This is a genomic window from Pseudomonas purpurea (assembly GCF_039908635.1).
In the GTDB taxonomy this organism is placed as follows: domain Bacteria; phylum Pseudomonadota; class Gammaproteobacteria; order Pseudomonadales; family Pseudomonadaceae; genus Aquipseudomonas; species Aquipseudomonas purpurea.
Genome location: NZ_CP150918.1, coordinates 631,956 through 862,641, shown reverse-complemented (window position 1 = coordinate 862,641; position 230,686 = coordinate 631,956). Strand labels below are relative to the sequence as shown.

Genomic DNA, 230,686 nt, shown 5'->3' with positions numbered 1-230,686 from the left:
ACTGACGTAAAAAAACGAGTACAACGAGAGCGAGACTCAGGTATCACTCCGCGCTCCTCAGACCAACTCGACTACACAAACTTCGGAGAACTCGGAGAGATAATAAAGTCAAACTGGCAAATATTCGCAAGTGTCTTTAACAACATAAAAGCAGTTGAGAAAATCATGTCCAATCTCAATTCACTCAGGAATCCAATCGCACACTGCAGCATGCTTGCAGAAGATGAAAAGCTCAGACTCGACCTCAGCCTTCGTGATTGGTTCCGACTGGCGGAATGAACCACAACCTTTACTTTAAAACTCGTGAGAGCAAGCTATTAGGCACGTGGCCGACCGTTTACTCTCACGAACAACACTTGATGTACGATATCAATCCTGAGTTAATTGCACTTCTAACTCTTTCCCTCTGACGCACTATAAAGCCCCATGAGAAATCTGATCGAACACCTGCCCGAGGGTAACAGCGACAATCGATCTGCCAATTCTACTAAGGTGATCCAACCCAAATTTATTCGGACTTTCATTAAGACGCCAATTCAATCGCCATAAGCTTTATTGATAAACAAAGCAAAATCGTCTCAGAACACGTAATCACCATTTTTACGGGCATTATTGGTAACGTAGGTGGCGTGACGTTGATATTTTTGAATCTCTTTCTGCTGAGTAGTGAGCATCTTGGGTGCCCTTCGGCCGGATGCCCTCCAGTCACAGCGATCATTGAAGACATGTCGCTCAACTAATGACGCACTGTGGTCATTACCAAGGCCGCGCATCTTCTCGGTGACCAACAAGGCGACCTCAGGCATCTCAAGGATTGCCTCGAAGGCGTCATAGACCATCGTCTCGAATTCGGGGGAGACCCATGCGGCGTATTTCAACGCAGCCCTCTTCGTTGCCTTGGTAACCGGAGTAGCTCCCTCGCCTACCGTGTCCAAGTTGTGGATACGCTCCATAGCCTTAGCATCCCTGTCACGCCACCGGCTTGGTCGTTTCGTCTTAGGTAACTTCAGGGTCTGCCAAATGTCGGTCAAGTTCCACATACCGGCGTCGCTTGCCTTAAACGATTGGCCCGCGATGATGATTAGGTGGTCCGCGTGTTTGTGTTTGATGTCGATGATGTTCATATTTTCATGTTCTCCATATTGGTTTGCCTTCTGGCCGACCTCCACGACCCAGCTACTCGACCCATGAAAGGTCTGAGCGTGGTTCCAGAAAGCAAGCCAATAGGGCGAGTAGGTTGTTGTGCGTGGGACCCAGAGCAGGCGGTCGGGCCTGTAAGTGTCCTTTGTGATGAAGGGAATCGTGGTCGCAAGACCGTTCCCAAACTCGATGGGCAGCACAGAGAGGAATCTTTAAGTTCTCCTCTCAGGAGGGATGTTGTTATCACAACTACCACCCCCCCTCACAGATGGCCCTGTAAGTGGCCCTGTAAGCAATTCAAGCCCACCAAGGGTCTTCGAGGTCTTCTTATAAATGCGGGTTTAATTCGATTGCCCAAGAGTACGAAGGTCGTAGTGCAGTTTGACCAACACATCTGGAGTCGGGATCACCAGTTCGTCAGCCCACGGATTCGCGCCGGGCAGGTAGTCACCGTTTATATCGGCGATCAAACTTGGCGGTCTGGCCTGCATCATGAATGGGATTGCCAACTCGATGGCCTTCATGTAGCGCTGAGCCTGTGACTGGCTGTAGCTGAAGAGTTCCTGCACGCCTGCGGTGGTCACCTCATCAAGCGCCTCAAGGATCACAAAACATTTCCTAACCGACAGCGGCATGGATTTTCCGCCAGTGTCGATGGGGCGAGCGTGCCAGTCCAGCCGTGCGATTCCCTCTACTATGTCCTGTGCGAAGCCTGGGTATCGACCATAAGCAGTCGGGCCAATGAAGGTGAAGAACGGATTCTTGATTGTTTTGGGTTTACGCCCTCGGTTGCTGACCGTGGGAGAATCCTTCGGAACAGTCCTTGGGGTGGCTCGCCGTCTCCCCTTCATGTGGTCAGCTATCCAGCGGTCTGTTCGCGCGCCTATACGTTTGTCCAACTCGAACAGTTCGGCAGGTGTCAGCATGGTGTGGCTCCTCATCAGCAATCGGTCGGACGAGATGTCGTTCCGGTTGTAGTGAGGGTTTTTGGAGATCGCCTGTGGGAGACCTGTGAGGATCGAAAAATGAACAGCAGTACACAGAAGCCAAGGCTAAGCTGGTGTCATTGCTCGTAGGCGTCTCAGCGCGACCATGGCTGTTTGGTCAGTTTCCTATCGACAACTCACGGCTTTTCGCGTTGGGTCTTCGGATCACCTGCGCCGCTCTGTGTGATTTGGCTCCATGCTTTGTCTCCCGCCTTCATCAACGTGGACTCAATCGGTCCCGTGATTTCAGCAAGTTTGAAAATGAATTTTGTGCGTTCTCTGAGCTTGAGTCGCTCGACATATGAGGTAAGGAGATCGTCAATGCGTGCCATACGAGTGGCGTTCCATTTGTCCCGCTGCTTACCGAGTGGAGGTGCCTGGGATATCCTGTCCTGAAATTTGGTACAGCCCTGCACCTCAAGTATGTTCGTCAACATTTCGTCCCATTGTTCTTCGGGGGCATCTTTGGGATAACTATCTTGCGTGACGGTAAGTAAATCACCGTCTATCGAGTACCAAAGTGCAATCACCTCCGTACCACTTGAATCGCGCCCCACCGTAAACTCAAAGCCCTGTGGACGAAACATCGTGATGCCTGACTTATTCGTGCCACTTGCCATTGTGATAGAGAAACGAAGCCTGCTCACTGGAATGCCAGAAATAGGCGCTTGAAAACTTGGCACCTTCTCAAAAGTCTTACCATCAGGGAGATTCCCATAGACTGACGTACCATTCCGGTCTTTGTATTCACCACCGGGATTGTCAAAGCCTTTTGATGCAATTGACCTTCCGTGACCACTACCGTAAGCGGCCATTGAGGCATCTCCATGAGCCTTAGCCAAACACGCTGGCGTGATGTCATCAATATGGGCTTTAAGTTGCTTCCATGTCGCTGAGGGCGCTCCAAGATGGAACTTGGCAAGACGTTTCAAGATGTCGTTGGTGATTTCCATAGCCACCGTTTTATCAGAGGTGCGCAGAGAAATATTAACGGTGTCGGACGTAGCCCCCCGAGTTCGCAAGCGTAGGTAATAAACACCATTGCGTCTGAAGTGATATGGATTAGCCAACACGGTCTCTAACAATTCAGTCACCAGTTTCCGAGCCTTCAACAAAAAGCTCTTTCAGAACATTTGCAAGGGTCTCAACAGGAACCCCTGAGCCGTAGACATCAAAAGTAATCGTACCCGATGCATGCCCCATCACAGCCTGCGCGTAAGCCGTAGGAACTCCTCGGGCTTGCATCAAGGACGCCAGCGAGTGCCGCATGGAATGGAACGTTAAGCCTGGGCCAAAGGACTCCCCCAGAGCCGCTGGAATTGCCTGCTGATTTGCCCACTCACCACCGGGTCTGTAGCCAATCTGAGCCAATGACTCCGACCCGCTGAGTTTGCACGCCTCGACGTACCGCGAGAACGCTGCAAGGTCGAACCCGTAGGCACCGTCAGTCAGTGGCACTCGGCGCTCACTACGCTTGTTCTTGATTGACTTCCCTTCGCCATCCTCGTTGATGTGGATAACTGTGATGCCAGACTCTCCGAGGATCTGCACGTCGCTTACCGTCAACTGTGAGATTTCATTGAGACGACCTCCCGTGATGGCTCCGAGGCTCAACAACCAGCGCTTCCAAGAGGTCTCAGGCAGCGTGTTGGAGTAAGCAACCAGCTTGCCTACCTGATCCTGTGTGAACGCCTTACGGCTCGACTCAAGGCCCTTTGTGAGCTTCAGCTTCTTGTCGTATGACTTGGGTATGTGACCATTTTCAACTGACCATGCAAGCACAGCCGATAGCTTTACGATGAGCTTATTGACCGTTGAGGGCATGCGGCCACCTGAAAGGCGATCACGCAGAGCCACGAGGTCAGCCCGCGAGTGAGTCCGCATGTCCAGCTCACCGAGAGCCGTGGAGATTACTCTGTGGCAAATCTGGGTTTCTTTCAGGGTAGAAGCCTTCTGGTCTTGCCCACGGTCAGCCAAGTAGAGAGCTGAAAGGGCCTCGAAGGTCATCGCTGGCGCTAATACAGATAAGGACACAGGAGCGCGCTCTACGGACTTCAGGGGTCTGGTCGAGCCATCCGCAGGACCAGAGTTGCTATCGTGCAAGCCTCCCCACACCCGCGTCACGTCGCCATCACGTTCAATCTCGAACAGCTCCACTGAGACCACACGGAAATGTTCCTTCAGTTTGCTCCATGGGGCCTCTGGGTTCTCCAAGTGGAAGGCCCTGACGAATCCCGTGAGCTGTTCTGAGGCGTCCAGTGCGTCCCGCCTGTTGCAGGTCTTGAGAGAAACCGCAGCAGCCTCAGTGGTGCTACCTGTCGCCCTGAGACGCACATAGTAAATACCGTTGCGTCTGTAGTGGTATGGCTTGGCGAGCCTCGTGGTCGGCCTTACGGGAACAACGAGGTTTGTAACGGTGCTTGTAACAGCAGGTTGAACGGCAAAGGTACTCATAGCGGTTAGCCCCTGTAATCATTGGGTTAACCTGAATTCCTTGAAGTTCTGGATGTACTGTCGCGAAGACTTGCGCAAGCTCAAGCGCATCACCTTGCTGTGGGACTACATTCGCAGCGTGACCGAGCAGAATCAGGCGCTGTTGATGGGGGAAACCCGCACGATGGTGTTTGCGCCGCAGTGACGACTGTCGAGATGCCTGAACCGCGCAAAAGTGTAACAATCGGTCCCTGACCGCTCCGCAAAAGCCGTGACTCGAGCACGGCACTCCAATCTTAAGGATCAAGATGCAACACTCCCCTGCCTACATCATCGGCCTGAAAGTTCATTGCACGGCGTGCGAAAAAGAATTCCCTACAGACAAAAAGCATCAAGTGCTGATGCGCGATGACAAGCCTATTCAGTGCAAGGGTTGCAAGGCTGACCTGCTACTGAGCGCCGAAGAAAAGCAACGCCTTTTGGGTTTCGACAATCCTGCCAAACCGCTCATGTACGGCATGATGCTCTGCGGGCTCGTGGGGTTGCTGGTGTTCGGGTCGGCCGCGATGGGCTTGCTCAAATCCGACGGTGTCGTACTGATCACAGTGGTGGGGGTGGTATGCACCAACCTGCTGCTGAGCGGCGCCTTCAAGAGCAAGACCAAGCACTTGCTGCTCAACCTTGCTCCCAATGACCGCGTGGCGCCGCAAGCCAGTCCCGCCCAAGGTCAATAAGCCGGGCGAGGCGCTTGTCAGTCCGCGATCACCACGATCGACACTCGGCGGTTTTCGGTACGTCCGGCTACCGTGGTGTTCGACGCGACCGGTTCGCGGCTGCCGAGGCCGCGTAGCTGGATATTTTCTTCACGCATCCCCGCGGCGGTCAGAACCTTGCTGACGCTTTTTGCACGACGCAGCGACAATTGCTCGTTGTAGGATTCTTTACCGGACGCGTCGGTATGTCCATCGACCCGCACCCGTTCGATTCCTGCTCCCAGCAAGGCCTTGCCGATTCGCTCCACGATCTCGGTGCTGGGTTGGTTCAGGCTTTCAACATCGCTGCCAAACAGCACTTTACCGGACAGGCCAAACGCCCAGCCTTCATCCGTCAACTCGAACCCCTGTTGCTTGAGCACAGCAATCTGCGCCGGGGTCAGCCCTTTGTGAGGCGCGGTTTGGCAACCGGCCAATGCCAGAAAGGCCATGAACAAGGTGAAGGTGAACAGCCGCAAGGACCGTTGGGTAAGTGCGTACATGAATGCTAGCTCCTGGTTTGAACGTGGATCGCAGGGTGCTCCGCCCCTGCGGTGTGCTGCCCGCCTCGGGAAAGGCGTTTGGCTTGATACATCGCTGCGTCGGCAGCATTGAGCAGAGCACCGGGTGTGACGCCATGATCAGGGTAGACGGCGATCCCGATACTGAGTGAGGTCAAGACGCTCGCATTGCCCGGCAACTGGACCGGCACTTCCATGCTCGCAATGATTTTGTCGGCAATCCGTTCGGCATCTTCGGTCTTGTGCAGCGGCGACAGCAGAACCGCAAACTCGTCACCCCCCAGGCGTGCCACGAGGTCATCCTCACGCAACTGCGCCCGAACCCGTGTGGCCACCGCAACCAGTACCGCATCGCCAGCGGCGTGACCAAAGTTGTCGTTGATGCCCTTGAACTGGTCACTGTCGAGAAACAGCACGGCCACCCGCTCATTGAGCTTATGAGCACTGCGCAAGGCACGAATCAGCCGGCCTTCGAAAAACGCCCGGTTTGGCAGCCCCGTGAGGCTGTCGTGGCTGGCCTGATGCGCCAGGGTTTCGTTTTCGCTTTGCAGGTGCGTCTGCCAGGACTCGAGTTCATCGAGCAGGGCATTGAAGTCGTTACCCAGGCTGTCGAGTTCGGCAATTTTCGCCGGCGGCACACGCCGATCGAAGGCCCGCTCGCTGCGGGCCGCGTGGGCGACGTCGGCCAGGCTGCGCAGTGGAGCCGTGATCGCCCGCAACTGACGTAGCGCCAGGTACAACGCGGCCAGGGCGCTCAGCGCGGTACACAGAATGATGCCGGCCAGACCGCTGAGCAGGAACCGCATGAGACTGCCACCATGCCCGGTCAGCTGAATGCTGCCGATTCCCCGGCCCTGATGCAGGATCGGCATGTCGATGGGTTTTTCCAGAAAGGTTCGGGCCAAGTGCACTTCCAGCTCTGACAGCAGGCCGGTTTCCGGGCGCTGCCAACTCGCCAACACTTGCCCTTGAGCATCCAGCACCAACGCGTCCGCTACTTCTTCGGTGGAAGCGATCAGTGCCAGCGCTTCGGTGGCCGCGACCTTGTCGTTGAACACCACGGCAGCCTCGACCGTGTAACTGATCGAACGGGCGATCAGGTGCAAGTTGTGATCGGCGTACACCCGCAAGGCGAGCACCCCAAGCAACGTCAGCGAGACACTGGCCATGCTCACCGCGATCAACGCGACGATAAGATGCCCGCGGCCAATGACTGAGCGCAAGGTTGGCCGACCACGAGACTTGAACAACCTCATGGGGTCGTCGTCCGACGGCGCGAAAGTTGTAAAACGCTGGGGTGAATACGAACGCCACTGCGAGCGACCGAGTCGAGATTGACCTCGAATGACACCTGGTCATCACTCACCCGCAAGCAAAACAGGCTGCCCACCGTGCATTGATCGCCGCCTTCGCTGATGCTCAACACCGCGTGCCCTACCAGTGAAGTGAACAACCGGTTGCGCTCTTCGCTGGTCAGCTTCCCGATGTATACCGCGTCACACTCACTGGCAATCGACGGGTTGTCGGCCAGCAGACGACGTACCGAAACAGGTCGACCAGTCGCCTGCGTGGTGCCCTTGACCAGATCGTCGGTATATTCCGTGGGGCCTACGACGCACAAGCGCAGCTGTGAGGGCTCTACAGGCCAGCGCGCATAACTGAGAATCCCCAATACCACTTGCGTGACCGCTTTGGCACGCTGCTCGGCCATGCCCACCGAAGCCTCTGTCTGGGCCATGATACCGGTGGGCAGCAGACAGAGAACGCCAGACAGCAGTAACTGCCTCCAGCTGACCGAGCGCTCTGTCTTCAAGACAGCCACCTTCATGCAGGAATTCTCTTGATCGTGACGGGATGATGCCGCAACGATAGCACAGCACTGAAACACCAGCGAGGCCACGCGCCACGGCACCTCGGCCAATTATCAGGAGAACTCAGGCTGCTGGCATGGCCCTATGGTTCAGCAAAAAAACTGACCAGTCAGTCATATCGCCGATGGGGCTTACCCAAGTTCCAGCATCAGCCCACTCAGGCGCTTGACCTTGCGTCTCACTGCCTCTTCAAATACCCCGGACCGGGGCTCAATCAAACTGAACCAGTCCTTGGCCCGGGTTATGCCGGTGTAGATCAACTCTTTGGTCAGTACCGGGTTCAATGCGTCCGGGAGAATCAGTGCCGTGTGAGCAAATTCGGACCCTTGGGATTTATGTACGGTCATGGCATAGACGGTTTCAACATCATTGAGCCGGCTCGGCAAGACAAACCGCACGCCACCCTGGCCATCGTTGCGCGCAAAGGCGACCCGCAGCACCTGACGCCCGGCATCGGGGCCTTCTCGCTCAGGCAGTTTCAGCGCAATCCCGATGTCACCATTCATCAGCCCCAGGCCGTAATCGTTACGGGTCATCAGCACCGGGCGCCCCTCATACCACTGCTGATCGCTGTCGATCAGCCTCGCCTTGAGCAGCGCCTGGGTGATCCGCACATTCAAGCCTTCGACACCCCATGGCCCCTTGCGAACGGCGCAGAGCAACTGAAACGTATCAAAGGCACGCAGCACCTCGCGCGCCCAGTCGGTCCAGCATGGATCGTCCAGCGCCGCATCGACGGGCGGTCGCTGTTTGCGCAACACATTCAGGTAATACCGATACCCCAACGGCCCATCACCGTGACCTTCCAGCAGTAGCCGTTCAAGCGCGTGGTCTTGCTCGTTTTTGAGCGCCAGCGAAAACAGATCGGCATGACTGCGAGCCGCCAATAGCTTGCGTGCCTCATCGGCCTGCTGTTGGTTGACCCAACGGGCCAGTTGGCCGATTCCACTGCCCTCGCCGAACCGCCGTGAATGACGCAGCATGACCACTTGCTGGGCCAAGGGATGGGTGCCATCGACGTCCTCTTGCAAACCGCTGACGCCGAGGTCTTCGCCACTGACCGTTTGCAGCCACTGACGAGTCTGGGGGCTGTACCATCCGCCCTCGGCGTCACGGCACAAATCACCCAGCACCGCTCCGGCCTCCACCGATGCCAACTGATCCTTATCGCCAAGCAAAACCAGTCGGGCATGATCGGGCAAGGCGTCCAGCAGGTTTGCCATCATTTCAAGGTCAATCATCGACGCTTCGTCGACCACCAGCACATCCAGAGGCAAACGGTTACCCGCGTGATGGCGGAAATGCCGCGTGCCCGGACGGCCGCCCAGCAGGCGGTGGACCGTGGTGACATCCGAGGGGATCTTGTCACGCACCGAGTCGGCGACCTCGAGCGTACGCACCTGCTGGCTGATGGACTCGGTCAATCGCGCTGCGGCCTTGCCGGTAGGCGCTGCGAGGCGGATACGCAGTGGCTTGCCGCTCTCCACTGCCGGAGCCTGGAGTAGTGCCAGCAAACGCACCACCGTCGTGGTTTTACCAGTCCCCGGGCCACCGGTCACGATGCTGAATGCGCCCCGAGTGGCCAGCGCACACGCGAGCTTCTGCCAGTCGATCAACCCGCTCGCCCTGGCCGCACCGAACAACCCTGTCAAGCGCTCACGCAAATCGTCAGGAGTCGCTTCCCGAGTTGCCAGCCGCTGGCGCAAAGCGCTGTCGATGCGTCGTTCGTAAGTCCAGTAGCGGCGCAAATACAACCGTTTGCCAGACAACACCAGCGGGCGCTGAAGGATTTCGTCGCGACTATCGGCGGCTAGCGCCACCAGCCCGCTTGCCGCCAGGATCTTGCACCAATGCACACCGTCCAGCGCTTCAAGCAACTGGGATGGCAACACCATGGCTCCGGTTTGCACATCCCCCTCGGGAGGGAGCGACAACGCAAAATCCGGCTCCTTGAGGGTTTCGAACAGATCCAGGCAAACATGCCCATGCCCCAGTTGATGGCTGGTCAGCGCAGCGGCCAGCAGCACCAGAGGGTCTCCATCGGGCGCGAGCTCATGAAGAAAAGCCACAAAGGCCTTGTCCAGTGCTCGCAGCCAACCGCGCTCGACCCAACGGTCCAGCAACAGCAACAAATCCGTGGCTCGGGTAAGGGGCGTCAGTTGCGCAAGGCTGTCGGCGGCCAACGGTGTTGGCAGCACATCCGCGAAAGAACGGCTCATAACAAGACTCCCTGTTCCCATGCGGGTTCGGTTCGGGGTTCAGGCTTGCCCTGAAACATCCGGTCCAGGCGTTCGATCAACTCACGCGGTGGACGAACGAAGTACACCCCCTGACTCGGCGCACGGGTTCCGCGCAGGAAAAGATACAGCGCCCCTCCCATGTGTCGTTCGTAATCGTAGTCGGCAAGACGGGCCTTGAGCTGCCGATGCAGGGCCAGCAAGTACAGCACGTATTGCAAGTCGTAACGATTGTCGAGAATCGACTGCTCCATCGCCTGCTCGGTGTAGGCGGCATCATCGCCCCCCAACCAGTTGGATTTGTAGTCGGCAACGTAATAGCGCCCTTTGTGCTCAAACGTCAGGTCGATGAAGCCCTTGAACATACCGTTGAGCAGGACCGGCTCGGCCGCCACCCGTGCGACGCCGTTATGGGTGTGTTGGCGCACCACTTCATCGAGTTTCAACACATCGACTTTATGGCTGGCAAACCAGAACTCCATCTCGACCCGGTACTCAGTCAAATGCTCAAACACCACCGGGGGTTGCCCATGACCGATGTGCAATGGCGTTTGCAGCAAATGCAGCAGCCAGTCATTCAGGGTCGTGATCCAGCCTTCCCAGCCTCGCAGGTTACAGCGACGGCCAATCGCATCCGCCACGGGCCCCGGATCTGCGCTGAAGCCTTCAGCGCCCGACCACTCCAGCAGTCCATGAAGAAAGGTCCCCGGGTTCGGCCCGCGTGGGAAACGATGGATATCCCCCCCGCTGGCGACGATCTCTCGTGGCGCATCGGGATCCAGACGCTCGTCATCGAACAGTTTCTGCGCTTGCGGGCTCTCCGGCGCAGCATCGCTCCCGGCGCTCAGGCTATCGCCAATGCGCAACGCGCTGTAAGAGGCAATCCACCAGTTCTCGGCCGCCCTGCGCTTGGGAACAAGCGGTGCGAGCAACCTGGCTTCGTTACGAGGAGGATGGAAGCGTTCATTGGTGACCTGCGGCATTTCACTACAACTGATCGCGGAACACGCTTGTTGCATGTCCTCCAGCCAGCGCTTCAGATCTGCGGGCTCGCTCAGTTGCACACCAGCGCCCAAGAGGTAACCCAACGCCGAGCGGTGCAAGACCGAGCTGTTGTTGCTGCCGCGCTTAAGATCGGTGACACCCAACCAGCACGCATGTTGTGCGCGTGTCAGTGCCACGTAGAGCAACCGCAAATCCTCGGCGAGCCGCTCGTTATCCGCGAGGGTAATCAACTCGGCGGTGGGCTTCAAGGTCACTTGAGCCTTGCCAGAGGCATCGTGGTAATGCAGCGGCAAACGACTGCCGTCTACCGGTTTCGCCGAACAGATGAAAGGCAGGAACACCAACGGATACTCAAGCCCTTTGGACTTGTGAACAGTGACCACTTTGACCAGTTGCTCATCGCTTTCCAGGCGCAGAATCTGTTCTTCACCGGTCTGGCCGGACAGCGCCAGGTGTTCGGACAAATGACGGATCAAGGCCTGCTCGCCATCGAGCTCGGCGGCAGCCTGTTGCAACAACTCTGACAAATGCAGCAGGTTGGTCAGCACCCGTTCGCCATCGCTACGAGCAATCAAGGCCTGAGGTAACTGGAAATCATGCAGAAGGCGCCGCAGCATCGGCAGGATGCCTTGGCTGCGCCAGATCACCCTGTAGCCACGAAACTGCATCACCCGTTGTTCCCACGCCAGCTCATCCTGGTTCAAACGCTCAAGGTCTGCCAACGACAGGTTCAGCGTAATACTGGCCAGTGCCGCCCGCAGTGGACGCTCGACATCCGGCTCGGCACAGGCCTTGAGCCAGCTCAGCAGATCATGAGCTTCCTGGGCCGCAAACACCGAGTCCTTGTCCGACAGGTAAACACTGCGTACGCCTCGTGCAGACAACTCGGTCCGTACAGCCAGGGCTTCTTTACCGTCGCGCACGAGAATGGCGATATCTGCCGGAAGCAAACCTCTGAACGCTTCACCCTCACGATAAAACCCCGCCCGACCTTGTTGCCCGGCATTGAGCAACGCAGTGATCTCACTGGCACAGGCACTTGCTAGTTGCTGGCGGTATACAACGCCGGAAAGCGGTTGTTCTGCAGACAGATGCCAGATGTTGAGTGCCGCCACGGGTTCGCTGTCGATCTGCAACCGCTCTTTGCGCCCCTGAGACCCAACAGGCTGGAACGGCACCGGGTTTTCACCGTTCTTTTCACGGAACAGAAACGCCCCGCGCCCGAGTTCTCGAGACTCGGCGCGCTCGAACACATGGTTCACCGCCTCGACCATCCCGTGGCTGGAGCGGAAGTTGGTGTCCAAAGTATGCAGTCGGCCAACGGTCGCCTGACGCGCACGCAGGTAGGTGTAAATGTCGGCACCACGGAACGCATAGATCGCCTGCTTCGGGTCACCGATCAGGAACAGGCCAGACTCGGGATTGTTGTCTTCGATACGGTAAATCGTTTCGAAAATCCGATACTGCACCGGGTCGGTGTCCTGAAACTCATCAATCAGCGCAACCGGAAACTGCTCCCGGATCAAGGTTGCCAGACGTTCACCGCCGTCACCCTGCAACGCTACGTCGAGGCGCAGCAGCATGTCGTCGAAGCCCATCTCGGCACGACGCCGTTTTTCCTCTTCGAAACGCGCGCCGACCCACTGCGCGGCATGTTGCAGCACCGCAGCATCAGGGGTTGGCAAGCTATCAAGACTGGCTTTGAGCCCGGGCATAGCGTCCAGGCCCGGATGACTCGGTGCCTGACCCTTCCAGGCCTCTGCCATGCCATCCGGTGTCAGGCGGCTGAAGCCGGTGCCGATATCCAGTTGTTCGAGTGTTTCATCTTCAGCCCAAGCACTGATTTTCTCGAACCAGGGTTCGAAATACCGAGCCTGCATCTTGCGCCCGTCAACGGTTTTACTGGCCACGCCTTGCTGACAGATGGCGAGCAACTCGGGAGCCCATTGTCGCCAGGACACCTTGAGTTCAATCAACGCGGCACGCCGCTCCTGCAAGCAAGCCGTAATTAACTCGGCCGGATGCTGCCCTTCAAGGCTGTCACGCTCACTGGCGAACAACCCGCGCAGACGCGGCAAAAGCGCCGCCGGCCCGCCCCAGTTGGCCCGCACCCAGTTCAATGCATCGCCCTGCATCGGGTAACAAAACAATCGCCAGTAGTCGCGCAGCACTTCACCGAGCAGATCACTGTGGTCGGTTTCCAGGGTTTGGGTGAACAGGCTGCCACTGTCGAATGCGTGCTCACGCAACATCCGCTGGCACCAACTGTGGATGGTCGAAACCGCGGCCTCGTCCATCCACTGCGCGGCTATGTCCAGCCGATTGGCACAACCCGGCCACTGCTCAGGGCTGTATTGCGCACGCAACTCGGTGATCAGGCTGTCCGATGCCGAAACTTCATCACGGAAGAATCGGGCGGCCTCGGCCAGACGGGTACGAATACGCTCACGCAATTCTTTGGTCGCGGCGTCGGTAAAGGTCACGACCAGAATTTGTGGCGGCAGCAGTTCCCGGCCAAAACCGGCAAACTCCCCCCCATGCCCCAGCACCAGACGCAGATAGAGTGCAGAGATAGTGAAGGTCTTGCCAGTGCCGGCACTCGCCTCAATCAGTTGGCTTCCGTATAGCGGAAACGCCAGCGCCAGAGGAGGTTGGGTGGTCATGAGCGCGCCTCCTCGCCAGTCAACGAACGCCATTCAGCCTCAATTAGTGGGCGATAGAGTTCATTACACCAATCGGTAAAGGTTTCATCGGCAATCAGGGCATTGTAATCAGTGAATTGTCGAGTCAGCGCCGGGCTCTCGCGACGCTCCCCCTCAGTGGTCTGCCCATCACCTTCATAAGCCTTGCGGGCAGCAGCCTCGGCTTTGCCCGGATCACTTTGCCCCAACCATGCAAAAGCGGTTTTCACTGCAACGGGCAATGGCTGACGCATACCCGCTTGCCAGGCCTGCAACAGATTGCCGAGGACTCGCAGCGAGAAATTCTCGTCCAAGGGTGACAACATCAACGTGTCGTCACTGGCAACCAGCGCCGTTGTCATCGGCAGGCCACTGGCACACGCCACCAGATGATTGACCCAAGGTCGTGTCAGTCGATGCCACTTGCGGCTTCTTATCGAGCCGATGCTATTGGGAATAGTCGTGACCGACAGCAAACCACCCTCGCTACGCTGATACAGGCCACTGAGCCAGCCTTCAAGTTTTACACCATGCAATTCAAGAGTTATCGGCGAAGCACTGGTAACCGGTATCGGCCAAAGCACCAACAGCTGTTGATAACGCTGCACCAGGTCGGGCAGTGGCTCAATCAACTCACGTTGCAGGCACTCTCCAAAACCCGCCATTGGCAAAAGCCCTGCGCCTTGCAGCCGTTCCGCCTGTGCTTGCAATGCCTGATCGGGATGCTCCAGATCAATCAGCGCCGCCTCCAGCAAACTGTCACTGAGGTTGTAACGTTGCAAGGCATCCAGCACGAACGGCTCCTCATCTGCCAACGGAGCCTCGGCAGCCTCAAAGAACACCTTGAGTCGCTGGCTGAAGAAATGCCTGACGGGGTTGCGTAGAAAGTCCTGCAACTGACCCAGGCTGAGCGGTTCATCCTGAATGTAGGCATCAAGAGGTCGTGACCTCAGTTCCTCATCACGCGACTCATGAAGCAGTTGCCATTCTCGGGCATAACTGAACAGCGGATCACCTTCATGGAAATAACGAGCGCTGAAGGGTTGCAACGGGTGCTCCTGAGTCAGCGCCTCAAGCAGCCCTTCGTTTTTAGCTGCCAATCGCCAGCCTGCTTCCAGATGATCTCGCAACTGACCGATGAGAACCGAGGCAGGACGCTCGCTGTTATCACGAATGCTGCGTCCCACCCAACTGATATAAAGCTGATCCCGCGCCGAAAGCAGAGCTTCAAGCAGTAAGTAACGGTCATCTTCACGCCGAGAACGGTCCCCTGGACGGTAGTCACTGCCCATCAGGTCAAAGTCCAGTGGCGGTTGAGCCCGAGGATAATCGCCATCGTTCATGCCCAACAAACAAACAAGCCTGAAGGGAATTGCGCGCATCGGCATCAGTGTGCAGAAATTGACTGCACCTGCCAGGAAACGCTGAGACAGTCGTCCTTGATCGAGCCCTGCCAACCACGCTTCACGGACTACCGTCAGCGGTAACTCATCCTGCAATCCAACTGACTCGCAGGTCTCCAGCCAGGTTTCGCGCAGCCCTTCAAGCTGCGTCAGCAGGTAATCGTCATGTTCATTGCTCGCCAGGAAGAACAACTGCATCAGTGCTTGCAGGCGCGCTCCCCATGTCTTGGGTGGTGCGGGTTGCATCAGCTCCTGATGAGCGATCTGCAATGCATCCAACAGTGCTACCAACGGGCCGATCAATGCCGCATCCAGCCCCCCAATTTCATCGTAAGGCTCAATTCCATCACAAGCACTGGATTTGCCAACTGCATAACCAAGCAGCATCCGCCGCAGGCCAAATCGCCAACTGTTTTGTTCCAGTTCATCAGGTAACCCAAGGCCGGCACGCTGCTCGGCATCCATCCCCCATCGGATACCAGCCCCCTCGATCCAGCGATGAAGGGTCGCCAGATCACGCTCTTCGACTCCAAATCGCGCACGCAATGCCGGCACGTCCAACAGGTCAAGAATTTCGCTGACCGGGAAGCGGCTATCTGGCAGTTTGAGCAGATGTTCCACGGCGATCAGCAGCGGATCACGACCACGTTGACCCTGGTCGGCCAAGGTAAAGGGAATAAAACGCTGATCGGTACGCTCAAGCTGACCAAACACGGCACGAATATGCGGTGCATAACTGTCAATATCCGGGACCATCACAATCACGTCCCGCGGCCGTAACTGAGGGTCGGCACTGAAACGTGCGAGCAATTGGTCATGGAGGACTTCAACTTCACGCTGCGAACTGTGGGCAATGTGAAAACGGATCGATTCGTCGCACGCAAGATTAACTGCTGGCCACAACTCCCGAGTCTCATTCAGTGGGCGCAACTCCAGAATGTCGTCCTGTAATTGATTGAGTATGTTTTGTGGCTGATGCTCACTGAACAGATCAATCCGCCCATCACGAAACGCCGAGCGGTAACTGCCGGGGTCATCATAGCTATCAAGCAGATTGATGTAATCGCGCCCTTGTTTGCCCCACGCAGCCAATAGCGGATGCGCATGCTGGTGCAGGGTCTCTGAATCAAGTGCGACCGGCATGCCTGACTTACGCGCCTGACGTTTGTATTGATGCCGCAACAGATCTTTATCGGCGACGATGTCTGCCCAATGGTGCCGACATGGATTGTGTACGCAAAGCATGACCTGACTGAAACGAGCCAAACCCGCCAGCGCCTCGAGGATTTGGGCAGGAAGCGAGGAAATACCAAAAACGATCACCCGCGAAGGTAGCCCTTGCGGTGCAATCCCCAGACTGTTAATTCGTTCTATGAAACGTTGATGGACTCCTGCACGGCTTTGCGCCATGCCTTGCTCACCAACATCCAGCAACAAGGCCCTCCACAACTCGGCCTGCCAGCAGTTGGCCGGGGTCAGCGGCTTGGCTTCACCTCTGCCATTACGCAACTGATGGCGACCTGCCGCCCAGTCCTCCAGCCAATCGGCACGGTACACCTGATATTGGTCGAACAGATCCGCAAGGCGTTCAGCCAACTGATAGCGCTTACGTAAATCCGTGTCATGGGAAAGGAAACGCTTAAGGGGCTCAAAGTGCGACTGATCAATCAGCTCTGGTAGCAGGCGCATCAAGCGCCAAGTCAGCGGAGCCTTATCCAACAGGGACTTGGCTGGAATCTCACTGCGACCCAGTACCTGGCGATACAACTGCCACATGAAGCTGCCGGGGAGCTGCACATCAATGGCCGCTGCTATGCCGCAACCGCCCATGTCATGGTCTTCAGAATCTTCAGCCAAAGCGAGCTTTAGCCATTGGGCAATGCCGTTGCTTTGCACCAGGACGATTTCATTTTCCAAGGGGGCCAGTGGATAGCGTCGCATCCAACTGACCACAAGACTGCGCAATTCATCCAAGCGATTCCCGTGAACCACCATGAAACCAGCGCTGGGGGACGTGGCGTCCGACATAAAAGCTTCCTTGGAAAAATTCAAAGCCAGGAACGAACCTTAGCACCGTCAGCCGCCCCTGAATGCTACGAGAGGTCCGAAGCCGTCGTACGAAAGAACTGACTTTTCTAGCAAGCAAAACAAAACCCCTACCTGCATACGCAGATAGGGGTTTCGGAATTTAATCTTGACGATGACCTACTCTCACATGGGGAAACCCCACACTACCATCGGCGATGCATCGTTTCACTGCTGAGTTCGGGATGGGATCAGGTGGTTCCAATGCTCTATGGTCGTCAAGAAATTCGGTAGCCAGCTCGTGTGCCTTTCGGTTCACGCTCCAGCGAATGGGGATGTGATAGATCTCGGTGCTTTGTGAATCGCAAACTTTCGGTTCGTTTCGTCTTCACACACCGCAATCTGGCGCTCTCTCGAGTCACTAAATTGCTTGGGTGTTATATGGTCAAGCCTCACGGGCAATTAGTATTGGTTAGCTCAACGCCTCACAGCGCTTACACACCCAACCTATCAACGTCGTAGTCTTCGACGGCCCTTCAGGGAACTCAAGGTTCCAGTGAGATCTCATCTTGAGGCTAGTTTCCCGCTTAGATGCTTTCAGCGGTTATCTATTCCGAACATAGCTACCCGGCAATGCCACTGGCGTGACAACCGGAACACCAGAGGTTCGTCCACTCCGGTCCTCTCGTACTAGGAGCAGCCCCTCTCAAATCTCAAACGTCCACGGCAGATAGGGACCGAACTGTCTCACGACGTTCTAAACCCAGCTCGCGTACCACTTTAAATGGCGAACAGCCATACCCTTGGGACCGGCTTCAGCCCCAGGATGTGATGAGCCGACATCGAGGTGCCAAACACCGCCGTCGATATGAACTCTTGGGCGGTATCAGCCTGTTATCCCCGGAGTACCTTTTATCCGTTGAGCGATGGCCCTTCCATACAGAACCACCGGATCACTAAGACCTACTTTCGTACCTGCTCGACGTGTCTGTCTCGCAGTCAAGCGCGCTTTTGCCTTTATACTCTACGACCGATTTCCGACCGGTCTGAGCGCACCTTCGTACTCCTCCGTTACTCTTTAGGAGGAGACCGCCCCAGTCAAACTACCCACCATACACTGTCCTCGATCCGGATAACGGACCTGAGTTAGAACCTCAAAGTTGCCAGGGTGGTATTTCAAGGTTGGCTCCACGCAGACTGGCGTCCACGCTTCAAAGCCTCCCACCTATCCTACACAAGCAAATTCAAAGTCCAGTGCAAAGCTATAGTAAAGGTTCACGGGGTCTTTCCGTCTAGCCGCGGATACACTGCATCTTCACAGCGATTTCAATTTCACTGAGTCTCGGGTGGAGACAGCGCCGCCATCGTTACGCCATTCGTGCAGGTCGGAACTTACCCGACAAGGAATTTCGCTACCTTAGGACCGTTATAGTTACGGCCGCCGTTTACCGGGGCTTCGATCAAGAGCTTCGCGTTAGCTAACCCCATCAATTAACCTTCCGGCACCGGGCAGGCGTCACACCCTATACGTCCACTTTCGTGTTTGCAGAGTGCTGTGTTTTTAATAAACAGTCGCAGCGGCCTGGTATCTTCGACCGGCATGAGCTTACGGAGCAAGTCCTTCACCCTCACCGGCGCACCTTCTCCCGAAGTTACGGTGCCATTTTGCCTAGTTCCTTCACCCGAGTTCTCTCAAGCGCCTTGGTATTCTCTACCCAACCACCTGTGTCGGTTTGGGGTACGGTTCCTGGTTACCTGAAGCTTAGAAGCTTTTCTTGGAAGCATGGCATCAACCACTTCGTCACCCAAAGGGTAACTCGTCATCAGCTCTCGGCCTTAGAATCCCGGATTTACCTAAGATTCCAGCCTACCACCTTAAACTTGGACAACCAACGCCAAGCTGGCCTAGCCTTCTCCGTCCCTCCATCGCAATAACCAGAAGTACAGGAATATTAACCTGTTTTCCATCGACTACGCTTTTCAGCCTCGCCTTAGGGACCGACTAACCCTGCGTCGATTAACGTTGCGCAGGAAACCTTGGTCTTTCGGCGTGGGTGTTTTTCACACCCATTGTCGTTACTCATGTCAGCATTCGCACTTCTGATACCTCCAGCAAGCTTCTCAACTCACCTTCACAGGCTTACAGAACGCTCCTCTACCGCATCACCTAAGTGATACCCGTAGCTTCGGTGTATGGTTTGAGCCCCGTTACATCTTCCGCGCAGGCCGACTCGACTAGTGAGCTATTACGCTTTCTTTAAAGGGTGGCTGCTTCTAAGCCAACCTCCTAGCTGTCTAAGCCTTCCCACATCGTTTCCCACTTAACCATAACTTTGGGACCTTAGCTGACGGTCTGGGTTGTTTCCCTTTTCACGACGGACGTTAGCACCCGCCGTGTGTCTCCCATGCTCGGCACTTGTAGGTATTCGGAGTTTGCATCGGTTTGGTAAGTCGGGATGACCCCCTAGCCGAAACAGTGCTCTACCCCCTACAGTGATACATGAGGCGCTACCTAAATAGCTTTCGAGGAGAACCAGCTATCTCCGAGCTTGATTAGCCTTTCACTCCGATCCACAGGTCATCCGCTAACTTTTCAACGGTAGTCGGTTCGGTCCTCCAGTTAGTGTTACCCAACCTTCAACCTGCCCATGGATAGATCGCCCGGTTTCGGGTCTATTCCCAGCGACTAGACGCCCTATTAAGACTCGCTTTCGCTACGCCTCCCCTATTCGGTTAAGCTCGCCACTGAAAATAAGTCGCTGACCCATTATACAAAAGGTACGCAGTCACCCAACAAAGTGGGCTCCCACTGCTTGTACGCATACGGTTTCAGGATCTATTTCACTCCCCTCTCCGGGGTTCTTTTCGCCTTTCCCTCACGGTACTAGTTCACTATCGGTCAGTCAGTAGTATTTAGCCTTGGAGGATGGTCCCCCCATATTCAGACAAAGTTTCTCGTGCTCCGTCCTACTCGATTTCATGACTAAGAGATTTTCGCGTACAGGGCTATCACCCACTATGGCCGCACTTTCCAGAGCGTTCCGCTAATCTCAAAGCCACTTAAGGGCTAGTCCCCGTTCGCTCGCCACTACTAAGGGAATCTCGGTTGATTTCTTTTCCTCAGGGTACTTAGATGTTTCAGTTCCCCTGGTTCGCCTCTTAAGCCTATGTATTCAGCTTAAGATAACCATCTTATGATGGCTGGGTTCCCCCATTCAGACATCTCCGGATCAAAGTCTGTTTGCCGACTCCCCGAAGCTTTTCGCAGGCTACCACGTCTTTCATCGCCTCTGACTGCCAAGGCATCCACCGTATGCGCTTCTTCACTTGACCATATAACCCCAAGCAATCTGGTTATACTATGAAGACGACATTCGCCGAAAATTCGCATGCTCTCTTAATCAAGAGCAACTCACAAATTTTACCTTAGCCTGATCCGTTACCAGTGAAAGTAACGTCCAGTCTATCTTTCTATCACATACCCAAATTTTTAAAGAACGATCTAATCAAAGACTAGAAATCAACATTTAACCTTCATCCGAAGGAAATGCTCATTTCTAAGCTCTAACGCAGAAACAGCAGTAAGTGGTGGAGCCAAACGGGATCGAACCGTTGACCTCCTGCGTGCAAGGCAGGCGCTCTCCCAGCTGAGCTATGGCCCCGTATTTCTACAGGCGTTTCCCACACAAAATTGGTGGGTCTGGGCAGATTCGAACTGCCGACCTCACCCTTATCAGGGGTGCGCTCTAACCAACTGAGCTACAGACCCAATTTCGAGCTACTAAGGCCGACCTCACCCTGCTCCTTACCACAAAGCATGGGGTACGCTCTAACCAACTCAGCTACAAACCGATACAGGCTGCTTCTATCGTCTTCTTCAATGAATCAAGCAATTCGTGTGGGAGCTTATGCAGCAGCTGATGTCGTCGATTAAGGAGGTGATCCAGCCGCAGGTTCCCCTACGGCTACCTTGTTACGACTTCACCCCAGTCATGAATCACACCGTGGTAACCGTCCTCCCGAAGGTTAGACTAGCTACTTCTGGTGCAACCCACTCCCATGGTGTGACGGGCGGTGTGTACAAGGCCCGGGAACGTATTCACCGCGACATTCTGATTCGCGATTACTAGCGATTCCGACTTCACGCAGTCGAGTTGCAGACTGCGATCCGGACTACGATCGGTTTTATGGGATTAGCTCCACCTCGCGGCTTGGCAACCCTCTGTACCGACCATTGTAGCACGTGTGTAGCCCAGGCCGTAAGGGCCATGATGACTTGACGTCATCCCCACCTTCCTCCGGTTTGTCACCGGCAGTCTCCTTAGAGTGCCCACCATAACGTGCTGGTAACTAAGGACAAGGGTTGCGCTCGTTACGGGACTTAACCCAACATCTCACGACACGAGCTGACGACAGCCATGCAGCACCTGTCTCAATGTTCCCGAAGGCACCAATCCATCTCTGGAAAGTTCATTGGATGTCAAGGCCTGGTAAGGTTCTTCGCGTTGCTTCGAATTAAACCACATGCTCCACCGCTTGTGCGGGCCCCCGTCAATTCATTTGAGTTTTAACCTTGCGGCCGTACTCCCCAGGCGGTCAACTTAATGCGTTAGCTGCGCCACTAAGAGCTCAAGGCTCCCAACGGCTAGTTGACATCGTTTACGGCGTGGACTACCAGGGTATCTAATCCTGTTTGCTCCCCACGCTTTCGCACCTCAGTGTCAGTATCAGTCCAGGTGGTCGCCTTCGCCACTGGTGTTCCTTCCTATATCTACGCATTTCACCGCTACACAGGAAATTCCACCACCCTCTACCATACTCTAGCTCGACAGTTTTGAATGCAGTTCCCAGGTTGAGCCCGGGGATTTCACATCCAACTTAACGAACCACCTACGCGCGCTTTACGCCCAGTAATTCCGATTAACGCTTGCACCCTCTGTATTACCGCGGCTGCTGGCACAGAGTTAGCCGGTGCTTATTCTGTCGGTAACGTCAAAACAATTACGTATTAGGTAACTGCCCTTCCTCCCAACTTAAAGTGCTTTACAATCCGAAGACCTTCTTCACACACGCGGCATGGCTGGATCAGGCTTTCGCCCATTGTCCAATATTCCCCACTGCTGCCTCCCGTAGGAGTCTGGACCGTGTCTCAGTTCCAGTGTGACTGATCATCCTCTCAGACCAGTTACGGATCGTCGCCTTGGTGAGCCATTACCTCACCAACTAGCTAATCCGACCTAGGCTCATCTGATAGCGCAAGGCCCGAAGGTCCCCTGCTTTCTCCCGTAGGACGTATGCGGTATTAGCGTCCGTTTCCGAGCGTTATCCCCCACTACCAGGCAGATTCCTAGGCATTACTCACCCGTCCGCCGCTCGCCACCAGGTACAAGTACCCGTGCTGCCGCTCGACTTGCATGTGTTAGGCCTGCCGCCAGCGTTCAATCTGAGCCATGATCAAACTCTTCAGTTCAAACATCTTTGGGTTTTTAAGAAACCCTAAACTTGGCTCAGCAATCGTTGGTTACATCTTTGATTTCTCGCGGAGTAACTTGTGATGCTGATAATCTTGTTGACTATCAGTCTGACTGCACAAGCACCCACACGAATTGCTTGATTCAGTTGTTAAAGAGCGGTTGGTTAAGACCTTTCGTCTCAACCGAGGCGCGCATTCTACAGCAGCCTCTGTTGCTGTCAAGTGATTATTTTCAGAAGCTTTCGAAGAATTCTTCAACAACTTCAACCACTTGCGCTTCCGATCTCTCGTCAGCGGGAGGAGAATTCTACAGCGTTACTCGCTGTTGTCAACCCCTCTTTTTCTCCGCTTTCGATCGAGAAGACCGAACCGTTAAAAGAGCCAAACTACACCGCTCTTTCAACTCCTTCCAGGCTTCGACGAACTGAAGCAACCCGCCGCCGAAAACTGCGTAACTCTTTGTTTACCAAGGAGTTTTCCGTTTCGACTGCGCCGGAAGTGGGGCGAATTATAGACTTCCAGAATCTGCCGTCAACCGCTATTTTCACATTTCTGTCATATAGGTCAGAAATACCCGAAAACACGAGAGGCGGCCCTTAGAGACCGCCCTCTTTCCCTTCTACTTATAAGCTAGGGAATGCGAACTGCGAGGCTTCGTGGCTCGCACGTTGCGGCCAGCGCTGGGTAATCGCCTTGCGGCGGGTGTAAAACCGCACACCATCCGGGCCATAGGCATGCAAATCGCCGAACAGCGAGCGCTTCCAGCCACCGAAGCTGTGATAGGCCACCGGAACCGGCAGCGGAACGTTGACCCCCACCATCCCCACTTCGATCTCATCGCAGAACAACCGTGCTGCCTCCCCATCACGGGTGAAGATGCAGGTGCCGTTGCCGTATTCGTGATCGTTGATCAGTTGCATCGCCTCTTCCAGGCTATTGACCCGAACGATGCACAGGACCGGCCCGAAGATCTCTTCTTTATAGATGCGCATCTGCGGCGTCACGCGGTCGAACAGGCAGCCGCCCAGGAAGAACCCCTCCTCGTGACCGGCCACACTCAAGCCACGACCATCGACCACCAGGGTTGCGCCGGCCGAAACACCGTCTTCTATATAGCCACTGACTTTGTCGCGAGCCTGACCGGAAACCAACGGCCCCATGTCCAGGCCACACGAGGTGCCTGCACCGATTTTCAGGGCCTTGATTTGCGGCACCAGTTTGGCCACCAAGGCATCCGCCACCTGATCGCCGACACACACGGCCACCGAGATCGCCATGCAACGCTCACCGCAAGAACCGTACGCCGCGCCCATCAGTGCGCTAACTGCGTTATCCAGATCCGCGTCCGGCATCAGCACTGCGTGGTTCTTCGCGCCGCCCAGTGCCTGAACGCGTTTACCGCGCTTGGTGCCTTCGGCGTAGATGTATTCGGCAATTGGAGTGGAGCCGACAAAGCTCAACGCTTTGACTTCCGGCGCTTCGATCAAGGCATCCACCGCTGCCTTATCGCCGTGCACAACACTCAGCACGCCTTTCGGCAGACCCGCTTCCAGTAACAATTGAGCAATCAGCAGCGTCGAACTCGGATCACGCTCGGATGGCTTGAGGATGAAGCAGTTACCGCAAACGATCGCCAATGGATACATCCACAGCGGCACCATCGCCGGGAAGTTGAACGGCGTGATGCCGGCGACCACGCCCAACGGTTGGAAATCCGACCAGGCATCAATGTTAGGGCCAACGTTACGACTGTATTCACCCTTGAGAATTTCCGGCGCTGCGCAAGCGAACTCGACGTTCTCGATCCCGCGCTTGAGTTCACCGGCAGCATCTTCCAGGGTCTTACCGTGTTCTTCGCTGATCAACTGAGCGATACGCGCTTCATTCTGTTCCAGCAATTGCTTGAAGCGGAACATCACCTGCGCACGTTTGGCCGGTGGAGTATTACGCCAGGCCGGGAACGCAGCCTTGGCCGAGTCGATGGCTTTCTGGATGGTTTCGCGGCTGGCCAATGGCAGCTTGTGGATTGCCTGGCCGGTGGACGGGTTGAACACATCGGCGGTGCGACCGTCTTCGGTCACCAGTTCGCCATTGATCAAATGCGGGATAACGCTCATGCGGGGCTCCTGAAAAGTTGTCCACAGGCGCCTGTCAACGGGCGCCCTTCTCTTATATAGAGGGAGTAGAGGGGGAAATCAGTCGATCTTGTTCAGCACTTCGCCGACCGCGTCGAACAAACGGTCAAGGTCTTGCGGCTTGCTGTTGAAGGTTGGTCCGAATTGCAAGGTGTCGCCGCCGAAGCGCACATAGAAGCCGGCTTTCCAGAGCGCCATGCCCGCTTCGAACGGACGCACGATGGCGTCGCCGTCGCGCCCGGCAATCTGGATTGCCCCGGCCAGGCCGTAGTTGCGGATGTCGATGACGTTCTTCGAACCTTTCAGGCCGTGCAACGCATTCTCGAAATGCGGCGAGATCTCGGCCACGCTCTGCACCAGATTTTCCTTTTGCAGCAGGTCGAGTGCCGCCAGGCCCGCCGCGCACGCCACCGGGTGCGCCGAGTAGGTGTAGCCGTGGGGGAATTCCACCGCGTATTCCGGCGTCGCCTGGTTCATGAATGTCTGGTAGATCTCGGAGCTGGCAATCACCGCGCCCATCGGGATCGCGCCGTTGGTGACTTGCTTGGCGATGCACATCAGGTCCGGCGTTACGCCAAAGCTGTCAGCGCCGAACATCGCGCCGGTACGACCAAAACCGGTGATGACTTCATCGAACACCAGCAGGATATTGTGCTGATCGCAGATTTCACGCAGACGCTTGAGGTAGCCCTCTGGTGGAACCAGCACACCGGCAGAACCGGCCATGGGTTCAACGAACACCGCCGCGATGTTCGACGCGTCATGCAGTTCGATCAGCTTGAGCAACTCGTCAGCCAGGGCGATACCGCCCTCTTTCGGCATGCCACGGGAATAAGCGTTGCTGGCCAGCAAGGTGTGCGGCAGGTGGTCGACGTCCATCATCGCCTGACCGAACAGTTTCCGGTTGCCATTGACGCCACCCAGGCTGGTGCCGGCGATGTTCACACCGTGGTAACCACGGGCGCGACCGATCATTTTGGTCTTGGCCGACTGGCCTTTCAGGCGCCAGTAAGCGCGGACCATCTTCACTGCCGTATCGGCGCACTCGGAACCGGAGTCCGTGAAGAACACGTGATTCAGGTTACCCGGCGTCAGCTCGGTGATTTTTTCGGCCAACTGAAACGACAGAGGGTGGCCGTACTGGAAGCCCGGCGAGTAATCGAGGGTGCCCAGCTGCTTGGCCACCGCATCCTGGATTTCCTTACGGGTATGCCCGGCGCCGCAGGTCCACAGGCCGGACAGCGAGTCGTAGATCTTGCGGCCCTTGTCATCGGTCAGCCAACTGCCTTCGGCCGCAACAATCAGCCGCGGGTCGCGCTGGAAGTTTCGGTTGGCGGTGTACGGCATCCAGTGAGCATCGAGCTTGAGCTGGCTGGCCAAAGGCGACGGGGCGTTTTCAGGCAAGTTCATGAGCAAAACCTCGCAAGGCAATAAGCGGCGTAGGGATTAAAAGCGTTCTTGCAGCTAAGTTGCCACGGCGATAAAGTCGGTGAAATCCAACTTTTCTAACCTTCAGTCAGCCGACTACTAAACTTCTGAGTGAGCCGCATGAGCAGCCGTCGACCCGATCCACTGGCGCAAGTCAGCGACTTTGATATCCGCCTGCTGCGGATTTTTCGCAGCGTGGTCGAGTGCGGCGGTTTTTCCGCAGCGCAAAGTGTGCTCGGAATTGGTCGCTCGGCCATCAGCCAGCAAATGAGCGACCTTGAACAACGCCTCGGCCTGCGCCTGTGTCAGCGGGGGCGGGCCGGGTTCTCGCTGACGGAAGAAGGTCGCGAGGTCTACCAATCGGCGTTGCAGCTATTAAGTGCGCTGGAAAGTTTCCGCACCGAGGTCAACGGGCTGCACCAGCACTTGCGCGGCGATCTGACCATCGGCCCTGACCGACAACCTGGTCACCCTGCCCCACATGCGCATTACCCACGCATTGGCGCAGTTGAAAGAGCGCGGGCCGGATGTGCAGATCCAGATCCGCATGATTGCGCCCAATGAAGTCGAACAAGGTGTGCTCGACGGGCGCTTGCATGTCGGCGTGGTGCCGCAGGCCAGTGCCTTGTCGGGCCTGGAATATCAGCCGCTGTACAGCGAACGTTCGCTGCTCTACTGCGCGGTCGGGCACCCGTTGTTTTATGTCGACGATAAACAACTGAACGATGACCGGCTCAACAGTCAGGACGCCATCGCCCCGACCTTCCGCTTGCCGGCCGAAATCCAGGCCCATTACCAGGCACTCAATTGCACCGCCAGCGCCTCGGACCGTGAAGGCATGGCGTTTCTGATCCTGACCGGGCGCTACATCGGTTACCTGCCGGATCACTACGCGAGCCTTTGGGTGCAGCAAGGCCGTTTGCGCGCACTGAAACACGACAGCCGTTTTTATGACTTGAGCCTGGCATCAGTCACCCGCAAGGGGCGGCGCCCGCATCTGGTGCTGGAAAGCTTTCTGGAAAATCTGGCGGCGACGCGTTGAACATCCAAAGAAACCTGTAGGAGCCGAGCTTGCTCTGCGCCTACAGGTTTTATCGCAACAAAACTTGTCGGATGCCTGTGGGTGCGCTATCAACCCACAGGTGCCTCCCATCGAACTGCCCGGAAACGCCCATGACCTTTGAAGTTCCTGCCCACGCGGGCAAGCCTGCCAGCCGAATTCGTCAGAAGAACGAAGAAACCATCATCAAGGCCGCCGAAGACGAATTCGCCCGTCACGGTTTCAAAGGCACGAGCATGAACACCATCGCGCAGAATGCCGGACTGCCCAAGGCCAACCTGCATTACTACTTCACTAACAAGCTTGGGCTGTACGTGGCAGTGCTGAGCAACATCATTGAGTTGTGGGACAGCACCTTCAACACGCTGACAGCCGAAGACGACCCGGCCGAGGCGTTGACGCGCTATATCCGCGCCAAGATGGAATTTTCGCGCCGCCAGCCGCAAGCCTCGCGGATCTTCGCCATGGAAGTGATCAGCGGTGGCGAATGCCTGAGCGAATATTTCAATCAGGATTACCGCGCCTGGTTCCAGGGCCGCGCCGCCGTGTTCCAGTCCTGGATCGACGCCGGAAAGATGGACCCGGTAGACCCGGTGCACCTTATTTTCCTGCTGTGGGGCAGCACCCAGCATTACGCCGATTTCGCCACGCAAATCTGCCGCGTGAGCGGTCGCAGCAAGTTGACCAAGCAAGACATGGAAGACGCCGGCAACAACCTGATCCGCATCATCCTGAAAGGCTGCGGCCTGACTCCAGCCTTTTAAGATCGCCCACCATGCCTTTTACTCTCACCGGCCTTTGCGAGTATCGCGAAGAAATTCGCAAAAGCCGCTTCATCGCCCTCGCGGCCCCGATCGCCAGTGCCGTCGAAGCGCAGGCCTTCATCGAGCAGCACAGCGACCTGAACGCCTCGCACAATTGCTGGGCGTGGAAACTTGCCGATCAGTACCGCAGCAGTGACGACGGCGAACCCGGCGGCACTGCCGGCCGGCCAATACTCGCAGCCATCGAGGCACAGGACTGCGACCAGGTCGCGGTCGTGGTGATTCGCTGGTACGGCGGCATTCAACTGGGCACCGGCGGCCTCGCCCGCGCCTATGGCGGCAGCGCCAACAAATGCCTGCAAGGCGCCGAAAAGATTGCGTTGATCAGCCGGGTACCGTTGCGGTGTGCGTGCAGTTTCAGTGAGCTGGCACTGGTCAAGCTGCGGGTGGCGCAGATCGCAACCTTGCAGACTCAACTCGCGGACCTGAGCCGGGGTCGCATCCTGTTGCAGCGTTGACTGCACCAACAGGGTTCAGCCACACGTTGTCCACATTACGCACTTGCCCACATCCGCTGTGCACCTGACTGTGGATAACCTGAGTACATAGCGCTGTAACCCTTCTGCAACGTGGCTTTGCGGCCACTGATCACTTTTCGTCCAATTCGCCTTCATCCCGCTCAATCTCACCGGAAAACAATTGCTTAGCGCGGTTTATCGCCATTAGAAGAAAGCCGCACAGTGCTTATGCCCGGGGTTTCGGCTTGCGCACAATTACTGTGGAGCAACCTGTGGATAACCCGTTCATGGCTCGCGCAGCCCCATAGCCGGCATAGCCCGCAGCAAGATGAACATTTTTTAACCAAACGCTCGGGTACGCAAATACGGTCCATTCACGTTGCTTGCCCTGAAGGGGGGCTCTTGCCGGTGGGGGCTGGTGTCGTGGGGCAGGCCGAGCATTAGCGATGGACCGTCAGGGTCAGTTGTCCACCTCTCGATCCTTCCAACTATTCAAGGAGCGCCGAGGCTAAAACCTCAAGTATGCTCCAGGGTCATGCCCCGACGAGTAGCGACTAGGCTTCACCCTCGGCGAGTTGCACAGCGAATTGCAACAACGGCTTGGGCAACGTTGCCCACTGAATCCATGACCCTCTTTTTTCAAGGAAGCCACGCATGACTACGGCAAAAAACGCACTGATCATCGGCGCCTCCCGAGGCTTGGGCCTCGGCCTGGTGAAAACCCTGCTGGCTGACGGTTGGCACGTCACCGCCACCGTGCGTAACCCGCAGAAAGCCGAAGCCCTCCAGGCGCTGGGCAAGGTTGTGATCGAAACACTCGACATGGACGACCAGCCAGCCGTGGCCGCCCTTGGCCAACGGCTCAGCGGTCAGGTATTCGACCTGCTGTTCGTCAACGCGGGCGTCAAAGGGCCGGAGGTTCAAACGCCCGGCGGGGCAACACTGACCGAGGTCGGCCAACTGTTTTTCACCAACGCCGTGGCGCCGATCAATCTGGCCCAGCGCTTTGTCGGGCTGATTCGCCCGGGCACCGGCGTCCTGGCATTCATGAGTTCGGTGCTGGGCAGCGTGACCATGCCTGACGCGTCGGAAATGGCGCTGTACAAGGCCAGCAAGGCTGCACTGAACTCCATGACCAACAGTTTTGTCACGCTATTGGGTGAGCCGACACTGACCGTGCTGTCGATGCATCCGGGCTGGGTGAAAACCGACATGGGCGGCGAAGGGGCAGAGATTGATGTCGAGACCAGCACCCGCGGGGTGGTGGATCAGGTGAACGCCTACACCGGCAAGGGTGGGCATTACTTCATCAATTACAAAGGTGAAACCATTCCCTGGTAATCACCACAATCCATCCCCGGTGGGAGCGAGCTTGCTCACGATGACGACGTTACATTCAACGCGGATGTCGACTGTCAGTCAGCTATCGCGAGCAAGCTCGCTCCCACAAGGTCATGCGTCGCTCCTGTGGTAGCGACGCTTGCCCGAAAACCGCATTTGTTCGAAACTGTGCACTTCGCCCCCCGCGGCGACCCTGGATCAGCAGACAGGGCAACACTGAGCTGGCGAACCTGAACCCAACTTTCAGAGGAGCCGGCAAATGCCTGCGACCCGTATCTGGTTAAAAAACCCTCTCGCGATCTTCACAGCCAATGCGCTCGACGCCCGTGGCGGACTGGTGCTGCAAGACGGTTTGATCGTCGAAGTGCTCAAGCAAGGCCAGCAACCCGCGATGCCCTGTGGACAAGTCTTCGATGCCCGCGAGCATGTGATCCTGCCGGGGCTGATCAACACCCATCACCATTTCTATCAAACCCTGACCCGCGCCTGGGCGCCGGTGGTCAATCAACCGCTGTTCCCGTGGCTGAAAACCCTCTACCCGGTCTGGGCCCGACTGACACCCGAGAAACTCGCGCTGGCTACCAAAGTTGCGCTGGCCGAGTTGCTGCTGTCGGGGTGCACCACGGCGGCCGATCATCATTATCTGTTTCCCGAGGGCCTGGAAAACGCCATCGACGTGCAGGTCGAAAGCGTGCGCGAACTCGGCATGCGGGCCATGCTGACCCGTGGTTCGATGAGCCTCGGCGAGGCCGACGGTGGGCTGCCGCCACAGCAGACCGTGCAGCAAGGCACAGTGATCCTCGATGACAGCCAACGCCTGATCGCCGAGTACCACGAACGGGGTGACGGCGCGCAAATCCAGATCGCCCTGGCACCCTGCTCGCCGTTTTCGGTGACCCCGGAAATCATGTCGGCCAGCGCCGAGCTGGCGAACACACTCGACGTGCGCCTGCACACGCACCTGGCCGAAACCCTCGACGAAGAAGACTTCTGCCTGCAACGCTTCGGCCTGCGCACCGTGGATTACCTGGACAGCGTCGGCTGGCTCGGGCCGCGCACCTGGCTGGCCCACGGCATTCATTTCAACCCGGATGAGATCGCCCGCCTCGGCGCGGCGGGCACCGGTATCTGCCATTGCCCAAGTTCGAACATGCGCCTGGCGTCGGGTATTTGCCCCACGTTGGAACTGACGGCTGCGGGCGCTCCGCTGGGGTTGGGTGTGGACGGCTCGGCGTCCAACGATGCGTCGAACATGATCCTCGAAACCCGCCAGGCGCTGTACCTGCAACGCCTGCGTTATGGCGCCGAAAAAATCACCCCGGAGTTGGTATTGGGCTGGGCCACCCAGGGTTCGGCGAAGCTGTTGGGGCGCACGGATATCGGCGAACTGGCGGTGGGCAAACAAGCGGACCTGGCGCTATTCAAACTCGATGAGCTGCGTTTTTCCGGCAGCCATGACCCGATTTCGGCATTGCTGCTGTGTGGCGCGGACCGGGCAGATCGGGTAATGATTGGCGGCAAATGGCGAGTGATCGATGGGCAGGTCGAGGGGCTGGACCTCAAAGGCTTGATCGCCGATCACAGCCAGGCGGCCCGGCAGTTGATCGCCGGATAACCACCGATGATCGTTCCCACGCGAACGCGTTCGACGCGGGAACGATCAACAACCCGGTACCCCGCACAGAACCTTGTGTGATGAACCGCTTGATCAGGTTTTGCTCATTGTTTCGATGGGCATCTGTAGAATGCCGCCATCTGCACCTGATGAGAAAAAGAACATGTACGACTGGCTGAACGCCCTGCCCAAGGCAGAACTGCACCTGCACCTGGAGGGCTCGCTGGAGCCTGAGTTGCTGTTCGCCCTGGCCGAACGCAACAAGATCGCCCTGCCGTGGAACGACGTCGAAACCCTGCGCAAGGCTTACGCCTTCAACAATTTGCAGGAGTTCCTGGACCTGTATTACCAGGGCGCCGATGTGTTGCGCACCTCCCAGGATTTCTACGACCTGACGTGGGCCTACCTGTTGCGCTGCAAGGCGCAGAACGTGATTCACACCGAACCGTTCTTCGACCCGCAAACCCACACCGACCGTGGTATTCCGTTCGAAGTGGTGCTCAACGGCATCGCCAGCGCATTGAAAGATGGCGAGCAGCAACTGGGCATCACCAGCGGCTTGATCCTCAGCTTCCTGCGCCACCTGAGCGAAGCAGAAGCCGAGAAAACCCTCGACCAGGCGCTGCCGTTCCGCGATGCGTTTGTTGCCGTGGGCCTGGACAGTTCCGAGATGGGTCACCCGCCGAGCAAGTTCCAGCGCGTGTTCGATCGCGCCCGCCACGAAGGTTTCCTGACCGTTGCCCACGCCGGTGAAGAAGGCCCGCCGGAGTACATCTGGGAAGCCATCGACCTGCTGAAGATCCAGCGTATCGACCATGGCGTGCGCGCCATTGAAGACGAACGCCTGATGCAGCGGATCATCGACGAGCAGATCCCGCTGACCGTGTGCCCGTTGTCCAACACCAAACTGTGCGTGTTCGATCACATGTCCCAGCACAACATCCTCGACATGCTCGAGCGGGGCGTGAAGGTCACGGTGAACTCGGATGACCCGGCGTACTTCGGCGGCTACGTCACCGAGAACTTCCACGCGCTGTATACCCATTTGGGCATGACTCAGGATCAGGCCAAACGCCTGGCCCAGAACAGCCTGGATGCCAGACTGGTCAAGCCATAAGCTTCACCGCAAAACCAATGTGGGAGCGAGCTTGCTCGCGATGAGGTCATAACATTCAATATCAATGCTGAATGTCAGTCCGCCATCGCGAGCAAGCTCGCTCCCACATTGAATCGGTGTTTAACCGACTTGCGTGACCTCGCTCAACTCCTCCAGTGTCTTGCCCCGCGTCTCCATCCCGAACAGCCAGACCACGCCCGCCGCAATCGCGAAACACATCGCGCCCAGGGCAAACACCCCGCCCTGCCCCGTAATCGGGAACACCAGCCCGGTCACCAATGGCCCGAGCAACGAACCGACCCGGCCAATCGCCGAGGCGAACCCGGAACCGGTGGCCCGCGCCGACGTGGGATACAACTCCGGCGTGTAGGTGTAGAGCACGGCCCACATGCCGAACAGGAAAAACTGCATCAGTAACCCGGAGCCGATCAACAGGCTGACGTTGCCGCCAAACACCGCGCTCTGCCCATAGAAAAACGCCATCACCCCACCGCCCAGCAACGTGACGATGCACACCGGTTTGCGCCCCCAGCGCTCCACCAACCAGGCAGCCATGAGAAACCCTGGGATCCCGCCGAGGGATATCAGCACCGTGTAATACACCGACTGAGTCACGGCAAACCCCGACTGCTGCAGCAACGCGCTGAGCCAGGACGTCAGCCCATAGAAACCGAGCAAGGCAAAAAACCAGACACTCCAGATCATCATCGTGCGCTGGCGGTACAGCGGTGACCAGATTTCACCCAAGGCCGAAAAGAACCGGCCCGGGCGGCTCTCGATCCGCGGCAAGCGAATCGGCTCGGGCAAGTCGGCGCGCCCCAGCGAAATACGGACTTTGTCTTCGATACGCTGCAAGACCTGATCGGCCGCCGCGTGATGTCCGGCCTGCTCCAGCCAGCGCGGTGATTCCGGAATGAAGAAGCGGATCGCCAGGACAAACACCGCCGGCACGGCCAACACCAGGAAGATGTCGCGCCAGCCAACCAGCGGTAACAGGAAGTAAGACAGCACGCCCGCCGCCACAAAACCCAGCGGCCAGAAACCGTCCATCAAGGCAATGTAACGCCCACGGCGCTTGGCCGGGATCAATTCGGACAACATCGACTGGGCAATCGGAAACTCCATGCCCATGCCGATCCCCAGCAGGACCCGAAACAGCGTGAGGGTTTCGACTGTCTGCGCCGTCGAACACAGGTAACTGGCGATGCCCCACAGCACGATGCTCCACTGGAACACCGGTTTTCGCCCGAAACGGTCGGCCAGCATGCCGGACAACGAGGCCCCCAGCACCATGCCGAAGAAACTCGAACTGGCCAGCAAACCCGCCTGGGCGGTGCTCAAGCCGAACTCGGCTTTGATCGATCCCAACAGGAACGTCATCATTGCCAGGTCCATGGAGTCAAAGAAAAACGCCAAGGCAATGATGATGAAGATGATGCGGTGATAACCGCTGATGGGCAGTCGTTCCAGACGTTCTGCCGCGCTATAGCCTTGCCTGTCCATGCCACATCCCCATCCGAAATTCCCCGGATCGAGTGTGCGCGTTCGCCAACGGTGACCGTTGCTGGAAACGACCTGTCGACAACCCTGAGCGACGCCTGAAGCCGTTGGGCCCAGACGCCGACAATGAGCGGCGTTAGAGGGCCATTTCCAGTTCGGTCTGCTTGGCGAAGCGGCCGATTTCACGCTGGCCGGTGGCGGTGACCTGCAATGCCCGGGATTCGTTGGGCAAGCTCAGCCAGCCCGACTGCATGAACAACTGCAACAACCCGGCACCGAGCGAGCCGCCCAGGTGTGGCCGACGCTCGCTCCAATCGGGGCAGGCACACGCCATATCGGAACGGGTATGAGCCAGCGCCTGGATGAACAGGCCGCGTGCGGCGAACTCGTTTGCGCCCTTGTGGGTGATGACGACACGCTGATCCAGTTGTTCGATCCAGCCTGCATCCACCAGCCGCTGATACAGGTCGGCTGCCAGCGTTCCGCCTAAATGATCGTCACAGAGCCGAGCTCGAAACAGAGAGGATGGAGCGTTTTGCGGTTTACCCAGCGTCGTGCCGCGCTTGAACAGCTCCGGCAGTTGCTGTGGAGCACTGGCCAGCGATGCACTGGCCAGTGCTTCGACAGCTGCACCGACTTCGGGCGCGGCCAGGCGGAAAAACCGCTTGCGTCCACGCTCCTCGACTTTCAACAGCCCGCCGGCGGTCAACCGCCCCAGGTGAGCACTGGCCGATGACGGTGACAGCCCCGCCAGTAACGCCAACTCCTCGGATTGGCGTGCCGTGCCATCCATCAAGGCCCACATCATTGCGCTTCGCTTGGGGTCCGCCAGCAACGTGGCGATCTGGCTGATGCAAGGTGCATGTTCCATGTATTCACTCCCTGTTGAATCATTCGTCTTCTGCTCGCAGACATCTTGACCAGTAATGCGGCATCGGCCAAGACGTAAAAGCCGCCAAAAACAAGGCGATATTACAAACTTACGCAGGCAACTCCCTGGAAACCGTTAAACAGACCCCGCCATCGACCACGCGGGGTGACGATGCTCAGGAAACGCTGATTCGCAGCTCCGATACAGACATGAGGCGGGCGATAGTATAAGCCTGTACCCGCGCCATTCCTGTCCTACGGCTCCCATTGTTGGTGATTGTTCCTGAGTGAATTGTCTCTATTTGCCCGCGACTATTGAGCAGTTACCAAAGACGACGGGAAATGACCCGCCAATTCGGCACAACGGGCGGCAAGCATTTCACGCAACAGGTTCACAGGCTTACTCAATTGAGCGCGATGAGCGCACAGCAAATTCAGCGGTGCACGCTCACAAAGCAGCTCTGGCAGCAGCACTTTCAAGCGCCCGGCCAACACATCTGCCGCCACATCGAGCCAGGACTTGTAGGCGATCCCGGCGCCCGCCACCGCCCACAGGCGAACCACGTCGGCGTCATCGCTGAAACGATCGCCACTGACGGTCAGGCTGACGTCCCGTTTACCGTCGTGAAAACTCCAGTGGTCATGAATCCGGCTGCCCAGCATGTACAGCAGGCAATTGTGTTGCGCCAATTGCTCCAGTTGGCGCGGCTCGCCGTGACGCGCCAGGTAGCTGGGCGCTGCGCACAACACGCGGCGGTTCTGCGCGGCTATCGGCAGGGCCACCAGGCTTGAGTCCTCGGGCTCGCCATAGCGCAGGGCAATGTCCACCGGTTGCCGAAAGAGGTCGGCGATCCGATCGCCCAACAACAGGCGCACCGTCAGTTTGGGATGCTCGCGCTGGAACTCGTCCAGCCAGGGCAGCAGCAGGTTGCGGCCGAAATCCGAGGGCGCCGAGAGTTGCAGGACTCCGCTGACCTGGTCCTGACCGCTGGCCAGCAGACGGCGCCCTTCATCGAGATTACTCAACGCTGCCCGGGCGTACTCCAGAAACCCCTCGCCCTCGGCGGTCAGGCGAAGGCTGCGGGTTGAACGGGCCAGCAAACGGGCGCCCAGTTGATGCTCGATCCGCTTCAACGCCGCGCTGGCAACCGCCGCAGACAAATCCATGACCCGCGCCGCCGCAGACAAACTGCCCAGGTCTGCCGCCCGGACGAACAACTGCAAATCATCAAAGCGCAGCATTCACCCCCCTGCATTATCAAAAAAACATTGAAAGAGACTGCTCTTTTAGCCGGTTTTATCTCCCGAAGAAATAGCCAATCATCCCTTCCATCGAAACGTCCTCACCCGGAGCCGAACATGTCTGAAGCCTTTACCGCCATTGCCACCGTCATCGCCAAACCCGGTCAGGGCACCGCCCTGGAACGGCAATTGCGCAACCTGGTGGCACCCAGCCGCGCCGAAGCCGGTTGCCAGTTCTACGATTTGCATCAAGACCTGGAACACGCCGACGCGTTCTACGTGCTCGAACGCTGGGACAACGAAGCCGCCCTGCAAACTCACAATGCCACGGCGCATTTCCAGGCCTTCCAGGTAGCGGCTGCCGAACTGATCGAACACTTCAAGCTCAAGCGCCTGCGAGTGCTGGGCTGATTCACCCCTTCTATTTATTCCACTTGAGAATCTCACCATGAAAGCCGTTGCCTACTACCACGCATTGCCGATCACCGATCCCGAGTCCCTGCAAGACATCGAACTGCCCGAGCCCGTCGCCGGACCTCGCGACCTGCTGGTTGAGGTCAAAGCCATCTCGGTCAACCCGGTGGACACCAAGATCCGCCAGAACGTCTCGCCCGAAGGCGGCGACGCCAAGGTGCTGGGCTGGGATGTGGCCGGGGTGGTCAAGGCAGTCGGCAGTGACGTCACCCTGTTCAAGGCCGGTGACAAGGTTTACTACGCCGGCTCCATTGCTCGCGCCGGTGGCAACAGCGAGTTACATGTCGTCGACGAACGCATCGTCGGCCATATGCCAAAGTCCCTCGGGTTCGCCGACGCAGCTGCACTGCCACTGACCGCGATCACCGCCTGGGAGCTGCTGTTCGAACGCCTGCAAGTGCCGGAAAGCAAAACCGACCAAGGCCAAAGCCTGTTGATCGTCGGCGCTGCCGGTGGCGTGGGTTCGATCCTGACCCAATTGGCTCGCCAACTCACGGCGCTGACCGTCATCGGCACCGCATCACGGGCTCAGACCCAACGCTGGGTAAGTGATTTGGGGGCTGATCTGGTGATCGATCACAGCCAGCCGCTAAGCGAAGAACTCAAGCGTGCCGGTCATCCGCAGGTGACTCATGTCGCCAGCCTGACTGAAACCGGCCAGCACTTCGATGAACTGGTCGAGGCCCTCGCCCCTCAGGGCAAGCTCGCGCTGATCGATGATCCGAAGGCGCTGGACATCCTCAAACTCAAGCGCAAGAGCCTGTCGCTGCATTGGGAATTCATGTACACGCGCTCGCTGTTCGAAACCGCCGACATGCTCGAACAGCACAACCTGCTGAACCGGGTAGCCGAGCTGATCGATGCCGGCACATTGAGAACCACGGTGGGCGAACACTTCGGCAGCATCAACGCGGCCAACCTGCGCCGGGCCCATGAACGGCTGGAAAGTGGCACGGCCAAGGGCAAGATTGTGCTTGAAGGCTTCTGAGGAATGATCGGACGGTGCCTTGCGTTTTCTGTATCAGAAACGGACGGCACCGTCAGTCCGAGGAGTTGATCCTTGTCACAAATCCGATCGTATTCGGGTCTACAATCGGGCCTCTGCAACGCAATCTTTTACGTGAGGAGGTCAGCAATGAAGATCCTGATAAAAGAATTGGCAAAATCCCAGTGGCAGGTCCGCCTGGACAACCACGCGGTGAACTTTCGCACCGAAGCCGAAGCCCGCGCTTTTACCTCGACCCTCGAGGCTCGACTGCACGCCCCTCATCACATCCCCGAACGCCAGCAACAAGCGGCCGGCTGACTCAAGCCACGGCTTGCGTTGCCCGAGCCCTTTGCAAGCGGCGAGTGAGCATTGCGACACTCACCACCAGCACACCGCACAGGCTGATGACCATGGCCATCGGCATCGCGCTGCCATCGTGCAACACCCCCACCAACGCGGCAGCGCCAGCGGCAACACTGAATTGCAAACAGCCCAGCAATGCCGAGGCACTGCCCGCACGCGCGCCCTGACCATTCATGGCGCAGGCCGAGGCGTTGGGACTGATGCAACCCAGGCTGGCGATGCAGATGAACAACGGAATCAACAGCGGCCAGAGTTGCTCGGTGTGCAAGGCGCTTACGCCCAGCAACGTCAGGCCTGCGGCCAGATAGACCCACACGGCGCGCGCCAGCAGGAACGCCGGACCACGCTTGGACAACAACCGCGCATTGAGCTGCGCCACCAGAATGAACCCCGCCGCGTTGGTGCCAAACAGCCAGCCGAAATGCTCGGCCGGGACGCCGTACAGCTTGATGAACACAAAGGGAGAACCGGCGATGTAGGCAAACATCCCGGCGATGGCAATGCCACCGGTCAAGGCGTGGCCGAGGAAGATCCGGTCCGACAGCAACCGGCCGTATTGGCGCAATGAACCCGATAACGGCGGACGTGGCAAATTGGCCGGCAGACTTTCCGGTAACCCCAGCGCAACGGCCAAGGCCGACAGCGCACTAAAGACCGTCAATGCGATGAAAATCGACTGCCAGCCATACAGGTTGACCAACAGACCGCCGAGCATCGGCGCAAGAATCGGCGCCAGCCCCATCACCAGCATCAGTTGGGAAAAGACTTTCGCCGAACCCACCGCATCGCATTTGTCGCTGACCACGGCGCGGGAAATCACCATCCCGGCGCATCCGCCCAAGGCCTGGAGGAAACGCGCGGCGATCAGCCATTCAAGATTGGGGGCGAACGCACACACCAGCGAAGCCACGGTGAACAGCCCGACGCCAGTCAGCAGCGGCAAGCGTCGACCGAAGCGGTCCGCCACCGGGCCGTAGGCCAGTTGACCAATGGACAAGCCCAGGAAATACGCCGCCAGCGTCAGTTGAACGTGTTTTTCATCCGTGCCAAACGCTGCCGCCATGGCCGGAAATGCCGGCAGATAGAAGTCGATGGCCAACGGCCCAAAAGCGCTCAAGGCGCCGAGAATCAAAATGGTACGGAGGTTCATCAGGCGTCCAGGTTGGCATCAGTCGACAGTCCGACAGTCTAGCCTCGCGTGAACGCCTTGAACATTCCGATAGGTCGCTAACTAATAAAAAGATTCAGGCCAGCTTCACCGCGTAGCCTTCTTCGCTGATCAGGCTGATGACCTGTTCTGCCGACAGCGCGCTCTCGACACCGACTTCCTTTGCCGCGAGGTCGACACGCACACTCGCCGCTGGGTCCTGGGCTTGCAGCGCCCGAGTAATAGCCTGAACACAATGACCGCACGACATACCTTGAACGTTGAACACTTGCATGAGGCATCTCCTTTGATGAGGTTTAGGGGGCGCTCTCAATCAGTTTCCCGGTGTGGGAGCTGATTGAGAACACCTCCTGAGCCAGTCTTGAGCTTGCCACCATGGCAAGGTCAAGTTCTGAAGTACGCTGCCGGGCTGGCAATCGGCGGCGCGGTCGGCCAAGCTGCGCCATCAATGACTCAAACATAGGAGATTCAGCCATGCGCTGGTCAGCTTTCAGCCTATTCAGCCTGCTCAGTCTTTTCGCCGCAGTCCCTTCGGCCAACGCCGCTGGCGAAGACTATGGTGTGCTGATCATTTCCCGCGAGCGCCTGGAAGTCGCGACCTCGTGCGAAATCGGCGTGTACATCCAGGATCAATTGTCGGCGCGGCTGTTCCAGGAACAGAGCACCTCGTTCAACCTGCCACCGGGCAACGTCTCGCTGCGCCTCAAACTGCTGCCGGGCCAGGCGCCGGGTTGCAACCCTGGCATGCTGGCACCGGGTTCGCAGAACATCACGCTCAAGGCAGGCGACGTATTGAAGTACCGCATTGCCATGACCCAGGAAGGGATGTACCTCAAGCGCGCCGCTCTCGAATACTGATCGCTCGCTCCCAGGTTGTTGTGGCGTATCCGAGATGGCGCTTGACCTTGCCCGCATGGCAAGGTTGATCCTGTAGGTCATTTCTACAGGGAGTAAGACCGGTGTCCGATTCCATCACCTTCGATCTGCCGATTGCCGGCATGACCTGCGCCAGTTGCGCCGGGCGTGTCGAGCGCGCCTTGAGCAAAGTTGTCGGCGCCAACGCCGTCAGTGTCAACCTGGCCACCGAGCAAGCTCGCGTCCAGGCCCCCAGCAACAGTTTGCCCGCGCTCATGGAAGCCGTGGCGCAAGCCGGTTACAGCGTCCCGGCGCACAGCCTGGAACTGAGCATTGGCGGCATGACCTGCGCGTCGTGCGCCGGTCGCGTGGAACGGGCGCTGAACAAAGTCATCGGCGTTAAAAGCGTCAGCGTCAACCTGGCCAATGAACGGGCCCACCTTGAACTCCTCGGCCAGATCGACCCGCAGGTGTTGATCCGTGCCGTCGACAAGGCCGGTTACACCGCCAGCGTCTGGCAAGCCGAACAGGCCGGTAACGACGACCAGGCCCAACGCCTGAGCCGTGAACGCTGGAGCTTGCTGCTGGCCATCGCCCTCGCCTTGCCGCTGGTGCTGCCGATGCTGGTGCAACCGTTCGGGCTGCACTGGATGCTCCCGGCCTGGGCGCAGTTTGCCCTCGCGACCCCGGTGCAATTCATCTTCGGTGCGCGATTCTATGTCGCCGCCTGGAAAGCCGTGCGCGCCGGTGCCGGCAACATGGACTTGCTGGTGGCCCTGGGCACCAGCGCCGGTTATGGTTTGAGTATTTACCTGTGGGCGACGGCCAGCGCCGGAACCCTGCCTCATCTGTATTTCGAAGCCTCGGCGGTGGTGATCGCCCTGGTGCTGCTGGGCAAATACCTGGAAAGCCGCGCCAAGCGCCAGACCGCCAGCGCCATCCGCGCCCTCGAAGCCTTGCGCCCGGAACGGGCGATTCAAGTGATCGACGGGCGCGAACAGGATGTCGCCATCAGTGCCTTGCGCCTCGGCGACCTGGTGCTGGTCAAGCCCGGCGAACGCTTCCCGGTGGACGGTGACGTGGTCGAAGGCCAGAGCCACGCCGACGAAGCGCTGATCAGCGGTGAAAGCCTGCCCGTGCCGAAACAACCCGGCGACAAGGTCACCGGCGGCGCCATCAACGGTGAAGGCCGGTTGCTGGTTCGCACCCAGGCCCTCGGCGCCGAAACCGTGCTGGCGCGCATTATTCGTCTGGTCGAAGACGCGCAGGCCGGCAAGGCACCGATTCAAAAACTGGTGGATAAAGTCAGCCAGGTGTTCGTCCCGGCCGTGTTGTTGCTGGCGTTGGCCACTCTGATTGGCTGGTGGCTGTACGGCGCGCCGCTGGAAACGGCGGTGATCAACGCGGTCGCGGTGTTGGTGATCGCCTGCCCGTGCGCACTCGGCCTGGCCACGCCGACCGCCATCATGGCCGGCACCGGGGTGGCCGCCCGCCACGGCATTCTGATCAAGGACGCCGAAGCCCTGGAACGCGCCCATGAAGTCAGCGCGGTGGTCTTCGACAAGACCGGCACCCTGACGTCCGGTGCTCCACGTATTGCTCACCTGAGTGCTGTCGACGGCGATGAAGCCAGCCTGCTGCAACGCGCCGGTGCCCTGCAACGCGGCAGCGAACACCCGTTGGCCAAAGCCGTTCTGGACGCCTGTGCCGAACGTGATCTGCCGGTGGCGGACGTCAGCGCCAGCCAGTCGCTGACCGGTCGCGGCATTGCCGGTACGCTTGAGGGTCGCCAATTGGCCCTGGGCAATCGTCGTTTGCTGGAAGAAAGCGGCTTGAGCGCAGGCGCGCTGGCCGAGTCCGCCACCGCCTGGGAAACCGAGGGCCGGACCTTGTCCTGGCTGATCGAGCAAAGCCCCGAGCCACGGGTGCTGGGCCTGTTCGCGTTCGGCGACACCCTCAAGCCCGGCGCGCTGCAAGCGGTGCAGCAACTCAATGCCCGCCACATCAGCAGCCACCTGCTGACCGGCGACAACCGTGGCAGTGCCCGGGTGGTCGCCGAGGCACTGGGGATCCGTGATGTACACGCCGAAGTGTTGCCCGCCGACAAAGCCGCAACCGTGGCCGAGCTGAAAAAAACCGGTGTGGTGGCGATGGTGGGCGATGGGATCAACGACGCCCCGGCACTGGCGGCGGCCGACATCGGCATCGCCATGGGCGGTGGCACCGACGTGGCCATGCACGCGGCCGGGATCACCCTGATGCGCGGCGACCCGCGACTGGTGCCGGCGGCGCTGGAGATCAGCCGCAAGACCTACGCGAAGATCCGGCAGAACCTGTTCTGGGCCTTCGTCTATAACCTGATCGGGATTCCGCTGGCGGCGTTCGGCCTGCTCAACCCGGTGCTGGCGGGCGCGGCCATGGCCCTGTCCAGCGTCAGCGTGGTCAGCAATGCGTTACTGCTCAAGACCTGGAAACCCAAAGACCTGGAGGACGTTGAATGAACATCGGCCAAGCGGCCCGCCAGAGTGGCTTGAGCGCGAAGATGATTCGTTACTACGAGTCGATCGGCCTGCTCAAGGCAGCCCATCGCACCGACAGCGGCTATCGCGTGTACAACGCCGACGACCTGCACAGCCTGGCGTTCATCAAGCGTTCACGGGACCTGGGGTTTTCGCTGGAAGAGGTCGGCAAACTGCTGACCCTCTGGCAGGACCGCCAGCGCGCCAGTGCCGACGTCAAGGCACTGGCCAGTCAGCACATCGATGAGCTGAACCAGAAAATTCGTGAACTCGCCCAACTGCGCGACACCTTGCAGGACCTGATGGAACACTGTCAGGGCGATCACCGTCCTGACTGTCCGATCCTCAAGGAGCTGGCCTCCGGCTGTTGCGCCGAGCCGGCTCAGCGCTGATCGGCACTCAACGCCTGGCGACGCTGCGCCCTTGACGCCAAGACCTTCAGCACCACCAGGGTGCTGAGGGGAATGCCGTGAAACAGCAGCACCACGATGCCAGGCGCCCACACGTTGTAGAACGGCGCGGCGATCAACATGCCGACGCCGAACCCGGTCATTTGCAGCAAGGTCAGAAAGCTGAAAATCGGCAGGCGCAAGCTGTCGGGTTCACGCTGCAACCGAGACATCAGCCCCACCTCGGAAAACCCGTCGCCCAAGCCTGCCGGCAGGGCAAACAGCAGCAATCCGTAGAGGTTGTGTTGGTTGAACATCAGAATGAAGCCGCTGGACATCAGCAGCACGCCGAAGAAAAACCGCCGCTCCAGGTTCACGTTCTCCGTCCCCGGCAAACGACTGGCGATCCGTGCGCCGATGAACTTTCCACACGCCCAGACGGCCAGCATCAAGCCCAGCGTGGTGCTGGCCGACTCCGGCGTCAGCAGTTTGGAGATGATCGGAAAACCGACGTTGTGCGCCGCGCTGCCCAGGGTGTCGGCCATCGACAACGCAAGCATCGCGGCGATCACCGGCGTGCTGCGCAGGCCCTGGCGCAGGGCCGCCCACTCGCCACTGGACGCTTTGGCGTCCAGGCTCGGCGCAGGTCGATAAAACCGCAGCGGCACAATGAACAGCGCCGCCAGCAGATAAGTGACGACGTTCAGCGCGAACACCACCTCAAAACCAAACCCCGCCACCAGCAACCCTGACACCAGACTGCCCGCCACCATCGCCCCCGATGAGGCCGAGGTGAGCCAGGCATTGGTCTTGAGCAACTGCTCGCCCTGGATCATGTGCGGCAACTGGCTGTTCAGGCCGATGGCGAACATCGAGTTACCCAACCCCAGGCCGAACGCAATCACCGGCAACATCAGCGCCTGCTCTGTCACCGGCAGCAGCAACAGCAGCCCCAACAGTCCGGCACGCAGCAGATCAAACCCTATCAACGGAATGCGCCCGCCGAAGCGACGGTAAAACGCCGTGCCGATAAGGCTCGCGAAAACACCGCCAGCCACGCGGCTGGCCAGGAAAACCCCGACGGCAATGGCGCTGTTGCTCAGCAGGTAAACGTAAGTGGCCAGCGCGACCATGTTGAGGAACGCACCGAAGTCCGACACCAGACGCGCAGCGATGATCAGTTGGGCATTGCGGGCGGATTGTTGGGGCGTGAGTGGAGTGTTCACAATCGTCCTTGATGTGTGGGGGGAGTCTGTGGGCGCCAGAAAAAACCCGGCCGAAGCCGGGTTTCTCGTCAACCGATCACTGCATCCAGGGTGGAGGCGGCTCTTCGGCTTTGCTCGGTGGCGCATCGTCTGCGGCACGAATAGCCTGGCGGCGTTCTTCATCAAACCGCGCGGCTTCGATCTCGCGCATGATGCCGCCCACGTCCGCCAGCTCTTCCGGTTCATCGAAGTCACCGGTCAGGGCGCTGGCCGGGTGCAAGGTGCCGGCTTCGTACAGGGCCCACATTTCCTTGGCGTACCGGGTGCGCTTCAACTCCGGGGCAAAGCGCCCGAAGTACGAGGCCATGTTGCCGACATCGCGTTCCAGCATGCTGAACGCGTGGTTGTTGCCGGCGGCATCCACCGCTTGTGGCAGGTCGATGATCACCGGGCCGGTCGGCGTCAACAGTACGTTGAACTCGGACAGGTCACCGTGCACCAGACCGGTACACAACATCAGCACGATCTGCGAAATCAGGAAGGCGTGATACTCGCGCGCCTGATCCGCTTCCAGCACCACGTCATTGAGGCGCGGCGCGGCATCACCGTACTCGTCGGCCACCAGTTCCATCAGCAGCACGCCTTCCAGGAAGTCGTAGGGCTGAGGCACACGAACGCCGGCACCGGCCAGGCGGAACAACGCTGCTACTTCGGCGTTCTGCCAGGCGTCTTCGGTTTCTTTCTTGCCGAACTTGGAGCCTTTGGCCATGGCACGCGCCTGACGGCTGTTACGCACCTTGCGGCCTTCCTGGTATTCGGCCGCCTGACGAAAGCTTCGTTTATTCGCCTCCTTGTAGACCTTCGCGCAACGTAACTCGTTGCCGCAGCGCACCACATAAACAGCTGCTTCTTTACCACTCATGAGTGGGCGCAGCACCTCGTCGACCAGACCGTCCTCGATCAGGGGTTCAATGCGTTTTGGAGTCTTCATCAGCTTTTATTGTGGGTCCTTTATTACCAAACACGCGAAAGTCATTCGTTATACGGCAATCCACTCACCGGGGGGAGGGGTTGCCGACCTATGAACGTTGCCGATGCACACAATGTGCCGGATTAATCCGCCAAACACCGGCAGACCACCCACGACCGAAAGGGATCATAGCTGAGAGTCCGCCGCCCGTCGGTGAATGGATCGCAAGGCAATTGCGACAGAGTTTGAGCTACGCCTGCCAACCCTTTGCAGGATATTTCTCGACAGCCCTCAATTTCCCTCTCTTTCAGCCGAAGTCATCAAAGAGAACAGCGTTCGTCCGACAATCGAACGACCGACACCGTCACACCGCAACGCTTAACGGCAGCCACTAATCCGCGAGTCATCAGCACTGCGTGGGCTTATAAGAAAAATCTGGAGCGCGGATGAACATCAAACAGAAACTGACGTGGGCGTTTGCAATCATCGCCTGCTTGCCGGTCGTGCTGGTCGCCACCCTGGTGGTCATGAACCTGCGCAGCGACGCCAAAGACAATTTTGTCGACAGCAGCGCCCGAGAGATTCGCCAGGTCAGCAACGCCATGCAGCTGTTCTTCGACAGCATCAGCCAGAACGTCGATTACCTGGCGTCCCAGCCGCTGATCAAGAACACCGATGGCAGCCTCAAGACCTACATGAGCGCCAACGCCGGGCAGATTCCCCAGGGCGACATGGACAAACAGGTCTTCGCCCTCCTCCAGAACCTGGGCAGCAGCCACCCGGCCTACGCCTACGCGATCGTCGGCACCAGTGCTGGTGGTTACGTGTCCTGGCCGGATGATCCCAAACTCAACAACTACGATCCCCGCCAGCGCCCTTGGTACAAGGCCGCCCTGGCCAAACCGGGCAAGCCGTTTCGCACCGAGGCCTATTACTGGGCCCAGGATGACGCGACTTACGTCAGTACCGTGCGCACCATCGACAACACGCTGGGCACCAACGGCGGCGTGGTCAGCATCGACGTGACGCTCAAGCAGCTCACCGAGATCGTCAAGCAGATCAAGCTCGGCGAAACCGGTTACCTGATGCTGATGGAAAACAACGGCACGATCCTGGTGGACCCCAAGCAGCCCGAGCACAATTTCAAGGCCCTGAGCAGCCTCGGCGACGGTTATGCCGAACTGGCCAAGGCTGGCAAAGGGCTGGTGGAAATCGAGCTGAATGGCGAGCGCTACATGGCCAACGTCTGGCCGTCGGAACAACTGGGCTGGACCTTCATCGGCCTGATCAAGCAAACCGACGTCATGAGCACCGCCACGCAACTGACCTGGTTGATCGCAATCATCGCGGCCGTGCTGGCGATGGTCTTCGCCGTGGTCGGTGCGAGTTTCGCCAGCCTCATCGTGCGGCCGATCCGCAGCGTCGCCAGCGGCCTGGAAGGCATTGCCCAGGGTGAAGGCGACCTGACCCAGAACCTGCACATCCGTGGCAACGATGAAACCGCGCAACTGGCCAACTGGTTCAATCAGTTCCTCGCCGCGATTCGCAGCCTGATCCAGCACATCGGTGGCGCCGCGACCAAGATTCTCGCCAACTCGCACAACGCGACCCAGGTCTCCAGCGAGATGGCCGAAGCCGCCGGGCGCCAGCGTGAGGCCGTGGACATGGTCTCCACCGCGTTCCACGAGATGGTCGCCACCGCCAACGAAGTCGCCCGCTCCTGCAGCCAGGCTGCCGAGTCGGCCGACAGCGGCCAGCGCCAGGCTCGCGAAGGTCAGCAACAGATTGATGCGGCGGTGACCAGCGTCGACCGCTTGAGCCAGGAGATTGAGCAGTCCGCGCAGTCGATGCAGCAACTGGAACGCGACAGCAATGACATTCAGTCGATTCTCGGCACCATTCGCTCCATCGCCGAGCAAACCAACCTGCTGGCGCTGAACGCGGCCATCGAAGCGGCTCGCGCCGGTGAGCAGGGTCGCGGGTTTGCGGTGGTGGCCGATGAGGTTCGCGCCCTGGCCAAACGCACGGCCGACTCCACGGCGGAAATCGACGGGCTGCTCGGCAATCTGGCCAAGCGAACCAGCCAGGTCACCCAGCAAATGCACGCCAGCCTTGAGGTGTCGCAACAGTCGGTGAACCGCATCGGCGAGGCGCGCAACAGCTTTGGACAGATCCGCGAATCGGTGGACGTGATCCGCGATATGAACACCCAGATCGCCACCGCCGCCGAAGAACAGCATCAGGTCGCCGAAGACATCAACCGCCACATCAGCCAGATCCATGGCGATGCGCAACTGGTGGCCGAACTGGCCAACTCGGCACGGCTCGACTCCCAGAGCCTGGCGGGGTTGTCGAATGAGCTGGACGGGTTGGTGCGCCGGTTCAGGACTTGAGATGTGGGGTGGTTTTAGATCCACCCTGACCCTCGCCCCTTTGGGGAGAGGGTTAGTGAGGGGCTGGATTTCACTGTCTGAACAATTCGCCGGGGGTAAACCCGAACAGGCTTTTGAACGCAGCAATAAATGCCGAGGTCGAGTCATAACCGCTGGACAACGCCGCCGTGGTCACGCTGTTGCCGTCCTCCAGCACACTCAATGACGACAGCAACCGCATGCGCTGGCGCCAGCCGCGAAAACTCAAGCCGGTTTCACGCTGGAACAATCGCATCAAGGTTTTCTGCGAAGTACCCAGGCGCTCGGCCCACTCGTTTAGCGTGACGTTCTGTTCAGGGTGTTCGATCAGCTCATTACACAACCCCAGCAAACGCGGATGCCGTGGCAACGGCAACGAAAACCCGACCTCAGGCAAGCTCGCCAACTGATCCAGCAGCACCTCGACCAAACGCGCTTCGCGGCTCTCGCCCTGTGGATATTCCACCGGCAGCAGGCAAAAACTCTTGATCAGTTCACGGGCCAACGGCGTGACTTCCAGCACCCGGCAACGCCCTTGCGCCCAGGCGCATTCCTCACGCCGTACGTACAGGCTGCGCATTTCCGCGCGCATCGATGTCACCACTTGGTGCTCCAGATCGGCCGGAATCCAGATGCCCCACTGGGGCGGCGCAAAAAAGCTGCCCTCGGCGGTGTGCACGCCGAGGACGCCACTGATGGCGTAGGAAAACTGCACCCAATCGTGACGATGCGGCGGCGTCCACGAGCCCGCGCTGAGACTTTCCGCACGGGCATACAACGGACGCGGCAACGCCGTCAGGGCCGGAATGGTTCGTTCCAGCGAAAGTTGTCCGTTAGCCGGCATAGCTTGGCCTTATGTCGCAAGACGGGCGAAAGCGACGACCTTAGGCTAGGTCATCAATTCTTACAATTCTATTCGGTGCCGCCCATGCCTGCCTTCAAACACCTCAAGCGCGTCGTCACTGACTGGTTCCTGTGCGGCATGCTGATCGCCACGCTGCTGTCATATGTGTTCCCGACCTTCGGCGCCACGGGCGGGGCGATGCACGCCGAGTGGGTGATCAACATCGGCGTGTTCCTGGTGTTCTTCCTGCACGGGGTCAACCTGTCCAGCGAACAGATCCGCCACGGTGTGAAAAACTGGCGCCTGCACCTGATGGTCCAGGGCTTCACCTTTGTGGTGTTCCCACTGCTCTGGTGGGTGAGCAACGCCCTGCTGGGCTCGCACATTCCGTCACTGCTGATGCTGGGTTTCTTCTATCTGTGCGCCCTGCCCTCGACCATTTCTTCGTCGGTCGCCCTGACCGGCAGCGCGGGCGGCAACGTCCCGGCGGCGATTCTCAATGCGAGCCTGTCCAGCGTGCTGGGGATTTTTCTCACGCCGCTGCTGGTGAGTGTCGTGATGGGCAGCGGTGCTGGCGGCATTGACCTGGGCTCAACCCTGCTCGACCTCTGCGCACTGTTGCTGCTACCGCTGGTATTGGGTCAATTGCTGCGGCCGGTGTTCGGCACATTTTCCGGACGCCACAAGCGCTACACCAACATCGTCGACAAACTGGTGATCCTGCTGCTGGTTTACGCCGCGTTCTGCAATTCGATGGTCTCGGGGATGTGGCAGCAACAGGGTAAAACGGTGATTCTCAGCGCCCTGGTTGGCAGCGCGATCCTGCTGGCGATCATTCTGTGGATGACCACCCGCACTGCCCGCGCCTTGAAATTCAGCCCGGCCGACGAAATCGCTGCGGTGTTCTGCGCCAGCAAAAAATCCCTGGCGGCCGGCGCGCCGATGGCGGCGCTGATCTTCGGCGCCAACCCCGGCCTGGGGCTGATTCTGCTGCCAATCATGATCTATCACCCGTTGCAGTTGATCGTCTGCTCGGTGATGGCCGAGGCTTACGCCAACCGTAACCGGGTCCTGGCCGCTCAACAGAACGGCGCGGCCCTCAGCGCTCAATGATCGCCGTCACGCCCTGGCCACCGGCGGCGCAGATCGAGATCAGCCCGCGCCCCTGCCCCGCCGCATCCAGCAGTTTGGCGAGGTTGGCGACGATCCGCCCACCGGTTGCGGCAAACGGATGCCCGGCTGCCAGCGAGCTGCCCTTGACGTTGAGCCGGCTGCGGTCGATAGACCCCAGCGGTGCGTCGAGGCCGAGCCGGGTTTTGCAGTAGTCCGCATCTTCCCAGGCCTTCAAAGTGCACAGCACTTGAGCGGCAAAGGCTTCGTGAATTTCGTAGTAATCGAAGTCCTGCAAGGTCAGGCCGTTACGCGCCAGCAAGCGCGGCACGGCGTACACCGGCGCCATCAACAAGCCTTCGGCGCCGTTGACGAAGCCCACCGCCGCCGCCTCGCCATCGCGCAGGTAAGCGAGGATCGGCAAGCCGCGTTCTTTGGCCCATGCCTCACTGCCCAGCAACACCAGCGCCGCGCCGTCGGTCAGCGGCGTCGAGTTGCCAGCCGTCAGCGTGCCTTTGTCGCTTTTTTCGAATGCCGGTTTCAACGCGGCGAGTTTTTCCAGGGTCAGGTCCGGGCGCAGGTTGTTGTCGCGGGTCAGGCCCAGGAAGGGCGTCATCAGGTCGTTCTGCCAGCCTTCGGCGTAGGCCGCGGCCAGGTTCTGATGGCTTTTCAGGGCCAACTGATCCTGCTCGGCGCGGGGAATATTCCAGGTCTGCGCCATCAACTCGCAATGCTGGCCCATGGACAAACCGGTGCGCGGCTCGCCGTTGCGTGGCAGTTCGGGGATCAGGTGTTTGGGGCGCAGTTGCAGGAAGGCCTTGAATTTGTCGCCGGTGGTCTTGGCGCGGTTGGCTTGCAGCAGAATCTGCCGCAGCCCTTCGCTGACGCTGATCGGCGCGTCCGACGTGGTGTCGACGCCCCCCGCGATACCGCACTCGATCTGCCCCAGCGCAATCTTGTTCGCCACCAGCAACGCCGCTTCCAGCCCCGTGCCGCAAGCCTGCTGAATGTCGTAGGCCGGGGTGGTCGGCGACAGCCGCGAGCCAAGCACGCATTCACGGGTCAGGTTGAGGTCCCGCGGCAGCTTGAGCACCGCCCCCGCCACCACTTCGCCGATACGCAAACCGTGCAGGTTATAGCGTTCGATCAACCCTTCGAGCGCCGCCGTCAGCATCGCCTGATTGCTCGCGGTGGCGTACGGCCCGCTGGAACGGGCAAAGGGAATGCGGTTACCGCCAATGATCGCGACGCGGCGCAGCTGAGTCATGAAAAGCTCCTTCTAAAAATCAAATGTGCAAACACGGTCCTGTGAGAGCGAGCCTGCTCGCGATTGCGGTGTGCCAGCCGGCAAAAACTTTGAATGTGCCGGCCTCATCGCGAGCAGGCTCGCTCCCACAAGTACTGCATTCCCCTTCAAGTTCTCCACTCCATAACAGTCCTGCCAACCCACAAGAAACCCGGATTCAAACTAATCTGCTGTGATCAAGCGTAGGCCGTATCTCGTGAGTCGAACGACTGATGACGATTCGTGGTCCACACTTTGAACCCCAGCCAAGGTTGCGTGAGAACGTAGCAAGCGAAGGGAAGACAAGGCCAAAACAGGCGAGGAAGCGGAGTTTATGGGCTGTAAATGAGCATTCCGAGCCTGTTTTTAACGCAGGATTACCGAGTGCAGTCGTTCTCACACAACCTTGCTGGAGCGCGTTCCATGTCAGACCGTTACATCGACTTCGCCAATTCGTCCCTCGGCCACCGTTTGGTCGGCGCCCTTGGCTTGCCGTCGCCGGTTCGCCTGGAGCGCTGGCAGGCCGGTCGGCTGCGGCCCGTCGACGGCGCGCTGTTGATCGGCGGTGGGCCGCTGAAGCAGCACGTCAGTGCGTTCGCCAACAAACTCACCGAGCAGATTTACAGCTACGGCGCCGAACCGCTGGTGGCCCAGGCGTGGATTCCCGGTCACGGCCCGACACTCAAGGCCGTGGTGTTCGATGCCAGCGACCTGATGCAGACCGAGCAGCTCAAACAATTGCGCGAGTTCTTCCAGCCGCTGCTGAGAAACCTCGATCACAGCGCCCATGTGGTGATTCTCGCACGAGCGCCCGAAACGCTGAGCGACCCGTTCGCCGCCAGTGCCCAACGCGCGCTGGAAGGCTTCAGCCGTTCGCTGGCCAAGGAACTGCGCAGCGGTGGCACCTTGCAGTTGCTGTATGTGGGCGCCGGTGCGCAAGAACAACTCGAAGGTGCGCTACGGTTTTTCCTCTCGCCAAAAAGTGCCTACGTCTCGGGACAAGTGGTGCGACTGAACGCCTGCGCCACGCAGGTCCAGGACTGGACCCGCCCACTGGCCGGACGCAAGGCACTGGTCACCGGCGCGGCGCGTGGTATCGGCGCCTCGATTGCCGAAACCTTGGCGCGTGATGGCGCCGAGGTGATTCTGCTGGATGTGCCACCGGCCAAGACCGACCTCGACGCCCTCGCCGCGCGCCTCGGCGGGCACAGCATCACCCTGGACATCTGCGCCGAAGACGCCGCCACGCAGTTGATCGAACAACTGCCCGACGGCCTCGACATCCTGGTTCACAACGCGGGCATCACCCGCGACAAAACCCTGGCCAACATGACACCGGAATTCTGGGACGCCGTGCTCGCGGTGAACCTCAATGCGCCACAAGTGCTGACCAAAGCCCTGCTCGACGCGGGCACCTTGCACGACAACGGTCGAGTGATACTGCTGGCGTCCATCAGCGGCATTGCCGGCAATCGCGGGCAAACCAATTACGCCGCCAGCAAGGCCGGGCTGATTGGCCTGGCGCAAGCCTGGGCGCCACTGCTCGGCGAGCGCGGGATCAGCATCAACGCCGTGGCACCGGGTTTTATCGAAACCCAAATGACTGCGCACATTCCGTTTGCCCTGCGCGAGGCCGGGCGGCGCATGAGTTCACTGGGGCAAGGCGGACTGCCGCAGGACGTCGCCGAAGCCGTGGCCTGGCTCGCCCAACCCGGCAGCGGCGCGGTCAGCGGGCAAGCGCTGCGGGTGTGTGGGCAAAGCGTATTGGGAGCCTGAACATGGCGACGCATTGGCATTCACTGAACAACGCACCCTCCCTGCCCGCGTTGTATTGGCGGGCGGCGACACGCCGCACCCTCACCGGCACGTCCCTGCCCGAGGACGGTTTGCGCTGCTGGGTGGATGTCGATGCAAAGCGCTTGGCGGCGTATCGCAAGGTCTGCGGTTTCACCGAAAACGGCTTGTTGCCACCGACCTATCCCCATGTGCTGGCGTTCGCCTTGCAGATGCAATTGCTCACCGCCAAAGCATTTCCCTTTCCGCTGCTGGGGCTGGTCCACCTGACTAATCGCATTCGCATTCTGCGGCCCTTGGGCGGCGTCGGCCGGGTACAAGCGAGTGTGCGGGTGCAGAACCTGCAACCCCACGCCAAGGGTGCGGTGTTTGAGTTGGTCACCTGTATTGACGATGCGCTGGGGCCACTCTGGGAGGCCGAAAGCCAGATGCTCTGCAAAGGCGTGCCGCTTGCCGGGGAGCCGGCTGAGCCGTCGTCCGGTTTGGTGCAAAGCATGAACGACGTCACCCGCTGGTGGGCGCCCAGCGAGATTGGCCGGCGCTACGCCGGGGTTTCCGGTGACTGCAACCCGATTCACCTGAGCGCCGTCAGCGCCAGACTCTTTGGTTTTCCTCAGGCCATCGCCCATGGCTTGTGGATCAAGGCCCGAACCCTTGCCGCGCTGAGCGGGCATCTGCCAACAGCCAATATCGAGATTACAGTGCAGTTCAAGAAACCGGTGCGCTTGCCCAGCGAGGTGAGGTTGCTGGCCAGTGCCGCCGGTTCAAGCGGCGACCTGCAACTGGTCGGCGCCGGCGACCTGGAACACATGGTCGGCCATTGGCGACCGCTGGCCTGAACCCTGTCAGCCGCGACGGATCAGGAACACACCGCCCAGAATCAGCACCAGCCCGGCAATCTTGCCCGCGCTGATCGGCGCTTCGCGAAAACCCGCCCAACCGAAGTGGTCCAGCGCCAAAGCCATGCCCAGTTGCCCGGCCAGAACCAGTGCCATGAACAGCATCGCACCGATGCGTGGACCGGCAAACGCAGCAGTAGTGATAAAGAACGCGCCGAGCAGACCACCGCTCCAATGCCACCAGGTCAGGCTTTTCAGCGCCGCCAATGAAGGGCTTTCGCGCTGGATCATCACCAGCAGCAACAGCGCCATCGTCCCGACAAAAAACGAAATCAGCGCGGCGGCCAGAACGCTGGACACCTGCTTGGCCAATTGGCCATTGATACCGGCTTGCAGCGGTAAAAACGCGCCCGCGACAAAAGGCAGGCAAAGCAACCACCAGACGGGGGCAGGCATGCTGTTCTCCAACGAATAAAAGTGGCGCGCAGTATACGCCAGCGCCGCTGAAAACCGACGACATTAAAGTAAGCGACGCGTGTATCAACCGGCCACCGGCCGATTTAACACTGGTTAATTGTGTATATATAACTTAAGTTTTTTCGTTGCGCTCCATACTCCAGCCAATTCAATAACCATTGATTAATAAGGATTTAATAAAGTCACCCCACCCCATTTCATATCCTTGGTATTAGTCGCCAGGTAGAGAAGCCCGCAACTTACACAAGGGATTAATACCAAGTTGAGAATGGCGTGAAACCGCCCCTGAGATTGAGATGCAAACAACGGACGAGGCATTGCCAACAACAGAACTGGCAAGCCATCGAAGACAACGATCGTTGTAGTTCAGGTGCAAGGAATCTCACTCATGAAAACTCAACATGTATTGTTCAAGGCAAGTACCGCAGTGGCTCTGATCCTGAGCCTCAGCCTGGCCGGTTGCAGCAGCGGCGGTGGCGGCCATCACAGCAGTTCCGGCAGTTCATCGCCCGACAGCTCCACCGGCACCGGCTCCAGCGGCTCGGGCAGTGGCAGTTCGGGAAGTGGCAGTGGCACCGATGGCGGGACAACGGGCACCGGCGGGACAGGCAATACCGGCGGCACCACCGGAGGTACGGCAGGCACCGGTGGAACCGGCGGCGGCACTACAACGCCGACCACACCGACAACCCCAACGACGCCGACCACGCCAACCATCACCCCACTGGTCACCAGCAATGTGGTGTCGGACCTGGGCAACACCGTGAGCGGCGTCGGTGACGGCGTCAGCAATGTTGGCGACTCGCTGTCCACCGTTCCGGTGGTGGGTGGCGTCGTGCAGAGCGCCGCGAACACTACCGGCAATGTGGTGGACACCGTCGGCGATGGCCTGACCAATGGCCTGGGCAAACTGGGTTCGGACCCGCAAGCCATGAGCAAAACCACAGCGATTGTCGGCAACGTGGTGTCGGACGTTGGCGATGGCGTTTCCGATGTCAGCGGCAAACTGGCGAGTGCCACGCAAAGCATTCCCCTGGTCGGAGGTATCGTCACCAGAGTGGCGCCTGTGCTTGGCGGTGTCGGTGACAAGGTCACCATGCTCGGTGACACCTTGAACATCGCTGCCAGCAGCGGTCCTTTAGGTGCGCTGAGCAATGGCGTGGGTAACAACGTATTGGTCCCGGTGGTCACACTGACGCAAGGCCTGACCGGAAAAGTCGGCAGCGCCACTGGCCTGGGCAATCCGCTTGCCAGCGCCGTCAACGGCGTCGGCAATGTCGTAGGCGGACTGGGCAGCAAAGTCGCGGCGACCGGCAACGGCAACCCCGTCACCAACACCCTCGGTGGTGCCCTGGCCAACGTGGGCACCACCGCTGGCACCAGTGGCGGCCTCGCGACCTCGGGCTCGGGAACTGGCGGTGGATTGGGCGGCCTGGGCGGTGCCGGTCTGCTGCAAACCGTGGGTGGGGCGGTGGTCAATGTCGCCAGCGGCCTGAACACCGGCACCACTAATGGCGTGATCGGCTCCGGGGCTGTAACAGGCGGTTCGGGGGGCAACCTGATTGCAACGGTCGGCGGTGCTCTCGGCGGATCGAGCGCTCCCAACCTCGGGCCAACCGCCGCGCTGGCCGGTGTTTCGAACACCGTCGGCGCCGCACTCAACCCTGTCACCAGCGGTGTCGCGAGCCTGACCCAACAAGTCAGTGGCGCCACCGGCCTGAGTGGTCCGGTCGGAGGGCTGGTGGGGCAAGTCGGTGCGGCCGTCAGCGGTGTCGGCGCCAATGTCTCTGCGGCCGCCCCCAACCCAGTGGTCGCGGCTGTCGGCAACACCGTCACCACGGCGGGCGCCACGGTGGCAGCGGTGGGCAGCCTGGTCACGGGCAACTCCGGTGGCGTAACCGCAGGCCTTGGAGGTTTGACCGGAGCCCTCGGTGGTTTGACCGGCGGACTGAACGGCAACAAATAATCCCTTTGCACCGGGCCGATTCGACGGCCTTATCTACAGCGCCTACGCTTGGTTGAAGACGGAAGATTCCTGCGAGCCTTCCGTCTTTTTGTTTGATGGAGCATGACGTCAGTTGCCCCCGAATCACGTCTTCAGAACCTGACGGGAACACCTGATCGACGATTTTTTCGCGATGCTACGGTCTGACCATGGAGTGTCCTATGCGCGCTTTGGCTTCCTTGTTGTTCCTCATTCTGTGTTCATCCACCCACGCTGATTCCCTTCCCAGTTTCCTTAACAGCAACGAAACCATCCGCAACCTTCCCGTACCCAATCTGCCCGCCGATGCCTATCGCCCCAGTGCCCCGCAACTGCAAGTGCCGGAACCCGGCGCCGCCCAGGCGCAGCCGTTGATGATGAGCACCAAAGTGAGCGTCAGGCAGGTGCAAATCGAAGGCGGGACGATCTATCCGCTCAACGAATTGGCGCAGCGCTATCAACCCTTGCTCGGTCATGAAACCAGCCTCGCCGAACTGATCGAAGCAACCCGCAGCATCACCCGCCGTTATCAACAGGACGGCTACCTGCTGTCCTATGCATTTCTACCCCAGCAGACGTTCGATAAAGGCCTGGTACGGGTGGTGCTGGTGGAGGGCTACATCAAGGACTATCAACTGCAAGGCGATATCGGTCGGGTAAAAGGGTTGCTCGATAAACTGGTGGCCAAACTCCAGGCCGAGCGGCCGCTGACGCACAAGACGTTCGAACGCTACACCACGCTGATGAGCCGCATCCCCGGCGTGACCCTGCAAGCCCAGGTGCCGCCGCCCGGCACCACCGACGGCGCGGCGTACCTGATCGCCCAGGCCAGCCGTAAACCGTTCACCAGCAGCCTGAGTACCACGGCCGATAACCGCAAAGGCACCCAGGCGCTGCTCGGCGTCAGCAGCAACTCGCACACCGCCATGGGCGAACAGTTGACGCTCAGCGGTCTCTTTCCGCCGGGCGATGATCACGAACATTACTACCGACTGGACTACAGCCAGCTCCTCAATGCCGAGGGCACGCAACTGATGCTGTCCGGCTCACGCTACCGCGCCGACCCCGGCACCCATGTGCAACTGGACAACAACCTTGAACTCAAACCGCACCGTGAAAACGACCGCTACTCGCTCGGCTTCAACCACCCGTTGATTGCCTCGCCCAACGAACTGCTCACGGCCGGTGCGCGGCTGTACGCCGTCGATGACAAGACCCGCTACCAAGTGATCGGCTACCCGCTGAGTGTCGAAGAAAAAACCGACATCCGCGCCCTCGCCTTCGAAGGCGACTGGCGCAAAGCGAGCGAACGGCAGCTGCGCATTCTCAGCGCCGGGTTGTATCAGGGCATCGACGGCATGGGCGCGAACACCAACAATCCTCAGTACGACCTGGACTTCCTGCGCCTGAGGCTGTCGGGTGTACAGAGCGACAAGTTCTTCGATAACTGGCAGGGCGTGCTGTCCGCCGCGCTCTACTGGAGCGACGACACCTTGCCCGACAGTGAGCGCGCGGTGTTCGGCGGGCAGAACTTCGGCCGAGGCTACCCTGATGATCAGGCGTCCGGCGACAAAGGTTGGGGCGTAGCGTATGAGCTCAACTACAGCTACAACCGCGACGGGAACTGGGTAAAAATCCTGCAACCCTACGTCGTGCTGGACCGCTCCAAAACCTGGTTCAACGCGCTGCCGGTCAAGGACAGCAACCTGTCATCCGCCGCCGTCGGCCTGCGCTTTGGCGACGCCAAGTACTACAACGTCGCCCTGGAAGTGGCCAAGGCCATGTCCGATGAAGCGCTCGACACCTACAACCGCCGACCGCGCTACAGCCTGAGCTTCAGTTATCAGCTTTGAGCCTTGGCAATCAGAACGCCCCGCTCATGTGCGGGGCGCCTTGCACAGCTGAATTAACGACCCCTTTCTAACCAATCTCGAGTTGACGCCGGAACCTGCGGTGGGTTATTTCGCACGCTGCAAAAATATTTCAACATTATTCAAGAAAGGACGCTTGATGCCCGTCAGGCACGGTCTCTTTTCCTCGCGTAGCGTTCACCACTTCGACCAGGGATTGTTAGGCGCCAAAGGAATTTGAAGTTCACCTTTTCCATTCTCTGCGGCAAGACTGAGTTCGAGGTCGTGGAGTTCACGCTGGAAGAGTTCCTGGCCGAGCAGAAACCCAAACACAACTGGATGGATGACCTGTAGAAAGGACCAATGAATCCGGTGGATCGAAAGGTCCTGCGAACCGTTTTTCGGTTTGATCAATCACACTTACGTAACGCTGACATGGACGCACACGCAATGCACCCACCTGCCACCAACCCGATCAACGCGGACACCTCCCAACTGGCTGTCTGCTCGGTCCTCGTCGTGATCTTCGGCGTGTTGATTATGGCGCTGCGGCTTGCACAGGGGGAATACCTGATGGCCATTGGCGCGGTCTGGGCAGCTAACGGCCTGACCCTGATTTTCCATGCGCTGTACTGGGGCCGCCATGGTTTGTCCCCAGGTTACAAGGCTGCCGTTGTGGTCCAGGCCGTGCTGACGATCCTCCCGCTGTGTTTCGGAAAATTCGGGCTGGCCCTGATTTTCCTGATGTTGGGTGGCGAGCTGCGTTTTTGGTAGTCGACAAGCACCCTAACCAACCGGGGCAACCCTGAGGAACAGAGATGGACATCATTCGACTCGGTGATTCGACCAGTCACGGCGGAACGGTGCTTGAAGCGTTCAACCAGACCGACCTGAACGGCAAGCCAATGTCAGGCGTGGGACACAAGGTCGTCTGTCCTTTGTGCAAAGGTGTGTTTCCCATCGCCGAGGGCAGCGCCCTGCTGGACGTTGGCGGTGTTGCCGTGGCGCTCCACGGCATGAAAACCGCCTGCGGTGCGAGCCTGATCGCCAGCAATCCAAAAGGCGAAGCGAGCAGTTGACCATCGCTGGCACAGCGACCTCGCCCGCGATGGTCAGCCCAGGCTCAATCGAAGCGCCTTCGCCGAAAGGGTGCTGACGTGAAACCGGCAGCACCCCTTCGGCCTCCGGTCAGGGGCATCAGAAGTCGTAACGCACCTTGGCAGTGAAGGTGTCCGAGTTGAAGTCGGTTTTGGTCAGGTAGTTGTACGAACCACCGACGCTCCACGCGCCCACCCGGTACGTTGCGCCCAGCCCCAGTTCATAGCTGTCGCGGGCCGGGGTCGCGCCACTGGTGGTGAATGGCGAACCGCCGAGAACAAAGGTCGACGTGGTGTTGGCCTTGTCGCCAATGAAGTCGTGCCAGGCCATGACCGAAGCACTCGGCTCAAGACTGCCCTGCCCCACCTCGAATGCTGCGGCAAGCCGTGCGCCGATACCCATTTCGCCCACTTCATAGCGCTGGCTGCCGACGTTCAGCGACACCGAGCTGCCCTTCTCGCGGTAGCCGTCGATCGAGACATTGGCATAACGCGCACCGATCTGCGGTTCAACCAGCCACTGCGGATCAAGTTGCAGGCGATAACCGGCCAGGGCATTCACACCGAACACTTCACTGTCGTAATCACCCTTGGCGCGCGTGCCTGCGATGTAGCGTCTGGATTCGTTGTCGTTCCAGCCATAGGTCAGCGAGCTGTCGAGGAACCAGTTGTCGTGGGTCCAGTTACCGTAGACCGTCAGCGCATGACCGCTCACGTCAGTCTTGCTGCCCGCATCGGATTTAACGTCGGTGTCGAGGTAGCTATAGGCAACGCCAAGAGTTGTCTCGGCATTCAACTGGCCATCCGCACCGAGGGCGATCCCATGGCTGTTGGCGTCGTAGCCGTCGACACCGTGACGCACATCCTGATTGGCATCGCTGCTCAGCGCCTGCAACCACAGGCCTTTTTGCGCGAGGGCATCCCCCGAGGCCAAGCCGTTACGGGCATTGCTGGCACGCGCCGTGATCGCGTTCGCGACCAGCATCTGGCTCTGCGTGGCCGCCTGGATGACGCCACGGCTGACGTCCGGTCCCAATTGCGCGGCAAGCCTGGCCACCTCTGCATCCGTGCCGGCATGGGCGAAGGCCTGGAACACCGGGTCCTGCTCATCCAGCTTATCCAGCACCGCGTTCGACAGCCGAACCACCGCCCCGGCAGCGTCCGGCGAAGCACCGCCATTTTTAGTGTTTTGCTCGATCACCGCGTTCGACTTGGCGTTGATCAGCGCTTTCACATCGTTGCCTTCAACCCCATAGCTGCTCACTTCCAGCAACGCCGAGGACGACACGACCGCCAGGTTCTCACCGCCGATCAACTGGCCGGAACGGATCAAGGTGTATTGATTGCCCCCGGCCGGGGTGCGGAAATCACTGGAGCGCGCCTGCAATTCAAGGTGCCCGCCCGGGCTGATTTCGGTCGTGCCCGTAACGGTCAGCACCGGGCGACCCGGCTGCGTGTCGTTGCCCAGCACCAGTTGCAATCTCGACTCGGCAGACTCCATGTCAAAGTTGCCGATGATCGTGGTGTGCGGGCGCAACAACTTGAGCTGCCGGTCTTCCACGGTGACGTAACCGGCCTTGATGGTCGCGCCATCGTATGCCACGTTGCCGTTGATTTTCATCCCGGTCAGCCCCAGCAGATCGCCCTTGATGACACCGCCCAACCAGTAGAAATAAGCTTGACCATCATCCACCTGAATCGCCGCCTGGCTGCCCTCAATCGCGCCACTGAAATGGTGGAGCGTCAGCGGCCCCTGATTGGCCGGCTGATTGAGCACATGGATGCCGATGCTGTCCCCGACGATCGTGCCATCGTTGTAAAGACTGGCCGTGTTCACCCCGACCGGCGGATTGAAAGCCGCACTTTCAAGCCTGAGGCCTTCAGAATTGGCGCCGCTGGCGCGCAGCGTCCCCTCGTTGAAGATGGGCATGGTCTGGGACGTACGGTTGAGGTACAGCGCCCGGGCATTGCTGCCGCTCGCACTGATGGAGCCCCCATGGGGAATACCGTAGCCCATCGTCGTGTCCACCAATGACACACCGACTGCATTCATGCCGCTGACGGCAATGTCACCCTTGTTGATGAAGTTGCCATTTATCGCACTGCCAGCATGGGAAATGCCCACCGAATCACCGGCATTCGCCAGGCCGTTGACCTTGATCGTGCCCTCGTTCACAAAGTTGTAGCTGAACTGCGAAGCCCCCGACGAGCCCTGGAGAACATTGATGCCCACGCCATGGGTCGCACCGTCGATGGTGATCGAACCTCTATGAGTAAGCTCATTACCCGCCGACACCCCGGCAAATGTCGCGGCACTGGTGAGGGTCTGCGGAGTGCTTTCAACGAGGTTCAAGCTGCCGTTGAGGTTGATGAGGTTGTGGTATTGACCGGTGTCGACCAGAGGGCCGTTGCCCAGGTCGTAATCAAGATTATTGGCACGCAACGCAGGAGAATGAGCGACGACAGCCGCAACGGACAGTGCCAGCAACGAGCGGCACAGGTTTGACCTGTTCAATTGAGAATCCCTTCCGAAACATTTAAGTGGCGCACATCAGCAGGCGCACACGTTTCGTCCGGGCATCCCTACCGACCCTTCAGCCAGGTGCTGAAGAAAACGTCGGCAAATGTACAGGAGCCATCATTTCGACACCATCTAATCGTCAAACGGTCGGCGTCAGTTTTTAAATAGCAGGGGTTCAGGGGTTGACCAGGTGCATCCTGGGTTGTGGAAACAGGTTGTTCAGGGTTTCCAGCAAGCGCACGTGATAAATGGGTTTGCGAAACAGGTCCAGGACCTGCAGCCGGAGCATGTCGCTGACGTCTTCCATGTCGGCATGGCCGGACGTGACGATCACCGGCAAGTGTTGCCGGGAGGTGTGTTCGCGCAGCCGCTTGATCAGCGACATGCCGCTCTCCTCGGGCATGCGCAGGTCAGTGATGACCAGCGCAATGTCCGGGTTGCGTGTGAGGTGGTGCAACGCCAGCTTGACCGACGTAGCGGTAAAGCACATGAAGCCTTCACCTTCGAGCAGTTCGGCCAGTTCCAGCAGTGCGTCCTCTTCGTCGTCCACCAAAAGCAATTGCTGGCGCGGGAGTGAAGAGGCGTTCATAGGCAATACCTGTGGCGTGAAGGAAAGAACCGGGTTGGATCAAGTCTAGCTGCCGCTTGCCGGAGCACCACCCACGACTGACCCGCCCAGCGCCGTGATGACTTTGTTGAACGTCAGCTTGATCGAGTCCCCCATCGGCGTAACGAACGTAATGACCACCAGCGCCACCATCGCAATAATCAATGCGTACTCAATCGCCGAAGCCCCCTCGGTCCTACTCATGAATAGCTGGAAACGAATAGACAGGTACTGCAGGAAGTGAAGGAACATGCGACTTCTCCTTTGCGCCGGGAACGCAGTTGTAACAGAGGCAAAACATGATTCCTCTGTGCCACCAGAGCATTGTCAACAAACCCCGGGACAACAACTGTAAGAACTGATTAATCACAAAGTATTACTCGCACGATTGATATGGGTAAGCAGGCAACCTCATCGAGGTGGCCATCATCGCGCCAGTTTATTTTTTGACGGGCAATGGCGAACCGTCCTACGTGGACTACTTTCAAATAGCGAAATCGTTGCATGTTCATAGCTGCCTGATTGCGAGGCCATCTCGTTGGAATGTACGAGCCGGTCATGCAGCAGGAAAGGGAGAGCCGTCATGAACAGTCGATTCACCATGGCCCTGGCCGTGCTGCTGCTTGTCGGTGCCCTCATCGCCGGTTATTGGGGGCTGGTGCTCAGCCGTCAACCGCAAGCCGCACCGGTGGCCGCTCCTGTCCAACCCACCGCCGTGGAAAAAACCGTCGCCACGGCGGAGGATCAAACCCGTCAGCCGGTGGTCGTGCTGCTCCACGACGTACCGCCCTTCACCCCGCTCACCGCCGCCGACCTGACACTGGAAAAACTCCGTAGCGCACCCGCCGGCAGCCTCGCCAGCCTCGATCAGGCGATTGGCCGCACCCCGTGGCGCCACCTGAACGCGGGCACCTGGCTCAGCGATGACAGTTTCGAGGCGGGCGGGCCACTGGCGCGGATGATCCACCGCGACGAACGCGCCCTGGCCGTCGCCGTTGACGAAGTCATCAGTGCGGGCGGGCAACTGATTCCCGGTGACTACGTCGACGTGCTGCTGTTCTTGCGCCAGGACGTCAGCAACCCTCAGCAGTCGGCGCAGATTGTCGTGCCTGCCCTGCGCATCCTTGGTGTGGGCGAACAGCTCGGCCTGACCAACGATGGCAAGCCGGCCAGCTCGACATCGAGCCCCGAAGACAAACTCAAACAGGAACAACGCCGCACGGCGGCAAGAACCGTGGTGCTGGCGGTGCCCGAACAACTGCTGAGCCGGCTGATGCTGGCGACCCAGGTCGGCACTTTGCGCCTGGCGGTGCGCAGCAATGAAGAGCAGCGCCTGGCCAAATACTGGGCCGGCAAAAGCGACTCCTCTTCCCATTTGAGCGCCGCTGACAGCCGCCTGGCCCAATTCAACCAACTGGCCCTCGGCAGCGCACCCAAAGGCCTGGCCAGCAACGGCCCGACGGGCGCACGCCCCGCCGTGGAAGTGATTCGCGGCAACCAGACAAGCCAACAAACCCCTTGATTGAGCAAGGATGCAGCCCTATGCACAGTCGTTCGATGCTGCGGTTCAAGTGCACGCTCTGTGTGCTGTTGACGATCGGCTTGCCTGTCGACTTCACACCGCCCGCCCTGAGTCACCGGGCCCGCGCTGGCGAACAACCGGGTGACCATCACCGCCGCGAGCCAGCGCTATGAGCCAAAACCTGAGCCAGACCTTTCTTGCGATCACGCGCAACAGCACCGACCTCGAATGGCTGCAAGGCGCCCTCGCGCCTTTGGGGCAGGTGGTCGGCGTCGGCGGTGACAGCCTCGACGAGTTGCTGGCGCTGGTCGACGTGACCTTCGCCAGCCTGGTATTCGTCGGCCTCGACCGCGACCACGTGGTGGCCCAGAGTGCCCTGATCGAAGGCGTGCTGGAAGCCAAGCCGATGCTCGCCATCGTTGCCCTCGGGGACGGCATGGACAATCAACTGGTGCTCAATGCGATGCGGGCCGGCGCACGGGATTTTGTCGCTTACGGTTCGCGCGCAAGCGAAGTCGCGGGGCTGGTCCGACGCTTGAGCAAACGTCTGCCGCCGGTGGCGCCGAACGCCCAACTGGGTGGCCTGACCGTGCTCTACGGCGTGCAGAGCAACGCCGATGGCGCCTTGCTGGCCAGCCACCTGGCCATGGTGGTGCAAAAAAGCGGTCAGCAAACCCTGCTGCTGGACCTGGGTCTGCCAAGGGGTGACAGCCTGGCGCTGCTGGGGCTGGAAAGCTCGTTTCATTTCGGCGACGCCTTGCGTCACCTGCGCCGGCTCGACACCACACTGATCGACAGTGCCTTCACCAGCACCGAGACCGGCTTGCGCATCCTCGCCTACGCCAGCGCCGATGAACCGCTCGAGCGCACCAGCGCCGCCGAGCTGTACATGCTGCTCAGCGCCTTGCGCCAACACTTCCAGCACATTGTGGTGAACGTCACCGGGCAACCCGACAGCGAGGCCTTGCGCACCTTTGTCAGCCATTGCGACAAGCTGTTGTGGTACACCGACCAAAACGTGCTCGACTGCCGACGCAACCTCGCCGTGCTGAGCCTGTGGCGCGAAAAAGGCATGACACTGGAGCACGCCCGACTGCTGGTGGACCGCTACTTGCGCAACGTCGCGCCCGACTCGCAGACCCTGGGCAAAAGCTTTGGCCTGGAAGTCATCGCGGTCCTGGCCTACAGCCCGGAGCTGCGCCTGAATGCAAAAAACCAGGGCGTCAGCCTGTTCGAACTGGCCCCTCGCGAAGCCCTGAGCCAAAGCCTGCGAGCTCTGGGCGAACGGCTGGCCAAACGCTCTGAAGGGCTGGTCAAACCCAGGTCCGGCTGGCTCAACCGACTGAGGGGCAGTCAATGAGCGGTGAAAAACTCTTCGGCGCACAAAACCGCACGCCCACCGGCAACGCCGATCACGAGGGCCTGAAACTGGTGCTGCATCGCTACATCATCGATGCCATCGAAGAGTCCGGAAAAAACCTGCTGGAAGGCTCCCGTCCCTTGCTGTCGCAGTTCGTCACCGACAAGGTCGCCGAGTACGTCGCTCGCCTGCACCTGGCCGTTTCCCGTTATGAAATGGAGCGCCTGGGCGAGGAAATCGTCGATGAACTCACCGGTTTCGGGCCGCTGGAGGTGCTGCTGCGTGACCCGACCGTCACTGAAATCCTGGTCAACGGCCCACACCGGGTGTTTGTCGAACGCGACGGTGTCCTTCACCAGAGCGACCTGCGGTTCATTGATTCCCACCACGTCGAGCGGGTCATGCAGCGGATTCTGGCGCCGCTGGGGCGGCGCCTTGATGAGTCATCGCCGATGGTCGACGCACGGATGCCCGACGGCAGTCGGGTCAACGCAATCATCCCGCCGATAGCCCTCGACGGGCCTTGCCTGTCGATTCGTAAATTTCGCAAGGACATGCTCAAAAGCAGCGACCTGATGGCCATGCAAACCATCGATCAGGCGATCTTCGACTTCATTCAGGAGGCCGTCGGCAAGCGCTGCAACATCCTGATCAGCGGCGGCACCGGCACGGGTAAAACCACGCTGCTGAACATCCTCAGCCAATTGATCGACCCGCACCAACGGCTGGTGACCATCGAGGACGTCGCAGAACTGCAACTCGGTCACCCTCACGTTGTACGCCTGGAAACCCGTCCGCCGAACGCCGAGGGCCACGGCGAAGTGAAAGCCAGCGATCTGATCCGCAACGCCCTACGGATGCGCCCCGACCGAATCATCCTGGGCGAGATCCGTGGCGTCGAAGTGCTCGACGTCCTGACCGCGATGAACACCGGCCACGACGGTTCCATGAGCACCGTGCACGCCAACAATGCCCAGGATGCGCTGCTGCGCCTGGAAACCCTGGTCGGCCTGACCGGGCGCACCATCGCCGAACGGACATTGCGGCAGATGATCTGCGCCGCACTGGACGTGGTGATCCAACTGACACGCCTGCCCGATGGCCGACGCTGCGTCAGCGAGGTGGTGGAAGTGGTCGGTGTGCGCGATGACGTGTACATCACCAACACCCTGTTCCTGTTCGACCGACGGACCGGTTTCGGCTTTCTGCGCGAGGCGGTCAACCCCGCAGGCGACAAGCTGCGCCGCACCACCAGCCTGACCTTCACCTGACTCCTTGAGGCCTGCGCCATGACCGGTCCGCTGCTGCTCAGCCTGATTGGCCTGATTATGTTGGGGCTGTCGGTGCGGCTGTTCCATCAGAGCTTGCGCAAGACCGGCACCGAACGGGTACTCAGCCGGTTAGCCCAGGGCCAGCCCCAACCGAGCGCTGGGAAACCCGCCTGGACCGGGCTGGAACGCGCCTTCCTGCGCGCCGGCCTGGGGCGCCCCACCGAACGACTGGGCCTGTGGCTGACACTTTGGGCGCTCGCGATACTGCTGGGGTTTGCGATAGCGGGCTGGGTCGGATCATTGAGCCTGTTGCTGATTCCGCCGCTGGTGTTGCGGTTGGTGGTGGCCGGGCTGTATCGACGACGGCTGGGGCGGATGATTCAACAACTGCCGCAACTGCTCGATCACACCGTGCGCAGCCTCAAGTCGGGACGCACCCTGGCTGACGCCGTGATGGGCGGCATCGAGGCCAGCGCCGATCCGCTGAAAGCCGCCATGGGTCGGGTCCAGCGCAACGTGCAACTGGGGGTGAACCTGCCCGATGCGGTCCACGACTTAGCCGAGTTGTATGAGAAAGACGAATTCCGACTGTTCGCCTTGGGCCTCAAGGTCAACCATCGTTATGGCGGCAATGCCAGCGAATTGCTGGAAAACCTGATCAAGCTGATTCGTGAACGCGAACAGGGCGCCCGCCAACTCAGCGCCATGACCGGTGAAACCCGCATGACCGCCGTGGTACTGGCGCTGCTGCCGGTGTTGATGGCCGCCTGGTTCATGCTCACCAATCCTCATTACCTGATGAGCATGTGGAACGATCACAGCGGCCGGCAGATGCTGATCGCCGCCGTGTGCTTGCAGGTGTCCGGCTGCCTGGCGCTGTGGCGTATGTTGCGGAGTATTTGAGATGGCCCTGATGCTCAGCGCGCTGATGTTTCTCGGTGCCTTGCTGCTGGTGCTCGCCAGCCTGTTGCAACAACGGCGCCGCGAACGGCAGATCGCACAGCGGTTGCAGGGGCAACTGACCCACGACAACACACTCGGCAGTTGGCTGCGGGTGGTGGGCGACAGCAAAGTCGGTCGCCGCTCGGTGAGCCTGGACTCCGAAACCCAGGTCTTGCTCAACCGTCTCGGCTGGCGTCGGGCCAACCAGCGATCACTGTTTGCGGCCTTCCAGATCGGCCTGCCGATGCTTGCCTTGGCGGTGGCCCTGGTGGCGCAGGCACTGTTTTTCCCTCACCTGCACAATCACTGGATTGGGCCGACACTCGTTGCGTGCTTGGGTTATCTACTGCCCAAGCGATTGCTGGCAATGGCGGCAAAGCGGCGCCAGCGGCAGATCGCCACGGAGATTTCGACGTTCATCCCCCTGCTGCGCATTCTTTTCGAGTCCGGCATGGCGGTGGAGCAATCGCTGCGAGTGCTGAGCGCCGAAGCCCGGCAATTACTGCCCGGGCTGACCCACGAACTGCGCGTGATATTGACCCGCGTCGACTCGGGCCTTGAACTTGGCCAGGAGCTGAACGCTGCGGCGCAGTTGCTGGAAGTCGATGAGTTCAGTGAGACGTGCGTGATCCTTCAGCAATTGATCCAGCAAGGGGGCGGCGCGATGAAATCGCTGCTGGCCCTCAAGCATTTGCTCGATGATCGGCGCCTGACACGCTTGCAGGAATACATCTCGAAAATGTCCGCCAAGATGTCCGTGGTGATGATGCTGTTCCTGTTTCCAGCCTTGTTGATCGTGCTGGCCGGCCCGGGCTTTACCGCCATTGCACGGGCGTTTGCGTCCTGAGCACGCAGGCAAGGCCAGGGTTAATGGGCCGTGACCCGCTGGTGCAAACCGGAATTGCTCGGTGACAACGCCAGCGCCAGTTGCGTGCGGTTGTGCATGTGGGTCAGTCGCAGCACTTGGGAGACGTAGAGTTTGACGGTGTTTTCGGTGATGCCCAGTTCACAGGCGATCTGGTAGTTCGTCTGGCCTTTGCCCACCAGCCTTGCGACATCGAGCTGGCGCGGCGAGAGCGCGTCGAAGATGGCCGGGATCTGCGCACGGTCATCCTCCTTGACGCCCTCTTCGGCCGAGGATTGAGCCGAGGGCGACTTGCGTCGAACCTTGTCGAGGTCCTGATACAGGTCGTCGATGGATTCGGAAAGGTATTGCAGCTTCTGGTTCAGGTGGCCCAGTTGCAGGTTTTTCTGGCGCTCCTGCAAGGCGACTTCCTGACGTTGCAGGCCTGCGAGCAGTTCATCGAGGTCGATCGGCTTCTGGTAGTAATCGGCGATACCGGCGCGCAGGGCCTTGATCACGTCCTGCTTGTCAGCCCGCCCGGTGAGCATGATGGCCTCGAACGCCCGGTGCTTGCCGGACAGCCGTTGCAGCTCCTGAACCAGTTGAATGCCGTCATAGTCCGGCATGTGCAGGTCACACAGCACCAGGCCGATCTCGAGGTCCTCGCAAAAGCGCTCGATGGCTTGTTTGCTGGATTCGCAGGGAACGCAACGGTAACCGCTGCTTTCGAGAAATTCGCACAGTTCTTCAACGATCAACGGCTGATCGTCGACCACAAGCACTTTTATCGCCGATGTAAGCTTGCTCACGCGCTACTCCATGCCCAGGCCCAAGACTGACCGCTCAGGTACCGACAGCAGTGGGCTGTGACGATACTGAGTTGAAAGTAGACTACTTTGCGACTATTCACATAGCGATAGAGGCATTACGCGACTAATGGATCCAAAGCAGCGACGCCAACAGGCCGATCCACACAAACGGGGCGAACGGTGTGTTTTTTGACAGCTCGGGCGCCAGGTACCGCAGTCGATGCCTGAGCCCCTGACTCATTGATGGCCACAGCTTCGGCCCGATCACCAGCCAGACGAGGCTGGCAACCCCTGCCCCGACAAAACAGCCCAACACCGTCAAGGTGTCGCTGGCCAGACCGATCGTCGCCATCAGCTTCACGTCAGCGGCGCCCAGACGCCCCAAGGCATAACCAGGCACGGTGAACGCCAGCGCCAGTAAAAACGCCCAGCCACCCTGTGCCGCGCTCGCGCCGAGCCAGGTGCTGCCCGCCCAGAGCAGGTACACCAGCGCCAACGCAGCGCCTCCCAGGGTCAAAGCATTGGCGATATGGCGCTGTTGTGCGTCCTGCGCCGCGCACAGCGCCAACCAGATCAACAGGACAAGACTGTGCATGGGCTAAAAGACGTCCGTTTTGGCCGAATGATTCTATGCTGATAGCACACAGTGAGAGTCAGGGTAGACGCACTCATGAAAGCAGGCCTGCGCAGAAAGCAAAAAGGTGCCGCGGCGATTGAGTTCGCGCTGGTGTTCGTGATTTTTTTCGCGGTGTTTTACGGTCTCGTCAGCTATAGCCTGCCGCTGCTGATGATGCAGTCGTTCAACGAGTCGACGGCCGAAGCCGTGCGGCGCAGCGTGGCAGTGGACCCGACCACCACGGGCTACAAGAACACAATCGAAACCCTTTCCATCACCGTACTCAAACAGCAACTGTCGTGGATCCCCACTGCCCTGCAATTCAATGCCGACACCGATGCCACGGCGCTCTACGCCAATGGCGTGCTGTCAGTCACCATCAACTACCCGTCCAGCAAGCTCTATCAGGTCCTGCCGCGCCTGGTGCTGCCCGGTATCGGCGCCGTGCCCAATCTGCCGACACTCCTGACGGCCAAGTCGAGCCTGCAGTTTTGAGCAGTGGCGATAATCTCTTCGCTCGCTTGCTCAAACGCCAGGCGTTACCCGTCCTCGACACCGCACCTGCGCCGAGCGCGCCGGGCGTTGGCCTGCACCTGTTGCTGGACCCCGAAGGCCGGGTTTTGCACATGAGCGGCCCGCTGCGCCATCAACTGACCCTGACGATTGCACCGGATCGCTCCCCCCTGCTGCGCGATTGCCTGATGCCCCACAGCGCCCTGACGGTGGAAGGCCAGCCCGCCGATTGGCAGGGACACACCCTGGACCTGGATTTCCTGGCGATGAGCGACACGGTCCTGCATGTGCGCGGCTGGGTCCAGCCCTTGGGCGATGACTGGAGCCTCTCGCTGCTGGACATCGGCGATTTGCTTCACGAACGCCAGCAGTCACGCAGTCGCGAGCAATGCCAGGTGTTGGCCGGGCACATCAGCGAGCAATTGCGCGTGTGCAGCCTACCGCGCCTGGGGGACGTTCTGCGGGACCAACTGCAAGCGGTAGCGCAACGCTGGCAGATTCCCTGCGTGGCCATCGCCCTGCCCGACGACCAGCAGGAAGGCTGGCAGGAAGGCTGGCAGGTTCATCGCCAGTTCAGCACCTTTCCCGCCCCGACCCTGTGGCACGACGGGCAGCGACTGGGCAACGGCCTGAGCAGCCTGGACGCCACCACGGTGCTGCACCTGAGCGTGAATCAGGGCATGCGCGAACACGCGCTCGTGCACCCTCTGTTTGGCAATACCGATGGCCTGGCGGTGCCCTATCGCGATACCCACGGCGTCGCGGCCTGGTTGCTCTGTGGCTTTTATCCCGCGCCGCCGCTCGCACCGGACCTGAGCGACCGGGACTGGCAGCACCTGAGCGCGGCAATCGCCGCACCGTTGCTCAACCGCTTGCGCGAACAGTTACACGATCAACAACTGGAACGTCTTGAAGCCTTGCAGGTTCTGCTCGGCACCGGTTGGTGGGAAGTGTTCGGCGCTCGCGTCCAGGTGCAACTGGCCCCGTGCCTGGCCCTGGCCCTGCAACTGCCCACCCGCCCGTTGCCGCTGGGCAACTGGCTCGCGCGCATCCATCCGGCCGACCGCGAAGAGCTCGGCAGTCGCTTGCAGGCGCTGGATGAACAAGGCAAGGCGTTGCTGGTTTGCGTGCGCCTGCATCAGAGCGATTCGGCGCAGAACCCGGTCTGGTATCGCCTGCAAGGCCAGGCCTTGGGGGTGGGTGAACACCGTCGCCTGGTGGGCTTCATGCTCGACATCAGCGACATCAAGAACCAGCAACAACAAGCCGCCGCGGCCCATGCGCGGCTGGACAACCTGATCGCCAGTTCGCCGGCGGTGATCTACGTTCAGCGCTATGTCGAAGGCGCGTTGCAACCGACCTTTTTCAGCGACAGCCTGCAGCCGCTGCTCGGCTGGAGCCTTGCCGATTGCGCTGACGGCGCGTTGATCGAACGCGTCCACCCCGAAGACCGGGACCACTATTTCGAACGAACCCGGCAACTGCTGCGCGAGGGCGCAACGCGCGCCCGCTATCGGGTGCGCGACAGCCGTGGCGATTACCACTGGCTGCTCGACGAAGCCAAACTGCTGCGCGACGACCTCGGCTTGCCGGTAGAAGCCGTCGGCCTGTGGCTGGACGTCACCGAAGCGACCCTGGCCGCCGAGCAGGTCAAACAGAGTGAAGAACGCTACCGGATCCTGGTGGAAGACTCGCCAGCGATGATCTGCCGCTATCGTCCGGACCTGACCCTGACCTTTGGCAACCGGCCACTGGCGACGTATCTGGAATGCCTGCCCGAACAATTGCCGGGGGTGAGCCTGGGCAGTTGGCTGTCGGACGAGCAGCGTGAAGCCTTTGTCCTGCGCCTCGCCCAATTGACGCCGGAACACCCCGTGAGCACTGCGGAAATCAACCTGCAATTGCCCGGACGCGAACACGCCTGGTGGGTGTGGTCCGATCGCGGCGTGTTCGATGAGCACGGCCAATTGCTGGAAATACAGGCCGTGGGCCGCGACAACACGCAAGTCCGGCGCTCCCAGCAGCAGCTCACGCAAAGCGCAAAAATGGCCACCCTCGGCGAAATGGCCACCGGCCTGGCCCACGAAATCAATCAACCGCTGAACGTGATGCGCATGGCCATCGTCAATGTGCTCAAGCGCTTGAGCAACGGCGACGTGCAGATCGACTACCTGCAAGACAAACTCAACCGCATCGACGCGCAGGTCCAGCGGGCTGCGCGGGTGGTGGACCACATGCGGGTGTTCGGCCGCCGCTCGGAGATCGAGCAAAAGCTCTTCAACCCGGTGCAAGCGGTGGAAGGCACGTTGTCGTTGCTGGCCGAAGGCATGCGCGGCAAAGGGGTCGAGTTGCGGATCGGTGATATCGGCTTCGAGGTCAATGTGCGCGGGCATGTCGATCAGCTTGAGCAGGTGTTGATCAACCTGATCGTCAACGCCCGCGACGCACTGCTGAGCAAGCGCGAAGCGCAACGGGACTTTGAGCCCTGGATCTCGGTCCACACCGACCGTGATCAACGCTCGGTACGGCTATGGGTCGAAGACAATGGCGGCGGCATCGACCCGCGTTTGCTGGAGCGGATTTTCGAGCCGTTCTTCACCACCAAACCGGTAGGCGTCGGCACGGGCCTGGGGTTGTCGGTGAGTTACGGCATCGTGGAAAACATGGGCGGCCGCCTGAGCGCCAGCAACGCCCTGGAAGGCGCACAGTTCTGCATCGAGCTGCCGATTGCCCTGGACGACTAAATCACCAGGTAGGCTTTGCCTTTCTGCCCGCACGTGAGGTTGAAGCCCACGTCCACTTTGTTGACGTCGATCCCCAGGTTGAACAGCAAGGCGTTGACCAGCGAATCGACCAGCGGCGCGAGTAAACCGCTGATGGCCGACGTCAAGAGCCCGACGACCTGATTCAGCGTCGTAACCAGCGTATTGAGCAACACCCCCAACAAGCTGCCGGTAAGGGTCGGCGCATGGGAAATCAGCGTGATGCCGCCCAAAGTCCCGTTCAGACTGTTCACCACCCCCGACACGGACACCGTGTGCAACGGCAGCGGCGGTACGTTGATCTCTTGCGGGTTGACGTAGGTGTAATTGGGCTCGAGGGTCCCGGCAATCGGGCTGTTGACCTGAACTTCCAACCCGCCACCAGCAAACGGGATACGCGGACCGCAACTGCCAAAATGGCAGGTTTTCGAACCGATATCGACCAGGGTCAAGGGTGAAAAATCGCCACCCGATGCCAACCAGGACGCTGCGTTGACCTGCCCGACACCGACGCGAGCAGCGCTCACCTCGGTGGTGGCGGTCAGGCTTTTACTGGTGGGGCTGACGCAGGTGTAGTCGGTGACATAGCTGCTGCCAATCCCTGCTTCCAGACCGACATTGAGGTTGATTCCGTTGGGCGTGATCTCCAGATCGGTCTGGGTACAGGTGCCCAGCAAACAGCCCGGTGCCAGCAAGGTGTTGATCGCCACAACGACCGTGCTCAACAACGTATTGACCAGTTGCAGCACCACGTTGATCAGGGACAGGTCAACGGTTGTCAGGATTCGGACCTGGGCGGTGCGCACGTAAATCCTGTTCGCTCCCAGCGGCGCAGCCTTGGCCAGTTCAGGGTCGCCTACCGCCGAGAACTGCGGTGGCTGAACCACTTTGATAAGGGTGCTCACGCCCGCCAGGCCCAACACATTCAGCGGCACCGTCGCGCTCACGCCACTGTTCATGCTCGCCAACTGGACAAACGCCTGAACCAGTTGGAACAACTGCACCGTGGCATCCAGGCCGGCCATCTGCGTGCCAGTTTGCAGTTGAAGCACATCCCCCAGTTTGATCGGCCTGGCATTGGCCGCGCCCAGTTGCAGGTCACCCAATGCCGTGACCACCGTGGCCGTGGCGCCGTTGAGGTTGGCGACGGTCACGGCGGCCTTCAGGAATTGGGTCACCGTGCCTTGCTGATTCAGCAACGCGGTGTAGTCGCCCGCCGTCACCCCCAACTGGATAGCCAACTGGTCCATGTACTTGAGCAAATTGACGTCGGTCTTGACCAGCCCATCCCAGCCCGCAGCCGTCAGGTTGACGTTGCCGCCAAGCAGGCCCGAAAACAGCGGATTCAGGATGTTTGAGCGGGCGGTGTCGACGCTCGCCAGCGTGCTGCGAATGCTCAATTGCGCCAGTGTTGCCTTGGGCTCGGCGGCAACGGCGGTGGCCGTCAATTGGGTGTTGAGGTTCAGTGGCCCACCGGAAAACAGCGCGGCAACTCCGGCCGCAATGCTGGTGGACACCGTATGAGTGCCGATCACCCGAATCGCCGTCGACTTGCTGGCATCGACGATGAATGCCCGAATGCCGCCGACACCGGTTTGCAAGGTGCCGCAGGTGGTGGCAAGCGTCCGGTTGGGGTCGACGATAAAACCGTTGCGGGTCGCACTCTGCGTGACGTACGTGGCGGCGCTCAGGCCTGGCAGGCAATTGCCGTCGCGGCTGATCGCTTCCAGTGCCGCCGTGTCGACCACCCGCTGCAACGAGCGCCGCTCCAGGTACAGCCGACCGGTGTCGACCACCACCAGCACGAACAGCAGCGCCACCCCCATGGTCAATGCCGCGATCAGGCCAATGGCGCCACGTTGCCCGTTCGGGCCGCGAAAATGAGCGGGCATGGCGCACTCCTTTGTCGGCACAAGGCCGAGCGCTACCTCCATCGATGCTCAGCAGTGTAGTCAACACCCGTCGAGTACGCCGGAGATGGAAATTGGCATCCCTGAAACGAAGATCGCCTCCGTAGTGGAGGCGATCTTCGTGAGGTTACCGAGGCGGGTAGTTGGCCAGTATCCGCCCTACCGTTTCGCGGATTGCGGCGCTGCGATCCGACGGTTTCGGCGTACTGCTGAGCATTTGCTCGTCGCTGCCGCGCCACACCAGTTTGCCGTCCTTGCCATCGAGCAGGTCGATCTGCAGGGTCGCCACTTTATAGGTGACGTTGCGGGTTTCGTTGTACATCGGCCCGCCCCAGTAACCGTTCCATGGCTGGCCCCAGCCACCGCCGTAATTGGTGGTCACTTGCTGCTGACGGTCTTCGACGATCAGGTAAGCCTGCACATTGACGTCAGCCCGGGCACCGGCCGCCGCCGGGCGCAGACCACGTTGATCCAACTGATCGGCAACGGCCTGGCGGATGCGTTGTTCGGTAAGGTCGCTCTTGATGCGAGGATCGTCCGGGCGGTACTGCAACGCGGGCGCTTTCCAGCTCCAGCTGCGATAGGCCGAGAAGTCGCGACTGGCGTCGAAGTCGTGATTGACCTGGTTGCTTTGGCAGGCGCTGAGCAGCACGGCGCAAGCCAGTAAAGCGAAACGGCGGACCATGATTTTTCTCCGGTTGAAGACATCTGCCCCAGGGGTGTTGCTAACTAGGAGGATACGCCGACATGGCCTTTTCCACAGCTTCACGCAAGGCATCGGCGCGCTCGATCTGCGAACCCTGGCTGCTGGTCTCGGCGCTGGCGCTCCAGACCGGTTGACCGCTGGCGCCGTCGAACAGGTTGATCCGGACCACCACCACGTCAACCTCATAGGTGCGCACAATCGGCACGCTGCCGTACATGCCGTAACCGTTGCCATAGCGGTTGTAGCCGCCGTACCCGCCGTAACCGTAATCGTCCTGGACCTGACGCAGGCGTTTTTCCAGACGCAGGTCGGCGCTGACCCAAAGGTCTGCCGGGCGGTTGTCATAGCGTGGTCGCAAGCCCTGTTGATCGAGGGCGCTACCGACCGCTTCGGCAATCTGCGAGGAGTCTGCCCAGGCCGAACCCGCCGGCAAGCGCCCATTGAGCCAGGCCCAATTGCGATAGCGCCCATAATCGCGTGGCGGTGCCGGGTAGGCGCTGCGATCGAACGTATTGGCCGCTTGCGCCGGGGCCGGCGGCAAGGGGTTGGACGTGGCGACATACGGATTGCTGCCCTCACAGGCAGCCAGCCCCAGGCACAGCACGATCAATCCAAATCGAGGGTTCATGCGGCCTCCACGACTGCCGGTTTAAACCGGACGGCAGATCCAGTGCAAATAACGCCCAAGTCCGGCAAAGCTTGGATGACGACGATGGGCCAGTTCCATTTCCAGCAAGTCCAGCAACTCGGCGCGGGCCTGGAACTCCACCGGCATATAGTCGTGGAACACCCTCACGCCGCTCTGGGTTTCGACCTGCCACAGGCCTTCCAGTTTTGCCGCCAACTCGCGTGGGTCCAACGGCATTTGCGGGGTCAGGCTCTGCTTCTCCCCAGCCATGTCGTTCTTGCGCATCTTGCGGAAATGACCCTTGAGCAAGTTGCGATAAATCAGTGCATCGCGGTTATAGAACGCCAGCGACAGCCAGCCTTCTTTCGTTGTCAGTTGGTGCAGCACCGGCAGAATCGCGTGAGGTTCGGCCAGCCATTCCAGCACCGCATGGCACAACACCAGGTCGTAAGGTTCGGTGAGCTGACCGAGCAAGTCCTGCCACGGAGCCTGGATGAAGGTCGCCGTTTGCCCGGCGTCGGCAAAGCGCTGGCGAGCACCTTCCAGCATGGGTTCGGCCGGTTCGGCCAAGGTCACGTGATGGCCACGTTCAGCCAGCCACAACGACATGTGGCCAAGGCCGGCGCCGATGTCCAGCACCCGCAGCGGGCGGTCCGGCAGGGTTTCAGCCAGGTCGGCCTGAAGCACCGCAAGGCGAATCGCACCCTTGGCGCCACCGTAGATTTTTTCGGCGAAACGGGTCGCCAACTGATCGAAATGACGGTCGCTCATCAGCTGAACCGCCGTTCGCTGTCTGCGAGTTTGCTGCGCACCACCTGTTCCATGTCCAACCCCAACTCGCTGCACAGCAGCAGTAGGTAGAGCACGATGTCGCCGACTTCCTGCCCGGCGTGGGCCAGTTTTTCCGCCGGTAGCTGACGCGACTGGTCTTCGCTGAGCCATTGGAAGATTTCCACCAGCTCGGCCATTTCCACGCTGGCGGCCATGGCCAGGTTTTTCGGGCTGTGAAATTGCCGCCAATCATTGCGGTCGCGGATGCAGTGTAGGCGTTCGGTCAGTTCAACAAGGTTCATCGGGCTCTCCTGAAGGCCTATAGCTTCGGGGGCTTGGGCGTTGAAGGCAAGAGGCAGCTGCCGCATCCCGATGTACCGACAACGTGGCAAACCACTATGATTGCAGGGAACTCCCCGACACCGGTCGTGCCCAAGGCTTGCGCCGGCACCCCGCCCTCTTTTTAATCAGGACGCACACATGCAGGTAGAAAGCTTTTTCGAATGGCTCGGCCAGGCGCTGGGCTCGGTCATCCGGTTCATCGTCGACGGCCTCAGTGGCCTGTTCAACATGCTGACCCACGCGGGCGGCAACTTTATCGACGGGCTTTCGCGAGCGCTGGGCATGGACGCCTCACTCGTCAGCATCCTCACGCTGATCATCGGCTTGATGCTGCTGTACTCGGCGATCCGCGCCTTTATGCGCGCCTCGATCGTCATGGGAATCATCTGGCTGGTCCTCGGGTTGTGGCTGCTGAGCTGGATCATTCACTGATCAAACCCCGCAACTGTACCGCTGCCAAACGTCAGCCTGCCGCTACAATGCCGGCTCAATAAGGAGCCCGCATGCCCACCCTGATCACCGACTGGCGCGATCGCCCGACCCATCGCCGTGTCTGGGCGCTCGCCGCGCCAATGATTCTGTCGAACATTTCCGTGCCGCTGGTGGCGCTGGTCGACAGCACGGTGATCGGCCACCTGCCCCACGCCCACCAACTCGGCGCCGTCGCGGTGGGCGCCAGCCTGTACACTTTTCTGGCCTGGGCCATGGGTTTCCTGCGCATGGGCTCCACCGGTTTTGCCGCCCAGGCCGCCGGGCGCGGGGATGGTGCGGCGTTGCGCCAGATTCTGTTGCAAGGCTTGCTGCTGGCCATGGGGCTGTCGCTGGTGCTGGGGGTGCTGGGCGTTCCGCTGAGCGGGGTCGCGCTGCACTTCATGCAACCGTCGGCGGAACTCGATCAACTGACCCGCGAGTTTTTCCACACCCGTCTGTTTGGCTTGCCGGCAGCCCTGGCCAGTTATGCCTTGGTCGGCTGGTTCCTGGGCACGCAGAATGCCCGCGCGCCGCTGGCGATTCTGCTGACCACCAACCTGGTGAACATTGCGCTGAACCTGTGGTTTGTCCTCGGGTTGGAGTGGGGCGTGGTCGGTGCGGCGCGGGCCTCGGTGATCGCCGAATGGACCGGCGCCCTGGTCGGCCTGGCCATGACCGGCAAGGCGTTGCGCGCCTATCCGGGTCACATCGCCTGGGCCGCACTGGCGGTGTGGCAGAGCTGGCGACCGCTGTTGGCAGTCAACCGTGACATCTTCATTCGCAGCCTGGCGTTGCAATCGGTGTTTTTCCTGATCACCGTGCAGGGCGCCCGGCTGGGCGACGCCACCGTTGCCGCCAACGCATTACTGCTCAACGGCCTGCTGCTGACTGCTCACGCCCTCGATGGTCTGGCCCATGCCGTGGAAGCGTTATGCGGCCACGCCATCGGCGCCCGTGACCGGCAGGCCTTGCGCCGTTCGCTGGTGGTTGCCTGCGGCTGGTCGTTGATCGCCAGCCTGGGGTTTGCGTTGCTGTTTCTCTTCGCCGGTCATCTGTTCATCGAGATGCAGACCAACATCCAGAGCGTGCGCGACACCGCGTTCATCTACCTGCCCTACCTTGCCGCCTTGCCGCTGATTGCCGTGTGGAGCTACCTGCTCGACGGCCTGTTCATCGGCGCCACCCGTGCCCGGGAAATGCGCAACGGCATGCTGCTGACGGTGTTGTTGCTGCTGCCGTTCGGCTGGGCGCTGCAAGGTTATGGCAACCATGGCCTGTGGCTGACCTTTCTGCTGTTCATGCTGCTGCGCAGCCTGACTCTCGCCGCCTTCGCCTGGCACCTGCGCAGGCAGGATGCGTGGTTCAGCGGTCATGTTCACTGAACCGCCCTCCCGGCTTCACGCCGCTCAGGAAGAATCGCTCTGCCAACGGTTGCGCAAATAATCCAGCCGCTCCTGCTGGGTGTATCCGGGCCAATCAAGCGGCACCGTCGCCGACGGGTGCTGCAAGCGTAACCGTAACCAGCCATCGAGCACGGGGCTGTCACTCAGCCCCCATTCAAGCCCTTCCTGCAAGTGACGCCAGATAAGGTCATAGTCGCGACCGGTCGAGCGACACCAGTGCCAGGCATGTCGTTCCAACAGGCAAGTCTGCAACCGGGCTTGCTGACCGGCACTCAGGCTGTCTTCGATTGCCAGGCCACTGACCGCCAACCGTGGATTGACCAAATGCTGCCACCCCAAACTGCCGGTAGCCTGATCGGCCCAAGTGCCCCCGTACCAGTGAAGTTGATTGATCGGCCCCAACCAGCGGCTCAACTCACCGGCATCGTCCACGTCAAAAAAGTAGCTGGCGGTCTGCGGGTTGTAGTAACTCAGCAAGCCTTTGTAATGCAGGCTGAAGGTGACCGTCAGCATCCGCTGCAAATGCTCCAGCAGTTGCGACATGGGCGCCGGGCTGGCCAACAGCAAACCTGGCCAGGCCAGGGGCTCACGCCGACACTCAGCCCCCAGCATCGAGCGCGGGCTCAACTCGACCAACAGCGGGCCACTGGCGCGAACAGCGTGCAGGTCCGTGCCCTCGAACACCGAAAAGCGTGGCACATCGGCAAACTGTTGCTGCAAGTTCAGCGCCGATTGCGGCGATCCCGGAACATCAAGCAACAGCCACTGCGGCGTGGCCTCTGGGGTCAGGACAGCGCTCATCGCGCGGCACTTCGGCTGGACCGCGCCAACAAACGGCAGGTGCAGACCGAAGCACTGCAGTGTTCGAAACTGCCGCCCTCTGGCAATAGGCACAGCAGCACCAACGGATGACTGGCCTGAACCAACCCGCGCAATCCTTCGTGATCGGCACCCGTGTCGACACCGCAGTCCGGGCTGGTCGTTGCTGAACTGGCAGTCACCGGCTCCTGAGCGACAAGGCTGATGTGAGCGCTGGACAATTCGAGTCCGTTGCCGCTGAACCTGATCGCGCTGTCACCGACCGTAAACAGCAACTCGCTGTCGGCCTCGAAGGTCAGCGCCAGGCCACTCGACAATTGCAGCCTGGGCCGGTCATCCGTCAACAATGCCTGGCTGATCGACGCCTGCAACAACGGCGCGGCAGGCGCCGCTACGTCCTGAAAGACGCGGTGTATAAAGGGCCGGTCCGGATCATCCTCGGCGTAGCCAACCAGCACCGCATCGCCCCTGTTCAGTTCGGCCCCTGAACCGACCGGGGCAGCCAACCAGCAATGACTGGGTTTGGCGCCCTCGCCCTGGTACACCCAATCAAACTGCACGGCCACTCGCCCCGGTTCATCACCTTCGGCATCGACTCGCCATGCCCGCTGCACGCCGCTCATCCGGGGCTTCACCGGCGACCCGTTCACGACAAACGGCACGGCCAAGGGGATGGCCTGAAAGCGGTTGCGATACTCAAGCGCTTGCGGCTGGCCACCTTGATGATCGACCCGGGTCAGTAACCACAGGCGGTTGAAGTGCGCCAGGGGATGGCCCGCCAGCGGCAGCACCAGGCCACTGCGCAGGCCCGGCAAGTCACTCTCGCCCTGCGCCTGTGGCCCGACCCCAGCGGTCTTCGCCAGCACCTTCAACTGCCTGATCGCCCCGTGTTTGTCTTCACCGCGAAAGACCGTGCAGGCACCCCGGCGAAAACTCTGCCGGCGGTCTGCGAACACCACACGGTGCCCGGTCTTGCGGTGCCGGAAGTGAAAGTGGATTTTTTCCTCGGCACACAAGCGCTGAAGAAATTGCAGGTCCGATTCGCGGTACTGGCTGCACACCTCACGAACCGGGTAATCACCCTGCAACTCGAAGCGGCACTCGTCTTGACGGATACCGTGCTCATCCAGCACCTGCCTGAGAATTTCAGGTACGGGTAGCCCGGTAAAAATCCGTTGGCTGAAGCGCAGCGCCAGGCAGGCGAGCCTGGGCCCAAGGCGCACCCGGCAACGGCTGGGCGACACACCCTGTTCGCGTTGAACAACTTCATGAATCTGCCCATGAACACCGCCGCGCCCACTGGAAAACTGCAAGTAGGCCGAGCGATACAGCAGGCCTGCCAGATCCAGGTCCGGGTCATTGACCAACAGTTCCAGATCGAAGGCAAACGGCTCGCTGATCGACTCGTGGCCGGTAAACGCTAAAACATCAAGGGGATGGGGCTGGCCCGCTATGTCCAGACGAAATGACGGCTCGCTGGCTGGATCGAACATCGGCGTTTCTCTACAGGAGGGGCGGCCGGGGATTCTCGCTGAGAGACATGGCCGAGTAGAGTGCAGAAGTACAACTTAGGAAATGACCTACGCGAAATAAAGACCGCCTCTGTTTGATAGAAACAGAGCGCAAAAAATCATCGAGTAAAAGAAGAAAAACCGTACCGGGCCCTCAGAAATTTCCGCGCCTAGCGGAACATTTTCTGACAACCCGGTCACAGCAGCCCGTTACCTCAAGAAGACAGGTAAGACGAGCGGGTCAGCCCCAGACGCAGGGCGTCGAGGTACTGGGTACGCTCGGCCGGGCTGATTCTGGCGCTGGCGACCTTGTCGCGGTAATGCGTCATCAGTTCTTCCGGCGACAAGTGCACGTAACGCAGCATGTCTTCGATGGTGTCGTGGGTTTCGATACCCGCGTGATAAACGCTGCCATCGGCATTCTGGTAGATGTTCACCGAGTCGGTGTCACCGAACAGGTTGTGCATGTCACCCAGGATTTCCTGATAGGCGCCCACCAGGAAAATCCCCAGCAGGTAGTCTTCGCCATCGTTCAAGCCGTGGACCGGCAGGCTGGTTTCGATGCTCTGCTCATCGACGTACTGCTTGATCTTGCCGTCGGAGTCGCAGGTCAGGTCTTGCAGCACTGCACGGCGCAGTGGTTCTTCGTCGAGACGGTGCAGCGGCAGGATCGGCAGCACCTGGCCGATGGCCCAGGTGTCCGGCAGGCTCTGGAACACCGAGAAGTTGCAGATGTACTTGTCGGCCAGCTTGTCGTTGAGTTCGTCGAGCACCTGACGGTGGGAACGCTGACGGGCTTTCAACGAGTTGTGCAGGCGACGGCACACCGCGAAATAGCACTGCTCGGCCAGGGCTTTTTCAGCCAGGGTCAGCTTGCCATCCGCGTACTGGCTGGCCACATCGCTCATGTAGTGCGTGGCGCGCCAGTAGGTTTCGGTGACCATTTCAATGTCGGTCGGGCCCAGCAGGTCAACCAGCCATTGCACGGTTTCGGGCAGGTTTTCCTTGTTCTCGATCACCGGCACGTCGTCGTTGTGTTTCTCGACATCGGTCACCTGCACCACCAGCATCGCGTGGTGAGCGGTCAGCGAGCGGCCGCTTTCAGAGAAGATGTTCGGATGCGGCAGGCTCTGCGCGTCGCAGAATTCCTTGAGCATGCCGACCACGACACCGGCGTAATCGTCCATGTCGTAGTTGATCGAACTGGCGTTACGCGAGTGCGTACCGTCGTAGTCGACGCCCAGGCCACCGCCAACGTCGATGTGATCCACCGGCAGGCCCAGGTTGCGCAGTTCGCCGTAGTAACGAATCGCTTCCTTGAAGCCGTGCTGGTAATCCGCCAGGTTGGCGATCTGCGAACCCATGTGAAAGTGCAGCAGGCGAATGCCCTGATCCAGGCCAGCAGCGCGGAAGCGCTCGACCACCGACAGCAATTGGGCAGCAGACAGACCGAACTTGGATTTCTCACCGCCGGTGTCGGCCCCACTTGCTCGACGCCAGGGACGACAGGCGAACCCGCAGGCCAACCTGAGGCTTGACCTTCAGCGAGGCCGCTTCTTCGATCACCAGGCTGACTTCGGATTCTTTCTCGATCACGATGAACACGTTGTGACCCAGTTTCTGGCCCATCAGCGCCAGACGGATGAACTCACGGTCCTTGTAACCGTTGCACACGATGGTGCCGCCCTTCGGCGCCAGGGCCAACACGGCCAGCAGCTCAGGCTTGGAGCCGGCTTCCAGGCCAATGGAAACGTCCTGGGTGGCGATGATGTTCTCGATCACCGCTTCCTGCTGGTTAACCTTGATCGGGTACAGCGCGGTGTACTTGCTCTGGTATTCCAGGCGCTCGATGTTCGCGTCGAACGCACCGGTCAACTGGCGGACGCGGTCCTGCAGGATGTCCGGGAAGCGCACCAGCAAAGGCAAGGACAGGCCACTTTTACGCAACTGCGCGACTTGATCGAACAGATCGATAGGCGAACTGCTCGGGCCGTTCGGACGAACTTCGACGCGACCGGCGTCACTGATCGCGAAATACCCGGCCCCCCAATGGCGAATCCCGTAAACGCTGCGGCTGTCCGCAACTGTCCATTGGCTGCCATCGTCTTTGCGTGTGCGTCGTACGGACATCGAAGTCCCCTATAAATGAAGTCAAAGAGCGCCACCCCGTCAGAGGCTGGCGCAGTCTAAAGAATGAAAATGACGATTAGCCTGCAACGGGGAGATAGACCTCGGTTGCAGCCTTGAGTTTAGAAACCGGTCAGAACAGGCTCTGTGAAAACCATGGTGACGACGTAAAACCCGAGTCATTCAGGACTGCATCAAGTCGCCGGTGGTTTTCACAGAGGCTGCTAGCCGCCGGATTTCTTCGCTTTGAAACCGTGTTTGATCAGCTCGCCCAAGAGTAGCTCGACATGATCGCCCTGGATTTCGATGACCCCGTCCTTCAACGCGCCACCTGTGCCACAGCGTTTCTTCAACGTCGTGGCCAGGTCCTTGAGCGCCTCGATGGCCAGCGGCACGCCGCTGATGGTGGTCACCGTCTTGCCGCCACGGCCCTTGCTTTCGCGGCGCACGCGCGCGATGCCGTCGCCGGCAGGGATAACGGTTTGTTTGCAGATGCAGGCATCCACCGGCTGGCGACAGTCCGGACAATGGCGACCTGCGTCGGTGGAAAATACCAGGCCGCCCAGGGCGGCGAAGGATGCGGCTTTTTTGGCCACCGGCAATCCTCTTCGGAGGACAAAGACTGGTCGCTGCACTTTGGCAAGTGCTATCGACCGCGAAGCCCCACTCAGGCAGGGGCAGCGCAACTGAGCCACGCAATGGCGGCCCAGCTTTAAAAGGTCGCGCAGTGTAACGGCAAAAAGCGCACTTGCTAAGAGCCAATCGGCGCCAATTTATAGATCTTTTACGACACCCGCCTCACGCGCCCGCAGATAGCGTTTCAAGGCAGCCAGAGAGTCCGGGCAATAAGGCTTTTGCGTGATTTCCTGCATCACCTGCTCGATGGGAATAAAGCGCGCTTCAAGCACTTCTTCCGGTTGCAGCACCAGCGGCCCGTCCCAGACGGCCGAGAACGCCGAGCACCAGAGGCGATTACCGGTGTCTTCGAAGAAAAAATGGTCATGGGCGGTCAATTCCACGCCACCCACGCCCAGCTCTTCTTCCAACTCACGGGCCGCCGATTCGGCGTAGGTCTCGGTGGCCAGCACCATGCCACCCGCCGCCACGTCCCAGAAACCCGGGTAAATGGCTTTGCTCAGGGTCCGACGGTGCACACACAGCTCACCGGCCGAATTGAACAACATGATGTAGGTGCCACGGCCGATCAACCCGCGCTCACGCAGTTCGGCGCGCACCAGGGCGCCGAGCAGGTTGTCCTGCTCGTCGACCCAGGCGATCTGTTCGGCATCGGAGGCCGCGCGATGCGCAGCCTCGTTGGGGTTGGCAACCATGACTCAGCCCTGATTGAGCAGTTGACGCAAGTCGATCACCGCCGCGTTGGCCCGCGAGATGTAGTTGGCCATGACCAGCGAGTGGTTGGCCAACACGCCGAAGCCGCTGCCGTTGAGGATCATCGGGCTCCAGACCGGTTCTTGCGACGCTTCCAGCTCACGAATGATCTGACGCACGCTGACCGTGGCGTTCTTCTTGGCCAGTACATCGGCAAAGTCGACTTCGATGGCGCGCAGCAAATGCGAGAGTGCCCAGGCCTGACCACGTGCTTCATAGAAGACGTTGTCGATCTGCATCCAAGGGGTTTCCACCACCTCTTCATCCACCTGCGGCACCTGGCCCGGCATCATGACTTCGGTTTTCAGCGCGGTGTTGAGCTTGACCCGGCCCACACTGGCCGACAGCCGTTGCGACAGCGAGCCCAGACGGGTGCCCACATCGCCCAGCCAGTTGTTCAGGTTGTCGGCGCGGGCGTAGAACAGTGCGCTTTTCTGGTTAGGATCGGACAACCGCGCCTGATAACGGCTCAGGGAGTTGATGCCTTCCTGATACTCGGACTCGCTGGACGGCAGCACCCAGCTCTTGTTGTCGAAGTTGAAACGCGGCTCGGCCTTGGCCAGGTCCGCGTCTTCCGCCGACTGCGACTGGGAGCGGGCAAAGTCTTTGCGCAGTGCACGGCTCAAGTCGCGAACCTGCACCAGCACGCCGTACTCCCAGCTCGGCATGTTGTCCATCCACAGGCCCGGCGGGAAGCGGTCGTTGGAAATGTAACCGCCCGGCTTGGTCAGCAATGTACCGGCGACGGTCTTGAGGGTTTCCACGGTGGTGTAGCCCACCACCATCTGCTTGCCTTCTTTCTCGGCCGCCAGTTGGGCATTCTGCTGAACCGGGAACAGGGCCGGTTCCTCGCTCCAGTACCAGCCCAGAGCGCCGGTCACCAGCAAGTAAAGACCGAGCAACGTGGCCAGCGCACGGCTGAACAGCACGCCACGAAAATAGCTGCGAGTTGCCGACTTAGGTTCAGCGGCACGTTCAGGCGCGCTGCCTGTGCGGTTCTTCCAGTCCAGCATGGCTCTATCCTTTTAACACTTGAGTTCATCGGTTCGACCATCACCCTACTCCATCGTGCCAGCGCTTGAACGGATTAAATCATCCGGCAAACACAACACTGCCCAATGGCCATGGATCGAGTCGCCACTATAAATGAAGCACAGTTCAGAACCTAAGCGACCCGCGGGTCAGGAACTGAATCACCTCGCGTTGCAGATTATTGACGTACGACACTCATGCAACCGAAAAGAGGTGCTAGCATAGAGCCACCAGTCGATCTCAGCATGCACCCTAACTAGTAGTCAGGATATGACCGAGCCAGAAGACCCCAGCCGTGAGCGCCTCAAGCACCACTTTGCCCAGCGGGTAATTCATCAGGCACGTCAGATTCTTGAGATATGGCAGCGCCTGCAACGCAGCGAATGGTCGGGCACCGACCTGTCGGAGCTCAGTGAGGCCAACCTGCGCCTGCTGCGCTTCGCCGAACGCTTCGAACAACCCGAGCATACCCAACTGGCCCGCAGCATCAGCCATTCGCTGGAAGCCGTGGACGCCAATCGCGGACGCTTGAGCAGCGGCTTGATCACTGACCTCAACCGCCTGATGCAACGCCTGTCGCGCACCGGCCTGCGGCATGGCGATCAGCTCGAACAAACCTTTCTGCCGCCGCTGCGCAAGCCAATCTACGTGATGCTGCAAGATCACGATCGCGCCGAGCGGCTGGCCAAGCAACTCGAATTTTTCGGCCTCAGCGCCCAGGCACTGGACAGCGTGGCGGCGTTCCGCTCCTCGATGGTCGAGCGGTTACCGGCCGCGATTGTCATGGACGTTGATTTCAGTGGCGCCGGTATCGGCCTGAAACTGGCCGCCGAAGCCCAGGAGGGCCTGGAGCAACGCTTGCCCCTGCTGTTTTTCAGCCTGCTGGAAACCGACACCCCAACCCGCCTCGCCGCCGTGCGCGCCGGGGGCCAGGAGTTTTTGACCGGAACCCTCGAAGCCTCGAGCCTGCTGGAAAAAATCGAAGTCCTGACCTGCGTCGCCCAGTACGAACCTTATAAAGTGTTGATCATCGACGACTCCCGCGCCCAGGCCCTGCACACCGAGCGCCTGCTCAACAGCGCCGGCATCGTCACCCGTACACTGATCGAGCCGATCCAGGCGATGGCCGAACTGGCGGACTTCCAGCCCGACCTGATCATCCTCGACATGTACATGCCGGCCTGTACCGGCACGGAACTGGCCAAGGTGATTCGCCACAACGACCGTTACGTCAGCGTGCCGATCATTTACCTGTCGGCCGAAGACGACCTGGACAAGCAACTCGACGCCATGAGCGAGGGCGGCGACGACTTCCTGACCAAGCCGATCAAGCCGCGCCACCTGATCACCACCGTGCGCAATCGCGCCGCCCGTGCGCGCAACCTCAAGGCGCGGATGGTCCGCGACAGCCTGACCGGGCTGTACAACCACACCCACATTCTGCAATTGCTCGAAGACTGCAGCTTCCGCGCTCGCCGCGAGAACAAGCCGCTGAGCTTTGCGATGCTCGACATCGACCACTTCAAACGGGTCAACGATAGCCACGGCCACCCCATGGGTGACCGGGTGATCAAGAGCCTGGCGTTGTTCCTCAAGCAACGCTTGCGCAAGACCGACTTCATCGGCCGTTACGGCGGCGAAGAGTTCGCCATCGTCATGCCCGACACCGATATCGAATCGGCCTGCAAAGTGCTGGATGAAATCCGCCAGCGCTTTGCCGAAATTCATTATCCGGCACAGCCTCACGACCTCTGGTGCACCTTCAGTGCCGGCGTCGTGGAGCTGACCGAAGGCTGCGACAGCCTGATGATGGCCAGCCAGGCCGACGAGGCGCTGTACCGCGCCAAGGACGCCGGACGCAACCGCGTACAGGCCGCGCGGCAATCAAGTCAAAGTGCCACTTTTTCATCAGAAAGCACCGATTCGGTCATAACGCTGTAACAGAAACGCAATAACTTCAGGCGCTTACCATTTTTGTCGTTGGTAGAACCGCGATGCGCCTGAAGCTGCTGACCAATCTCAACACCCTCCTGCTGGTCGCCGTGTGCGTGGCCCTCGGCGCCACGCTGTGGTGGTCGCAAACCGCCCTGGAGCGTCCCTACCTGCTGATGGAGCGCTACCTGGGCTTGTCGCAGCAATTCCAGAATCAGGTCGCACGCAACATCGAGGACTACCTCGCCAGCGGCGATGCCCTGCGCCTGAGCAGCGCCAGCCAAACCATCGACACCTTGAACAGCGAACTCGCGGCCCTGCCGGAGGACCTCGCCCAAAGCGTGCGCCCCAGCCTTGCCAGCCTTGATGAGTTCAGCAAGACCGACCTGCTGGCCGCCGGCAAACTGGCGGGCGACCCACAAGCCTTGCTGCTGCAGGCCGAACGCGAACTGGGCGCCAGCCTGGAACAACTGAGCCAATACGCCACTGGTTCCGTCGCGTATTTGCCGCCGCTGCTGGCGGCGTCGCAACACCTGGGTAAACTCTCGCTGGCCCGGGACAAACTGGTCAGCAGTGGTCGCAGCGAACTGGCGGCCGATGTCGAGCGTGAAGTCGCCAACATCCGCGCCCAGGCCGAACTGATCGAAGCCCTGCCGTTGCTTGGCGTGGCGGCCAGCCGTGAGTCGAACACCGACGATTTCGCCGCACTGATGGGCCTGGAGAACACCGAAAAAGCCGCTGCCGAAGACGCCGGCGTCGGCCTCAAACGTGAACTCAACAGCCTGCTGACGCGTTACCCGTCCGAGCTGAGCCGCACCCGCGAGCAAATCCGTAAACGCGCCGACTTGAGTGCCGCCACCCACCTGAAAATCGCCAGCGTGCAGCAGGCTATCGCCGGTCTGGAGCCTGCGGTGCGCGCGCAACACAGGCAGATCCAGGGCGAAGTGCGGCTCATGCAAGGTGTGATGATCGGCCTGATCCTGCTGATTGCACTGCTCATCGACACCTTGCAGCGACGCTTGGCCCGGACGCTCACCAACCTGGCACCAGCCCTCTCGACCTGGGCCGAGGGAGACTTCAGCCGGGACATTCAATTGGGCGCAACCAACCGTGAACTGCATGATATTGAAGCCTCGCTCAATCGCTTGCGCGCCTACCTGGTGGACCTGGTGGGGACCATTCGCCTGAACGCCGAGCAGGTCGCCGGCAGCAGCCGGACCCTGGCAGAACTGAGCAATGACCTGCACAGCGGTGCCGAGCATCAGGCGGGTGACACGGCGCTGATTCGCGACTCCCTCGGCGAACTGGAAGCGACGATTCAACAAGTGGCCGGTGACGCCAGCCAGGCCGCCGATGCCAGCCGCCACGCCGGGCTCGCGGTAGAGCACGGGCAGAAAGTGATCGGTTTAAGCCTCACCGGCCTGCATGCGCTGGTCGAAGAAGTGCAAGGCAATGCACAGATGATCGAACACCTGGCCGAGGAGTCCGCGACCATCGGCGGGGTGCTGACGGTGATTCGCTCGATTGCCGATCAAACCAACCTGCTGGCACTGAACGCCGCCATCGAAGCCGCCCGAGCCGGTGAAATGGGTCGGGGCTTTGCGGTGGTGGCCGAAGAGGTTCGATCACTGGCGCAGCGCACCGCCGGCGCAACCGCCGAGATCCAGACGCTGATCGCCGGCCTGCAAACCGCTGCCCGGCAATCGGTGGAAGGCATGCGCGCCCAGGTCGACCATGCCGAAGCCACCGCCAATCAGGCCCAGGCGGCCGACGGCGCGCTGGACAAAATCGTCGGGGCCATCCAGACCATTGCCGACACCGCCGTGCGCATCGCCGATGTCACCGCCCAGCAGAGCGGCGCGGTCAGCGAGATTCGCGATCACAGCGAACGGATTCACCAATTGGGTGGGGATAACTTGCTGCGCATTGGCGAAGGACGCGAGCAAGGCGAAAACCTGCTGGTGCTGGGTGGGCGACTGCACACCGCCGTGCAGGCCTTCCGCGTCTGACAGATCGTTTTCGTCGGATCGCCGCCATCGCGAGCAGGCTCGCTCCCACATTCGACCGCATTCCCTTGAGCGAACTCGGTCATCGGTGGGAGCGAGCCTGCTCGCGAAAAGGCCAGAACAGTCAACACTGGAATACCGTTCTGCACTCACCTGACGCCGTCCGCTATCATGCGTGCACTTTCGATACGCGAGATTCTCATGCGCCGCCTGCTCTGCCTGATGCTGTTAATCCTCGCCCTGCCGGTGAATGCCGCCGGGCTGCTGGACAGCCGCCCAAGCTCGACCCTGGGCTCGATCAACAACAGCGCCGACTTCCTGCCCGTGCGCGAAGCCTTCCAGTTGAGCCTGGTGGAAAGCACCCCGCAATCGATCAAGTTGCGCTTCGTCGCCGCCGAGGGCTATTACCTTTACCGGCACCGTTTCCAGTTCCGCAGCGACCCCGCCGACATCGGCCTGGGTGCCGCGCAGTTGCCTGCGGGCGAGAAGAAGCACGACGAATTCTTCGGTGATGTCGAGGTCTATCACGGCATCCTCGATGTAGAACTGCCACGCACCGACCAACGCGAATTCACCCTCGCGGTCACCTATCAAGGCTGCGCCGACAAGGGCCTGTGCTATCCGCCCGAAACCGAGCGCCTGCGCATCGACGGCGTCACGGCGCCCCCCGCGGCGACACCCGTCACGGCCGCAACCGCAGCCACGCCGGCTGGCTGGAGCTGGCGCGAACTGGCGCTGTTCTTCCTCGCCGGCCCTGGGCCTGACCTTCACGCCTTGCGTGCTGCCCATGCTGCCGATTCTTTCCGGCGTGGTCCTGCGCGGGCAGGTCGGTGGCGTGCGCGGCTTTAATCTGTCGCTGGCTTACGTACTGCCGATGGCCGCGTGCTTCGCCTTGCTCGGTGCGCTGATGGGGATGTTCGGCGCCCAGCTGAATCTTCAGGCGCGCCTGCAATCGGCGTGGGTGCTGGTGCCGTTCGCGATGTTTTTTGCGGTGTTTGCCTTGGCGATGTTCGGGGTCTTCGAACTCAAGTTGCCGCACGCCGTCAGCAGCCGACTGGACCGGATCGCACACCGCACCGAGGGCGGCTCGTTATGGGGCGCGGCTGTGCTTGGGGTGGTGTCGAGCTTGCTGGTTTCCCCCTGTGTTTCAGCGCCGCTCGCCGGTGCGCTGCTGTACATCAGCGCCAGCGGCGATGCGCTGGGCGGCGGCCTGAAACTGTTCATGCTCGGCCTTGGGATGGGCGCTCCGCTGTTGCTGGTCGCAACCGGCGGCGCCGCCTGGTTGCCGAAAAGCGGCCCGTGGCTGATCTACGTGAAGAACGCCATCGGCGTGTTGCTCCTGGGCCTGGCGGTTGGCTTGCTTAGCCGAGTATTGCCGGGGCAAGTGACCTTGCTGCTGATCGGCTTGTTGGCGGCCGGGGTCGGCTTGTTTCTTGGCGCGCTGGAGTTCGTCTACAAACCGCCACGCAAACGCCTGGGCCAACTGTTCGGAATGCTCCTGGTGTTTTACGCGCTGGCCTGTTGGTACGGCGCCTTCAGCGGCCAGACCGATCCCCTCAACCCGATTGGTCAGCCCCAAGGCGTCAACACCGTCGGCAAACCTCAGGCGCAAAGCACTGGCGACTGGCAAACCATCACCACCCCGACCGAACTGGACCGTGTGCTGGCCGAAGCCAAATCCGCCAACACGGCACTGCTGCTCGACTGGTACGCCGACTGGTGCATCAGCTGCAAAGTGATCGAACGCGAAGTGCTTCATGAGGCCAACGTCGTCGAACGTCTCAAGGGCTATCGCCTGATCCGTTTCGACATCACCGCCAGTAATGCCGAACAACGCGCCCTGCTCGACCGCTACAAACTGTTCGGGCCACCGGCGTTGATGTTTTTCGGCAAGGACGGCGTCGAGCAGACCGATGTGCGGGTGATCGGCGAGATAAATGCGAAAGACTTCGCCGAACGTGTTGCGCAAGCGCGCAGTCAAAGCGAATGACCGGTTTTAATCAGTTGGTCACATAATTCGCGCAATCATCGGTCATCGTGCGGGCTATTGCAGAGAACTGGACAGTCACAAAGGCTTTGCGGCATAGTCGCCGGGTTCTGACAACTGCACACAGATAACAAGGAACAGCAGATGGCGACCCTACTGGTTCTGCACGGACCCAACCTGAACCTGCTCGGCACCCGCGAACCGGGCGTCTACGGGGCGGTAACCCTGGCCCAGATCAATCAGGACCTGGAACAGCGTGCCCGCGCGGCAGGCCACCATTTGCTGTACCTGCAGAGCAACGCCGAGTACGAATTGATCGACCGCATTCACGCCGCTCGCGGCGAAGGTGTCGACTTCATTTTGATCAATCCAGCAGCTTTTACACATACAAGTGTCGCATTACGTGACGCGCTGCTGGCGGTGAGCATCCCATTCATCGAAGTGCATTTATCTAACGTGCACAAACGCGAACCTTTCCGCCATCACTCTTACTTCTCCGATGTTGCGGTGGGAGTGATCTGCGGCCTTGGCGCCAGCGGTTATCGACTGGCCCTGGAGGCCGCCCTGGAACAGCTTGAACAACAAGCTATACGCCCCTGACCGACCCTTGGGAGTTGATGATTCATGGATATCCGTAAAGTTAAGAAACTGATCGAACTGCTGGAAGAGTCCGGCATCGACGAGCTCGAGATCAAGGAAGGCGAAGAGTCCGTACGTATCAGCCGCCACAGCAAGACTCCTGCTCAGCAGTACTACGCACCTGCACCAATGGCTGCTCCGGTTGCCGCGCCTGCCGCCGCCCCGGTTGCTGCCGCTGCACCTGCCGCGCCAGCCGCACCTGTGCTGAACGGCACCGTTGCCCGCTCGCCGATGGTTGGCACCTTCTATCGCAAATCTTCGCCTACCTCGCCGTCCTTCGTTGAAGTTGGCCAGAGCGTGAAGAAAGGCGACACCCTGTGCATCGTCGAAGCCATGAAGATGATGAACCACATCGAAGCTGAAACCAGCGGTGTGATCGAATCCATCCTCGTCGAAGACGGCCAGCCGGTTGAGTACGACCAACCGCTGTTCACCATCGTTTGAACCGCGGAGAGACTTTGATGACTGCGAAGTTGGAAAAAGTTCTGATCGCCAACCGCGGTGAGATTGCCCTGCGGATCCTGCGTGCCTGCAAAGAGATGGGCATCAAGACTGTCGCCGTTTACTCCAAGGCCGACAAAGAGCTGATGCACCTGGGCCTGGCAGACGAATCCGTCTGCATCGGTCCGGCATCGGCCGCGCATTCTTACCTGCACATTCCGGCGATCATCGCCGCAGCTGAAGTGACCGGCGCTACCGCCATTCACCCAGGCTACGGTTTCCTCGCGGAAAACGCCGACTTCGCCGAACAGGTCGAAAACTCCGGCTTTGCGTTCATCGGCCCGAAAGCCGACACCATTCGCCTGATGGGCGACAAGGTATCGGCCAAGCACGCCATGATCGCTGCTGGCGTTCCAACCGTTCCGGGTTCCGACGGCCCACTGCCTGAAGACGAAGAAACCGCGCTGCGCATTGGTCGCGAAGTCGGTTACCCGGTGATCATCAAAGCCGCTGGCGGCGGCGGTGGTCGCGGCATGCGCGTTGTGCACAAAGAAGAAGACCTGATCTCTTCGGCGAAGCTCACCCGTTCCGAAGCGGGCGCAGCGTTCGGCAACTCGATGGTCTATCTGGAAAAATTCCTGACCAACCCACGTCATGTGGAAGTTCAGGTGCTTTCCGATGGCCAGGGCCATGCCATCCACCTGGGTGACCGCGATTGCTCGCTGCAACGCCGCCACCAGAAAGTTCTCGAAGAAGCGCCGGCACCGGGCATCGACGAGAAGGCTCGCCAGGAAGTCTTCGCTCGCTGCGTCAAGGCGTGCATCGACATCGGCTACCGTGGCGCGGGTACTTTCGAGTTCCTGTACGAGAACGGCGCGTTCTATTTCATCGAAATGAACACCCGCGTTCAGGTTGAGCACCCGGTATCGGAAATGGTCACCGGCATCGACATCGTCAAGGAGATGCTCAGCATCGCCGCTGGCAACAAGCTGTCGTTCACCCAGGATGACGTGGTCATCCGCGGTCACGCGCTGGAATGCCGGATCAACGCCGAAGACCCGAAAACCTTCATGCCAAGCCCAGGCACGGTCAAGCACTTCCACGCACCAGGCGGCAACGGCGTTCGCGTCGACTCGCACCTGTACAGTGGCTATGCCGTTCCGCCGAACTACGATTCGCTGATCGGCAAGCTGATCACGTACGGCGCAACCCGTGAAGAAGCCATGGCGCGCATGCGCAATGCGCTGGACGAAATCGTTGTCGACGGGATCAAGACCAACATCCCGCTGCACCGCGACCTGACCCGCGATGAAGGTTTCTGCAAAGGTGGAGTCAACATCCACTACCTGGAACACAAGCTGGCCGGTCAACACTGATCAGCAACGTGTAACCCCCGAAAAGGCCGCGCACTGCGGCCTTTTCTCATTCTGCAGGGATGCAAATACCATGACCTTGAAAACCCGCTGCCAGTCTATTGGCAGCGCCTTCGGCGAAGCCATGACCTGCCTGGCCCTGGCGCTGCGCTCCAGCCTGCGTCCCGGCATCCTGTTTCGCTCGAGCTTGCTGTGCCTGCTGGCCTTCGGCCTGTGGACCTGGCTGTTCTATAACCACTTCGCACTGATCAGCATGGTCTCCGGCTACCTCTCATTGTTTATCGTCGGCGGCGGCGCGGTGCTGGGCTTTATCCCCACCGGTGGCGGCCTGGGCGTGGGAGCAGGTGCAAGCGTCGGGGCAGGGGCCGGTTTTACCGGGATGGCCAGCGTCGCCGGCGTCCTGGGCATGCTGGTGATCTACGCGGCCCTGCTGACGCTGGCCGTGATTGCCTTGTTGTATCTCTGCCTGATCGTGCTCAGCATCCGCCTGGCCTTGCGCTGGGTGTTGATGGACAGCCTGCGCGAACGCGCCCTTCGCCAATACCCACACCTGGCACAGCGGACCTGCGGATCTTCGGAACTGCTGCGCGGCGCACGCTACTTCGTCGCCCCCTGGCTGGGCCTTGGGATCGGCCCGCTGCTGTGCCTGCTGGTTCCCGTCATCAACGGGGCACTGTTGATCGTGCTGCTGGCCTACCTGAACGTACGCTTCCTCACCGCCCCCGCACTCTCGGGCATCGCCAGCGGCAGCGAACAACTGCAAGCCGTCCAGCAGCAACGGGGCCCCATGATTTTCTTCGGCCTGCTAATCTTTCTCATCGCACTGGTGCCGGTACTCAACCTGCTGGTCCCCGCGCTACTGGGTGCAGGCTCTTGTCATCTGGCCTATCGTGGGATGGAACGCGCACAAAGCCCGGCTGGCGCGGCCTGCGCACCTCAAGTAAGCTTGCCGCCCCTGTAAAGGTCCATTTTTTAGCGTCTTCGAGGTTCCGCCATGCCCTGGTTACAAGTCCGTCTCGCCATCACCCCGCAACAGGCCGAGACCTACGAAGACGCGCTGCTGGAAGTCGGCGCCGTTTCGGTGACCTTCATGGACGCCGAAGATCAGCCGATCTTCGAGCCGGAACTCAACACCACCCCGCTGTGGTCGCACACGCACTTGCTGGCGCTGTTCGAAGGCGGCACCGAGCCTGCCCCGGTCCTGGCCCACCTAGAGTTGCTGACCGGCAGCCCGCTGCCCGAGCATCACAGCGAAATCATCGAAGACCAGGACTGGGAGCGCAGTTGGATGGACGGTTTCCAGCCAATGCGTTTCGGTCAGCGCCTGTGGATCGTCCCGAGCTGGCACGCCGCTCCGGAACCGGACGCCGTGAACCTGCTGCTCGATCCGGGCCTGGCCTTCGGCACCGGCACTCACCCGACCACCGCACTGTGCCTGGAATGGCTCGACGGCCAGGACCTGAAGGACTGCAACGTACTGGACTTCGGCTGCGGCTCGGGGATCCTCGCAATTGCCGCCCTGTTGCTGGGCGCCAAGCAAGCCGTCGGCACCGACATTGACGTGCAGGCGCTAGAAGCTTCCCGCGACAACGCCGGGCGCAACCACATTGCCGACGCCCTGTTCCCACTGTACCTGCCGGAAGATTTGCCTCAGGTTCAGGCTGACGTACTGGTCGCCAACATCCTCGCCGGGCCGCTGGTTTCCCTGGCCCCGCAACTGTCCAGCCTGGTCAAGACCGGCGGTCGCCTGGCGCTGTCGGGCATCCTCGCCGAGCAAGGCGAAGAAGTCGCCGCCGCTTACACCAAGGACTTCGACCTGGACCCGATCGCCAATCGCGATGGCTGGGTGCGCATCACTGGTCGTCGGCGCTAAAATGAGCGCCTGCATTCTCCGGATGGCCGCATGACCGACAGCTTCGTCACCCAGTGCCCGCATTGCCAAACCAGCTTTCGCGTCAGCCATGCTCAATTGAGCGTGGCCCGCGGAGTGGTTCGCTGCGGCTCGTGCCTGCAAGTGTTCAACGCCGCACGGCAGTTGCTCGAGCAGCGCGCCGGGCAGCAAGCGGCTGCGCGCCCCGCGCCGGCCGCTGTCGAACCACCGGCGCAACGCGCAATCAGCCAGAAGCAGTGGTCCGCCGCCGAACTTGACCTGGATGCCCTCGACCTCGACGAGGAACTCGCCAAGCTCGAACAACGGGAAATCCAGCCCACCAAGGAATTCGGCCAGGAACGCAGGCCCAAGGAAGACGCGCTCAGCGCCCGCCGCGACAGCGATGACCACGAGGAACAACCGTGGTCCGACAGCCTGTTCAGCGAATCGGCAGCCGAACGCGCCCAGACCGGCGAAATCCACCAGGCACCCCTGACAAAACCTGCGCAATCCGCAGAGGCACCGCTCAAACCGGCCCGCACCGAACCGTCGCTGTCGCTTGGCCCCGTCGATCTCGATGACGAGCCTGAGACACCACAGCGGCTGCGGGACAACGAACCCGCTCACCCAGAGGCTCACGAACGCCTCTCGGCCACCGATGATGCCGACGAAGACCTGCACGAACCGCCCGAACCGCCGCGCAAAAAACGCGAACGCAACGAGCCGGCCATGCACGAGGAAGTCTTGCAGGACCTGGTCGACGACCCACTGCACCTTGATTGGCAGCGCCGTCGCTCGCCCTGGGGTCGACGGTTCTTCTGGGCGCTGCTGATTCTGCTGGGCGCGGGCGCGCTGGCCGGCCAGTACATCGCTTACCATTTTGAGGAGCTGGCCCGCCAGGACCAGTACCGCCCATGGTTCCAGCAGCTGTGCCCGGAAATCGGCTGCACGGTGCCCTCCAAAGTCGACATCGCCCGCATCAAGAGCAGCAACCTGGTGGTGCGCAGCCATCCGGACTTCAGTGGCGCACTGGTGGTCGACGCAATCATCTACAACCGGGCGCCGTTCTCCCAGCCGTTCCCGCTGCTGGAGTTGCGGTTTGCCGACCTCAACGGTCACCTGATCGCCAGCCGGCGCTTCAAACCGGGCGAGTACCTCAATGGCGACCTGGAGGGCCTGGCGGAAATGCCGTCGCAAACACCGATCCACATTGCCCTGGACATTCTCGACCCCGGCCCGAAAGCGGTGAATTACAGCCTCAGCTTTCACTCCCCCGAGTAAACGGCCGCACGGCGCCAGCAGCGCCCCCGAATTGACGGCGGTTTTCTGACTGCGCCCTGGCGAAGCAAACGACTGGCAATAACGGGACAACTGTTCAGATTTTATCCAATTCAGCCTTTATCCAGTCATCGAGAGCGGGTATCATGCCAACCCTTTTTCGAACTCCCATGATCCGACCCCACAACAGGGAAGTCCTATGTCGGCGGTACGCATCGGCCCATACACATTGCACAACGGCTTGATTCTCGCCCCTATGGCGGGCGTCACAGACCAACCCTTTCGTCAGCTTTGCAAGCGACTGGGTGCAGGGCTTGTAGTCTCGGAAATGGTCACCAGCGACATGAGTTTGTGGAACACCCGCAAATCGCGTCTGCGCATGATCCACGAAGGCGATCCCGAGCCACGCTCGGTCCAGATCGCCGGTGGTGATGCCCAGATGCTGGCGGAAGCGGCCCGGGCTAACGTCGAGCTGGGCGCACAGATTATTGATATCAACATGGGCTGTCCGGCAAAAAAAGTCTGCAACAAAGCCGCCGGTTCTGCTTTGCTCAAAGATGAAGATCTGGTCACCGAGATCCTGCACGCCGTCGTGGCGGCGGTTGATGTGCCGGTGACCCTGAAGATCCGCACCGGCTGGGACCGGGCGAACAAGAACGGCCTGACGGTGGCGAAAATCGCCGAACAGGCAGGTATCACAGCGCTGGCGGTCCATGGCCGGACCCGCGCCGACCTGTACACCGGCGTTGCCGAGTACGACACCATTGCCGCAATCAAGCAGGCGGTGTCGATTCCGGTCTTCGCCAATGGCGACATCGACTCGCCCGAGAAGGCCCGGTACGTGCTGGACGCGACCGGTGCCGATGGCTTGTTGATTGGCCGGGCTGCCCAAGGGCGGCCATGGATTTTTCGTGAGATCGACCATTTCCTGCGTACCGGCGAGAAGCTGCCGGCACCGGAGCTGATCGAGGTGGAACGTATTCTGCTTGAGCATCTGGCCGCGCTGCATGCCTTCTATGGGGATGTCATGGGCGTACGCATTGCTCGCAAGCATGTGGGCTGGTATCTCGCAACCCTGCCGGGCGCCAGGGAGTTTCGCGCCCACTTCAATCGTTTGGATGGTACGGAAACACAATGCGCCAACGTCCGGGAGTTCTTCGCCGAACGTTACAAGAGCCTGACAGGGGACGAAGAAGGGGTGGCCGCATGACGATGATGACCGAGACTTTAGTGAGTGGAACAACACCCGTGAGCGACAACGTGAATTTGAAACAGCACCTCAATACCCCCAGCGAAGAAGGCCAGACCCTTCGCGGGAGTGTCGAGAAGGCGCTGCACAATTATTTCGCCCACCTTGAGGGCGCTGCCGTCACGGATGTGTACAACCTGGTGCTCTCCGAAGTCGAGGCTCCCCTGCTCGAAAGCGTGATGAACTACGTCAAGGGCAATCAGACCAAGGCCAGTGAGTTGCTGGGTCTGAACCGCGGCACCTTGCGCAAGAAACTCAAGCAGTACGATTTGCTGTAAGCATTCAATCAAACCAGAAAGGCGCCCGCGTAAAACCGGTCGCCTTTTTTGCTGACTTCCTTTGCTTTTGATGGAAATTGAGATGACCGACCAGACTACCCGCCTGCCGATCCGCCGCGCCTTGATCAGCGTTTCCGACAAGACCGGGATCCTCGAATTCGCCAGGGAGCTGGAAGCCCTGGGCGTCGAGATCCTCTCCACCGGCGGAACGTTCAAGCTGCTGCAGGACAACGGTGTGGCCGCTGTGGAAGTCGCGGATTACACCGGTTTCGCAGAAATGATGGACGGGCGCGTCAAGACCCTGCACCCGAAAATCCACGGCGGGATCCTTGGTCGACGCGGTATCGACGACGCCATCATGAACGAGCACGGCATCAAGCCGATCGACCTGGTGGCCGTTAACCTCTATCCGTTCGAAGCCACCATCAACAAGCCAGGCTGCGACCTGCCGACCGCCATCGAAAACATCGATATCGGCGGCCCGACCATGGTTCGCTCTGCCGCAAAAAACCACAAAGACGTGGCCATCGTGGTGAATGCCAGCGACTACGCCAACGTTCTGGAAAGCCTCAAGGGCCGGCGGCCTGACCTACGCTCAGCGCTTCGACCTGATGCTCAAGGCCTTCGAACACACCGCCGCCTACGACGGCATGATCGCCAACTACATGGGCACCGTGAACCAGGCGGCTGACACCCTCACCACCGAAGGCCGCAGCGAATTCCCGCGCACCTTCAACAGCCAGTTCATCAAGGCCCAGGAAATGCGCTACGGCGAGAACCCGCACCAGAGCGCGGCGTTCTACGTGGAAGCCAAGCCAAGCGACGTCGGCATCGCCACCGCGACCCAACTGCAAGGCAAAGAGCTGTCGTACAACAACGTGGCCGACACCGACGCCGCGCTGGAATGCGTGAAGAGCTTCGTCAAACCGGCCTGCGTGATCGTCAAGCACGCCAACCCGTGCGGCGTTGCCGTGAGCCCGGACGCTGAAGGCGGCATCCGCCAGGCGTACGAACTGGCCTACGCCACCGACACCGAGTCGGCCTTCGGCGGCATCATCGCGTTCAACCGCGAGCTGGACGCCGAAACCGCCAAAGCCATCGTCGAGCGTCAGTTCGTCGAAGTGATCATCGCCCCAAGCGTCAGCATCGAGGCCCGTGCCATTGTTGCCGCCAAAGCCAACGTGCGCCTGCTGGCCTGCGGCGAGTGGTCAGCAGACCGCGCCCCGGCCTGGGACTACAAGCGCGTCAACGGTGGTTTGCTGGTCCAGAGCCGTGACATCGGCATGATCGGCAGCGCCGACCTGAAAGTCGTGACCAAGCGCGCGCCGACCGAGCAGGAAATCAACGACCTGATCTTCGCCTGGAAAGTCGCCAAGTACGTCAAATCCAACGCCATCGTCTACGCCAAAAACCGTCAGACCATCGGTGTCGGCGCTGGCCAGATGAGCCGCGTGAACTCGGCACGTATCGCCGCGATCAAGGCTGAGCACGCCGGTCTGCAAGTGGCCGGTTCGGTAATGGCTTCGGACGCGTTCTTCCCGTTCCGCGACGGTCTGGACAACGCAGCCAAGGTCGGCATCACTGCGGTGATCCAGCCGGGTGGCTCGATGCGTGACAACGAAGTGATCGCGGCAGCCGATGAAGCCGGCATCGCCATGGTATTCACCGGCATGCGCCACTTCCGTCACTAATACGACAACGGTCGCACTGACGCCGGCATCTGCTGCGTTGGAGCCCACCTCGATGATGCTCATTGCCAAGAGGCAACTCCGCTCATCGAGGTGGGCTCCGCCTTGCATCTACCGGCGTCATTGCAACCTCCTACGGCGTGAAGCGCTTTAGGTTCTAAAACAGAATTAGCGTCATCCGAGGTTTTTGAAATGAATGTGTTGATCATTGGCAGTGGCGGTCGTGAACACGCCCTGGCGTGGAAAGTCGCTCAAGACCCGCGCGTACAGAAAGTCTTCGTCGCGCCTGGCAACGCCGGCACCGCCATTGAAGCCAAGTGCGAAAACGTCGCCATCGACGTACTGGCCCTTGAGCAACTTGCAGATTTTGCGCAAAAAAACGTCTCCCTGACCATCGTGGGTCCGGAAGTGCCGCTGGTAGCGGGCGTGGTTGACCTGTTCCGCTCGCGCGGCCTGGACTGCTTCGGCCCAACCGCTGGCGCCGCCCAGCTGGAAGGCTCCAAGGCTTTCACCAAGGACTTCCTGGCACGTCACAAGATCCCGACGGCCGACTACCAGAACTTCACCGAGATCGAGCCGGCCCTGGCTTATCTGCGTGAAAAAGGCGCCCCGATCGTGATCAAGGCCGACGGCCTGGCCGCGGGTAAAGGCGTGATCGTCGCCATGACCCTGACCGAAGCCGAAGACGCCGTGCGCGACATGCTTGCCGGCAACGCCTTCGGTGATGCCGGTTCGCGTGTGGTCATCGAAGAATTCCTCGATGGCGAAGAAGCCAGCTTCATCGTCATGGTCGACGGCAAGAACGTATTGCCAATGGCCACCAGCCAGGACCACAAACGTGTGGGCGACGCCGACACGGGCCCGAACACGGGCGGCATGGGTGCTTACTCCCCTGCCCCGGTGGTGACCAGCGAAGTGCACCAGCGCGTCATGGACCTGGTCATCTGGCCGACCGTGCGCGGCATGGCCGAAGAAGGCAACGTCTACACCGGTTTCCTGTACGCAGGCCTGATGATCGACAAGGCCGGCAACCCGAAAGTCATCGAGTTCAACTGCCGTTTCGGCGACCCCGAGACCCAACCGGTGATGCTGCGCCTGCAGTCGAGCCTGGTGTTGCTGGTCGAAGCCGCACTGGCACAGGCGCTGGACAAGATCGAAGCGCAGTGGGACCCACGCCCAAGCGTCGGCATCGTCCTGGCCGCTGGCGGCTACCCAGGTGACTACGCCAAGGGTGTCGCCATCGAAGGCCTGGAAGCTGCCGCCGCACTGGAAGGTAAAGTCTTCCACGCCGGCACCGCCCTCAAGGACGGCAAGGTCGTGACCGCCGGTGGTCGGGTGCTCTGCGCCACCGCCATGGGCACCAGCGTCGACGCCGCCCAGCAACAGGCTTACAAACTGGCCGCGAAGATCGACTGGGAAGGCTGCTTCTACCGCAAGGACATTGGCTATCGCGCCATTGCTCGCGAGCGTGGCGAAAATCAGGAATAAGCTATCCATTCGGCTAGGCAAGGGCCTGCGGCCCTTGCCGTACTATTCCGGTGCCGCGCATAGTTGTAATCTGGCATCAACCTACGAAGGGATTTCGCCGTGCGCTGGCTCAGGATTGCCATAGGTCTCACCGTCAGCCTGCTGACCCTGCTCTGCATGCTTCCGGCTAACGCCGCGCAAGGCAGTGGCTGGGCGGTATTGCTCGACGAACAGGGCGACCTGCAACTGAGCGATATCCGCTCTGCCCGTTACACCAACCAATTCAGCCCGACCGACCTCGACCAGCTCTCCGCGGCCGAGCCGGACGGCGCACTGTGGCTGCGCTTCAAGCTCAACCCCGGCAAGCACGAACAACTGCTGCGCATCTTCGCGCCCGACCTGGCGCGACTGAACCTGTACGTGCTGGATGGCGACAAACTCATCGACCAGTTGAGCTCCGGCACCGACCACCCGATGGCCGAGCGGCCGCTGCCCAGCAGCGACTTCATGCTGCCGCTGCCCCAAAGCGATAAAACCCTCGACGTTTATGTACGGCTGGTTTCCGATCACCAGTTGCGGCCCTACATCACCCTGCAGTCCGCTGTCGTGGGCGCCGCCGACCAGAAGCAGACGCTGATCTACGGTTTGCTGTTCGGCTGCATGCTGATGCTGATCCTGCACAACCTGACGCGGTATGCCTACACCCGTTCGCGCAGCAGCCTGTGGCTGTCGGCCTGCGAAGGCCTGCTGACGCTCAGCCTGTTGCTGTTGTTGAACCTGGCCGGCCCATGGCTGCCGGACTGGCATGCCCTGCAAACCCCGGGCGCCTATCTGTTCCTGCTGCTGACCGCGCCTTGCGGCCTGATGTTCGCCTACCGGTTCTTTACCCCGCTCGGGCCTCATCCGCTGAACAAGCTGCTGTTGGGCAACATCGTGCTTGCCACCTTGTGCGGCCTGTTGCTGCTGTTCGTCAACACGCTGCCGCTGAACGTCATCACCTACACCCTGATCGCGATCTCCGGCCTGAGCATGATGTTTGTCGGCATCTACCACTGGCAGAAAGGTTACCGCCCGGCCCGGTGGTTCGTCGCGGGCATGGTGGTGTTCAACATCGGCGCACTGATCATCTTGCCCGCGATGCTGGGGCTGACACTGACCGCACCCCAAGGCCTGATCATCACCTTGATGCTGACCATGTGCATCAGTGGCCTGTTGATGGGCATTGCCCTGGGTGAACGCCAGCGCAGCATCACCGAAGACCGCTTCAGTGTCAGTCGCGACCTGGCCGCGAGCAATGCCGAAATCAATGCCAAGGCTGAGTTCCTGGCAAAAATCAGCCATGAGATCCGCACCCCGATGAACGGCGTGCTGGGCATGACCGAACTGCTGCTCGGCACGCCGCTGTCGGTCAAGCAACGTGACTATGTGCAGACGATCCACAGCGCCGGCAACGAACTGCTCACCCTGATCAACGAGATCCTCGATATCTCCAAGCTTGAATCTGGGCAGATCGAACTCGATGACGTGCAATTCGACCTCAACGCCCTGATCGAAGACTGCCTCAGTATCTTCCGCGCAAAAGCCGAACAGCAGAACGTCGAACTGATCAGCTTCATCCAGCCACAAGTTCCGCGGGTCATCAGCGGTGACCCGACACGCCTGCGCCAGGCACTGCTGAGCTTGCTGGAAAACGCCCTGAAGAAGACCGATGAAGGCGAAATCCTGATCGTCGTCGCCCTCGATGAACGCAGCACCAAACCCCGTTTGCGCATTGCGGTGCAAGACAGCGGCCTGCCGATGGAAGCCGACGAGCGCGAGGCCTTGCTGCATGCCGAGCTGCACAGCAAGAACTTCCTCTCGGCCACACGCCTGGGTGGCAACCTGGGGCTGGTGATTGCCCGCCAACTGATCCTGCTGATGCACGGCGAATTCGGCATCAAGAGTGGCAGCAACCAGGGCAGCACGCTGTGGCTGACCCTGCCACTGGACCCCGAGCGCCTCGAACACCCGACATCAGACCTCGATGGCCCACTGCAAGGCGCAAGGGTCCTGGTGGTCGACGACAACGACACCTGCCGCAAAGTCCTGGTGCAGCAATGCACGGCCTGGGGCCTGAATGTCAGTGCCGTACCGTCCGGCAAAGAGGCGTTGGCCCTGTTGCGGACCAAGGCACACTTGCGCGACTACTTCGACGTAGTCCTGCTCGACCAGAACATGCCCGGTATGACCGGCATGCAACTGGCGGCCAAGATCAAGGAAGACCCAAGCCTGAACCACGACATCCTGCTGATCATGCTCACGGGTATCAGCAACGCGCCGAGCAAGATCATCGCGCGCAACTGCGGGATCAAACGCATCCTGGCCAAACCGGTGGCCGGCTATACCCTCAAGACCACCCTCGCGGACGAACTGAACCAGCGCAGTAAAGGCCTTGCCATCTCCTCTCAACTGCCGCCGGGTGCCCCGCCCCCTGTCAAGGTGCCAAGCGACTTCCGTATTCTGGTGGCCGAAGACAACAGCATCTCGACCAAAGTGATTCGCGGCATGCTCGGCAAGCTCAACCTGCAACCGGACACCGCCAGCAACGGCGAGGAAGCGCTACGCGCCATGAAAGCCCAGCATTACGACCTGGTATTGATGGACTGCGAAATGCCGATCCTCGACGGTTTCTCCGCGACCCAGCAACTGCGCGCCTGGGAAGTCGGTAACCAGCGGATACGCACGCCGGTGGTGGCGTTGACTGCCCACATCCTTGCCGAACACAAGGAGCGTGCTCGCCAGGCGGGGATGGACGGTCACATGGCCAAACCGGTCGAACTCTCGCAACTGCGCGAACTGATCGAGCATTGGGTCGCCCAGCGCGATCAACAGAATCGGGTGACGGCTCACACCAGCTGAGCCGACAGACTGCACACCGCCTGATAGACTCCCGTCGACTTCCTCCGTCAGTGAGCTTGCGCCATGCTCCACGTGTTGTTCAGTGTTTACCTGAAGATGCTGGTGCTCTACAGCCCGTTCTTCGTGCTCTCCTGCTTCATCAGCCTGACCCGTGGCTACTCAGGCAAAGAGCGGCGACGCCTGGCCTGGAAAGTCGCCCTCGCCACCCTGGTTTCGAGCGTTTTGCTGTATCTGTTCGGGCGGGTGATATTCAGTGTGTTCGGCATCACGGTGGACGCTTTCCGCATCGGTGCCGGCAGCGTGCTGTTCATCTCGGCATTGGGTATGGCGCAGGGCAAATCGGCGGTCCAGACCGATAATGTGCAGCAGGACGTGACCATTGTTCCGCTGACCATCCCGCTGACCGTCGGCCCCGGCACCATTGGCGCCCTGCTAGTCATGGGCGTGAGCCAGCCACACTGGGACGACAAACTGACCGCCATCCTCAGCATCGCCCTGGCCAGCTTCACGGTGGGTGTGGTGCTTTATCTGTCCAACCGCATCGAACGGATTCTGGGTGATCAGGGCTTGCAGATTGTCAGCCGATTGATGGGGTTGTTTGTGTGCGCATTGGCGGCTCAAATCATCTTTACCGGCGTGAAGGGCTACCTGGTGCCCTGAATACACAAGGCCGAAGGATTTAAAGCCCTCGGCCCTGGTTTTCTCTATTCAATTGACAAGACTCCGATCTCAACGCATTGAGTACCACGCTGTGCCCCTAACCACTCCACAGTGTCTTCCCTGTAGTCGTTAAATTCATCGTGATTAAAACGAGCCAAAAAAAATCGGCTGCTTAGGGCGCCATCGACTTGATTCAGCGTAATCTCATTCTCAACGAAATGTTTGCCGAGCATTACGTGAGTATCAAAAGACACGGACGTCATACTTAAAAATCCATTCGCCTCCACAATGCCTCCCATCACTCTTATCCGCGTCATCTCTGCGCCATCGCCCAATAGGCTGTGCTCGCGAAAGACTTGCGCCACGTCCGAATCGGGAGGCAACGCCACTGCTTTATCCAATGCTGCCGAGAGCACCGCCACCTGGTCGTCGGAACAATTACGATTAGCGGATACGGCAAGTGCATCTCTCACCGAAAATGTCGCGTCATCAGACGTCAAAAAGTGCTCATCTGTTTCTTTCTGGGCGTAAAAAGCCCAACCACAAGCGGATAAGGTACTCGTAAAAACATCAAACCACTGCGAGTCATTACAACCGCCAGGGAAATCTTCGTCAGCTGCAAGTTGAGCAAATAAAACAGTATCAAGAACATCTTGTTGCCTGGCAGGCAACAAATCTTGTGATACGACCAAGACGCTGCCGGCGCATATATAAACCGAATACCCCATTTCCGCACTCCAAAAAGAGGCCAGCGACATTGCATCACCGGCCTGACTTACTTACTTAACTGCGTTCTTGCGCCGCTGAAACCTATTGCTAAGCGCCGCCTTAAAATGCTGTCCAAGGTACTCTTCCAGATCACCCTTTAGCTCCGCGTAACGAAGTGGATTAAAGGTGATGAAAGAACTTCCGCGAAAAATATCGACACCAGAAGTTTTCCAGTCAAAAAAGACAGGCGCCTTTTTTCTGTTGCCATCGACGCTATCAATCGACACTAGCGAAGTTAAAATAATACCGTTCGCCAGTTGGTCGCATGGCATTACCGCGAGCCTGACGCCTTTGCTATTGATAACTTCAGAGCTATACAAATTGATCGCTTCAGGCTTCGCCTTCAGGGCATCCAATGTCGAGTCAGCAATCGCACCGAGAATCGCAGCACCAGGAATCGCCGCTTTCGCGGCATTGACACCGGCCTTAACGATATCGGTAACAATGTTATCCATTGTCAACTGATGAGAGCTCTTCTGATAGGAGGTATAACCGGAATCCGCGACAAAACAGCCAGCATCATCCATGCACTTCAGGAATGCGAGATACCACGCTTCAGGGTCATCACCTGGAACTTCGTAGCTCGCCTCCAGTTTCGAAAACTTAATGAGATTTTCGATAATCGCCATGTTCTCAAGTGAAATATTAGCACCATAGCCCACGAGCGTATTGCCCAACACCACTGCATCCAATTCTTTGGTTGGGCTAGAAGTGTCTGTTGCCGCAAATGCCCTTACACGAGAAACAGCAGGCTGCAATAATTGGCGCTTACTAATTCGCGCCTTTACTAAAGCGGCACTTTCTTCCACGCCAACAGTGCTTTCCATAACATCCATATTTAACGCTCCATTTGTCAATTCACTTGCACCCCTCATTGGGCACACCGTGAATCTAACGCATGGCATCCCAGCAAACAATTCCTATTGAATACATCATATGTACAACGACAACCCTGCCCCACAGACCACTCAAACTAAAGCAAGAAACACATAAAGAATAATTTTCATGACAGCACTTCATTCAACGCACACGTCTGCCACTGTAACCTGCACAGGCCACACATAAACTTTGCAGTATTCTTGCAAAGAAAATCACTTATCCACCTTCATCAGGAATAACTCATGAACAATAAAACACCGCACGGGCTGGTGACGGGCCACAATCTTATTTCATGTATCGACGGACTGTCCCTGCAAGACTTTGATGATTTAACGAACTGCACACGGATCGCAACAAGGTCAGCCGACCTCGTTCATAATCGCTTTACCAACTCACAACACTGGCTGGACGAATATGTTCGCACGCTGATGTTTCTTGGCTGGTCGCTTCATGAAGGGGCCATCACGACACGTACACGCTCTGATATTTCGGGGAGTATTGCCGATTTTCTGGTGCGGAGTGCGCAAACCATGAACGATTCTCGGCAAGGGAACGCCATGATTGACACTCTCGACGCCTTGAAGCCCAACAAACCCGCGATACTTTCACTGGATGAAGAAAGCCATAAAGGGCATCGCTTTCAAGTGGCCCCATCCCGTTACGACTCACGTGGAAACCTTCACATGGCAGTCTTTAATCTTGAGCTGGTTGCCAACACCGAAAAGAGCAGCTTTTTATTTTGGGCCTGGGAGAAACAATCAGCAACGCTTGTTCAGCAGAGTGCCTTTCTTAAATTAGACAGAGACGTACTCGACACGAAAAGGGAGCTCATGGAGACTAAACTCCGCGAACAAGTCATGAAACGATTTGCCTTGAGGAAGATGACGCAATAAAACACCACGCTAGATGAGCGACCAAAAAACGTTATTACTCAAGTCAGTCAACGGATTTATTACTCGACATCTACATTCACTACGTAAAAAACCCTTCACACATCAAAAATATGTGGAAGGGTATCAATTTACATTCGAGAGGGCTCAAGCAAAAACGCCCCCGAGGGGGCGTTATCACTCAAGTAGCGGGTTTCTCACCATACCAACGCGGCGTATACACCCACTCACCGCCCTCGGCACGTGGAAATACGCAGGTGGTGGACGAACCGATCAGTACCATGGTGCGCATGTCCACCTGGTCCGGGGTCAGTTGCCCCAACGTGGTGACGCGCAATGTCTGGCCCGGACGACCGATGTCGCGCCCCAGCACCACAGGCGTTTGCGGCGTGCGATGTTGCGCAACGATCTCCAGCGCACGGCCCAACTGCCATGGCCGCGAACGCGAGATGGGGTTGTAGAAGGCCAGGGCCAGATCCGCTTGCGCCGCCAGGTCCAGACGTTTCTCGATGATCGTCCAGGGCTTGAGGTTGTCCGACAGCGACAGCACGCAGAAATCATGACCCAACGGTGCCCCCGCTTGCGCGGCGGTGGCCAATGACGCGGACACCCCCGGCAGGATTTCCAGGTCGACGCTGTGCCAGCTCGCATCGCTGGATTCGTGCAACGCTTCCAGCACCGCAGCGGCCATGGCGAACACGCCGGGGTCACCGGACGATACGACCACCACCGAGCGCCCCTGAGCCGCCAGCTCAAATGCGTGGCGGGCACGCTGCATTTCTTCACGGTTGTCGGTGCAGTGCATGACCTGATCGTCGCGAAATGGTCCAGCCATGCGCACGTAGGTTTCATACCCCAGCACGTCATTGGCCCGGGCCAGTTCGGCCTTGACCGCCGGCACCATCAGCTCGGCCGCGCCCGGGCCCAGGCCAATCACCGCCAGTCGACCGCGAGGACGGCCGATCAGCAGCGGATCGACAGGCTCGGCAGCGACCACGATGGCCATGTCAGCATTGACCTCAATCGAGGTCAGCAACACCGGCACGGCGTTGCGGGCCAACTCATGTGCACTGCCGGGCCCGGCGCAGAATCGCAGCGGCACACCCAACGCCAATGCCGCGTCGCGCAGTGCCGGGTTGGCCATGTCGTTTTCACCCGCCAACAAACAGGCCAGTGATTGCAGCGCAACATTCGCCTCATGCAGGGCCGTGCGAATGGTAACGGCCAGATCAGGTGTCCCGGCCTTCACCGCCACCAACACGCTGCGTGGATAAATCAGCAGCTCATTGGCACTCGGCTGACGTTCGGCATGACCGACATGGATCGCCAATCGCGCCTGCTGATCTTCCGGCAACTGCGCCTCGGCCAGCCACGGGGCCGGGCCTTCGATACGCACCGATTCGCCGGCAAGCAAATCCGAAACAAAGCGCTTGCCCAACTCCAGATCGCCCAAGGCGTAACCGCTCGGAGGGTTGAGCAGGCAGGTGCCGAAGCGCAGTTCACCGCTGGTGGTAATGGCGGGTGACACACCCAGACCGGCAGCGATTTCCCGCGCCAGCACGTTCACCCCGCCCAGGCCGCCGAGCAGCGGCACCACGGCGCTGCCATCCTCGGCAACGGCCAACACCGGCGGCTCGACGCCCTTCTCCAGCAACATCGGCGCCAGCGTGCGAATGACGATCCCGGCCGCGCACAACGCGATGATCGGCGCGTCCTGACGATAGAGTTCACGCAGTGTCGCGCCAAACTCGTGGTAAGTACGATCTGCACCGTCGACCCGCTCGGCCAGACCGTAAATCAATGCCGCCGGATAGCGCTGTTGAATCTTGCGGGCGGTGGCGAGGCTGCCATTGCCGAGAATGACAATTGCCGGAACTGGACGGGCCATCAGCCTTGCCACCTTTCGCCGGGAACGATGATCAGCGAAAAGTACGGCGAGGACATCGGCTCGACCTGATCCAGCGGCACGATCTTCTGATTGGCCATGGTGGCGCGCTCGACATACAACGCACGCTCCGCCAGACCGAGTTCTTCCAGTACCTGGCGGACTTTGGGGAAATTACGCCCCAGCTTCATGACGACGGCCGCGTCAGCATCGGCCAATCGACGCTTGAGTTCTTCATGAGGCAGCACACCGGACAGCACCGACAAGCTCTGATTGCGATACACCAACGGCGCGCCCAGCACCGAGGCACCGCCGAGCATCGAGCAGACGCCCGGCACCACTTCGGCTTCGTAGCGCTCAGCGAGGCGGTCGTGCAGGTACATGTAAGAGCCGTAGAAGAACGGATCACCCTCGCAGATCACCGCCACATCACGCCCGGCGTCCAGGTGCGCGGCGAGCTCTTCGCCGGCCGCATCGTAAAAATCGCTGATCACTTGCTCATAGGAAAGCGGCGGCGCCAGCGTCTCGGTGGTCACCGGATAGACCAGCGGCACCAGGGTTTGCGCGTCCTGCAAATGCGCTTCGATGATGCCGAAGGCGTTACCCTTTTTGCCCTTGGCGACAAAATACGCCACCACCGGCGACTCGCGCAGCAAGCGCAGGGCTTTGACGGTAATCAGTTCCGGGTCACCGGGGCCCACGCCCAGGCCGATCAAACGTCCAGGTTGCTGCATCATTCGATCTCCGTCGCGAGCGCATTGACCGCAGCCGCCGCCATGGCGCTGCCGCCCAGCCGACCTTGCATGATCACAAACGGCACGCCACGGCTGTCCGCCGCGAGCATGGCCTTGGATTCGGCGGCGCCGACAAACCCCACCGGGAAGCCGAGAATCAGCGCCGGTTTCGGGGCTCCGGCATCGAGCATTTCCAGCAGATAAAACAGTGCGGTCGGCGCGTTGCCGATCACCACCACGCTGCCTTCCAGGTGCGGGCGCCAAAGCTCCAGCGCAGCGGCCGAGCGGGTGTTGCCCAGTTCACGTGCCAGGTCTGGAACGCTGTCGTCGCGCAGGGTGCAAATGACTTCGTTGTTGGCCGGCAAGCGCGTACGGGTCACGCCTTCGGACACCATCCGCGCATCACACAGAATCGGCGCACCGGCCGCCAGCGCATCACGCCCGGCCTTGCCCGCGCCCTCGGAAAACTGCAGACCGTCGATGGCCTCGACCATGCCGCAGGCGTGGATCACCCGCACCGCGAGTTTTTCCAGATCGGCCGGGATCCGCTCGAGGTTGGCCTCGGCGCGAATGATCGCGAAGGAGTTGCGATAGATCTCCTGACCGTCGCGGATGTAATCAAGCATCAAGGGGGCTCCGTGGGCAGGCGTCAATCAATGCGCCCGCCGCGTCAATAGTAAGATTGCGTGCTTGCAGGACACCGAAACCCGGCTGCCCCGCATCGCGAAAATAGAGGTCGTAATGACCGGGGCCGACCGCCAGCAACGTGACCGGCGCAGTGTGCGCAGCGGCGCATGAGCGCGGGCAACCGGACAAGTGCACATTCACGGCACCACCCTGGCGTTGCAGCAGCGCGGCCAGTTGCAAGGCGTCGCCCTTGGTGTCGGCCAGGCCTTTGCCGCAACCGCTTGCACCGGTGCAGGCAATCAAGTGCGCCAGGGCCTGGTCAGGTGAACAGAGAAACCCCAGTTGCTCCAAATGCTGCGTAACAACGGCGGCATCCTCGCGGCGAATCGAGGGCAACAGCAGGCTTTGCCATGGGGTAAAACGCAGGCTGCCATCGCCATACTCAGTGGCCAGCCGCGCCGCGCCCCTGAGCATCGACGAATCAAGGCGCCCCAAAGGCGTAACCGCACCCACATAGGCCCGGTCGCTTTCACGTTGTGGATAAGTGCCGATGTGCAGCAACGGCTCAGCCTGCGGACGCTGCCAGTCGAGCGGGATCACTGGCACGCGCGCTGCCAGACGCTGCACAAACTCAGCCACCGGCCGCTCCGCCAGCAGGTGACGCATGCGTGTTTGCTCAGGCAGGGCCAGGTCGAGAAACAACTCCAGCACCGCGACCACCAAGGCGTGCCCATGGGAAAGTGCTACCGCGCCCAAAGGCTTGTCCAGCGGCGAGCCTGCCAATCCGAAGGCCAGCAACGGTTCATCGCCGCGCACCAACGCCGATAACCACAGGTCATGGCCATGCTCGAGCATCGCCAGCGCTTCACCGCCATCGAGCTGCACGGCGAACTTGGCCGACAAGTCGTGGAAGCGGACGTTGGTTTGCAAGGTCGCGAGTATCTGTTCGGCGAGCGGTCGGGTATCGATCAACCTATGTCGGTCGATGCCTGCGCTCGGGCTGAGCATCAGGTTGCGCACATCGTCCCCGGCGGCCGTGGTCGGCCCAAGCCCGGCAGCCAGCAGGCTGTCGATCAACGCGGACTGCTCGCTGCCAATGCCTCGAATCTGCAGGTTGGCGCGGTTCGTTGCCTCGATCACCCCCCCGGCGTAACGCTCGGCGGCATCAGCCACCGCATTGGCCTGGGCAACGCTGATCGAGCCGCCCGTCAACTTGATCCGGCAAATGCCACCGTCCAACGCCTGGACAATGCGCAGCAACCCCGGGCAGGCCGAGGGGCGTATGGCTGTGGACATCTGGCGTTCGTTCAAAGGAGTGACCGGCTAAGAGGTAGAAGCGCTTCGCGGGCGAAGGCGCGGTATTATGCCTGCTTTGTCCGAAGGCATGAAAAGCCTGCCCGTCGGAACGCACACGTTTGAGGAATATTGATGGCGCCCTGGCTGACAGTCGTAGGCATTGGTGAAGACGGCTTCAAGGGCTTGGGCAAGAATGCCCGGCGTGCCTTGCTGGGTGCCTCGCGGATTGTCGGCGGGCAGCGGCAACTGGATCTGTTGCCCGTGTGCATCCGTGGCGAGCGCCAATTATGGCCCAGTCCGTTCTCCCTGGAGCCGGTGTTGGCCCGACACGGCGAGCCGGTCTGCGTGCTGGCGAGCGGCGATCCGATGTTCTTCGGCGTCGGTGCCAGCCTGGCGCGGCAGGTGCCGAACGATCAAATGCTGATCATCCCCGCACCCTCTTCCTGCTCCCTGGCCGCCGCCCGAATGGGCTGGCCGTTGCAAGAAGTCCTCACCCTGTCAGTGGTTGCACGCCCGGTGGCGGCGCTCAGTGCGCAGCTGTTCAGCGGCGTTCGGCTGTTGGTGTTGAGCAACGATGGCCAAAGCCCGGCGGCGATAGCGGCGCTGTTGCGTGAGCGAGGTTTCGGGCCTAGCCGGCTCAGCGTACTGGAACATCTGGGTGGCGAGGCCGAACAGCGTGTCGACGGCAGCGCTGGTGACTGGAACGACCCAACCATCGCGGACCTGAACGTGGTCGCGATCGAGTGCATCGCCGAATCGAACACCCCGCGCCTGTCACGCTTGGCCGGGCTACCGGATTCAGCGTTCAAACATGACGGCCAACTGACCAAACGCGATGTGCGGGCCATCACCCTCGCCCGCCTGGCCCCGGTGCCCGGCGAACTGCTTTGGGACGTTGGCGCCGGCAGCGGCTCAATCGGCATCGAATGGATGCGCGCCCACCCGAGCTGCCGCGTGTTGGCCATCGAAGCCGATGAAGGGCGCCAGCACCTGATCGAACACAACCGCGACGCCCTCGGCGTGCCCGGCCTGCAATTGATTCGTGGCAGCGCCCCGCATGCATTGGCCGACCTTGAGCGGCCCGATGCAATTTTCATCGGTGGCGGCGTGACCCGCGACGGCGTACTCGACACCTGCTGGGCCCTGCTCAAACCCGGTGGGCGGCTGATCGCCAACGCCGTCACGCTGCAAAGCGAAATGACCTTGATGGCCTGGCGCGAACAACACGGCGGTGAACTGACGCGCATCCATATCGCTCAGGCCCCAGCCGCTGGGCGAGTTCGACACTTGGCGCCAAGCGTTGCCGATCACCTTGCTCGACGTGATGAAACCCTTCGATGCGTGACGAAACCGCCGAACAACCCGCGCCCCTGCGCAGCGGCCTGACCACCGGAAGTTGCGCCACGGCCACCAGCCTCGCGGCTGCGCGTTTGCTGCTCAGCGGGGCAAGCGCCGACGCGGTGGAGATCGTGCTGCCCAAAGGCAAGCAAGTGCAAATGCGCCTGGAGTTCTGCCGCGCCACCGCCGAGGGCGCCGAAGCCGGAACGATCAAGGACGCCGGTGACGACCCGGACGTAACCCATGGTGCTTTGCTCTACAGCCAGGTGCGGTTGGTCAGCGAACCCGGCATTCGTTTCAACGCCGGCAAAGGCGTCGGCACCGTCACCCGCCCAGGGCTGGTACTGGGCGTCGGGGAGCCGGCAATCAATCCGGTGCCGCGCAAAATGATGACCGAGCACTTGCAGTTACTGGCTACCGAGTTCAGTTACGGCGGTGGTTTTGAGGTGACGGTCAACGTCGAGGACGGCGAAGCCCTGGCGCTGAAAACCATGAACCCGCGCCTGGGCATTCTGGGCGGTTTGTCGATCCTGGGCACCAGCGGCATCGTCCGGCCGTTTTCCTGCGCGGCCTACATTGCATCGATTCATCAGGGCATCGACGTCGCCAAAACCAACGGCTACCTGCACATCGCGGCCTGCACCGGCAACGCCAGCGAAGACACCATGCGCCGGGTCTACAAATTGCCGGAAATCGCCCTGATCGAAATGGGCGACTTTGTCGGTGCGGTGCTCAAGCACCTGCGCAAAGTGCCTGTGGATAAACTCAGCCTGTGCGGCGGCTTCGGCAAGATCAGCAAACTGGCGGCCGGACACATGGACTTGCACAGCCGCCATTCGAGCATCGACCTGCCGCAACTGGCCGAGTGGGCCGCTGCCGTGGGCGCCGATGACGCCTTGCAACAAAACATTCGCGAAGCCAATACCAGCCAACAAGCCTTGGCCATGGCCAGCGCCGCCGGCATCGCCCTGGGCGATGCGGTGTGCCAGCACGCCCTGGACTTCGCGCGCAGCGTGGTGCCCAAACAGGTTCAGGTCGAGGTGTTTGCCATCGACCGCCAGGGCGGCATCGTGGGCCATGCGGGAGCCTTTCAATGAAGCGCCTGTTGCTGCTCGGCGGCGTCACCGAAGCCCTGGCGATTGCCCGCACCCTTGGCCCGCAACATGTCTACAGCCTGGCGGGCGTGGGCCGGGTGCCAACCGACCTGACGTGCCAGGTGCGGGTCGGCGGCTATGGCGGCGCTCAAGGCCTGGCGCAGTTCATCCAGGAGGAAGGCATCGACCTGCTGCTCGACGCCACTCACCCTTACGCTGCACAAATCAGCCAGAACGCCGCCATTGCCGCGCAGTTGAGTACCATCCCGTGCTGGGCCCTGCGCCGCCCGGCGTGGCAAGCGCAGGCTGGGGATGACTGGCGGGAAGTCAGTGACTGGAGCGCGCTGATCACAGCACTGAAACCGTTCAAACGGCCGCTGTTCACCCTGGGCCGCGAACCGTTGCAACACCTGCATGAGATTCCGCCGGAACAGTTCTGGACCTTGCGCGCATTAGACGTTTACCCCGGCAACGAACGCTGCGAAGTGATCGGCGCACGCGGACCGTTTTTCATCGAGGATGAACGCACACTGTTCGAACGCCGGCACATTGATGTGCTGATCAGCAAGAACAGCGGCAGCACCGCCACCGAGCCCAAGCTTGAGGTGGCACGCGAACGCGGGGTGCCGGTGTTGATTCTCAAGCGGCCGGAGTTGCCGGGGGTTGAGCGGGAGTTTGAAAGCGTGCCTGCAGTTTTAGAGGCACTGTCAGCGTCAGACCGTTCCTGATACCTGACTGTCAGAGCGAATCGACAGACATCATTCCCCGAAAGAGCCGTCTGGCCAGACTCAACGGTTCGGCTCAACATCCCCAGAGTGTTCCTGAACCTTCCCCCCCCCAAAACAAGAACCAGCCCCGACTGGCAAGCGGCGGTCGTCTTGAGAAAAGTGCGTCCTTGCCAACTTGTATCCCATGGAATACGATTCGACATGATCGACTTCGTGCAGTCACGACTGTTTTCCGATTGGCTTCACTCACTCAAGGACACCATTGGAAAAGCTCGCCTGATCGCCAGGCTTCGAGCTGCCGAGCATGGGAATTTCGGTGATTGCGCAGCCGTAGGTGCAGCGGTTTATGAAATGCGTGTTCATTACGGTCCCGGCTACAGGATGTACTTCACTCGTAAAGGTGAGAGGGTCTATCTGCTATTGGCAGGTGGTGACAAGTCGACGCAACAACGCGACATCAAACGCGCTCAACAGATAGCGCTGAACATCGGTAGTGAGGAGTAAATCATGACCGAACAATTCACCCGTTTTGACGCTGCCGAATTTCTTAAAACACCGGCGGAAATGGCGGCTTACCTGGATGCCTGTTTTGATGAGGACGCCGGTGACGGCGTATTGGTACGTGCGGCGCTCAATGACATTGCCCGGGCAAAAGGCATGACGCAGGTTGCCCGAGAGGCTGGCCTGGGTCGTGAGAGCCTGTACAAGGCGTTGGGCAGCTCCGGCAACCCGGAATTCGCGACTATCATGAAGGTGATGAAAGCCTTGGGTCTCAAGCTGCATGCCACCGCAGCCTGATCCGTGCGACACCACACCGCACAGCGGGTTTTTACTTATGGCCACCGATCAGGCTAAATACCCGCCTGAACGCCCACCCACCGGATCTGTCCCATGTCCCGACAACGGCTAGCATTTGCCTGGATCGCCTGCTTCGCAGTGCTGTTCAATATGCTTGCCATGCCGATGTCCGGTGCGATGGCTCAAGGGGCCGGTCAGTCGCCCGCCGAACAGTTGCTGTGGGGCAGTTTCTGTTCTTCCGGCGGCACGAAACTGGTGGCGATCTCCCTGGGCAAGCTTGAGCAAAACGCCCCGCAGAATGACGACCATTCGAACATGCAGCATTGCTGGTGCTGTTCGGGTTCCGCGCCGCTGGTGGCGTTGCCGGGCCATGTCCCGCAGCTGTATTTCGCGCGTTTGGAGGCCAATCGCAGCCTGCCTCCGCCAACCCTCGACAGCCCCACCCCGCGCCAGCAATGGCCGAGTCTCAATCCCCGTGCTTCTCCTCTAGTCTGATTACCGTCGCAATTGATCTGCGTGTTTAATCGTTCTGGAGAACTGCCATGTTGAAGAAACTTATCGTTCTGGCCGCGTTGCTGGTGCCTGCCTGCTTTGCCAATGCTCACGAATACAACGCGGGCGACATTCACATCGCTCACCCGTGGTCGCAAGAACTGCCGCCCAATGCCCCCACCGTGGCCGCCTATTTTGTGATTCACAACAACGGCCAAACCGCCGACCGCCTGCTCAGCGTGGCCTCGCCGATTTCGGGCAAAGCCGAGCTGCACGAGCATGTGAAACAGGGCGACCTGATGAAAATGCAGCAGGTGCCGAGCGTCGATATCCCGGCGGGAGGCGACCTGACCTTTGCCCCGATGGCCTATCACGTGATGCTGCTGGAGCTCAAGGACCGCAGCCTGCTGAGTGACGGCAAACACTTCCCGCTGACCCTGCATTTCGAAAAATCCGGGGACGTGACGGTTGACGTCGCCGTGCAGAAAAAAGCCCCGGACGGGATGCCAGAGCACGCCCACGCCCAGTAATCACAGCCTGAACTCCCCGTGAACGCAGGGCGCTCGCCCGGCGTCAGGCGATCCGTGCCGCCTCGACACTCCCTGAGGGTCAAACGCGGCAGCTGGATCAGCCTGTTCGCCATGCTGATGATCTTTATCGGTCCACTGATTTCTCAGTCGATGCCGATGGATCGACGCATGCCGATGTCCATGAGCCATTCGATGGACATGCGCGCGGACGAGCCCGGCTGCCACGCCACTTCGCAGCCAACCGCCCAACACGCCAAGGTCCAGAGCGAACGGCATGTGCTCTGGGAAAAGTGCGGCTATTGCAGCCTGCTCTTCAACTGCCCGGCGCTGCCTGGCAGCCTGTCGTTTGCAATGTTCGACACCCCTCCCGCCAGCCCTTTCATCAGCCCCTCCCCCCGCCTGGGCCACGCCCGGCAAACGGTCTTTCCCGGTGCTCGCAGCCGCGCTCCTCCCATCGTCGCGTAACACCCCGCACACCACCTCACACGGCCGACTGTTGAAAAAACAGCCGTAGGCTGCCGGCTGTGTTGTTTACGACTGATTGATGGAAGTTTTATGTCCAGGTTTTCTGCTGACACCCGTTTCAACGCGACTCCTGCACCCTTTGCCCTGAACGCACCTCATGCCCGCTTCAAACACGCCACGGCGGTTTTGTGCGGCGCCCTGCTGACGCCATTCGCCTTGGCGGCCGAGCAGCCGGCTGACCATAGCCAGCACACCGAAGAACTGAGCCCGACGGTGATCACCGCCATCGCGCCCAGCTCGCCACTGACCATCGTCACCAACCCCAAGGACCCGCGCCAACCCGTGCCGGCCAGCGACGGCGCCGACTACCTCAAGACCATTCCCGGTTTCGCCCTGGTGCGCAACGGCGGCACCAACGGTGACCCGGTGCTGCGCGGCATGTTCGGTTCACGCCTGAACATCCTCACCAACGGCGGCATGGTGCTCGGCGCCTGCCCTGGCCGAATGGACGCCCCGACCTCGTACATTTCCCCGGAAACCTACGACAAGCTGACCGTGATCAAGGGCCCGCAAACCGTACTCTGGGGCCCTGGCGCCTCGGCCGGCACCATCCTGTTTGACCGCGAACCGGAAAGCTTCGGCGAGCTGGGCACACGGGTCAACGCCAGCATGCTGGCCGGGTCCAACGGGCGTTTCGACAAACTCGTCGACGCTGCTGCCGGCGGCCCGCTGGGCTACGTGCGAGTGATCGGCAACACGGCCCATTCCGATGATTACCGTGACGGCAACAACGACACTGTGCCGTCGCGCTACGACAAGTGGAACGGCGACGTGGCCGTCGGCTGGACCCCGGACGCCGACACCCTGCTGGAACTCACCGCCGGCAAGGGCGACGGCGAAGCCCGCTCTGCCGGGCGCGGCATGGACGGTTCGCAATTCAAGCGCGAAAGCCTGGGGCTGCGGTTCGAGCGCTCGAACCTCGGCGAGGTCCTGGACAAGGTCGAGGCACAGGTCTACTACAACTACGCCGACCATGTGATGGACAACTACACCCTGCGCAAGCCGTCCGGCACCGGGATGATGGCCGGGCCAATGGCCTCCAACGTCGACCGCCGAACCCTCGGTGCGCGAATCAAGGCCACCTGGCACTGGGCCGATGTGCAACTGATCAGCGGCCTCGATGCCCAGACCAACGAGCATCGAAAACGCGCCGCGATGGGCATCGACGCCTACAAGGAAGTACCGCGCGAGAAGGACGCCGACTTCCACAACTACGGTGTCTTCGGCGAACTGACCTGGTATGCCGCCGACCGCGACCGCCTGATCACCGGTGCCCGTCTGGACCGCGCTTCGGCCAAGGATTTCCGCCAGACCATCGGCTCCGGGATGATGGCCCGCGCCAACCCGACGGCCGACGAAACCCGTGCCGACACCCTGCCCAGTGGCTTTGTGCGGTATGAGCACGACCTGGCGGACAGCCCGACCACCCTCTACGCAGGCCTGGGCCATGCGCAACGCTTCCCGGATTACTGGGAGCTGTTCTCGCCCAAGTCCGGCCCGGCCGGTTCGGTCAATGCCTTCGACTCGATCAAGCCTGAAAAAACCACTCAGCTAGACTTCGGCCTGCAATACAAAACCCAGGATCTGGAAGCCTGGGCCTCGGGATACGTCGGTCAGGTGCGCGACTACATCCTGTTCAACTACACGCCAGGGAAGATGGGCATGACCTCTCAGGCTCAAAACATCGACGCCCGGATCATGGGCGGCGAACTCGGTGCGGCCTACAAGCTGACCTCCAACTGGAAAGCCGATGCAACCCTGGCCTACGCCTGGGGCAAGAACAGCAGCGATGGCAAGGCACTGCCACAGATGCCGCCGCTGGATGCGCGATTCGGCCTGACCTACAGCGAAGACAACTGGAGCGCGGGCGCCTTGTGGCGAGTGGTCGCGGCGCAGAACCGCATCGACCAGAACAAGGGCAACGTGGTCGGCAAGGACTATGAGAAGAGCTCAGGCTTCGGCGTGTTCTCGCTCAACGGTGCCTACCGGATCAACAAGCACTGGAAGGTCAGCAGCGGCGTCGACAACCTCTTTGGCAAGGCCTACGCCGAGCACTTGAACCTGGCCGGCAACGCCGGGTTCGGCTACCCGGCCAATGACCCGCAAGCCATCAATGAACCAGGGCGCACGCTCTGGACCAAGGTAGACATGAGCTTCTAAAAAAGCATCGTCGGAACGCCGCCCGGCGCGAGCCGGCTCCGAGCGGCGTCCCGATGATCGGTTGCACAGCAACCGCAAAAAAATAACGACACAATCGCCTAGCGGAGTGCTTTCTGATGAGCCAACCGAAACCAAGCTTCTACAACCTGGCGTGGCGCTGGCATTTTTATGCCGGGCTGTTCGTCGCCCCTTTCATGGTGATGCTGGCCCTGACCGGCATCATTTATCTGTTCAAACCGCAACTCGATCCGCTGATGTACGGCGAGTTGCTGAACGTTCCGGCCGGGCATCACCGCCTCAGTGCCGACGAGCAATTGAAGCGTGTGCAAGCGGCTTACCCGCAAGGCCACATCAGCCAATACCTGCCGCCGGTCAACGCCGAACGCAGCGCGCAATTCGTCGTGAAAAGCCCCGGCAGCGAGCTGAACGTCTTCATCGATCCCTACCACGGCGACATCCTTGGCGAGCAGGATGCCAAGAGCAACCTGCAAGCCATCGCCCGGGCCATTCACGGCGAACTGATGATCGGCACCGTCGGTGACCGCCTCGTGGAACTGGCCGCGAGTTGGGGCGTGGTGCTGGTGGTGTCCGGGGTATTTCTCTGGTGGCCGCGCGGCAGAACCGGCGCCGGTATTCTTTGGCCACGGCTGAACGCTCGCGGGCGGTTGCTGTGGCGTGACCTGCATGCGGTCACCGGGTTCTGGGGCGCGGCGCTGCTGCTGGTGATGCTGCTCAGTGGCATGACCTGGACCGGGTTCTGGGGCAAGCAATACGCCGACCTCTGGAACCGTTTTCCGGTGGCGATGTGGAACGACGTGCCCAAGTCTGACGAAGAAGCCCGCAGCCTCAACAGCGCGACGCGCCAGACCGTGCCGTGGGCGATGGAAAACACGCCGATGCCGATGTCCGGCGATCACGCCGAACACATGGCCCACAACGCGCCATCGACCGGCCCGGCCGCACCGACCATCAGCTTGCAGGATGTGCAGAATATCGCCACCCAGCGCAAGGTCGAGCCCGGTTACAGCATCACGTTCCCGACCACCGCCAGCGGCGTGTTCACGATTGCAGTGTTCGCCGACGACCCACGCAACGACGCCACCCTGCACATTGACCAATACACCGGAAAAGTCCTGGCCGATGTGCGCTGGCAGCACTACAGCACCGTTGCCCGCGCCACGGAAGTCGGCGTGATGTTGCATGAGGGCAAGATGTTCGGCGTGTTCAATCAGATCGTCGTGTTGCTGATCTGCCTGATGATTCTGCTCAGCGCAGTCAGCGGTGTGGTGATCTGGTGGAAACGCCGTCCTCAGGGCCGAATGGGCGTACCGCCCCTGCGTCATGACTTGCCGACCTGGAAAACCGGGGTCGTGATCATGCTCGCACTGGCGCTGGTCTTTCCGTTGGTGGCGGCGTCGCTGATCGTGGTTTTGGGGGTGGATCGCGTGCTGCTGTCGCGCTTCAAGCAGCAAACTGAATCGGCCTCATCTTCATCCTGAATACAGCGAGATGCATGAAGAGTCTCTGAAGACTCTACAATGCCGGCCCACGTCGGATCGTCAGTGAGCGGACACCTGTGGCGAGGGGGCTTGCCCCCGTTGGGCTGCGAAACGGCCCTGAAATCAACAACCCGGTTCTGTCATGCAGACCCCAAGCGTTGGTTTTACGACTGCTGCGCAGCCGAACGGGGGCAAGCCCCCCTCGCCACAAAAAACCCTTAGCCACAAGGCAACACAGCTTGACCATCGAAAGGAATGGCATGACCTCGCTGAACCTCACCCACCTCGCCTGGACACCTCTGGGCCACGGCCACTGTCATCACCAGTTCCAACTGCGTGACGCCAGCCTGCGTGTGGCCGCCGGGGAGTTCGTCGGGTTGATCGGGCCCAACGGCAGCGGCAAGACCAGCCTGCTGCGGTGCGCCTATCGCTTCAGCAAACCGGAAAGCGGCGAGGTGGCGCTCGATCACCAGAACGTCTGGAAACAGTCCTCGCGCTGGTGCGCCCAACGCATCGCGGTGGTGTTGCAGGAATTTCCCGACGCCTTCGGCCTGACGGTCGACGAGGTGGTCGCCATGGGCCGCACGCCACACAAGGGCCTGTTCGATGGCGATACGTTGCACGACCGGCGCATTGCGCAACAGGCGTTGGAATCGGTGGGGCTCAGAGGTTTCGAGGACCATGCTTTCGCGACCCTGTCCGGGGGCGAAAAACAGCGGGTGATCCTTGCCCGCGCCCTGGCGCAACAACCGCAACTGCTGATCCTCGACGAACCCACCAATCACCTCGACCCACGCTATCAGCTCGAATTGCTGCAACTGGTCAAACGCTTGCAGATCGGCACCCTGGCGAGCATCCACGACCTGAACCTGGCCGCCGCGTTCTGCGATCGCCTGTACGTGATCAACCACGGCCGCATCGTCGCCAGCGGCACGCCAAAGGAAGTGCTGACCGCCACGCTGCTGCGCGAGGTGTTCGGCGTCCAGGCACTGATCGATGAACACCCCTTGTCCGGCTACCCACGAATCACCTGGATTACCCACCCATGACCTTGCGCACCCTGCTCCGCTCCAGCCTCGCCATCGCCCTGCTGCTGGGCACGGCCCAAGCCTTCGCCGAAGCGACTCATTACCCGCTGACGATCCAGAGCTGCAACCGCGAGGTGACCTTCAAGGAGGCGCCGAAACACGCGCTGAGTCACGACATCAACATGACCCAGATGCTGATTTCCCTCGGCCTCAAGCCACGAATGGTCGGCTACAGCGGCATCAGTGGCTGGAAAGCCGTGACACCGGAACTGCGGGTGATCCTCGACGGCTTGCCGGAACTGGCGGCCAAATACCCGTCGGTGGAAACCCTGCTCAACGCCAACGTCGACTTCCTCTTTGCGGGCTGGGATTACGGCATGCGCGTGGGCGGCGACCTGACCCCGCAAACACTCGGGCCGCTGGGGATCAATGTCTATGAACTGACCGAGTCCTGCGCCTTCGTGATGAAGCGTCCGGCGGCCACCCTCGACGACACTTACAACGACCTGCGCAACCTAGGGAAAATCTTCGACGTGCAGGACCGCGCCACTCAGTTGATCAGTGAGATGCAGGCACGCGTGGCCGACGCTCGCAAAGACCTGCCCACCGAAAAACCCCGCGTGTTTCTCTACGACAGCGGCGAAGACCGCGCCATGACCTCGGGCCGCCTGGGCATGCCGCAAGCGCTGATCGATGCCGCTGGCGGGCACAACATTCTCGATGACGTCGAGGCCAGCTGGACACGGGTGAACTGGGAGAACGTGGTCGAGCGCAATCCGCAGGTGATCGTGATCGTCGACTACGGCGAAGTCACCGCCGAACAGAAGCAGCAATTTCTGCTGGACAACAAGGCGCTGCAATCGGTGGACGCGATCAAGAACCAGCGTTTCATCGTCATCCCTTACGTGCAGGCCACGCCGGGGATCGACAACGCGCTGGCGGTAGAAGTGCTGGCCAAGGGTTTCCACGGCGGATGATCAATCGTCGTTATGCCTGGCTGCTCACTGCCCTCGGCGCCCTGCTGCTGGTGTCGTGCGTGGTGTCGCTGGGCTTTGGCGCAGCCAGGGTGCCGGTGGACGTGGTCTGGCGGATTCTGCTGCATAAAGCCCTGGGCGTCGGCGAGGTGAACTGGAGTGCCGGGCAGGAGCATATCGTCTGGCTGATCCGGGTGCCGCGCATGCTGCTGGGCGCGCTGGTGGGCGCCGGGCTGGCGCTGATCGGCGCGGTATTGCAAGCCGTCACGCGCAACCCGCTGGCCGACCCGCACTTGCTGGGTGTGACCTCTGGCGCCACCCTCGGCGCGGTGATCGTGGTGCTGCACGTGGGGGAAATCGTCGGGCTGCTGACTTTGCCGATTGCGGCGTTTATCGGTGCGCTGCTGAGCATGTTGATCGTGCTTGCCATCGCCAGCCGCCATGGCCGACTGGACAGTGACCGACTGCTGCTGTGCGGGGTCGCCGTGTCCTTCGTGATGATGGCCATCGCCAACCTGTTGCTGTTCCTCGGCGATCACCGCGCCAGTTCCGCCGTGATGTTCTGGATGCTCGGCGGCCTCGGTCTGGCACGCTGGGAACTGTTGGCCGTGCCGGCCGCCAGCGTGTTGCTCGGGCTGGTGTTGCTGGTGGGCATGGCCCGCCCGTTGAATGCCCTGATGGCCGGCGAGCAAACCGCCGTGACCCTTGGCCTGAACGCCCGCACTGTGCGCTTGCGGGTGTTCGTGATCGCCTCGTTGATGACCGGCGTGCTGGTGTCCATCAGCGGTTCGATCGGTTTTGTCGGGCTGATGGTGCCGCACATTGCCCGGCGCCTGGTCGGGGCGGAACACCGAAGACTGCTGCCGGTGTGCGTGTTGCTCGGCAGTGTTTTCCTCGTTTGGGTCGACGTAGCAGCACGAACCTTGATTGCACCGGAAGATCTGCCGATAGGTGTGGCCACCGCCGCCATCGGCGGCCTGTTCTTCATCGGCCTGATGCGCCGCCGCTAAACTCGGCGCGATCAATTGTGGCGAGGGAGCTTGCTCCCGTTCGGCTGCGAAGCAGTCGCAAACCCAGCGCATGCGTTGTATCCGATGGAATGCGATCGCAGGTTTCAGGGCCGCTCCGCAGCCCAGCGGGAGCAAGCTCCCTCGCCACAGAGTAAGTGCCCGGCCCTTGCTCCAAGGTGGCGCACCTCTGCGCACCAGCACATCGAGCCTGTACTTTCATGGTGCGTCGCCTGCCGACGCAAACGCTCTAACCCGCCATTTCCCTGCCTTTGCCCGACTGGGCACAGCCCTTGCTAAAGCCCCTTCAGTCGTCTGCATCTGCCACCCAGAAAATTCATACGTTCATGGAGATCGCACAATGAAGCGTCGCAGCTTGATCAAGGCTTTCACACTATCGGCAAGCATTGCCGCGATGGGCATGACCTGGACCGTCCAGGCCGCCGAGACCATCAAGGTCGGGATTCTGCATTCGTTGTCAGGGACCATGGCGATCTCCGAAACCTCCCTGAAAGACATGGCGCTGATGACCATCGACGAGATCAACGCCAAGGGCGGGGTCAACGGCAAGATGCTTGAACCGGTGGTGGTCGACCCGGCGTCGAACTGGCCGCTGTTCGCCGAAAAGGGCCGGCAGTTGCTGACCCAGGACAAGGTCGCCGTGGTGTTCGGTTGCTGGACTTCGGTGTCGCGTAAATCGGTATTACCAGTGTTCGAAGAACTCAACGGGTTGCTGTTCTACCCGGTGCAGTACGAAGGCGAAGAGATGTCGCCGAACGTGTTCTACACCGGCGCGGCGCCGAACCAGCAAGCGATTCCGGCGGTTGAGTACCTGATGAGCGAAGAAGGCGGCAGCGCCAAACGTTACTTCCTGCTCGGCACCGATTACGTCTACCCGCGCACCACCAACAAGATTCTGCGCTCGTTCCTGCATTCCAAAGGCGTCGCCGACAAGGACATCGAAGAGGTCTACACGCCATTCGGTCACAGCGACTACCAAACCATCGTCGCCCACATCAAAAAATTCTCGGCCGGCGGCAAGACCGCCGTGATCTCCACGGTCAACGGCGACTCCAACGTGCCGTTCTACAAAGAACTGGCCAACCAGGGCCTGAAAGCCACCGACGTTCCGGTCGTGGCGTTCTCGGTGGGCGAAGAAGAACTGCGCGGCATCGACACCAAACCCCTGGTGGGCAACCTCGCGGCATGGAACTACTTCGAATCGGTGGAGAACCCGGTGAACCAGAAGTTCGTCGCCGACTGGAAGGCCTACGCGAAAAAACACAACCTGCCGGGCGCGGACAAAGCCGTGACCAACGACCCGATGGAAGCCACCTATGTCGGCATCCATATGTGGGCGCAAGCGGCGGAAAAAGCCAAGTCCACCGACGTCGACAAGGTCCGCGAAGCCCTGGCCGGCCAGACCTTCGCCGCGCCGTCGGGCTACACCCTGACCATGGACAAGACCAACCATCACCTGCACAAACCGGTGATGATCGGCGAGATTCAGGCCGATGGTCAGTTCTCGGTGGTGTGGCAGACCGAAGGCCCGATCCGCGCCCAACCGTGGAGCCCGTTCATACCGGGCAACGACAAGAAGCCGGAATATGCGGTGAAGAGCAACTGAGCCACTGGATGTCGAGCCTGACTATCAGGCCCGACACAACTCCTGTGGGAGCGGGCTTGCTCGCTCCCACATTTAGTCCGCGTAAGGCCAATAACATGCCCACTGCCCTTTACCGCTTCATCCTGGCCCTCGCCCTGCTGTTGCCGATAGCCGCCCACGCAGGTGACGCCGAAGACTTCGTCGCCGCCAATCCGGTACAGCAAGCCAAGCTTCTGGAAACCTGGGCCGCACAGCCCGATCCGGCCCGTGTCGAACTGATCAACGCCTTGCAACAAGGGCAATTGACCGTCGACGGCCAAGCCAAAACCCTGCGCTTGAACAACCGCCTGCGGGGCCTGGTCGACACCGCACTGGCCAGCCATCAATTGCTCGCCACCGATGCCACAATCCGTCTGGGCGCCGCGCAGCAATTGCAGAAAAGTGCCAAACCGGCGCAACTGATATTCCTCGACCGGCAACTGGCGAGCGAAAAAGACGAAACCGTTCACGCCGCCCTGAGCCTGGCGCTGGCCAACCTGCAACTGGTGGACAGCGACCCCGTCGTGCGTCTGGCGGCCGTGCGTTTGCTCGGCGAAACCGGCGACCCACTGGCCCGCACCCGCCTCGAAGGTTTGCTCCAGCCTGGCGTCGAAACCGATGACGGTGTGCGCACCGCCGCCGAAACCAGCCTGGCCCAGGTCAAACGCAAACTGCTGGTCGGCGAACTGCTCGGGCAGGCCTTCAGCGGCATGTCGCTGGGTTCGATCCTGCTGCTGGCGGCGCTAGGGCTGGCGATCACCTTCGGCCTGCTGGGCGTGATCAATATGGCCCACGGCGAGATGCTGATGCTCGGCGCCTACTCGACCTACGGGGTGCAGATACTGTTCCAGCGCTTCGCCCCGCAAGCTATCGAGCTCTATCCGTTGGCGGCGTTGCCGGTGGCGTTTTTCGTCACCGCCGGGATCGGCATGGCGCTGGAGCGCACGGTGATTCGCCACCTCTACGGCCGCCCACTGGAAACCCTGCTCGCCACCTGGGGCATCAGCCTCATGCTGATTCAGCTAGTCCGGTTGGTGTTCGGCGCGCAGAACGTTGAAGTGGCGAACCCGGCCTGGCTCTCGGGCGGAGTTGAGGTGCTGCCCAACCTGGTGCTGCCGTACAACCGCATCGTGATCATCGCGTTCGCCTTGTGTGTGGTGATGCTGACCTGGCTGCTGTTGAACAAGACCCGACTGGGCCTGAATGTGCGCGCCGTCACCCAGAACCGCAACATGGCTGCCTGCTGCGGCGTGCCCACGGGACGTGTCGACATGCTCGCCTTTGGCCTCGGCTCCGGCATCGCCGGCCTCGGCGGCGTGGCCCTCAGTCAGGTAGGCAACGTCGGCCCGGACCTCGGCCAGAGCTACATCATCGACTCGTTCCTGGTGGTGGTGCTCGGCGGCGTCGGGCAACTGGCCGGCAGCGTGTTTGCCGCGTTCGGCCTGGGGATCGCCAACAAGATTCTGGAACCACAGATCGGCGCCGTGCTCGGCAAAATCCTGATCCTGGCGCTGATCATTCTGTTCATTCAGAAACGCCCGCAAGGTCTCTTCGCACTCAAAGGACGGGTGATCGACTAAGCGGGGCATGCTCACGCCCATTGACGACCGCGCCACTGCCTCGCTGGCGGCGATACCGAGAAGGAAGGGAAATATGTTTTCCATCAACCACATCAAAGCAAGCCCTGCCGCCATCAAGGCAGCGGCCCTACGGGTTGCGACTGTCGACGCGCCATGCCGCGTTGCGGGTCTTGCCGAGGGAATAACCATCACCTGCGACCCGCGCCTTGCCTGGCACGCCGACAGCCAGCACCGCGGTGCGTCACTGGACGTGAGCGCGCCCCGATGAACCAGCCGCTGCTGCTCACCGCCACCCAAAAGGCCGGCCCCAAAGTCACGATAGCGGTGGCCGCAGTGGTTCTCGCGCTGCTGCTCGCCTTGCCACTGCTGTCGTTGTTGTCACCGGACAATACGCTGCACGTTTCCGCCTATACGCTGACATTGGTGGGCAAGATCCTTTGCTACGCCATCGTCGCCCTCGCCCTGGACCTGGTCTGGGGTTACGCCGGTTTGCTGTCCCTCGGCCATGGCCTGTTCTTCGCCCTCGGCGGTTACGCCATGGGCATGTACCTGATGCGCCAGGCTTCGGGCGACAGCTTGCCGGCGTTCATGACGTTCCTGTCATGGACCGAATTGCCGTGGTACTGGACCGGCACCAGCAGCTTCCTCTGGGCGATGTGCCTGGTGGTGCTGGCGCCGGGTTTGCTGGCGTTGGTGTTCGGTTTCTTCGCCTTCCGCTCGCGGATCAAGGGCGTGTACTTCTCGATCATGACCCAGGCCCTGACCTTCGCCGGGATGCTGCTGTTTTTCCGTAACGAGACCGGGTTTGGCGGCAACAACGGCTTCACCAATTTCCGCACGATCCTGGGCTTCGGCATCACGGAGCCGGGCACTCGCGCGGTGCTGTTTTGCGCCACTGTGTTGTTGCTGGTGGCGAGCCTGTTCATCGGTTGGCGGCTGGCACAAAGCAAGTTCGGCCGGGTGCTGACGGCCCTGCGTGACGCGGAAAACCGCCTGATGTTCTGCGGTTACGACCCTCGGGGTTTCAAACTGTTTGTCTGGGTATTGAGCGCGGTGTTGTGCGGCCTGGCCGGGGCGCTGTACGTGCCGCAAGTGGGCATCATCAACCCCAGCGAAATGTCGCCGACCAACTCCATCGAAGCCGCCGTGTGGGTCGCATTGGGCGGGCGCGGCACCTTGATCGGCCCGCTGCTGGGCGCGGGCGTGGTCAACGGCATGAAGAGCTGGTTCACCGTGGCGTTCCCCGAATACTGGCTGTTCTTCCTCGGCGCGCTGTTCATCGTCGTGACCCTGTACCTGCCCAAGGGCGTGATCGGTTTGCTGAAAAAGAGAGGTGAGCAATGAGAACCACTGCGACGGCCGAGTTCATGCTTGAGCCCGCCTTTCATCCAGAGCTTGAACCGAACAAGGATGCCGGCAGCAGCCGCGATGCCATCGGCCTCGGCCAACGCACCGGCAAAGGCCTGAACACGCGCCACGGCACGATCCTCACGCTGGAAGACATCAGCGTCAGCTTCGATGGTTTCAAGGCCCTCAACGATTTGAACCTGTACATCGGGGTCGGCGAACTGCGCTGCATCATCGGCCCCAACGGCGCCGGCAAAACCACGCTGATGGACGTGATCACCGGCAAGACCCGCCCCAGCCATGGCAAGGCCTGGTTCGGTGAAACCCTGGACCTGACGCACATGAGTGAAGTGCAGATCGCCCAGGCCGGGATCGGCCGCAAGTTCCAGAAGCCGACCGTGTTCGAAGCCTTGAGCGTGTTCGAGAACCTGGAGCTGGCGCAAAAAACCGACAAGTCAGTGTGGGCCAGCCTGCGGGCGAAATTGAACGGCGAACAGAAAGACCGCATCGGCGAAGTGCTGGACACCATTCGCCTGACCACCTCGGTCCATCGCCCGGCCGGATTGTTGTCCCACGGGCAGAAGCAGTTCCTGGAAATCGGCATGTTGCTGATGCAGGACCCGCAATTGCTGCTGCTCGACGAGCCGGTGGCGGGCATGACCGACGCCGAAACCGAGTTCACCGCCGAGTTGTTCAAGACCCTGGCCGGCAAGCATTCGCTGATGGTGGTGGAGCACGACATGGGCTTCGTCGGCTCGATTGCCGACCACGTCACGGTGCTGCACCAGGGCGGCGTGCTGGCCGAAGGCTCGCTTGCACAGGTGCAGGACAACGAACGGGTGATCGAGGTCTACCTCGGTCGTTAGGTCTGCGAACAAACAACCTGTGGGAGTGGGCTTGCCCGCGATGAGGCCGGCACATCCAACATCTTTGTTGACTGACACACCGCCATCGCAGGCAAGCCAGCTCCCACAGGGTTCTGTGTGGAACTGAGGAGATTTGGAACATGCTGCAAGTCGACAAGCTGCACCAGTACTACGGCGGTAGCCACATCCTGCGGGGCCTGACATTTGAGGTGAAGGTCGGTGAAGTCACCTGCCTGCTCGGGCGCAACGGCGTCGGCAAGACCACCCTGCTCAAATGCCTGATGGGCCTGCTGCCGGCCAAGGACGGCACCGTGAGCTGGGAAGGCAAACCGATCACCCCGCTCAAGCCGCACCAACGGGTGCATGCCGGGATCGCCTACGTGCCCCAAGGCCGGGAGATTTTCGGCCGGCTGACGGTGGAAGAAAACCTGCTGATGGGCCTGTCACGTTTCCCCGGTGCCGAGGCGAGAGAAGTCCCGGCATTCATCTACGAGCTGTTCCCGGTGCTGCTGCACATGAAGCAACGCCGTGGCGGCGACTTGTCGGGCGGTCAGCAACAGCAGTTGGCGATTGGCCGTGCGCTGGCCAGTCGGCCACGGTTGCTGATCCTCGACGAGCCCACCGAAGGCATTCAACCGTCGGTGATCAAGGAGATCGGCGCGGTGATCAAACAGCTCGCGGCGCGGGGCGATATGGCGATTCTGCTGGTAGAGCAGTTCTACGATTTCGCCGCTGAACTGGCCGATCAGTACCTGGTGATGTCCCGGGGGGAGATCGTCCAGCAAGGTCGCGGCGAAAATATGGAGGCCGAGGGTGTGCGCGGTCTGGTTACGATCTAGTCTGAAGCGTCCCGACGATAATAAGAAATCATGACCGCACCTGCCCCCGTCACACTGTTCACCCCTTGCTGGCACGCGGAGCTGGAGCTCGGCTACGACCGGTTCGGCGCCAGCACGCGCCCGGTCCTGCGTCGCCATAAAGGCCCGCTGCGGGTGCAAAAGCACCTGTACGCCGAAGGCCCCGAGGTGTGCCAGCACATCATCGTCCACCCGCCCGGCGGCATTGCCGGCGGTGATCGGCTGGACATCAGCGCCAGCGTCGGTGCCGATGCCTGGGCGCAACTGACCAGCCCCGGCGCCGCCAAGTGGTATCGGGCGGCGGCACCTGCGTATCAGCAGCTCGACTTGAAGGTAGCCGCCGGTGCCACGCTGGAGTGGCTGCCGCAGGAAACCATCGTCTTCAGCGCCGCCCAGGCTGAACTCAGTACCACGATTGAACTGCAAGGCAATGGGCGGCTGTTCTACTGGGACGTGGTAGCCCTTGGGCGCCCGGCCAGTGGCGAGCGCTTTGAGCGTGGGCACTTTCAGTCGCAGCTTGATATCCGCCGCGACGGCCAGTTGCTCTGGCACGAACGCCAGCGCATTGTCGGCAATGACGGCTTGCTGGATTCACCAATCGGGCTGGACGGTCAGCCGGTGTTTGCGACGTTGCTGGTGACCGGGGAGGTCGATAGCGAATTGCTGGAGACTTGCCGCTCGTTGCCCCATGACGTACGCGGGGATTTGAGCCAATTGCCGGGACTGCTGGTCGCTCGTTGTCTGGCTAGCGAAGCGCTGCTCGCCCGTGCCTGGCTGATCGATTTGTGGCGTTTGCTGCGTCCCGCGTTGCTGGGACGCGAGGCGGTTGCCCCAAGAATATGGAGCACTTGAGAACCCACCCTCACCCCCCGCCCTCTCCCGGAGGGAGAGGGCGCCTGACCGTGTTGCCTGGACAGAATTTTGCAGTAACCAAAAATATGACTGGCTGACCTGGCCTCGACAAACGACCGAGATCAGTCCCCTCTCCCTCCGGGAGAGGGCTAGGGTGAGGGGCGGTTCCAACTGGCACTTCGCTCCCCGCAAGAACCTCACAAATCTGCCCTGATGGACACACAATGGACCTGACCCCACGCGAAAAAGACAAGCTGCTGATCTTCACCGCCGGCCTGGTCGCCGAGCGGCGTTTGGCCCGTGGCGTGAAACTCAATTACCCGGAAACCATGGCCTACCTGTGCGCCGCGCTGCTTGAAGGCGCACGTGACGGCCAGACCGTGGCCGAGCTGATGCACTACGGCACCACCCTGCTCAGCCGCGAGCACGTGATGGAAGGCATCCCGGAAATGATCCCGGAGGTCCAGGTCGAAGCGACCTTTCCCGACGGCACCAAACTGGTCACCGTCCACCAACCTATCGCCTGAGGCCGCGCCATGACTTTTCACATCCGTGACGCTTCGCACGCCGACCTGCCGGCAATCCGCGATATCTACAACGATGCGGTGCGCAGCACCACGGCGATCTGGAACGAGCAGGCCGTGGACCTCGGCAACCGCCAGGCCTGGTTCGACGCCCGACAATCCCAGGGTTACCCGATCCTGGTGATCGTCGATGCCGACAACAACGTGCTGGGCTACGCCTCGTTCGGCGACTGGCGGCCCTTCGACGGCTTCCGGCACACCGTCGAACATTCGGTGTATGTGCGCAGCGATCAGCGCGGCAACGGCCTCGGTCCACGGCTGATGGAAGCGCTGATCGAGCGCGCCAGAACCTGCGGCAAACACGTGATGGTCGCCGCCATCGAAAGCGGTAACGCGGCGTCGATCCGCCTGCACGAGCGCGCCGGTTTCATCACCACCGGGCAGATGCCCCAAGTGGGCACCAAGTTCGGTCGCTGGCTCGACCTGACCTTCATGCAACTGACCCTCAACCCCGGCGCCCAGCCCCCGTCATCAACAAGGAGTGAGACACCATGAACACGGCCCAATTGCGACGTGTCACCCCTGAAAGCTTTGCCCACTACCGACAGGGTTTGATCGATTTGTTGTTCGACGCGGTGAAGCACGGCGCGTCGATTGGCTTTTTGGCCGACCTCGACGACTCACAGGCCCGCGCCTACATCAACGCGGTGCAGGCCGACCTTGAGAGCGGCAACCTGCTGCTGTGGGTGGTGGTTCACGACGAGAAGGTAATGGCCAGCGTGCAATTGGGTTTGTGCCAGAAAGCCAACGGTCGTAACCGCGCCGAAGTGCAAAAACTGCAAGTGCTGCACGAAGCACGTCGGCGTGGCCTTGGCCAGCAACTGATGAATGCCCTGGAGCTCGCGGCACGCCAGCACCAACGCGGCCTGCTGTACCTCGACACCGAAGCCGGTTCAGCGGCCGAAACCTTTTATCAGTCGCTGGGCTACACCCGCGTCGGTGAGTTGCCCAACTACTGCCAGAGCCCGGACGGTCGCTACACACCGACCGCCATCTACTTCAAGACACTGGGGCAACCTGAATGATTCCTGGCGAATACCGGATCCAGCAGGGCGACATCGAGCTCAACGTCGGCCGACGCACCTTGAGCCTGAGCGTGGCCAACAGCGGTGACAGGCCGATTCAGGTCGGCTCGCATTATCACTTCTTCGAAACCAACGACGCCCTGACCTTCGATCGCGCCGCCAGCCGTGGCATGCGCCTGAACATCCCGGCCGGCACCGCCGTGCGCTTCGAACCGGGGCAGAGCCGCGACGTCGAGCTGGTGGACCTGGTCGGGCATCGTCGGGTGTTCGGGTTTGCCGGGCGGATCATGGGCGATCTCGACTAACACGATTCCCTGTGGCGAGGGAGCTTGCTCCCGCTCGAGTGCGGAGCGCTCGCAATCCGGCTGGTGCGATCTATCTGATTAACCGTGGTGGCAGGTGTTGCGACTGCTACGCAGCCGAGCGGGAGCAAGCTCCCTCGCCACCATGGACCGCGGAGCGCGGCTTATCACTTTCAAGGAACTGCAATGAAGATTTCGAGACAAGCCTACGCCGACATGTTCGGCCCCACCGTCGGTGACAAGGTTCGCCTGGCCGACACCGAGCTGTGGATCGAAGTCGAGAAAGACTTCACCACCTACGGCGAAGAAGTGAAATTCGGCGGCGGCAAGGTCATCCGCGATGGCCAGGGCCAAAGCCAATTGCTCGCAGCCGAGGTCGTCGACACGCTGATCACCAACGCACTGATCATCGACCACTGGGGCATCGTCAAGGCCGACGTCGGTCTCAAGGACGGGCGCATCGCCGGCATCGGCAAGGCCGGCAACCCGGACGTGCAGCCCAACGTGACCATCGCCATCGGCGCCAGCACCGAAGTGATTGCCGGCGAAGGCATGATCCTCACTGCTGGCGGCATCGACACCCACATCCACTTTATCTGCCCGCAGCAGATCGAAGAAGCGTTGATGAGCGGCGTCACCACCATGATCGGCGGCGGCACCGGCCCGGCCACGGGCACCAACGCGACCACGTGCACCTCCGGCCCGTGGCACTTGGCCCGGATGCTTCAAGCGGCCGATGCCTTCCCGATGAACATCGGCCTCACCGGCAAGGGCAACGCCAGCCTGCCCGAGCCGCTGATCGAACAGGTCAAGGCCGGCGCCATCGGCCTCAAACTGCATGAAGACTGGGGCACCACGCCCGCGAGCATCGACAACTGCCTGAGCGTGGCCGACCAGTACGACGTGCAGGTGGCGATTCACACCGACACCCTCAACGAATCGGGTTTCGTCGAAACCACCCTCGCCGCCTTCAAGGGCCGCACCATCCACACCTACCACACCGAAGGTGCCGGTGGCGGCCACGCGCCGGACATCATCAAGGCCTGCGGTTTTGCCAACGTGCTGCCAAGTTCGACCAACCCGACCCGGCCGTTCACCCGCAACACCATCGACGAACACCTGGACATGCTGATGGTCTGCCACCACCTGGACCCGAGCATTGCCGAAGACGTGGCCTTCGCCGAAAGCCGCATCCGCCGTGAAACCATCGCCGCCGAAGACATCCTCCACGACCTCGGCGCGTTCTCGATGATCAGCTCCGACAGCCAGGCCATGGGCCGCGTCGGCGAGGTCATCACGCGCACCTGGCAGACCGCCGACAAGATGAAAAAACAGCGCGGGCCGCTCGCCGGTGATGGCGAAGGCAACGACAACTTCCGCGCCAAACGCTACATCGCCAAGTACACCATCAACCCGGCGATCACCCACGGCATCAGCCATGAAGTGGGTTCGGTGGAGGTGGGTAAATGGGCCGACCTGGTGCTCTGGCGCCCGGCGTTTTTCGGCGTAAAACCGACGTTGATCCTCAAGGGCGGCGCCATCGCGGCCAGCCTGATGGGCGACGCCAACGCCTCGATCCCGACACCGCAACCGGTGCATTACCGCCCCATGTTCGCCAGCTACGGCGGCTCATTACACGCCACCAGCCTGACCTTCATCAGCCAGGCTGCACAGGACGCCGGGTTGCCCGAAGCATTGGGTTTGAAAAAGAAAATCGCCGTGGTCAAAGGCTGCCGCGACGTGCAGAAAACCGACCTGATCCACAACGACTACCTGCCCGACATCGACGTCGATCCGCAGACTTATCAAGTCAAGGCCGACGGAGTTTTGCTGTGGTGTGAGCCTGCCGATGTGCTGCCCATGGCGCAGCGGTACTTTTTATTCTGAGCAAAAAAAGGTCCCGGCACCGAGGTCTGCACCTCCGTATCGGGACCTGATTCAAAGCACCGTCAGCTACCCGGAGCTACCGTAAAAGGGATTTCAACCCGTTGCACTTTTGCCCGATCCATTGCTTGCTGGGTCAGTTGCCTGAGCAAGGCTTCACGCTCGCTTTTAATCAGCGCCAGTTCTTGCTCATAGGCTTCGTCGGCCATGACCTGCCCCGGCGCAAAAGCACTTTCCGGCTGGCCAAGTTCGGCGGCCAGCACGCGGATCTGCTCCTTCAGGCTGGCCTTCTCCTCCAGCGACAGGCCCGCACTGTCAGCTCTCTCATCCAGGGCCACCTTGAACTCGGTCGTGGCAACCGTCTTGCGATCAATCGCCCTGAAGCGTGCCCGGTTCGAACGCTCGACAAAGGACTTCCAGAAGGACTGCTCGGCAATCGAATCACGCAGCAGATCGCCCTCCTCCAACCCCAGAACCCGTTGATAGGCATCCTCGATCATTTCGCTGGTAACGCCTGCGATCTTGCGGAACTGCATGCCGCGCGCCTGCCATGGCAGGTCCAGCCGTTCTGCCAGATCCGTCATGAAGGCCAGGTGAACCTCCACCTCATCAATGGTGCCGGTGACATTGCGTGCGGCATCCTCACGTCGAAACCGCTCACCGGCCGCTTCGCGCGCCACGATGTGGCGCCTGGCAATTCTCTCGAGCTCGTCCAGTCGAGACTTGCCCTGTGCCAGGGTCACCAGCTCAGCCTCGATCAAACCGCTGTTACCGAGCGCCAACGCTTCGTGAACCAGCACCTGCACCCCCATGACGTTGAAAAGCTGTGTCGCACCGTCGACGCAGTTGGATCGTACGTTGGCCTCCCTGAAAAACTGCTCTCGCAATGGCGCGTTCTCAGCCATGGTGTCCAGCATTCGCCAGACCTTGCCCGTCAAATCGGCGCGATAGGCCTTGCTGGCGGTGAAGTCGGCGGACAGGGTGAGCGCGTTGATTTCTTCGAAAAAATCCGTTGAATTGAATTCATCCTCAACATCGTTCCAGACGTATTGCTTCTCAACCCACTGAGGCCGCGTCAAGCCTTCCTCCCACTGGATACTGCTGAGCACACCTGCGGGCGGATAAGGACGTTCAGGGTCCATGCCCACCGACCGAACGTAGTTTTTGAGCGTTTCCAGATTTTCAGCCGACATCCACTCGGGTCCACGACTGAGCCACGTACGCCCCAACATCTCGGCATGCCAGGTGCCTGGCGTAACCTGCGGAATGTCCGTCAACACGTTGCGGCTCAGGTCTAGGAAAAAGTGCCGGAACCGTGGCCGGTCAAACAGCCCGGGCGGCCAGGTAGTGGCGCCTGTATTAGCCAGCACCAGGGTATGCAAGTCAGGCATGCGACTGATGTTCGGCAACAATTCCAAGGGGTTTTCAGCCAACTTCAAGGAGGTCAGCAAGGTGCACTTCTTGAGCCTCTGGTGATCGACGATGTTCAACACAACCCGGTTGCTCGTAAGGTCCAGTTCCCTCAGGTGTGGCATCTCGGCGAGGCTTGAGGGCAACGCGGTCAAACTGTTCCGAGCCAGGTCCAGTGCACGTACGTTGCGAAAGGACTGAAGAAAAGGATGCTCGATGCTCGACAACCCTGTGTTGCTTAACCCCAGGCGCGTCACGTGATCGAAGTTGGCCGCAAGCCTGGGCAGGCTATCGATGTGCGGGCTCAGGTCCAGGTTGCTCAGGTCCAGTGCCTGCCCGGTCGCATTTCCGTATCCGTCCAGATGCCATGGGCCGCTACGCTGCCAGCAACGCCTGATTTTTGCGGCGATGGCATTTCTGGCATTCCTTTCGGCCACGCCTCTGGGGCCGAAACGAAAATCCCGGAGGGGTCGATTCACCCATTGGTTCAGCGTTGAAACCATCTGGTTGAACTCGATCTCAAGCCCATGGATCTGTAGCCCGACGGGGATGTTTTGCTGGCGCAGGGTCTCCATGAACATGTCGAGCTCTGCGTCCGTGAGCGACGGGTAAAGGCTGCGGATTCGAAGCCGGGCCGTCATGTCTCTGGAAACACGCCGATAGCCGTCCATCCCCCCGAGCAGCTTCAGGGTGTGTGGGTCGTAAGCCGGTTTACGAATCGGATGCTCAAGCAACGTCGACGCGAACCGATCATGGCTCAGGGGTGAACGTTGTATTTCAACCTTGAGTCGAGCACCTTCGTGAATGTCATACCCCAACGCGTTGCGCTGCGCATCCGGCAGGGCGTGCAAGACCGATGCATAGAACTCATCGGTGCCGTGCAAATGCCGATCATCCGCGTCCCGCGTCTGGTAGCGCCCGTCTTCCTCAAGAATCAGCACCTTGCGGATGGGCGCATTTTCCGGCCCCACGCTGGCGTGCAGCTTCCCGCCGAAACCCAGTTCGCGAATTTCGATCCGCACCTCATCGGACCACCCTGGCAGGCCGGCCAAGGAGCCCAGTTCGAGCCTGCGCGAGTCGGCACTGGCCAGTTCCTCAAGGTAGAGGCCCTCATAAGCCCGGTTCAATCGCACCCGGTCACGCACTGCCCGGGCCTGTTGACGCAAGCGCAGCGAGAGACGCTGTTTTTCGCTCAGGTGTTGCAGATCGGCCGGCTCGGCATGCTCCAGCAATTCCAGCGCAACGCTGGCCGGCAACTCCGGAACGTCATTGAGCACTCGCCGCACGCGAGGATCGCCAGACACATCGCGGCTCTTGTAGAGCGCTTCGAACAGGCGTTTCTTTTGCTTGCCCGCCTGCTGGCCCAACTGCTTGCGTAATGCCTCGATACGCTCGGGCGTGCCACGGGCGATGTCGTTGCCAAGCAGGACGCGCACCTCGCTGTCGTCCAGCGCTTCAATCACCCGTTCGGGCAGCTTTCCGGCAGCCAGTTCGGAGCGGCTGACCTTGATCGTCATCGGCCCGGACGCCATGGCATTACCATGTTTGAACGAAGCTCCCGAGCGATCCGCCGCCTCGAAAACCTCCACCGCCCTGTTCTCGGGCCAACCCGGCAATTCAACCATGACCTCTGGCACGAAGCCGACCATCGCGTCGGGAATCTGGTTAGCCTCGATGTGCTGCGGGAAGCGTTCCGCCTCTGCGTAGGTATTGAAGCGCATGCAGGTATCGCGCAGCAGCGCGGGCGGCGTTTCATGCTCGACATGCAACCGGCGCAGCAGGTTCTCGTCCACACCGCTCACTCGCTGGATCCTGCCCAGTGTCTGCGCAGAGTATCCGTGGAGCGTGGTGTCCATGCGCTGCATCAACTGTTGCGCTTCCCACTCCAGCGGCCGCTCGGTCTCGACCTTCCAGGCACCGGCGTTGTTATGCTCCACCAGCGGTTTGTAGGCCGTGGGGCGCTGCGGATGTTCCAGCCGATGTTGACCCGTCACCGGGTCCTGGCTCACCTCATAGTGCTTTTCTTCCAGCCGCAGCCACTGCTTGCCGCCCTGTTCAAACAGGCCGATGTCGTTGGGCACGGCATTGGCGGGCAGTGACACCGGGTGCTCATAGGGCCCGAGGTCGGTTTTCCACAAACGGGTCTTGCCATCGGGCATCTCCACCGGTTTGAGGCTGTCGATCAGCGCGCTGGGTTTGACCGCCGCCAAACCCCGGGGCAGGACGTGCCCGACGCCCATCAGCGCCAACTGGGCAAAATTGATCAGCACCCCGTTGATGTGGGACGCCGCTTCTTCCCGGTCGCCCTTGCTCCAGTCCTCGATGCCCTCCACCAGTTCATCGGCGATCTGCGCCACCATCACCCCCAACAGCACTTCGCCCACGCCTGGAATCAACATCCCGACAAAGTTGAACACGTTCCAGCCGATGTCCAGATAACTGGTCAGGCGCTTCCAGCGTGTCGTTGCATCCTCATCACCGGTCGGCACCGCGATGACCCGCGCATCGGCGATGGCTTTATCGCGTTTGTCGGCATACAGCCATTGCCACAAGTCCCCGGTAATCAGGTTGGTGATGGGCTCTGCGGTCGGGTTCTCGAGCTCGGTTTCCCGCCACCAGGGCCCCATGTCCAATGGCTCGCGTTGCTGCCAGACAATCCGCGTCAGGCGTTCGTTGACCCGGGCGAAGAATTTGCCCTTGTCCTTCTGCGCCACGAAGCGACTGAAAAATTCCTGATACTGCGTATCGCGCAGTTGGCCAAGCAGCTCTTTCATGAAGTCGGCGAGCGAGTTGTACTCTTTCAGCGGGTGCAGCGGATCGTCCGGCACATAGGCAATCACCGGTCCGTCCAAACGGCTCTGCCGATGAACATCCTCGCGGCGCAGCATGTCCTCGTGGACACTGTCAGGACCGTTGGCCAGGAACGATTGCAACAGCTTGAAGCGCTCGTACTCGGTGCCCGGCAACACGGGTAACCGTTGCGACCAGTTGCTCCAGAACTTCACTCCGTCGGGCGTCAATTCGTCGACCAACGACTTGACCCTGGACGGCTGGCTCACCGCACTGAACAACACGATGCCGTGCAACGCGAAGCCCATCAGCGAGAGCCGATGCCGGTGCAACGGCTGATCATGAAAGGTGATGTCGCTTTTGCCATCACGTACGTGTTTAAGTTTGCCGTAGGCATACTCGCTGATATCTTTTTTCAAATAAGCCATCAACGCGTCCAGATTAAAAGACGCTTTGTGCGCGGCCAGCGCATGCTCTTCCAATAACTGCCGGGCCTTCGGATCGGAGGGCAATAAAATGCTTTTTATATGCGTTTGATATTGCCCCCCCAGGTCCAGTCGCCGACACAGTGTGGCGATTTTCGCAACCGTCATCGTCCGTTCAAGTGTTAACTCCCCTCGGGAGTTTCTGGAGTACACACCAGAGCCGGTCCGGAAATAATCTTCAGCGGTTTCCGGTTCTTCGAAGTTATGCAATGCGCCCTCCAGCAATGTGGATTCGCGCACACGGCTGGCGCCACTGTCGATGCCAAAGATAATGTTGTCCGGAATGTACAGCTTCAGCGTCAGCGGGCTGACGTCGCCATGGGTATTGAAATTCGACCTGACAAGCAAGGAAAGCAGGGGATTGGCAAACGCCTGAATGTCCTGTTGCAGGTTTTTCAGCGGACCGTCCACCTTCGCTTGTGAGCGCCAGCGCTCTTCAACCAGTTGCTTGAGGTAGCGCCGATTGAGGCTGGACGCATTCATGTACCAATCGGGATAGGTCGGGTTGGCGGTGTCGAGTGATAACAGCCGGCTCACAGGCGCTTGTGTAATAGCCCGGGGCAGCGCCTGAACAATACGTTCGTGGTGCGTTCCGCTGTTTACAATCGGCACTATGGAACGTGGCGTAACATCTTCAAACGCTATTAACTCAGACATTCTGTAACAACCAAAGATAACAATAGAAGTTACCAGCTTAAACAGCGCCCCCTAAAACAAAAGACTAAAAACCTGCTCACCCCATGCCCGTCCCGCCACGTGACCGTTCAACTATTAAAGAGTTGAACATACATAAATAACACCCTTGTTTCCCGTTGGTCTTATGCCTTCGCCACGCGCTGTTTTACCTGTACGCCCTGGCGTTATGATGCTCACTCATTGCCCGAGGCTTCGACCATGCGTTTAGCTGATTTCATCGTTCAACACGTGGACCGCATCGTCGACGAATGGGAGCAGTTCGCCAAAATCATCACCCCGGACGACTCGCTCGACCGCATGACCTTGCGCGATCACGCCAGATCCATCCTGCTGGCCGCCGCCCGAGACATGCGCACGGCTCAAACGGTAAGTGAGCAAGCGGCCAAAGCCAAGGGCGAAGGCCCGGAGAAAACCCCTAGCCTGGATCAAGCCGCCGCCAGCCACGGTGAACTGCGCCACAACGTCGGTTTTGATCTGGTGCAGATGACCTCCGAATTCCGTCACTTGCGGGCCTGCGTGATTCGCTTGTGGGTCAACAGCCTCGATGCGCCGGACCTTCAGTACTTTCAGGACATGATCCGTTTCAACGAAGCCATCGACGAAGCGCTGGCCGAATCCACGGCGGCCTACGCCGAGCAGGTCAATCGCTCGCGGGACATCTTCCTGGCGATCCTCGGCCATGACCTGCGCGCGCCGTTGCAAGCGGTGAGCATGTCCACCGAAATGCTGATCCGCAAAGGCCAACTCGACGCCGACGCCCAGATGTATGCGCAGGGCATCAAGAGCAGTGCCCGGCACATGGCGGTGATGGTCAGCGATTTGCTGGAGCTGGTGCGCAGCCGACTGGGCAACAGCCTGCCGATCGAACCGGCCCCGATGGACCTGGCCACTGCCGCCCAGGCGGCGCTGGATGAAGCCTCTGCCGGGCAGCCGGATTGCGACGCGCAGTTAACGGTCGAGGGGGACACTCAGGGTGTTTGGGACCGCGCCCGGCTCGATCAACTGCTGCAAAACCTGATCGGCAATGCCTTGCAACACGGGGAGAACAAACGCCCGATCACCTTGTGCATCTCGGGGGTCGACCATCAGGTGACACTGACCATGCACAACCACGGCGCGCCTATCCCGCCCGATGCCCTGGGCACGATTTTCGACCCCTTGGTGCGCAGCGCCAGCGAAGAACTGGCCGGCTCTAGCACCAGCCTCGGGTTGGGGCTGTTTATCGTCAAACAAGTGGTGGATGCCCATCAGGGCACGATAGAAGTCAACTCCAACGAAACCGACGGCACGACATTCAGCGTGGTGTTGCCGAGGGTGTCACGGGTGGTTTCATAGCCGATGAAGTTCAGCAACACCGCATTGTGGTGAGGGGACTTGCCCCCGTTCGAGCGTGAAGCGGTCGTAAATCCAGCAAACGCAGTCTGTCTGACAAAACCCGATTGCAGGTTCTGGGCCGCTCCGCAGCCCAACGGGGGCAAGCCCCCTCGCCACATATTGAGTGTTTATCCCTATATTTTGGCTACTCGACCACCAACCGTCCCAGCCGCTGCTTGAGCATGCGGTTTTCGGCGCGCAGTTGTTGCACTTCTTCCAGCAGGTCCAGCGCCAGGGCGACGCCTTCCCATTCCAGTTCCAGGTCCCGCCGCAGCTTGGCGGCGCGTTTGGCCAGGGCCAGTTCAACATCGTTGAACCGCCAGTCCTTGGGCGTGGAGCCCTGAGGTTCGAGGATGCCGTGTTCGACGATTTCGATCACGTAGACGTCCGACAAATCGGTCGCCTCACAGAATTCTGCCATGTCCAGTTGAACGATCAGGGGGCTGCTCATCATCAGCTACTCCATTGCTCTTGGAACCAAAAGGGGCTATCGGATCAAAAGTGCTCCCGCGGGTTGAACGCGGCTTTTTTCGCCAGTTCCTGCCACAACGCTTTGACGTCATCGTCGCTGTGTTTAGGCATCACGGCCTTCAGTTGTACAAACAGATAACCGCGATGACCGGCCTTGTTCAGCAGGCCGTGGCCCTTGGCGCGCATGCGCTGGCCATTCTGGCTGCCGGCCGGGACCTTGAGGTTGATCTTGCCGGTCAGGGTCGGCACGGCCACTTCCGCACCCAACGCCAGTTCCCACGGCGCCAGCGGCAAGGTGATGATGAGGTTCTCGCCCTCGACATCGAACTTGGGGTGCGGCGCGAAGCGAATCGTCAGGTACAGGTCGCCATTGGCGCCACCACCGGCACCCGGTGCGCCCTGACCTTTGAGGCGGATGCGCTCGCCGTCGGTCACGCCTGCCGGGATTTTCACGTTCAGGCTTTTGCTGGTGTTGCTGACATGCTGGCCGGCGGCATTGTATTGCGGCACCTGGAAGCTGATCTTCTTCGACTCGTTCGACAGGGTTTCTTCAAGAAAAACCGCCAGTTCCATTTCCACGTCTTGCCCTCGACGACCGGCGCTGCGGCCAGACTGTCCGCCACCGAAACCCGGGCCACGGTTACCAAAGATCGAACTGAAGAAGTCCGAGAAGTCGCCACCGTCCTGACCCCCGCCAAAACCACCGGTACCGCCCCGCCCTTGCCAGCCCGGCGGGCCCTGGAACGGTTGGCCGTGCTGGCCGTATTTGCGCAAGTCGTCATATTCGGCGCGCTTGTCGGCGCTTTTCAGCGCTTCATACGCTTCCGAGGCGTCCTTGAATTTGGCCTCGGCGTCTTTTTCCTTGCTGACGTCGGGGTGGTATTTGCGCGCCAGTTTGCGATAGGCGGCCTTGATCGCCTTATCGTCAGCCGTCGGTTCCACACCGAGAATCTTGTAATAGTCTTTGAAGTCCATCGCGGGAATCACCATCCGTTATCGATATCGCGCCGCCTGCACAGCCTGCGTCATTTGCCTGGCCGCAGGCTTGACCGGTCTCAAGGTTGTGACCGGGCGGCACATCAGAAGTTTATCGGCAGCCGGGGCGGATCACTTGATCGCGGTGTGGCTGCCTGGCTCATGCCAGTAAGTTTGGGGAGCAAGGATAGTCTTTCAAGACGCTTTAAGCTGCGATTTAGCAGATAGTCGGCCTTCGATTCTGCGCCGCACTGGCATACACTGCGCGGCCGTTTTTTAACCGGAACTCGAAAGACATGAAAAACGCATCTCCGGCCCGTGCCTGCGGTATCGACTTCGGCACGTCCAACTCCACTGTCGGCTGGCTGCGCCCTGGCATGGAAACGCTTATTGCGCTGGAGGATGACAAGATCACCCTGCCTTCGGTGGTCTTCTTCAACATCGAAGAACGCCGCCCGGTGTACGGCCGACTGGCGCTGCACGAGTACCTGGAAGGTTACGAAGGTCGCTTGATGCGCTCGCTCAAGAGCCTGCTGGGTTCCAAACTGATCAAGCACGATACCAGCGTTCTAGGCACGGCGATGCCGTTCAAGGACCTGCTCGGGCTGTTCATCGGCCAGTTGAAGAAACGTGCCGAAGCCGAAGCCGGCCGGGAATTCGAAGAAGTGGTGCTGGGCCGTCCGGTGTTCTTCGTCGATGACGACCCGATGGCCGACAAGGAAGCCGAAGACACCCTGGTCGACGTGGCACGGGCGATTGGCTTCAAGGAAGTGTCGTTCCAGTACGAACCGATTGCGGCGGCCTTCGACTACGAGTCGACCATCGAACGCGAAGAGCTGGTGCTGATTGTCGACATCGGCGGTGGTACGTCCGACTTTTCCCTGGTGCGCCTGTCGCCCGAGCGCCGTGGCCTGGACCATCGCCAGGACGACATCCTCGCCACCGGCGGCGTACACGTCGGCGGGACCGATTTCGACAAGCAACTGAGCCTGCAAGGCGTGATGCCGCTATTCGGCTACGGCAGCCGGATGAAAAGCGGCGCCTACATGCCCACCAGCCAGCACATGAACCTGGCGACCTGGCACACGATCAACTCGGTGTACTCGCAAAAGTCCCAGTTGGCCCTGGGCAGCATGCGTTACGACATCGAAGACACGGGCGGTATCGACCGTCTGTTCAAGCTGATCGAACAACGCGCCGGGCACTGGTTGGCCATGGAGGTGGAAGAAACCAAGATCCAGCTGACCCACGCCGACAGCCGCCATGTGCCGCTGGACCGTATCGAGCCGGGTTTGAGCGTGGAGCTGAGCCGGGTGCTGTTCGAGTCGGCCATCGACGGCTTGCTGGAGCGCGTGCGCAACAGCGTGACCCAACTGTTGAACGACGCCAATGTGCGCGTCGATCAGGTGGACACGGTGTTCTTCACCGGCGGTTCGAGCGGGATTCCGGCGCTACGTAACAGCGTCTCGGCCATGCTGCCTAACGCGCGGCATGTGGAAGGCAACATCTTCGGCAGCATCGGCAGCGGCCTGGCGATTGAAGCGATGAAGCGCTACGGCACACTGGCCTGATGCAAACCCTGTGGCGAGGGGGCTTGCCCCCGTTCGGTCGCGCAGCAGCCACACAACCGGTTATCGCGGTGTAGCTGACAACATACGGTTGTTGGTTTCAGGGCTGCTTCGCAGCCCAACGGGGGCAAGCCCCCTCGCCACAATAGAATCGGTGCCGCATCTGCTGCGGCGTCAGACCATCCCCACCTGCTTCAACTCGCTCTTCAAATACGCGTAATAAATCGGCCCCGCCACCACCCCCGGCAGGCCGAACGCGGCCTCGAACACCAGCATCGCCAGCAGCAACTCCCACGATTTGGCACTGATCTGCCCGCCGACAATCCGCGCGTTCAGGAAGTATTCCAGCTTGTGGATAAAGATCAGGTAGCCCAGCGCCGCCACCGCCACCCAGATCGACAGCGACAAACCGACGATGGTGATCAGGGTGTTGGAGATCAGGTTGCCGATCACCGGCAACAGCCCGAGCAGGAAGGTCAGCACGATCAGGGTTTTGGTCAGCGGCAGTTTGATCCCGAACATCGGCAGGACCACCGCCAGGAAGATCCCGGTGAAGAAGGTGTTGAGCAGGGAAATCTTGATCTGTGCGAACACGATGTTGCGAAACGCCTGGACCAGCAGGTGCAAACGGTCGAACAGCGCCGCCGCCAGGGGTTTGCGCTGGGTCAGGTCCGGGATGCGCTGCAAGGCGATGATCGCCCCCAGCACCATGCCGATCAGCAACGTGACAAACATGTGCGCCGCGTCTTTGCCGACCAGTTGCAGGTCGCTCAGGTGTTTGCTCAACCACTCGCCGATGGCCACGCGAAACTCGGCGGCGCTGGCCGGCAAGTAGGCATCAACGAACGGCGGTAACTGGCCGCGGGCCCTTGTCGACCACGCCCATGAATTTGTCCAGGGAAGCCCCGGGGTTCTCCGCTTCATGCAGCAGAAAACTGATCGCACCGGCAAAGATCAGCGCCAACACACTGACCACCAGCGTGCCCAGCAAGGCCACGGCCAGCCAGCGTGCGCGTCGTCCTTCGATCAATCGCTGCAGTTGCGGGGTAAGCATGTTGACCAGTTCGAAGACCAGCAAACCGGCCAGCAAGCTGGGTAACAATCGCAGGGGCAACACCAGCAGCAAGCCACCAAAAATGATCACCCAACTGACCAACAGCAACACGTGACGCTGAGAAAACGTTGGCATACAGCCTCAAAACAAACGGCGTTAAAGGATTGGCAGTCTGCCAGCGTTCCGGGGTCAGCACTAGGATTGTGTCGCTCGACCTTACCGGCCCCTTCGTGAGCAAGCCCGCTCCCACACTGGATCTACTGTGAATACACTATCTGTGCACGCCAGAGAATAAATGTGGGCGCGGGCTTGCTCGCGAAAGGGCCAGCACAATCGCCACAGAGCCTCCCGGGCTGACCGCGCTGCTTATTTTTTCTTCAGGCAATCGCTCATGAAGGCTTTGCGGGCATCGCCCTTCAGCGCCTGGGTGGCGGCGGTGGCGTTGCAGGTTTTCATTTTTTCTTGCTGCGGGGTCATGGTTTTGCCGGCATCGTTGGCGGCGGGTGCAGCCTTGAGGCAGGTGCTCATAAAGGCTTTGCGCTCATCACCCTTGAGGGTTTTTGCGGTGGCGTCGGCGTTGCAGGTGGTCATTTTGTTCTGTTGGGCGGTGGCGGCAAAACCCTGGGAACAGAGCAGCAGGCCGATCATCAACAAAGGGATACGCAACATCTTCATGGAGTTTTCTCCTTGTTACCGCGCCGATGGGCGCAGCCTTCCGTGAAGTGTAGACAAAGCTTGTTACACCTTCACCTACTATCCAAGGCTGGTCCGGCGGTACTGCTCGGGCGTGCAATCGGCCTGGCGCTGGAACATCGCGATAAACGCCGACGCCGTGCTGTAGCCCATGTCGAAGGCGATTTCCTGAATGCTGCGGGAACTGTCCAGCGCCTTGATCGACGCCAGAAAACGCAAGCGCTGACGCCACTCGCCAAAACTCATGCCCAACTCGCGAACGAACTGCCGGGCCAGGGTCCGTTCGCTGACATGGATCTGCTGCGCCCACTGCGCCAGCGGCCGGTTGTCGCCTGGCGTGGCCTGCAAGGCTTCGAGTATGCCGAGCAATCCGGCACTGCTGGCGTAAGGCAAATAGCAGTTATGCACAGGCGCCTGCTGAAGCTGATCGACCAGCACCTCGGCCAGGCGCTTATCGGCCGGGTGTTCGGGGATTTTCACGTCGCGGGCGGCGAAATCCTTGAGGATCGCCTTGAGGATGTCGCTGATCGCCAGGGTGCAGGCCTGAGGCGGCAAGTCCTGGCACAGCAGCGGTGTCAGGCAGACCGCGCGATAGTTGACCGGTTGATTGCTGTAGAAGCTGTGCTCGGTCTGCGGCGGCACCCACACGGCGTATTGCGGCGGCGACATGAAACGGCTGCCTTCGATGTCCATGTGCAGCACGCCGTGGGCCGAATACTCCAGCGTGCCCCACGGGTGGCGGTGGGCCGAAGCGTATTCGTGAACGTCAAAGTCGGCGTAACGGAAGTACACCGGGGACGGCAGTTCGCTGAAATCCAGCAGATCGATGTGTTTACTGTTCATGCTGTCCGGAATCAGAGGCAGGTTGTCTGGATCGAAGTATAGGCTTTGATCCAGACAGGCGGATAATCACGCTTCATTAACGTTCTGGTTTCCCCCATGCAATACGCTTATCCCCTGCTGGCCATTTTCATCTGGGCTGGCAACACCGTGATCAACAAACTGGCGGTCGGTGCGATCTTCCCGGCCGAGATCGGTTTCTATCGCTGGCTGCTCGCCGGGATGCTGTTCACCCCGTTCATGCTCAAACCGGTGATGACGCACTGGACGGTGATTCGCCCGAACCTGGGCAAGATCTTCGTCCTCGGTGTGCTCGGCATGGCGGTGTATCAGAGCCTGGCGTACTTCGCCGCGACGATGACCTCGGCCACCAACATGGGCATCATCCTGTCGCTGATGCCGTTGATGTCGCTGGCCATGGCGATTGCCAGCCTCGGCCAACGCCTGACTGCCGGCGCACTGGCCGGCGCGGTGCTGTCGTTCGCCGGGGTGCTGGTGGTGGTGTCGTCCGGCAGCCTCGGCGTGCTGCTGGAACACGGCGTCAACCTGGGCGACGCAATGATGCTGATCGCCACCCTGGCGTATGCGATCTACAGCACGCTGCTGAAAAAATGGCAGCTGCGTCTGCCACCGCTGGTGTTGCTGTACTTGCAGGTGCTGGTGGCGGTGGTGGTGCTGTTTCCGCTGTTCCTGGCCTCGCCCAAAGTCGGCCCGACCCTGCAGAACATTCCGTTGGTGCTGTATGCCTGCCTGCTGGCCTCGATGGCCGCGCCACTGGCGTGGATGCAAGCGGTAGTGCGGCTGGGGCCGAGCCGGACCACGCTGTTTTTCAATTTGCTGCCGTTGATTACCGCGCTGATCGCTGCCGTGGTGCTGCACGAACAATTGGCGCTGTATCACCTGGTGGGTGGCTTACTGACATTGGGCGGGGTGATTCTTTCCGAGCGCTGGATCACGGTGCTTGGCCGCGCTTGATCTTCTGTGGCGAGGGAGCTTGCTCCCGCTGGGGCGGTGGCGCGCTCGCTTGCGCAGCAGCCCTGAAACCTGCATCCCGGATCGACTGGTTTTGCGACCGTTTCGCGATCGAGCGGGAGCAAGCTCCCTCGCCACAAAAGCGGCTAAACGCCGGCCGCCTTCAACCGCTGCGCATGTTCGACGAACAGCCGCACCGGGTCAGCGCCCTTGCCCACCAGCCCCAGTGACTGGTTGACGATGTCGAAGTGATCGAGCGGGTATTCGTCGCCAATCACCGTGCCCAGGTGTGAGCTGTAGCGCCCGACCATGCCATCGCAATGCCCGGCCTCGCGCACGAAGGTTCGGGCGAACAGCCGACAACTGCGGTTGGTGCCGTCGAACAGGTTAGCGCCGCGGTCGGTCTTGCCCGGTTGCAGGGTGCCGGACCAGGAGTAGTAACGCACGCCGTTGACCTCTTCCGGCCCCTGCCCGCCCCAGGTATCCGGCAAGCCTTGTGGATAACGTTGATTGAACAGCGCCACGCCTTCGGTGGTCAGCGATTGGTGCGAGGCGTGGACATCCACCGGCAATTTCGGCCCGCGATAACCGGTTTCCAGCACGCCCATCACCCACGCCACCGCGCGCAATACCGCGCTCAGCACACGGCCCTTCGCGCTGTCGTGCGGGTAGTTTTTTTGCAGATAATCCGCCAGTTCCGAACCGTGATTGGGACCGGCGACCGAGGTGACCGACGCGACCCAGTCCGGCCGCTTGGCGGCGGCATAACGAGCAGTCAGTGAGCCCTGGCTATGGCCGAACAGATTGACCTTTTGCGCACCGGTCTCACGCAAAATCGCCTCGATGCGCGCCAGCAACTGCTCGCCACGCACCTCGCTGGAGTTGATCGGGGAAACCTGTACCGCAAACACCACCGCCCCACCCCGGCGCAACGCCGAGACGATCCCGAACCAGTACGGATAGAACAGCAGCCGGATAAACCCGAGCATTCCCGGCACCAGCACCAACGGGTAACGCGTGGCAGTCGCTTGCGACATGGGCAAACATCCTTGTGAACAGAGAGTGGGCCCAAGGCATCGGCCACGAGCATCGCCATCGAAGATGACACCTTCACGTCCAGTCTATGACATTCACTGATTTCGACTTCAAGCCCTCACGCCCCGCCCGGCGGTCGGCGGCATGGGCAGTCCTGACCGTTTGCGGCTAATTAGATAAAACTTTTCGTCGCGTTCCTCACTCACACCTTAAGTAGCGATCACGCCAACAGAGCGTGGAGAACCGTCGATAGCCCGAGGAGATCGAGATGAGTGACCTGCAATTGTCAGATGTAAGCACCCTGCGCAAACGCGCCCGCAAACATGTCGAGAATGGCGCCGTGACCGAAGGCTACAGCGCTGATCGCAAGGAAGTCCTGCGCCTGCTCAACGAATCGCTGGCCACCGAACTGGTCTGCGTGTTGCGCTACAAACGGCACTATTTCATGGCCAACGGCTTGAAAGCCGCCGTGGCCGCCGACGAGTTCCTGGAACACGCCACGCAGGAGGCCGAACACGCCGACAAACTGGCCGAGCGCATCGTGCAGTTGGGCGGCGAACCGGAGTTCAACCCCGACCTGCTGTCCAAGAACTCCCACGCCCAATACGTGGCTGGCAGTACGCTCAGGGAAATGGTCTACGAAGACCTGGTGGCCGAACGCATCGCCATCGACAGCTACCGCGAAATCATCCAGTACATCGGCGAAAAAGACCCCACCACCCGACGGATCTTCGAAGACATCCTGGCCCAGGAAGAAGAGCACGCCGATGACATGGCGGACATCCTGAAGGATTTGTAAGTCCTGTATGGCGGCCATCGCGAGCAAGCTCGCTCCCTCCCTTGACCTGTTGAACACCGCAGATCAGAGGTGGGAGCAAGCCTGCTCGCGATGGAGCCGCGACAGACAGCCCATTACCGGGTGGGTTGGACCGTCACCGGGGCCTTGCCTTCTTTCATTTGTGCCAGCAACGGTGCGCATTGATTCGCCTCGCCACCGCTCGGCGCGACCAGCGCCAGCAGCCCCGCCGCCGGGCCGGCGATGACGCCCAGTGCAACCATCCCGGCGCCGCGCAGCATCAATGGCACCCCCTTCACCCCCGCCTCCGGCTTGATGAACTTGCCGCGTACATACAGCGGTGAACGCAGGGAGATCAGCCGCCAGCCCTTGGATTCTGGCGTGATGGTCAGGTCCAGTTGCTCGCTGGCCATGTTCGCCGTGCCGTCGATGTAGATGATGGCGTTCTCGGTATCGAACACGAACAGGCGGGTGGTCGCCAGACCGCTCTTGACCCCGAAGTCTGCCGCCGCACAGTTGATCTTCACGTCCTTGTCGCCAAAGATCTTGCCGACCACATAATTGCCGACGTTGAGCCCCGCCAACTCCATCAATTCACGGCTGATCGCCCCGTCATTGATCAGCATCTTCACGTCACCCTTGGCGCTGCCCAGCAACGCCGCCACCGAGTTGCCAGTGCCGGCAATGTCGGCGTCACCATTGAGCTCTCCGAAGCTGGTTTTCATCGGTTCGAAGGTCGGGAACAACTGCTTGAGCTTGAAACCCCGAGCCGTCAATTTGGCCCGGCCTTCCAGCGGCGTGGTGCGGCCGTCGAGGCGAATCTGTGCCTCCAGTTTCCCGCCCGCCACGCCAAAGCGCAGGGGCTCCAGGCTGAGTTGACCGTCGTTGAGCACCATGTGGGTGTAGAGGTCCGTGAACGGCAGTTTTTCGCTATGGACAATACGCTTGCCGGTGAACTCGACATCGGCATCCATGTCACGCCAGCGCTCGGTGCGAAACGCCTCGACCGGCAGCACCTTGTCCGCCGGTTGCTTGCTTTCACCGCCACGGGCCTTTTGCCTCGCGTTGGAGTCGGCGCCGATCAGCGGCGCGAGGTCGGCGAACAACAATTGATTGGAAACCAGCGCGCCGCTGAGCCTGGGCCGTGGCTGGCTGGCGACATACGCCAGGTCGCCGTGAATATCACTGCCACCGATGGTGCCGTTGAACGCTTCATAACGGAATGTTGCACCGTCCGGTTCATGCAGCTTGGCGATCAGGTGACCGTCCGTGGCATACGACGGCGAATCCGGCAGGGTTACGCCGGTCAAGGGATAGAGGTTACCCAGGCTGGAACCGGCCAGTTTCAGCCGCAGGTCCAGTGCGCCAAGGTTCAGCGGGTCGGTCAGGGTGCCGGCCAGTTCGATGCGGGTGTCGCCGATGTTCGCTTGTGCCTGCAACGGGAACGGCCTGGCCGCATCCTGCAACGCCAGCAAGCCACCGATCTTGCCCTGCCCCGTGAGTTTCTGGCCGTGATACTGACCATTCACCTTCAGCGCGAATGCGTAATCCTGGGGGGCAGAGCCTTTCTCCAGGGCTTTTTTGGCCGCTTTATCGCCAACGATGTCGCTGAATGGAATCGGCTTGCCCAACGGATCGATCAACAGATCGAGTCGGGTTTTCAGGCTTTGGTCGTCAAGGGTGACGTGGCCCTTGTCGAAGCCGATCGCTCCGATGTCCACCACCCAGTTGGACGGTTCAGCGTTCGGGTCTTTGGGATCAAGCGTGAACGTCCAGTTGGCACGACCGTCGGCCAGGCGTTGGAGGTCGGCCGTGGGCTGCGTCAGGTCGATGCGCGGGATGACCACGCGTTGCGCCAGCAGGGGCCAGCGGTGAGATCCGCAGTTCAACCCGCTTGAGCGTGACCATTTGCGGCTGTTTCGACCAGTCCGGGTTGCCCAGGCTCAAGTCTTCAGCCACCACGTGCGGCCACGGCACCCAGGCCCGCCAACCGCCTTCGTCAGCCTCACGCTGCCAGACCACGGCAAGGTTGCCATTGATGGCGAACGCACGGTGCAGCTCTTCGGACACCTTGGCATTGAGCGGGGGTTTGATCCGGTTCCAGTCAAAAAACACGATGAGCAGAACCAGCAGGGCCAGCAGCACCATGAAACTGCTGAGGGTCCAGGCCAGAATTTTACGAGTGCGCGTCATTGCACAGGGCTCCTGATGACAACTGAGCGCCCGACCTGCGACGCACCTATGAACGGTAGGCCAAAAACTGGCCGACTATGCAGACTACGACTGGCAAATGGCCCACAGGTTTAACTGCAATGCCCCATCCGGGCGAAAAAACCAGCCGAAAGCTGACCGACTCGCCCACTTTGCGTTACCGCCCCCGCACATTTGCGATGCGCAAGTGGGTCGAAAATACCCACCTCGGTACAAAACCACTCACCGGAAACGCCCGTTCTAGAGCCGTTTCGCAGAACAATCAATTCTGTTGATTATTACCATTGTCTTTATGAACTTTTATATCGACTTATCGAGAGTAGCATTGCCTCCGTACCCACTTTATCGCCCTCCCAAGGAGCAACCCATCATGAAACGCCAATTACTGCTTAGCCTGACCCTCTCGATTCTGGCCGCCAACGCCTTCGCCCTGCCAGCCGCCGAGCAAGCAACCCCTCAAGTCAAAGACAGCCACTCGGTGCTCACTCAAACCGTCGCTGAAGGTGGCCGTGATCGCCTCGAGCAGAAAGGTCTGGTTGAAGATGGCTACGACCGCACCCCACAAGGTCAGACCGTCGCCGAAGGTGGCCGCGATCGCCTCGAGCAAAAAGGCCTGGTTGAAGATGGCTATGACCGCACCCCACAAGGTCAAACCGTCGCCGAAGGTGGCCGTGATCGTCTCGAAGAGAAAGGCCTGGTTGAAGACGGCTACGACCGTACCCCACAAGGCCAAGTGGTTGCCGAAGGTGGTGGTGACCGTGTGATCGAACGCAACAGCGCTGTGAGCTGAGCCCATGGTAGCCCTGGAAAAAAGCCCGATCCCTGGATCGGGCTTTGACTTTCTATAAGCCGCGCCCTCTTCACCCAATCGCCCCTACGCAAGTTCGACGCCGGCAAAGCTGATTTGCTAGAGTGCGCCGCTGTCCTTGATCAGAAATCAGCCTCCCGATGCTGCCCCGCGCCGAACAGAAACAACAGACCCGCAACGCCCTCATGGATGCTGCCCGCCACCTGATGGAAGGTGGACGTGGATTCGGCAGCCTAAGCCTGCGCGAAGTGGCGAGAACCGCGGGTATCGTGCCCACCGGTTTCTACCGGCACTTTGCCGATATGGATCAGTTGGGGCTGGAACTGGTCAGCGAAGTCGGCCAGACCTTCCGCGAAACCATCCGACTGGTGCGCCACAATGAATTCGTCATGGGCGGGATCATCGACGCCTCGGTGCGGATCTTCCTCGACGTGGTTGCGGCCAACCGCTCGCAATTCCTGTTTCTGGCGCGCGAGCAATATGGCGGCTCGCTGCCCGTGCGCCTGGCCATCGGTAAGCTGCGCGACAACATCAGCTCCGACCTTGCGGCCGACCTCTCGCTGATGCCCAAGCTGCAACACCTCGATTTCGCCGGTTTGAGCGTCATGGCCGACCTGATCGTCAAAAGCGTGTTCGCAACCCTGCCGGACATCATCGATCCGCCCGCCGAAGCCTTGCCCGAACACCTGACGCCCCAGGTGAAGATCACGCAGCAACTGCGTTTTATCTTTATCGGCCTCAAGCACTGGCAAGGGCTGGGCAGCACTGAGTAACCGTTCCCACGCAAACGGTTGATCGTTCCCACGCCCTGCGTCACGCCAATCATTGCGATCCGCAACAAATGGGTGCGCAGAAAAACCACCGCGCACCAAACCCGCCCATATTTTCGCAACATCTTGAAACATCCACTGCGCTCTGTCAGGGATTTCCTACGTCTCGTCCGATTGGCAAGCCCCTTGCTCTAGCCTGAGCATTGTCCTTTGCAAGGAAGCCTTCCGATGTTGGTGATTCATCGCAGAATCGACCCTCAACCCCTCTGGGCCGCCGAGTTGCACCTGAACTTCGAGGCGCGCAGCAAAAGCCGCCTGCGCTGTTTCAGTGCCGAAGGTGAAGACGTCGGGTTGTTTCTGGAGCGCGGTCAGCCGCCGCTGTATGACGGCGAATGCCTACAGGCCGAAGACGGCCGCGTGGTGCGGGTGTGCGCCCGCCCCGAACACTTGCTGCACGTCACCTGCGCCAATGCCTTCGAATTGACCCGCGCCGCGTATCACCTGGGCAACCGCCACGTTGCACTGCAAGTCGGTGACGGTTGGCTGCGACTGCTCGACGACTACGTGCTCAAAGCCATGCTCGAACAACTGGGCGCCCGCACCGACAGCATCGAAGCCCCGTTCCAGCCGGAACACGGCGCTTACGGTGGCGGCCATCATCATTCACGGCATGGCGACGAAGACTTCAACTATCCGCCGAAACTGCACCAGTTCGGCGTGCGGTTATGAACCCAGCCTGGGCGCTGCTGCGCCTGGCCAGCCCACAATTGCCGATTGGCGGCTACAGCTACTCACAAGGGCTGGAAATGGCGGTGGACAACGGCCGAGTCAGCGACACGGCCTCCGCCAGGCGCTGGATCAGCGATCAACTCCTGCTGAACCTGGCGCGCTTCGAAGCGCCGCTGCTGCTAGCCCATTGCACTGCCGCGGCCAACGAAGACTGGCCCGCGTTGCTGCAACGCGGTGAAGAACACCGCGCCAGCCGCGAAACCCGCGAGTTGCATCAAGAGAGCCGACAAATGGGCTACTCCCTGCAACAACTGCTCAACGGCTTGCCAGAACTGGATGACACCGCCCGTACGTTTCTCGCACAACGCGGCGAGCCCCATCTGGCCCTCGGTTGGGCACTGGCCGCTCGCGCCTGGCGAATCAGCCCGCAGGATGCATTGGCTGCCTGGCTCTGGAGCTGGCTGGAAAACCAGTTGGCCGTGCTGATGAAAACCCTGCCGCTGGGCCAGCAAGCCGCGCAACGCCTCACCAGCGAACTGCTGCCGCTGCTGCAACAGGCGCAGCAGAACGCCTCAAGCATCGACCCCGACCATTACGGCAGCGCCGCTTTCGGCCTGTCCCTGGCGTGCATGGCCCATGAGCGCCAGTACAGCCGCCTGTTTCGTTCCTAGGGCCTGTTATTTTGGAGAATCACATGAACGCACAACCTCTGCGCGTCGGCATCGGCGGCCCGGTCGGTTCCGGCAAAACCGCCCTCACCCTGGCCTTGTGCCTGGCGCTGCGTGATCGCTACAACCTGGCGGTGGTCACCAACGACATCTATACCCGCGAAGACGCCGACTTTCTGGTGCGCAACGAAGCCCTCGCCCCCGAGCGGATCATCGGCGTGGAAACCGGCGGCTGCCCGCACACGGCGATCCGCGAAGACGCCTCGATCAACCTCGAAGCCGTGGATCAACTGAACCGGCGCTTTCCGGGGCTGGACCTGATTCTGGTGGAATCCGGCGGCGACAACCTGTCGGCGACCTTCAGCCCGGAGCTCTCGGACCTGACGATCTACGTGATCGACGTCTCGGCCGGCGACAAGCTGCCGCGCAAGGGCGGGCCGGGGATCTGCAAATCCGACCTGCTGGTGATCAACAAGATCGACCTGGCGCCGCTGGTGGGCGCATCACTGTCGTTGATGGACAGCGACACCCAACGCATGCGCAACGGCAAGCCGTTTGTCTTCAGCAATCAGAAAACCGGCCAGGGGCTTGAGGAAATCATCGCCTTCATCGAGCGTCAAGGGCTGCTGACTGCCGCCTGAAACTTATCCACACGGGTTATCAACAAGGAAGCTTATCCATGACACTCAAACACCTGTTCGCCGCCACCCTGCTGCTCACACCGGCACTGGCCTTCGCCCACCCCGGCCATGGCGACAACGGTTTGCTGGCCGGTATCAGCCACCCGATTGGCGGGCTCGACCATTTGCTGGCGATGCTCGCCGTCGGGTTGTGGGCCGCCCAGCAACAAGGCGCGGCACGCTGGGCGCTGCCGTGTACGTTCGTCGCCACCATGCTGATCGGCGGAATGCTGGGGTTTGAAGGTTTGAACCTGCCGGCGCTGGAAAGCGGGATTGCCGCGTCGGTGCTGGCCCTGGGCCTGGCCGTGGCGCTGGCCGTACGGCCGCCGTTGAGCCTGGCCATCGCCGCCACCGCGCTGTTTGCATTGTTCCATGGCGTGGCGCATGGCCTGGAGCTGCCGGACATGTCGAGCCCCTGGACCTATGCGATCGGGTTTGTCGCTGCGACAGCGGTATTGCATGCAGCGGGTTATGCGGTGGTGCGCGTGTTGCCGCAAGCGGCGGCGCCATTGGTGCGAGTGGCGGGTGCAGCATCAGCGGCGACCGGGGTGTGGTTGCTCGCGGGCTGAATTCTTTATTGCCCGTTCTGGCCTCATCGCGAGCAAGCTCGCTCCCCACATTGGAATGCGTTCCCCTGTGGGGAGCGAGCTTGCTTGCGATGACGGCCTGACAGACACCCCGTCTTTCAAGCCGACCTCTCTGCTACCATGTCGCGCAAACACTCCTGCCGTGACGACGCCAGCCAATGCCTCATGTTCCCCGCTCCGCCCCCCAGCCTGAATTGACCGCCCTGTTCGCCACGGTGCAGCAACATTTTCGGGACGTCATCGTGCCGCTCTGGCAAGGCCCCGGCTGGAACGCAGACATGGCGCTGCCGTATGAGGCGCTGGACGCCGAACACCGGCCATTGCCGCCCCAACGCTACCGGGCCATGGCCTGCGCGCGGCAGCTGTACCTGTTTTCCAGCCTGATCGGCGAAGTGCCGGCCGCCGAAGAGCGCGCCGCCGCGTTGTTCCGCTCCTTGCAGCGGCATTTCCACGATGCCGAACACGGCGGCTGGTTCTACAGCATCGACGCCCACGGCACGCCGCTGGATCAGCGCAAAGACCTCTACACCCACGCCTTCATCCTGTTCGCCTGTGCCCATTACTGGGGCAAGGTACGCGAGCCGTTGGTGGAGTCGGTGCTCAATGCCGCGCTGGAAGTGATTGCCCAGCGCTTCGCGATTGATGCCGGGCTGTACGAGGCGAGCCTGGATCGCGACTGGTCGGCGCTCCATGTCGGGCCCTTGCAGAATCCCTTGATGCACCTGGCCGAAGCCTTCCTCGCGACCCTCTCGGTCCGTGAGGATGCCGCCGTGCAAAGCGCCCTCGTCGCCCTGTGCGATGGCCTGTACAAGCGCTTTATCCACCCCGATGACGGCGTGATGATGGAAAAACCGCTGGGGGTCGAGGACAACTGGTTCGAACCTGGGCACCAGTTCGAGTGGTTTTTCCTGCTGGAGTCGTCGCCGTTGCTGCGCGGCTCGAAGCTGCACACCTCCTTGACCCGTGCCTTCGGCGCGACCGAGCAGCAAGGGGTCAATGACCAGACCGGCGCCGTGCGCGCCATGCTCGACCCGAACCTGGACGGTCGGCCTCGCGATGAAACCCAGCGTATCTGGGCCCAGGCCGAATACCTGCGTGCCCTGACCCTGCGCCCGGACAGCGAAGCGCTGGTTGCACGCCAGTTGCGTGCGTTGCAGCAGCGCTTCCTGCATGCCGGTGGCTGGTACGAATGCCTGGATCGCGACGGCGCGGTCAGCCGCCGCGACATGCCTTCAACCACGCCTTACCACTTGGCGACCTGCTATCGCGGCCTGGTTGAATATCTACGCTAACCCTGTGGCGAGGGAGCTTGCTCCCGCTGGGCTGCGCAGCAGCCCCTAATTTTTCCAGGCACACCGCAGGCGGCTGCTTCGCACCCGAACGGGAGCAAGCTCCCTCGCCACAGGTCACCGACTCAGCCCGCAATCCACTTGCGATCACCGGTAAAGCTGATCGTCAGCCAGCGCGCCGCATCCGGCTTGCCGAGCTTCGCCGAGATCTGGTCACGCAGCGCATCCAGCGTGGCGACGCTGTCCAGTTGGTAGTCGACCGGCAACACCACATGAATCTCGATGAACCGCGCCCGCCCGTGCTTCTGTACATAAGAGATGTAGTCGGCAAAGCCATGCTCGGCCTTGGCCTCGTCCATCACTTGACGCACCGTGTCGTCGAGTTGGTCCGGGGCAATCCCCAGCACATCGCGCAGCGCCGGCTTCAGAATCTTCAACGCCGGTGCAAGCATACTCAGGGCCAGCAGAATCAGGATCAACGGGTCGACGTAAACCGCCCACTCGCCATACCCCTGGGTCTTGAGCAACAACGCCGTGAGGAAGCTCACCAACAGGCCGACCGACAGCATCGCGTCCACCAGCCAACTGATGTTGTCGAACTGGATCAGCGACGATTTCAACTTACGGTTGCGGTAACGGACGTAGAAGAAATAGGCGAACTCGACCACGGTAAACACCGCCGCATAGATGATCACCAGCCCCAACTCGATCTCGCGGCCACCGTTAATGATGCCGAACACGCCGTTGAGAAAGGCGTAGATCGCAATCAGCACCAGGAAGCTGCCTTCGATCAACAGGACCATCGGCTCCAGGTGCCAATAGCCGAACTGGAAGCGCTGGTTGCTTTGCTTGGCAATCAGCTTGGCGGTAATCAGCATCAGGACCTTGATGAAGGTCGCGATCAGCGAAAAGAAACCATCGAACAGGATGGATTGGGATCCGGAAACAAACCCCGTGACAATGCCGGCGATCGCCACGGCGAACATCAGAATCGTCGATTGTTTGAGCAGTGTCTGCTCACCTCGGTTACTCACGTAGCCTCCTCTGAAAACCTCGAACACCGCGGGGTGCGGTGGGGTTGTTGGGAGGAGAGTCTACCTTATGCCTTGTTTAACCCGATTGTGTGGCGAGGGTGCTTGCTCCCGTGGGGTCGCGGAGCGACCCCACTCTCTCACTAAAAGAATGGGACTGCTGCGCAGTCCAACGGGAGCAAGCTCCCTCGCTACAATTACGCCTTGCTACTGCGATCGATCGCAAAACCAGCCCAGGTCTGGCTCACCGGCATCAGTTCCAGGCTGTTGATGTTGATGTGCGCCGGAGCATTGAGCACCCAGAAGATCGTTTCGGCGATGTCCTGCGGCTGGATCGGCTCGGCACCCGCGTAGGTCGCGTCGTAACGGGCCTGGTCACCGGCGAAACGCACCAGCGAGAACTCGCTTTCGCACAGGCCCGGCTCGATGTTGCTGACCCGTACGCCCGTGCCTTGCAGGTCGCAACGCAGGTTCAGCGAGAACTGTTTGACGAAGGCCTTGCTCGCGCCATAGACGTGGCTGCCCGGGTACGGGTAGTTGCCGGCGATGGAGCCGAGGTTGATGATCCCGGCACCACGACCGTGGGCGATCAGGCGCGGCAACAGCAAGCGAGTGCTGTACATCAGGCCTTTGATGTTGGTGTCGACCATGGTGTCCCAGTCGTCCAGATCGCACTTGGGCGCAGGGTCCACGCCCAGGGCCAGGCCCGCGTTGTTGATCAGCCCGCGCAGGGTGGTGAAGGACGGCGGCAGGTTCGCGATGGCGTTTTCCATGGCCTTGCGGTCACGCACATCGAGCACCAGGCCATGGACCTCGGTCTGCTTCGACAATTCGGCGCACAGGGCATTGAGGCGTTCCTCACGACGGCCTGTCAGCACCAGTTTCCAGCCGGCCTCGGCAAAACGGCGGGCACAGGCTTCACCAAAACCGGACGTCGCGCCGGTAATAAACAGGGTGTTGGACATCGTGTTCTCCTCACTTGGGCTGATGCGCAGCCATTGAAATAAACATTCAGCGGGCAGCATGCCCGGCCTGACAAACAGCGGCAACTGGCGCTCGGCAATTGAGCGCCGCGGGCCTTTGTCGGCGGCGGGCCGGTGTTACCGAGCCTGCTAGCTGTACAAAAAACGCTCAAATCATTCAGCGCCTTGCCCACCGGGGCTTGCAGCCACCTGCACGCACCTTATCCACAACCCCGTCCACAGTCTTTGGGGGCAAGTGCCAAACCGCAAGAAGCACTGTCCACAAGGCTTTGCGGGGCTATTTGAAAGTTTTTTGCTTGACCCGGCACACCCTGCGTGCAGGCATCGCCGACAGACGCGACCGACCAGTCAAATGAACGATGGCTCCACGCCAGTAACCACGGCGCTTTCCCGAGTCTTTCCAGAGTTTAACCACAGACTTATCCACAGGCTTGCCATGCTCTTTTCACCCGCGCAGCGCCGATAATAAAAAGGTTGACAAGCTCGGCTCAAGGTCATGGAAAAACACCTGATCAAAAAACAACCGACGCCCCACACACCACGCCAATCAAGGCCTGTAGACAGTTGCTCCCACGTTACCCACAGCCAGCTCCACAGCAAACGGGGACAAGTCAAAGCTGTGTAAAAACAGCCAATTGCAGCGTCTTTATGTCGCGCTTTAACAGGTTGCGAATATTGTTTTCCACAATTCACCGAGGTCCCTGTGGTAGCGGGCTTGCTCCCGCAGGGATTGGTGGTGTTCTGGAGGCGTAAAAAAGCCCCGGCGATTGCGCGCCGGGGCTGTGGATAGCTCGACAATAACTCAGTGCCCGCCCAGGTAGGCGTTACGCACCTCCTCGTTCACCAGCAACTCCTTGCCGGTGCCGCTGAGGCGGATCTCGCCGTTGACCATCACATACGCCCGATCCGAGAGCCGAAGCGCGTGGTTGGCGTTCTGCTCGACCAGGAAGATAGTCATGCCGGTGCCCGCCAGTTCACGCAGGGTGGCGAAGATCTGTTTCACCACAATCGGCGCCAACCCCAGGCTCGGCTCGTCGAGCAGCAGCAGCTTGGGTCGGCTCATCAGGGCGCGGGCAATGGCGAGCATTTGCTGCTCCCCACCAGACATGGTCATCGCTCGCTGAGTTCGCCGTTCCTTGAGCCGGGGGAACAGCTCGAACATGCGCTGCATGTCTTCAACGGCGTACTGGTCGCCAATCGGGATAGTGCCCATCAGCAGGTTTTCCTCGACGGTCATGTCAGGAAACACCCGCCGCCCTTCCGGCGACTGCGCAATGCCGTTAGACGCGATGTAGTGGGACGACTTGTGGGTGATGTCCACGCCCCGGTAGATGATCTGCCCGTCGGCAGCGCGCGGCTGACCGAAGATCGACATCAGCAAGGTCGACTTGCCGGCGCCGTTGGAGCCGATCAGGCTGACGGTTTCCCCTTCGTTGATGTGCAGCGAGACCTTTTTCAGGGCCTGGATCGGTCCGTAGAACACGTCCAGCTCCTTGAGTTCGAGGATCGGTTGAGTCATACCACCTCCTCTTCGTCGGCACCCAGGTAGGCGGCAATCACTTTCGGATCGTTGCGAATCGCTTCAGGCCCTCCCTCGGCGATCACGTTGCCGTGGTCCAGCACCACGATGTGGTCGGAAATGCTCATTACCATGCCCATGTCATGTTCGATCAGCACCACGGTCAGATCATGCTCGTCACGCAGCAGCCGGATCATCGCGCTCAGCGCTTCGGTTTCCTGAGGGTTGAGGCCAGCGGCCGGTTCGTCGAGGCAGATGATCTGCGGCCGTGTGCACATGGCCCGGGCAATCTCCAGACGCCGTTGCTGGCCGTAGGACAACTCACCGGCCAGACGGTTGGCGCAGTCCACCAGATTCACCACTTCCAGCCAGTAAAAGGCGTGGTCCAGTGCATCGCTTTCAGCCTTTCGATACCCCTTGGTGTTGAGGACTCCGGCCAGCATGTTGCGGTTGACCCACATGTGTTGGGCCACCAGCAGGTTCTCCAGCACCGACATTTCCTTGAACAGGCGAATGTTCTGGAAAGTCCGTGCCAGCCCGGCACGGTTGATCAGGTGCGTCCCCCCGAACATCTTGTAGAAGAGCCGACTGGCGAAGCTTTTGGGCGACACGAAGTCAGTCGCCTTGAACGGTTCCCCGAGCATTTTGATGACGTTGGTTTTCTCGCCGCGTGCGTTCAACTCGATATGCCCACCGGAGGCCTTGTAGAAACCGGTCAGGCAGTTGAACACCGTGGTCTTGCCCGCTCCGTTGGGGCCGATCAGGGCGAAAATCGAGTTGCGTTTGACTTGCAGGCTGACGTCACTCAGGGCCTTGATGCCGCCGAAGTGCATCATCAGGTTTTCGACCTTCAGAACGATTTCATTACTCATGGCGCCACTCCCTTGCGTGGGGTCACACCGGTACGGCTGATACGAATCAGGCCGCGCGGTCGCCAGATCATCATCAACACCATAAGAACTCCGAACAGCAACACCCGGTACTCGGCAAAGCCACGCAGCAGCTCTGGTGCAACGGTCAGCACGAATGCGGCGATTACCACACCGATGGTCGAGCCCATGCCGCCGAGCACCACGATGGCGAGGATCAATGCCGACTCGAAGAAGGTGAACGAGGTCGGGTTGACGAAGCCCTGATAGGTGGCAAAAAACACCCCGGCCAGGCCGGCAGTCGATGCGCCCAGGGTGAACGCCGAGAGTTTCACCAGCACATGGTTCAGGCCCATGGCGCGGCAGGCGATTTCATCTTCACGCAACGCTTCCCAGGCGCGGCCCACGGGCATGCGGGTCAGGCGGTGCTTGACGTGCAGCACGAACAGCACCACCAGAAACAGCACCGCGTAGATGAAGTAGAACTTCACGTCGGGGTTGTAGGCGATCCCGAAAAACTCATGGAACGGCACCCCGCCGTCTTTCGCCCGCTTGCCGAACTCCAGGCCGAAGAAGGTTGGCAGCGGCGCTGCCATGCCGTTCGGGCCACCGGTCAGGGACAGCCAGTTATTGAGGATCAGGCGAATGATTTCACCGAAGCCCAGGGTCACGATAGCCAGGTAGTCGCCATGCAGGCGCAACACCGGAAACCCCAGGATGCAACCGGCCAGCCCGGCGGTGATGGCCGCCAGTGGCAGTACCGTCCAGAAACCCAGCCCAAGGTAGTGATAACCCAGTGCCAGGCCGTAGGCGCCGATGGCGTAAAACGCCACATAACCGAGGTCCAGCAGACCGGCCAGGCCGACCACGATGTTCAGGCCCAGGCCCAGCAACACGTAGATCAGGCCGAGGATCACAACGCCCAGCAGGTAGGAGTTGGCGAACACCGGAAACACCACGGCAATGACGATCATCAGCGGGATGATCCAGCGCAGTCGCGATTTGTAGTCCGGTGCCTGTACGTGCACACCGGAGCCGGTGGTTTCAAAGCCCTCCAGAATCACCCGGCCCTTGGGGGTTTGCAGGAACAGGCTCAGCGCAAAACGCCCGAGCATCACCACGAGCACAATCCAGGCAACCCGCTTGGGTTCCAGGTTGAAGCTGTAGCCATCCAGTACGACGCCAACAATCGGGCCGAACACGATCACCGCAATCAGGCCGGCAAGAATCGCTTCGACCACACTTTTTTTGATATCGATCGATTTTTTATGGGTTGAAGACATCGCTTACACCTTCGACACAAGAGGACGGCCAAGCAGGCCTTGAGGCCGAAAGACCAGAACAAGCACCAGCAGCGAAAAGCTGAACACATCCTTGTAGTCCGAGTTGATCAGGCCGGAAAACAGCGACTCGGAAATCCCCAGGATAATCCCGCCGAGCATGGCCCCGGGCAGCGAACCGATACCGCCCAGCACCGCGGCGGTGAACGCTTTGATGCCGATGACGAAGCCTGCATAGAAGTCGAAGGTGCCGTAGTTCATGGTGATCAGCACACCCGCCAGCGCCGCCATGGCCGCACCGATGATGAACACGTAGGAAATCACCCGGTCGGTGTTGATCCCCAGGATCGAGGCCATTTTGCGGTCTTGCTGGGTGGCGCGACACATGCGGCCGAGCTTGGTGTACTTGATGACGTAGGTCAGCAGGGCCATCCCGAGGAACGCTGCAACCAGAATGAAGATCTTGGTGTAAGTCAGCTGGACGAAGCCGGTTCCGATATCGATCCGCCAGGCGCCGGTCAGCAGCGTCGGAACGCCTTGTTGGCGAGTGCCCTGGCTGATCTGTGCATAGTTTTGCAGGATCAGGGAAATACCGATGGCGCTGATCAGCGGTGCCAGCCGGGTGGAGTTGCGCAGCGGTTTATACGCGATACGTTCGATGACCCAGCCATACACCCCCGTGACAACGATGGTGAAGACCAGTGTGCCGAGCATCAACAGCGGGAAGGATTCAATACCGAAGTACGCCAGCAGAGCCAGACTGATTGCCGCCAGGTAAGCAGAAATCATGTAAACCTCGCCGTGGGCGAAGTTGATCATGCCGATGATGCCGTAGACCATTGTGTAGCCGATGGCGATCAGGCCATAGACCGACCCGAGGGTCAGGCCGTTGACCAGTTGCTGCAGGAAAATACCATCCATAACGCAATCTCACGCACTTGAGAGACGGCACCAGTGGCTGCTGCGACGGCGTGGGGTTCAGCCATCCGCGCAACACCCAGAGATGCGGCTCTAGGAGAAAAGACAGGTACTGCACGGATACGCGGTAAACGGTCGGCCCCCATGGGGGCCGACCGGATCAGGCGTTCAGGTCACTTCTGTTTTTCCAGCTGATGGTATTTGCCGCTCTTGTCCCACTGGTACACCACGTAGTCCGAGACCTTCAGGTCGCCCTTGCTGTCCCAGGATTTCTCGCCCATCACGGTTTTGACCGGGTTGGCTTTCAGCCACTTGGCGGCATCTTCGCCCTTGTTGGACTTGGCGCCGTTGAAACCGGCGGCCAGGGTCTGGATCGAGGCATAGGCATACAAGGTGTAGCCTTCAGGCTCGTAACCGGTAGCACGGAACTTGTCGACCACAGCCTTGCTGTCCGGCAGCAGGCGCGGGTCGGCGCCGAAGGTCATCAGCACGCCGTCGACGAATTGCGCGCCACCTGCGGTGGTCACCAGTTCATCGGTAACGATGCCGTCATCGGACATGAACGTGATGTCCTTGAGGCCTTGCTCACGCAACTGGCGAACCAGTGGACCGGCTTCCGGGTGCAGGCCGCCGAAATAGACCACATCGGCCCCGGTGCCACGGATCTTGGTGACGACTGCGCTGAAGTCTTTTTCGCCACGGGTCAAACCTTCATACAGCACCGGTTTCACGCCGCGTTTTTCCAACTGGGCCTTGGTGGCATCCGCCAACCCTTGACCGTACGTGTCCTTGTCGTGAAGCACCGCCACTTTCTTGCCCTTGAGCACGTCGACGATGTAGTCGCCTGCCACGATGCCCTGCTGGTCGTCACGCCCGCACATGCGGAACATGGCGCTCAGGCCGCGCTCGGTCACCTTGGGGTTGGTGGAGCCTGGAGTAATCGAAATGATCCCGGCTTCGTCGTAGATCTCGGATGCGGGAATGGTCGAAGAAGAGCAGAAGTGCCCGACCACGCCGGCGACTTTCTGGTTGGTCAGGTCCTTGGCAACCGACACAGCCTGTTTTGGTTCGCAGGCGTCATCGCCTTTGACCAGGACGATTTTTTCGCCGTTTACCCCACCTGCCGCGTTGACCGCATCCGCCGCTGCCTGCGCACCCTTCATGTACTGCTCGCCAAATGCCGCGCTAGGACCTGTCATGGGGCCGGCAACACCAATCTTGATATCAGCCTGAGCAAACGCAGAAACACCCAGCGCAGCTGCCACTGCGAGGGCTACAAAGCCTTTTTTGTAAAACGTCTGGGACATGAGGTGGTGCTCCAAGGTTTTTTTTAGTTGGCATTGCGACTTCTCTGAATGCTCAGAGCAAGGGCCGTGCCATCGGTTTTTTATTCTTCAAAAAGTCGCTGCTTTCTTGTTATTACGACTGTTTCGGGCCCATTTTCATTGGACGTGCAACCGTCTAAACCGCGGAAGGTGAAACCGTTATTTTTTAATGGCGCAACCAGCTCGCGCCATCATTGCAACCGCAGCGCCAAACGACGTGCAACCGCCGTGTAACAGCCTGCGTCACCGAACTGCACACTGCTGGTGCACAACTGCTACAACCCGCACCACTAAAGAATAGGACCTCTCATCAGTTATTTCCTGCTCCGCGTTGAAGTCTTAAAGCGGGCCAGGCAAGGCGCAGTCCGCAGGTAATGGTCGTTCCCTTGCCAAGGACTGCAACGCAGCCTGGCCCGTTTTAAGACACAACCCGAAGGGCCGGGCCTGCTGTGGTGCAGGGCTGCGTTGCTCGGAGCTTGTTTGGAATAACCAAACCACGCTCCTCGCGCCTTGTCCTGCACCACAGCAGACCCGGCGCGGTGCAGGAAAAAACTGATGAGAGGTCCTCCCGCTGCACGAAAAAGCGCCGCTTCCAGCAACAAATTCACCCCGTTATATGACAATGCGCAGGCACTGCCCGGCGTGATAGAGGGAAAAACCCGCTTCATACAAACAGCTACGTAACCCAACGCCAGCCAATGGCTGCATCGGTGCAAAGGGAATCGGCAAGGCCTGGGGATCTCCGTGGCACAGATAGTCGGCGAAGGCTTTGCCGACGACGGTGCCGGTGGTCACGCCCCGGCCGTTGTAACCGGTGACGGCCACCAGACCCGGCGCAGGTTCGAACAAGCGCATCAGGTGGTCAGGGGTGAACGCGATGCACCCGGTCCAGGTGCACTCCCATTCCACCGGTTTGAGGTAGGGAAAGTAGTGCTGCTGCACCCGGTCGGCCCAGGCCTTGAGGAACCACGCAGGTTTCTGGTTGCCGTTGCCCAGGCTGCCCAGCAGCAGGCGGCCCTGACTGTCGCGGCGAATGCTGCTCAGCACCTGACGGGTGTCCCAGGAGCCCTGGCCACCTGGCAAAATCTGTTGGGCGGCGTCTTCGGTCAGGGGCACGGACGCAACCTGATAGTAGTAACCGGCGAAGAAGTTGCGCCGCAGCTCGGTCCAGTCACCTTCGGTGTAGGCGTTGGAAGCGATCACCACTTGCTCGGCCGACACGGCGCCTTGAGCGGTTTGCACCGACCAGCGTTGGCCCTGGCGTTCCAGCCCGGTGACCGCTGAATGATCGAACAACTGACCACCCAGGTCCGCCGCTGCTTTGGCCAGGCCACTGGTGTAGGCCATCGGGTTGAGCGTACCGGCGCGGCGGTCGAGCAACGCGGCGGCGATCTTTTTAGTGCCGGTGGCCTGCTCGCACGCGGCACCGGTCAGCAACTCGACTGGCGCGCCACGACGTTTCCATTGTTCTTCACGGCTGCGCAGATCGGCTTCGCCGCGGGCGTTGTGGGCCATGTGCAACGTACCTTCGCGGCGCAACTGACAGTCGATGTGGTACTTGTCGATCAGGCTGAACACCAGCGACGGTGCCGCACCCAGCATGCGGTTGAGCTGACTGCCGACCGCTTCGCCAAAACCGGCTTCGATCTCGTCCGGGGGAATCCACATCCCGGCGTTCACCAGCCCGACGTTACGCCCCGATCCGCCCTGCCCGCAGCGCTGAGCCTCCAGCACGCAGACGCTTTTGCCTTGTTCCAGCAAATGCACGGCCGCCGACAACCCGGTGAAGCCTGCGCCGATCACGCACACATCCGCGCGGACCTCGCCCTTGAGCGCCGCCCGGTCAGGCCGTTGCGGCGTCAGTTTTTCCCATAGACACTCGTCCAATAACGGCATTGCCAGACTCCAACAGAAACCTAACCAACACACACCATTCATTGTGGGAGCGAGCTTGCTCGCGATTGCTATCTGTCAGTCAACATTGATGTCGGCTGACAGGCCCTCATCGCGAGCAAGCTCGCTCCCACAGGGTTCTTCATGGGTTCAAGAACTGTGTTTAATCAAATGTAATGCCCTGGGCCAACGGCAACTCCAGCGAGTAGTTCACGGTGTTGGTCTGGCGGCGCATGTAACCGCGCCACGCATCGGAGCCGGATTCGCGACCGCCGCCGGTCTCTTTCTCACCGCCAAACGCGCCGCCGATTTCCGCGCCGCTCGGGCCGATGTTGACGTTGGCGATGCCGCAGTCGCTGCCCACCGCCGACATGAACTGCTCGGCTTCACGTACATCAGTGGTGAAAATGCACGACGACAACCCTTGTGGCACGGCGTTGTTCAGGCGCAGCGCATCGGCGAAGTCGGTGTAGCCGACCACGTACAGAATCGGAGCAAACGTTTCACTGCACACCACATCGCTCTGCTCCGGCATTTCGACGATGGCCGGCGAAACGTAATAGGCGTTCGGGAACGTGTCTTCAAGCTGACGCTTGCCGCCAAACACCCGGCCGCCCTCGCTCAATGCCTGCTCCAGTGCATCCTGCATGTTTTCGAAACTGTGCTGGTCGATCAACGGGCCGACCAGGTTGCCTTGCAGCGGATGGCCGATACGAACCTTGGAATAAGCGGCTTTGAGGCGGGTGACGATTTCTTCCTTCACTGACTCGTGGGCGATCAGGCGACGCAGCGTGGTGCAGCGCTGGCCCGCCGTGCCGACCGCACTGAACAGGATCGCCCGAACCGCCATGTCCAGATCCGCACTTGGGCCGAGGATCATCGCGTTGTTGCCGCCCAGTTCCAGAATGCTGCGGGCGAAACGCGCGGCGATTTTCGGCGCCACTTCGCGGCCCATGCGGGTGCTGCCGGTGGCGCTGATCAACGCCACGCGCGGGTCGTCCACCAACGCCTCACCGGCGTCGCGACCGCCAATGATCACCTGGCTCAGGTACGGCGGCGCGTCGCTGAAATTTTTCAGCACGCGCTCGAACAACGCCTGGCACGCCAGGGCGGTGAGCGGGGTTTTCTCGGACGGCTTCCAGATCACCGGGTTGCCGCACACCAGGGCCAGCGTGGCGTTCCAGGCCCAGACCGCGACCGGGAAGTTGAAGGCGCTGATGACGCCGACGATGCCCAGCGGGTGCCAGGTCTCGCGCATGTGATGGCCCGGACGCTCGGAGGCGATGGTCAAGCCGTAGAGCTGACGGGACAGGCCGACGGCGAAGTCGCAGATGTCGATCATTTCCTGAACTTCACCCAACCCTTCCTGAGTGATCTTGCCGGCTTCCCAGGACACCAGCTCACCGAGGTCGGCCTTGTATTCGCGCAGAATATCGCCCAACTGACGCACCAGCTCGCCACGGCGCGGTGCCGGGACCTTGCGCCACAACTCGAACGCATGATCTGCACGACTGATGTGCTGCTCGACTTCGGCGGCGCCCTCCCAGTTCACGGCGCCAATGCGGCTGCCGTCGATGGGGGAATGCACCGGCTGTTTGCCGTTCTGGTACAGGGCCGGGTTTACGCCAAGACGATCAAGCAATGCGGCAACCATGGGGGAGTCCTCAAGCAAAATGCAGATTCGGGCAGCCGGAATACGCGGCTGATCAGACCTGTAGTTGTAGCTGCCCGCAGACGTCCCAACAAACGACCTTTAAGCGAGATATCATTCCGTTTATTCATGCAAAGCGTCACAACAAGAACAAGGGCCTCCCCATGCTGAATAAACGTCACTTGCCGTCGATCACCGCGTTGCAGTGCTTCGAGGCTGTCACCCGTCACCTGAGCTTCACCCGCGCCGCCGAAGAGTTGAACCTGACCCAGAGCGCCGTGAGCAAGCAGGTCGCGCAACTCGAAGAGCTGCTGCAACACTTGCTGTTCCGGCGCATCCGCCGACGCCTGCAAATGACCCCGGCCGGGGATTTGTACCTGGTTGAAGTCCGAAAAATTCTCACGCAAGTAGAGATGTCGACCCACTACCTGCGTTCCTACGGCGGTGAAACCGAAGTCTTGCGGGTGTCTACGCCGTCAACCTTCGGCGCTCGCTGGCTGGTCCCACGGCTCAAGGGCTGGCGCCTGCGTCATCCGCAGATTCATCTGGACCTGTGCAACGAACACGAAGCCGACGACCTGCTGCAAGGTCGCAGCGATCTGGCGTTTTACTTCGGCCAGGGTTCACGCCCCGGCACCGAGTGCCTGAAGCTGTTCGGCGAGGAGCTTGTGCCGGTCTGTGCACCGGGCAGCCTGCCGGACACGCCGTTCACCGACCCGACCCGACTCAGCGATCTGGTGCTGCTGCAAAGCGCCTCGCGGCCACAGGCCTGGCATGACTGGTTCGACAGCCAGGGTTACCAGACCGAACACAGCTACCACGGCCCGCGCTTCGAAACCTTTTATATGTGCATCCGCGCCGCGCAAGTCGGCTGCGGCGTTGCACTGTTGCCACGGTTTCTGGTGGAAGAAGAACTGGCCGACGGCAAACTGGTGATCCCGTGGCCACACGCGATGCCCAGCACGGACGCCTATTACCTGGCCTACCCCGAGCACTCGGCAGAAGTGCCCAAGGTGCGGGACTTCGTGAAATGGATGCTGGAGCAGATTGATAACCCGGCGGCTTCACAGGGTTGAGCCTTACACAGGACCTGTGGCGAGGGAGCTTGCTCCCGCTCGGCTGCGAAGCAGTCGCAAAACGGCACATGCATGACTCCAGATGTAACGTGGCGGCTGTATTCGGGGGCGCTTCGCACCCCAGCGGGACGGTACGGCGATCCGACAAGCGCCCTCACCACAAAGTATCGGCATCGTCTAAAAAATCGCTGGCAATGATTGCCATTGATATGCGCCACTACGCCCATTCATTGAAACAGCTGAAAGGCCACCGCTCCCGGCAGTGGCCAGCATGGAGATTCCCGTTATGAGCGAGAGTGTGTTTGCCGATCGCATCGTGCAGAACTTGCTCGACACCGACTTCTACAAACTGACGATGATGCAGGCGGTGCTGCACAACTACCCCAACGTTGAAGTCGAGTGGGGGTTTCGCTGTCGCAACAGCGAGGACCTGCGCCCTTATCTCGCCGAAATCCGGTTCCAGATCGAGCGCCTGGCCGAGTTGAGCCTGAGCGCCGACCAGTTGAGTTTCCTGGAGCGCATCAGTTTCCTGAAGCCGGATTTCCTGCGGTTCCTGGGGCTGTTCCGCTTCAACCTGCGTTACATCCACACCGGTATCGAGAACGGCGAGTTGTTCATCCGCCTGCGCGGGCCATGGTTGCATGTGATTCTGTTCGAAGTGCCGCTGCTGGCCATCGTCAGTGAAGTGCGCAACCGTTATCGCTACCGCGAAACCGTGCTGGAACAAGCACGCGAGCAGCTCTATCGCAAATTCGACTGGCTGAGCGCCAATGCCAGCGCCGACGAGCTGTCGCACCTGCAAGTGGCTGACTTCGGCACCCGTCGACGCTTCTCCTACCGTGTGCAGGAAGAAGTGGTGAACGTGCTCAAGCACGACTTCCCCGGGCGATTCGTCGGCACCAGCAACGTGCACCTGGCGCGCGAGCTGGACATGAAACCGCTGGGCACCATGGCCCACGAATGGATCATGGCCCACCAGCAACTCGGTCCGCGCCTGATCGACAGCCAGAGCGCCGCACTCGATTGCTGGGTCCGCGAGTACCGTGGGTTGCTGGGGATCGCCCTGACCGACTGCATCACCACCGACGCCTTCCTCAGTGACTTCGACCTGTACTTTGCCAAACTCTTCGACGGGCTGCGGCATGACTCCGGCGACCCGATCCTGTGGGCCGAGAAAGCCATCGCCCACTACCACAAGCTCGGCATCGACCCGATGAGCAAGACACTGGTGTTCTCCGACAGCCTGACGCTGCCCAAGTCGCTGGAGATTTTCCGGGCGCTGCACGGTCGGATCAATGTCAGCTTCGGGATCGGCACCAACCTGACCTGCGATATTCCAGGTGTCGAACCGATGAGCATCGTGCTTAAAATGGCGGCCTGTAATGGCGAGCCCGTCGCCAAGATTTCCGACGAATCGGGCAAGACGCACTGCAAAGACCCGAATTTTGTCGCCTATTTACGTCACGTTTTCAAAGTACCTGCCCTCACCAGCAAGGAGTGAATTCATGCAAGCCGTACAACGTGAGATGGCCGAACAGCTCAAGGTCCAACCGCCCTTCGCGGACCCTGCGGCCCTGGAGGCTGAAGTCGCGCGGCGGATTAGCTTCATTCAGGATTGCCTGGTCAATTCCGGGCTCAAGAGCCTGGTGCTGGGCATCAGCGGTGGCGTCGACTCGTTGACCGCCGGCCTTCTGGCCCAGCGCGCCATGCGCGAACTGCGCGAGCGCACCGGTGATGCGGGTTACACATTCATCGCCGTGCGCTTGCCGTACGAAACCCAGTTCGACGAGCACGACGCGCAAGCCTCGGTGGACTTCATCGCCCCGGACGAACGCCACACCGTGAACATCGGCCCAGCGGTCAAGTCGCTGGCCAGCGAAGTGGCGGCCTTCGAAGGCAAGCACGCGGTCTCGGTGGATTTTGTGCTGGGCAACACCAAGGCGCGGATGCGCATGGTCGCCCAATACACCATCGCCGGGGCGGCCCACGGCCTGGTGATCGGCACCGACCACGCGGCCGAAGCGGTGATGGGTTTCTTCACCAAGTTCGGTGACGGCGCCTGCGACCTCGCGCCGCTGAGCGGGCTGGTGAAAAACCAGGTGCGGGCCATCGCTCGCAGCTTCGGCGCGCCGGAGTCGCTGGTGGAGAAAATCCCGACCGCCGACCTTGAAGACCTGTCCCCCGGAAAACCGGATGAAGCTTCCCATGGCGTGACGTACGCCGAGATTGATGCCTTCCTGCATGGGGAGCCAGTGCGTGAAGAGGCGTTCAGGATTATTTGCGAGACGTACCGCAAGACCCATCACAAGCGGGTGATGCCGTTCGCGCCTTGAGTCGCCTCGGCTGACAAGACAAAGCCCACTGGAGGAGTGATCCTCGGTGGGCTTTTCACTGATAAGCAGCAGGCTTGCTGAAAAACACCCCGAGAGGGGCGTCTTTCAGAACGATGGCTGAGCAGAATGACGTCAGCCTTCAATACATAAGTGATACCAATACAGGCACTGCTTTTAGAAAATCCTGAATTGATAGGTTTGTAGTACCAGTCCACCGCTGTAGGCGCCGTATGCGATGAAAATAGGGTGGTCGTCAGTCAATACATTCAGCCGAAGCTCCCACCGCCCGTCAGTATTGACTCTGGTTTTACCCTGCAAGACCGTCCTGCTTTTAATCTCTATTTCCTCATTTGCAGTTCCGGTACCGGCCAGGACAACCGAGCGATCACGAGTAGTGCCGTTCCATGGGATAACGTTGCCCGATGAGTCTCTCGCCACAGTGATGATCGTGACCCGTGGATCGACCACGCTAAACCTGCGTTCGTGGGTAACATTGGAACCCTCCACTTTGATGACGTGAAGCCTTTCGGCCAGCCCTTCCAGCGTTACATTCCATACCCCATCATCATCCGCCGTGGCAGTGCCGGCGGGGTCGTTACCATCAAAGAGCTTGACCTCCTGCCTAGGGCTCGCGGTTCCGCTCAGCTCTACCGTCGTCGAGGCCGTGTAGCCGGTACCACGGATCTCATTGCCATCAACGTCCGTGACACTGCGGATCCATGGCTGCCCCGCGACTGCCGTCACCGTCACCGCCCAGGGCTCTGATTCGGGCTCGTCGCCATACAGCCCTTTGGCCTTGAAGTTGTAGGCTTTGGCGGTCAGCCCGGTTGCCTCGTACGTCCACCCGGTGCCGCTCACCGTGGCCGAGTCGAGCCGGGTTTTGCCGTCATAGATATCGACTTTTCCACCCTTGGCTGCCGTGCCGGTGAGTTTCAGTTGGGTATCGAAGGTCGCACCTTCAGGGGCAACGTCGTTCCCCTTGGAGTCCTTTACACCTGTGATGAAAGGCTTCGCCATCGCCAAACTCTTTACGGTGTATGGCCGGTGCGCAAAGACAACAACCGCGTCTGCGTCATGTCCCCGGTCAAATGCAACCTGGTGCTCGATGGTCAGCGTCGTGTTGTTTCCCAGCCCCGCCAGGTAGTCACGGTCTATCGGGAGTTCGTGATAGCCCAGATCCTCCCAGCGCTGGCTGACCGAGCTCTCCGGTAGCGCCAACAGGGTCAGGTTGTGGTCTTTCCCTTCGGCATCCTTCCCCTTGAGGGTCACCCCGACCAATTGATCTTTGGCGAGCAAGGGCCAGCGATCCAGCCGTGCGGTCAGGTTGCCGATACCGGTGGTCAGGTCCAGTTCAGAGCCATGACCGTTGTCCTGCGCCTCCAGGATCCGTGCGACCGGTTCATTCACGTCAAGGGCTGAAACCTTCAACTCCAGTGGGCCGGAGGTTTTCTCCTCCTCCCCCGGCTGCCCCCTATCACGCACGATTGTGTAAGTCAGGGTCACCTTTTTATCCAACAACAGGGCAACGATGCTTTTGCGCAGGTTCACTGTTCGCGGTCTCATTCCCCCCAGACTTAAGGGCCCCAGCGTGTACGATGCTTCGGGGGGCGTGCCCGTCTCCCCCACGACGTCGATATAAAACTGGTCAGTGCTTTCAAGCCCATCCCTCGGGATAAGCGCTGTCCATGCGTTGTCTTGATCGACCCGCAACGGGTCCAGGTTTTGGTTATCCGGGGCCTGCTCGACAGTCAGCGGCGGAAGAGGATCCGGTAGTGCAAGGCGTTTTGCGGGCGCGGTGACTTGAATGGTCATGAGTAAACTCTTTTTCAAAAAGTGCCACAGGACTTGAAGCCATGGGGCTTACCGCACCACCGTAAAACGCCAGATCGCGGAGGGTGTCCCATCAACCTTTTGAGCCTTGATCTCATGCAGTCCGGGTTTCAGCCCTGAGATGGGCATTTCCCACTCACCATTCCTGTCAGCATTGATAGTCGGCATGGACAGATCACCATCAAACACCGTGACAAACTGATTCGGTGCGGCCGTACCTTTTACGGTCACAGCAGTAGCGGTGGTTGTGGAATCGGGCGGGACATCAACGTCCCCCGCCCTGATGGAGCTGATGACAAGAGGCACGTCAATCAGCGTAACCCTCCAGATGTCAGAATCCAATCCGCTGGCAACAACCCTAATGGCAAGCGTACCCAGACCCCATGAATTCTGCTCAACCCTCCACGTTCCATCGTCAGCTCTGAGTGTCCCTCTCGAATCGTCTCCAGAGAAAATTGTCACAATTTCCCCCACGCCCGCCGTACCGGTGAGTTTCAGCAGGGTATCGAAAGTGGTTCCGGGGTTACCGATCAGTTGGTCGTTGGAGTCCTTTATCGTGCTGATCCCGGGCTTTGTCGCCGCCCGCACTGTCACCGCCCAGATCTCTGACTCGGGCTCGTCGCCATACAGCCCTTTGGCCTTGAAGCTGTAGGCTTTGGCGGTCAGCCCGGTTGCCTCGTACGTCCACCCGGTGCCGCTCACCGTGGCCGAGCCGAGCCGGGTGTCGCCGTCATAGATATCGACTTTTTCACCCTCGGCTACCGTACCGGTGAGTTTCAGGGTTGTGTCGAAAGTGGTTCCGGGGTTACTGATCGGCTGGTCTTTGGAGTCCTTTACCGTGCTGATCCCGGGTTTTGTCGCCACCCGCACTGTCACCGCCCAGGCCTCTGACTCGGGCTCGTCGCCATACAGCCCTTTAGCCTTGAAGGTGTAGGCTTTGGCGGTCAGGCCGGTTGCCTCGTACGTCCACCCGGTGCCGCTCACCGTAGCCGAGCCGAGCCGGGTGTCGCCGTCATAGATATCGACTTTTTCACCCTCGGCTGCCGTGCCGGTGAGTTTCAGGGTTGTGTCGAAAGTGGTTCCGGGGTTACTGATCGGCTGGTCTTTGGAGTCCTTTACCGTGCTGATCCCGGGTTTTGTCGCCACCCGCACTGTCACCGCCCAGGCCTCTGACTCGGGCTCGTCGCCATACAGCCCTTTAGCCTTGAAGGTGTAGGCTTTGGCGGTCAGGCCGGTTGCCTCGTACGTCCACCCGGTGCCGCTCACCGTAGCCGAGCCGAGCCGGGTGTCGCCGTCATAGATATCGACTTTTTCACCCTCGGCTGCCGTGCCGGTGAGTTTCAGCTGGGTATCGAAGGTCGCACCTTCAGGGGCAACATCGTTCCCCTTGGAGTCCTTCACTGTGCGGATCTCGGGTTTTGTCGCCTCCTGCACTGTCACCGCCCAGATCTCTGACTCAGGCTCGCCGCCATACAGCCCTTTAGCCTTGAAGCTGTAGGTTTTGGCCGTCAGCCCGGTTGCCTCGTACGTCCATCCGGTGCCGCTCACCGTGGCCGAGCCGAGCCGGGTGTTGCCGTCATAGATATCGACTTTTTCACCCTCGGCTACCGTACCGGTGAGTTTCAGGGTTGTGTCGAAAGTGGTTCCGGGGTTACTGATCGGCTGGTCTTTGGAGTCCTTTACCGTGCTGATCCCGGGTTTTGTCGCCACCCGCACTGTCACCGCCCAGGCCTCTGACTCGGGCTCGTCGCCATACAGCCCTTTAGCCTTGAAGGTGTAGGCTTTGGCGGTCAGCCCGGTTGCCTCGTACGTCCACCCGGTGCCGCTCACCGTAGCCGAGCCGAGCCGGGTGTCGCCGTCATAGATATCGACTTTTTCACCCTCGGCTACCGTGCCGGTGAATTTCAGCCGGGTATCGAAGGTCGTGCCTTCAGGGGCAACATCGTTCCCCTTGGAGTCCTTCACTGTGCGGATCTCAGGTTTTGTCGCCTCCTGCACTGTCACCGCCCAGATCTCTGACTCAGGCTCGTCGCCATACAGCCCTTTAGCCTTGAAGCTGTAGGTTTTGGCGGTCAGGCCGGTTGCCTCGTACGTCCATCCCGTGCTGCTCACCGTGGCCGAGCCGAGCCGGGTGACGCCGTCATAGATATCGACTTCTCCACCCTCGGCTACCGTGCCGGTGAATTTCAGCTGGGTATCGAAGGTCGTGCCTTCAGGAGCAACGTCGTTCCCCTTGGAGTCCTTTACACCGGTGATGAAAGGCTTCGCCATCGCCAAACTCTTTACGGCGTATGTCCGGTGCGCAAAGACAACAACCGCGTCTGCGTCATGTCCCCGGTCAAATGCAACCTGGTGCTCGATGGTCAGCGTCGTGTTGTTTCCCAGCCCCGCCAGGTAGCCACGGTCTATCGGGAGTTCGTGATAACCCCGATTCTCCCAGTTCTGGCTGACCGTGCCCTCCGGTGGCGCCAACAGGGTCAGGATGTGGTCGTTCCCTTCGGCATCCTTCCCCTTGAGGGTCACCCCGACCAATTGATCTTTGGCGAGCAAGGGCCAGCGATCCAGCCGTGCGGTCAGGTTGACGGTACCGGTAGTCAGGTCCAGTTCAGAGCCATGACCGTTGTCCTGCGCCTCCAGGATCCGTGCCACCGGCACCTTCACCTCAAGGGCTGAAACCCTCAGCTCCAGTGGCTCGGAGGGTTTCTCCTGCGCCCCACGCACGATTTTGTAGGTCAGGGTCACCTTTTTATCCAACAACAGAGCAACGATGCCTTTTTTCAGGTTCACCTCCCGGGGTCTCACGCCCCCCAGAAGCACGTCATCCAACGAGTACGAAGCGTCGGGGTGCGTGCCCGCCTCCCCCACGACATAGATGTAAAACCGGTCGCTCTCCTCAAGCCCTTCCGTCGGGATAACCGCTGTCAATGCGTTGTCGTGATCGACCAGCCGCGGGTCCAGGTTTTGCTTATCCGGGGCCTGCACGACAGTCAGCGGCGCAAGAGTATCCGGTAGGGCAAGGCGTTTTGCGGGCGCGGTGACTTGAATGGTCATGAGTAAACTCCTGTCTCGGCGGTGTCGCCGCAAGTTGACGGGCAACGATGACGCCATCTAATACCGGGCCCAGGGTTTCTGCCTACTGTCAGAAATAACAGGTAAGCGCTGGTTTCCGACCAGCGGTATTTCGCTCCGGTCACATGCCCTCCGCCAGTCGTTCAGGGGCAGGACAACAGGCACCTCAAAAAAACACCCCAGAGGGGTGTTTTGGTTTACGACTCAATACGCCAGATCATGTCCGCACGAAAACGGCTCATGAACAGTCATCCCGAGTCATCAGGGCTGCTTCACGACGCGCACACGCCACAGGTTTGACTTCACTGAAAGCGCAGGAGAATCTGCACCGGAAGCGCTGATGGCGAAGTTGTAAGACTTCTGCTTCAACGCACCGAGGGTCATCGTCCAGTGCCCGGTGTCGCGGACTGTTTCGGTGCCAAGAAGGTCAAATACGTCAGACACCGAGACATTCGCCCTGGATGCTGCCGTGCCCTTGAGGGGCTTGCACGGTAACGGTCCAGGCATCTGACCAGAACCCACTGCCCACAATCCAAGCCTCGAAGGTATAGGTTTTGTCCTGGAGACCACTCGCCTCATACTCCCACCCGGTCTCGGTCGGCGTAGCCCTACCCAACCGAGTCTCGCCATTATAGATGTCGACGTCACTCCCCTTGGTCACCGTGCCCGAGAGGTTCAGCGTGGTGTCCGTGGTTGTGCCCCCGTTGCCCACCTCACTCCCTTCAGAGTCTGTCACCCGGGTAATAGCAATTTTCAGAATGGTGTAGGTACGCAACGGGTAAACCACTGCCAGGTTTTCATCCGGATCCCGCCCAAGAGCCACTTTGAGCTCGACGTGCAAGTCGCTGCCATGCATCAGTGCCTGCATCTCACTGAGCGGCAGCCACGAAACGTCGAAATAGCCTACGTTGATCATCGTTTGGTTGACGTACGCCCCTGGCGCTTTCCAGATAATCTTGTCGTATTCGCCACCGGCCGTTGTTCTACCCCTCAAACGCAGCCACAGGTATTGGCCCTACAGCCATATGTGGGCAACTGTAGGCTCTCACGGTGCCATTAGCCGTCAGATCCGTGACATCCCATTCAGTGCCTTCGCCACTGTCCGATGCTTGCGTTATCACAGGCTTTTTTAGCGCAGTCTCTGGCAGCCGCTCGACTGCAAGCGTCAACGGTTCCGAGGTTTGCGAGGTGCCATGCTGGGTCACGGTGTACGTCACCGTGACCGTTGTGCCCAGGTTAAAGGCAATCATCGACACCGGCATCTTGATGGCTTGGCCGATGGTGCTCACCTCTGCCGGCACAGTGGCATGCGACCCCCCGTCAGGTGTGCCTGCTGCACCTGCCCAGCTAACACTGAGCAGGGCCTGCGGCAGCAAGGTCCCAGGCACAATCACGGTCAGTTCTGTCACTGCGTCGACCGGATTCAGGCTGGCACTGCCATTGGCTTCTTTTACCGCTGGTTCGCGTAGCGCTACGGTGACGCTCCAGATATTGGAGTCCTGCCCGCCCGCGACAGCCTTGATGACATGGGTGTTGAGAGTCAACCCGCTCAGCTCGGCCTTCCACTTCCCGTCTACGGCTACATCCGTGGCAACCACATCCGGCCCGACATAAATGTCGACGCGGGCCCCTTTCTGCGCTGTGCCCTCCAGCTTCAGCGTGGTGTCGGTGGTTTCACTTTCATCGGCAACAAGCCTGTCCTGGGAGTCTGTCACCTTGGTGATGGCAAGCTTATAGTTTTTTACGGCGTAGATCCGATCCGCAAAGACGACTGCCGCGTCTGCGTCATTCACCCGGTCACATGCAACCCGCTGTTCGATGGTCAGCGTCGTGTCGTGTCCCAACTTCGCCAGGTAGCCACGGTCTATCGGGAGTTCGTGATAGCCCAGATCCTCCCAGCGCTGGCTGACCGTGCCCGCCGGTGGCGCCAACAGGGCCAGGATGTGGTCGTTCCCTTCGGCATCCTTCCCCTTGAGGGTCACCCAGACTAATTGATCTTTTGCGAGCAAGGGCCAGCGATCCAGCCGTGCGGTCAGGTCACGGGTGCCGGAGGTCAGGTCCAGTTCAAAGCCATGACCGTTGCCCTGCGCCTCCAGGATCCGTGCGACCGGCACCTTCACTTCAAGGGCTGAAACCCTCAGCTCCAGTGGCTCGGAGGGTTTCTCCTGCGCCCCACGCACGATTCTGTAGCTCAGGGTCACCAATTTTTTCAACAGCAGGGCAACGATGCTTGCGCGCAGGTTCACTTCTCGCGGTCTCACACCGCCCAGGGGGATGGGCCCCAGCGTGTACGAAGCGTCGGGGTGCGTGCCCGGCGCCCCCACGACGTCGATATAAAACTGGTCAGTGCTTTCAAGCCCTTCCGTCGGGATTTCTGCTGTCAATGCTTCGTCGCGATCAACCCGCAACGGGTCCAGGTTTTGGTTATCCGGGGCCTGCTTGACGGTCAGTGGCGGAAGAGGATCCGGTAGGGCAAGGCGTTTTGCGGGAGCGGTGACTTGAACGGTCATGAGCGATCTCCTGTCTCGGCGGTGTCACCGCAAGTTGACGGGCAACGATGACGCCATCTAATACCGGGCCCAGGGTTTCTGCCTACTGTCAGAAATAACAGGCAAGCACTGGTTTCCGACCAGCGGTATATCGCCCCGGTCTCATGCCCTCCGCCAGCCGTTCAGGGGCAGGACAACAGGCATCTCAAAAAAACACCCCAGAGGGGTAATGCTTGTCAGTTAAGAGTTTGAGCACTGCAATCCTTGTGGGAGCGGGCTTGCTCGCGAAAGCGGCGTCACAGTCAACATTGATGTTGAATGCAATGCCCTCTTCGCGAGCAAGCCCGCTCCCACAGGTTACGTGCCTTAACTGACTGGCATTACCCCAGAGGGGTGTTTTGGTTTACGACTCAATACGCCAGATCATGTCCGCGCGAAAACGGCTCATGAACAGTCATCCCGAGTCATCAGGGCTGCTTCACGACGCGCACACGCCACAGGTTTGACTTCACTGAACCCGCCTCTGGCGCTGAAGCCACGTAGTGATACTCACGGGGGGACGCTACGCTCACTTCGTGCTCCCACCGTCCTTGCGCATTGACGACAACAGTGACTGATGTATCGCCGAGCAACTCATGAACCTTGATGCTGCCGTTCGCCGTTCCCTGGCCCGAGAGCGTGAAGACCTGCTCGTAGGTCTCGCCGTAAGGCGCAATGACTTGCCCCTTTTTATCCATCACCAAACCGATAATGGGCGTTCCGTCCGCCATGATGCTCAATGGCCAAAGCGCAGGAGAATCGGCACCGGAAGCGCTGATGGCAAAGTTGTAAGACTTCTGTTTCAACGCACTGAGGGTCATCGTCCAGCGCCCTGACTTCCGGGCGGGTTGGGTGTCAATAAGGTCGAACACGTCGAAAACCGAGACTCTGGCCTCAGGTACTGCCGTACCCTTGAGGGTAATGGACGTGGCCGCCGCGAATGTTGTGGCACCTCCACGATAGATCTCGTTACCCAGGGCGTCGATGATTTGGATGATCGCCAACTTCCCGTCCGAAGCGGTTTCTACAGTCACGGTCCAGGTATTTGACTCCGCAGTGCTGTCCACCACCCGGGCCTTGAAGGCATAGGTTTTCGCGCTCAAGCCACTGGCCTCGTACGTCCAGTTGATCCCGGTCGTGGTTCCTTCCCGCCAAGCATTGCCGTCATGAATTTCGACTTTTTTACCCGACTCAACCGTGCCGCGCAGGGTCAGTGTGGTGTCTGTGGTTGTGCCGTTATCCGCGACGTCCTGACCTGCCGAATCCTTCATACCTGTAATAATCGGGGCCACCTGCGCCGCTTGCACGGTCACGGTCCAGGTATTTGACTCCGCAGTGCTGCCCACCACCCGGGCCTTGAAGGCATAGGTTTTCGCGCTCAAGCCACTGGCCTCGTACGTCCAGTTGATCCCGGTCGTGGTCCCTTCCCGCCAAGTATTGCCGTCATGAATTTCGACTTTTTTACCCGACTCAACCGTGCCGCGCAGGGTCAGCGTGGTGTCTGTGGTTGTGCCGTTATCCGCTACGTCCTGACCTGCCGAATCCTTCATACCTGTAATAATCGGGGCCACCTGCGCCGCTTGCACGGTCACGGTCCAGGTATTTGACTCCGCAGTGCTGCCCACCACCCGGGCCTTGAAGGCATAGGTTTTCGCGCTCAAGCCACTGGCCTCGTACGTCCAGTTGATCCCGGTCGTGGTTCCTTCCCGCCAAGCATTGCCGTCATGAATTTCGACTTTTTTACCCGACTCAACCGTGCCGCGCAGGGTCAGTGTGGTGTCTGTGGTTGTGCCGTTATCCGCGACGTCCTGACCTGCCGAATCCTTCATACCTGTAATAATCGGGGCCACCTGCGCCGCTTGCACGGTCACGGTCCAGGTATTTGACTCCGCAGTGCTGCCCACCACCCGGGCCTTGAAGGCATAGGTTTTCGCGCTCAAGCCACTGGCCTCGTACGTCCAGTTCACCCCGGTCGTGGTTCCTTCCCGCCAAACGTTGCCGTCATGAATTTCGACTTTTTTACCCAACTCAACCGTGCCGCGCAGGGTCAGTGTGGTGTCTGTGGTTGTGCCGTTATCCGCGACGTCCTGACCCGCCGAATCCTTCACGGAGGTGATCTCGGGTTTCACGACCGCAATAGTTTTAACGGTATAGGTCCGGTCCGCAAAGACGACTGCCGCGTCTGCGTCATTCACCCGGTCACATGCAACCCGCTGTTCGATGATCAGCGTCGTGCTGTTTCCCAGCTTCGCCAGGTAGCCACGGTCTATCGGGAGTTCGTGATAGCCCAGATCCTCCCAGCGCTGGCTGACCGTGCCCGCCGGTGGCGCCAACAGGGCCAGGATGTGGTCGTTCCCTTCGGCATCCTTCCCCTTGAGGGTCACCCAGACTAATTGATCTTTTGCGAGCAAGGGCCAGCGATCCAGCCGTGCGGTCAGGTCACGGGTGCCGGAGGTCAGGTCCAGTTCAAAGCCATGACCGTTGCCCTGCGCCTCCAGGATCCGTGCGACCGGCACCTTCACTTCAAGGGCTGAAACCCTCAGCTCCAGTGGCTCGGAGGGTTTCTCCTGCGCCCCACGCACGATTCTGTAGCTCAGGGTCACCAATTTTTTCAACAGCAGGGCAACGATGCTTGCGCGCAGGTTCACTTCTCGCGGTCTCACACCGCCCAGGGGGATGGGCCCCAGCGTGTACGAAGCGTCGGGGTGCGTGCCCGGCGCCCCCACGACGTCGATATAAAACTGGTCAGTGCTTTCAAGCCCTTCCGTCGGGATTTCTGCTGTCAATGCTTCGTCGCGATCAACCCGCAACGGGTCCAGGTTTTGGTTATCCGGGGCCTGCTTGACGGTCAGTGGCGGAAGAGGATCCGGTAGGGCAAGGCGTTTTGCGGGAGCGGTGACTTGAACGGTCATGAGCGATCTCCTGTCTCGGCGGTGTCGCCGCAAGTTGACGGGCAACGATGACGCCATCTAATACCGGGCTCATGGGCACTGCCTACTGTCAGAAATAACAGGTAAGCGCTGATTTCCGACCAGCGGCATCTCTCAATCAGCAGCCCCCTCCCTGCCATTGCATCCGCTCCGTGACGGGGCAACGCCTGCGACCGGGCAAAAAAAAACGCCCCGGCGGGGCGTTTTTTTGTAACCGCTGAACCAGTCGGATCACTTCAGAGTGACAGCGCCCTTCATCATCGAGATGTGGCCCGGGAACGAGCAGAAGAACTGGTAAGTTTCGCCTGCGGTGAGTTTCGACACGTCGAAGCTCACCGAATCTTTCTCGCCGGCACCGATGATTTTGGTGTGGGCAATGACGCGGGTGTCGCCGTCTTTCAGGTAGTTCTTGTCGATGCCGGCGGCCAGGCCGTCAGTCGCAATCCCCGGCGCGTCGGCAGCCTTGCTCAGGACCCAGTTATGGCCCATGACGTTCTTCGGCAAGCTGCCGGAGTGCGCGAGATTCACGGTGAAGGTCTTGCAGCTCTTGTCGATGGTGATTTCCTTGGTGTTAAAGGACATCTGATCGGTGGAGTCGACATCGACCGAGCACTCGGCAGCCATCAATTGGCTGCTGGCCAGTGTCAGCAGGGATACCGCAACAAGTTTGGCAAACATGGTGAATCTCCAAGGCAGGGTTAACAAAATCCATATCGCGTCAAGACTGCCTGAAAATGAGAAGAGTTCCTATGACTTGTATCAAGAAGGTGTATACAACTTTCAGGCTATGACACTGATCGAAACAATTAAACGGCCAGGCACCGGATGCAGACCTATGATCGGCAGCGTCATCCCCGTCCTGGAGCGTTCGTCATGTCCTTCAACAGCCTGTTGTGCAGTGTGCTCGCCGCCTATGCCTGTGGCGCCAGCGGCACGTATGAAAAACCACGGTGCGAACGTTAAGCCTTGGAGCGCCGACGCACAGCCTTTACTCTGAAGCGGTCACTGACCATGGAGCAAGGCATGTCTTTAACGTCTGTTTGTGTATTTTGCGGGGCCAGCACGGGCGCCAACCCGGCGTATCGTGAGGCGGCGATAGCCCTGGGACAGGAACTGGCCCGGCGCAAACTGACCCTCGTCTACGGCGGCGGTGCCGTAGGCCTGATGGGCATTGTGGCCGATGCCGCGCTGGCGGCCGGTGGTGAGGTGATCGGGATCATTCCCCAGAGCCTCAAAGACTCGGAAATCGGCCACACCGGCCTGACCCGGCTGGAAGTGGTCGACGGCATGCACGCGCGCAAGGCCCGCATGGCTGAACTCAGCGATGCCTTTATCGCACTGCCTGGTGGCCTGGGCACGTTCGAAGAACTCTTCGAAGTCTGGACCTGGGGCCAACTCGGCTACCACGGCAAACCGCTGGGGCTGCTGGAAGTAAACGGCTTTTACAGCAAACTCACTGCATTTCTTGATCATGTCGTCGGCGAAGGCTTCGTTCGCGGGCATCACCGTGACATGCTGCAAATGAGCGAATCGCCGCAGGATCTGCTGGACACGCTTGACGCCTGGCAACCGGTGGTAGCACCAAAATGGGCCGGGCAAAAACCCAGCTAACCCTTGCACCCCGATTAAAGGCAGAATACGCGCCGCTCAACCTCACCTTCGACCCCAGAGGATCGCCCATGGCTAAACCTAATTATTCCTTCGCCAAACGTCAGAGAGACTTGGCCAAGGAGCAGAAGAAAGAGGAAAAGTTGCAACGCAAGAAAGCCGCTGCCGATGAAGAAGCCGGCGCACTGAACCCGGATGCCGAAGGTGAAGTGGTTGCAGAAAATGATGTTGATGCACCGAAAGATCAGGCGCCCGACGCCTGAGACCCTCAGGGTTTGATGATCTGATCAAACCCACCGGATCTGTGTCCAGGGTCGGCAGCCATGCTGCCGACCCTCACAGGCCAGTCTGCAATATCCCACAATCCCTGTGGGAGCGAGCTTGCTCGCGATAGCGATTTCTCAGTCACTTCGGTGCTGAATGTGCCTCCGTCATCGCGAGTAAGCTCGCTCCCACAGTAGATCTCCATTACTCCAGAGGCATGACTGTCACCCGCACTTCCGGGTCATGGCTACCACCGCCCAGGATCACCCCGCGCAACGGCGAGACATCGGAAAAGTCCCGGCCCCAGGCCAGCGTGATGTGCTCCAGCGCCGGTTGTACGTTGTTGGTCGGATCAAAGTCGACCCACCCAAGCACCGGGCAAAACACCGACACCCAGGCATGGGACGCATCCGCGCCAATCAGCCGTGGCTGCCCCGGTGGTGGCTGAGTCAGCAGGTAACCGCTGACATACCGCGCCGCCAATCCTCGGGAACGCACGCACGCCAGCATCAGGTGCGCAAAGTCCTGACACACGCCACGCCGACGCTCGAGCACTTCCACCAGCGGCGTCGCGACCTGCGTGGCTTCGGCATCGAAGGTGAACTCGCTGAAAATCTTCTCCATCAGCGCCTGAACCCCGAGCATCAACGGCCGCCCCGGCGCAAAACAGCGTTCAGAGAACTCGACGAAGCCGCGCTTCAAGTGCACGTAAGGTGATTCGAATCGATAGCGGCAAGCCTCTAGAAATGCCGGGGGCATGGCTTGGCCGCTGTAGCTCAACGCACGACCGGACACATCCCAGGCCGGCGACCGACTGAAATCGAGCCGCGGCCGGGCCAGCACCTCGACCGTCAATCGTGCATTGACCAGCAATTCATCGTGAGGTCGCTCGAACGCCAGCCGGGTCAGCGGGTTACCGAACACGTCCAGCTCATCGCGACGCGAGGTCGGCACCGGGCTGATCTGTAACTGTTGCTCGGTGCATCGCTGCCAGTCGCAGGCCCTGGGCCACAAATGGGCCAACTGCTGAGCCAGGGACACCGGGCTGTCGTAGTGATAATGGGTGTCGTGGAGAATCTGGTAACGGGCGCTCATCAGACCGACACCGTGCGCTGGCTGACATCATCGACATGGGCGAAATGCCGCAACGCCAGCCGATCCGAGACTTGGCCGCTGGCATCTGCGATGTCCTGCAACAGATCCGCCAGGCCCGCCAGCGCCGCACTGATGCTGGTTTCGCCGAACAGCGAATTCTCCAGGCATCGCAGGTCTACATGCGCCAGACGTTCCACCAAGTGCGGCAGGACAGTGTCCCGGGGTGCACCGAAATCGTCGTTCAAACGCTTGAGGGTGCGGGTCACCAGTTTCAACTGGAACAACACCGCGTGGGGGTTCTGCTCATCAAGCAGGAGCAGGTCGAGCACCGGAATCAACTGCGCCATCGCCAGATACCGCGAGCGGTAGGTGATGCTGCTGTTACCCAGTTCCAGCAGCCACTCCAGCGTCGCCTGATCAAACGCCCCGGCACCGCGCAAAAACGCCGCCAGGCTGCTGCTCAGAAACTGCAAACGCTCGATCCGCCGCCCCATCATCAAGAAGCGCCAGCCTTCGTCGCGGGTCATGTCATCCAGCGCGAACCCGGACAGCGCCGCCAGCGACATCACCAGACGGTTGAGAAAATCCAGCAACTCGCCGAAATCCGGCGCCTCGGTGTCCAGCGCCATGGCTTCGCGCTGCAACTCCACCAGCGCCTGCCAGTTCTCCCGCGAGAGCTTGCCGCGCACCTGAGACGCCGCCCACTGCAAGCGTTGCAGGTTGGAACGCAGGCTGAACGACCCCTCATCGCCGAGCAACGCCGCCAGCAATCGCTCGGGCAACTCGCCTTCGTCAGGCAGCAGCATCAGGCTTTCACCAAGCTCGACCGCCGCCTGCAAGGCGTGTGGATCGTCCCCGTCAACGTAACGCGCAAGCATGATCCTCAGCAGCCGCGCACTGTCGTCGCACCGTTCGCAATAACGGCCGAACCAGAACAGGTTCTCCACCACCCGCGACGGCAGGTACGGATCACGGCGCACCAGATCGTGGACCCCGAGGGTGCGTTGGCTTTTCCATTGCTCGCCACTGGGCGCGCGGTCGCCCAGTACCCAGGTGTCCTTGCTCGCACCGCCGCGTTGCATCGACACCACTTCGGCGTCGACCTCGGCCGCCACCCGGGTCAAGCCGCCGGGCAGCACCCGATAACCGTCCCGGCTGGCCACGGCGTAGACGCGCATGCCAATGGCCCGTGGCTGCAACTGGCCGCCTTCGGCCTGCCAGACCGGTGCCAGGGACAACTGCGCCAATTCCTGCGCGACGTAGGCGTAAGGCCGAGCCTGTATGCGTTCCGCCAACCTTTGACGCTGCACCTCACTCAGATCGCGGCCCAACACCGGGGCAAAACTTTGCGATGCAAATGCTGGTTTGATCAGCAACTCGGGCAGTTTTTCCAGCGCCTGCGTCAGCACCGGCGCTTCCCCACACCACCAGGTGGCAATCGACGGCAGGATCAGTTCTTCACCGAACAGAAACTGATTGATCCGCGGCAGAAACCCCAACAGTCCCGGCGACTCCAGCACACCGCTGCCCAAGGCATTGGCCACCAGCACCCGCCCCTGGCGCACCGCTTCCAGCAAGCCCGGCACCCCCAGCGCCGAGTCGGTGCGCAACTCCAGCGGGTCGCAGAAATCGTCGTCGAGTCGACGCATGATCGCGTGGACCCGGCGCAGACCGCTCAGGGTCTTGAGGTAGACCGTGGCATTGCGCACAGTCAGGTCACCGCCCTCGACCAGCGGATAACCGAGTTGGCGCGCCAGGTACAGGTGTTCGAAATAGCTCTCGTTGAACCGCCCCGGTGTCAGCACCACCACCAGCGGTGCTTCGTCATCGGTCGACGCCTGGCGGGCGAGGGTTTCCTGCAAGGTGCGGAAAAAACCCGCCAGGTGTTGCACCTTCAGGTCGCGATACAACTCGGGAAAGGCCCGCGACACGATGGTGCGGTTTTCCAGCGCATAACCCGCACCGGATGGCGCCTGGGTCCGGTCGGCGGTAACCCACCAGCGCCCGTCGGGGGTACGCGCCAGGTCCACCGCGTACAGATGCAGGAACGCGCCGTCCGGTGGTTGAATACCCTGGCACGGCCATAAAAAGTTGTTGTGCCCGAACACCAGTTCGGCCGGCAACAATCCTTCAGCGATCAGCCGCTGCGGGCCGTACAGGTCCGCGAGTACCGCGTTGAGCAAACGCGCCCGTTGCGCAATCCCGGCCGACAACTGCTGCCACTCGTGCGCCGCGATCACATGGGGCAACAGGTCCAGCTCCCACGACCGGTCGGCGCCTTTGGGGTCGGCGTAGACGTTGTAGGTCACACCGTTTTCCTGGATCTGCCGGGCCAGCAAGGCTTGCCGCTGCACCCGTTGCGCAGGCGTGCTGCGCTGCAAGTGATCGAACAACCGCTGCCAGTGCGGGCGCACCGCGCCACTGTCATCGAGCAGTTCATGATAAGTGCCCGCCGTGAGCGGGTAACGATCAAGCAGATCAGGCATGGAACGCTCGGCAGAAGCTAATTAAAAGGCAGGTTAACTCACAAACGCTGCACATCTAGTGTGTGGGGCTTGCCCAAAGTGAACAACCGTGGAGATCCTTGTGGGAGCGAGCTTGCTCGCGATAGCGGTGGCTCAGTCAGCATCAATATTGACTGTTGTAACGCCATCGCGAGCAAGCCCGTTCCCACATTGGATATCCGTTGTTGCAGTACCGTGTTCACTCATTTTTATCGCAAACCGGCGCAAATCCAAGGTCATCGGCAGTTCGTCGTTGATGATCAGCGTCGGCACTACCACGGTTCCCGGGCTGTGACCGAGACGGAAAAACCGCGCCATGCGTCGGCTCTCGGCCTCGTTGGCGTTCACTGGCAGGCTGTCATAATTGCGCCCGCCCGGATGGGCGACGTGGTACTGGCAACCGCCCAGCGAGCGCTGCATCCAGGTGTCGAGCACATCGAACACCAGCGGCGCATGCACCGCGATGGTCGGTTGCAGGCAGTTGGCCGGTTGCCAGGCACGAAAGCGCACGCCGGCCACGAATTCCCCCACCCGCCCGGTCGGTTGCAGCGGCACCGGGATGCCGTTGCAGGTCAGCAGATACCGCTGCGGTGGCAGCCCGGTGAGTTTGACCTGAAAGCGCTCAAGCGATGAATCGACGTAACGCACCGTGCCGCCCGCCGTGCCTTCTTCGCCCAGCACATGCCAAGGCTCCAGGGCCTGACGCAATTGCAGCTCGATGCCGCTGACCGCGTAATCGCCAACCTTGGGAAAACGGAACTCCAGATGAGCCGCAAACCATTCGGCGCGTACCGCATAACCGGCGTTATTGAGCTCGACGATCACGTCGGCAAAGTCCTGTTCGATAAAGTGCGGCAGCAGGAAGCGGTCATGCAACTCAGTGCCCCAACGGGCGAGTTTGGGCGGGGCATACGGCTCGCGCCAGAACCTCGCCACCAACGCCCGCAGCAGCAACTGCTGCGTCAGGCTCATGCGCGCGTGGGGCGGCATTTCGAAGGCGCGCAGTTCCAACAAACCAAGGCGCCCGGTGGCACCGTCCGGCGAATAGAGTTTGTCGATGCAGAACTCGGCGCGGTGGGTGTTGCCGGTGACGTCGATCAGCAGGTTGCGCAGCAACCGATCGACCAGCCACGGCGCGCACTCTTCACCCGGCTCAGGCATTTGCGCGAAGGCAATTTCCAGCTCATAGAGCGCATCGTTGCGCGCCTCGTCGACCCTTGGCGCCTGGGACGTCGGGCCGATGAACAGTCCGGAAAAAAGGTAGGACAACGACGGGTGGTTATGCCAATAGCTGATCAGGCTGCGCAGCAGGTCGGGACGGCGCAGAAACGGTGAGTCGGCCGGTGTCGCGCCACCCAGTACGAAATGGTTACCGCCGCCGGTGCCCGTATGTCGGCCGTCGATCATGAATTTCTCGGTGGTCAGCCGCGTCTGGCGTGCTTCTTCGTAGAGAAATTCGGTGCGCTCCACCAACTCGTCCCAACTGGCCGAGGGCTGGACGTTGACCTCGATCACGCCGGGGTCCGGGGTAATGCGCAAGTTGCTCAGGCGCGGGTCGCTCGGCGGCTCGTAGCCTTCCAGCAACACCGGGCAGCGCAGCTCTTGGGCGGTGGCCTCGATGGCGATGACCAGTTCCAGATAATCCTCGACCCGTTCCAGTGGCGGCATGAACAGGTACAACCGCCCTTCCCGCGCCTCGGCGCACAACGCGGTGCGGGTCAGCCAGTCGGCGGACTCCTCGGCTGTCGGCACACGCTCCTCGGCGCTGGCCGGCTCACCATGGGCCTGCAAGCGAGCCGCGTCCGGCAGCGCCGGGAAATCCTGATTCGGGTCGGCGGGATGCACAAACGGATATTCCGCCGCCGTCACCCAGGGCTGCGAGGCCAGTGGCAAGCGATAGCCCAGTGGCGAGTCCCCCGGCACCAAGCGGCAATGGCTGTCACGCAAATACCAGCGACCGCTCTGCCATTGATCACCCTTGGCGGTGCGTGCCAGCGGCAGGACCTGGCCGATCACCTTATCCAGCCCCTGGCTGAAGACTTTACGCAGCCGCGCACGCTCCAGTTCATCGCCCAGCCGTGAGTCTTCGGCGCTGACGTTGACCGGCAACGCGCCCTCTCGCCATAGGTAATAGAAGTTGTCTTCGTAGGCTGGAAACACAAAACGCGTGGGCAGCTTCAAGCGCTCGGCGACACTCGCCAGAAAACGCCCGGCCAGTGCACCGTCGGCGCCGTAATCTTCCTGCTCGTCGGCTATCAGCGCGCTGTTGTGCCAGATCGGCACCCCGTCGCGGCGCCAGTAACAGTTGAGCGACCAGCGCGGCAGTTGCTCGCCGGGGTACCACTTGCCCTGACCAAAATGCACCAGGCCTTTAGGCGCGTAATGGTTGCGCATGCGCTGGAACAGTTCGGCCGACAGCCGACGTTTGTCCGGCCCAAGGGCTGCGGTGTTCCACTCGGCGCCGTCCGGGTCGTCGATAGACACGAAGGTCGGCTCGCCGCCCATGGTCAGCCGGACATCGCCTTCCAGCAGGTCGGCATCGATCTGCCGGCCCAGTGCCTGGATCGCCAGCCATTGTTCTTCGGTGTATGGCTTGGTCACCCGCGGGGCTTCCCAAATCCGCTCGACCGACATTTCATGGGTGAACTCGCACTCGCACGGTTCAACCAAGCCACTGATCGGCGCCGCAGAGGACGGATCGGGACTACAGGCCAACGGAATATGCCCTTCACCGGCAAACAGCCCAGACGTAGCATCCAGGCCGATCCAGCCCGCGCCCGGCAAGTAGACTTCGCACCAGGCGTGCAGGTCGGTGAAATCTACCTCGGTGCCTGAGGGACCGTCGAGGCTTTTGACGTCGGCGGTGAGCTGAATCAGGTAACCCGAGACAAACCGCGCTGCCAGCCCGAGGTTGCGCAGCAATTGCACCAGCAACCAGGCCGAGTCGCGGCAGGAACCCGAGGCCTGTTGCAGGGTGTATTCCGGGGTTTGAACGCCCGGCTCCATGCGGATCAGGTACGCAATGTCTTCGCTCAGGCGCTGGTTCAGTGCCACCAGAAAATCCACGGCGGGCAGCGGCGTACGGTCAATGCTGTCCAGATAGGCCTTGAAGGTTGGTGTCAGTGGCAGGATTTCGAGGTACGGCGCCAGTTCACGCTGTTCGTCCGGGGCATAGGCGAAGGGGATTTTTTCCGCGTAGGGCTCAAGGAAAAAGTCGAACGGATTGAACACGGCCATCTCGGCCAGCAGGTCGACTTCGATCCGCAGCTCATCGGCTTTTTCCGGGAACACCAGCCGCGCCAGGTAGTTGCCCTGAGGGTCTTGCTGCCAATTGATGAAATGCTGCTCAGGCGTGACCTTCAGCGCATAAGACAAGATCCGCGTGCGGCTATGGGCCGCCGGGCGCAGGCGAACGATCTGCGGGCCGAGTTCGACCGCACGGTCGTAGAGGTAATGCGTGACATGGTGCAATGCGACATGAATCGACACGGCGTGCCTCCTGCGAGCCTCAAGCGTGAATGAACGCGCGCAAGACTTATGCCATCCGGCATCTGCGGCGTTTTCTTCAATTGCTTAGCGCAGTACAGCACCAAAACCGCGCAACGCAGGATTTTCGGCGAAGAGGGTTGCACAGAAATGTGGCGGTAAGTCGATCGGGGGCCACCTCTGTGGCGAGGGAGCTTGCTCCCGCTCGGCTGCATAGCAGTCGTAAACCCGGCGTGCACATTCCTACTGGCGAAATTCATCGCCTGATTTCAGGGCCGCTTCGCGCCCCAGCGGGAGCAAGCTCCCTCGCCACAGGTATTCATCACTGCGCAGAACGCAAAAACGCCAACCCGAGGGTTGGCGTTCTGTTCAGCTCAAACAGCGCTTAACGCGGCACGACCGGTTTACGCGCCGGCTTCGGCCCTTTGCCTTTGGCAGCGTCCTTGCGCTCCTTGGCGGCCTGCTGGTTACGGGCGAACGCCGCAGCCTTGGCCTGTTCACGCTTGTCCCACGGGTTGCCACCGTCACTGGCACGCGGCGGCAGGCCGGTGTGCTGGGTGAGGATCTTGGTGGTCTTTTCCTTCCCGGCCACTTTATGGCTACCGGCGGGCGTCGAGTTCTTGCGACGGGCGCTCTGGTAGCTGTCGGTAGACGGTTGGTGCAGCGGAATCAACTGGTCCTTGCCCGGCCCGATCAGCTCGGCACGGCCCATGCGGATCAGCGCTTCACGCAGCATCGGCCAGCCTTTCGGGTCGTGGTAACGCAAGAACGCCTTGTGCAGACGACGCTGCTCTTCGCTCTTGACGATGGTCACCGCGTCGCTCTTGTAAGTCACCTTACGCAGCGGGTTCTTGCCCGAGTGGTACATCGCGGTGGCGGTGGCCATCGGCGACGGATAGAACGCCTGCACCTGGTCCGCACGGAAACCGTTGCCCTTGAGCCACAGGGCCAGGTTCATCATGTCTTCGTCGGTGGTGCCCGGGTGAGCGGCGATGAAGTACGGAATCAAGTACTGCTCTTTCCCGGCTTCCTTGGTGTACTTCTCGAACATGCGCTTGAACTTGTCATAGCTGCCAATGCCCGGCTTCATCATCTGGTTGAGCGGACCTTCCTCGGTGTGTTCCGGGGCGATCTTCAGGTAACCACCGACGTGGTGAGTCACCAGCTCTTTGACGTACTCCGGCGACTCGACCGCGAGGTCGTAACGCAGGCCGGAAGCGATCAGGATTTTCTTCACACCCGGCAGGGCGCGAGCACTGCGATACAACTGAATCAGCGACGAGTGGTCGGTGTTCAGGTTCGGGCAGATGCCGGGGAACACGCAGGAAGGCTTGCGGCACGCGGATTCGATTTCCGGCGTCTTGCAGGCGATGCGGTACATGTTCGCGGTCGGGCCGCCGAGGTCGGAGATCACGCCGGTGAAACCCGGGACTTTGTCGCGGATCTCTTCGATTTCGCGAATGATCGACTCTTCGGAACGGTTCTGGATGATCCGGCCTTCGTGCTCGGTGATCGAGCAGAAGGTACAGCCGCCGAAGCAGCCGCGCATGATGTTCACCGAGAAGCGGATCATGTCGTAGGCCGGGATCTTCTCCTTGCCATACGCAGGGTGCGGAACACGGGCGTACGGCATGCCGAACACGTAGTCCATTTCTTCGGTGGTCATCGGAATCGGCGGCGGGTTGAACCAGACGTCGACCTCGCCGTGCTTCTGAACCAGCGCACGGGCGTTGCCCGGGTTGGTTTCCAGGTGAAGCACACGGTTGGCGTGAGCGTAAAGCACCGCATCGCCACGGACTTTTTCTACCGACGGCAGGCGAATCACGGTCTTGTCGCGGGTCATCCGTGGGCTGGCCAGGATCTGCACGACCTTGGCTTCCTGCGGATCCTCAACCGGTCCCTTCTCCTGTTCGATGGCACAGGCCTGGGTGTCTTGGGTGTTGACGTACGGGTTGATGATCTTGTCGACCTTGCCCGGACGGTCGATGCGCGTGGAGTCGACTTCGTACCAGTCTTTGGGCGTGTCACGACGAATGAACGCGGTGCCGCGCACGTCGGTGATGTCTTCGATCTTGTGACCGTAGGACAGGCGCTGGGCGACCTCGACAATCGCACGCTCGGCGTTGCCGTACAGCAGAATGTCGGCGCAGGCGTCGATCAGGATCGAGTTACGCACCCGGTCCTGCCAGTAATCGTAGTGCGCAATGCGGCGCAGGGAAGCTTCGATGCCACCCAGCACAATCGGCACGTTCTTGTAGGCTTCCTTGCAGCGCTGGCTGTAAACCAGGCTTGCGCGATCCGGACGTTTGCCTGCCATGCCACCGGGGGTGTAGGCGTCATCGGAACGGATTTTCTTGTCGGCGGTGTAACGGTTGATCATCGAATCCATGTTGCCGGCCGCGACGCCGAAGAACAGGTTCGGCTCGCCGAGCTTCATGAAGTCGTCTTTGGACTGCCAGTTTGGCTGGGCAATGATCCCGACGCGAAAGCCCTGGGACTCCAGCAGCCGGCCGATGATTGCCATGCCGAACGACGGGTGGTCGACGTACGCATCACCGGTGACAATGATGATGTCGCAGGAGTCCCAGCCGAGCTGATCCATCTCCTCCCTGCTCATCGGCAGGAATGGCGCTGGCCCGAAACATTCGGCCCAGTATTTCGGATAGTCAAATAACGGCTTGGCTGCTTGCATGTCGATAACCGGTGTTGGCTTTCATTGAATTTCGCGGGCGCGGAATATAGCACAAAAAATAACCAATTCCGACCGCAATGGTCGGAAATGTCGGTGGCTGGTTCGCGTACAGGCCCAAAGGTCTTGCATAGACCCTGTGGCGAGGGAGCTTGCTCCCGCTGGGCTGCGAAGCGGCCCCAAAATCTTGTGAGCGCTGCGCACTCAAGCGGGAGCAAGCTCCCTCGCCACAAAAACCCCCTAGCCACAGATTTTCGGGTTACTCATCGTCGAAGTTATAGCTGCCCGGCGCGAGGTTTTCGAAGCGCGTGTACTTGCCGATAAACGCCAGGCGTGACGTACCGATCGGGCCGTTCCGCTGCTTGCCGATGATGATCTCGGCGATGCCTTTGTGTTCGGTTTCCGGGTGATACACCTCGTCCCGGTACACGAACATGATGACGTCGGCGTCCTGCTCGATCGCTCCGGATTCCCGCAAGTCGGAGTTGATCGGGCGTTTGTTCGGTCGTTGCTCCAGGGAGCGGTTGAGCTGCGACAACGCCACTACCGGGCAGTTGAATTCCTTGGCCAGGGCTTTCAAGGACCGGGAGATTTCGGAAATCTCGTTGGTCCGGTTGTCGCCGCCCGAGCCGGGGATCTGCATCAGTTGCAGGTAGTCGATCATGATCAGGGCGATGTCGCCGTGCTCACGCACCAGGCGCCGGGTTCGCGCACGCATTTCCGACGGGCTGATACCCGCCGTATCGTCGATGAACAGCTTGCGATCGTTGAGCAGGTTGACCGCCGAGGTCAGGCGCGGCCAATCGTCGTCGTCCAGGCGACCGGCACGGACCTTGGTCTGGTCGATCCGGCCAAGGGACGACAACATACGCATGATCAGCGATTCGCCTGGCATCTCGAGCGAGTAAACCAGTACGCACTTGTCGCTGCGCAATACGGCGTTTTCCACCAGGTTCATCGCAAAGGTGGTTTTACCCATCGATGGACGGCCGGCGACGATGATCAAGTCGGACGGTTGCAGGCCGCTGGTTTTCTCGTCGAGGTCGGTGTACCCGGTAGACAGGCCGGTAATGGCGTTATCGGTGTTGAACAAGGTATCGATGCGGTCGATGGCCTTGGTCAACAGGTCGTTGACGCTCACCGGGCCGCCGGTTTTCGGACGGGCCTCGGCAATCTGGAAGATCTGCCGCTCGGCTTCGTCGAGAATTTCTTCAGCGGTGCGCCCTTCCGGGTTGAAGGCGCTGTCGGCAATCTCGGTGGCAATGCCGATCAACTGCCGCAAGGTCGCCCGTGCGCGAACGATCTGCGCATAAGCCTTGATGTTGGCGACAGACGGCGTGTTTTTTGCCAGTTCGGCAAGGTAACCGAGGCCACCGACCTGCGAGGTCTGACCCTCCTTGTCCAGTTGCTCGGCAAGGGTCACGACGTCGATCGGCGAGTTCTGATCGGCCAGCTTGGCGATTGCGCGGAAGATCAGGCGGTGGTCATGACGATAGAAATCGCCGTCCGAGACCTGATCGAGCACGCGCTCCCAGGCGTTGTTGTCCAGCATCAGACCACCGAGTACAGCCTGTTCGGCCTCGATGGAATGCGGCGGCACTTTCAGCGCGGCGGTTTGCAGGTCGTATTGCTCAGGAGCGGAGATATCGTTCATGGCCACTTGGTTATTCAGGAAAAGCAGGGATTGTAGAAAAGCAGGAACCGCAGAAAGACAAAGGGCACGACCTGTAAACAGGATCGTGCCCGATGTTACCGGCAAGCACCCAAGGGTGCCAGCCGACAAGTGCTGCTTAAGCTGCTACCACGACAACGCGTACGGTGGCTTCAACTTCAGCGTGCAGGTGCACAGCTACGTCGAATTCACCTACGTTGCGGATGGTGCCGTTCGGCAGACGAACTTCGCTTTTTGCAACTTCAACGCCAGAGGCGGTCAGTGCATCAGCGATGTCGTGAGTACCGATCGAACCAAACAGCTTGCCTTCGTCACCAGCGGTGGCAGTGATGGTCACTTCCAGCTCAGCCAGTTGGGCAGCGCGGCTTTCAGCCGATGCTTTTTTGTCTGCAGCCAGTTTTTCCAGCTCAGCACGACGCTCTTCGAACGCAGCCAGGTTGGCAGCGGTCGCAGCGGTAGCTTTGCCGTAAGGCAGCAGGTAGTTACGGCCGTAACCAGCCTTAACGTTCACTTTGTCGCCCAGGTTGCCCAGGTTGGCGACTTTTTCCAGAAGGATCAGTTGCATGTGAAAATCCTCTTAACTTTTAACCTTCACCGTTCGCGTTATCGACATCTTTCGACGCCAAACGACCGCGAAAATCAATCAGGCTGTCGACAACGGCCAAGACCATGAGTAACGGACCGATCAAGTGCATGAAAGGCAACAGCGTCACGTACATCCCCACCAGCCAGAAACCGGCCAGTTTTTTTTGCGCCACCAGCCCGTGAATCAAGGCCAGCCCGGCGAAGACCAGCGGTACGCTGCACAACGGCAATAAAAACAACATTTGCGTGCCGAGGAACGGCCCCACAAACATGAATGCCAGCAGCAACATCGCCGGTCCCTTCGGGATTCGGATATCGCGAAACTCGCGACCAAAACCACCAGGGTTGTACAACAACGCTTGCCAGTAGCGCCCAAGAATCAGGCACAACACACTGAAAATCTGAAACATGACCGCAATCGAACTGATCATGAGGGGTGCAATCAGTGACGCGAGGCTTGCTCGCTGGTCTACCGAAAGTTTCTCGTAGACGTCACCCAGGGCCTGCGGCAGAACTTTTGCAAATTCCTGCGCAAGGCCATCGATCATGGGGCTGAAAAACGTCCCCAGACTCACTGCACACAACAAACCGATTGCCATGCTGACCAGCAGCACGCGGTTCCAGGAGTGACCAGCGCGTAAAACCAGCGCCAGACCACAAGTCCCCAGCAGCACCAAAAGCGCGCTGGGATCTTGCTGGAAGTGCCAGCAAATTAACGCTGAAAGCACTCCCACACCAATAACGCCCATGGCGTTCGAACCGCGCCGCAGAAGCACAAGGCTTGCCGCAGCGGCACTCAACCAGAACAACAGCGGCAATGCCGCAGATCCAGCCACGACCAGCGTGGCCTGCACACGTCCGCGCATGATGAATTCAGCTAAGGCGCGCATGCATTCGATCCTTTACTACGTGTCGACTGCCCGGTCTCAGCGGCCGTGGCTGTCGGTGTAGGCCAGCAGGGCCAGGAAGCGGGCGCGCTTGATAGCGGTGGCCAGCTGACGCTGATAACGAGCTTTGGTACCAGTGATGCGGCTTGGAACGATTTTGCCGGTCTCGGATACATAAGCTTTCAGAGTGTTGAGATCTTTGTAATCGATCTCTTTCACGTCTTCAGCGGTGAAGCGGCAGAATTTACGACGACGGAAGAAACGTGCCATGTAATTGGCTCCTCAAAAGGTCCGTGGATTACTCGTCAGCGTTATCGCTGTTGTCGCTGTCATCACTGTCAACGCCTTCAGCGTCGGAGTGCTCAGGACGGTCGCGACGCTCACGGCGCTCACTGCGGTTTTCTTCAGCCTTGAGCATCTCGGATTGGCCGGTAACGGCTTCTTCGCGACGGATGACCAGGTTACGGATCACTGCATCGTTGTAGCGGAAGTTGTCTTCCAGCTCGGCCAGGGCCTTGCCAGTGCACTCAACGTTCAGCATCACGTAGTGAGCCTTGTGAACATTGTTGATTGCGTAGGCCAGTTGACGACGGCCCCAATCTTCCAGACGGTGGATTTTGCCGCCGTCTTCTTCGATCAGCTTGGTGTAACGCTCAACCATGCCGCCGACTTGCTCGCTTTGATCCGGGTGGACCAAAAAGATGATTTCGTAATGACGCATGAATGCTCCTTACGGGTTGTAGCCTGCCGCTCAAAAGCGGTCAGACAAGGAGTGAATGACACTTATGGACTTGCGGGCGTAGGACACATGCGTGCCTGCCGTCACAGCAAGGGGCGCAATTGTAGAGAAGGGACAGAAGAGGTGCAAGGCAATTGGTGATTATTTGAACAGCTCGTTCACACCACTACTTTTCGCCCCGACACAAACCATTGTGGGAGCGAGCTTGCTCGCGATGGGGGCGCAACATTCAACATTGATGCCGAATGAGACTCCGCTATCGCGAGCAAGCTCGCTCCCACAGGGGATGCGCAGCAGATCAGGACTTCTTGGCGGTTCCGGCGGCTTTTACGCCGCGCTGACGCAGGGCTTCGAACAGGCACACGCCCGTCGCCACGGAAACGTTGAGGCTGCTGACGCTACCGGCCATCGGCAAACGCACCAGATAGTCGCAAAGATCGCGAGTCAGGCGGCGCATCCCGCTACCTTCCGCCCCCATGATCAGGATAGTCGGGCCGGTCAGGTCTTGCTGATACAGATCCTGCTCAGCCTCGCCCGCCGTGCCGACGACCCACAAGCCACGCTGCTTGAGTTTTTCCAGGGTGCGCGCCAGGTTGGTCACGGCCACCAAGGGAATCACTTCCGCTGCGCCGCAAGCGACTTTACGCACCGTCGGCGTCAGGGTGGCTGACTTGTCCTTCGGAACGATCACCGCCAACGCACCCGCCGCATCGGCAGAACGCAGGCAAGCACCGAGGTTATGCGGATCGGTCACACCGTCGAGCACCAGCAACAACGGTGCGCCTTCGGTACGGTCCAGCAGCTCGTCGAGCATCGCCTCGCCCCAGACCTGGCTTGGACTCACGTCCGCCACCACACCCTGGTGCACGCCTTCAACCCAGGCATCCAGCTCACGGCGCTCAGCCTGACCGACGGCAACGCGGTTTTCGTTGGCCAGCTCGATCAGCGTCTGCACGCGCGGATCGCTACGCCCTTCGGCCAGCCAGATCTGCTTGACGCGCTTAGGGTGATGACGCAGCAACGCTTCTACGGCATGCACGCCATAGATTTTTTCCAACTGGCTCATGACTTGACCTTAGGTTTACGCGCCCCGCCACTTCTGGCTGGAGCCGAGCCCGCTTTTGGCGGGCCTTTACGGTGTTTACTCGGTTTGGCTGGCTTACCGCCGGTGGCCTTTTCAGGCGCCGACCGCCCGGCCTTTCCCCCAGACGCCGCTTTACCGCCGCTTTTCGCTTCGGCCAGCAACGCCTGCTTCATTTCACGGCTTTTACGCACTTCGGCGTTTTTCGCCGCCGCATCGCTTGGGCGATAAGCTTCGACGGCTTTTTCCTTGGCAGGACGACGACCGGATTTCGCCAGTGCAGGCTCTGCGGCAGTCTTGGCAGCAGGCGCAGACGTTTCGGCACCACGCTTCTTGCGACCAATCGGCGCGCTGATGGTTTTTTCAGCCATCTCGAAGTCGATCTTGCGCTCGTCCAGGTCGACCCGCATGACGCGCACCTCGACGGTATCGCCGAGGCGGAAGCTACGACCGGTACGCTCACCGGCCAGGCGGTGATGCACAGGGTCGAAGTGGTAGTAGTCGCCCGGCAAAGCGGTCACGTGGACCAGACCTTCGACGTAGATGTCCGTCAACTCGACGAACAGGCCAAAACCGGTCACCGCAGTAATCACACCCGGGAACGACTCGCCCACACGATCCTTCATGAACTCGCACTTGAGCCAGTTCACCACGTCGCGGGTCGCTTCGTCGGCGCGGCGCTCGCTCATCGAGCACTGCTCGCCGAGCTGTTCCAGCGCCGCTTCGTCGTACGGATAGATACGCGCTTTCGGGATGGTCATCGCGCCAGCACGCTTGACGTGCGGGGTGTCCATTTTGGAATGGATAACGCTGCGAATCGCCCGGTGCGTGAGCAAGTCCGGGTAGCGACGAATTGGCGAAGTGAAGTGGGTATAGGCTTCGTAATTCAGACCGAAGTGGCCCTGGTTATCAGCGCTGTACACCGCTTGGCTCAGCGAACGCAGCATGACGGTCTGGATCAGGTGGAAATCCGGACGATCCTTGATCCCGGCCAGCAATGCCTGGTAGTCCTTCGGCGACGGGCCGTCCTTGCCTTTGTGCAGGGACAGGCCGAGCTCGCCGAGGAAGGCGCGCAGTTTTTCCAGACGCTCCGGTGGCGGGCCGTCGTGAACGCGGTACAGCGCAGGGATTTCGTGCTTTTTCAGGAACTCGGCGGTGGCCACGTTGGCCGCCAGCATGCATTCCTCGATCAGCTTGTGCGCGTCGTTACGCACGGTCGGACGGATTTCGGCGATCTTGCGCTCGGAACCGAAGATGATCCGGGTTTCCTGCGTTTCGAAATCGATCGCGCCACGCACGTGACGGGCCGCCAGCAACACCTTGTACAGCGAGTACAGTTGCTTGAGGTGCGGAAGAACGTCGTTGTATTCGCCACGAAGCTGACGAGCCTCGGCGAGCTTCGGCGTTTCCAGCATCGAGCTGACCTTGTTGTAGGTCAGGCGAGCGTGGGAGTGAATCACCGCTTCGTAGAAGCAATAGTCGGTCATCTCGCCGGATTTGGAGATGGTCATCTCGCACACCATGGCCAGACGATCAACGTGCGGGTTCAGCGAGCACAGGCCGTTGGACAGCTGCTCAGGCAGCATCGGTACCACGCGCTCGGGGAAGTACACCGAGTTGCCGCGCACCTGGGACTCGGCATCCAGCGCCGAACCGATCTTCACGTAGCTGGAGACGTCGGCAATCGCCACGTACAACTTCCAGCCGCCGGAGAACAGGCGCAGCTTGCCCGGACGAGCCTCGCAGTACACCGCATCGTCGAAGTCGCGCGCATCTTCACCGTCGATGGTGACGAACGGCAGATGACGCAGGTCGATGCGTTTTTCTTTGTCTTTCTCTTCGACTTCCGGCTTGAGCTTGGCAGCTTCCTTGAGTACCGCTTCAGGCCAGACGTGAGGAATGTCGTAGGTACGCAGGGCAATATCGATTTCCATGCCCGGCGCCATGTAGTTGCCGACCACTTCCACCACATCGCCTTGCGGCTGGAAACGCGGGGTCGGCCAGTGAGTGATCTTCACTTCAACGAATTGGCCGATCTTGGCATTGGCGTTACGGCCCGGCGTGACCAGCACTTCCTGCTGGATCTTCGGATTGTCGGCTACCACGAAACCGATGCCGCCTTCTTCGAAGTAGCGGCCAACGATGGTTTCGTGAGCACGGGAAACCACTTCAACGATCACGCCTTCACGGCGACCACGACGGTCCAGGCCGGAAACGCGTGCCAGGGCACGGTCGCCGTCAAACACCAGGCGCATTTGCGCCGGGCTCATGAACAGGTCGTCACTGCCGTCGTCCGGGATCAGGAAGCCGAAGCCGTCACGGTGACCGCTGATGCGGCCCAGGATCAGGTCGAGCTTGTCGACCGGCGCGTAAGTGCCACGACGGGTATAGATGAGTTGAGCGTCGCGCTCCATGGCGCGCAAGCGGCGACGCAGGGCTTCGAGTTGGTCTTCTGTGGTCAGACCGAACTCTTCAACCAGTTGCTCGCGGTTAGCTGGCGAACCCCGATCAGCAAGGTGCTGAAGGATCAGTTCGCGGCTAGGAATAGGGTTTTCATATTTTTCCGCTTCACGAGCGGCCTCGGGATCGAGGGACTGCCAATCGGCCATTAGAGAGTTTTCACCTTGTCTATATGCGGGTTAGTTTGGCATAGGCGTAATGAAACGGGAAATTTCAGGCTCCCGAAGGCCTTAAAAAGCCCCTTCCTTCACCTGTCGATAGACCGTTGAGCGCCGCTCGCGAAATTTTCCTGATTTTTTTGATATCAGGGGTTTACAGTTCAAAGGACGCTCCGTATAGTGCGCGCCATCGACGACGCAACAGCGTTGCCGATACTGCCCAGATGGTGAAATTGGTAGACACGCCAGCTTCAGGTGCTGGTGACCGCAAGGTCGTGGAAGTTCGAGTCTTCTTCTGGGCACCAATTCAGAGCTGTAGATTGAATCAATCGACAGGCTCACACAAGAACCCGCGAAAGCGGGTTTTTGCATTCTAAGCATTTGATTTATTAAAACCAAATCAGGGGTTTACAGATCAAATCGCTCTCCGTATAGTGCGCCACATCAACAGCGGCAACGTTGCTGATACTGCCCAGATGGTGAAATTGGTAGACACGCCAGCTTCAGGTGCTGGTGACCGCAAGGTCGTGGAAGTTCGAGTCTTCTTCTGGGCACCAATTCAAATTCAAGGTCAACGATCTTGAATCTCACAAAAACCCGCGAAAGCGGGTTTTTGCGTTTCCGGCCTTTAAAAGATATCGAGACGCCTTTTGTGGCGAAGGAGCTTGCTCCCGCTGGGGCGCGAAGCGGCCCTCTTCATTCTTCCAGATAAACCTTGTGATCAGGTTTTGCGACTGCTTCGCAGCCGAACGGGAGCAAGCCCCCTCGCCACAAAAGCCCGCTCTAGCCACCCCTAGCAAAACCTCGCCGCCCTCGCAAGGCGCACTTGAGAAACAATATCGTTTATCATTGTTGCAAGTTATTGCAATGCGACAGTGAGGAACCTTGCAAATGATGTTTCGAAATACCCTGCGCCGCGGCCTGACCTTCACGCTGCTCGGCCTGACCCTCGCCACTCCCCTCACCCACGCCGCCGACCCGGTTTCCCTGACGCTCTACAACGGCCAACACAAAGAAGTCGGCGACGCTGTCGCCAAAGCCTTCGAAGCCAAAACCGGCATTCACGTCAAAGTACGCAAAGGCAGCAGCAATCAGCTCGCCAGCCAGGTCGTCGAAGAGGGTGACCGCTCCCCCGCCGACGTGATCTACACCGAAGAATCACCGCCCCTGAACAAACTGGGCGAACAAGGGCCCTGCTAGCTAAAACCGACGCCGCGACCCTCGAAATGCTGCCCAAGGACTACGTCGCCACCAATGGCACCTGGATCGGCATCACCGCCCGCGTCCGTGTAGTCGCCTTCAACCCGAAACTGGTCGACGAAAAAGACCTGCCAAAATCGGTCATGGAATTCTCTGACCCGAAATGGCAAGGCAAGGTCGGCTTCGTCCCAACCAGCGGCGCGTTCCAGGAACAAGCCGTGGCAATCATCAAACTGCATGGGATGGACGCCGCCGAAGAATGGCTGACCGGCCTGCGCGCGTTCGGCAAGACCTACAGTAACAACATGGTGGCGTTGAAAGCCGTGGAGAACGGCGAAGTCGCCACGGTGCTGGTGAACAACTATTACTGGTTCGCCTTGCAACGCGAAAAAGGCAAGCTCGACTCCAAACTGCATTACTTCACCGACGGCGATGTCGGCGGCTTGATCACCGTCTCCAGCGCCGCAGTGCTCAAGTCCAGCAAGCACCCACAAGAAGCCCAGCAATTCCTGGCCTACATGGCCAGCGAAGAAGGCCAGCGCGTAATTACCCAGACCACTGCCGAGTACCCGCTGCACAAAGGCATGGAATCTGATCGCGGGCTCAAGCCATTCAGCGAACTGCAAGCCCCGAATGTCACCCCGGCCGACCTTGGCAACGCCGAAGAAGCCCTGGACCTGGAACGTGACGTTGGCCTGAACTGATGAGCGCCTCCGCCTCGCGCACCGGCTATGCGCCACGCCGCAAACAGCCGTCAATCTGGCTGGTGCTGCCGGTATTGTTGTTAGTCGCACTGAGCCTGCTGCCCTTGCTGTATGTCGGCCTCAAGGCCTGGCAGGCCGGCTGGGCCGAAGCGCTGCATCTGCTCTGGCGCCCCTACGTTTTCGGCCTGCTGCGCAACACGCTGCTGCTGATGGTGGGCGTGACCCTCGCATGCGGCGTGATCGGCCTGTCGCTGGCCTGGCTGCTGGAACGCAGCAACCTGCCCGGTCGGCGCCTGTGGGGCGTGATCCTGTGCTTACCGTTCGCGGTGCCCGCGTTCGTCAGCAGCTTTACCTGGGTGTCTCTGAGCGCGCATTTCGAAGGCCTGGGCGGGGCAATACTGGTGATGACGCTGTCCAAGTATCCGCTGGTGTTTCTGCCGGTGGCGGCCACCCTGCGCAATCTCGACCCGTCGCTGGAAGAGTCGGCCCGCACCCTGGGGCAAAACCGCTGGGGCGTGTTCTTCAAAATCACCCTGCCCCTGCTCTGGCCTTCGCTGCTGGCCGGCTCCTTGCTGATCGCGCTGCACATGCTGGTGGAGTTCGGCGCGCTGTCGATCATCGGCCTGCAAACCTTCACCACGGCAATCTATCAACAGTTCGAGCTGGAGTTCAGCAACGCCAACGCGGCGATGCTCTCAGCGGTACTGCTCGCATTGTGCCTGGTGTTGCTGTGGCTGGAGTTGCGGGTGCGCGGCAAAGGGCGCCATGTGCGGATCGGCCAGGGGGCGGCGCGACAGGCCGAACAGGTTCGATTGGGCAAGTGGGCCATCGGCGGGCAGCTCTACTGTTTGATGCTGGCGATTATCGGCAGCGGCATTCCGCTGGGCATGCTGGCGTACTGGCTGGCGGTCGGCTCTTCGGCGGCTTTCCCGGTAGCGGCGATCAGCGAAGCCTTGCTGTCGTCACTGGCGTTATCGCTCGGCGGCGCGGCGCTGTGCCTGGTGCTGGCGGTGCCGGTTGGCTTGCTGGTGGTGCGCTACAAAGGGCGCCTGGCAATCTGGGCCGAGCGCTTGCCGTATCTGCTGCATGCGCTGCCAGGGCTGGTGATTGCGCTGACCCTGGTCTACTTCGCCCTGCATTACGTGCCAGCGCTGTACCAGACATCAGGACTGCTGCTGATCGCTTATGCGCTGCTGTTCCTGCCGCTGGCGCAGGCGCCGATTCGCACCGCGCTGAACAAGGCTGCGCCACAACTGGAAGAAGCTGCACGGACCCTCGGGGCGTCATCGTTCAGTGCTTTTGTACGGGTGACGTTGCCGATCATCTTCCCGGCGTTGGGGGCGGCGTTTGCGCTGGTGTTCCTGGATGCCATGAAGGAGCTGACGGCGACGCTGCTGTTGAGTCCGACCGGGCTCAACACCTTGGCAACAGAGGTGTGGGCGCACACCGCGAATGTCGAGTTTGCGGCGGCGGCGCCTTATGCGGCGTTGTTGATTCTGGTATCGGGGTTGCCGGTTTACCTGCTGACGACCCGGATGTACCTGAGTCGCTGACACTGCCTTCGCGAGCAGGCTCGCTCCAACATTCGATCTGCTGTGAACTCACAATTTGTGAGCAACATAGAAAAATGTGGGAGCGGACTTGCTCGCGAAGAGGCCAGTGCGAACAACGAAAATTTTAAGCCCGGAACTGCCCCAAGCTCGCCTTCAACTGCGCCGCCAGCCCATCCAGCACCTTGCCGCTGGCCGTGGTTTCTACCACCGCCTGAGCCGCTTTCTCAGCCTGGGCATGAATCGTCTCGACCCGCCCACGCACCGCTTGCGCGCCCTGCGCCTGATGGGCCGCTGCCTGGGTCGCCAGGCCGATCGCCGCATGCACCTGCTCGACCGAGGCCTGCACCGACTGCTGCAAGCGCGCACTGTCACGCAATACCAGCAACCCTTCGCTGGCCTGGCGCCCCGCCTGCCCAATCGCCGCGACCGCCTCGCGAGCGCCTTGCTGCAAGGCGCCGATGTGCGCCTGAATGTCGCCCGTGGAGCTTTGTGTCTTGCTGGCCAGCGCCCGCACCTCATCCGCAACCACCGCAAAACCACGCCCGGTCTCACCGGCCCGCGCCGCTTCGATGGCCGCGTTCAGCGCCAACAGGTTAGTCTGCTCGGCGATCCCGTGAATCACCTCCAGCACCACCTCGATCTGCTCACTCTGCTGCGCCAGCCGCTCGATCACTTTGGCCCCGGTGTCGACCTGCCCGGCCAGCGCCTCGATCAGGCTGCCGACCTGGGCCGAGGTGCGGGTGTTTTCGTTCGTGGCCTGCCGAATATCCACCACCTGCTGCAACGCGGCTTGCATGGCGTGGCTTTCGGTCTGCGCCTCGTCTGCCATCTGCGACAGCGCCCGCAGGCTCTCGGCCACTTCATCACGCTGGGCTTCTGCCGCCGCATCGGCCCCCCGCGTTGCGCTGGGTCATCACACCGATTTCAACGCCCGTGCGCTGCGCCACGTCACCGGCCTCACGAACGATGGGCTGCAACTTATCCACAAAGCGATTGACCGCCGACGCCATGTCGCCGATTTCGTCGTTGCTGTTGATCTGCACACGCTTGGTCAGGTCACCCTCACCCGCTGCCAGGTCATCCATCGCCGCGATCAGCAACTTCAGGCGATTCACCACCCGACGCCCGAGCACCACGGCCAGCAACAGCAACACACCGAAGCCAACCAGCGCCAGCGCCATGCCGATGCGCCAGCGCAGCGTCCCCGCCGCTTCCTGCACGGTGCTGGTGGTGTTGGCTTTCATTTCGGTGGCGGTGGTTTGCGCCGATTGCAAACGCGCACGCATGGCGGTGGCACTATCAGCCGCCGCGCCCTTGAGGCTGTCGCCCACCAATTGGTCGCTGCTGGCGATCAGTGCCGAGAAACGCTTGTCCAGCGCCGCCAGGTCAGTTTCCACCGATGCGGTGGAAACCCCCATCAGGACCTTGCCAATCTCCACGCCATTGGGGTTGATCGAGGCTTCGAGGTAGTAGACCGAGGGATCGCTTTTCGCCGCATCCAGCACTTTGTCCAACGCCCGCTCGCCTTGGCCGCGCTCCAAAAGGGCCTTGTTGATCGGGTTTTCCCGGTTCAGGTAGCGCGTCAAATGCTGGCCCGTGGCGTCGTCGTAGACCACGAACAGGACGTTCGGATTGCGCTGGGCGCGACGGGCGAATTCAGACAGGGTCGGCACATCGCTGTCCCACATCGCACGCGGTGCGACCGAGGCCAGCAACTGCGCCATGTCGTTGGCCGAGTCCTTCAGGTCTTTTTCCAGAGCAACCCGCAATTGCGCCTGCTCTTCCTTGAGGCGCGTGGACAAACCGGCCGTCAGGCGCTGGCGAGTACTGGTGGAAAGGCTGTCGAGACTGGAGGTGACTTCACGCCCCGCTTGCTCAAGCTCACCCGACAGTTTTTGGCTATCGGCCCCCAGGCGATTGCCCAAGTCCACCTCGAGCGCGGTGACCGTGCTCCGTGTCAGTGCAACCGCGACCAGCACTTGCACCAAAAGAGCGATACCAAGGGTAACGAAGACAGGCCGCAATAAACGGCTTTGTAACAATGAGAGAACGGCCGACACAGGGAATTCCTCTGCTTTGACGCCATTAAACTGATGGCACGCTGGAAGCGATGCTCTTAATGAAGTTCACAGCAAAGGTCATGCCGTCCGACAGGCAGATACGACAAAGGACCCGATGAAGGGTCCTTTGTGTTTTACATCAACAGCTTATTAAGCGAACGGGTGACGCAGAACGATGGTTTCGTTGCGGTCCGGACCTGTCGAAATAATGTCGATCGGCGCACCGATCAGTTCTTCAACGCGCTTGATATAGGCACGAGCGTTAGCTGGCAGCTCTTCCAGGGTTTTGGCACCCACGGTCGATTCAGTCCAGCCCGACACTGTTTCGTACACAGGCTGCAAGCCTACATAGCTGTCAGCGTCGGTCGGAGCAACTTCTACACCGTTTTCATCTGTGTAGCCGACGCAAATATTGATGTTTTCCAGACCATCGAGTACGTCCAGCTTGGTCAGGCAGATGCCCGAAATGCTGTTCACATCGATAGCGCGACGCAGGATAACGGCGTCGAACCAGCCGCAACGACGGGCACGACCAGTAGTTGCACCGAACTCGTGACCTTGCTTGGCCAGGTGAGCGCCAACGTCGTCGAACAGCTCAGTCGGGAATGGACCCGAACCAACGCGAGTGGTGTAAGCCTTGGTGATGCCCAGGATGTAATCCAGGAACATCGGGCCAACGCCCGAACCGGTCGCAACGCCACCAGCGGTGGTGTTGGAGCTGGTCACGTACGGGTAGGTGCCGTGGTCGATATCCAGCAACGAACCTTGAGCGCCCTCGAACATGATGTCTTTGCCAGCGCGACGCAGGTCGTGCAACTCAGCGGTCACGTCCAGCATCAGCGGCTTGAGCAGTTCGGCGTACTCTTTGCACTCGGCCAGAGTCTTGTCGAAGTCGATGGCCGGCTCTTTGTAGAACCCCACCAGCATGAAGTTGTGGTAGTCCACCAGTTCACGCAGCTTGGCTTCAAAACGCGGCATGTTCAGCAGATCGCCGACGCGCAGGCCACGACGTGCAACCTTGTCTTCGTACGCCGGGCCGATGCCGCGACCGGTAGTACCGATCTTCAGCTCGCCACGGGCCTTTTCACGCGCCTGGTCCAGCGCAACGTGGTAGGACAGGATCAGCGGGCAGGACGGGCTGATACGCAGGCGCTCGCGCACCGGTACGCCTTTCTCTTCCAGCTTGATGATCTCGCGCAGCAGGGCATCCGGTGCAACCACCACGCCGTTGCCGATCAGGCACTGCACGCCTTCGCGCAGTACGCCCGAGGGGATCAGGTGCAAGACGGTTTTTTCACCGTCGATCACCAGCGTGTGGCCAGCGTTGTGGCCACCCTGGTAGCGCACTACGGCGGCAGCATGTTCGGTCAGCAGATCAACGATCTTGCCTTTGCCCTCATCACCCCATTGGGTGCCCAGGACTACGACATTCTTACCCATAACACTTGTCCTCATTCGCGCAAACTTGGTGCCGGCAGCGGCCGGCAGGAAAACTCAAGAAGCCAGCGGCAATACTTGCCAAAGCCCGTTCTGCTGAATCAATTGCCGGTCGCAGTCCGCTTCACGGGCGGCGGCCAATGGTTGCCCAGGCAAAGCCTGAACGACACGCTGACCCTCGCCGCGCAACTGGCAAACTTGCTGCCAGAGTGCCGCATCCGTACTGTCAGGCATCCAGATACCGCCAGACGGTAGCTCGATTTCAGCACGCCCCAGGGTCACCAGGGTTTTCAAATCGGTAGAAAAGCCAGTCGCCGGACGGGCGCGACCGAAGTCGGCGCCGATGTCGTCGTAACGACCGCCCTGAGCGATGGACTGGCCAACACCCGGCACAAATACCGCGAACACCACACCAGTGTGGTAGTGGTAACCGCGCAATTCGCCCAGGTCGAAGTACAACGGCAGGTCCGGGAAACGCACGGACAGCCGCTCGGCAATCGCCAGCAGGTCATCCAGCGCCGCCAGCACAGGCGCCGGCGCATTGGCCAGACGCTCGCGAGCGGCGTCCAGCACTTCACGGCCGCCACACAGATCAACCAGCGCTCGCAGCATGCCAGCCACATCGGCAGGCAGACCTTCGGTCAAGGTAATGACCTCATCGATGGCCTTGCGTTGCAAGGCATCGAACAGCTGTTGCTCCACTTCACCGGACAAACCGGCCGCGCGGGCCAGGCCACGGTAGATACCGACATGCCCCAGGTCCATGTGCACATCCGGCACATCGGCCAGTTGCAGCATGGCCAGCATCAGGCTGATGACTTCGACATCGCTGCTCGGGCTGGCATCGCCGTACAACTCGGCACCCAATTGAATCGGGCTGCGCGAGGACGACAAGGCACGTGGCTGCGCATGCAGCACGCTGCCGGCGTAGCACAAGCGGGTCGGGCCTTCGCGACGCAGGGTGTGTGCGTCAATGCGCGCCACTTGCGGCGTGATATCGGCACGGAAGCCCATCTGACGGCCCGACTGAGGGTCGATAACCTTGAAGGTCCGCAGGTCGAGGTCCTGGCCCGCGCCGGTCAGCAAGGATTCCAGGTACTCGATATGGGGAGTCACGACAAACTCGTAACCCCAGCTCTGGAACAGATCCAACACCTGGCGGCGCGCTACTTCAATGCGCAGCGCTTGCGGTGGTAGTACTTCTTCGATGCCATCTGGCAGCAGCCAGCGGTCTACCGTTGCCATTACGCCATTCCCCTGTGATCCGGGCGGAACGCCCTCGGGCGAACCTTGAGTGAAGCAGAAAATGATCGGCTCGCGTGCACAAACCACGCGCATGAACGACGCGGCGATCGGCCTCAAACAAGCCTCGCCAACCACTTTCCTCGAAAAACCTGTCGAGTTGTTCAACTCGATGCGTCGCAATAAATACAGCAATCAAACATGCAGACGCAAAAAAGCCGGGAATTTCCCGGCTGCCGCATCATACACACGTTTTCCCAAAGGATCACCCCGCGAGAGGCTTTAGCCGCTCGGCGGGGTTCCTTCTGGATCAGTGTTGGATCAAGGCTTGGACTTTTCCAGATAACGGAAGAAGTCGCTGCTTGGGTCCAGAACCATGACGTCGGTTTTGTTCGCGAAGCTTTCACGGTAGGCGCGCAGGCTACGGTAGAAGCCGTAGAACTCCTGGTCCTGGCCGTAGGCCTTGGAGTAGATCGCTGCGGCCTGGGCATCACCGTCACCGCGAACCTCTTCAGATTCACGATAGGCTTCAGCCAGCAGTACGCGGCGCTGACGATCGGCGTCGGCACGAATGCCTTCTGCCAGCTCGTTACCCTTGGCGCGGTGCTCGCGGGCTTCACGCTCACGCTCGGTGCTCATGCGTTCGAACACGCTGCGGTTCACTTCCTTCGGCAGGTCGATGGCCTTGACCCGAACATCAACCACTTCGATGCCCAGCTCTTTTTCCGCCATCTTGTTCAGCGAAGCCGTGATATCCGCCATCAGCGCATCACGCTCACCGGAAACCACCTCGTGCAGGGTGCGCTTACCAAACTGGTCACGCAGGCCCGATTCCAGACGACGCGAAAGACGCTCGTCAGCAATCTGCTTGAGGCCGGAAGTCGCGGTGTAGAAGCGCTCGGCATCTTTCACGCGCCACTTGGCGTAGGCATCGACCATGACGGCTTTCTTTTCCAGCGTCAGGAAGCGTTGCGTCGGTGCATCGAGCGTCATCAGGCGTGCGTCGAATTTACGCACCTGGTTAACGTAAGGCACTTTCACATGCAGGCCCTGGCTGGACATCAGCCTGAACCACGCGACCAAACTGCAGCAGCACCGCGCGCTCGGTCTGAGCCACGATGTAGAAGCAGTTCCAGGCAGCGATCGCCACGACGACGCCGACAATAAGGGCGATCAGCGATTTATTGCTCATCAGCGACTCTCCCTGGTACGTGCTTGCTGTTGCTGCAGATCAGCGGCCGCACGTGCATTCGCTTCATTGCTGGATACCGGTGCGCCCGTTGCCGGAGCGCTGGTGACGCGACCACCGTCAATCATCTTGTCGAGCGGCAAGTACAGCAGATTGCTCTGGCCGTTCTTGTTGCCGGTCACGAGAACCTTGCTGGTATTGCTGAAAACTTCCTGCATGGTGTCCAGGTACAGACGCTGACGGGTAACTTCCGGCGCCTTGCGGTACTCGGTCACCAGCTTGGTAAAGCGATCAGCCTCACCCTTGGCACGCGACACGGTTTCGTCACGATAACCGTTGGCATCTTCAATGAGACGCTGAGCCTGACCACGAGCTTCCGGCACGACGCCGTTGGCATAGGTTTCAGCCTGGTTGCGCGAGCGCTGCTCATCTTCACGAGCGCGGATCACGTCATCGAAGGCTTCCTGGACTTCACGCGGTGCGGCTGCGCTCTGAACGTTGACCTGGGTGACGGTGATACCGGTGCGATAGGTATCGAGGAAGCGTTGCAGACGCTCCTTGATTTCGCTGGCCATCAGTTCACGACCTTCTGTCAGCACCTGGTCCATGGCGGTGGAACCCACCACATGGCGCAGGGCGCTTTCGGTTGCGTGCTGGAGGCTGATTTCCGGCTGGTCGACGTTAAGCACGAAGTCCTGCAGGTTGGTGATCTTGTACTGCACAGTCAGTGGCACTTCGACGATGTTCTCGTCTTCGGTGAGCATTTGACCCTGCTTGGTGTACGCACGCTCACGCGTGACGTTTTCCATGTACTTGCGATCAATCGGCGGGAAGTAGATGTTCAGGCCCGGGCCAACGGTTTCGTAGTACTTGCCGAAGCGCAGCACCACGGCTTGCTCCTGCTCGTCGACCACATAAACCGCGCTGTACAGCCACACAGCCGCCAGCACGACGAGACCGATGCCGAGCAGGCCAAAACCACCGCCCTTGCCCGAGCCACCGCCGTCACCACCCCGTTTGTTGCCACCACCGAACATCCCATTCAGCCTTTCCTGCAGCTTTCGGAAGGCTTCGTCGAGATCTGGTGGACCCTTGCGGTCGCCGTTATTGCGGCGCTTACCACCCCAAGGATCCTGATTATTCGAGTTGCCACCCGGCTCATTCCAAGCCATAGCGCTCTCCATCTGATAAAGCAAAGACGCGCCCACGGCGCGCCGACCAATGCTACAGAATGCCTGACTAAGCGGCACAACCGCTTTTTCGGGCTTTTATTGCAAAGTGTGTTGCTCGATGAATTCCAGCGGCTGCATGCCTTCGCGGCTCACCAGCCGATTGAGTTCGACTCGCGGCAAACGAACGGCCAGCAAACTGATGCCTTCTTCGTCGTGTTCTTCTTTCTGTACCGCACCGAGCGCAAAAAACTGTGCCCGCAGTCGAGCAAAACGCTGCGGCAAGCGCAAGGTGCCGACGAACAGGTCATCGCCCAGCAGTTCCGCAATGGCTTGTTTGAGCAGGTCCAGACCCTGGCCGTCACGCGCCGACAACCAGACCCGTTGCGGTTTGCCATCGGCATCGCGCTGGATCTGCGGCTCTACGCCCTCAAGCAGGTCGAGTTTGTTGTAGACCTCCAGGATCGGCAAGTCCTGCGCACCGATTTCACCCAGCACCACCATGACCTGTTCGATCTGGGCCATGCGCTCGGGTTCATGGGCATCGATCACGTGCAACAGCAGGTCGGAGTTGCTCGACTCTTCGAGCGTAGCCCGAAATGCCTCGACCAGTTTGTGCGGCAGGTGCCGAATGAAGCCCACGGTGTCGGCCAGCACGATTGGACCGAGGTCATCGAGTTCGAGTCGACGCAATGTCGGGTCGAGCGTGGCGAACAACTGGTCGGCGGCGAACACATCGGAATCGGTCACCGAGTTGAACAGTGTCGATTTGCCGGCGTTGGTATAACCCACCAGTGAAACCGAAGGGATATCCGCACGTTTGCGGCCGCGACGAGCCTGCTCACGCTGGCTGCGGACCTTTTCCAGCCGCCCCTTGATCTGCCGCAGGCGAACCCGCAGGAGACGCCGGTCGGTTTCCAGTTGAGTTTCACCCGGACCGCGCAGACCGATACCACCCTTCTGCCGCTCAAGGTGAGTCCAGCCGCGAACCAGGCGCGTACTCATGTGTTCAAGCTGGGCCAGTTCGACCTGGAGCTTGCCTTCATGGGTGCGGGCGCGTTGGGCGAAAATATCGAGAATCAGACCCGTGCGGTCGATCACGCGGCACTCGAAAACACGTTCGAGGTTGCGTTCCTGACTGGGCGTGAGGATGTGATTGAAAATCACCAGATCGACCTTCTCGGCTTTGACCTGGTCGCGCAGTTCCTCGACCTTGCCGCTACCAATCAGGTATTTGGCGGTTGGCCGATGACGCGGCACGCTAACAAACGCGACGGTCTCGGCGCCGGCCGATAAAGCCAACTCCTGAAACTCCTGCGGATCTTCGCGCGCCTCAGGGTCCTGACCATCCAAGTGAACGAGGATTGCCCGTTCACCACCACCGTGGCGCTCAAAGAACAAAGGAGACTCCTATCAGGCGTTACCTGGCTCAGCGTCACCCTGTTCGGATTCGGTTGCACTTGGCAGACGAATTGGACGAACCGGCACCACTGTCGAGATAGCGTGCTTGTAAACCATCTGGCTGACGGTGTTTTTCAGCAGGATCACGAATTGGTCGAAGGACTCGATCGTACCTTGCAGCTTGATCCCGTTGACCAGATAGATGGAAACCCCCACTTTCTCTTTACGTAAAGTATTCAAGTAAGGGTCTTGTAGCGAATGCCCTTTTGACATGTGCCGCACTCCTTTAAGGATTCAATAATAAAAATAGGTAAACAGATGGCTCTGTGACCGTCACACCCCCAAGGATAGACGGCAATTGCAAGGACTCAGCTCAATATGGAGATGGTCCCGAGGTATTTCAAGGCGCGTGGCAGATTGTCGCAATCGAGGCTGTCCAACCAATGAACATCAGCCCAACTGCGCAGCCAGGTGAACTGGCGCTTCGCCAATTGGCGCGTGGCAATGACTCCACGCTCCTGCATCTCGGCTGACGTCAGCTTGCCATCCAGGTGATCCCAGACTTGTCGGTAGCCTACCGCGCGTATAGACGGCAACCCTGCATGCAGATCACTTCGCTTACGCAGGGCTACGACCTCGTCGATGAATCCCTGTTCCAACATTTGTGTGAATCTTTGTTCAATGCGCTCATGCAGTACCTGACGGTTCGCCGGAGCGATGGCCAAGTTCGCGACAGTATAGGGCAATTGTCCCCGTCCCGAAGCGGCTGCTTCAGTACTTTGCGCAGATTGTCGCTGGCGGTGCACGGTCATGCTCTGGCCGCTCACACGGTAGACTTCCAGCGCCCGGCTGAGCCGCTGCGGATCGTTGGGATGAATTCGCGCCGCCGACTCCGGGTCGATGACCGCCAACTGATCGTGCAAGGCTTGCCAGCCAAGGCGTGCAGCCTCTTCTTCGATCTCGGCGCGCACCTGCGGATCGGCCGCTGGCATGTCCGCCAGGCCTTCAAGCAAAGCCTTGTAATAGAGCATTGTGCCGCCGACCAGCAGCGGAATCTTGCCCCGCGAAGTGATGTCCGCCATGGCCTCGAGGGCGTCACGACGGAAATCTGCGGCCGAATAACTCTCGGCCGGGTCGAGAATATCGATCAACCGATGGGGAAATTCAGCCAACACGTCCTTTGAAGGTTTGGCGGTGCCGATGTCCATGCCACGGTAAACCAGGGCCGAATCGACGCTGATCAGCTCGCAAGGCAGGACTTTGGTCAGTTCGATGGCCAGATCGGTCTTGCCCGCAGCAGTCGGGCCCATCAGAAAAATCGCTGGAGGGAGTTGGCTCATCAACGACCGCGCAAGAACAGTTTGTCCAGATCGTCCAGGCCCAGCTGGGTCCAGGTCGGTCGGCCATGGTTGCATTGGCCGCTGCGCTCGGTGTTTTCCATGTCACGCAGCAGTCCGTTCATTTCCGGCAGGGCCAGGCGCCGGTTGGCGCGGATGGCGCCGTGGCAGGCCATGGTCCCGAGCAGTTCGTTCAGGTGAGCCTGAATCCGGTCGCTGGTGCCGTATTCCATCAAGTCCGACAGTACGTCGCCCACCAACCGGTTGGCCTCAGCCTGCTTGAGCAGTGCCGGGATCTGCCGGATGGCCAGGGTTTCCGGGCCAAGGCGCTGTAACTCGAAGCCCAGGCGCTGGAACCACGCGACGTGTTCTTCGGCGCAGTCGGCTTCACGCTGACTGACCGCCAGAGACTCCGGCACCAGCAGCGGCTGACCGCTCAGGCCTTCGCTGGCCATGGCGACTTTCAGGCGTTCGTACATGATCCGCTCGTGAGCCGCGTGCATGTCCACCAGCACCAGCCCCTGGGCGTTTTCCGAGAGAATGTAGATACCCTTGAGCTGCGCCAGTGCATAACCCAGCGGCGGGATATCGCCCTGACCGTCCGGCAGCGCGGCCGCGCTGGCCTCGGGCAACGGCGCGAAGAACTCGCGATAGGCCGCCTGGGCTTCAGCGACGGGAACGCCGGACTGAGGTCGCGGGGTGTATTGATACTGATAACCGGCGCCAGCGCCCGAACCTGCCGTGGTATTGAAGGACGGTTGCGCTTGAGGTTGCTCCAGCAACGCATTGGCGGCCAGGCGCATTTCGCCCTGCGGGCCGAACTCACCGGCATCGAGCCCGGTGGGCCGGACCATGCCGGGAGTCGCGACGGGCGCGGCCAGATGATCTTCCGGACGCACATCGCCCAAGGCACGGTGCAAGGTGCCGTAGAGGAAGTCGTGAACCATGCGCCCGTCACGGAAACGCACTTCGTGCTTGGTCGGGTGCACGTTGACATCGACGCCCGCCGGATCAACTTCGAAAAACAGCACGAACGTCGGGTGCCGACCGTTGAACAGCACGTCGCGATACGCCTGGCGCACCGCATGGGCCACCAGTTTGTCGCGCACCGCGCGGCCATTCACAAAAAAGTACTGCAAGTCCGCCTGGCTGCGGTTAAAGGTCGGCAACCCGACCCAGCCCCACAAATGCAGGCCATTGCGCTCGATTTCGATGGGCAGCGCCTGTTCCAGGAAACCCGCGCCGCAGATCGCGGCCACTCGCCGGGCACGGGCCGCATCATCATGAGCCTCGTGCAGGCTGAGGATGGTTTTGCCGTTGTGACGCAGATGGAAGGCCACGTCGAAGCGCGCCAGGGCCAGGCGCTTGATCACTTCTTGCAGGTGATCGAATTCGGTTTTTTCGGTCTTGAGGAATTTACGCCGCGCCGGGGTGTTGAAAAACAGGTCGCGCACTTCCACCGAGGTGCCCACCGGATGGGCGGCCGGCTGTACGCGAGGCGCCATGTCCCGGCCTTCGGTCTCGACTTGCCAGGCCTGATCCGCATCGCGGGTACGCGAGGTCAGGGTCAGACGCGCCACGGAGCTGATCGACGCCAGCGCCTCACCGCGAAACCCCAGGCTCATGACCTGTTCAAGGTCTTCCAGGTTGCGAATCTTGCTGGTGGCGTGACGAGCCAGGGCCAGCGGCAGGTCATCGGCTGAAATGCCACTGCCGTCGTCGCGGACCCGCAGCAGCTTGACGCCGCCCTGCTCCACATCGACGTCGATCCGCCGGGCGCCGGAGTCGAGGCTGTTTTCCAGCAACTCCTTGATGACCGAGGCCGGGCGCTCAACCACTTCACCGGCGGCGATCTGGTTCGCCAGCCGTGGGCTGAGCAGTTCGATGCGGGCGCTATTGATCACGGCGTCGTTCATTCCTTGGCCGCCAACTCAGTGCCCGGAATCGTCAGGTTCTGGCCAACCTTGAGCTCATCGCTCTTGAGGTTATTGGCGCTGCGCAGGGTGCTTGCGGACACCTGATAACGCACGGCGATCATGGCCAGGGTTTCCCCCGGATTGACCCGGTGGTCGCGCGGGCCTTGGGCGATCTTGCCGGAGTCACGCAGCCAGGCGATGTAAGTGCCCGGTGGCGGATTCTGCTGGAAGAACTGCCGCACGCCGCTGCTGATGGAGCGCGCCAGCGCCTGCTGGTGGCTGGACGCCGCCAGTTTCGAAGCTTCGTTGGCGTTGGAGATAAATCCGGTTTCTACCAGGATCGACGGAATATCCGGCGACTTGAGCACCATGAACCCGGCCTGCTCGACGCGCTGTTTGTGCAGCGGCGTGACACGGCCAATGTTGCTCAGGACTTTTTGCCCGACGTTCAGGCTGGAGGTCAGCGAGGCCGTCATCGACAGGTCGAGCAACACGCCCGCCAGCATCCGGTCCTTGTCGTCGAGGCTGACGTTGCCGGCGCCGCCGATCAGGTCGGAACGGTTTTCGCTGTCGGCCAGCCAACGCGCGGTCTCCGAAGTGGCACCGCGCTCGGACAGGGCAAACACCGAGGCGCCAAACGCGGCGGCGGACGGTGCGGCATCGGCGTGGATCGAGACGAACAGATCGGCGCCCTTCTTGCGGGCGATCTCGGTACGGCCGCGCAGCGGAATGAAGTAGTCGCCGGTACGGGTCAGTTCGGCGCGGAAGCCTTTCATACCGTTGACCTGACGCTGCAGTTCGCGGGCAATGGCCAGCACCACATCTTTCTCGCGCTGACCACGGGAGCCCGAGGCGCCCGGGTCTTCACCGCCGTGACCGGCGTCGATGACCACAATGATGTCGCGCTTGCCCGCCGGGGCCGGCGGCAGTTTGATGGACGGTTCGGCCGGAGTTACCGGGACGGCAGGCACCGTGGCCACGGTCGGCGTCGGAGTTGGCGCAGGTGGCGGCGCGGCGTCGGCGGCGTTGTCGAACAGGTCGACCACCAGACGATTGCCGTACTGTGCGTTCGGCGCCAGCACGAAGCTTTTCGGGGTGACGGCTTTTTTCAGGTCGATGACCACCCGCAAGTCAGTCGGCGTGCGCTGGGCCGACCGCATGGCCGTGATCGGGGTGTTCGCCGTGGAGACTTTCAGCGGTGCGCCGAGGGTCGCTCCGTTGATGTCGATCACCAGGCGATCCGGGGATGTCAGGGTAAAAACGCTGTGCTGGACCGGGCCAGTGAGGTCAAACACCAGTCGCGTGTTATCCGGCGCCCGCCACAGGCGAACACTGTTGACCTTTGTTGCAGCCACGGCGTCGACGGCCAGTGCCGTAAGCAATAGTCCTACGACAGCAACCAACGCGCGAAAGCGCATACCTAACCCCATCATTTATTTGAATTCCAATGCCAAAGCGGCACACCAGGTCTCGCCACGCGAGCCTTGGGGCAAGAGAGTCAGCGAACGCCCGCTGTCATGGGGTGTAATGGTAATGGTCAGGTCAGGCTTTGGCAAAAAGCCTGCACCCTTTTGAGGCCACTCGATCAGGCACAGTGCGTCGTCTTCGAGGTAGTCACGAATCCCCAGGTACTCAAGTTCTTCAGGATCGACCAACCGATAGAGGTCGAAGTGGAAAGCACGGACCTCACCGATTTCATAGGGCTCGACCAGGGTAAAGGTCGGGCTCTTGACCGACCCTACGTGCCCCAACCCACGGATGATGCCTCGCGACAGGGTGGTTTTACCCGCGCCCAGGTCACCGTCCAGAAAGATGATCCCGTGCCCCCGGGTGATTTGAGCGATGCGGGTGCCCAAGGCAACCATGGCCTCTTCATTGGCCAGATACAGGGTTACTTCAGACACGGTGCTTGCTCCTCCAGCAACTGACGAATGGTGGGAATCAGATCGCTGGCCGCCAGCCCCCGACCGAGCAGGCCTTGATGTTCACCGGCCATGGCGTGCAACCAGACGGCGAGCGAGGCTGCCTCAAACGCGGTCATGCCCTGGGCCAGCAATGCGCCGACCAACCCGGCCAGCACATCGCCCAGGCCAGCAGTGGCCATGGCCGGATGCCCGCGATCACACCGAAAAACACGGCCATCGGGGCTGGCGATCAAACTGCCCGCCCCTTTCAAGATAGCCACTGCATTGAATTTTTTGCACAGCGCGCGCGCAACGGTAAGACGATCCGCCTGAACCTCAGCTGTCGAAATCCCCAACAGGCGCGCCGCCTCGCCCGGATGCGGTGTGATCACGCAGTCTTTCGGCAGGCTGACGCCCCCCTGAGCCAACAGGTTCAGCGCATCGGCGTCCCAGACTTGCGGCCGCGGCGCATTGGCCGCCGCCGACAACAGGCTGCGTCCCCAGGCACCTTGCCCCAACCCCGGCCCCACCACCAGCACCGAGGCCTGATCCAGCAAGCCCATCAGTTGGTTGGCCGACGACGTGCCCAGCACCATCGCTTCCGGCAAGCGGGCCAGCGCCGCCGGGACGTGTTCGCTACGGGTGGCCACCGAGACCAGGCCCGCCCCGCTGCGCAGGGCGCTTTGTGCGCTCAACAGGATCGCCCCGCCGAAACCACGGTCGCCACCGATCAACAGCACATGGCCAAACTCGCCTTTATGGGCGCTCGGCGAACGTGCAAAAAGCGTCGGCACAGTGGCCGGGGTCAGCGACTGAACGTCGGGTAAATCGTGTTTTGTCTGCGGCATGCGTCTTCGGGCTCCGATGTCTGGCAGAATTATACGCACCTCAGCCCCGGTTTCTCTCGTCTCATGCCTGCTATTACCACTGATCTGCCCGCCCTCGCCCAATCGATCAAGGACTGGGGCCGCGAGTTGGGCTTTCAACAAGTCGGCATCAGTGGCCTGGACCTCGCCGAGCATGAACAACACCTGGAGCGCTGGCTCGAAGCCGGCTACCACGGCGAGATGGAATACATGGCCGCCCATGGCAGCAAACGCTCGCACCCCGACGAACTGGTGCCGGGTACTTTGCGCGTGGTGTCGTTGCGCATGGATTACCTGCCGGGCGATACGCAAATGGCCCAGCGCCTGGCACAACCTGCAAAAGCCTACGTCTCGCGTTACGCCTTGGGCCGCGACTACCACAAGCTGATCCGCAAACGCGTGCAACAGTTGGCCGAGAAGATCCAGCAAGTCATCGGGCCTTTCGGTTATCGCGCCTTCGTCGACAGCGCGCCCGTGCTGGAAAAGGCCATCGCCGAACAGGCCGGTCTCGGCTGGATCGGCAAAAACACCCTGGTGCTCAACCGCAAGGCCGGCAGCTACTTCTTCTTGAGCGAACTGTTCGTCGACCTGCCGCTGCCCGTGGACCCGCCCCACAGCACCGAACACTGCGGCCGCTGCACGGCGTGCCTCGATATCTGCCCGACCAACGCCTTCATAGGCCCATACGTGCTGGACGCCCGGCGCTGCATTTCCTACCTGACGATCGAACTGAAAAGCGCGATCCCCGAAGACTTGCGGCCACTGATCGGCAATCGGGTATTCGGTTGCGATGACTGCCAGATTGTCTGCCCGTGGAACCGTTTCGCCCGGCCGTCCGGCGAAAGCGACTTCACGCCGCGCCACAACCTGGACAACGCCGAGCTGGCCGAACTGTTCATGTGGGACGAGGACAAGTTCCTCAGCAGCACCGAAGGCTCACCGCTGCGCCGCGCCGGTTATGAGCGCTGGTTGCGCAACCTGGCCGTGGGCCTGGGCAATGCACCTTCGACGATCCCGGTGCTGGAAGCCTTGAAGGCGCGGGCGGACTATCCCTCAGAACTGGTGCGCGAACATGTGGAGTGGGCGCTCAAACAGCACGCCAGCCGTCAATGTTCGTCGTTGTAGACGAACTTGGGCATTTCCCAGTGGAAACGAATGGCCAGCAAGCGCAACAGGAAGCCGCCAAACAGAGTGATGAGGATCGCCTGTTCGCCGGGCAGTTCCAGATAAAGGCAGAACATGTAACACCACGCGGCAGCGAATGAGACGCTGGCGTACAGCTCGCGACGGAAGATCAGCGGGATATCGTTACAGAAAATATCCCGCAGGATGCCGCCGAACACGCCCGTGATCACACCGCTGACCGACGCCACCACCATGCCGTGGCCCATTTCCAGCGCAGTCATGCAGCCGATCAGGGTGAACGCCACCAGCCCCACGGCGTCGAGCACCAGGAACAGCGAACGCAGATGACGCATCCAGCGGGCGGTGAACACCGTGAACATCGCCGCGACGGAGGTCAGCACCAGGTATTCCGGGTGCTTGACCCAGGTCAGCGGGTAATGGCCGAGCAGCACGTCGCGCACCGAACCGCCGCCCAGGGCCGTGACACAGGCAATCAGCACCACGCCAAACCAGTCCATGCCTCGACGCCCGGCAGACAACGCGCCGGTCATGGCTTCAGCGGTAATGGCGATCAGGTAGAGCATCAGCAACATGGCGGCGGTCCTTACGAGAAGGCGCGCAGTCTAGCCATTTCGGATCGGCACCAGAAGAGGGCAATCACAGTACCTGTGGCGAGGGCGCTTGCTCCCGCTGGAGTGCGAAGCGCTCCCCTGCATTCTTTCAGTCACACCGCACTCGCAGTGCTTTACGACTGCTGCGCCGCCGAACGGGAGCAAGCTCCCTCGCCACAAAACGCCGCTGTATCAGAACTTGATGAAATGCTTGCGGTAGTGCTGCAGCTCGGCGATGGATTCGCGGATATCGTCCAGCGCCAGGTGCGTGCTGCCTTTCTTGAAGCTGTCGCGCACATCTGGAGCCCAGCGTGCCGCCAGTTCCTTGAGGGTCGAGACGTCCAGGTTGCGGTAGTGGAAATAGCTTTCCAGCGATTTCATGTGGGTATAAAGGAAGCGGCGGTCCTGGCAAATGCTGTTGCCACAGATCGGCGACTTGCCCTTGGGCACCCACTGCTCCAGGAACGCGATGGTTTCGGCTTCGGCTTCAGCCATACTGATGCGGCTGTCGCGCACTCGCTGGGTCAGGCCCGAGCCGCCATGTTGACGGGTATTCCACTCGTCCATGCCGGCCAGGATCTCATCACTGTGGTGAATCGCGATCACCGGGCCTTCGGCCAGGGTGTTGAGGTTGCTGTCGGTGACAATGGTGGCCATCTCGATGATGACGTCGGTGTCAGGGTTCAGACCGGTCATTTCCAGGTCGATCCAAATCAGGTTCTGCGGGTTTTGCATGTGTCGGCTCCTTAGGCAGTGTTGCGCAGTTTAGCCTAGAGGATTCGCCGGGCGTGCTAAACTCGCGGCCGTTTTACCTAATCGCTGCATTATCGACACGGAACACCCATGGCCAAACGCCAACTCAATCGTCGCCAAAACTGGCGCATCGAAAAGATTCAGGGCGAGCGCGCTGCCCGCGCCGCCAAACGCGAATCCTCAGCCGTGGAAGCGCTCGAGGGCGGTGATCTCGGCCCCGAGCAAACAGGCCTGGTGATCGCTCACTTCGGTGTGCAGGTCGAGGTCGAAGCCCGCGACGGCGAACTGGCCGGCCAGGTGTTCCGCTGCCACTTGCGGGCCAACCTGCCTGCGCTGGTGACCGGCGACCAAGTGGTCTGGCGTGCCGGCAACCAAGGCATCGGCGTGATCGTTGCGCAATTGCCGCGCAACACCGAGCTGTGCCGTCCCGACAGCCGGGGCCAGCTCAAGCCCGTAGCCGCCAACGTCGACATGATCGTGATTGTCTTCGCCCCGCTGCCCGAACCGCACGCCAACCTGATCGACCGCTACCTGGTCGCCGCCGAACACGCTGGCATCCGCCCGTTGTTGCTGCTCAACAAGTTCGACCTGATCGACGAGCAGAACGCACCGGCGCTGAATGCCTTGCTGGCGGTATACCGCACGCTGGGTTACCCGGTGCTGGAAGTCTCGGCGCATCACGGCAATGGCATGGAGACGCTGCAAGAGCAGCTCGACGGGCGCATCAGCGTGTTCGTCGGCCAGTCGGGCGTCGGTAAGTCGTCGCTGGTCAACAGCCTGCTGCCGGAAGTCGAAACCCGCGTCGGCCCGTTGTCCGAGTTGTCCGGCCAGGGCACTCACACCACGACCACCGCGCGCCTGTTCCACTTCCCCGGTGGTGGCGAACTGATCGACTCCCCGGGAATTCGTGAGTTCGGCCTGGGCCACGTCAGCCGTTCAGACGTCGAGGCAGGCTTCATCGAGTTCAACGACTTGATCGGCACCTGCCGCTTCCGCGACTGCAAGCACGACCGCGAACCCGGTTGTGCCCTGCTCAAGGCGCTGGAAGATGGTCGTGTGCAGCAACAGCGCATGAACAGCTACCGCTCGATCATCGCCAGCCTGCCCGAAACCAGCTACTAGGCAGCACCCCGCAGAGACAAAAAAGCCGCGATGATCGCGGCTTTTTTGTAGGTCACGGCTTGGGTGGCTCAGCCGGTTTGGCGGCATCACCCGCTTTCGGCGTCGGGTCGTCGAACAGGTTCAAGCGTTCGCGCAACTCATGGGCCGGCAGCGGTTGCTGGTCGGCCGGCAGAACGTTCGGATCAGTCGGTACTTCACCCGGAGCGCCCTGGCCCTGAGTGGGCGCCGGTTGCGGCTCCGCCCCTTGCTCGCCTTCGATGGCGCGCTGGGCTTTCTTCGTCAATACAACGATGTCGATACGGCGATTGACCGGGTTGAACGGGTTTTCGCGATCGAACAACACCGACGAGGCGTAACCCACCACTCGCGCCACTTGCTGGTCCGGATAGCTGCCTGCAACCAGCGCACGGCGGGCGGCGTTGGCACGGTTGGCCGAGAGTTCCCAGTTACCGAAGTCACCAGTGCCAGAGTACGGCTTGGCATCCGTGTGACCACTGATGCTGATCTTGTTCGGCACCGCTTTGATGGTGTCGGCCATGGCCAGCAGGATGTCTTCGAAGTACGGTTTCAGACGCGCCGAGCCTGAGTCGAACATCGGCCGGTTTTCGGAATCGATGATCTGGATGCGCAAGCCATCCGGCGTGATTTCGAACAGGATCTGGTCCTTGAACTTCTGCAACTGCGGGTTTTCTTCAACCTTGTTCTGCAACTCTTGCAGCAACAGTTCGAGGCGTTCCTTTTCGACCTGTTCGGCCATGCCTTCTACCTGCTCGGCATCGACCGTCACTTTATCGGGCTGCGGCTGCGACTTGACCTCAGGGTTGAGGGTGGTCTCCGGCGCCAGCGTGGGCGTACCGCCCAGGTCGATGATGAACGGCGTGCCGCTTTCGGAGAAGCCGATCGGGTCCTTGAAGTAACCGGCGATGGCGATCTTCTGTTCCGGGGTGGCCGTGGACAGCAGCCACAGCACCAGGAAGAACGCCATCATCGCTGTCGCGAAGTCCGCGAAGGCGATTTTCCAGGCGCCCCCGTGATGCCCGCCAGCAATGCGCTTGACGCGCTTGATGATAATCGGCTGATTGTTTTCCATGACTTAGCGACCGCGAACCGCTTGTTCCAGCTCGGCGAAGCTAGGACGGTGTGCCGGGTACAGCACTTTACGCCCGAACTCTACGGCCAGCGATGGCGGCATGCCCGACGCCGACGCAACCAGCGAAGCCTTGATGGCTTCGTAGATGTTCAGTTCTTCCTTGGCATCGTGGGCCAGCGAGTGAGCCAGCGGACCGAAGAAACCGTAGGCCGCGAGAATACCGAAGAACGTACCGACCAGTGCCGCACCCACGTGCAGGCCGATGGACTTCTGGTCACCTTCACCCAGCGAAGCCATGGTCACTACGATACCCAGTACCGCCGCCACGATACCGAAGCCCGGCATGGCGTCCGCGATACCGTTGACCGCGTGGGACGGGTGCTCCAGGTCTTCCTTGAGGCTGTAGAGCTCCATGTCGAACAGGCCTTCAAGTTCATGCGGGGCCATGTTGCCGGACGACATGATGCGCAGGTAATCGCAGATGAACGCAGTCATGCGTTCGTCTTTGAGCACCGCCGGGTACTTGGCGAAGATCGGGCTGGCGGCGGCGTCTTCAATGTCGCCTTCAATCGCCATCATGCCTTCGCGGCGGCTCTTGTTGAGGATCTCGTAGATCAGTCCCAGGACTTCAAGGTAGAACGTGTGGGTGAATCGCGAACTGAACATGCTCAAGGATTTCTTGAGTACGTGCATCGTCATGTAGCCGGGGTTGGCCTGAAGGAAAGCACCCAAGGCTGCACCACCAATGATCATCACCTCGAAAGGCTGAATCAGGGCGGCAATCTTGCCGTGGGAAAGCACGTATCCGCCGAGCACGCTCGCGAATACGACAATGATGCCGATAATTTTAGCCATAGGTAGGAGAGTACTTACTGAGTCGGGTTCAAGGTCATATTCGGAAGTTAAAAAATCTCTTCTTCTACTTATCGGCAAAACTGCGCCAGACTATAGCCAGTTAAGGCGAAAAGCCAATTTGGCCCATAGCGGGCGTGTTGAAATCAAAAGTGATCGCGCCCAACCATGGTTAATGAAACGAGCGTCCCACCTCAGAAACCGACCACTCTCCAAGGTTGGGTCCGACTCCTGGACCACGTCACTCTTCCCGTTCCCCAGGCCAGCCATGACCGGGTCTGCAAAGCCATCGCCGACAACCGCAGTTCGCTGCGCGATATCGCCGACCTGATGCAAGACAGCCCGGCCCTGGCCTTGAGCGTGATTCGAGAAGCCAACCAGCATACCCACGGCAGCATGACCGGCCCGGCGGAGAACCTCGAAGTCGCGATTACTCGCCTCGGCTTGAAACGCACGCAAGAGTTGCTCGCCCGCTTGCCGGCGATGCCTGAGGAGCAAATACCGGTCGCCCTGCGCCAGCTCCAGCTCATCAGCCAGCATGCCACCCAACAAGCCAACGGCTTGTTCGCCAGTCGCCTGGCGCGGCTCTGGCAAGACATCCACTGGGGCAGCCTGCTGTTTCTGTCGCCGCTGTGGCCAATGGCGCTGACCCACCCGCACCTGCTCGAAGAATGGGAACTGCGGGTCATTCACAAACACGAGTCGGCGGCCAAGGTCGAACGGGAACTGTTCGGCGTCCATCTGCTGGAGCTGTGCCAGACACTGGTCGAACTCTGGCGTTTGCCGATCTGGGTGCTGCAAGGGTATCGGTTGTTGCGCAGCGAGCAGCGCGAACTGGTGAAGGTGCTGCGTATCGCCCGCGACGGCGATCACCCGTTGCGCCAGCAGAATCGTCTCGACGATGACCCGACCCTGCGGCGCTGGCTGAATCAACCGGCCAACACCGTGCTGCTGGCCAACGGTCTCGCGCTTTCAGCTCATCAGGCCTGGGACAGCCCGCACAGCCAACGCTGGCAGTGGCTCACCAGTCTCTATCTGCAAATGCCGATGGACGAGTTGCAACAACAACTGCACCAGCAAGCCGCACAAAGCGCCCGCCAGCACGACATGGCCGACCTCTGGCACCCGGCCGAAGCCTTGCTCTGGCCGTGGGGCACGCACCACCTGCATCGCGGCCAACGGCCCGCTCCACCGCCCACCACCGAAGACCTGGCCAAGTGGCGCAAGCAATGCGCCGAACTGCTGGTCGAACCGAGCCCGTTCAGCAACGCGATGCACCTGACCCTGGCCGCTCGCGACGCGTTGGCGGCGTGCGGTATGCGTCGGGTGATGCTGTTGGTGGCCGATCGCAACCTGGCCAACCTGCGGGCACATCAAACCTATGGCCTGCCCAAGGAATGCGCCAACCTGAACCTGACGGTCAGCCAGAGCACCGTGCTGCAACGCCTGCTCGCGCAACAAGCCCAGGTGCGCCTGACGCCGGCCAACAACGCGCAGTTTTCCGCGTTGCTGCCCAACAGCCTGCGCGGACTGTTCGGCGGCGATCACCTGCTGCTACGCTCCGTGGCCAGCAATGGCCGGGTGGTCATACTGATCGTCGCCGATCAGGGCGGCGGACCTTTTTCGGACTTGACCGTGCAAGCCTTCGGTAAAACCGCACAATGCATCGAAAAGGCCCTGCATAGCTTTACCAACCGCGGCCGTTAACACCGCGCTTGAGCTACAATCCTCCCCTTTGTGCTCTGGAGACCTCACATGTCTGACTTCTCTGGCTTGGCGCTGGTGATCGAGCCGAGCGACCTGCTCGCCCGTCTGGACGCCCGCGAACTGATTCTGGTCGACCTGACCAGCAGCGCCCGCTACGCCGCGGGCCACATCCCCGGCGCGCACTTCGTTGACCCCAAACGCACCCAACTGGGCCAGGCGCCCGCGCCGGGACTGCTGCCGCCTCAAGCGGCGCTGGAAACCCTGTTCGGCGAACTGGGGCACAACAAGGATGCGGTCTACGTGGTCTATGACGACGAAGGCGGTGGCTGGGCCGGGCGCTTCATCTGGTTGCTGGATGTCATCGGCCACCACCGCTACCACTATGTCGACGGCGGCCTCCCGGCCTGGCTGGCGGACGGTTTGCCCGTCTCGACCGAGGTCCCGGCAACTGTCGGCGGCCCGGTTGCGCTGACCCTGCATGACGAACCCACCGCCACCCGCGAATACCTGCAAAGCCGTCTCGGTGCCGCTGACCTGGCGATCTGGGACGCACGCGGGCCGCTGGAGTATTCGGGCGAGAAGGTGCTGGCAGCCAAGGGTGGCCACATCCCCGGCGCGGTCAATTTCGAATGGACCGCCGGCATGGACCCGTCCCGCAGCCTGCGTATTCGCACAGACATGCCGCAGATCCTCGAGTCGCTCGGGATCAGCAAAGATAAAGAAGTGATTACCCACTGCCAGACTCATCACCGCTCTGGCTTCACCTATCTGGTGGCCAAGGCCCTCGGTTATCCGCGGGTCAAGGGCTACGCCGGCTCCTGGGGCGAATGGGGCAACCACCCTGACACGCCCGTCGAGATTCAAGGTTCTTAAGGACAGTTAATGAAAAAGCGTTTGTTTATCCTCAGCCAGTACCTGCTGCCCCATCACTTGCTGTCGCGCTTGGCCGGCTGCATTGCCGAGTGCCGCGTGCGCTGGTTCAAGAATGCCTTTACCGCCTGGTTCGCCAAGCGTTATCAGGTGGACATGTCCCTGGCATTGGTCGAAGACCTGACCGCGTACGAGCACTTCAACGCGTTCTTCACTCGCGCCTTGAAAGACGGCGCACGCCCACTGGACCAAACGCCGGGCGCGATCCTCAGCCCGGCCGACGGCGCCGTCAGCCAACTTGGCCCGATCGAACACGGTCGTGTGTTCCAGGCCAAGGGTCACAGTTTCAGCGTGCTGGAATTGCTGGGCGGTGACGCGGCAAACGCTGCCCCTTTCATGGGCGGCGATTTCGCCACCATTTACCTGTCGCCCAAGGACTACCACCGCGTGCACATGCCGCTGGCCGGCACCCTGCGCGAAATGGTCTACATCCCGGGCCGGATCTTCTCGGTCAACCAGACCACCGCCGAAAACGTTCCGGAGCTGTTCGCCCGTAACGAGCGCGTGGCGTGCATTTTCGACACCGAGCGTGGACCGATGGCCGTGGTGCTGGTGGGCGCGATGATCGTTGCATCAATCGAAACCGTCTGGGCCGGGCTGGTGACGCCACCCAAGCGCGAGCTGAAAACCTTCCGCTACGACGAGGCCGCCCGCGCACCGATCCATCTGGAAAAAGGCGCCGAACTGGGCCGTTTCAAACTGGGTTCGACCGCCGTCGTACTGTTTGGCCCGAATCAAGTGAAATGGGTCGAGGCACTGGCCGCCGGTTCGCCGGTTGAAATGGGCCAAGGCATGGGCCTGCCAAACGCCTGATCTACATGAAGAACTAATGTGGGAGCGGGCTTGCTCGCGAAAGCGGTGGATCAGACAACATTAATGTCGACTGACACGCCCTCTTCGCGAGCAAGCCCGCTCCCACAAAAACACTCGGCGTTACAACTGACCGTCGCGGTCCCGCAAGCCCAGCAGATACAACACACCGTCCAGCCCCAAGGTCGAAATCGCCTGCTTGGCCGATTGCTTGACCAGCGGCTTGGCACGGAATGCTACGCCTAAACCTGCAATCGCCAGCATCGGCAAGTCGTTGGCACCGTCGCCGACAGCAATCGTCTGCTCCAGTCGCAAACCTTCCTTGTGCGCCAGTTCGCGCAGCAAATCCGCCTTGCGCTGAGCATCGACAATCGGTTCGACTACCACGCCCGTGACTTTCCCATCAACCACTTCCAACTCGTTGGCAAACACATAGTCGATGCCGAGTTTGGCCTGCAACTGCTTGGCGAAATAGGTGAAGCCGCCAGACAGGATCGCGGTTTTGTAGCCCAGGCGCTTGAGTTCGGCGAACAGGGTTTCTGCGCCTTCGGTCAGGCGCAGCGAGGCGCCAATCGAATCCAGCACGCTCACGTCCAGCCCTTGCAGCAACGCCAGGCGCTCCTTGAAACTGGCCCGAAAATCGAGCTCGCCGGCCATCGCCCGCTCGGTGATCGCCGAGACTTGCTCACCCACACCGGCAGCTTTTGCCAACTCGTCGATCACTTCGGCCTCAATCAGCGTCGAGTCCATGTCGAACACCGCCAGGCGC

181 protein-coding genes, 4 tRNA genes, 3 rRNA genes and 12 pseudogenes (2 of these 200 only partly in view) are annotated in these 230,686 nt (G+C 60.5%); 100 read left to right on the top strand and 100 right to left on the bottom strand.

Going from position 1 to position 230,686, the window contains the following annotated elements; translation table 11 throughout:
• On the top strand, positions 1–279 hold the 3' portion of the coding sequence (locus AABM54_RS03825; RefSeq protein ID WP_347903890.1) for a Swt1 family HEPN domain-containing protein. Its footprint begins 315 nt before the window's first position; the window shows 279 of its 594 coding nt (coding positions 316–594); the start codon falls outside the window, past its left edge; its stop codon occupies positions 277–279.
• Positions 280–578: 299 nt separating this feature from the next.
• Here AABM54_RS03825 and AABM54_RS03820 read toward each other — a convergent pair whose 3' ends face one another.
• The 4 genes from AABM54_RS03820 to AABM54_RS03805 form a co-directional block, all read right to left on the bottom strand.
• Complete coding sequence (locus tag AABM54_RS03820) at positions 579–1,124, bottom strand: KilA-N domain-containing protein (protein WP_347903888.1); 546 nt, start codon at positions 1,122–1,124, stop codon at positions 579–581.
• 357 nt (positions 1,125–1,481) lie between these two features.
• Positions 1,482–2,066 (bottom strand): hypothetical protein, encoded by a 585-nt coding sequence (locus AABM54_RS03815; protein WP_347903886.1) that lies wholly within the window; start codon positions 2,064–2,066, stop codon positions 1,482–1,484.
• Positions 2,067–2,263: 197 nt separating this feature from the next.
• Complete coding sequence (locus tag AABM54_RS03810; protein WP_347903885.1) at positions 2,264–3,220, bottom strand: hypothetical protein; 957 nt, start codon at positions 3,218–3,220, stop codon at positions 2,264–2,266.
• A complete protein-coding gene (locus tag AABM54_RS03805) occupies positions 3,213–4,580 on the bottom strand; it encodes a tyrosine-type recombinase/integrase (protein ID WP_347903883.1) in 1,368 nt (455 codons plus the stop codon). Before AABM54_RS03805 ends, AABM54_RS03810 begins: the two co-directional genes overlap by 8 nt.
• Before the next feature lie 43 nt (positions 4,581–4,623).
• Here AABM54_RS03805 and AABM54_RS03800 point away from each other — a divergent pair.
• Positions 4,624–4,764, top strand: a pseudogene (locus AABM54_RS03800) (LysR family transcriptional regulator); the annotation flags it as partial.
• A 103-nt stretch (positions 4,765–4,867) separates the two neighbouring features.
• Positions 4,868–5,293, top strand: a complete 426-nt coding sequence (locus AABM54_RS03795; protein ID WP_347903882.1) for a hypothetical protein — start codon at positions 4,868–4,870, stop codon at positions 5,291–5,293.
• Positions 5,294–5,310: 17 nt separating this feature from the next.
• Here the strand turns inward: AABM54_RS03795 and AABM54_RS03790 are convergent, their stop codons facing one another.
• From AABM54_RS03790 to AABM54_RS03730, 13 genes are all read right to left on the bottom strand, one after another.
• Positions 5,311–5,814, bottom strand: a complete 504-nt coding sequence (locus AABM54_RS03790; RefSeq protein ID WP_347903880.1) for an OmpA family protein — start codon at positions 5,812–5,814, stop codon at positions 5,311–5,313.
• A 5-nt stretch (positions 5,815–5,819) separates the two neighbouring features.
• A complete protein-coding gene (locus AABM54_RS03785; protein ID WP_347903878.1) occupies positions 5,820–7,088 on the bottom strand; it encodes a diguanylate cyclase in 1,269 nt (422 codons plus the stop codon).
• Positions 7,085–7,660: a YfiR family protein gene (locus AABM54_RS03780; protein WP_347903876.1), complete on the bottom strand. Its 576-nt coding sequence runs from the start codon at positions 7,658–7,660 to the stop codon at positions 7,085–7,087. The genes AABM54_RS03785 and AABM54_RS03780 overlap by 4 nt, the downstream gene beginning before the upstream one ends.
• A gap of 174 nt (positions 7,661–7,834) precedes the next feature.
• Positions 7,835–9,922, bottom strand: coding sequence for an exodeoxyribonuclease V subunit alpha (gene recD, locus AABM54_RS03775; RefSeq protein ID WP_347903874.1), 2,088 nt, complete (start codon positions 9,920–9,922; stop codon positions 7,835–7,837).
• Positions 9,919–13,608 (bottom strand): exodeoxyribonuclease V subunit beta, encoded by a 3,690-nt coding sequence (gene recB, locus AABM54_RS03770; protein ID WP_347903872.1) that lies wholly within the window; start codon positions 13,606–13,608, stop codon positions 9,919–9,921. The genes recD and recB overlap by 4 nt, the downstream gene beginning before the upstream one ends.
• Positions 13,605–17,057, bottom strand: a complete 3,453-nt coding sequence (recC, locus tag AABM54_RS03765; protein WP_347906129.1) for an exodeoxyribonuclease V subunit gamma — start codon at positions 17,055–17,057, stop codon at positions 13,605–13,607. Before recC ends, recB begins: the two co-directional genes overlap by 4 nt.
• Positions 17,058–17,221: 164 nt before the next feature.
• A 5S ribosomal RNA gene (gene rrf, locus AABM54_RS03760) occupies positions 17,222–17,337 on the bottom strand.
• A 158-nt stretch (positions 17,338–17,495) separates the two neighbouring features.
• Positions 17,496–20,387 (bottom strand): 23S ribosomal RNA (locus AABM54_RS03755).
• 253 nt (positions 20,388–20,640) lie between these two features.
• Positions 20,641–20,716, bottom strand: a tRNA-Ala gene (locus AABM54_RS03750).
• Between the two features lie 30 nt (positions 20,717–20,746).
• Positions 20,747–20,823, bottom strand: a tRNA-Ile gene (locus AABM54_RS03745).
• A 162-nt stretch (positions 20,824–20,985) separates the two neighbouring features.
• Positions 20,986–22,524: ribosomal RNA gene (locus AABM54_RS03740) — 16S ribosomal RNA — on the bottom strand.
• Together the 16S, 23S and 5S rRNA genes with 2 tRNA genes alongside form the textbook arrangement of a ribosomal RNA operon.
• A gap of 626 nt (positions 22,525–23,150) precedes the next feature.
• On the bottom strand, positions 23,151–24,644 hold the full coding sequence (locus AABM54_RS03735) for a CoA-acylating methylmalonate-semialdehyde dehydrogenase (protein ID WP_347903871.1): 1,494 nt from the start codon (positions 24,642–24,644) through the stop codon (positions 23,151–23,153).
• Between the two features lie 78 nt (positions 24,645–24,722).
• Complete coding sequence (locus tag AABM54_RS03730; protein WP_347903870.1) at positions 24,723–26,072, bottom strand: aspartate aminotransferase family protein; 1,350 nt, start codon at positions 26,070–26,072, stop codon at positions 24,723–24,725.
• A gap of 138 nt (positions 26,073–26,210) precedes the next feature.
• Here AABM54_RS03730 and AABM54_RS03725 point away from each other — a divergent pair.
• The 6 genes and pseudogenes from AABM54_RS03725 (at position 26,211) to AABM54_RS03700 (ending at position 32,505) form a co-directional block, all read left to right on the top strand.
• A pseudogene (locus AABM54_RS03725) lies at positions 26,211–27,132 on the top strand (LysR family transcriptional regulator).
• Positions 27,133–27,263: 131 nt separating this feature from the next.
• Positions 27,264–27,914 (top strand): TetR/AcrR family transcriptional regulator, encoded by a 651-nt coding sequence (locus tag AABM54_RS03720; protein WP_347903869.1) that lies wholly within the window; start codon positions 27,264–27,266, stop codon positions 27,912–27,914.
• Between the two features lie 11 nt (positions 27,915–27,925).
• Positions 27,926–28,432, top strand: coding sequence for a YigZ family protein (locus AABM54_RS03715; RefSeq protein WP_347903867.1), 507 nt, complete (start codon positions 27,926–27,928; stop codon positions 28,430–28,432).
• Positions 28,433–29,086: 654 nt separating this feature from the next.
• Positions 29,087–29,773, top strand: coding sequence for an SDR family oxidoreductase (locus tag AABM54_RS03710; protein WP_347903865.1), 687 nt, complete (start codon positions 29,087–29,089; stop codon positions 29,771–29,773).
• Positions 29,774–30,032: 259 nt separating this feature from the next.
• Positions 30,033–31,388, top strand: a complete 1,356-nt coding sequence (locus AABM54_RS03705; protein WP_347903864.1) for an 8-oxoguanine deaminase — start codon at positions 30,033–30,035, stop codon at positions 31,386–31,388.
• Between the two features lie 163 nt (positions 31,389–31,551).
• Positions 31,552–32,505, top strand: coding sequence for an adenosine deaminase (locus AABM54_RS03700; RefSeq protein WP_347903863.1), 954 nt, complete (start codon positions 31,552–31,554; stop codon positions 32,503–32,505).
• Between the two features lie 120 nt (positions 32,506–32,625).
• Here the strand turns inward: AABM54_RS03700 and AABM54_RS03695 are convergent, their stop codons facing one another.
• The 3 genes from AABM54_RS03695 to AABM54_RS03685 form a co-directional block, all read right to left on the bottom strand.
• A complete protein-coding gene (locus AABM54_RS03695) occupies positions 32,626–34,008 on the bottom strand; it encodes an MFS transporter (protein ID WP_347903862.1) in 1,383 nt (460 codons plus the stop codon).
• Positions 34,009–34,141: 133 nt separating this feature from the next.
• The gene (locus AABM54_RS03690; RefSeq protein WP_347903861.1) at positions 34,142–34,876 is read right to left on the bottom strand and encodes a helix-turn-helix transcriptional regulator; all 735 of its coding nucleotides are present in this window, start codon (positions 34,874–34,876) and stop codon (positions 34,142–34,144) included.
• A gap of 311 nt (positions 34,877–35,187) precedes the next feature.
• Positions 35,188–36,117, bottom strand: a complete 930-nt coding sequence (locus AABM54_RS03685) for a LysR substrate-binding domain-containing protein (protein WP_347903860.1) — start codon at positions 36,115–36,117, stop codon at positions 35,188–35,190.
• A 117-nt stretch (positions 36,118–36,234) separates the two neighbouring features.
• On the opposite strand from AABM54_RS03685, the gene AABM54_RS03680 reads away from it, so the two are divergent.
• The 3 genes from AABM54_RS03680 to AABM54_RS03670 all read left to right on the top strand — a co-directional run bounded on the left by AABM54_RS03680 (position 36,235) and on the right by AABM54_RS03670 (position 37,897).
• Positions 36,235–36,528: a putative quinol monooxygenase gene (locus tag AABM54_RS03680; RefSeq protein ID WP_347903859.1), complete on the top strand. Its 294-nt coding sequence runs from the start codon at positions 36,235–36,237 to the stop codon at positions 36,526–36,528.
• A gap of 37 nt (positions 36,529–36,565) precedes the next feature.
• Positions 36,566–37,579 carry a zinc-binding alcohol dehydrogenase family protein gene (locus tag AABM54_RS03675; protein WP_347903858.1) on the top strand — a complete coding sequence of 338 codons (1,014 nt, stop codon included), beginning with the start codon at positions 36,566–36,568 and terminating at the stop codon, positions 37,577–37,579.
• A gap of 147 nt (positions 37,580–37,726) precedes the next feature.
• Positions 37,727–37,897, top strand: a complete 171-nt coding sequence (locus tag AABM54_RS03670) for a hypothetical protein (RefSeq protein ID WP_347903857.1) — start codon at positions 37,727–37,729, stop codon at positions 37,895–37,897.
• Position 37,898: 1 nt separating this feature from the next.
• On the opposite strand, the gene AABM54_RS03665 is transcribed toward AABM54_RS03670, so the two are convergent.
• Positions 37,899–39,092 carry a multidrug effflux MFS transporter gene (locus tag AABM54_RS03665; RefSeq protein WP_347903856.1) on the bottom strand — a complete coding sequence of 398 codons (1,194 nt, stop codon included), beginning with the start codon at positions 39,090–39,092 and terminating at the stop codon, positions 37,899–37,901.
• 94 nt (positions 39,093–39,186) lie between these two features.
• On the bottom strand, positions 39,187–39,384 hold the full coding sequence (locus AABM54_RS03660; RefSeq protein ID WP_347903855.1) for a cation transporter: 198 nt from the start codon (positions 39,382–39,384) through the stop codon (positions 39,187–39,189).
• Between the two features lie 200 nt (positions 39,385–39,584).
• On the opposite strand from AABM54_RS03660, the gene AABM54_RS03655 reads away from it, so the two are divergent.
• The 3 genes from AABM54_RS03655 (at position 39,585) to cueR (ending at position 42,876) form a co-directional block, all read left to right on the top strand.
• Entirely contained in the window at positions 39,585–39,968 is a 384-nt protein-coding gene (locus AABM54_RS03655) for a hypothetical protein (protein WP_347903854.1), read from the top strand.
• A gap of 140 nt (positions 39,969–40,108) precedes the next feature.
• The gene (locus tag AABM54_RS03650; protein WP_347906128.1) at positions 40,109–42,466 is read left to right on the top strand and encodes a heavy metal translocating P-type ATPase; all 2,358 of its coding nucleotides are present in this window, start codon (positions 40,109–40,111) and stop codon (positions 42,464–42,466) included.
• On the top strand, positions 42,463–42,876 hold the full coding sequence (cueR, locus tag AABM54_RS03645; protein WP_347903852.1) for a Cu(I)-responsive transcriptional regulator: 414 nt from the start codon (positions 42,463–42,465) through the stop codon (positions 42,874–42,876). The genes AABM54_RS03650 and cueR overlap by 4 nt, the downstream gene beginning before the upstream one ends.
• On the opposite strand, the gene AABM54_RS03640 is transcribed toward cueR, so the two are convergent.
• Together AABM54_RS03640 and AABM54_RS03635 are read right to left on the bottom strand one after the other, a co-directional pair.
• Positions 42,867–44,099 (bottom strand): MFS transporter, encoded by a 1,233-nt coding sequence (locus tag AABM54_RS03640; protein WP_347903850.1) that lies wholly within the window; start codon positions 44,097–44,099, stop codon positions 42,867–42,869. The two genes, cueR and AABM54_RS03640, sit on opposite strands and share 10 nt — an antisense overlap.
• 76 nt (positions 44,100–44,175) lie before the next feature.
• Positions 44,176–45,069 carry a PA4780 family RIO1-like protein kinase gene (locus tag AABM54_RS03635; protein ID WP_347903849.1) on the bottom strand — a complete coding sequence of 298 codons (894 nt, stop codon included), beginning with the start codon at positions 45,067–45,069 and terminating at the stop codon, positions 44,176–44,178.
• Positions 45,070–45,494: 425 nt separating this feature from the next.
• Between AABM54_RS03635 and AABM54_RS03630 the strand changes: the two genes are divergently transcribed.
• Positions 45,495–47,441, top strand: a complete 1,947-nt coding sequence (locus AABM54_RS03630; protein ID WP_347903848.1) for a methyl-accepting chemotaxis protein — start codon at positions 45,495–45,497, stop codon at positions 47,439–47,441.
• 70 nt (positions 47,442–47,511) lie between these two features.
• On the opposite strand, the gene AABM54_RS03625 is transcribed toward AABM54_RS03630, so the two are convergent.
• Positions 47,512–48,303 (bottom strand): helix-turn-helix transcriptional regulator, encoded by a 792-nt coding sequence (locus tag AABM54_RS03625; protein ID WP_347903846.1) that lies wholly within the window; start codon positions 48,301–48,303, stop codon positions 47,512–47,514.
• Positions 48,304–48,387: 84 nt separating this feature from the next.
• On the opposite strand from AABM54_RS03625, the gene AABM54_RS03620 reads away from it, so the two are divergent.
• On the top strand, positions 48,388–49,416 hold the full coding sequence (locus AABM54_RS03620; protein ID WP_347903844.1) for a bile acid:sodium symporter family protein: 1,029 nt from the start codon (positions 48,388–48,390) through the stop codon (positions 49,414–49,416).
• Here the strand turns inward: AABM54_RS03620 and AABM54_RS03615 are convergent.
• Positions 49,403–50,680 carry an acetyl-CoA C-acetyltransferase gene (locus AABM54_RS03615; protein WP_347903843.1) on the bottom strand — a complete coding sequence of 426 codons (1,278 nt, stop codon included), beginning with the start codon at positions 50,678–50,680 and terminating at the stop codon, positions 49,403–49,405. The two genes, AABM54_RS03620 and AABM54_RS03615, sit on opposite strands and share 14 nt — an antisense overlap.
• A gap of 441 nt (positions 50,681–51,121) precedes the next feature.
• Here AABM54_RS03615 and AABM54_RS03610 point away from each other — a divergent pair, with 441 nt between their 5' ends.
• Together AABM54_RS03610 and AABM54_RS03605 are read left to right on the top strand one after the other, a co-directional pair.
• Positions 51,122–52,474, top strand: a complete 1,353-nt coding sequence (locus AABM54_RS03610) for a 3-oxoacyl-ACP reductase (RefSeq protein WP_347903842.1) — start codon at positions 51,122–51,124, stop codon at positions 52,472–52,474.
• 2 nt (positions 52,475–52,476) lie between these two features.
• The gene (locus tag AABM54_RS03605) at positions 52,477–53,331 is read left to right on the top strand and encodes a MaoC/PaaZ C-terminal domain-containing protein (RefSeq protein ID WP_347903841.1); all 855 of its coding nucleotides are present in this window, start codon (positions 52,477–52,479) and stop codon (positions 53,329–53,331) included.
• A gap of 6 nt (positions 53,332–53,337) precedes the next feature.
• Here the strand turns inward: AABM54_RS03605 and AABM54_RS03600 are convergent, their stop codons facing one another.
• Complete coding sequence (locus AABM54_RS03600; protein WP_347903839.1) at positions 53,338–53,787, bottom strand: DMT family transporter; 450 nt, start codon at positions 53,785–53,787, stop codon at positions 53,338–53,340.
• Positions 53,788–54,196: 409 nt separating this feature from the next.
• Here AABM54_RS03600 and AABM54_RS03595 point away from each other — a divergent pair, with 409 nt between their 5' ends.
• The 4 genes from AABM54_RS03595 to AABM54_RS03580 all read left to right on the top strand — a co-directional run bounded on the left by AABM54_RS03595 (position 54,197) and on the right by AABM54_RS03580 (position 58,721).
• Positions 54,197–55,774, top strand: a complete 1,578-nt coding sequence (locus AABM54_RS03595; protein ID WP_347903838.1) for a collagen-like triple helix repeat-containing protein — start codon at positions 54,197–54,199, stop codon at positions 55,772–55,774.
• A 200-nt stretch (positions 55,775–55,974) separates the two neighbouring features.
• Positions 55,975–57,645 carry a POTRA domain-containing protein gene (locus AABM54_RS03590; RefSeq protein ID WP_347903837.1) on the top strand — a complete coding sequence of 557 codons (1,671 nt, stop codon included), beginning with the start codon at positions 55,975–55,977 and terminating at the stop codon, positions 57,643–57,645.
• Positions 57,646–58,092: 447 nt separating this feature from the next.
• Positions 58,093–58,416 (top strand): hypothetical protein, encoded by a 324-nt coding sequence (locus AABM54_RS03585; protein ID WP_347903836.1) that lies wholly within the window; start codon positions 58,093–58,095, stop codon positions 58,414–58,416.
• A 44-nt stretch (positions 58,417–58,460) separates the two neighbouring features.
• Entirely contained in the window at positions 58,461–58,721 is a 261-nt protein-coding gene (locus AABM54_RS03580; protein ID WP_347903834.1) for a PAAR domain-containing protein, read from the top strand.
• 118 nt (positions 58,722–58,839) lie between these two features.
• Here AABM54_RS03580 and AABM54_RS03575 read toward each other — a convergent pair whose 3' ends face one another.
• The 3 genes from AABM54_RS03575 to AABM54_RS03565 form a co-directional block, all read right to left on the bottom strand.
• Positions 58,840–61,254, bottom strand: coding sequence for an autotransporter outer membrane beta-barrel domain-containing protein (locus tag AABM54_RS03575; RefSeq protein ID WP_347903833.1), 2,415 nt, complete (start codon positions 61,252–61,254; stop codon positions 58,840–58,842).
• A gap of 181 nt (positions 61,255–61,435) precedes the next feature.
• Positions 61,436–61,849: a response regulator gene (locus AABM54_RS03570; RefSeq protein WP_347903831.1), complete on the bottom strand. Its 414-nt coding sequence runs from the start codon at positions 61,847–61,849 to the stop codon at positions 61,436–61,438.
• Between the two features lie 45 nt (positions 61,850–61,894).
• On the bottom strand, positions 61,895–62,119 hold the full coding sequence (locus AABM54_RS03565; protein ID WP_347903829.1) for a Flp family type IVb pilin: 225 nt from the start codon (positions 62,117–62,119) through the stop codon (positions 61,895–61,897).
• A gap of 331 nt (positions 62,120–62,450) precedes the next feature.
• On the opposite strand from AABM54_RS03565, the gene cpaB reads away from it, so the two are divergent.
• The 6 genes from cpaB to AABM54_RS03535 are packed head-to-tail and all read left to right on the top strand — an operon-like array spanning position 62,451 to position 67,809.
• Positions 62,451–63,389, top strand: a complete 939-nt coding sequence (cpaB, locus tag AABM54_RS03560) for a Flp pilus assembly protein CpaB (RefSeq protein WP_347903828.1) — start codon at positions 62,451–62,453, stop codon at positions 63,387–63,389.
• Between the two features lie 20 nt (positions 63,390–63,409).
• Positions 63,410–63,562 carry a hypothetical protein gene (locus AABM54_RS03555; protein WP_347903826.1) on the top strand — a complete coding sequence of 51 codons (153 nt, stop codon included), beginning with the start codon at positions 63,410–63,412 and terminating at the stop codon, positions 63,560–63,562.
• Complete coding sequence (locus AABM54_RS03550) at positions 63,559–64,749, top strand: pilus assembly protein (RefSeq protein WP_347903825.1); 1,191 nt, start codon at positions 63,559–63,561, stop codon at positions 64,747–64,749. Before AABM54_RS03555 ends, AABM54_RS03550 begins: the two co-directional genes overlap by 4 nt.
• Entirely contained in the window at positions 64,746–66,020 is a 1,275-nt protein-coding gene (locus tag AABM54_RS03545) for a CpaF family protein (protein ID WP_347903824.1), read from the top strand. Before AABM54_RS03550 ends, AABM54_RS03545 begins: the two co-directional genes overlap by 4 nt.
• Positions 66,021–66,038: 18 nt before the next feature.
• The gene (locus AABM54_RS03540; protein ID WP_347903823.1) at positions 66,039–66,923 is read left to right on the top strand and encodes a type II secretion system F family protein; all 885 of its coding nucleotides are present in this window, start codon (positions 66,039–66,041) and stop codon (positions 66,921–66,923) included.
• A gap of 1 nt (position 66,924) precedes the next feature.
• The gene (locus AABM54_RS03535) at positions 66,925–67,809 is read left to right on the top strand and encodes a type II secretion system F family protein (protein WP_347903822.1); all 885 of its coding nucleotides are present in this window, start codon (positions 66,925–66,927) and stop codon (positions 67,807–67,809) included.
• A 20-nt stretch (positions 67,810–67,829) separates the two neighbouring features.
• Here the strand turns inward: AABM54_RS03535 and AABM54_RS03530 are convergent, their stop codons facing one another.
• Positions 67,830–68,615, bottom strand: a complete 786-nt coding sequence (locus AABM54_RS03530) for a response regulator transcription factor (protein ID WP_347903820.1) — start codon at positions 68,613–68,615, stop codon at positions 67,830–67,832.
• Between the two features lie 124 nt (positions 68,616–68,739).
• Positions 68,740–69,210: a prepilin peptidase gene (locus AABM54_RS03525; RefSeq protein ID WP_347903818.1), complete on the bottom strand. Its 471-nt coding sequence runs from the start codon at positions 69,208–69,210 to the stop codon at positions 68,740–68,742.
• A 75-nt stretch (positions 69,211–69,285) separates the two neighbouring features.
• Here AABM54_RS03525 and AABM54_RS03520 point away from each other — a divergent pair, with 75 nt between their 5' ends.
• Entirely contained in the window at positions 69,286–69,726 is a 441-nt protein-coding gene (locus AABM54_RS03520) for a TadE/TadG family type IV pilus assembly protein (protein WP_347903817.1), read from the top strand.
• Positions 69,723–72,488 carry an ATP-binding protein gene (locus tag AABM54_RS03515; protein WP_347903816.1) on the top strand — a complete coding sequence of 922 codons (2,766 nt, stop codon included), beginning with the start codon at positions 69,723–69,725 and terminating at the stop codon, positions 72,486–72,488. Before AABM54_RS03520 ends, AABM54_RS03515 begins: the two co-directional genes overlap by 4 nt.
• On the opposite strand, the gene AABM54_RS03510 is transcribed toward AABM54_RS03515, so the two are convergent.
• From AABM54_RS03510 to AABM54_RS03490, 5 genes are all read right to left on the bottom strand, one after another.
• Complete coding sequence (locus tag AABM54_RS03510; protein WP_347903815.1) at positions 72,485–74,398, bottom strand: pilus assembly protein TadG-related protein; 1,914 nt, start codon at positions 74,396–74,398, stop codon at positions 72,485–72,487. The two genes, AABM54_RS03515 and AABM54_RS03510, sit on opposite strands and share 4 nt — an antisense overlap.
• 145 nt (positions 74,399–74,543) lie before the next feature.
• Positions 74,544–75,101 carry a DUF4136 domain-containing protein gene (locus AABM54_RS03505; RefSeq protein WP_347903814.1) on the bottom strand — a complete coding sequence of 186 codons (558 nt, stop codon included), beginning with the start codon at positions 75,099–75,101 and terminating at the stop codon, positions 74,544–74,546.
• Between the two features lie 40 nt (positions 75,102–75,141).
• Complete coding sequence (locus AABM54_RS03500) at positions 75,142–75,750, bottom strand: DUF4136 domain-containing protein (protein WP_347903813.1); 609 nt, start codon at positions 75,748–75,750, stop codon at positions 75,142–75,144.
• 21 nt (positions 75,751–75,771) lie between these two features.
• Positions 75,772–76,521, bottom strand: a complete 750-nt coding sequence (locus tag AABM54_RS03495) for a methyltransferase (RefSeq protein WP_347903812.1) — start codon at positions 76,519–76,521, stop codon at positions 75,772–75,774.
• Positions 76,521–76,823 (bottom strand): MazG-like family protein, encoded by a 303-nt coding sequence (locus AABM54_RS03490; protein ID WP_347903811.1) that lies wholly within the window; start codon positions 76,821–76,823, stop codon positions 76,521–76,523. Before AABM54_RS03490 ends, AABM54_RS03495 begins: the two co-directional genes overlap by 1 nt.
• Before the next feature lie 178 nt (positions 76,824–77,001).
• On the opposite strand from AABM54_RS03490, the gene AABM54_RS03485 reads away from it, so the two are divergent.
• Both AABM54_RS03485 and AABM54_RS03480 read left to right on the top strand, forming a co-directional pair.
• The gene (locus AABM54_RS03485) at positions 77,002–77,295 is read left to right on the top strand and encodes a hypothetical protein (protein WP_347903810.1); all 294 of its coding nucleotides are present in this window, start codon (positions 77,002–77,004) and stop codon (positions 77,293–77,295) included.
• A 71-nt stretch (positions 77,296–77,366) separates the two neighbouring features.
• A complete protein-coding gene (locus tag AABM54_RS03480; RefSeq protein ID WP_347903808.1) occupies positions 77,367–78,716 on the top strand; it encodes an MATE family efflux transporter in 1,350 nt (449 codons plus the stop codon).
• Between the two features lie 24 nt (positions 78,717–78,740).
• Here AABM54_RS03480 and AABM54_RS03475 read toward each other — a convergent pair whose 3' ends face one another.
• The 6 genes and pseudogenes from AABM54_RS03475 to AABM54_RS03450 all read right to left on the bottom strand — a co-directional run bounded on the left by AABM54_RS03475 (position 78,741) and on the right by AABM54_RS03450 (position 85,596).
• Positions 78,741–79,538: a DUF4123 domain-containing protein gene (locus tag AABM54_RS03475; protein ID WP_347903806.1), complete on the bottom strand. Its 798-nt coding sequence runs from the start codon at positions 79,536–79,538 to the stop codon at positions 78,741–78,743.
• The gene (locus AABM54_RS03470) at positions 79,535–81,049 is read right to left on the bottom strand and encodes a contractile injection system protein, VgrG/Pvc8 family (protein ID WP_347903805.1); all 1,515 of its coding nucleotides are present in this window, start codon (positions 81,047–81,049) and stop codon (positions 79,535–79,537) included. Before AABM54_RS03470 ends, AABM54_RS03475 begins: the two co-directional genes overlap by 4 nt.
• 233 nt (positions 81,050–81,282) lie before the next feature.
• A pseudogene (speA, locus tag AABM54_RS03465) lies at positions 81,283–83,197 on the bottom strand (arginine decarboxylase).
• Between the two features lie 221 nt (positions 83,198–83,418).
• A complete protein-coding gene (locus tag AABM54_RS03460) occupies positions 83,419–83,790 on the bottom strand; it encodes a translation initiation factor Sui1 (protein WP_347903803.1) in 372 nt (123 codons plus the stop codon).
• Between the two features lie 177 nt (positions 83,791–83,967).
• Complete coding sequence (locus tag AABM54_RS03455) at positions 83,968–84,525, bottom strand: NUDIX hydrolase (RefSeq protein ID WP_347903801.1); 558 nt, start codon at positions 84,523–84,525, stop codon at positions 83,968–83,970.
• A gap of 3 nt (positions 84,526–84,528) precedes the next feature.
• Entirely contained in the window at positions 84,529–85,596 is a 1,068-nt protein-coding gene (locus tag AABM54_RS03450; protein ID WP_347903799.1) for a DUF2333 family protein, read from the bottom strand.
• A gap of 289 nt (positions 85,597–85,885) precedes the next feature.
• On the opposite strand from AABM54_RS03450, the gene gcbA reads away from it, so the two are divergent.
• The 15 genes and pseudogenes from gcbA to AABM54_RS03375 all read left to right on the top strand — a co-directional run bounded on the left by gcbA (position 85,886) and on the right by AABM54_RS03375 (position 105,381).
• Positions 85,886–87,556, top strand: a complete 1,671-nt coding sequence (gcbA, locus tag AABM54_RS03445) for a diguanylate cyclase GcbA (protein ID WP_347903798.1) — start codon at positions 85,886–85,888, stop codon at positions 87,554–87,556.
• Between the two features lie 53 nt (positions 87,557–87,609).
• Entirely contained in the window at positions 87,610–89,556 is a 1,947-nt protein-coding gene (locus tag AABM54_RS03440) for a methyl-accepting chemotaxis protein (RefSeq protein WP_347903796.1), read from the top strand.
• 198 nt (positions 89,557–89,754) lie between these two features.
• Positions 89,755–91,543, top strand: a pseudogene (locus tag AABM54_RS03435) (protein-disulfide reductase DsbD).
• Between the two features lie 141 nt (positions 91,544–91,684).
• A complete protein-coding gene (gene aroQ, locus AABM54_RS03430) occupies positions 91,685–92,140 on the top strand; it encodes a type II 3-dehydroquinate dehydratase (RefSeq protein ID WP_347903795.1) in 456 nt (151 codons plus the stop codon).
• Between the two features lie 24 nt (positions 92,141–92,164).
• Positions 92,165–92,623, top strand: a complete 459-nt coding sequence (gene accB, locus AABM54_RS03425; RefSeq protein ID WP_347903793.1) for an acetyl-CoA carboxylase biotin carboxyl carrier protein — start codon at positions 92,165–92,167, stop codon at positions 92,621–92,623.
• 17 nt (positions 92,624–92,640) lie between these two features.
• The gene (gene accC / locus AABM54_RS03420) at positions 92,641–93,996 is read left to right on the top strand and encodes an acetyl-CoA carboxylase biotin carboxylase subunit (RefSeq protein ID WP_347903792.1); all 1,356 of its coding nucleotides are present in this window, start codon (positions 92,641–92,643) and stop codon (positions 93,994–93,996) included.
• 70 nt (positions 93,997–94,066) lie between these two features.
• Positions 94,067–94,954, top strand: a complete 888-nt coding sequence (locus AABM54_RS03415) for an EI24 domain-containing protein (protein WP_347903791.1) — start codon at positions 94,067–94,069, stop codon at positions 94,952–94,954.
• 33 nt (positions 94,955–94,987) lie between these two features.
• The gene (gene prmA, locus AABM54_RS03410) at positions 94,988–95,866 is read left to right on the top strand and encodes a 50S ribosomal protein L11 methyltransferase (RefSeq protein ID WP_347903790.1); all 879 of its coding nucleotides are present in this window, start codon (positions 94,988–94,990) and stop codon (positions 95,864–95,866) included.
• 30 nt (positions 95,867–95,896) lie between these two features.
• Positions 95,897–97,144 carry a DUF3426 domain-containing protein gene (locus tag AABM54_RS03405; RefSeq protein ID WP_347903788.1) on the top strand — a complete coding sequence of 416 codons (1,248 nt, stop codon included), beginning with the start codon at positions 95,897–95,899 and terminating at the stop codon, positions 97,142–97,144.
• Between the two features lie 196 nt (positions 97,145–97,340).
• Entirely contained in the window at positions 97,341–98,351 is a 1,011-nt protein-coding gene (gene dusB / locus AABM54_RS03400) for a tRNA dihydrouridine synthase DusB (protein ID WP_347903787.1), read from the top strand.
• Positions 98,348–98,668, top strand: a complete 321-nt coding sequence (fis, locus tag AABM54_RS03395) for a DNA-binding transcriptional regulator Fis (RefSeq protein WP_003186237.1) — start codon at positions 98,348–98,350, stop codon at positions 98,666–98,668. The genes dusB and fis overlap by 4 nt, the downstream gene beginning before the upstream one ends.
• Positions 98,669–98,750: 82 nt before the next feature.
• Positions 98,751–100,359, top strand: a pseudogene (purH, locus tag AABM54_RS03390) (bifunctional phosphoribosylaminoimidazolecarboxamide formyltransferase/IMP cyclohydrolase).
• A gap of 189 nt (positions 100,360–100,548) precedes the next feature.
• Complete coding sequence (gene purD / locus AABM54_RS03385; protein ID WP_347903786.1) at positions 100,549–101,844, top strand: phosphoribosylamine--glycine ligase; 1,296 nt, start codon at positions 100,549–100,551, stop codon at positions 101,842–101,844.
• A gap of 99 nt (positions 101,845–101,943) precedes the next feature.
• Entirely contained in the window at positions 101,944–104,721 is a 2,778-nt protein-coding gene (locus AABM54_RS03380; RefSeq protein ID WP_347903784.1) for a response regulator, read from the top strand.
• A 63-nt stretch (positions 104,722–104,784) separates the two neighbouring features.
• Complete coding sequence (locus AABM54_RS03375) at positions 104,785–105,381, top strand: MarC family protein (protein ID WP_347903782.1); 597 nt, start codon at positions 104,785–104,787, stop codon at positions 105,379–105,381.
• Between the two features lie 44 nt (positions 105,382–105,425).
• Here the strand turns inward: AABM54_RS03375 and AABM54_RS03370 are convergent, their stop codons facing one another.
• Positions 105,426–106,139: a hypothetical protein gene (locus tag AABM54_RS03370; protein WP_347903781.1), complete on the bottom strand. Its 714-nt coding sequence runs from the start codon at positions 106,137–106,139 to the stop codon at positions 105,426–105,428.
• A gap of 21 nt (positions 106,140–106,160) precedes the next feature.
• Positions 106,161–106,985 (bottom strand): hypothetical protein, encoded by an 825-nt coding sequence (locus AABM54_RS03365; RefSeq protein ID WP_347903779.1) that lies wholly within the window; start codon positions 106,983–106,985, stop codon positions 106,161–106,163.
• A 285-nt stretch (positions 106,986–107,270) separates the two neighbouring features.
• On the opposite strand from AABM54_RS03365, the gene AABM54_RS03360 reads away from it, so the two are divergent.
• Positions 107,271–107,921 (top strand): hypothetical protein, encoded by a 651-nt coding sequence (locus tag AABM54_RS03360; RefSeq protein WP_347903777.1) that lies wholly within the window; start codon positions 107,271–107,273, stop codon positions 107,919–107,921.
• A 178-nt stretch (positions 107,922–108,099) separates the two neighbouring features.
• Here AABM54_RS03360 and cobJ read toward each other — a convergent pair whose 3' ends face one another.
• The 4 genes from cobJ to cobG are packed head-to-tail and all read right to left on the bottom strand — an operon-like array spanning position 108,100 to position 112,460.
• Positions 108,100–109,806, bottom strand: coding sequence for a precorrin-3B C(17)-methyltransferase (gene cobJ, locus AABM54_RS03355; RefSeq protein ID WP_347903775.1), 1,707 nt, complete (start codon positions 109,804–109,806; stop codon positions 108,100–108,102).
• Positions 109,806–110,537, bottom strand: a complete 732-nt coding sequence (locus AABM54_RS03350) for a precorrin-2 C(20)-methyltransferase (protein WP_347906127.1) — start codon at positions 110,535–110,537, stop codon at positions 109,806–109,808. Before AABM54_RS03350 ends, cobJ begins: the two co-directional genes overlap by 1 nt.
• Positions 110,537–111,163: a precorrin-8X methylmutase gene (locus tag AABM54_RS03345; RefSeq protein ID WP_347903773.1), complete on the bottom strand. Its 627-nt coding sequence runs from the start codon at positions 111,161–111,163 to the stop codon at positions 110,537–110,539. The genes AABM54_RS03350 and AABM54_RS03345 overlap by 1 nt, the downstream gene beginning before the upstream one ends.
• Positions 111,156–112,460, bottom strand: coding sequence for a precorrin-3B synthase (gene cobG / locus AABM54_RS03340; protein ID WP_347903772.1), 1,305 nt, complete (start codon positions 112,458–112,460; stop codon positions 111,156–111,158). Before cobG ends, AABM54_RS03345 begins: the two co-directional genes overlap by 8 nt.
• 132 nt (positions 112,461–112,592) lie before the next feature.
• Between cobG and cbiE the strand changes: the two are divergent.
• The 25 genes and pseudogenes from cbiE to ureC all read left to right on the top strand — a co-directional run bounded on the left by cbiE (position 112,593) and on the right by ureC (position 135,578).
• Positions 112,593–113,805, top strand: a pseudogene (cbiE, locus tag AABM54_RS03335) (precorrin-6y C5,15-methyltransferase (decarboxylating) subunit CbiE).
• A complete protein-coding gene (locus AABM54_RS03330; protein WP_347903770.1) occupies positions 113,798–114,895 on the top strand; it encodes a cobalt-precorrin-5B (C(1))-methyltransferase in 1,098 nt (365 codons plus the stop codon). The pseudogene cbiE and the gene AABM54_RS03330 overlap by 8 nt, the downstream one beginning before the upstream one ends.
• The gene (locus AABM54_RS03325) at positions 114,892–115,620 is read left to right on the top strand and encodes a cobalt-precorrin-6A reductase (RefSeq protein ID WP_347903769.1); all 729 of its coding nucleotides are present in this window, start codon (positions 114,892–114,894) and stop codon (positions 115,618–115,620) included. Before AABM54_RS03330 ends, AABM54_RS03325 begins: the two co-directional genes overlap by 4 nt.
• A gap of 201 nt (positions 115,621–115,821) precedes the next feature.
• Entirely contained in the window at positions 115,822–116,124 is a 303-nt protein-coding gene (locus AABM54_RS03320) for a type II toxin-antitoxin system RelE/ParE family toxin (RefSeq protein ID WP_347903767.1), read from the top strand.
• Positions 116,125–116,127: 3 nt separating this feature from the next.
• Positions 116,128–116,418, top strand: coding sequence for an addiction module antidote protein (locus AABM54_RS03315; protein WP_347903766.1), 291 nt, complete (start codon positions 116,128–116,130; stop codon positions 116,416–116,418).
• Positions 116,419–116,511: 93 nt separating this feature from the next.
• Positions 116,512–116,913 (top strand): DUF2946 domain-containing protein, encoded by a 402-nt coding sequence (locus AABM54_RS03310; protein ID WP_347903764.1) that lies wholly within the window; start codon positions 116,512–116,514, stop codon positions 116,911–116,913.
• 47 nt (positions 116,914–116,960) lie between these two features.
• On the top strand, positions 116,961–117,440 hold the full coding sequence (locus AABM54_RS03305; RefSeq protein WP_347903763.1) for a copper chaperone PCu(A)C: 480 nt from the start codon (positions 116,961–116,963) through the stop codon (positions 117,438–117,440).
• A gap of 54 nt (positions 117,441–117,494) precedes the next feature.
• Positions 117,495–117,905 carry a DUF2946 domain-containing protein gene (locus tag AABM54_RS03300; RefSeq protein WP_347903761.1) on the top strand — a complete coding sequence of 137 codons (411 nt, stop codon included), beginning with the start codon at positions 117,495–117,497 and terminating at the stop codon, positions 117,903–117,905.
• Between the two features lie 90 nt (positions 117,906–117,995).
• Positions 117,996–120,125, top strand: a complete 2,130-nt coding sequence (locus tag AABM54_RS03295; RefSeq protein WP_347903760.1) for a TonB-dependent copper receptor — start codon at positions 117,996–117,998, stop codon at positions 120,123–120,125.
• A gap of 116 nt (positions 120,126–120,241) precedes the next feature.
• Positions 120,242–121,624, top strand: a complete 1,383-nt coding sequence (locus AABM54_RS03290; protein WP_347903759.1) for a PepSY domain-containing protein — start codon at positions 120,242–120,244, stop codon at positions 121,622–121,624.
• A gap of 260 nt (positions 121,625–121,884) precedes the next feature.
• On the top strand, positions 121,885–122,673 hold the full coding sequence (locus tag AABM54_RS03285; protein WP_347903758.1) for an ABC transporter ATP-binding protein: 789 nt from the start codon (positions 121,885–121,887) through the stop codon (positions 122,671–122,673).
• Positions 122,670–123,629 carry an ABC transporter substrate-binding protein gene (locus AABM54_RS03280; protein WP_347903756.1) on the top strand — a complete coding sequence of 320 codons (960 nt, stop codon included), beginning with the start codon at positions 122,670–122,672 and terminating at the stop codon, positions 123,627–123,629. Before AABM54_RS03285 ends, AABM54_RS03280 begins: the two co-directional genes overlap by 4 nt.
• Entirely contained in the window at positions 123,626–124,636 is a 1,011-nt protein-coding gene (locus AABM54_RS03275) for an iron ABC transporter permease (RefSeq protein ID WP_347903754.1), read from the top strand. Before AABM54_RS03280 ends, AABM54_RS03275 begins: the two co-directional genes overlap by 4 nt.
• Before the next feature lie 358 nt (positions 124,637–124,994).
• Entirely contained in the window at positions 124,995–126,260 is a 1,266-nt protein-coding gene (gene urtA / locus AABM54_RS03270; RefSeq protein WP_347903753.1) for an urea ABC transporter substrate-binding protein, read from the top strand.
• Between the two features lie 95 nt (positions 126,261–126,355).
• Complete coding sequence (gene urtB, locus AABM54_RS03265; protein ID WP_347903752.1) at positions 126,356–127,858, top strand: urea ABC transporter permease subunit UrtB; 1,503 nt, start codon at positions 126,356–126,358, stop codon at positions 127,856–127,858.
• A gap of 73 nt (positions 127,859–127,931) precedes the next feature.
• Positions 127,932–128,126 (top strand): hypothetical protein, encoded by a 195-nt coding sequence (locus AABM54_RS03260; RefSeq protein ID WP_347903750.1) that lies wholly within the window; start codon positions 127,932–127,934, stop codon positions 128,124–128,126.
• The gene (gene urtC, locus AABM54_RS03255; RefSeq protein ID WP_347903749.1) at positions 128,123–129,202 is read left to right on the top strand and encodes an urea ABC transporter permease subunit UrtC; all 1,080 of its coding nucleotides are present in this window, start codon (positions 128,123–128,125) and stop codon (positions 129,200–129,202) included. The genes AABM54_RS03260 and urtC overlap by 4 nt, the downstream gene beginning before the upstream one ends.
• Positions 129,199–130,071: an urea ABC transporter ATP-binding protein UrtD gene (urtD, locus tag AABM54_RS03250; protein ID WP_347903748.1), complete on the top strand. Its 873-nt coding sequence runs from the start codon at positions 129,199–129,201 to the stop codon at positions 130,069–130,071. Before urtC ends, urtD begins: the two co-directional genes overlap by 4 nt.
• Before the next feature lie 140 nt (positions 130,072–130,211).
• Positions 130,212–130,910, top strand: coding sequence for an urea ABC transporter ATP-binding subunit UrtE (gene urtE, locus AABM54_RS03245; protein ID WP_347903747.1), 699 nt, complete (start codon positions 130,212–130,214; stop codon positions 130,908–130,910).
• A 30-nt stretch (positions 130,911–130,940) separates the two neighbouring features.
• Positions 130,941–131,780, top strand: a complete 840-nt coding sequence (locus tag AABM54_RS03240) for an urease accessory protein UreD (protein ID WP_347903746.1) — start codon at positions 130,941–130,943, stop codon at positions 131,778–131,780.
• Positions 131,781–132,004: 224 nt separating this feature from the next.
• A complete protein-coding gene (ureA, locus tag AABM54_RS03235) occupies positions 132,005–132,307 on the top strand; it encodes an urease subunit gamma (RefSeq protein ID WP_347903744.1) in 303 nt (100 codons plus the stop codon).
• Positions 132,308–132,316: 9 nt separating this feature from the next.
• Positions 132,317–132,859 carry an N-acetyltransferase family protein gene (locus tag AABM54_RS03230; protein ID WP_347903743.1) on the top strand — a complete coding sequence of 181 codons (543 nt, stop codon included), beginning with the start codon at positions 132,317–132,319 and terminating at the stop codon, positions 132,857–132,859.
• Entirely contained in the window at positions 132,856–133,389 is a 534-nt protein-coding gene (locus tag AABM54_RS03225; RefSeq protein WP_347903742.1) for a GNAT family N-acetyltransferase, read from the top strand. The genes AABM54_RS03230 and AABM54_RS03225 overlap by 4 nt, the downstream gene beginning before the upstream one ends.
• Complete coding sequence (locus AABM54_RS03220) at positions 133,386–133,694, top strand: urease subunit beta (RefSeq protein WP_347903741.1); 309 nt, start codon at positions 133,386–133,388, stop codon at positions 133,692–133,694. The genes AABM54_RS03225 and AABM54_RS03220 overlap by 4 nt, the downstream gene beginning before the upstream one ends.
• A 183-nt stretch (positions 133,695–133,877) precedes the next feature.
• The gene (ureC, locus tag AABM54_RS03215; protein WP_347903740.1) at positions 133,878–135,578 is read left to right on the top strand and encodes an urease subunit alpha; all 1,701 of its coding nucleotides are present in this window, start codon (positions 133,878–133,880) and stop codon (positions 135,576–135,578) included.
• A 62-nt stretch (positions 135,579–135,640) separates the two neighbouring features.
• Here ureC and AABM54_RS03210 read toward each other — a convergent pair whose 3' ends face one another.
• Entirely contained in the window at positions 135,641–140,797 is a 5,157-nt protein-coding gene (locus AABM54_RS03210) for an NEL-type E3 ubiquitin ligase domain-containing protein (protein ID WP_347903739.1), read from the bottom strand.
• A 357-nt stretch (positions 140,798–141,154) separates the two neighbouring features.
• Between AABM54_RS03210 and AABM54_RS03205 the strand changes: the two genes are divergently transcribed.
• Positions 141,155–142,291: a HAMP domain-containing sensor histidine kinase gene (locus AABM54_RS03205; RefSeq protein ID WP_347903738.1), complete on the top strand. Its 1,137-nt coding sequence runs from the start codon at positions 141,155–141,157 to the stop codon at positions 142,289–142,291.
• Positions 142,292–142,475: 184 nt separating this feature from the next.
• Here AABM54_RS03205 and AABM54_RS03200 read toward each other — a convergent pair whose 3' ends face one another.
• Both AABM54_RS03200 and AABM54_RS03195 read right to left on the bottom strand, forming a co-directional pair.
• Positions 142,476–142,781: a chaperone modulator CbpM gene (locus tag AABM54_RS03200; protein ID WP_347906126.1), complete on the bottom strand. Its 306-nt coding sequence runs from the start codon at positions 142,779–142,781 to the stop codon at positions 142,476–142,478.
• 44 nt (positions 142,782–142,825) lie between these two features.
• Entirely contained in the window at positions 142,826–143,776 is a 951-nt protein-coding gene (locus AABM54_RS03195; RefSeq protein WP_347903736.1) for a DnaJ C-terminal domain-containing protein, read from the bottom strand.
• Positions 143,777–144,072: 296 nt separating this feature from the next.
• Between AABM54_RS03195 and AABM54_RS03190 the strand changes: the two genes are divergently transcribed.
• Complete coding sequence (locus tag AABM54_RS03190; RefSeq protein ID WP_347903735.1) at positions 144,073–145,347, top strand: Hsp70 family protein; 1,275 nt, start codon at positions 144,073–144,075, stop codon at positions 145,345–145,347.
• Positions 145,348–145,518: 171 nt separating this feature from the next.
• On the opposite strand, the pseudogene AABM54_RS03185 reads toward AABM54_RS03190, so the two are convergent.
• The 3 genes and pseudogenes from AABM54_RS03185 to AABM54_RS03175 all read right to left on the bottom strand — a co-directional run bounded on the left by AABM54_RS03185 (position 145,519) and on the right by AABM54_RS03175 (position 147,934).
• Positions 145,519–146,533, bottom strand: a pseudogene (locus AABM54_RS03185) (AI-2E family transporter).
• 231 nt (positions 146,534–146,764) lie between these two features.
• Entirely contained in the window at positions 146,765–147,073 is a 309-nt protein-coding gene (locus tag AABM54_RS03180) for a PsiF family protein (protein ID WP_347903734.1), read from the bottom strand.
• 78 nt (positions 147,074–147,151) lie between these two features.
• On the bottom strand, positions 147,152–147,934 hold the full coding sequence (locus AABM54_RS03175; protein ID WP_347903732.1) for a helix-turn-helix transcriptional regulator: 783 nt from the start codon (positions 147,932–147,934) through the stop codon (positions 147,152–147,154).
• 96 nt (positions 147,935–148,030) lie between these two features.
• On the opposite strand from AABM54_RS03175, the gene AABM54_RS03170 reads away from it, so the two are divergent.
• The gene (locus AABM54_RS03170) at positions 148,031–148,906 is read left to right on the top strand and encodes a DMT family transporter (protein WP_347903731.1); all 876 of its coding nucleotides are present in this window, start codon (positions 148,031–148,033) and stop codon (positions 148,904–148,906) included.
• A gap of 143 nt (positions 148,907–149,049) precedes the next feature.
• Here AABM54_RS03170 and AABM54_RS03165 read toward each other — a convergent pair whose 3' ends face one another.
• On the bottom strand, positions 149,050–149,940 hold the full coding sequence (locus AABM54_RS03165; protein ID WP_347903729.1) for a triacylglycerol lipase: 891 nt from the start codon (positions 149,938–149,940) through the stop codon (positions 149,050–149,052).
• 266 nt (positions 149,941–150,206) lie between these two features.
• Between AABM54_RS03165 and AABM54_RS03160 the strand changes: the two genes are divergently transcribed.
• Positions 150,207–150,737, top strand: coding sequence for a ferritin-like domain-containing protein (locus AABM54_RS03160; RefSeq protein ID WP_347903727.1), 531 nt, complete (start codon positions 150,207–150,209; stop codon positions 150,735–150,737).
• Between the two features lie 113 nt (positions 150,738–150,850).
• Here AABM54_RS03160 and AABM54_RS03155 read toward each other — a convergent pair.
• A pseudogene (locus AABM54_RS03155) lies at positions 150,851–152,927 on the bottom strand (AsmA family protein).
• Between the two features lie 388 nt (positions 152,928–153,315).
• On the opposite strand from AABM54_RS03155, the gene AABM54_RS03150 reads away from it, so the two are divergent.
• From AABM54_RS03150 to AABM54_RS03120, 7 genes are all read left to right on the top strand, one after another.
• Positions 153,316–153,735, top strand: coding sequence for a hypothetical protein (locus AABM54_RS03150; RefSeq protein ID WP_347903726.1), 420 nt, complete (start codon positions 153,316–153,318; stop codon positions 153,733–153,735).
• Positions 153,736–153,893: 158 nt separating this feature from the next.
• The gene (locus tag AABM54_RS03145; RefSeq protein ID WP_347903725.1) at positions 153,894–154,526 is read left to right on the top strand and encodes a TetR family transcriptional regulator; all 633 of its coding nucleotides are present in this window, start codon (positions 153,894–153,896) and stop codon (positions 154,524–154,526) included.
• A gap of 225 nt (positions 154,527–154,751) precedes the next feature.
• Positions 154,752–155,252 (top strand): urease accessory protein UreE, encoded by a 501-nt coding sequence (ureE, locus tag AABM54_RS03140; RefSeq protein ID WP_347903724.1) that lies wholly within the window; start codon positions 154,752–154,754, stop codon positions 155,250–155,252.
• Positions 155,249–155,923, top strand: coding sequence for an urease accessory protein UreF (locus tag AABM54_RS03135; RefSeq protein WP_347903723.1), 675 nt, complete (start codon positions 155,249–155,251; stop codon positions 155,921–155,923). The genes ureE and AABM54_RS03135 overlap by 4 nt, the downstream gene beginning before the upstream one ends.
• Before the next feature lie 23 nt (positions 155,924–155,946).
• The gene (gene ureG / locus AABM54_RS03130; RefSeq protein ID WP_347903722.1) at positions 155,947–156,561 is read left to right on the top strand and encodes an urease accessory protein UreG; all 615 of its coding nucleotides are present in this window, start codon (positions 155,947–155,949) and stop codon (positions 156,559–156,561) included.
• Positions 156,562–156,599: 38 nt separating this feature from the next.
• Complete coding sequence (locus tag AABM54_RS03125) at positions 156,600–157,169, top strand: HupE/UreJ family protein (protein WP_347903721.1); 570 nt, start codon at positions 156,600–156,602, stop codon at positions 157,167–157,169.
• Between the two features lie 176 nt (positions 157,170–157,345).
• Positions 157,346–158,479 (top strand): AGE family epimerase/isomerase, encoded by a 1,134-nt coding sequence (locus AABM54_RS03120; RefSeq protein ID WP_347903720.1) that lies wholly within the window; start codon positions 157,346–157,348, stop codon positions 158,477–158,479.
• A 122-nt stretch (positions 158,480–158,601) separates the two neighbouring features.
• Here the strand turns inward: AABM54_RS03120 and AABM54_RS03115 are convergent, their stop codons facing one another.
• From AABM54_RS03115 to AABM54_RS03075, 9 genes are all read right to left on the bottom strand, one after another.
• The gene (locus tag AABM54_RS03115) at positions 158,602–159,510 is read right to left on the bottom strand and encodes a cation diffusion facilitator family transporter (protein ID WP_347903719.1); all 909 of its coding nucleotides are present in this window, start codon (positions 159,508–159,510) and stop codon (positions 158,602–158,604) included.
• A gap of 194 nt (positions 159,511–159,704) precedes the next feature.
• On the bottom strand, positions 159,705–160,472 hold the full coding sequence (locus AABM54_RS03110; protein WP_347903717.1) for an SDR family oxidoreductase: 768 nt from the start codon (positions 160,470–160,472) through the stop codon (positions 159,705–159,707).
• Between the two features lie 820 nt (positions 160,473–161,292).
• Positions 161,293–162,009: an ABC transporter ATP-binding protein gene (locus AABM54_RS03105; protein WP_347903695.1), complete on the bottom strand. Its 717-nt coding sequence runs from the start codon at positions 162,007–162,009 to the stop codon at positions 161,293–161,295.
• Complete coding sequence (locus AABM54_RS03100) at positions 162,006–162,881, bottom strand: ATP-binding cassette domain-containing protein (RefSeq protein WP_347903665.1); 876 nt, start codon at positions 162,879–162,881, stop codon at positions 162,006–162,008. Before AABM54_RS03100 ends, AABM54_RS03105 begins: the two co-directional genes overlap by 4 nt.
• Complete coding sequence (livM, locus tag AABM54_RS03095; RefSeq protein WP_347903664.1) at positions 162,878–164,161, bottom strand: high-affinity branched-chain amino acid ABC transporter permease LivM; 1,284 nt, start codon at positions 164,159–164,161, stop codon at positions 162,878–162,880. Before livM ends, AABM54_RS03100 begins: the two co-directional genes overlap by 4 nt.
• Before the next feature lie 3 nt (positions 164,162–164,164).
• Complete coding sequence (locus tag AABM54_RS03090) at positions 164,165–165,079, bottom strand: branched-chain amino acid ABC transporter permease LivH (RefSeq protein ID WP_347903663.1); 915 nt, start codon at positions 165,077–165,079, stop codon at positions 164,165–164,167.
• Between the two features lie 170 nt (positions 165,080–165,249).
• Complete coding sequence (locus AABM54_RS03085; RefSeq protein ID WP_347903662.1) at positions 165,250–166,383, bottom strand: branched-chain amino acid ABC transporter substrate-binding protein; 1,134 nt, start codon at positions 166,381–166,383, stop codon at positions 165,250–165,252.
• 630 nt (positions 166,384–167,013) lie between these two features.
• The gene (locus AABM54_RS03080) at positions 167,014–168,297 is read right to left on the bottom strand and encodes an FAD-binding oxidoreductase (protein WP_347903661.1); all 1,284 of its coding nucleotides are present in this window, start codon (positions 168,295–168,297) and stop codon (positions 167,014–167,016) included.
• A gap of 160 nt (positions 168,298–168,457) precedes the next feature.
• Positions 168,458–169,948, bottom strand: a complete 1,491-nt coding sequence (locus tag AABM54_RS03075) for an aldehyde dehydrogenase family protein (RefSeq protein WP_347903660.1) — start codon at positions 169,946–169,948, stop codon at positions 168,458–168,460.
• Positions 169,949–170,109: 161 nt separating this feature from the next.
• Here AABM54_RS03075 and AABM54_RS03070 point away from each other — a divergent pair, with 161 nt between their 5' ends.
• From AABM54_RS03070 to nadE, 3 genes are all read left to right on the top strand, one after another.
• Positions 170,110–171,021 (top strand): LysR substrate-binding domain-containing protein, encoded by a 912-nt coding sequence (locus AABM54_RS03070; protein ID WP_347903659.1) that lies wholly within the window; start codon positions 170,110–170,112, stop codon positions 171,019–171,021.
• Between the two features lie 286 nt (positions 171,022–171,307).
• Complete coding sequence (gene pncB, locus AABM54_RS03065; RefSeq protein ID WP_347903657.1) at positions 171,308–172,522, top strand: nicotinate phosphoribosyltransferase; 1,215 nt, start codon at positions 171,308–171,310, stop codon at positions 172,520–172,522.
• A 4-nt stretch (positions 172,523–172,526) separates the two neighbouring features.
• A complete protein-coding gene (gene nadE, locus AABM54_RS03060; protein WP_347903656.1) occupies positions 172,527–173,354 on the top strand; it encodes an ammonia-dependent NAD(+) synthetase in 828 nt (275 codons plus the stop codon).
• A 174-nt stretch (positions 173,355–173,528) separates the two neighbouring features.
• On the opposite strand, the gene AABM54_RS03055 is transcribed toward nadE, so the two are convergent.
• The 6 genes from AABM54_RS03055 to azu form a co-directional block, all read right to left on the bottom strand.
• Positions 173,529–175,166, bottom strand: coding sequence for a hypothetical protein (locus AABM54_RS03055; RefSeq protein WP_347903655.1), 1,638 nt, complete (start codon positions 175,164–175,166; stop codon positions 173,529–173,531).
• Between the two features lie 48 nt (positions 175,167–175,214).
• Positions 175,215–178,235, bottom strand: a complete 3,021-nt coding sequence (locus tag AABM54_RS03050) for a hypothetical protein (RefSeq protein WP_347903654.1) — start codon at positions 178,233–178,235, stop codon at positions 175,215–175,217.
• 454 nt (positions 178,236–178,689) lie between these two features.
• A complete protein-coding gene (locus AABM54_RS03045; RefSeq protein ID WP_347903652.1) occupies positions 178,690–179,169 on the bottom strand; it encodes a hypothetical protein in 480 nt (159 codons plus the stop codon).
• A 67-nt stretch (positions 179,170–179,236) separates the two neighbouring features.
• Positions 179,237–180,763: a hypothetical protein gene (locus tag AABM54_RS03040; RefSeq protein WP_347903651.1), complete on the bottom strand. Its 1,527-nt coding sequence runs from the start codon at positions 180,761–180,763 to the stop codon at positions 179,237–179,239.
• A gap of 446 nt (positions 180,764–181,209) precedes the next feature.
• Entirely contained in the window at positions 181,210–183,693 is a 2,484-nt protein-coding gene (locus AABM54_RS03035) for a hypothetical protein (protein ID WP_347903650.1), read from the bottom strand.
• A gap of 249 nt (positions 183,694–183,942) precedes the next feature.
• Positions 183,943–184,389, bottom strand: coding sequence for an azurin (gene azu, locus AABM54_RS03030; protein WP_347903649.1), 447 nt, complete (start codon positions 184,387–184,389; stop codon positions 183,943–183,945).
• 345 nt (positions 184,390–184,734) lie between these two features.
• On the opposite strand from azu, the gene AABM54_RS03025 reads away from it, so the two are divergent.
• Together AABM54_RS03025 and AABM54_RS03020 are read left to right on the top strand one after the other, a co-directional pair.
• Entirely contained in the window at positions 184,735–185,322 is a 588-nt protein-coding gene (locus tag AABM54_RS03025; protein WP_347903648.1) for a TIGR00730 family Rossman fold protein, read from the top strand.
• 68 nt (positions 185,323–185,390) lie between these two features.
• The gene (locus AABM54_RS03020; RefSeq protein ID WP_347903646.1) at positions 185,391–185,582 is read left to right on the top strand and encodes a hypothetical protein; all 192 of its coding nucleotides are present in this window, start codon (positions 185,391–185,393) and stop codon (positions 185,580–185,582) included.
• Positions 185,583–185,787: 205 nt separating this feature from the next.
• Here the strand turns inward: AABM54_RS03020 and AABM54_RS03015 are convergent, their stop codons facing one another.
• From AABM54_RS03015 to rnr, 11 genes and pseudogenes are all read right to left on the bottom strand, one after another.
• Positions 185,788–186,678: a transglutaminase family protein gene (locus AABM54_RS03015; protein WP_347903645.1), complete on the bottom strand. Its 891-nt coding sequence runs from the start codon at positions 186,676–186,678 to the stop codon at positions 185,788–185,790.
• Positions 186,678–189,164, bottom strand: a complete 2,487-nt coding sequence (locus AABM54_RS03010) for a circularly permuted type 2 ATP-grasp protein (protein WP_347903644.1) — start codon at positions 189,162–189,164, stop codon at positions 186,678–186,680. The genes AABM54_RS03015 and AABM54_RS03010 overlap by 1 nt, the downstream gene beginning before the upstream one ends.
• A 234-nt stretch (positions 189,165–189,398) precedes the next feature.
• Positions 189,399–192,671: pseudogene (locus tag AABM54_RS03005) on the bottom strand (DUF2126 domain-containing protein); the annotation flags it as partial.
• Between the two features lie 382 nt (positions 192,672–193,053).
• Positions 193,054–195,360, bottom strand: coding sequence for a YgiQ family radical SAM protein (locus AABM54_RS03000; RefSeq protein ID WP_347903643.1), 2,307 nt, complete (start codon positions 195,358–195,360; stop codon positions 193,054–193,056).
• 256 nt (positions 195,361–195,616) lie between these two features.
• A complete protein-coding gene (dnaB, locus tag AABM54_RS02995) occupies positions 195,617–197,011 on the bottom strand; it encodes a replicative DNA helicase (protein WP_347903642.1) in 1,395 nt (464 codons plus the stop codon).
• A gap of 136 nt (positions 197,012–197,147) precedes the next feature.
• Complete coding sequence (gene rplI, locus AABM54_RS02990) at positions 197,148–197,594, bottom strand: 50S ribosomal protein L9 (protein WP_095169562.1); 447 nt, start codon at positions 197,592–197,594, stop codon at positions 197,148–197,150.
• A 19-nt stretch (positions 197,595–197,613) separates the two neighbouring features.
• Entirely contained in the window at positions 197,614–198,504 is an 891-nt protein-coding gene (locus tag AABM54_RS02985) for a hypothetical protein (protein WP_347903641.1), read from the bottom strand.
• Between the two features lie 36 nt (positions 198,505–198,540).
• The gene (gene rpsR / locus AABM54_RS02980) at positions 198,541–198,771 is read right to left on the bottom strand and encodes a 30S ribosomal protein S18 (protein WP_002551829.1); all 231 of its coding nucleotides are present in this window, start codon (positions 198,769–198,771) and stop codon (positions 198,541–198,543) included.
• 28 nt (positions 198,772–198,799) lie between these two features.
• Positions 198,800–199,222 carry a 30S ribosomal protein S6 gene (gene rpsF / locus AABM54_RS02975; protein WP_007939579.1) on the bottom strand — a complete coding sequence of 141 codons (423 nt, stop codon included), beginning with the start codon at positions 199,220–199,222 and terminating at the stop codon, positions 198,800–198,802.
• A gap of 316 nt (positions 199,223–199,538) precedes the next feature.
• Positions 199,539–200,306 (bottom strand): 23S rRNA (guanosine(2251)-2'-O)-methyltransferase RlmB, encoded by a 768-nt coding sequence (rlmB, locus tag AABM54_RS02970; protein ID WP_347903638.1) that lies wholly within the window; start codon positions 200,304–200,306, stop codon positions 199,539–199,541.
• Positions 200,303–202,930 (bottom strand): ribonuclease R, encoded by a 2,628-nt coding sequence (gene rnr, locus AABM54_RS02965; protein ID WP_347903636.1) that lies wholly within the window; start codon positions 202,928–202,930, stop codon positions 200,303–200,305. The genes rlmB and rnr overlap by 4 nt, the downstream gene beginning before the upstream one ends.
• 227 nt (positions 202,931–203,157) lie before the next feature.
• Here rnr and AABM54_RS02960 point away from each other — a divergent pair.
• The 4 genes and pseudogenes from AABM54_RS02960 (at position 203,158) to AABM54_RS02945 (ending at position 206,396) form a co-directional block, all read left to right on the top strand.
• Positions 203,158–203,244, top strand: a tRNA-Leu gene (locus AABM54_RS02960).
• Between the two features lie 165 nt (positions 203,245–203,409).
• Positions 203,410–203,496: transfer RNA gene (locus tag AABM54_RS02955), tRNA-Leu, on the top strand.
• Between the two features lie 334 nt (positions 203,497–203,830).
• Positions 203,831–204,843: pseudogene (locus AABM54_RS02950) on the top strand (iron ABC transporter substrate-binding protein).
• Complete coding sequence (locus tag AABM54_RS02945; RefSeq protein ID WP_347903635.1) at positions 204,843–206,396, top strand: iron ABC transporter permease; 1,554 nt, start codon at positions 204,843–204,845, stop codon at positions 206,394–206,396. The pseudogene AABM54_RS02950 and the gene AABM54_RS02945 overlap by 1 nt, the downstream one beginning before the upstream one ends.
• Positions 206,397–206,520: 124 nt before the next feature.
• Here AABM54_RS02945 and AABM54_RS02940 read toward each other — a convergent pair.
• The 3 genes and pseudogenes from AABM54_RS02940 to AABM54_RS02930 form a co-directional block, all read right to left on the bottom strand.
• Positions 206,521–208,456, bottom strand: a pseudogene (locus AABM54_RS02940) (methyl-accepting chemotaxis protein).
• A gap of 150 nt (positions 208,457–208,606) precedes the next feature.
• On the bottom strand, positions 208,607–209,896 hold the full coding sequence (locus AABM54_RS02935) for an adenylosuccinate synthase (RefSeq protein ID WP_347903633.1): 1,290 nt from the start codon (positions 209,894–209,896) through the stop codon (positions 208,607–208,609).
• Between the two features lie 54 nt (positions 209,897–209,950).
• Complete coding sequence (locus AABM54_RS02930) at positions 209,951–211,138, bottom strand: ATP phosphoribosyltransferase regulatory subunit (RefSeq protein ID WP_347903632.1); 1,188 nt, start codon at positions 211,136–211,138, stop codon at positions 209,951–209,953.
• Positions 211,139–211,187: 49 nt separating this feature from the next.
• Here AABM54_RS02930 and AABM54_RS02925 point away from each other — a divergent pair, with 49 nt between their 5' ends.
• Positions 211,188–211,421, top strand: a complete 234-nt coding sequence (locus AABM54_RS02925; RefSeq protein ID WP_347903630.1) for a hypothetical protein — start codon at positions 211,188–211,190, stop codon at positions 211,419–211,421.
• A gap of 35 nt (positions 211,422–211,456) precedes the next feature.
• On the opposite strand, the pseudogene hflC reads toward AABM54_RS02925, so the two are convergent.
• From hflC to AABM54_RS02880, 9 genes and pseudogenes are all read right to left on the bottom strand, one after another.
• A pseudogene (gene hflC, locus AABM54_RS02920) lies at positions 211,457–212,327 on the bottom strand (protease modulator HflC).
• The gene (gene hflK, locus AABM54_RS02915; protein WP_347903628.1) at positions 212,327–213,496 is read right to left on the bottom strand and encodes an FtsH protease activity modulator HflK; all 1,170 of its coding nucleotides are present in this window, start codon (positions 213,494–213,496) and stop codon (positions 212,327–212,329) included. The pseudogene hflC and the gene hflK overlap by 1 nt, the downstream one beginning before the upstream one ends.
• A gap of 96 nt (positions 213,497–213,592) precedes the next feature.
• Positions 213,593–214,894: a ribosome rescue GTPase HflX gene (gene hflX, locus AABM54_RS02910; RefSeq protein ID WP_347903626.1), complete on the bottom strand. Its 1,302-nt coding sequence runs from the start codon at positions 214,892–214,894 to the stop codon at positions 213,593–213,595.
• A 12-nt stretch (positions 214,895–214,906) separates the two neighbouring features.
• Positions 214,907–215,167, bottom strand: a complete 261-nt coding sequence (gene hfq / locus AABM54_RS02905; RefSeq protein WP_010221594.1) for an RNA chaperone Hfq — start codon at positions 215,165–215,167, stop codon at positions 214,907–214,909.
• Between the two features lie 95 nt (positions 215,168–215,262).
• Positions 215,263–216,234, bottom strand: coding sequence for a tRNA (adenosine(37)-N6)-dimethylallyltransferase MiaA (miaA, locus tag AABM54_RS02900; protein ID WP_347903624.1), 972 nt, complete (start codon positions 216,232–216,234; stop codon positions 215,263–215,265).
• Complete coding sequence (mutL, locus tag AABM54_RS02895; RefSeq protein ID WP_347906125.1) at positions 216,234–218,135, bottom strand: DNA mismatch repair endonuclease MutL; 1,902 nt, start codon at positions 218,133–218,135, stop codon at positions 216,234–216,236. Before mutL ends, miaA begins: the two co-directional genes overlap by 1 nt.
• 8 nt (positions 218,136–218,143) lie before the next feature.
• The gene (locus tag AABM54_RS02890; RefSeq protein WP_347903622.1) at positions 218,144–219,580 is read right to left on the bottom strand and encodes an N-acetylmuramoyl-L-alanine amidase; all 1,437 of its coding nucleotides are present in this window, start codon (positions 219,578–219,580) and stop codon (positions 218,144–218,146) included.
• Positions 219,581–220,051 (bottom strand): tRNA (adenosine(37)-N6)-threonylcarbamoyltransferase complex ATPase subunit type 1 TsaE, encoded by a 471-nt coding sequence (tsaE, locus tag AABM54_RS02885; RefSeq protein WP_347903621.1) that lies wholly within the window; start codon positions 220,049–220,051, stop codon positions 219,581–219,583.
• Positions 220,039–220,899, bottom strand: a complete 861-nt coding sequence (locus AABM54_RS02880) for an NAD(P)H-hydrate dehydratase (RefSeq protein WP_347903620.1) — start codon at positions 220,897–220,899, stop codon at positions 220,039–220,041. The genes tsaE and AABM54_RS02880 overlap by 13 nt, the downstream gene beginning before the upstream one ends.
• Before the next feature lie 63 nt (positions 220,900–220,962).
• Here AABM54_RS02880 and queG point away from each other — a divergent pair, with 63 nt between their 5' ends.
• Positions 220,963–222,042, top strand: a complete 1,080-nt coding sequence (gene queG / locus AABM54_RS02875) for a tRNA epoxyqueuosine(34) reductase QueG (RefSeq protein WP_347903619.1) — start codon at positions 220,963–220,965, stop codon at positions 222,040–222,042.
• Here queG and AABM54_RS02870 read toward each other — a convergent pair.
• Both AABM54_RS02870 and orn read right to left on the bottom strand, forming a co-directional pair.
• Positions 222,024–222,635, bottom strand: coding sequence for a trimeric intracellular cation channel family protein (locus tag AABM54_RS02870; protein ID WP_347903617.1), 612 nt, complete (start codon positions 222,633–222,635; stop codon positions 222,024–222,026). The two genes, queG and AABM54_RS02870, sit on opposite strands and share 19 nt — an antisense overlap.
• 210 nt (positions 222,636–222,845) lie before the next feature.
• Entirely contained in the window at positions 222,846–223,388 is a 543-nt protein-coding gene (gene orn, locus AABM54_RS02865; RefSeq protein WP_347903615.1) for an oligoribonuclease, read from the bottom strand.
• Positions 223,389–223,496: 108 nt separating this feature from the next.
• Here orn and rsgA point away from each other — a divergent pair, with 108 nt between their 5' ends.
• Positions 223,497–224,528, top strand: a complete 1,032-nt coding sequence (gene rsgA, locus AABM54_RS02860; protein ID WP_347903614.1) for a small ribosomal subunit biogenesis GTPase RsgA — start codon at positions 223,497–223,499, stop codon at positions 224,526–224,528.
• Positions 224,529–224,580: 52 nt separating this feature from the next.
• On the opposite strand, the gene motB is transcribed toward rsgA, so the two are convergent.
• On the bottom strand, positions 224,581–225,618 hold the full coding sequence (gene motB, locus AABM54_RS02855; protein WP_347903613.1) for a flagellar motor protein MotB: 1,038 nt from the start codon (positions 225,616–225,618) through the stop codon (positions 224,581–224,583).
• A gap of 3 nt (positions 225,619–225,621) precedes the next feature.
• Positions 225,622–226,473, bottom strand: a complete 852-nt coding sequence (gene motA / locus AABM54_RS02850) for a flagellar motor stator protein MotA (protein ID WP_347903611.1) — start codon at positions 226,471–226,473, stop codon at positions 225,622–225,624.
• A 165-nt stretch (positions 226,474–226,638) separates the two neighbouring features.
• Between motA and AABM54_RS02845 the strand changes: the two genes are divergently transcribed.
• Genes AABM54_RS02845 through asd form a run of 3 tightly spaced genes read left to right on the top strand, consistent with a single transcriptional unit; the run spans position 226,639 to position 229,920 of the window.
• Positions 226,639–228,177 (top strand): HDOD domain-containing protein, encoded by a 1,539-nt coding sequence (locus AABM54_RS02845; RefSeq protein WP_347903609.1) that lies wholly within the window; start codon positions 226,639–226,641, stop codon positions 228,175–228,177.
• A gap of 48 nt (positions 228,178–228,225) precedes the next feature.
• Positions 228,226–229,050 (top strand): thiosulfate sulfurtransferase, encoded by an 825-nt coding sequence (gene rhdA / locus AABM54_RS02840; protein WP_347903608.1) that lies wholly within the window; start codon positions 228,226–228,228, stop codon positions 229,048–229,050.
• A gap of 9 nt (positions 229,051–229,059) precedes the next feature.
• Complete coding sequence (gene asd, locus AABM54_RS02835) at positions 229,060–229,920, top strand: archaetidylserine decarboxylase (protein WP_347903606.1); 861 nt, start codon at positions 229,060–229,062, stop codon at positions 229,918–229,920.
• Positions 229,921–230,040: 120 nt separating this feature from the next.
• Here asd and serB read toward each other — a convergent pair whose 3' ends face one another.
• A protein-coding gene (gene serB, locus AABM54_RS02830; RefSeq protein WP_347903604.1) for a phosphoserine phosphatase SerB crosses the window boundary here: on the bottom strand, positions 230,041–230,686 show its 3' portion. 569 nt of this gene lie beyond the right edge of the window; 646 of the gene's 1,215 nt are visible here — the last part of the coding sequence; the start codon falls outside the window, past its right edge; the stop codon is at positions 230,041–230,043.

Bases quoted from the DNA above. Each gene is read 5' to 3' on its own strand.
- AABM54_RS03820 (WP_347903888.1), bottom strand. From the start codon at position 1,124: ATGAACATCATCGACATCAAACACAAACACGCGGACCACCTAATCATC.
- AABM54_RS03815 (WP_347903886.1), bottom strand. From the start codon at position 2,066: ATGCTGACACCTGCCGAACTGTTCGAGTTGGACAAACGTATAGGCGCG.
- AABM54_RS03805 (WP_347903883.1), bottom strand. From the start codon at position 4,580: ATGAGTACCTTTGCCGTTCAACCTGCTGTTACAAGCACCGTTACAAAC.
- AABM54_RS03795 (WP_347903882.1), top strand. From the start codon at position 4,868: ATGCAACACTCCCCTGCCTACATCATCGGCCTGAAAGTTCATTGCACG.
- AABM54_RS03790 (WP_347903880.1), bottom strand. From the start codon at position 5,814: ATGTACGCACTTACCCAACGGTCCTTGCGGCTGTTCACCTTCACCTTG.
- AABM54_RS03785 (WP_347903878.1), bottom strand. From the start codon at position 7,088: ATGAGGTTGTTCAAGTCTCGTGGTCGGCCAACCTTGCGCTCAGTCATT.
- AABM54_RS03780 (WP_347903876.1), bottom strand. From the start codon at position 7,660: ATGAAGGTGGCTGTCTTGAAGACAGAGCGCTCGGTCAGCTGGAGGCAG.
- recD (WP_347903874.1), bottom strand. From the start codon at position 9,922: ATGAGCCGTTCTTTCGCGGATGTGCTGCCAACACCGTTGGCCGCCGAC.
- recB (WP_347903872.1), bottom strand. From the start codon at position 13,608: ATGACCACCCAACCTCCTCTGGCGCTGGCGTTTCCGCTATACGGAAGC.
- recC (WP_347906129.1), bottom strand. From the start codon at position 17,057: ATGTCGGACGCCACGTCCCCCAGCGCTGGTTTCATGGTGGTTCACGGG.
- AABM54_RS03735 (WP_347903871.1), bottom strand. From the start codon at position 24,644: ATGAGCGTTATCCCGCATTTGATCAATGGCGAACTGGTGACCGAAGAC.
- AABM54_RS03730 (WP_347903870.1), bottom strand. From the start codon at position 26,072: ATGAACTTGCCTGAAAACGCCCCGTCGCCTTTGGCCAGCCAGCTCAAG.
- AABM54_RS03720 (WP_347903869.1), top strand. From the start codon at position 27,264: ATGACCTTTGAAGTTCCTGCCCACGCGGGCAAGCCTGCCAGCCGAATT.
- AABM54_RS03715 (WP_347903867.1), top strand. From the start codon at position 27,926: ATGCCTTTTACTCTCACCGGCCTTTGCGAGTATCGCGAAGAAATTCGC.
- AABM54_RS03710 (WP_347903865.1), top strand. From the start codon at position 29,087: ATGACTACGGCAAAAAACGCACTGATCATCGGCGCCTCCCGAGGCTTG.
- AABM54_RS03705 (WP_347903864.1), top strand. From the start codon at position 30,033: ATGCCTGCGACCCGTATCTGGTTAAAAAACCCTCTCGCGATCTTCACA.
- AABM54_RS03700 (WP_347903863.1), top strand. From the start codon at position 31,552: ATGTACGACTGGCTGAACGCCCTGCCCAAGGCAGAACTGCACCTGCAC.
- AABM54_RS03695 (WP_347903862.1), bottom strand. From the start codon at position 34,008: ATGGACAGGCAAGGCTATAGCGCGGCAGAACGTCTGGAACGACTGCCC.
- AABM54_RS03690 (WP_347903861.1), bottom strand. From the start codon at position 34,876: ATGGAACATGCACCTTGCATCAGCCAGATCGCCACGTTGCTGGCGGAC.
- AABM54_RS03685 (WP_347903860.1), bottom strand. From the start codon at position 36,117: ATGCTGCGCTTTGATGATTTGCAGTTGTTCGTCCGGGCGGCAGACCTG.
- AABM54_RS03680 (WP_347903859.1), top strand. From the start codon at position 36,235: ATGTCTGAAGCCTTTACCGCCATTGCCACCGTCATCGCCAAACCCGGT.
- AABM54_RS03675 (WP_347903858.1), top strand. From the start codon at position 36,566: ATGAAAGCCGTTGCCTACTACCACGCATTGCCGATCACCGATCCCGAG.
- AABM54_RS03670 (WP_347903857.1), top strand. From the start codon at position 37,727: ATGAAGATCCTGATAAAAGAATTGGCAAAATCCCAGTGGCAGGTCCGC.
- AABM54_RS03665 (WP_347903856.1), bottom strand. From the start codon at position 39,092: ATGAACCTCCGTACCATTTTGATTCTCGGCGCCTTGAGCGCTTTTGGG.
- AABM54_RS03660 (WP_347903855.1), bottom strand. From the start codon at position 39,384: ATGCAAGTGTTCAACGTTCAAGGTATGTCGTGCGGTCATTGTGTTCAG.
- AABM54_RS03655 (WP_347903854.1), top strand. From the start codon at position 39,585: ATGCGCTGGTCAGCTTTCAGCCTATTCAGCCTGCTCAGTCTTTTCGCC.
- AABM54_RS03650 (WP_347906128.1), top strand. From the start codon at position 40,109: ATGACCTGCGCCAGTTGCGCCGGGCGTGTCGAGCGCGCCTTGAGCAAA.
- cueR (WP_347903852.1), top strand. From the start codon at position 42,463: ATGAACATCGGCCAAGCGGCCCGCCAGAGTGGCTTGAGCGCGAAGATG.
- AABM54_RS03635 (WP_347903849.1), bottom strand. From the start codon at position 45,069: ATGAAGACTCCAAAACGCATTGAACCCCTGATCGAGGACGGTCTGGTC.
- AABM54_RS03630 (WP_347903848.1), top strand. From the start codon at position 45,495: ATGAACATCAAACAGAAACTGACGTGGGCGTTTGCAATCATCGCCTGC.
- AABM54_RS03625 (WP_347903846.1), bottom strand. From the start codon at position 48,303: ATGCCGGCTAACGGACAACTTTCGCTGGAACGAACCATTCCGGCCCTG.
- AABM54_RS03620 (WP_347903844.1), top strand. From the start codon at position 48,388: ATGCCTGCCTTCAAACACCTCAAGCGCGTCGTCACTGACTGGTTCCTG.
- AABM54_RS03615 (WP_347903843.1), bottom strand. From the start codon at position 50,680: ATGACTCAGCTGCGCCGCGTCGCGATCATTGGCGGTAACCGCATTCCC.
- AABM54_RS03610 (WP_347903842.1), top strand. From the start codon at position 51,122: ATGTCAGACCGTTACATCGACTTCGCCAATTCGTCCCTCGGCCACCGT.
- AABM54_RS03605 (WP_347903841.1), top strand. From the start codon at position 52,477: ATGGCGACGCATTGGCATTCACTGAACAACGCACCCTCCCTGCCCGCG.
- AABM54_RS03600 (WP_347903839.1), bottom strand. From the start codon at position 53,787: ATGCCTGCCCCCGTCTGGTGGTTGCTTTGCCTGCCTTTTGTCGCGGGC.
- AABM54_RS03595 (WP_347903838.1), top strand. From the start codon at position 54,197: ATGAAAACTCAACATGTATTGTTCAAGGCAAGTACCGCAGTGGCTCTG.
- AABM54_RS03590 (WP_347903837.1), top strand. From the start codon at position 55,975: ATGCGCGCTTTGGCTTCCTTGTTGTTCCTCATTCTGTGTTCATCCACC.
- AABM54_RS03585 (WP_347903836.1), top strand. From the start codon at position 58,093: ATGCACCCACCTGCCACCAACCCGATCAACGCGGACACCTCCCAACTG.
- AABM54_RS03580 (WP_347903834.1), top strand. From the start codon at position 58,461: ATGGACATCATTCGACTCGGTGATTCGACCAGTCACGGCGGAACGGTG.
- AABM54_RS03570 (WP_347903831.1), bottom strand. From the start codon at position 61,849: ATGAACGCCTCTTCACTCCCGCGCCAGCAATTGCTTTTGGTGGACGAC.
- AABM54_RS03565 (WP_347903829.1), bottom strand. From the start codon at position 62,119: ATGTTCCTTCACTTCCTGCAGTACCTGTCTATTCGTTTCCAGCTATTC.
- cpaB (WP_347903828.1), top strand. From the start codon at position 62,451: ATGAACAGTCGATTCACCATGGCCCTGGCCGTGCTGCTGCTTGTCGGT.
- AABM54_RS03555 (WP_347903826.1), top strand. From the start codon at position 63,410: ATGCACAGTCGTTCGATGCTGCGGTTCAAGTGCACGCTCTGTGTGCTG.
- AABM54_RS03550 (WP_347903825.1), top strand. From the start codon at position 63,559: ATGAGCCAAAACCTGAGCCAGACCTTTCTTGCGATCACGCGCAACAGC.
- AABM54_RS03545 (WP_347903824.1), top strand. From the start codon at position 64,746: ATGAGCGGTGAAAAACTCTTCGGCGCACAAAACCGCACGCCCACCGGC.
- AABM54_RS03540 (WP_347903823.1), top strand. From the start codon at position 66,039: ATGACCGGTCCGCTGCTGCTCAGCCTGATTGGCCTGATTATGTTGGGG.
- AABM54_RS03535 (WP_347903822.1), top strand. From the start codon at position 66,925: ATGGCCCTGATGCTCAGCGCGCTGATGTTTCTCGGTGCCTTGCTGCTG.
- AABM54_RS03525 (WP_347903818.1), bottom strand. From the start codon at position 69,210: ATGCACAGTCTTGTCCTGTTGATCTGGTTGGCGCTGTGCGCGGCGCAG.
- AABM54_RS03520 (WP_347903817.1), top strand. From the start codon at position 69,286: ATGAAAGCAGGCCTGCGCAGAAAGCAAAAAGGTGCCGCGGCGATTGAG.
- AABM54_RS03510 (WP_347903815.1), bottom strand. From the start codon at position 74,398: ATGCCCGCTCATTTTCGCGGCCCGAACGGGCAACGTGGCGCCATTGGC.
- AABM54_RS03505 (WP_347903814.1), bottom strand. From the start codon at position 75,101: ATGGTCCGCCGTTTCGCTTTACTGGCTTGCGCCGTGCTGCTCAGCGCC.
- AABM54_RS03500 (WP_347903813.1), bottom strand. From the start codon at position 75,750: ATGAACCCTCGATTTGGATTGATCGTGCTGTGCCTGGGGCTGGCTGCC.
- AABM54_RS03495 (WP_347903812.1), bottom strand. From the start codon at position 76,521: ATGAGCGACCGTCATTTCGATCAGTTGGCGACCCGTTTCGCCGAAAAA.
- AABM54_RS03490 (WP_347903811.1), bottom strand. From the start codon at position 76,823: ATGAACCTTGTTGAACTGACCGAACGCCTACACTGCATCCGCGACCGC.
- AABM54_RS03485 (WP_347903810.1), top strand. From the start codon at position 77,002: ATGCAGGTAGAAAGCTTTTTCGAATGGCTCGGCCAGGCGCTGGGCTCG.
- AABM54_RS03480 (WP_347903808.1), top strand. From the start codon at position 77,367: ATGCCCACCCTGATCACCGACTGGCGCGATCGCCCGACCCATCGCCGT.
- AABM54_RS03475 (WP_347903806.1), bottom strand. From the start codon at position 79,538: ATGAGCGCTGTCCTGACCCCAGAGGCCACGCCGCAGTGGCTGTTGCTT.
- AABM54_RS03470 (WP_347903805.1), bottom strand. From the start codon at position 81,049: ATGTTCGATCCAGCCAGCGAGCCGTCATTTCGTCTGGACATAGCGGGC.
- AABM54_RS03455 (WP_347903801.1), bottom strand. From the start codon at position 84,525: ATGGTTGCCAACCCCAACGAGGCTGCGCATCGCGCGGCCTCCGATGCC.
- AABM54_RS03450 (WP_347903799.1), bottom strand. From the start codon at position 85,596: ATGCTGGACTGGAAGAACCGCACAGGCAGCGCGCCTGAACGTGCCGCT.
- gcbA (WP_347903798.1), top strand. From the start codon at position 85,886: ATGACCGAGCCAGAAGACCCCAGCCGTGAGCGCCTCAAGCACCACTTT.
- AABM54_RS03440 (WP_347903796.1), top strand. From the start codon at position 87,610: ATGCGCCTGAAGCTGCTGACCAATCTCAACACCCTCCTGCTGGTCGCC.
- aroQ (WP_347903795.1), top strand. From the start codon at position 91,685: ATGGCGACCCTACTGGTTCTGCACGGACCCAACCTGAACCTGCTCGGC.
- accB (WP_347903793.1), top strand. From the start codon at position 92,165: ATGGATATCCGTAAAGTTAAGAAACTGATCGAACTGCTGGAAGAGTCC.
- accC (WP_347903792.1), top strand. From the start codon at position 92,641: ATGACTGCGAAGTTGGAAAAAGTTCTGATCGCCAACCGCGGTGAGATT.
- AABM54_RS03415 (WP_347903791.1), top strand. From the start codon at position 94,067: ATGACCTTGAAAACCCGCTGCCAGTCTATTGGCAGCGCCTTCGGCGAA.
- prmA (WP_347903790.1), top strand. From the start codon at position 94,988: ATGCCCTGGTTACAAGTCCGTCTCGCCATCACCCCGCAACAGGCCGAG.
- AABM54_RS03405 (WP_347903788.1), top strand. From the start codon at position 95,897: ATGACCGACAGCTTCGTCACCCAGTGCCCGCATTGCCAAACCAGCTTT.
- dusB (WP_347903787.1), top strand. From the start codon at position 97,341: ATGTCGGCGGTACGCATCGGCCCATACACATTGCACAACGGCTTGATT.
- fis (WP_003186237.1), top strand. From the start codon at position 98,348: ATGACGATGATGACCGAGACTTTAGTGAGTGGAACAACACCCGTGAGC.
- purD (WP_347903786.1), top strand. From the start codon at position 100,549: ATGAATGTGTTGATCATTGGCAGTGGCGGTCGTGAACACGCCCTGGCG.
- AABM54_RS03375 (WP_347903782.1), top strand. From the start codon at position 104,785: ATGCTCCACGTGTTGTTCAGTGTTTACCTGAAGATGCTGGTGCTCTAC.
- AABM54_RS03370 (WP_347903781.1), bottom strand. From the start codon at position 106,139: ATGTCGCTGGCCTCTTTTTGGAGTGCGGAAATGGGGTATTCGGTTTAT.
- AABM54_RS03365 (WP_347903779.1), bottom strand. From the start codon at position 106,985: ATGGATGTTATGGAAAGCACTGTTGGCGTGGAAGAAAGTGCCGCTTTA.
- AABM54_RS03360 (WP_347903777.1), top strand. From the start codon at position 107,271: ATGAACAATAAAACACCGCACGGGCTGGTGACGGGCCACAATCTTATT.
- cobJ (WP_347903775.1), bottom strand. From the start codon at position 109,806: ATGGCCCGTCCAGTTCCGGCAATTGTCATTCTCGGCAATGGCAGCCTC.
- AABM54_RS03350 (WP_347906127.1), bottom strand. From the start codon at position 110,537: ATGCAGCAACCTGGACGTTTGATCGGCCTGGGCGTGGGCCCCGGTGAC.
- AABM54_RS03345 (WP_347903773.1), bottom strand. From the start codon at position 111,163: ATGCTTGATTACATCCGCGACGGTCAGGAGATCTATCGCAACTCCTTC.
- cobG (WP_347903772.1), bottom strand. From the start codon at position 112,460: ATGTCCACAGCCATACGCCCCTCGGCCTGCCCGGGGTTGCTGCGCATT.
- AABM54_RS03330 (WP_347903770.1), top strand. From the start codon at position 113,798: ATGCGTGACGAAACCGCCGAACAACCCGCGCCCCTGCGCAGCGGCCTG.
- AABM54_RS03325 (WP_347903769.1), top strand. From the start codon at position 114,892: ATGAAGCGCCTGTTGCTGCTCGGCGGCGTCACCGAAGCCCTGGCGATT.
- AABM54_RS03320 (WP_347903767.1), top strand. From the start codon at position 115,822: ATGATCGACTTCGTGCAGTCACGACTGTTTTCCGATTGGCTTCACTCA.
- AABM54_RS03315 (WP_347903766.1), top strand. From the start codon at position 116,128: ATGACCGAACAATTCACCCGTTTTGACGCTGCCGAATTTCTTAAAACA.
- AABM54_RS03310 (WP_347903764.1), top strand. From the start codon at position 116,512: ATGTCCCGACAACGGCTAGCATTTGCCTGGATCGCCTGCTTCGCAGTG.
- AABM54_RS03305 (WP_347903763.1), top strand. From the start codon at position 116,961: ATGTTGAAGAAACTTATCGTTCTGGCCGCGTTGCTGGTGCCTGCCTGC.
- AABM54_RS03295 (WP_347903760.1), top strand. From the start codon at position 117,996: ATGTCCAGGTTTTCTGCTGACACCCGTTTCAACGCGACTCCTGCACCC.
- AABM54_RS03290 (WP_347903759.1), top strand. From the start codon at position 120,242: ATGAGCCAACCGAAACCAAGCTTCTACAACCTGGCGTGGCGCTGGCAT.
- AABM54_RS03285 (WP_347903758.1), top strand. From the start codon at position 121,885: ATGACCTCGCTGAACCTCACCCACCTCGCCTGGACACCTCTGGGCCAC.
- AABM54_RS03280 (WP_347903756.1), top strand. From the start codon at position 122,670: ATGACCTTGCGCACCCTGCTCCGCTCCAGCCTCGCCATCGCCCTGCTG.
- AABM54_RS03275 (WP_347903754.1), top strand. From the start codon at position 123,626: ATGATCAATCGTCGTTATGCCTGGCTGCTCACTGCCCTCGGCGCCCTG.
- urtA (WP_347903753.1), top strand. From the start codon at position 124,995: ATGAAGCGTCGCAGCTTGATCAAGGCTTTCACACTATCGGCAAGCATT.
- urtB (WP_347903752.1), top strand. From the start codon at position 126,356: ATGCCCACTGCCCTTTACCGCTTCATCCTGGCCCTCGCCCTGCTGTTG.
- AABM54_RS03260 (WP_347903750.1), top strand. From the start codon at position 127,932: ATGTTTTCCATCAACCACATCAAAGCAAGCCCTGCCGCCATCAAGGCA.
- urtC (WP_347903749.1), top strand. From the start codon at position 128,123: ATGAACCAGCCGCTGCTGCTCACCGCCACCCAAAAGGCCGGCCCCAAA.
- urtD (WP_347903748.1), top strand. From the start codon at position 129,199: ATGAGAACCACTGCGACGGCCGAGTTCATGCTTGAGCCCGCCTTTCAT.
- urtE (WP_347903747.1), top strand. From the start codon at position 130,212: ATGCTGCAAGTCGACAAGCTGCACCAGTACTACGGCGGTAGCCACATC.
- AABM54_RS03240 (WP_347903746.1), top strand. From the start codon at position 130,941: ATGACCGCACCTGCCCCCGTCACACTGTTCACCCCTTGCTGGCACGCG.
- ureA (WP_347903744.1), top strand. From the start codon at position 132,005: ATGGACCTGACCCCACGCGAAAAAGACAAGCTGCTGATCTTCACCGCC.
- AABM54_RS03230 (WP_347903743.1), top strand. From the start codon at position 132,317: ATGACTTTTCACATCCGTGACGCTTCGCACGCCGACCTGCCGGCAATC.
- AABM54_RS03225 (WP_347903742.1), top strand. From the start codon at position 132,856: ATGAACACGGCCCAATTGCGACGTGTCACCCCTGAAAGCTTTGCCCAC.
- AABM54_RS03220 (WP_347903741.1), top strand. From the start codon at position 133,386: ATGATTCCTGGCGAATACCGGATCCAGCAGGGCGACATCGAGCTCAAC.
- ureC (WP_347903740.1), top strand. From the start codon at position 133,878: ATGAAGATTTCGAGACAAGCCTACGCCGACATGTTCGGCCCCACCGTC.
- AABM54_RS03205 (WP_347903738.1), top strand. From the start codon at position 141,155: ATGCGTTTAGCTGATTTCATCGTTCAACACGTGGACCGCATCGTCGAC.
- AABM54_RS03200 (WP_347906126.1), bottom strand. From the start codon at position 142,781: ATGAGCAGCCCCCTGATCGTTCAACTGGACATGGCAGAATTCTGTGAG.
- AABM54_RS03195 (WP_347903736.1), bottom strand. From the start codon at position 143,776: ATGGACTTCAAAGACTATTACAAGATTCTCGGTGTGGAACCGACGGCT.
- AABM54_RS03190 (WP_347903735.1), top strand. From the start codon at position 144,073: ATGAAAAACGCATCTCCGGCCCGTGCCTGCGGTATCGACTTCGGCACG.
- AABM54_RS03180 (WP_347903734.1), bottom strand. From the start codon at position 147,073: ATGAAGATGTTGCGTATCCCTTTGTTGATGATCGGCCTGCTGCTCTGT.
- AABM54_RS03175 (WP_347903732.1), bottom strand. From the start codon at position 147,934: ATGAACAGTAAACACATCGATCTGCTGGATTTCAGCGAACTGCCGTCC.
- AABM54_RS03170 (WP_347903731.1), top strand. From the start codon at position 148,031: ATGCAATACGCTTATCCCCTGCTGGCCATTTTCATCTGGGCTGGCAAC.
- AABM54_RS03165 (WP_347903729.1), bottom strand. From the start codon at position 149,940: ATGTCGCAAGCGACTGCCACGCGTTACCCGTTGGTGCTGGTGCCGGGA.
- AABM54_RS03160 (WP_347903727.1), top strand. From the start codon at position 150,207: ATGAGTGACCTGCAATTGTCAGATGTAAGCACCCTGCGCAAACGCGCC.
- AABM54_RS03150 (WP_347903726.1), top strand. From the start codon at position 153,316: ATGAAACGCCAATTACTGCTTAGCCTGACCCTCTCGATTCTGGCCGCC.
- AABM54_RS03145 (WP_347903725.1), top strand. From the start codon at position 153,894: ATGCTGCCCCGCGCCGAACAGAAACAACAGACCCGCAACGCCCTCATG.
- ureE (WP_347903724.1), top strand. From the start codon at position 154,752: ATGTTGGTGATTCATCGCAGAATCGACCCTCAACCCCTCTGGGCCGCC.
- AABM54_RS03135 (WP_347903723.1), top strand. From the start codon at position 155,249: ATGAACCCAGCCTGGGCGCTGCTGCGCCTGGCCAGCCCACAATTGCCG.
- ureG (WP_347903722.1), top strand. From the start codon at position 155,947: ATGAACGCACAACCTCTGCGCGTCGGCATCGGCGGCCCGGTCGGTTCC.
- AABM54_RS03125 (WP_347903721.1), top strand. From the start codon at position 156,600: ATGACACTCAAACACCTGTTCGCCGCCACCCTGCTGCTCACACCGGCA.
- AABM54_RS03120 (WP_347903720.1), top strand. From the start codon at position 157,346: ATGCCTCATGTTCCCCGCTCCGCCCCCCAGCCTGAATTGACCGCCCTG.
- AABM54_RS03110 (WP_347903717.1), bottom strand. From the start codon at position 160,472: ATGTCCAACACCCTGTTTATTACCGGCGCGACGTCCGGTTTTGGTGAA.
- AABM54_RS03105 (WP_347903695.1), bottom strand. From the start codon at position 162,009: ATGACTCAACCGATCCTCGAACTCAAGGAGCTGGACGTGTTCTACGGA.
- AABM54_RS03100 (WP_347903665.1), bottom strand. From the start codon at position 162,881: ATGAGTAATGAAATCGTTCTGAAGGTCGAAAACCTGATGATGCACTTC.
- livM (WP_347903664.1), bottom strand. From the start codon at position 164,161: ATGTCTTCAACCCATAAAAAATCGATCGATATCAAAAAAAGTGTGGTC.
- AABM54_RS03090 (WP_347903663.1), bottom strand. From the start codon at position 165,079: ATGGATGGTATTTTCCTGCAGCAACTGGTCAACGGCCTGACCCTCGGG.
- AABM54_RS03085 (WP_347903662.1), bottom strand. From the start codon at position 166,383: ATGTCCCAGACGTTTTACAAAAAAGGCTTTGTAGCCCTCGCAGTGGCA.
- AABM54_RS03080 (WP_347903661.1), bottom strand. From the start codon at position 168,297: ATGCCGTTATTGGACGAGTGTCTATGGGAAAAACTGACGCCGCAACGG.
- AABM54_RS03075 (WP_347903660.1), bottom strand. From the start codon at position 169,948: ATGGTTGCCGCATTGCTTGATCGTCTTGGCGTAAACCCGGCCCTGTAC.
- AABM54_RS03070 (WP_347903659.1), top strand. From the start codon at position 170,110: ATGCTGAATAAACGTCACTTGCCGTCGATCACCGCGTTGCAGTGCTTC.
- pncB (WP_347903657.1), top strand. From the start codon at position 171,308: ATGAGCGAGAGTGTGTTTGCCGATCGCATCGTGCAGAACTTGCTCGAC.
- nadE (WP_347903656.1), top strand. From the start codon at position 172,527: ATGCAAGCCGTACAACGTGAGATGGCCGAACAGCTCAAGGTCCAACCG.
- AABM54_RS03055 (WP_347903655.1), bottom strand. From the start codon at position 175,166: ATGACCATTCAAGTCACCGCGCCCGCAAAACGCCTTGCACTACCGGAT.
- AABM54_RS03050 (WP_347903654.1), bottom strand. From the start codon at position 178,235: ATGACCATTCAAGTCACCGCGCCCGCAAAACGCCTTGCCCTACCGGAT.
- AABM54_RS03045 (WP_347903652.1), bottom strand. From the start codon at position 179,169: ATGATCAACGTAGGCTATTTCGACGTTTCGTGGCTGCCGCTCAGTGAG.
- AABM54_RS03040 (WP_347903651.1), bottom strand. From the start codon at position 180,763: ATGACCGTTCAAGTCACCGCTCCCGCAAAACGCCTTGCCCTACCGGAT.
- AABM54_RS03035 (WP_347903650.1), bottom strand. From the start codon at position 183,693: ATGACCGTTCAAGTCACCGCTCCCGCAAAACGCCTTGCCCTACCGGAT.
- azu (WP_347903649.1), bottom strand. From the start codon at position 184,389: ATGTTTGCCAAACTTGTTGCGGTATCCCTGCTGACACTGGCCAGCAGC.
- AABM54_RS03025 (WP_347903648.1), top strand. From the start codon at position 184,735: ATGTCTTTAACGTCTGTTTGTGTATTTTGCGGGGCCAGCACGGGCGCC.
- AABM54_RS03020 (WP_347903646.1), top strand. From the start codon at position 185,391: ATGGCTAAACCTAATTATTCCTTCGCCAAACGTCAGAGAGACTTGGCC.
- AABM54_RS03015 (WP_347903645.1), bottom strand. From the start codon at position 186,678: ATGAGCGCCCGTTACCAGATTCTCCACGACACCCATTATCACTACGAC.
- AABM54_RS03010 (WP_347903644.1), bottom strand. From the start codon at position 189,164: ATGCCTGATCTGCTTGATCGTTACCCGCTCACGGCGGGCACTTATCAT.
- AABM54_RS03000 (WP_347903643.1), bottom strand. From the start codon at position 195,360: ATGCAAGCAGCCAAGCCGTTATTTGACTATCCGAAATACTGGGCCGAA.
- dnaB (WP_347903642.1), bottom strand. From the start codon at position 197,011: ATGAACGATATCTCCGCTCCTGAGCAATACGACCTGCAAACCGCCGCG.
- rplI (WP_095169562.1), bottom strand. From the start codon at position 197,594: ATGCAACTGATCCTTCTGGAAAAAGTCGCCAACCTGGGCAACCTGGGC.
- AABM54_RS02985 (WP_347903641.1), bottom strand. From the start codon at position 198,504: ATGCGCGCCTTAGCTGAATTCATCATGCGCGGACGTGTGCAGGCCACG.
- rpsR (WP_002551829.1), bottom strand. From the start codon at position 198,771: ATGGCACGTTTCTTCCGTCGTCGTAAATTCTGCCGCTTCACCGCTGAA.
- rpsF (WP_007939579.1), bottom strand. From the start codon at position 199,222: ATGCGTCATTACGAAATCATCTTTTTGGTCCACCCGGATCAAAGCGAG.
- rlmB (WP_347903638.1), bottom strand. From the start codon at position 200,306: ATGAGCCAGTTGGAAAAAATCTATGGCGTGCATGCCGTAGAAGCGTTG.
- rnr (WP_347903636.1), bottom strand. From the start codon at position 202,930: ATGGCCGATTGGCAGTCCCTCGATCCCGAGGCCGCTCGTGAAGCGGAA.
- AABM54_RS02945 (WP_347903635.1), top strand. From the start codon at position 204,843: ATGAGCGCCTCCGCCTCGCGCACCGGCTATGCGCCACGCCGCAAACAG.
- AABM54_RS02935 (WP_347903633.1), bottom strand. From the start codon at position 209,896: ATGGGTAAGAATGTCGTAGTCCTGGGCACCCAATGGGGTGATGAGGGC.
- AABM54_RS02930 (WP_347903632.1), bottom strand. From the start codon at position 211,138: ATGGCAACGGTAGACCGCTGGCTGCTGCCAGATGGCATCGAAGAAGTA.
- hflK (WP_347903628.1), bottom strand. From the start codon at position 213,496: ATGGCTTGGAATGAGCCGGGTGGCAACTCGAATAATCAGGATCCTTGG.
- hfq (WP_010221594.1), bottom strand. From the start codon at position 215,167: ATGTCAAAAGGGCATTCGCTACAAGACCCTTACTTGAATACTTTACGT.
- miaA (WP_347903624.1), bottom strand. From the start codon at position 216,234: ATGAGCCAACTCCCTCCAGCGATTTTTCTGATGGGCCCGACTGCTGCG.
- AABM54_RS02890 (WP_347903622.1), bottom strand. From the start codon at position 219,580: ATGATGGGGTTAGGTATGCGCTTTCGCGCGTTGGTTGCTGTCGTAGGA.
- AABM54_RS02880 (WP_347903620.1), bottom strand. From the start codon at position 220,899: ATGCCGCAGACAAAACACGATTTACCCGACGTTCAGTCGCTGACCCCG.
- queG (WP_347903619.1), top strand. From the start codon at position 220,963: ATGCCTGCTATTACCACTGATCTGCCCGCCCTCGCCCAATCGATCAAG.
- AABM54_RS02870 (WP_347903617.1), bottom strand. From the start codon at position 222,635: ATGTTGCTGATGCTCTACCTGATCGCCATTACCGCTGAAGCCATGACC.
- orn (WP_347903615.1), bottom strand. From the start codon at position 223,388: ATGCAAAACCCGCAGAACCTGATTTGGATCGACCTGGAAATGACCGGT.
- rsgA (WP_347903614.1), top strand. From the start codon at position 223,497: ATGGCCAAACGCCAACTCAATCGTCGCCAAAACTGGCGCATCGAAAAG.
- motB (WP_347903613.1), bottom strand. From the start codon at position 225,618: ATGGAAAACAATCAGCCGATTATCATCAAGCGCGTCAAGCGCATTGCT.
- motA (WP_347903611.1), bottom strand. From the start codon at position 226,473: ATGGCTAAAATTATCGGCATCATTGTCGTATTCGCGAGCGTGCTCGGC.
- AABM54_RS02845 (WP_347903609.1), top strand. From the start codon at position 226,639: ATGGTTAATGAAACGAGCGTCCCACCTCAGAAACCGACCACTCTCCAA.
- rhdA (WP_347903608.1), top strand. From the start codon at position 228,226: ATGTCTGACTTCTCTGGCTTGGCGCTGGTGATCGAGCCGAGCGACCTG.
- asd (WP_347903606.1), top strand. From the start codon at position 229,060: ATGAAAAAGCGTTTGTTTATCCTCAGCCAGTACCTGCTGCCCCATCAC.